Annotated in this window: 151 protein-coding genes, 2 pseudogenes, 1 CRISPR repeat array and 1 riboswitch; of the genes and pseudogenes, 72 read left to right on the top strand and 81 right to left on the bottom strand. The window is 73.2% G+C overall.

What is annotated here, in order from left to right:
• From ACIQ87_RS21480 to ACIQ87_RS21470, 3 genes are all read right to left on the bottom strand, one after another.
• A partial coding sequence (locus ACIQ87_RS21480; protein ID WP_402409019.1) for a S1 family peptidase occupies window positions 1–983 on the bottom strand: 983 nt, incomplete at its 3' end.
• A gap of 48 nt (window positions 984–1,031) precedes the next feature.
• On the bottom strand, window positions 1,032–1,559 hold the full coding sequence (locus ACIQ87_RS21475) for a hypothetical protein (protein ID WP_402409016.1): 528 nt from the start codon (window positions 1,557–1,559) through the stop codon (window positions 1,032–1,034).
• A gap of 47 nt (window positions 1,560–1,606) precedes the next feature.
• Window positions 1,607–2,098: a hypothetical protein gene (locus ACIQ87_RS21470; protein ID WP_402409013.1), complete on the bottom strand. Its 492-nt coding sequence runs from the start codon at window positions 2,096–2,098 to the stop codon at window positions 1,607–1,609.
• Window positions 2,099–2,586: 488 nt separating this feature from the next.
• On the opposite strand from ACIQ87_RS21470, the gene ACIQ87_RS21465 reads away from it, so the two are divergent.
• Window positions 2,587–6,666 carry a polymorphic toxin-type HINT domain-containing protein gene (locus tag ACIQ87_RS21465; RefSeq protein ID WP_402409010.1) on the top strand — a complete coding sequence of 1,360 codons (4,080 nt, stop codon included), beginning with the start codon at window positions 2,587–2,589 and terminating at the stop codon, window positions 6,664–6,666.
• Window positions 6,667–6,866: 200 nt separating this feature from the next.
• Entirely contained in the window at window positions 6,867–7,220 is a 354-nt protein-coding gene (locus ACIQ87_RS21460) for a hypothetical protein (protein ID WP_402409007.1), read from the top strand.
• A gap of 74 nt (window positions 7,221–7,294) precedes the next feature.
• Here the strand turns inward: ACIQ87_RS21460 and ACIQ87_RS21455 are convergent, their stop codons facing one another.
• The 3 genes from ACIQ87_RS21455 to ACIQ87_RS21445 all read right to left on the bottom strand — a co-directional run bounded on the left by ACIQ87_RS21455 (window position 7,295) and on the right by ACIQ87_RS21445 (window position 9,727).
• A complete protein-coding gene (locus ACIQ87_RS21455) occupies window positions 7,295–7,660 on the bottom strand; it encodes a hypothetical protein (RefSeq protein ID WP_402409004.1) in 366 nt (121 codons plus the stop codon).
• A gap of 310 nt (window positions 7,661–7,970) precedes the next feature.
• Window positions 7,971–9,065 carry an alcohol dehydrogenase catalytic domain-containing protein gene (locus tag ACIQ87_RS21450; protein ID WP_402409001.1) on the bottom strand — a complete coding sequence of 365 codons (1,095 nt, stop codon included), beginning with the start codon at window positions 9,063–9,065 and terminating at the stop codon, window positions 7,971–7,973.
• 164 nt (window positions 9,066–9,229) lie between these two features.
• The gene (locus ACIQ87_RS21445) at window positions 9,230–9,727 is read right to left on the bottom strand and encodes a hypothetical protein (protein ID WP_402408999.1); all 498 of its coding nucleotides are present in this window, start codon (window positions 9,725–9,727) and stop codon (window positions 9,230–9,232) included.
• A 338-nt stretch (window positions 9,728–10,065) separates the two neighbouring features.
• Between ACIQ87_RS21445 and ACIQ87_RS21440 the strand changes: the two genes are divergently transcribed.
• Window positions 10,066–10,311: a hypothetical protein gene (locus ACIQ87_RS21440; RefSeq protein WP_402408996.1), complete on the top strand. Its 246-nt coding sequence runs from the start codon at window positions 10,066–10,068 to the stop codon at window positions 10,309–10,311.
• Window positions 10,312–10,479: 168 nt separating this feature from the next.
• On the top strand, window positions 10,480–11,004 hold the full coding sequence (locus ACIQ87_RS21435; RefSeq protein WP_402408993.1) for a DUF6879 family protein: 525 nt from the start codon (window positions 10,480–10,482) through the stop codon (window positions 11,002–11,004).
• A gap of 166 nt (window positions 11,005–11,170) precedes the next feature.
• On the opposite strand, the gene ACIQ87_RS21430 is transcribed toward ACIQ87_RS21435, so the two are convergent.
• The 4 genes from ACIQ87_RS21430 to ACIQ87_RS21415 all read right to left on the bottom strand — a co-directional run bounded on the left by ACIQ87_RS21430 (window position 11,171) and on the right by ACIQ87_RS21415 (window position 20,041).
• A complete protein-coding gene (locus tag ACIQ87_RS21430; protein WP_402408990.1) occupies window positions 11,171–11,869 on the bottom strand; it encodes a hypothetical protein in 699 nt (232 codons plus the stop codon).
• A complete protein-coding gene (locus tag ACIQ87_RS21425) occupies window positions 11,866–16,107 on the bottom strand; it encodes an NEW3 domain-containing protein (RefSeq protein WP_402408987.1) in 4,242 nt (1,413 codons plus the stop codon). The genes ACIQ87_RS21430 and ACIQ87_RS21425 overlap by 4 nt, the downstream gene beginning before the upstream one ends.
• A gap of 34 nt (window positions 16,108–16,141) precedes the next feature.
• Window positions 16,142–18,586, bottom strand: a complete 2,445-nt coding sequence (locus tag ACIQ87_RS21420) for a discoidin domain-containing protein (RefSeq protein WP_402408984.1) — start codon at window positions 18,584–18,586, stop codon at window positions 16,142–16,144.
• A 333-nt stretch (window positions 18,587–18,919) separates the two neighbouring features.
• Window positions 18,920–20,041, bottom strand: a complete 1,122-nt coding sequence (locus tag ACIQ87_RS21415; protein WP_402408980.1) for a LacI family DNA-binding transcriptional regulator — start codon at window positions 20,039–20,041, stop codon at window positions 18,920–18,922.
• 200 nt (window positions 20,042–20,241) lie between these two features.
• Here ACIQ87_RS21415 and ACIQ87_RS21410 point away from each other — a divergent pair, with 200 nt between their 5' ends.
• The 7 genes from ACIQ87_RS21410 to manA all read left to right on the top strand — a co-directional run bounded on the left by ACIQ87_RS21410 (window position 20,242) and on the right by manA (window position 30,297).
• Window positions 20,242–21,531 (top strand): ABC transporter substrate-binding protein, encoded by a 1,290-nt coding sequence (locus ACIQ87_RS21410; RefSeq protein ID WP_402408977.1) that lies wholly within the window; start codon window positions 20,242–20,244, stop codon window positions 21,529–21,531.
• 185 nt (window positions 21,532–21,716) lie between these two features.
• Window positions 21,717–22,589: a carbohydrate ABC transporter permease gene (locus tag ACIQ87_RS21405; RefSeq protein WP_392879736.1), complete on the top strand. Its 873-nt coding sequence runs from the start codon at window positions 21,717–21,719 to the stop codon at window positions 22,587–22,589.
• 102 nt (window positions 22,590–22,691) lie between these two features.
• Complete coding sequence (locus tag ACIQ87_RS21400) at window positions 22,692–23,501, top strand: carbohydrate ABC transporter permease (protein ID WP_402409041.1); 810 nt, start codon at window positions 22,692–22,694, stop codon at window positions 23,499–23,501.
• Window positions 23,502–23,559: 58 nt separating this feature from the next.
• Window positions 23,560–24,816, top strand: coding sequence for a glycosyl hydrolase (locus ACIQ87_RS21395; protein WP_402408974.1), 1,257 nt, complete (start codon window positions 23,560–23,562; stop codon window positions 24,814–24,816).
• Between the two features lie 123 nt (window positions 24,817–24,939).
• A complete protein-coding gene (locus tag ACIQ87_RS21390) occupies window positions 24,940–27,981 on the top strand; it encodes an alpha-mannosidase (protein ID WP_402408971.1) in 3,042 nt (1,013 codons plus the stop codon).
• Between the two features lie 86 nt (window positions 27,982–28,067).
• The gene (locus tag ACIQ87_RS21385; protein ID WP_402408968.1) at window positions 28,068–29,018 is read left to right on the top strand and encodes an ROK family protein; all 951 of its coding nucleotides are present in this window, start codon (window positions 28,068–28,070) and stop codon (window positions 29,016–29,018) included.
• A gap of 19 nt (window positions 29,019–29,037) precedes the next feature.
• The gene (gene manA / locus ACIQ87_RS21380) at window positions 29,038–30,297 is read left to right on the top strand and encodes a mannose-6-phosphate isomerase, class I (RefSeq protein ID WP_402408965.1); all 1,260 of its coding nucleotides are present in this window, start codon (window positions 29,038–29,040) and stop codon (window positions 30,295–30,297) included.
• 47 nt (window positions 30,298–30,344) lie between these two features.
• On the opposite strand, the gene ACIQ87_RS21375 is transcribed toward manA, so the two are convergent.
• The 11 genes from ACIQ87_RS21375 to ACIQ87_RS21325 form a co-directional block, all read right to left on the bottom strand.
• Entirely contained in the window at window positions 30,345–30,740 is a 396-nt protein-coding gene (locus ACIQ87_RS21375; RefSeq protein WP_402408962.1) for a DUF2267 domain-containing protein, read from the bottom strand.
• A 245-nt stretch (window positions 30,741–30,985) separates the two neighbouring features.
• Window positions 30,986–31,654, bottom strand: a complete 669-nt coding sequence (locus ACIQ87_RS21370; protein WP_402408960.1) for an acyl-CoA thioesterase — start codon at window positions 31,652–31,654, stop codon at window positions 30,986–30,988.
• Window positions 31,651–31,848, bottom strand: coding sequence for a hypothetical protein (locus ACIQ87_RS21365; RefSeq protein WP_392879757.1), 198 nt, complete (start codon window positions 31,846–31,848; stop codon window positions 31,651–31,653). The genes ACIQ87_RS21370 and ACIQ87_RS21365 overlap by 4 nt, the downstream gene beginning before the upstream one ends.
• Window positions 31,849–32,219: 371 nt before the next feature.
• Window positions 32,220–33,182, bottom strand: coding sequence for a DUF6528 family protein (locus ACIQ87_RS21360; protein WP_402408957.1), 963 nt, complete (start codon window positions 33,180–33,182; stop codon window positions 32,220–32,222).
• A 308-nt stretch (window positions 33,183–33,490) separates the two neighbouring features.
• Window positions 33,491–34,879 (bottom strand): NAD(P)/FAD-dependent oxidoreductase, encoded by a 1,389-nt coding sequence (locus tag ACIQ87_RS21355; protein WP_402408955.1) that lies wholly within the window; start codon window positions 34,877–34,879, stop codon window positions 33,491–33,493.
• A 107-nt stretch (window positions 34,880–34,986) separates the two neighbouring features.
• A complete protein-coding gene (locus ACIQ87_RS21350; protein ID WP_402408952.1) occupies window positions 34,987–35,478 on the bottom strand; it encodes a flavoprotein in 492 nt (163 codons plus the stop codon).
• Window positions 35,479–35,583: 105 nt separating this feature from the next.
• A complete protein-coding gene (locus tag ACIQ87_RS21345; RefSeq protein ID WP_402408949.1) occupies window positions 35,584–36,951 on the bottom strand; it encodes a hypothetical protein in 1,368 nt (455 codons plus the stop codon).
• 146 nt (window positions 36,952–37,097) lie between these two features.
• Window positions 37,098–38,036 (bottom strand): FAD-dependent oxidoreductase, encoded by a 939-nt coding sequence (locus ACIQ87_RS21340; protein WP_402408946.1) that lies wholly within the window; start codon window positions 38,034–38,036, stop codon window positions 37,098–37,100.
• Window positions 38,037–38,136: 100 nt separating this feature from the next.
• Complete coding sequence (locus tag ACIQ87_RS21335) at window positions 38,137–38,442, bottom strand: trypco2 family protein (protein ID WP_402408944.1); 306 nt, start codon at window positions 38,440–38,442, stop codon at window positions 38,137–38,139.
• Window positions 38,439–42,536, bottom strand: a complete 4,098-nt coding sequence (locus ACIQ87_RS21330) for a trypsin-like peptidase domain-containing protein (protein WP_402408941.1) — start codon at window positions 42,534–42,536, stop codon at window positions 38,439–38,441. Before ACIQ87_RS21330 ends, ACIQ87_RS21335 begins: the two co-directional genes overlap by 4 nt.
• A 159-nt stretch (window positions 42,537–42,695) precedes the next feature.
• Window positions 42,696–43,517, bottom strand: a complete 822-nt coding sequence (locus ACIQ87_RS21325; RefSeq protein WP_402408938.1) for an SAM-dependent methyltransferase — start codon at window positions 43,515–43,517, stop codon at window positions 42,696–42,698.
• 136 nt (window positions 43,518–43,653) lie between these two features.
• On the opposite strand from ACIQ87_RS21325, the gene ACIQ87_RS21320 reads away from it, so the two are divergent.
• Window positions 43,654–43,806 (top strand): hypothetical protein, encoded by a 153-nt coding sequence (locus ACIQ87_RS21320; protein WP_402408935.1) that lies wholly within the window; start codon window positions 43,654–43,656, stop codon window positions 43,804–43,806.
• Window positions 43,807–43,921: 115 nt separating this feature from the next.
• Here ACIQ87_RS21320 and ACIQ87_RS21315 read toward each other — a convergent pair whose 3' ends face one another.
• Window positions 43,922–44,407 carry a cysteine/serine endopeptidase inhibitor gene (locus tag ACIQ87_RS21315; RefSeq protein WP_402408932.1) on the bottom strand — a complete coding sequence of 162 codons (486 nt, stop codon included), beginning with the start codon at window positions 44,405–44,407 and terminating at the stop codon, window positions 43,922–43,924.
• Between the two features lie 268 nt (window positions 44,408–44,675).
• Between ACIQ87_RS21315 and ACIQ87_RS21310 the strand changes: the two genes are divergently transcribed.
• The 3 genes from ACIQ87_RS21310 to ACIQ87_RS21300 all read left to right on the top strand — a co-directional run bounded on the left by ACIQ87_RS21310 (window position 44,676) and on the right by ACIQ87_RS21300 (window position 46,101).
• Window positions 44,676–44,867 (top strand): hypothetical protein, encoded by a 192-nt coding sequence (locus tag ACIQ87_RS21310; protein WP_392879775.1) that lies wholly within the window; start codon window positions 44,676–44,678, stop codon window positions 44,865–44,867.
• 143 nt (window positions 44,868–45,010) lie between these two features.
• Window positions 45,011–45,664, top strand: coding sequence for a 4'-phosphopantetheinyl transferase (locus ACIQ87_RS21305; protein WP_402408929.1), 654 nt, complete (start codon window positions 45,011–45,013; stop codon window positions 45,662–45,664).
• Window positions 45,665–45,717: 53 nt separating this feature from the next.
• Window positions 45,718–46,101: a barstar family protein gene (locus ACIQ87_RS21300; protein ID WP_402408926.1), complete on the top strand. Its 384-nt coding sequence runs from the start codon at window positions 45,718–45,720 to the stop codon at window positions 46,099–46,101.
• Window positions 46,102–46,141: 40 nt separating this feature from the next.
• Here ACIQ87_RS21300 and ACIQ87_RS21295 read toward each other — a convergent pair whose 3' ends face one another.
• A complete protein-coding gene (locus ACIQ87_RS21295) occupies window positions 46,142–47,032 on the bottom strand; it encodes a polysaccharide deacetylase family protein (protein ID WP_402408924.1) in 891 nt (296 codons plus the stop codon).
• A 204-nt stretch (window positions 47,033–47,236) separates the two neighbouring features.
• On the opposite strand from ACIQ87_RS21295, the gene ACIQ87_RS21290 reads away from it, so the two are divergent.
• Complete coding sequence (locus tag ACIQ87_RS21290; protein ID WP_402408921.1) at window positions 47,237–48,892, top strand: CehA/McbA family metallohydrolase; 1,656 nt, start codon at window positions 47,237–47,239, stop codon at window positions 48,890–48,892.
• 229 nt (window positions 48,893–49,121) lie between these two features.
• The gene (locus ACIQ87_RS21285; protein WP_402408918.1) at window positions 49,122–49,616 is read left to right on the top strand and encodes an ATP-binding protein; all 495 of its coding nucleotides are present in this window, start codon (window positions 49,122–49,124) and stop codon (window positions 49,614–49,616) included.
• A 48-nt stretch (window positions 49,617–49,664) separates the two neighbouring features.
• Here the strand turns inward: ACIQ87_RS21285 and ACIQ87_RS21280 are convergent, their stop codons facing one another.
• Complete coding sequence (locus ACIQ87_RS21280; RefSeq protein ID WP_402409038.1) at window positions 49,665–50,123, bottom strand: DinB family protein; 459 nt, start codon at window positions 50,121–50,123, stop codon at window positions 49,665–49,667.
• Window positions 50,124–50,397: 274 nt separating this feature from the next.
• On the opposite strand from ACIQ87_RS21280, the gene ACIQ87_RS21275 reads away from it, so the two are divergent.
• The 3 genes from ACIQ87_RS21275 (at window position 50,398) to ACIQ87_RS21265 (ending at window position 52,842) form a co-directional block, all read left to right on the top strand.
• Complete coding sequence (locus ACIQ87_RS21275; RefSeq protein WP_402408915.1) at window positions 50,398–50,997, top strand: carboxymuconolactone decarboxylase family protein; 600 nt, start codon at window positions 50,398–50,400, stop codon at window positions 50,995–50,997.
• Window positions 50,994–51,860 (top strand): RNA polymerase sigma-70 factor, encoded by an 867-nt coding sequence (locus ACIQ87_RS21270; protein WP_402408913.1) that lies wholly within the window; start codon window positions 50,994–50,996, stop codon window positions 51,858–51,860. The genes ACIQ87_RS21275 and ACIQ87_RS21270 overlap by 4 nt, the downstream gene beginning before the upstream one ends.
• A gap of 106 nt (window positions 51,861–51,966) precedes the next feature.
• Window positions 51,967–52,842 (top strand): class I SAM-dependent methyltransferase, encoded by an 876-nt coding sequence (locus tag ACIQ87_RS21265; RefSeq protein ID WP_402408910.1) that lies wholly within the window; start codon window positions 51,967–51,969, stop codon window positions 52,840–52,842.
• Between the two features lie 1,148 nt (window positions 52,843–53,990).
• On the opposite strand, the gene ACIQ87_RS21260 is transcribed toward ACIQ87_RS21265, so the two are convergent.
• From ACIQ87_RS21260 to ACIQ87_RS21245, 4 genes are read right to left on the bottom strand one after another with little or no spacing between them, the layout of a single operon-like run.
• Entirely contained in the window at window positions 53,991–55,184 is a 1,194-nt protein-coding gene (locus ACIQ87_RS21260; protein WP_402408907.1) for an ABC transporter permease, read from the bottom strand.
• Window positions 55,181–55,918, bottom strand: a complete 738-nt coding sequence (locus ACIQ87_RS21255; protein ID WP_402408903.1) for an ABC transporter ATP-binding protein — start codon at window positions 55,916–55,918, stop codon at window positions 55,181–55,183. Before ACIQ87_RS21255 ends, ACIQ87_RS21260 begins: the two co-directional genes overlap by 4 nt.
• A complete protein-coding gene (locus tag ACIQ87_RS21250; protein WP_402409035.1) occupies window positions 55,915–57,066 on the bottom strand; it encodes a peptidoglycan-binding protein in 1,152 nt (383 codons plus the stop codon). Before ACIQ87_RS21250 ends, ACIQ87_RS21255 begins: the two co-directional genes overlap by 4 nt.
• Window positions 57,067–57,068: 2 nt before the next feature.
• A complete protein-coding gene (locus ACIQ87_RS21245) occupies window positions 57,069–57,593 on the bottom strand; it encodes a hypothetical protein (RefSeq protein ID WP_402408900.1) in 525 nt (174 codons plus the stop codon).
• Window positions 57,594–57,764: 171 nt separating this feature from the next.
• Here ACIQ87_RS21245 and ACIQ87_RS21240 point away from each other — a divergent pair, with 171 nt between their 5' ends.
• From ACIQ87_RS21240 to ACIQ87_RS21230, 3 genes are all read left to right on the top strand, one after another.
• Window positions 57,765–58,421, top strand: a complete 657-nt coding sequence (locus tag ACIQ87_RS21240) for a response regulator transcription factor (protein ID WP_402408897.1) — start codon at window positions 57,765–57,767, stop codon at window positions 58,419–58,421.
• Window positions 58,418–59,656 carry a sensor histidine kinase gene (locus tag ACIQ87_RS21235; protein ID WP_402408894.1) on the top strand — a complete coding sequence of 413 codons (1,239 nt, stop codon included), beginning with the start codon at window positions 58,418–58,420 and terminating at the stop codon, window positions 59,654–59,656. The genes ACIQ87_RS21240 and ACIQ87_RS21235 overlap by 4 nt, the downstream gene beginning before the upstream one ends.
• A 763-nt stretch (window positions 59,657–60,419) precedes the next feature.
• On the top strand, window positions 60,420–62,759 hold the full coding sequence (locus ACIQ87_RS21230) for a collagenase (protein WP_402408891.1): 2,340 nt from the start codon (window positions 60,420–60,422) through the stop codon (window positions 62,757–62,759).
• Between the two features lie 473 nt (window positions 62,760–63,232).
• On the opposite strand, the gene ACIQ87_RS21225 is transcribed toward ACIQ87_RS21230, so the two are convergent.
• Together ACIQ87_RS21225 and ACIQ87_RS21220 are read right to left on the bottom strand one after the other, a co-directional pair.
• Window positions 63,233–63,592, bottom strand: a complete 360-nt coding sequence (locus ACIQ87_RS21225) for an SDR family oxidoreductase (RefSeq protein WP_402408888.1) — start codon at window positions 63,590–63,592, stop codon at window positions 63,233–63,235.
• A gap of 42 nt (window positions 63,593–63,634) precedes the next feature.
• Window positions 63,635–64,870, bottom strand: a complete 1,236-nt coding sequence (locus ACIQ87_RS21220; RefSeq protein WP_402408886.1) for a condensation protein — start codon at window positions 64,868–64,870, stop codon at window positions 63,635–63,637.
• A gap of 1,051 nt (window positions 64,871–65,921) precedes the next feature.
• On the opposite strand from ACIQ87_RS21220, the gene ACIQ87_RS21215 reads away from it, so the two are divergent.
• Together ACIQ87_RS21215 and ACIQ87_RS21210 are read left to right on the top strand one after the other, a co-directional pair.
• Window positions 65,922–66,263, top strand: coding sequence for an STAS domain-containing protein (locus ACIQ87_RS21215; protein ID WP_402409032.1), 342 nt, complete (start codon window positions 65,922–65,924; stop codon window positions 66,261–66,263).
• Window positions 66,264–66,378: 115 nt separating this feature from the next.
• Window positions 66,379–66,726, top strand: coding sequence for an ArsR/SmtB family transcription factor (locus ACIQ87_RS21210; RefSeq protein ID WP_402409029.1), 348 nt, complete (start codon window positions 66,379–66,381; stop codon window positions 66,724–66,726).
• Between the two features lie 28 nt (window positions 66,727–66,754).
• Here ACIQ87_RS21210 and ACIQ87_RS21205 read toward each other — a convergent pair.
• Window positions 66,755–67,136: pseudogene (locus tag ACIQ87_RS21205) on the bottom strand (hypothetical protein).
• Window positions 67,137–67,280: 144 nt separating this feature from the next.
• On the opposite strand from ACIQ87_RS21205, the gene ACIQ87_RS21200 reads away from it, so the two are divergent.
• From ACIQ87_RS21200 to ACIQ87_RS21170, 7 genes are all read left to right on the top strand, one after another.
• Entirely contained in the window at window positions 67,281–67,481 is a 201-nt protein-coding gene (locus tag ACIQ87_RS21200) for a hypothetical protein (protein WP_402408883.1), read from the top strand.
• Window positions 67,482–67,484: 3 nt separating this feature from the next.
• Window positions 67,485–67,838, top strand: a complete 354-nt coding sequence (locus ACIQ87_RS21195) for an ArsR/SmtB family transcription factor (RefSeq protein WP_402408881.1) — start codon at window positions 67,485–67,487, stop codon at window positions 67,836–67,838.
• Entirely contained in the window at window positions 67,835–69,547 is a 1,713-nt protein-coding gene (locus tag ACIQ87_RS21190; RefSeq protein ID WP_402408878.1) for a SulP family inorganic anion transporter, read from the top strand. The genes ACIQ87_RS21195 and ACIQ87_RS21190 overlap by 4 nt, the downstream gene beginning before the upstream one ends.
• Window positions 69,548–69,653: 106 nt before the next feature.
• Window positions 69,654–70,070: an ATP-binding protein gene (locus tag ACIQ87_RS21185; RefSeq protein WP_402408875.1), complete on the top strand. Its 417-nt coding sequence runs from the start codon at window positions 69,654–69,656 to the stop codon at window positions 70,068–70,070.
• A gap of 8 nt (window positions 70,071–70,078) precedes the next feature.
• Window positions 70,079–70,255, top strand: a complete 177-nt coding sequence (locus ACIQ87_RS21180) for a hypothetical protein (protein ID WP_402408873.1) — start codon at window positions 70,079–70,081, stop codon at window positions 70,253–70,255.
• Window positions 70,252–70,383, top strand: a complete 132-nt coding sequence (locus ACIQ87_RS21175; RefSeq protein WP_223241548.1) for a DUF6126 family protein — start codon at window positions 70,252–70,254, stop codon at window positions 70,381–70,383. Before ACIQ87_RS21180 ends, ACIQ87_RS21175 begins: the two co-directional genes overlap by 4 nt.
• Before the next feature lie 59 nt (window positions 70,384–70,442).
• Entirely contained in the window at window positions 70,443–70,802 is a 360-nt protein-coding gene (locus ACIQ87_RS21170; RefSeq protein WP_402408869.1) for a zinc ribbon domain-containing protein YjdM, read from the top strand.
• A gap of 236 nt (window positions 70,803–71,038) precedes the next feature.
• Here the strand turns inward: ACIQ87_RS21170 and ACIQ87_RS21165 are convergent, their stop codons facing one another.
• The 3 genes from ACIQ87_RS21165 to ACIQ87_RS21155 form a co-directional block, all read right to left on the bottom strand.
• The gene (locus ACIQ87_RS21165; RefSeq protein ID WP_402408866.1) at window positions 71,039–71,752 is read right to left on the bottom strand and encodes a VIT1/CCC1 transporter family protein; all 714 of its coding nucleotides are present in this window, start codon (window positions 71,750–71,752) and stop codon (window positions 71,039–71,041) included.
• 99 nt (window positions 71,753–71,851) lie between these two features.
• Window positions 71,852–72,058: a ferredoxin gene (locus ACIQ87_RS21160; protein WP_402408863.1), complete on the bottom strand. Its 207-nt coding sequence runs from the start codon at window positions 72,056–72,058 to the stop codon at window positions 71,852–71,854.
• Entirely contained in the window at window positions 72,055–72,450 is a 396-nt protein-coding gene (locus ACIQ87_RS21155) for an NADH-ubiquinone oxidoreductase-F iron-sulfur binding region domain-containing protein (RefSeq protein WP_402408860.1), read from the bottom strand. Before ACIQ87_RS21155 ends, ACIQ87_RS21160 begins: the two co-directional genes overlap by 4 nt.
• A gap of 108 nt (window positions 72,451–72,558) precedes the next feature.
• Here ACIQ87_RS21155 and ACIQ87_RS21150 point away from each other — a divergent pair.
• Window positions 72,559–73,086: pseudogene (locus ACIQ87_RS21150) on the top strand (transposase); the annotation flags it as partial.
• 347 nt (window positions 73,087–73,433) lie between these two features.
• Window positions 73,434–74,194: direct repeats of the CRISPR family, unit length 29 nt; unit sequence GTCGGCCCCGCGCTCGCGGGGATTGCTCC.
• Between the two features lie 287 nt (window positions 74,195–74,481).
• Here the strand turns inward: ACIQ87_RS21150 and ACIQ87_RS21145 are convergent.
• The 6 genes from ACIQ87_RS21145 to ACIQ87_RS21120 form a co-directional block, all read right to left on the bottom strand.
• Complete coding sequence (locus ACIQ87_RS21145) at window positions 74,482–76,947, bottom strand: penicillin acylase family protein (protein WP_402408858.1); 2,466 nt, start codon at window positions 76,945–76,947, stop codon at window positions 74,482–74,484.
• A gap of 165 nt (window positions 76,948–77,112) precedes the next feature.
• Window positions 77,113–77,451 carry a hypothetical protein gene (locus ACIQ87_RS21140; protein ID WP_402408855.1) on the bottom strand — a complete coding sequence of 113 codons (339 nt, stop codon included), beginning with the start codon at window positions 77,449–77,451 and terminating at the stop codon, window positions 77,113–77,115.
• A gap of 6 nt (window positions 77,452–77,457) precedes the next feature.
• Entirely contained in the window at window positions 77,458–77,724 is a 267-nt protein-coding gene (locus tag ACIQ87_RS21135; RefSeq protein ID WP_402408853.1) for a hypothetical protein, read from the bottom strand.
• A gap of 116 nt (window positions 77,725–77,840) precedes the next feature.
• Window positions 77,841–79,211, bottom strand: coding sequence for an MFS transporter (locus ACIQ87_RS21130; RefSeq protein ID WP_402408851.1), 1,371 nt, complete (start codon window positions 79,209–79,211; stop codon window positions 77,841–77,843).
• A gap of 161 nt (window positions 79,212–79,372) precedes the next feature.
• Entirely contained in the window at window positions 79,373–79,729 is a 357-nt protein-coding gene (locus tag ACIQ87_RS21125; RefSeq protein WP_402408848.1) for a hypothetical protein, read from the bottom strand.
• A 100-nt stretch (window positions 79,730–79,829) separates the two neighbouring features.
• Entirely contained in the window at window positions 79,830–80,402 is a 573-nt protein-coding gene (locus ACIQ87_RS21120) for a helix-turn-helix domain-containing protein (protein WP_402408845.1), read from the bottom strand.
• A gap of 190 nt (window positions 80,403–80,592) precedes the next feature.
• On the opposite strand from ACIQ87_RS21120, the gene ACIQ87_RS21115 reads away from it, so the two are divergent.
• Together ACIQ87_RS21115 and ACIQ87_RS21110 are read left to right on the top strand one after the other, a co-directional pair.
• A complete protein-coding gene (locus tag ACIQ87_RS21115; RefSeq protein ID WP_402408843.1) occupies window positions 80,593–81,990 on the top strand; it encodes a condensation domain-containing protein in 1,398 nt (465 codons plus the stop codon).
• A gap of 94 nt (window positions 81,991–82,084) precedes the next feature.
• A complete protein-coding gene (locus ACIQ87_RS21110) occupies window positions 82,085–82,894 on the top strand; it encodes an aminoglycoside N(3)-acetyltransferase (RefSeq protein ID WP_402408841.1) in 810 nt (269 codons plus the stop codon).
• A 57-nt stretch (window positions 82,895–82,951) separates the two neighbouring features.
• Here ACIQ87_RS21110 and ACIQ87_RS21105 read toward each other — a convergent pair whose 3' ends face one another.
• The 5 genes from ACIQ87_RS21105 to ACIQ87_RS21085 form a co-directional block, all read right to left on the bottom strand.
• The gene (locus ACIQ87_RS21105; protein ID WP_402408838.1) at window positions 82,952–84,493 is read right to left on the bottom strand and encodes a M1 family metallopeptidase; all 1,542 of its coding nucleotides are present in this window, start codon (window positions 84,491–84,493) and stop codon (window positions 82,952–82,954) included.
• Window positions 84,494–84,658: 165 nt separating this feature from the next.
• Window positions 84,659–86,185 (bottom strand): M1 family aminopeptidase, encoded by a 1,527-nt coding sequence (locus ACIQ87_RS21100; protein WP_402408835.1) that lies wholly within the window; start codon window positions 86,183–86,185, stop codon window positions 84,659–84,661.
• A gap of 209 nt (window positions 86,186–86,394) precedes the next feature.
• Complete coding sequence (locus ACIQ87_RS21095) at window positions 86,395–87,267, bottom strand: sulfurtransferase (protein ID WP_402408831.1); 873 nt, start codon at window positions 87,265–87,267, stop codon at window positions 86,395–86,397.
• A 212-nt stretch (window positions 87,268–87,479) separates the two neighbouring features.
• Window positions 87,480–87,806: a hypothetical protein gene (locus tag ACIQ87_RS21090; RefSeq protein ID WP_402408828.1), complete on the bottom strand. Its 327-nt coding sequence runs from the start codon at window positions 87,804–87,806 to the stop codon at window positions 87,480–87,482.
• A gap of 164 nt (window positions 87,807–87,970) precedes the next feature.
• Entirely contained in the window at window positions 87,971–88,606 is a 636-nt protein-coding gene (locus ACIQ87_RS21085) for a polysaccharide deacetylase family protein (RefSeq protein ID WP_402408826.1), read from the bottom strand.
• Between the two features lie 479 nt (window positions 88,607–89,085).
• Between ACIQ87_RS21085 and ACIQ87_RS21080 the strand changes: the two genes are divergently transcribed.
• Window positions 89,086–89,946, top strand: coding sequence for an SAM-dependent methyltransferase (locus ACIQ87_RS21080; RefSeq protein WP_402408823.1), 861 nt, complete (start codon window positions 89,086–89,088; stop codon window positions 89,944–89,946).
• 46 nt (window positions 89,947–89,992) lie between these two features.
• Here ACIQ87_RS21080 and ACIQ87_RS21075 read toward each other — a convergent pair whose 3' ends face one another.
• A complete protein-coding gene (locus ACIQ87_RS21075) occupies window positions 89,993–90,862 on the bottom strand; it encodes an Fpg/Nei family DNA glycosylase (protein ID WP_402408820.1) in 870 nt (289 codons plus the stop codon).
• Between the two features lie 108 nt (window positions 90,863–90,970).
• Between ACIQ87_RS21075 and ACIQ87_RS21070 the strand changes: the two genes are divergently transcribed.
• From ACIQ87_RS21070 to ACIQ87_RS21050, 5 genes are all read left to right on the top strand, one after another.
• A complete protein-coding gene (locus ACIQ87_RS21070; RefSeq protein ID WP_402408818.1) occupies window positions 90,971–91,465 on the top strand; it encodes an SRPBCC family protein in 495 nt (164 codons plus the stop codon).
• Window positions 91,466–91,563: 98 nt separating this feature from the next.
• Entirely contained in the window at window positions 91,564–92,226 is a 663-nt protein-coding gene (locus ACIQ87_RS21065; RefSeq protein WP_402408815.1) for a hypothetical protein, read from the top strand.
• A 130-nt stretch (window positions 92,227–92,356) separates the two neighbouring features.
• A complete protein-coding gene (locus ACIQ87_RS21060) occupies window positions 92,357–93,148 on the top strand; it encodes a DsbA family protein (RefSeq protein ID WP_402408812.1) in 792 nt (263 codons plus the stop codon).
• Window positions 93,145–93,765, top strand: coding sequence for a vitamin K epoxide reductase family protein (locus ACIQ87_RS21055; protein WP_402408809.1), 621 nt, complete (start codon window positions 93,145–93,147; stop codon window positions 93,763–93,765). The genes ACIQ87_RS21060 and ACIQ87_RS21055 overlap by 4 nt, the downstream gene beginning before the upstream one ends.
• Before the next feature lie 64 nt (window positions 93,766–93,829).
• On the top strand, window positions 93,830–94,414 hold the full coding sequence (locus tag ACIQ87_RS21050; RefSeq protein WP_402408806.1) for a dihydrofolate reductase family protein: 585 nt from the start codon (window positions 93,830–93,832) through the stop codon (window positions 94,412–94,414).
• Between the two features lie 28 nt (window positions 94,415–94,442).
• Here ACIQ87_RS21050 and ACIQ87_RS21045 read toward each other — a convergent pair whose 3' ends face one another.
• Window positions 94,443–95,426, bottom strand: a complete 984-nt coding sequence (locus tag ACIQ87_RS21045) for an adenosine deaminase (RefSeq protein ID WP_402408803.1) — start codon at window positions 95,424–95,426, stop codon at window positions 94,443–94,445.
• A 184-nt stretch (window positions 95,427–95,610) separates the two neighbouring features.
• Here ACIQ87_RS21045 and ACIQ87_RS21040 point away from each other — a divergent pair, with 184 nt between their 5' ends.
• A complete protein-coding gene (locus ACIQ87_RS21040; RefSeq protein ID WP_359828492.1) occupies window positions 95,611–95,892 on the top strand; it encodes a DUF6158 family protein in 282 nt (93 codons plus the stop codon).
• A 119-nt stretch (window positions 95,893–96,011) separates the two neighbouring features.
• Entirely contained in the window at window positions 96,012–97,400 is a 1,389-nt protein-coding gene (locus ACIQ87_RS21035) for an NADP-dependent succinic semialdehyde dehydrogenase (RefSeq protein ID WP_402408800.1), read from the top strand.
• Between the two features lie 32 nt (window positions 97,401–97,432).
• Here ACIQ87_RS21035 and ACIQ87_RS21030 read toward each other — a convergent pair whose 3' ends face one another.
• Window positions 97,433–97,726, bottom strand: coding sequence for a hypothetical protein (locus ACIQ87_RS21030; RefSeq protein ID WP_402408797.1), 294 nt, complete (start codon window positions 97,724–97,726; stop codon window positions 97,433–97,435).
• 56 nt (window positions 97,727–97,782) lie between these two features.
• On the bottom strand, window positions 97,783–98,784 hold the full coding sequence (locus ACIQ87_RS21025; protein ID WP_402408794.1) for a Ku protein: 1,002 nt from the start codon (window positions 98,782–98,784) through the stop codon (window positions 97,783–97,785).
• A gap of 146 nt (window positions 98,785–98,930) precedes the next feature.
• Between ACIQ87_RS21025 and ACIQ87_RS21020 the strand changes: the two genes are divergently transcribed.
• From ACIQ87_RS21020 to ACIQ87_RS21010, 3 genes are all read left to right on the top strand, one after another.
• Window positions 98,931–99,167, top strand: coding sequence for a hypothetical protein (locus ACIQ87_RS21020; RefSeq protein ID WP_402408791.1), 237 nt, complete (start codon window positions 98,931–98,933; stop codon window positions 99,165–99,167).
• Window positions 99,168–99,433: 266 nt separating this feature from the next.
• A complete protein-coding gene (locus ACIQ87_RS21015; RefSeq protein WP_402408789.1) occupies window positions 99,434–100,873 on the top strand; it encodes an amino acid permease in 1,440 nt (479 codons plus the stop codon).
• A gap of 283 nt (window positions 100,874–101,156) precedes the next feature.
• Window positions 101,157–102,338: a helix-turn-helix domain-containing protein gene (locus ACIQ87_RS21010; protein WP_402408787.1), complete on the top strand. Its 1,182-nt coding sequence runs from the start codon at window positions 101,157–101,159 to the stop codon at window positions 102,336–102,338.
• Window positions 102,339–102,449: 111 nt separating this feature from the next.
• On the opposite strand, the gene ACIQ87_RS21005 is transcribed toward ACIQ87_RS21010, so the two are convergent.
• Window positions 102,450–103,238 (bottom strand): serine protease, encoded by a 789-nt coding sequence (locus tag ACIQ87_RS21005; protein WP_402408784.1) that lies wholly within the window; start codon window positions 103,236–103,238, stop codon window positions 102,450–102,452.
• 140 nt (window positions 103,239–103,378) lie between these two features.
• On the opposite strand from ACIQ87_RS21005, the gene ACIQ87_RS21000 reads away from it, so the two are divergent.
• The 3 genes from ACIQ87_RS21000 to ACIQ87_RS20990 all read left to right on the top strand — a co-directional run bounded on the left by ACIQ87_RS21000 (window position 103,379) and on the right by ACIQ87_RS20990 (window position 106,664).
• Window positions 103,379–104,218 (top strand): EI24 domain-containing protein, encoded by an 840-nt coding sequence (locus tag ACIQ87_RS21000; RefSeq protein WP_402408781.1) that lies wholly within the window; start codon window positions 103,379–103,381, stop codon window positions 104,216–104,218.
• 540 nt (window positions 104,219–104,758) lie between these two features.
• Complete coding sequence (locus ACIQ87_RS20995) at window positions 104,759–105,451, top strand: transglycosylase SLT domain-containing protein (RefSeq protein ID WP_402408778.1); 693 nt, start codon at window positions 104,759–104,761, stop codon at window positions 105,449–105,451.
• Window positions 105,452–105,659: 208 nt separating this feature from the next.
• Window positions 105,660–106,664: a glycosyltransferase family 2 protein gene (locus ACIQ87_RS20990; RefSeq protein ID WP_402408775.1), complete on the top strand. Its 1,005-nt coding sequence runs from the start codon at window positions 105,660–105,662 to the stop codon at window positions 106,662–106,664.
• Window position 106,665: 1 nt separating this feature from the next.
• Here the strand turns inward: ACIQ87_RS20990 and ACIQ87_RS20985 are convergent, their stop codons facing one another.
• Window positions 106,666–107,295 carry an HIT family protein gene (locus tag ACIQ87_RS20985; RefSeq protein ID WP_402408772.1) on the bottom strand — a complete coding sequence of 210 codons (630 nt, stop codon included), beginning with the start codon at window positions 107,293–107,295 and terminating at the stop codon, window positions 106,666–106,668.
• A gap of 121 nt (window positions 107,296–107,416) precedes the next feature.
• On the opposite strand from ACIQ87_RS20985, the gene ACIQ87_RS20980 reads away from it, so the two are divergent.
• Window positions 107,417–110,332, top strand: coding sequence for an FAD-binding and (Fe-S)-binding domain-containing protein (locus ACIQ87_RS20980; protein ID WP_402408769.1), 2,916 nt, complete (start codon window positions 107,417–107,419; stop codon window positions 110,330–110,332).
• Here ACIQ87_RS20980 and ACIQ87_RS20975 read toward each other — a convergent pair.
• From ACIQ87_RS20975 to ACIQ87_RS20960, 4 genes are all read right to left on the bottom strand, one after another.
• Window positions 110,329–110,832 carry a hypothetical protein gene (locus ACIQ87_RS20975; protein WP_402408767.1) on the bottom strand — a complete coding sequence of 168 codons (504 nt, stop codon included), beginning with the start codon at window positions 110,830–110,832 and terminating at the stop codon, window positions 110,329–110,331. The genes ACIQ87_RS20980 and ACIQ87_RS20975 overlap by 4 nt on opposite strands.
• A gap of 42 nt (window positions 110,833–110,874) precedes the next feature.
• Window positions 110,875–111,168, bottom strand: coding sequence for a hypothetical protein (locus ACIQ87_RS20970; RefSeq protein ID WP_402408765.1), 294 nt, complete (start codon window positions 111,166–111,168; stop codon window positions 110,875–110,877).
• A gap of 49 nt (window positions 111,169–111,217) precedes the next feature.
• Window positions 111,218–111,667 carry a CBS domain-containing protein gene (locus tag ACIQ87_RS20965; protein WP_402408762.1) on the bottom strand — a complete coding sequence of 150 codons (450 nt, stop codon included), beginning with the start codon at window positions 111,665–111,667 and terminating at the stop codon, window positions 111,218–111,220.
• A gap of 102 nt (window positions 111,668–111,769) precedes the next feature.
• Window positions 111,770–112,762, bottom strand: coding sequence for a slipin family protein (locus ACIQ87_RS20960; RefSeq protein ID WP_402408759.1), 993 nt, complete (start codon window positions 112,760–112,762; stop codon window positions 111,770–111,772).
• 158 nt (window positions 112,763–112,920) lie between these two features.
• Between ACIQ87_RS20960 and ACIQ87_RS20955 the strand changes: the two genes are divergently transcribed.
• The gene (locus ACIQ87_RS20955; RefSeq protein ID WP_402408756.1) at window positions 112,921–113,709 is read left to right on the top strand and encodes a uracil-DNA glycosylase; all 789 of its coding nucleotides are present in this window, start codon (window positions 112,921–112,923) and stop codon (window positions 113,707–113,709) included.
• 130 nt (window positions 113,710–113,839) lie between these two features.
• Here ACIQ87_RS20955 and ACIQ87_RS20950 read toward each other — a convergent pair whose 3' ends face one another.
• Window positions 113,840–114,718, bottom strand: a complete 879-nt coding sequence (locus ACIQ87_RS20950) for a CHAD domain-containing protein (RefSeq protein WP_402408754.1) — start codon at window positions 114,716–114,718, stop codon at window positions 113,840–113,842.
• A 225-nt stretch (window positions 114,719–114,943) separates the two neighbouring features.
• On the opposite strand from ACIQ87_RS20950, the gene ACIQ87_RS20945 reads away from it, so the two are divergent.
• From ACIQ87_RS20945 to ACIQ87_RS20935, 3 genes are all read left to right on the top strand, one after another.
• A complete protein-coding gene (locus ACIQ87_RS20945; protein WP_402408751.1) occupies window positions 114,944–115,618 on the top strand; it encodes a hypothetical protein in 675 nt (224 codons plus the stop codon).
• A 152-nt stretch (window positions 115,619–115,770) separates the two neighbouring features.
• The gene (locus ACIQ87_RS20940; protein WP_392879898.1) at window positions 115,771–116,574 is read left to right on the top strand and encodes a DsbA family protein; all 804 of its coding nucleotides are present in this window, start codon (window positions 115,771–115,773) and stop codon (window positions 116,572–116,574) included.
• An 89-nt stretch (window positions 116,575–116,663) separates the two neighbouring features.
• Complete coding sequence (locus ACIQ87_RS20935) at window positions 116,664–117,314, top strand: vitamin K epoxide reductase family protein (RefSeq protein ID WP_402408748.1); 651 nt, start codon at window positions 116,664–116,666, stop codon at window positions 117,312–117,314.
• Between the two features lie 7 nt (window positions 117,315–117,321).
• Here ACIQ87_RS20935 and ACIQ87_RS20930 read toward each other — a convergent pair whose 3' ends face one another.
• The 4 genes from ACIQ87_RS20930 to ACIQ87_RS20915 form a co-directional block, all read right to left on the bottom strand.
• The gene (locus ACIQ87_RS20930; RefSeq protein ID WP_402408746.1) at window positions 117,322–117,822 is read right to left on the bottom strand and encodes an NUDIX domain-containing protein; all 501 of its coding nucleotides are present in this window, start codon (window positions 117,820–117,822) and stop codon (window positions 117,322–117,324) included.
• Window positions 117,823–117,966: 144 nt separating this feature from the next.
• The gene (locus ACIQ87_RS20925) at window positions 117,967–119,055 is read right to left on the bottom strand and encodes a serine hydrolase domain-containing protein (RefSeq protein WP_402408743.1); all 1,089 of its coding nucleotides are present in this window, start codon (window positions 119,053–119,055) and stop codon (window positions 117,967–117,969) included.
• A 53-nt stretch (window positions 119,056–119,108) separates the two neighbouring features.
• Window positions 119,109–119,624 (bottom strand): GNAT family N-acetyltransferase, encoded by a 516-nt coding sequence (locus tag ACIQ87_RS20920; RefSeq protein WP_402408740.1) that lies wholly within the window; start codon window positions 119,622–119,624, stop codon window positions 119,109–119,111.
• Window positions 119,625–119,648: 24 nt separating this feature from the next.
• Window positions 119,649–120,065: an ankyrin repeat domain-containing protein gene (locus ACIQ87_RS20915; protein ID WP_402408738.1), complete on the bottom strand. Its 417-nt coding sequence runs from the start codon at window positions 120,063–120,065 to the stop codon at window positions 119,649–119,651.
• 396 nt (window positions 120,066–120,461) lie between these two features.
• Here ACIQ87_RS20915 and ACIQ87_RS20910 point away from each other — a divergent pair, with 396 nt between their 5' ends.
• The 3 genes from ACIQ87_RS20910 to ACIQ87_RS20900 all read left to right on the top strand — a co-directional run bounded on the left by ACIQ87_RS20910 (window position 120,462) and on the right by ACIQ87_RS20900 (window position 123,057).
• Complete coding sequence (locus tag ACIQ87_RS20910; protein ID WP_049660046.1) at window positions 120,462–120,656, top strand: hypothetical protein; 195 nt, start codon at window positions 120,462–120,464, stop codon at window positions 120,654–120,656.
• A gap of 100 nt (window positions 120,657–120,756) precedes the next feature.
• Window positions 120,757–122,370 (top strand): hypothetical protein, encoded by a 1,614-nt coding sequence (locus ACIQ87_RS20905; protein WP_402408735.1) that lies wholly within the window; start codon window positions 120,757–120,759, stop codon window positions 122,368–122,370.
• 312 nt (window positions 122,371–122,682) lie between these two features.
• Complete coding sequence (locus tag ACIQ87_RS20900; protein WP_049655293.1) at window positions 122,683–123,057, top strand: RNA polymerase-binding protein RbpA; 375 nt, start codon at window positions 122,683–122,685, stop codon at window positions 123,055–123,057.
• Window positions 123,058–123,214: 157 nt separating this feature from the next.
• Here ACIQ87_RS20900 and fxsA read toward each other — a convergent pair whose 3' ends face one another.
• The 5 genes from fxsA to ACIQ87_RS20875 all read right to left on the bottom strand — a co-directional run bounded on the left by fxsA (window position 123,215) and on the right by ACIQ87_RS20875 (window position 128,237).
• The gene (fxsA, locus tag ACIQ87_RS20895; RefSeq protein WP_402408733.1) at window positions 123,215–123,793 is read right to left on the bottom strand and encodes an FxsA family membrane protein; all 579 of its coding nucleotides are present in this window, start codon (window positions 123,791–123,793) and stop codon (window positions 123,215–123,217) included.
• Between the two features lie 82 nt (window positions 123,794–123,875).
• Window positions 123,876–125,495, bottom strand: a complete 1,620-nt coding sequence (gene lnt / locus ACIQ87_RS20890; RefSeq protein ID WP_402408730.1) for an apolipoprotein N-acyltransferase — start codon at window positions 125,493–125,495, stop codon at window positions 123,876–123,878.
• Window positions 125,496–125,643: 148 nt separating this feature from the next.
• A complete protein-coding gene (locus ACIQ87_RS20885; protein ID WP_402408727.1) occupies window positions 125,644–126,096 on the bottom strand; it encodes an N-acetyltransferase in 453 nt (150 codons plus the stop codon).
• Between the two features lie 42 nt (window positions 126,097–126,138).
• Window positions 126,139–127,746, bottom strand: coding sequence for an amidohydrolase (locus ACIQ87_RS20880; RefSeq protein WP_402408724.1), 1,608 nt, complete (start codon window positions 127,744–127,746; stop codon window positions 126,139–126,141).
• 50 nt (window positions 127,747–127,796) lie between these two features.
• On the bottom strand, window positions 127,797–128,237 hold the full coding sequence (locus tag ACIQ87_RS20875; RefSeq protein ID WP_402408721.1) for an Lrp/AsnC family transcriptional regulator: 441 nt from the start codon (window positions 128,235–128,237) through the stop codon (window positions 127,797–127,799).
• A 229-nt stretch (window positions 128,238–128,466) separates the two neighbouring features.
• Here ACIQ87_RS20875 and ACIQ87_RS20870 point away from each other — a divergent pair, with 229 nt between their 5' ends.
• Window positions 128,467–128,985 carry a hypothetical protein gene (locus ACIQ87_RS20870; RefSeq protein ID WP_402408718.1) on the top strand — a complete coding sequence of 173 codons (519 nt, stop codon included), beginning with the start codon at window positions 128,467–128,469 and terminating at the stop codon, window positions 128,983–128,985.
• Between the two features lie 74 nt (window positions 128,986–129,059).
• Here the strand turns inward: ACIQ87_RS20870 and ACIQ87_RS20865 are convergent, their stop codons facing one another.
• Window positions 129,060–130,223, bottom strand: a complete 1,164-nt coding sequence (locus tag ACIQ87_RS20865; protein ID WP_402408715.1) for an acyl-CoA dehydrogenase family protein — start codon at window positions 130,221–130,223, stop codon at window positions 129,060–129,062.
• A gap of 211 nt (window positions 130,224–130,434) precedes the next feature.
• Between ACIQ87_RS20865 and ACIQ87_RS20860 the strand changes: the two genes are divergently transcribed.
• On the top strand, window positions 130,435–131,091 hold the full coding sequence (locus ACIQ87_RS20860; RefSeq protein WP_402408712.1) for a uridine kinase: 657 nt from the start codon (window positions 130,435–130,437) through the stop codon (window positions 131,089–131,091).
• A 387-nt stretch (window positions 131,092–131,478) separates the two neighbouring features.
• Window positions 131,479–133,620 (top strand): AAA family ATPase, encoded by a 2,142-nt coding sequence (locus ACIQ87_RS20855; protein WP_402409026.1) that lies wholly within the window; start codon window positions 131,479–131,481, stop codon window positions 133,618–133,620.
• Window positions 133,621–133,671: 51 nt separating this feature from the next.
• Here ACIQ87_RS20855 and ACIQ87_RS20850 read toward each other — a convergent pair whose 3' ends face one another.
• The 11 genes from ACIQ87_RS20850 to ACIQ87_RS20800 form a co-directional block, all read right to left on the bottom strand.
• On the bottom strand, window positions 133,672–134,658 hold the full coding sequence (locus ACIQ87_RS20850; RefSeq protein ID WP_402408709.1) for an NAD-dependent epimerase/dehydratase family protein: 987 nt from the start codon (window positions 134,656–134,658) through the stop codon (window positions 133,672–133,674).
• 106 nt (window positions 134,659–134,764) lie between these two features.
• Window positions 134,765–135,811, bottom strand: a complete 1,047-nt coding sequence (locus ACIQ87_RS20845; RefSeq protein WP_402408706.1) for a hemolysin family protein — start codon at window positions 135,809–135,811, stop codon at window positions 134,765–134,767.
• On the bottom strand, window positions 135,808–137,151 hold the full coding sequence (locus ACIQ87_RS20840) for a hemolysin family protein (RefSeq protein ID WP_402408703.1): 1,344 nt from the start codon (window positions 137,149–137,151) through the stop codon (window positions 135,808–135,810). Before ACIQ87_RS20840 ends, ACIQ87_RS20845 begins: the two co-directional genes overlap by 4 nt.
• Window positions 137,152–137,418: 267 nt before the next feature.
• On the bottom strand, window positions 137,419–137,859 hold the full coding sequence (locus ACIQ87_RS20835; RefSeq protein ID WP_402408700.1) for a PH domain-containing protein: 441 nt from the start codon (window positions 137,857–137,859) through the stop codon (window positions 137,419–137,421).
• Window positions 137,860–138,016: 157 nt separating this feature from the next.
• The gene (gene hisG, locus ACIQ87_RS20830) at window positions 138,017–138,865 is read right to left on the bottom strand and encodes an ATP phosphoribosyltransferase (protein WP_392879938.1); all 849 of its coding nucleotides are present in this window, start codon (window positions 138,863–138,865) and stop codon (window positions 138,017–138,019) included.
• Between the two features lie 57 nt (window positions 138,866–138,922).
• Window positions 138,923–139,195, bottom strand: coding sequence for a phosphoribosyl-ATP diphosphatase (locus tag ACIQ87_RS20825; RefSeq protein WP_097238956.1), 273 nt, complete (start codon window positions 139,193–139,195; stop codon window positions 138,923–138,925).
• 102 nt (window positions 139,196–139,297) lie between these two features.
• Entirely contained in the window at window positions 139,298–139,771 is a 474-nt protein-coding gene (gene ribH, locus ACIQ87_RS20820; protein ID WP_402408695.1) for a 6,7-dimethyl-8-ribityllumazine synthase, read from the bottom strand.
• A 127-nt stretch (window positions 139,772–139,898) separates the two neighbouring features.
• Window positions 139,899–141,215, bottom strand: coding sequence for a bifunctional 3,4-dihydroxy-2-butanone-4-phosphate synthase/GTP cyclohydrolase II (locus ACIQ87_RS20815; protein WP_402409024.1), 1,317 nt, complete (start codon window positions 141,213–141,215; stop codon window positions 139,899–139,901).
• A gap of 5 nt (window positions 141,216–141,220) precedes the next feature.
• On the bottom strand, window positions 141,221–141,868 hold the full coding sequence (locus tag ACIQ87_RS20810; RefSeq protein ID WP_402408692.1) for a nicotinamide riboside transporter PnuC: 648 nt from the start codon (window positions 141,866–141,868) through the stop codon (window positions 141,221–141,223).
• Window positions 141,865–142,620, bottom strand: coding sequence for a riboflavin synthase (locus ACIQ87_RS20805; protein WP_402408689.1), 756 nt, complete (start codon window positions 142,618–142,620; stop codon window positions 141,865–141,867). Before ACIQ87_RS20805 ends, ACIQ87_RS20810 begins: the two co-directional genes overlap by 4 nt.
• A 223-nt stretch (window positions 142,621–142,843) precedes the next feature.
• Window positions 142,844–142,971, bottom strand: a riboswitch (FMN riboswitch).
• 142 nt (window positions 142,972–143,113) lie between these two features.
• On the bottom strand, window positions 143,114–143,428 hold the full coding sequence (locus ACIQ87_RS20800) for an antibiotic biosynthesis monooxygenase family protein (protein WP_402408688.1): 315 nt from the start codon (window positions 143,426–143,428) through the stop codon (window positions 143,114–143,116).
• 314 nt (window positions 143,429–143,742) lie between these two features.
• On the opposite strand from ACIQ87_RS20800, the gene ACIQ87_RS20795 reads away from it, so the two are divergent.
• Window positions 143,743–144,438 (top strand): MSMEG_1061 family FMN-dependent PPOX-type flavoprotein, encoded by a 696-nt coding sequence (locus ACIQ87_RS20795; RefSeq protein ID WP_402408685.1) that lies wholly within the window; start codon window positions 143,743–143,745, stop codon window positions 144,436–144,438.
• Window positions 144,439–144,642: 204 nt separating this feature from the next.
• Here the strand turns inward: ACIQ87_RS20795 and ACIQ87_RS20790 are convergent, their stop codons facing one another.
• Window positions 144,643–144,831 carry a YegP family protein gene (locus ACIQ87_RS20790; RefSeq protein ID WP_402408682.1) on the bottom strand — a complete coding sequence of 63 codons (189 nt, stop codon included), beginning with the start codon at window positions 144,829–144,831 and terminating at the stop codon, window positions 144,643–144,645.
• 185 nt (window positions 144,832–145,016) lie between these two features.
• Between ACIQ87_RS20790 and ACIQ87_RS20785 the strand changes: the two genes are divergently transcribed.
• From ACIQ87_RS20785 to ACIQ87_RS20760, 6 genes are all read left to right on the top strand, one after another.
• Window positions 145,017–145,430 carry an HIT family protein gene (locus tag ACIQ87_RS20785; RefSeq protein ID WP_402408679.1) on the top strand — a complete coding sequence of 138 codons (414 nt, stop codon included), beginning with the start codon at window positions 145,017–145,019 and terminating at the stop codon, window positions 145,428–145,430.
• A 195-nt stretch (window positions 145,431–145,625) separates the two neighbouring features.
• Window positions 145,626–146,690: a serine hydrolase domain-containing protein gene (locus ACIQ87_RS20780; protein WP_402408676.1), complete on the top strand. Its 1,065-nt coding sequence runs from the start codon at window positions 145,626–145,628 to the stop codon at window positions 146,688–146,690.
• A gap of 620 nt (window positions 146,691–147,310) precedes the next feature.
• Window positions 147,311–147,943, top strand: coding sequence for a hypothetical protein (locus ACIQ87_RS20775; RefSeq protein ID WP_402408673.1), 633 nt, complete (start codon window positions 147,311–147,313; stop codon window positions 147,941–147,943).
• A 168-nt stretch (window positions 147,944–148,111) separates the two neighbouring features.
• Window positions 148,112–149,296: an alpha/beta hydrolase family protein gene (locus tag ACIQ87_RS20770; protein ID WP_402408671.1), complete on the top strand. Its 1,185-nt coding sequence runs from the start codon at window positions 148,112–148,114 to the stop codon at window positions 149,294–149,296.
• A 627-nt stretch (window positions 149,297–149,923) separates the two neighbouring features.
• Window positions 149,924–150,403 carry an Imm21 family immunity protein gene (locus tag ACIQ87_RS20765; protein ID WP_402409021.1) on the top strand — a complete coding sequence of 160 codons (480 nt, stop codon included), beginning with the start codon at window positions 149,924–149,926 and terminating at the stop codon, window positions 150,401–150,403.
• Between the two features lie 81 nt (window positions 150,404–150,484).
• Complete coding sequence (locus tag ACIQ87_RS20760; protein WP_402408669.1) at window positions 150,485–154,168, top strand: SpoIIE family protein phosphatase; 3,684 nt, start codon at window positions 150,485–150,487, stop codon at window positions 154,166–154,168.
• A gap of 87 nt (window positions 154,169–154,255) precedes the next feature.
• Here the strand turns inward: ACIQ87_RS20760 and ACIQ87_RS20755 are convergent, their stop codons facing one another.
• Both ACIQ87_RS20755 and ACIQ87_RS20750 read right to left on the bottom strand, forming a co-directional pair.
• Complete coding sequence (locus tag ACIQ87_RS20755) at window positions 154,256–155,344, bottom strand: S-adenosylmethionine:tRNA ribosyltransferase-isomerase (protein WP_402408666.1); 1,089 nt, start codon at window positions 155,342–155,344, stop codon at window positions 154,256–154,258.
• The gene (locus tag ACIQ87_RS20750) at window positions 155,341–156,147 is read right to left on the bottom strand and encodes an SDR family NAD(P)-dependent oxidoreductase (protein ID WP_402408663.1); all 807 of its coding nucleotides are present in this window, start codon (window positions 156,145–156,147) and stop codon (window positions 155,341–155,343) included. Before ACIQ87_RS20750 ends, ACIQ87_RS20755 begins: the two co-directional genes overlap by 4 nt.
• 497 nt (window positions 156,148–156,644) lie before the next feature.
• On the opposite strand from ACIQ87_RS20750, the gene ACIQ87_RS20745 reads away from it, so the two are divergent.
• The 4 genes from ACIQ87_RS20745 (at window position 156,645) to ACIQ87_RS20730 (ending at window position 161,719) form a co-directional block, all read left to right on the top strand.
• On the top strand, window positions 156,645–157,850 hold the full coding sequence (locus ACIQ87_RS20745) for a cytochrome P450 (RefSeq protein WP_402408660.1): 1,206 nt from the start codon (window positions 156,645–156,647) through the stop codon (window positions 157,848–157,850).
• A 348-nt stretch (window positions 157,851–158,198) separates the two neighbouring features.
• Complete coding sequence (locus ACIQ87_RS20740) at window positions 158,199–159,254, top strand: type III polyketide synthase (protein ID WP_402408657.1); 1,056 nt, start codon at window positions 158,199–158,201, stop codon at window positions 159,252–159,254.
• 104 nt (window positions 159,255–159,358) lie between these two features.
• Complete coding sequence (locus ACIQ87_RS20735) at window positions 159,359–159,718, top strand: DUF1259 domain-containing protein (protein WP_402408655.1); 360 nt, start codon at window positions 159,359–159,361, stop codon at window positions 159,716–159,718.
• A gap of 144 nt (window positions 159,719–159,862) precedes the next feature.
• Complete coding sequence (locus ACIQ87_RS20730) at window positions 159,863–161,719, top strand: multicopper oxidase family protein (RefSeq protein WP_402408652.1); 1,857 nt, start codon at window positions 159,863–159,865, stop codon at window positions 161,717–161,719.
• A gap of 191 nt (window positions 161,720–161,910) precedes the next feature.
• Here ACIQ87_RS20730 and ACIQ87_RS20725 read toward each other — a convergent pair whose 3' ends face one another.
• Window positions 161,911–162,861: an RluA family pseudouridine synthase gene (locus tag ACIQ87_RS20725; protein WP_402408650.1), complete on the bottom strand. Its 951-nt coding sequence runs from the start codon at window positions 162,859–162,861 to the stop codon at window positions 161,911–161,913.
• A gap of 114 nt (window positions 162,862–162,975) precedes the next feature.
• On the opposite strand from ACIQ87_RS20725, the gene ACIQ87_RS20720 reads away from it, so the two are divergent.
• On the top strand, window positions 162,976–164,067 hold the full coding sequence (locus ACIQ87_RS20720) for a PP2C family protein-serine/threonine phosphatase (RefSeq protein WP_402408648.1): 1,092 nt from the start codon (window positions 162,976–162,978) through the stop codon (window positions 164,065–164,067).
• The last annotated feature ends 399 nt before the right edge of the window (window positions 164,068–164,466 follow it).

The raw sequence follows: 164,466 nt of genomic DNA, 5'->3' as shown, positions 1-164,466 counted from the left end.
CCCCACGGCGTCCAGCCGCCGCCGACCTTGCCGTCACACGTGTACACGTGGCCGTCGGAACCGATGACGTAGACGTGCACGGTGTCACCGATGGCCACCGAGTCCACGGCGGTGAGGTCGCCACTCGGCAGGGGCCGCCAGCCACCGAGCCAGGTGCCGGCCCGGTAGTCGGCGACGGTCTCCCACAGCTTGCTGTCAGCGCCGATGGCCTGCACGTGCAGGCCAGACCGGACCTCCGCCGTACGGGAACGCTGGTACCTCACCCAGTCACCGAGATCGTCGACACGGGAGCTGGAGGCGCCGGTACGGGTCTCGGTGGCGGGCGTGCCCAGGCAGCCGCCCTGCCACGAGCGGGACGCGACGGCCACCAGCTCGGCCTTGCCGTTCACCTCACGGATCGCCGGGGCACCGGTGTCGCCCTTGCAGATCGCCGCACCGCCCGTACCGGTGATGCCGACAGCCGTCGCACTCACGGTGTCGAGCGAGAACACGCCGGTGTGCAGCTTCAGCGGCGCCCACTCGTCCTTGGTCCGGCCGAAACCGGGCACCCGCAGGCTCTGCCCGGCCGTCGGGGCCGTGGTCGCCAGCGCCAGCGGAGCGACCCCGTCCACCGGCGTGGACAGCCGAGCCAACACCAGGTCACGGTCCTGACGCGGCACCAACTCGACCACCTCGGCCGACTTCGCACCCACGGTGACGGACGACTTCCACTTCGGCGCACCCGCCGCCAGCACCTGCGGCTGCGCCGGGTCGTCCGAGAAGCACGACGCCGCGGTCAGCACCCAGTAGCGGTCCACCAGCGCACCCGTGCAGCCACGCAGGTAGTCACCGACGACGATCCGGGCGGTACTGGCGTACGTGTTGTCGGGAGCCGCGTCGCCCACCACGGCATGGGCCGGGGCGAAGGTGCTCAACGTGCCGACGGCCGTTGCCGCGGCCAGCAGACCCGCCCGCAGGTTGCGGGGCGAGGAGTTGCGAAGCATGTGTGTTCCCGGAGGTGAGAGGTGGCGTGTGGGTTCGGGCGGTGGCTGTCAGCCGGTGACGGTGAGCTCGGTGATGCCGGCCGGGGTGCCGCTGGTGCCTTCGCCGATGCCCTTGAAGCCGTCCTTGGGGACGTCGAGGGTCTGGGCGGTGCCGTCGAGGGTGAGGCCGACCTTCAGTGAGCGGCCGCCGCTGGTCTGGACGGCGAAGGCGTCGGGCAGTTGGAGGGTGAGGGTGCCGGTGGTGCCGGCGACGGTGAAGCAGATCCGGTTGTCCGGGTTGCCCGGGGCGCGGGTCCAGATCTGGATCTGGGTGGGCTTGGCGCAGTCGCCGAGCAGGATGTGGCCGTCGCCGCGTACCAGTTTGACCTTGGTGACGGTGTCGGCGCCGGGGTAGGTGAAGTCCTCGACGGCCGGGGGTGCGGCGGAGTTGTCGGCGGGGGGTGGGGTGGTGTCGGCGGAGGCGATCGCGGTGGCTCCGGCGAGCGCGGTCGCGGTCACGGCGGCGGCGGCGGCGAGCCACCGGCGTGTGGTGGTGCGGCCGGTCCTCCTGGTGCTGCGGAGGGGGGTGTGGGTCACCTGGGGCTCCATCGGGAAGGGTGAGCGGGGAGCGGTGCCGGTGGGGGTCAGCCGGTGATGCGCAGTTCGAGGAGCGCGGCGGGCTTGCCGGTGCCGGTGCCGCTGCCGATGCCGACGCTGGCGGCGGTGCCCTTGGCGATGTCGACGCTCTGGACGCCGTCCACGGTGGTGAGCTTGGCGTTGACCGAGTAGTCGTCGGTGCGGATGCGGAAGACGTTGGGCACCTCCAGGGTGAGGTAGCCGGTGGTGCTGGTGGCGCGGAAGCAGATCTGGTTGCCGCTGCTGTTGGGCAGGTCGAAGCTGAGGACGCTGATCTGGTTGTCCACGGCGCAGTCGGACAGCATGATGTGGCCGTCGCCGCGCAGCAGCTTGACGTTCGGGTACGGGGCCGGGCCGGGGTGGTTGAAGTCCTCGACCGCCACCGGCGCGGTCGAGTTGTCCGCGGGGGCGCCGTCGGCCGACGCGAGCGCGGTGGCGCCCAGCGTCACGGCCGCCACGACGGCACCGCCAACGAGCCAGCGGGACACGTGCTTTGCCATTCCTAATCCTTTTCGTTCAGCTGGTGTTGCCCTGAAGGGCGGATCCACGGATTGGCGCGAACCAACCCGCATGACCGGCGAACCGACCGGCGGTGACGAAGCGTCAATGTCGGTGGGAATGCCTTCGCCGGTCGCATTGCCGCCAATGTCGACGGCAGTGGAATCCGGCCCATCGAAGCAGATGAACTGACGTCTCGACAACTGTTTCCATGGTCAGATGGGGCGAGATGTCATGCTTTCGAAGGTAATAAGGAGTTCTTGGCGATGCGCTGCATTTGCAGGCCTATGCCCGTGGCCGTGGATCTCCCATGCCTTATCCGCCGGCAACAATCGGACTTCGTAGGCGTTCTGTCGCAGTGTCATTTGTCGTAGGCTCCGCTGCGGCCGTGATTCGGCCGACTCGACAGTGGAGGTTTCCCGTGCGCCTATCGATATCCCGCTCACAACGGCGAGGAAGGGGAGGGCCTCCGCTGCTGGGCAAGCTCTCCTTGAGCCTGCTGCCGCTCGCCCTGACGGCGGGTCTGGTGGGGGCCGGCATCCCGAACGCGGTCGCCGTCGAGCCGACCGACGACCAGGTCCGGCTGAGCGAGCGCGAGCGCACCGTACAGGCCTGGCTCAGCGGCGGTCCCCGCGTGCACCAGCTCGCCGAGACCGCGCTGGCAGGCTCCGACCAGGACGTCAAGCGGTTCCTGGACAACGACCTCGCCGGCGCCCAACACCTGGACGACCTGCTGGCCGCCACCCAGATCGAGAGCCTGGGCGGGCCCAAGGTCCGCGAGGCCGTGGACAAGGCCATCGGCGGCACCCCCGACCAGCTGCACACCTTCCTGCAAGGCGGCTGGCAGGCGGCGCTGGACGCGGACCGGCGACTGTGGATCACCCGGCTCACCGACCCGGCGATGGGCGCCGGACGCGGCATCCAGGCGGCCGGCGACGCCGCGCTGCGCAGCAACAGCAGTGACGACCTGCAGCGGTTCCTGACCGAGGGCCAGTTCGCCGCCAAGGACGCGGACGACCGGGTCAAGCTGGTCCAGATCCTGAGCGCGGGCGGCGCGAACACCCAGGCGGCGGCTCGTGCGGCGCTGAACGGGTCGATCGAGGACGTCCGCGACTTCCTCGCGGTCGGTCAGTACATCGCGCAGAACCGTGACCTGGAGCGCGCGAGCATCGCGCAGCTGGTCCAGCAGGCGAAGGAAGCGGGCGCGCAGGCGGCCCAGGAGACGGCTGCGGCCATCGACGCCAAGGACAAGGCGGTCTACGAGGCGCGGAAGGCCATGGAGGCCGCCGCCCTGGCCGCGTCCGAGACGCAGCAGGCCGGCAATGACGCGGCCAAGGCGACCGAGGCGGCGAACAAGGCCGCGACGGCGGCCGAGCGCGCGGGTGCCGCGGCGCAAACCGCGATGTCGGCCGCCAGGGCCGCCAACGCGGGCGCACGGGCCGCCGCCTACGCGGCGTCGAACGCCGCGGCCGCCGCGGCCGGGGCCCAGCGGGCCGCAGCCGATGCCGAAACCGCCGCGGCCGGGGCCGCCGGCGACGCGACGAAGGCACACGAAGCGCGGGTCGCCGCCGATGCCGCCACAGCTGCGGCGAAGCTGGCCGCGGAAGCGAACACGACGCTCGGTCACGCGAACGACGCCGCCAAGAGCAGCAAGGACGCGGCGGGCGCCGCGCTGAGCGCCAAGGGCAACGCGGACGCCGCGGCGGGATCCGCCGAGCAGGCGGGTGCCTACGCGGCCAGCGCCGGCGGCCAGTCGGCCAAGGCCAAGCAGGCCGCGGCGGCGACGCGCCGCCAGGCCGCCGAGGCCGGCCGTGCCGCCGCCGCCTCCCAGCAGTTCGCCACCGAAGCCTCGACGCAGGCCGCGGCCGCCGCAGAGCTGCTGAAGACCGCGGGCCAACACGCCACCGCGGCGGCCCAGGCCGCCCGGGACGCCGCCGACCACGCGGGCCAGAGCTCCAACGCCGCGCAGGAGTCGACCAACCACGCGAACGCCGCCTCCGGCTACGCCACGGAAGCCCAGAAGGCGGTCAACCAGGCCAACGACGTCCAGGACCTGGCCCGCCGCACCGAGGCCGAAGACCTCGCCAACCGCACCGCGGCCGCCGTGGAGAAGGCCCGCCAGGCCAAGGCCGACGAGACGGCGAAGCAGGAGCAGACCGGCCAGGCCGCCCAGGAGGTCCAGAAGGCGAAGGCCGAGGCCGACCGTCTCGCCCAGCTGGCCGACCAGCCCGGCACCACCCCGGAGCTGGTCGCCACCGACGGCCGCAAGCTCGCCATCCTCTCCCGGAAGATCTCCGGCTCCTGGGGAGCCGCCGCGGCCCAGGCGGCCCTGTCCGGCAATGACATCGCCGTCCTCAGCTACCTCAGGACCGAACGCCGGGCGGCCGAAGCACGGGACGCCCGCGAACACGCCGCGCAGATCTACGAGGACGACGAGAACGAGGCGGTCCGCACGGCCGCGTACACCGCGCTCCAGGGTGGTGCGGACCAGGTCAGTGCGTTCCTGGAGAGCGGGCAGTACGAGGCCGCGGCCTCCGACAACCGGCTGACGATCACCCGTCTCAGCGACAAGGCCGGCCCCGCCGTCAAGGCCGCCGCCGACGCCGCGCTGCGGACCAACACCCCGGCGGCCCTGCGGGACTTCCTCGGCAAGGGGCTGTCGGACGCGCAGGCCGCCGACGACCTTCTCACCGCCACCCGGCTCGAGGACTCCCCGACCACCGAGCCCGAGCTCAAGGCCGCAGCCAGGATCGCCCTCGAAGGCCCGGTACTCAAGCTGCGCGCCTTCGTGGCCGAGGGTCAGTTCACCGCCCAACAGAAGGACCGGCTCACCGCCGTCCACGTCGCCGACGTCAAGGGTCTGATCGCCGAAGCCACCGCCGCATCGGCGACGGCCCAGAAGAACGCGGCCACGGCCCAGGCCGCCGCCGCCCTCGCCCGCGACGCTGCCGACGAGGCCCGTGGCTACGAGGCCGCGGCCACGGCGTCGGCCACCACCGCCGCCGACCACGTCGCCAAGGCCCAGGCCGCCGCCGACGCCGCCCAGGCCGACGCAGCCAAGGCCGCGGCTGCCGCGAAGGCCGCCAAGGCCGCCAAGGCCTCCGCCAACCGCGACGCCGCTGCCGCGATGTACTCCGCCAGGCAGGCGGAACACTCCGCCGGCGAGGCACGGTTCGCGGCATCGAATGCCTACGGCGCCGCGAACTCCGCCCGGGCCTCCGCGGAGGCGGCCGGCAAGGACGCGACAGCTGCGGAGCAGTCCCGGATCGACGCCTTCGCCAGCTACCAGACCAAGTACGAAGCCGAGGAGAAGGCCCGGCTCGCCAGGCTCGCGGAAGAGCGCAAGAAGGCCGAGGAGCAGGCCAGGGAGGCCAAGCAGAAGCAGGAGACGATCGCGGCGCTGGAGGAGGAGCTCAAGAAGCAGAAGGAGGACAACGACAACATCAATGCTGTCTACCGCCTCTTCTCCGAGAGCGTCCACCTCACCCTCGACGTCATCGGCGGTGCGGGCGGTGTCATCGCCCCCGGCCTCGCCGACATCGCCGACCTCGTCAACTGCGCCTACTACGCCATCGAGGGCCGGACCCAGGACGCCTACCTCTCCTGCATCGCGGCGATTCCCCTCGTCGGCGACGGCGCCGCCGTCGCCAAGTTCGCCAAGTGGGCCAAGAAGTTCGGCCCCTGGGGCGAGAAGGCCGCCGAGTTCATCAAGAAGCTGGTCGGCCGGCTCCCCAAGTCCTGCCCCGTCAACAGCTTCCCGGCCGGCACCCGCGTCCTCATGGGCGACGGCTCCACCCGTCCGATCGAGACGGTCAAGGCGGGCGACGAGGTCCTCGCCACCGATCCCGCGACCGGACTGACGGCGCCGCGCCGCGTCAGCGCGACGATCTACACCCCGGACGACCGTGACTTCACCGACGTCTCCCTGGGCGCCGGGCAGTCCCTGACCAGCACCGACCACCACCCCTTCTGGTCCGAGAACCAGAAGCAGTGGATCGACGCCGCCGAGCTCAAGACCGGCGACGAACTGCGCGACCCGGCCGGACAGCCCCGGCGCATCGAGAGCGTCCGGCACTGGAACACCCTCCAGCCCGCCTACAACCTCACCGTCGACGACCTCCACACGTACTACGTCCTCGCCGGCGAGACGCCGGTCCTGGTGCACAACGCCGAGGTCTGTGGGGTCGCACTGGGGATCCAGAAGGAGGGCGATCTCCGCAACTTCGCGGACAGCAACCGGTACGAGCACTTCCTCGACAAGACACAGGAGGGCGCGCTGGCAGCCGTCCGGGACGTCGCCAACGAGCAGCCCGGTCGTCGGATCTACGTCGTCCTCGACGGCTTCAGGATGTCCAACGGAAAGGCCGGAACGCCGCAGGAGCTCTTCGAGGACTTCTACAAGGAAGGCCGCATCGACAGGAGCTACATCACGACCCAGCGGGAGATGAACATCCTCGGAGAGGCCGTCAGGCTGGGCAACCGGTCATGGGAATCGATCACGTTCCGCTGGCAGGGCAAGGACATCTCACTGACCCTGCCCGACTTCAACGCCCTTCGGGCCGCCGGATGACCAGGAAGCCGGCCGTCACGTTCCACCGGGGGCGTACCGACGGCGACTAGTCGGTCCAGCCGTCGAATCGGCTAACGTCGACCGAGAGGTCCCTTCTGTCGCGGCCACTGCTGCCGTCCGAAGGGGCCTTTCGGCCGTTGCGTCACGTTCGCGAGGGCCTGACGTGCCGAATCCTGTGTTTCCATCGAATGGGGAAGTTCATGCGTCTGATCGAGTGGGACCGCGAGTTCAGGATCTGGGCCTACGGGTTCAGCTACTCCAGACTCCTGCTCCGGAGCGCGCCGAGGTTCGACGCCGACGAGCGCATCGAGGTCCTCTTCAGCAATGTCCACCACATGAGCATCTCGGCGGACATGTCGAGCCTGTCGATCGACCGGATCGAGACGCCGGAGGAATCGCGCGAGTTCGGCATCGCCTTCCCTCCCGCCCCCAAGGAACTGTTCGTCCTGAACTCGGGCGCCGGTTACGTGATCGCGACCCACTGCCAGTGGAACGTGGATCACGAGTGGCTTGACGCGCCGTCGCACTTCTCGCCGTTTCGGGCGGTGAAATAGGGGCGCGGCGGCGGAGAGGGGGCCGCGGGGGATCCGCGGGCGGCGGGGGATCCGCGGCCGCCCGCGGCCGGGGGTCAGCAGCCGATGTAGCGCATGCTGACGCTGGTGAAGTGGGCGCCCGAGGGGGCGTGGAGGGTGATGGCGCGGGACTTGCCCTTGCCGCCGGCCCAGTCGCTGTCGACGTAGCCGCCGCTGGAGAGGGCGCCGCGCACGTAGGGACAGCGGCCGTCCGCCTTGGTGTCGTGGACCGTGCCCACGACCTTGGTGTTGTAGTTGCACCACTTGCCGTTCGCGTAGCCCTCGCCGGAGCTGATGCTCCAGTTCTGGGTGCAGGAGTCGGCGGGCGGCGCGGCGTGGGCGGCGGTGGCCGGGAGGAGCAGGGAGGCGAGGGTCAGAGCGGCGACGGCGGCTCCGTGGACGGCGAGACGGCGCTTGGACATGGCGGTACCTCCACACGGGTGCACGGTGGACATCCGGGCCGGGGCGGCGGGGCTGGCGCGGCGCACCACGCGGCGTACGGCGCGCGTGGCGGTCGGATGGTCCCGGGCGACGGCCCGGCCTCGGCGGTCCATCGAGCGTGACGTATTCGAACGACCGTCGTCAACAAGCGAGTTGGTCGTGGAGGGTGGCGAGCCGCCCCTGGGGCACCGGGGCGGCCCGGGTGACCCAAGGGGTACGTCCCGCACCATGGGGGTGGGCCGGACGATCGCCCGGGTGCGCGAGCTTCGGTACTGGGTTCGGTACGAACGCTCAGCGGCCGGTGGTGAGGACCATGCGGAAGCGGGCCCTCCCGCTGGTCATCTTGTCCACCGCGGCGGCGGCCTCCTCCAGCGGCACTTCCTCGATCCACGCCCGCACACCGCTGAGGGCCGCGAAGCGCAGCGTGTCCTCGGTGTCGACGGCGGTGCCCGAGGAGTGGCCGTAGACCCTGCGGTCACCGGTGATCAGTTGCAGCGGGCTGACCGAGATGCCGTCGGTCGAGACGCCCACGACGATGAGCTCGCCGCGCCGCCCGAGTCCGTCGACGGCGGCGGACACGGCGTCGGCGTTGGTGACGGTGGACAGGACCACCTTCGCGCCGCCGAGGGCCCGCAGGGCCAGGGCGACGTCACCGACGGTGCTGTCGATGTAGTGCTCGGCGCCGAGCTGGTGCGCCAGCGGCTCCTTCTCCGCGCCGCGGGCGATGGCCACGGTGCGGAAGCCCATCGCACGGGCGAACTGCACACCCAGATGGCCCAGTCCGCCCAGACCCAGCACGGCGACGGTGTCACCGGCCCGGGCGCCGGAGCGGCGCAGGGCGTTGAAGACGGTGATCCCCGCGCAGGCCAGCGGGGCGGCCTCGGCGGCGCTCAGCTCGTCGGGGATCGCGGCCAGTGCCATGGCCGGGGCGATGACGCTGTCGGCGTAGCCGCCGGGGTAGGCCGCGCCGGGGACCTGCAGCTCGGGGCAGTGGATGCCGTCGCCCGAGCGGCAGGCCTCACAGTGTCCGCAGCTGCCGCCGTACCAGCCGACGGCCACCCGGTCGCCGACCTTCCAGCCCTCCACCCCTTCCCCGAGCGCGTCGATGCGGCCGGCGATCTCGTGGCCGGGGGTGACCGGGAAGGTCGTGCCGGGCAGGGCGCCGCCGGCGATCAGGAGGTCGGAGTGGCAGACGCCGCACGCCTCGACGGTGATCCGCACCGCCCCTGGCCCCGGCTCGCGGACCGGCACCTCGGACAGTTCGGGCACCGCGCCCGGGGCGGCGACCCGCACGGCGCGCTGCGGACCGTCGGAACCCGAGGAGGAAGGGGACGAGGAGGACGAGGAGGACGAGGAAGGGGACGGGGAGTGCGAGGAGGCGGCCATGGGTGGAGACCCTTCTGTACGGGGGCGAGGCGGGGCGCCACGCGCACCCGCCGGTCCCACCAGCTTCGTACGTCCACCACCGTTTGTCCGCGCACCGCCGGTCGGGACCGTGGGCGCGTCGAGCCCGCCAATCGCTCCCCGGCGGCGCGGGCGGCCCCCACCCGTCAGTCGACGTCCGGGGCGCTGCTGACGTGGAAGAGCGCGGCGCGCAGGTCGTGTACCGCCTGCTCCATGTCCACCAGGGCGTGCAGGGACAGCACGATGTCGTCGGGGACGCCCATCAGCCGGGCCGCCCGGAGGACCTGGGCCCGCTCCTCCTCCGCGTAGACGCCGTCCGCGCCGGCCATCTTGATGCCGTGGTACACGAGGTGCGGGGCGGCCTGCCAGTTCTCCACGTCGGTACGGATGGCCGGCAGCAGGTCGTCGAGGTCGGCCGAGCGGAAGTCGAACTCCCGATAGAGCTCGATGACGTCCTCCGGTGCGCCCATCCGCCGCTGGTGGTCGATCAGCCAGTCGAGTTCCGGCTCGCTGACTTCGCCGTCGGCGCCGGCGATCACCATCAGGGCCTTGCCGTAGTTGAGGAAGGCCTCCCGGGTGGCGGCCGACAGGCCGTACAGCTCCCGGCACAGGTCGCTCATCGGCAGTAGTTCCGTTCGGTCCACGTCGCATCCTTCCGATCCGGGCCCGGTTCCGGTTCCGTCCCGCCCTGTCCCGGACGACGCCGGACTCCTGGCCTCCGATCTTCGATGGTCCTCCGGCCCACGGGCGGCCCATCCCCGGCAGGTTCACTCCGTCGGGGGATCGGACCCGCGCGGGGGCCTCCGATCGGCTTCCGGCCTTTGGATATGACCATGCCAATACATTCGGGTGGTTCACGTTCCCGGCCAGGGTCGCTCCAGATCCACAACTCGGCGCCGCCGGCTGGATCTGCTGCGGAGCGCCCGTCACCCCCGGCTACGTCCTCACCCGGCACACGAACAACGGCTGCAACGGCGCCGGCATGTGGTACCAGCAGCCCGTGCAGAACGGCATCTGGACCTGCGCGGGTTCGCCGATCTGGCCCGGATACATCAACACCAACCACCAGAACCCCGGCTGCGGCGGCCTCGGCTCCTGGTTCCTGCAGCTCGCCCGGCCCGGACTGTGGATCTGCCCGTACACCCCGATCCCGGCCAGCTACCACACCGGCACCTACAACGGCAGCTACTGCGGCGGCCTGGGAGCCTGGGTCCTCATCCGCAACTGACCCGGCCGATCGAGTCGAACCAGCGCTGCTGCCGGACGACTTCGCCCGCCGTGCCGCTCCCCCGGCACGGCGGGCGCTTTCGGGTGAAGGCCGGCCCACCGGCATCCCGAAGGGGAAAATGGGGTCCGCATCCGCCGACGATGACCCCGATCCCGAGGAAGGCCCGTGATGGCACAGAGCACCCCGGACTTCGCCGAACTGCTGCGGAGCGCCACCCGGTCCGCCGTGCACCTGGAGATGCGCGACAGCTACGCGGTCGGCGACGAGGCCGAACCCTTCGACCGCTTCAAGCGGACCGGCGAGGTGGACAACGACCCCGAAGCGTCGTTCTGGCCCACGTGGATACCCCTCGTGGAGGACGCGATCTCCCGGGGTGTGGTCATGCGCCGCGCCCGGATCGTCTCGGAACCCGTGACCGACTACATCAGGTACGAACACGCCGTCACCCCCGTCAACCTCGCGGCCGGTGAACAGGTCCGATGGCTTCCCCGGAGCCGGGCGTCGGCCATCGCCCTCCCGGGCAACGACTTCTGGCTGATCGACCAGCGGCTGGTGCTCTTCCACTGGTTCACGGGCGACGGCGACTGGGCCGGCCACGCCTTCACCGAGGACGAGGCCGCGGTGGCGCTCTGCTCCGCGGCGTTCGAGGCCGTGTGGGCGGCGGGCATCCCCCACGAGCAGTTCACCGTCTGACGTCGCACGCACAGGCAACCACCGGGCGGCGTCACTCCCCGCTCCCCGCTCCCCGCGCCCCGCATCCGATCGGGCACCTCCGAGCCCGCCACCTGACGTCGACGCGCTCCGGGAAGTCCCGGGCGCGTCGACGGCCGCCCCGCTCGCGGCGAGGCAGGTGGACTGCTCAGTGGCGGTGGTGGTTGTCGGGTTGGGCGGGGTCGCCCGGGTGTTCCAATCCTTCGACGAGCGTGAGGCGTTGGGCGCGTTCGTGGTCGATCCAGCGGACGAAGGCGGCGCGGCGGGCGGCATCGCGTAGGGCGGGGGTGGGGTCATCGTCCTCCGGGGTGGTGCAGGTGGCGAGGAGGGCGGCCTTCCAGGGGCCGGCGGTGACCCACTCGCCCTCCGACGCTGTCCGGAGGGCCTCGGCGAGGGCCAGCGGAAGGGTGTCGGGGTCGGCCTCCAACTCACCGTCGGGGAGGGCGAGGTGCCAGCGTTCGGCCGGCGGCCGGGTGGTCATGGCGCGGTAGTGGGCGATGTCGGTGGGTGAGGGATCGGTGTCGGCGGTGACCATCTCGTAGACGGCGCGGACAGCAGCGCTGCCCTCGTAAGCGGCCGCTGTGATGGACCCGAGTTCGACGGCGGCCTGGTGGTCGAGGTGGGCGGGGCCGCCGGGGACCACGGGCAGGTTGCGGTCGGCGGCCACCGCTTCGCAGAGGGCCTCGGTCAGGAGCACCTGGGCGACCCAACGGGCGAGTTGGCGGTCCTCCGAACTGCCGGGCTGCGGCAGGGCGGTGGCGCGTGGGCCGTTCCGGAGGGCGGCGAGACGTGCGTCGAGACGCGTACGCGGGACCGGGCGTCCGTCGAGCAGGCCGAGCGTGGTCATGCCTCCACCACCAGGGCGACGGTCGGGGCGTACTGGCAGCGGCCGAACCACATGACCTTGGCAAGGGCCCAGTACGAGCCGGGGTCGGTAGACTCGGGGACGGTGACATCGAACCCGACGGTCGTGGTCGAGTCGGCTGCGACGGTGAAGCCGCGGACGGGCTCGGCGATGGCGTGCCAGGTTCCCCACGGGGAGACGAGTTGCAGCTCGCCACGGATCTCGCCACGGGTGCGGTTGGTGAGGGTCACGGCGAGGGTGGTCCGGCCACCGGGGGCAACCCGCAGGGTTTCGTGCGAGACCGCGACGTCCAGGCCGGTGTCGCGGCCGGTGCCGGCCTTGGTGCCCTGGGCGATCGTCCAGTCCTCGGGGGTGTCTCCGGGGACGGGCAGGACGCCGGGCAGGTCGCCGACGGCGATGGTCACGACGTCCTCGATCTGCTGGCCGTCGTGCACGATCCGGACGGCCGCGAAGTACAACCCCGGTTCGGCCCCGGCGGGCGGGGTGAGGGTGACCGGGAAACGCAGGTGCCCTCCGGGTTCGAGCCGGTACGGGCGGCTGCCGAGGCTGGTCGTCCAGCCATCGGGGGGCAGCACCACGGCCGTCCCCTCCACGTCCGCGTCCCGCAGCTGGGAGGAGAGGGCTGCCGAGAGCGTCACCGGCTCCCCCGCCGTCCGCAGCAGTCCGGGCGAGGCGCCGACGGACACCGGTAGGTAGCCGAGCGGGGCCGGGCCCCGGTTGTGGAGCCAGTAGCGGGCGTGGACGGGTTGGGCGGCCTCAGCCACCGGGCCGAGGTCCGCTTCACCCGCCGGGGCCGATACGGTCGGGGTCGCGAGCAGGGTGGCGATCTGCGAACCGGCGAGGTCGAGGGCGGGGCCACCACCGGGCAGCGGCCGTTCCAGCAGGTCGGCGGCCCGGATGTCACCCAGCCCGAGGGCGCCGCCGAGCCGCACCGACCGTCCGAGGCCGGTCGACTCGACCAGGCGGACGGTGAGTTCGGGACCGACCGCGGCCGCCGAGCCCCGCGCGATCGGGTTGCCGGCCGGCTTGAGCGTCCCCAGCAGCACCTCGCGCTGCGGTTCGACCCGCAGCCAGGACAGGGTGGCCGGCAGCGGGCCCTCCTGCGCCGGGACGACCCGGGCGTACAGCGGGTGGTTGAACTCCTGCCCCCGGGCGGGCAGCGTCTGGTCCCGCCAGTCGCCGTCGCCACCCACCAGCGCATAGCCGAACTCATGCGTCCAGTGCTGGAGTTGAAAGGACACTCCGTCGGGCAGGGTGCGCCGGGGCGGGTCGATCCAGACTCCGGAGGGCCAGCCGGTGCAGGAGCGCATCAGTGACAGGTGCAGCGCGCCGGTGGTGTCGACCGCGAAGCCGGGCAGGCCGAAGGTCAGCAACGCCACGGTGTGGTCCGCCAGTTGGTCCGCCGAGGAGACGGCCGACGGGCAGACGGCGGTGATCCGGGCGTCGGCCAGGTCCTCCGCCAGTGCCGCCGCGTCGGCGACGACGAGTGCCGGCAGCGCCCGCAGGTCGCGCAGGTCGGCGTCCGGACGCCAGAGCTCGGCGAGCGGCCTGAGGGCCGGCACCCACACCGCACCGTGCGCCTTCAGGGCGGCGACGGACTCCTCTCCCGCCGACGCGAGCAACTCCCTTGCCACCGGGTTGACTTCCGGCGGGCCGACCACGATCCGGAAGTCCGGCAGGTTGGAGTCCACGTCCAGCCACCCGTACCGCGCCCAGTCCGCCGCCGAGGTGGTGGCGGTGACCCCGGCCCGGGCGAGCGCGACCACCAGCGGACGGGCGTCGGCCGCGTCGTCCAGGGTGGGGACGACGACCTCCGCCACGCCGAGGGCGCGCGAGCCGGCCGCCGCGCCCGTCGGGTCGATCAGGTCGACGCGGGCGGTGGCGCCGAGTCCGAACCAGGTGTTGGCCGGGTTGTCCAGCGTCCAGGGCGCCTCCGCCGAGTCCACGTCCGGCATCGCGAAGCCGCGTCCGACGACGGCGCCGGCGACCTCGCTGACGGGCAGCCCGCCGGGGACGTCCGCCGGGAATCGCAGTCGCAGCAGCCGGTCGGCGCCGGAGTAGTCGACCACCCGGGTGCGGCAGTCCACCCGGTCGAGGCCGCGCCAGAGCGTGACGGTCTGCTCGTACCGTACGGAGTCGACCGTGCCCTCGATCACGAGGCGCTCGCCGAGCGGCCCGGTCTCCCGGCGCACCGACGCCTGGGCGTCTCCGGAGCCGACCACCGGCCCGCTGGGCACCAGGTGCCAGGGGCCCTCGCCGAAGTCGGGGTGCTGCGGGTACTCCTCGTACACCCGCAGCTCGTTGCCGATCCGGCCGTGCTGGATCAACTCCCGGTGGTGCAGCCGATCACGGACCGACGTGAGGCCGCCGCCGCGTGCCGGGTCGGCGGTGACGCGGTAGCGGTCACCCTCGATCACGAAGCCGTCGGCGGGCGTCCACGGCTGCTCCGCGACGCCCTCCACCAGCCGCCAGGTGCGCCAGCCGAGTGCGGGCACGTCGGTGGCCAGGAAACGCAGCGTCCCCCGGTCGACGGCACTGGGCACCGCCTCGCCACGGTCGTCCAGCACCCGCACCGACCGTACGCCGTCGGGCAGTTCGACCGTCACGAGGTCGGTCCGGTCGAAGGAGAGCGTGTTGGTCACCACCACGGCGGAGCCGACGCCCTCCTCGCAGCCGACGCCCGCCTCGGAGTCGACGCCCCCGGCGGAGCCGACGCCCGCCGTGGAGATCCGCGCCGTGAGCGCGTCCAGTGCCGCGTCCCGTACACCGGAGGCCAGGTCGTGGGCCTCCCGCCAGCCTCCGAGCAGGTCCAGGTACACCTGGTCGGACTCGGAGCCGGTGATGGCGTCGTGGTGCGCGCCGTAGGCGAGTTGGCGCCAGACCTTGTCCAGGGCGGCGGCCGGGTAGCGGCCGAGGCCGTGCACGGTGGCGAGCGTGGCGAGCTTCTCGGCGTCCACGGCCGCGACCTCGCCGGCGCGTTGGGCCTGCTTGGTGTCGATGTACGAGACGTCCTTGCCGGTGTACACCGGGTTCATGTCGCGGGTCTGCGGGCTGGGACGCCTTCCGGTGGCGGCGAGTTCGGCGCGGACGGCGTCGAGGAAGTCGCGCGGGGTGGCGCAGACGAAGCGGGGCCAGAGGTACTTCGCGGCCCAGGAGCGGTGGATCCCGGTGACCCACTTGTTGGGCGGGGTGTAGTCCGTGCCGACGGGCAGCAGCAGGTTCTTCGTCGCCCCGACCGGCTTGAGCTTGCGGTACAGCTCGTAGACGGCCTGTTCGGCGGTGGCCAGGTCGGGCGAGGAGTCCATCCACCAGCCGGCCGAGTAGTGGTGCGGCATGTAGTGGGTGAGCACGCCCTCGCCGCCGGGGGCGATCCACTCGAACTCGCTGGGGAACTGCATCACCCGGGCGTCGTCCTTGGCCGCTCGGAAGTTCTTCTGGATCGGGCCCCACTGGTGGAACGGGCCGCGCGCCCAGGCGCTGCCGGTGAGGCCGGCCGCGGCGAGGTGGCCGGGGAACTGCGGGTCGTGGCCGAACACGTCGAGCTGCCAGGCGGTTCGCGGGTCTCCGCCGAGGATGTCGCGCTGGTAGCCGATGCCGTGGACGATGTTGCGGATGGTGGTCTCGGCGCCGGTGAGGTTGGTGTTCGGCTCGTTGTAGGTGCCGCCGACGAGTTCGACCTGGCCGCGTTCCAGCAGCTGCCGCAGTGTCTCGCGGCGTTCCGGGTGCTGGTCGAAGTACGGCTTCAGGTAGTCGACTTCGGCGAGCACGAACTTGTACACCGGGTCCCGCAGGGCGAGGTCCAGGTGGGCGTCGACGAGGGCGAAGCCGTTGCGTTCCCACAGCGGCCGGGTGGTGGCGTCGGCGGAGAGCAGTTCCCAGGGGGAGGTGTAGGCGGCCTGGGTGTTCCACCAGACCGGGTCGTAGTGGAAGTGCGAGACCAGGAACATGGTCCAGCCGGGCTCGGCGACGTCCACCACGGCGTCGACGGACGAACCCTCGACGCTGACGGTGACGGCGAGTCGGTCGCCGGGCGAGGCCCCGCCGATCTCCAGCGGGACGTCGACCGGCCCCGTGCCGGTCGCCTCGCCGCGGACGCCCGGGCCGCTGACGGCGATCCGGGTGGTCGGGCCCTCCAGCCTCACCCGCAGCACTTGGCGCGGGGCGTCCTCGGGGCCGACGAACAGGTCGGTGCTCTCGACGGCGGTGATGGTGACCGGCACGGGGTGCCTCCTCTTCGGACTCTTCGGAACGGGGCTACGCGCCCCAGGCCTCGAACTCGTAGATACGGGCCGCCGGGTCGGTCGTCTGGGTGGGCGTGGTGACCACCAACCGGACGTAGCGGGCGGTGGTGTTCACCGGGTGGCTCGTCGTGCCGGCCGTGCTGCCGGTGACGTCGGCGACGGTCGTCCAGGGGTCGCTCGTGCCCGACCTGACCTGGATGGTGAAGTCACGGGTGTTGTACGAGGCGCTCTCGCCGCCCGCCGCCGCGTGCTTGACCACGAACGTCGACAGCTTCTTCGCCGAACCGAGGTCCACCTCCAGCCACTTGGCGGAGGTCAGGGTGCACCACTTGTCACCGGTCCCGCCACCGACGCTGCCGTTGACGGCCTTGGCCGGGCCCTCGTTGGCGTTGCACTGGCCGGAGGCGGTGGCCGGGCGGTTCAGCGCCAGGTTGGTGGAGGTCGGCGGGGTGCCGTTCCAGCTCACGGTGGTGGAGGTGGCGGCCGAGCGTCCGTAGGTGGTGGAGACCGCCTCGACGTCCAGCGTGGTGGCGTTCTCGCCGCCGGTCCGGTCCAGCCGCCCGACGAAGTACGCGTCGTTGGGTGTGGCGCCCAGGAAGGTGCGGCTGCCGTCCGCGTTGCGCCGGTAGACCTCGTAGTGGTGCACGTTGCCGCCGGGCGCCGCCGTCCAGGACAGCCGCAGGGACTGGCTGGTGCCGGGCGTCACGTCGCTCGCACCGAGGACGGTGAGGCCGGACGGTGCCGCCGGTGTCGCCACCGAGCCGTCGTAGAGGGCGATCTGGCCGACCCTGAGGTCGTACGCCGGGTCGCTGCCCTTGACCCGCAGGGCGATCTGGGCGACGGTGCGGCCCGCGTACGGGGAGAGGTCGAGGGTGTGCCGCTCCCAGCCGGTACCGGAGTTGGCGCCGACGTCGATCGTGGTGAAGGTGCCCGGCGCGTCGGTGAAGGAGACGGCGGCCTTGAGCTTGGTGGGCCCGGCGGCCGGGGTCTTGACCACCAGGTCGAGCCTGGTGTCCGCGGCGACCGGCAGCCTGGTCTGGTACAGCCGCACGGTGTTGGCGGCGTCGAGCTTTCCGCTCAACCGCAGTGCGGATCCGCCCTGGTAGGCGTCGGTGAAGTCGACGGACGGGGTGAGCCTGCCGCCGCTCGACTCGACCACCCAGCGGTAGGTGGGCGGGACGTCCTGGAGCGAGAGGTTGTTCCAGCCGCCGGTGGCGACCCGGGTGCCGGCCGCGTTGTAGAAGTCGCCCTGCCCGGTGCCGAAGGTGGTGACAAAGGGCTTGGCGGTGATCGGCGAGGATTCGGCGACGTAGCCGGCCAGGCCGGGCCAGCTCGACGAGAGGTCGATCCTGGACGGGTCGGCGGCGGCGCCGACCCAGTACCGGGCGTCCTTGGCGTAGAAGTCGGCGCGGTCGGCGGCGGACTTCCAGGTCCACTCCGGGCGGTAGAGGCCCAGTGAGGTGGTGTGCGGCTGCCCGGACGGGAAGAGGGAGGACCAGTCCACCCCGGTGTTGTAGCCGTTGGCCTCGGTGTCGATGCCGGAGTAGAGCTCGTACTCGTTGCGGCCGAGCTGGCGGGCCAGCGCCCGGGAGGAGTTCAGGCCGCTCGACGACCAGCCGAAGTTCAGGAACATCGAGTCCGAGGTGCGCTTCGAACCATCCTGAAGGAAACGCGAGTTGGCCGAGGTGAGGGCGTTCTGCCAGTTGACCGACCCGGAGGTGGTCATCGCGTCGTACCACATGAACTCGGTGCCGCTCTGGGCCTTGGTGTACTGCATCAGGTTGCGCACCTCGCCCGCCAGGGCCGAATCCCCGCCGCCCGTCTCCTGGTTGATGAACCAGCCGTCGAAGCCGTAGTACTGCGCGGCCTGGACGAGCTTGTCGGCGACGGGGTACCGGCTGCCGGACTTCTGGACGAAGTCGCGCACCCACTGGAGTTGGCCGCCGTACGCGCCGGGCGGGAAGAAGACCGTGCCGTACACCTTGACGCCGTTGCGGTGGGCGGCGTCGATCACGGTCGGGTTGGGGGCGAGGATCAGGCCCTCGCCGGCCGAGCCTCCCCAGAACACCAGCTTGTCGACGTACTGCCAGTAGCCGAAGGCGTAGTAGTTCGGGTCGGCGGAGCCCTGGGAGGGGTTGTCGGAAGTGGGGCCGAAGGAGACCAGTGAGGCGATCCGGCCCTCGCCGGTACGGGCGTTGGGGTTGGCCCGCAGCGCCGGGTCACTGGTGCGCGGCTGGAGCGGGACGCGGGAGCGGTTGAAGCGGGCGTCCGGGTCGGTCGCCGGGTCCCAGTTCAGGATGCTGTTGGGGTACCAGTACGAGGCGAAGGGCTGGGTGCCCGACGTCGCGGTGGCGGCGGGCGCCGCGGCCGGTGTCGGGCCGGCCCAGGCCGCGGGGGTGGCGGTCAGCGTGGCCGCCGCGAGGGCGGTGCCGAGCAGCAGGGGGAGGCGTCGTGACATGCGGGGGCTCCGATCGAGCGGAGGAGGGTGGGCGGGCCCTCCGTCACGGACGGGGGCCCGGCTGCATGCGGGCGTGCCGGTGCTGGATCGAGTGGGGGTCGGAGTCGGGGCCGAGCAGGGACCGAGTGGGAACAGGGTCGGGACCGAGTCGGAGTCGCACCGCTGCCCGACTACCCCGACGCACGGAAGCGGCGGGAAGCGGACGCGGAGCGAGACTGGAAGCGAGACAGGCTGCGGGAGCCGGACGGTGCGCGGTGGGCACGCGGAGAAGCGCGCCCGGGTGGAGCGCGCCGGGTGGAGCGCGCCGAGCGGCGCCCGCTCGGCGCTGCGAGGCTAAACCGGTTCAGAACCGCTGTCAACGATGTGCGTGGCAACCACACCCGCGGGGGAAGTCGAGGGAGAAGCCTCGGGGGAGACCACCGGGATTCCGGCCGGCGCGACCCCCGGCGGCGAGGTGGACTCCCGTACGGTCAGCCGGGGCGTGGGCATCTGCAGGTCCCGCCCCGGACCGGCCTCGTCCAGTTCCGCCAGCAGGCTGCGCGCGACCTGCTCGCCGAGCGCGAAGGTGTCCCGGCTGAGCGCGGTCAGCGGCGGGTGGACGATCCGGGCGAGCACCGAGTCGTCGAAGGAGACGATGGACAGCTCGCCGGGCACCGCGACGCCCATCTCCCCCGCCACGCCGAGTCCGGCGACGGCCATCACGTCGCTGTCGTAGACGATCGCGGTGGGCCGCCTGGCCCGGGACAGCAGGGTCCGGGTGGCGGCCGCGCCCTCGGCGTCGCTGAAGTCGGTGGGCACCGACACCGCCTCCTCCAGTCCGAGCCGGCGCGAGGCGTCGCGCAGCGCGCGGATCCGCCGCTGGGTGTGCTGGAAGTGCGGCAGCCCGGCGAGGTGGGCGATCCGGCGGTGCCCGATGGCGGCCAGGTAGTCGACGATCGAGAGCATCGCCTCCCGGTCGTCGGCCCAGATCCGCAGCTGGTTGCCGCCCTTGCCGGGCCCTCCCAGCACCACGGCGGGCAGCCCGAGTTCGTCCAGCACCGGCAGCCGCGGGTCCTTGACCTGGAGGTCGACCACGATGAAGCCGTCCACCCGGTGCTCGGACGCCCAGCGCCGGTAGACCTCCGTCTCGGCGGCGGTGTCCTCGACCACCATCAGGTGCAGCGCGACCGAGCCGGCCGAGAGCACCGCCTGGAGCCCGGACAGCAGTTGGCTGAAGAACGGCTCGACGCCGATGGTGCGGGCCGGCCGGGCGATCACCAGGCCGACGGCGTCGGCCCTGGCTCCGCCGAGGGCCCGCGCGGCGCTGTGCGGCCGCCAGTTCATCTCCTCGGCGACCCGCAGGATCCGGGCCCTGGTCGCCTCGCTGACGCCAGGGCGGCCGTTGAGCGCGAAGGACACCGCGCCCTTGGAGACACCGGCCTGGCGGGCGATGTCGGCGATCGTCGGTCTGCCCACAGAACCCGACTCCTCTCTTGACAGCCAAGTTTAGGCGGGAGCATAGTCCCAGGCATAGCTAGACCGGTTTAGTTAGTCAGGTTGCGGAATCCCCCTCCCCGAGATCCGGCACCCCCGAGTTCCGGTACCTCCCCCCAAGATCCGGCACCACCCCCGAGCTCGGCACGATCCCCCACCCACCCCAGGACCGGGAGACCCTCATGCGAAGAATCTGGGCGGCACTGACCACGACCGCGCTCGCCACCGCCGCCCTCACCGGCTGCGGACTCGGCTCCGGCGACACCAAGGACGGCGACACGGTGGCGAGCGCGGCCGCCACCGGCGAGGTCAAGGGCAAGGTCTCGCTCCAGACCTGGGCGCTCAAGCCGAAGTTCACCGACTACATGCAGGGCGTGATCGACGGCTTCAAGAAGAAGTACCCCGGCGTCGAGGTCGAGTGGCTCGACCAGCCCGGCGAGGGCTACTCCGACAAGGTGCTCAGCCAGGCGGCCGCCGGCACCCTGCCCGACGTGGTCAACCTCCCGCCGGACTTCGCCTTCCCACTGGCGAAGAAGGACGTCCTGCTGGACGTCGCCAAAGCCGATCCGAAGCTCGCCGAGGAGTACGTCCCCGGCGGCGTGGACGCCTACCGGTTCAACGGCCACCAGGGCACCTTCGGCTACCCCTGGTACCTCAACACCGATGTGAACTACTGGAGTTCGGAACTCCTGACGAAGTACGGCCTGGACCCGCGGAAGCCCCCGGCCAACCTGGACGAACTGATCGCCCAGGCCCGGACGATGAAGGAGAAGTCCGGCGGCCAGACCTACCTGATGAGCCGCAAGCCGGGCATCGGTGACCTGTACAACATCGGCGTGAAGATCATGTCCGACGACGGCAGGAGCTTCACCTTCAACACCCCCGAGGCCGCCGCACTGCTCGACAAGTACCGCGACGCCTTCAAGGAGGGCCTGATGCCGAACGGGGTGCTCACCGACACCTACGCCGGCAACTCGAAGCTCTTCAGCTCCGGCACCGCGGCCTGGACCACCGGCGGCGGCAACTTCATCACCAGCCTCGCCACCGACAACCCGACCCTCGCCCCGAAGGTCGTCCCCTCCCCCGCGATGGCCACCCCGCCGCTGTACGTCCAGGGCCTGTCCATCCCGAAGAACACCAGGAACCCGGCCGCCGCGGTGGCCCTCGCCCGCTGGGTCACCAGCCCCGAGAACCAGGCCGCCTTCGCCCACCTGACCAGCGTCTTCCCCTCCACCAAGGCCTCCGCGAACGACCCGTTCTTCAGCAAGAGCGACGGCACCAACGCGGGCGACGCCAAGGTGATCGCCTTCACCTCGCTCGCCAAGGCCCAGCTGATCCAGCCGGTCGAGGTGGACGACGCGATGGGCACCGTCATCAAGCAGCAGTTCGCCCTGGCCATCAGCGGCGACACCGGCTCCAAGCAGGCGCTGGACACCGCCGTCGAGCAGTGCAACAAGCTGCTCAAGGGCTGATCGAAACCTCGGCGCGCCCCGACCCCACCGGGCCGCGCCCTGACCCCACCGCGACCCGACCCCACCGGGCCGCGTCCCGACCCCGAACCGGTGACGAGCGGCGGGTCTCCCCCAGGCCCGCCGCTCCCCGCCCCATCACCCCGGCGGGCACCCGCACCACCCCCAGGCCCCAGGAAGGCGACGGCATGACCCACCGGCGTTGGTTCACCCCCTGGCTGCTCGCCGGGCCCGCGATGGTCTGGCTGGCCGTCTTCAACCTCTGGCCGGCCGTCAACACGGTGATCCTCTCCTTCACCGACGCCAAGCCCATCGGCGGCGGGCAGTTCACCGGCCTGGAGAACTACGGCCGGCTGCTGGACGACGAGCAGCTCGCCGACGCCCTGCTCAACAGCATCGTGTTCATGCTGGTCTGCCTGCCCCTGCTGACCGTCCTGCCGCTGCTGCTCGCCCTGCTCGTGCAGCGCAGGATCCCCGGCATCACCTTCTTCCGCACCGCCTTCTACACCCCGGTGATCGCCTCCGCCGTCGTGGTCGCCCTGATCTGGGGCTGGGTGCTGGACGACCGCGGCCTGGTCAACGGCCTGCTGCGGCAGACCGGGCTCGCCGACTCCCCGGTCCCGTTCCTGACCGACCGCTGGCTGCTGCTGTTCAGCGCGATCGCCCTGACCGTCTGGAAGGGCCTCGGCTACTACATGGTCATCTACCTCTCCGCCCTCGCCAACGTCCCGCGCGAGCTGCACGAGGCGGCGGCCGTGGACGGCGCGGGCCCGCTGCACCGGTTCTGGCACGTCACCCTGCCCGGGGTGCGCCCGACCATGGTCCTGGTCTCCGCGCTGATCTCGGTGAGCTCGCTGCGCGTGTTCTCCGAGCTGTACGTGCTCTCCAACGGCCAGGGCGGGCCCGGCGGGCGGGACATGTCGGTGGTGATGCTGATCCAGATGTACAGCCGCGGCTTCAACGGCCACCTGGGCTACGCCTCGGCGCTCAGCCTGCTGCTGTTCGTCGTCACCCTCGGCCCGATGCTGTTCCTGATGCGGCTGAACCGGAAGGCGGCCTGACCCGTGACCACCGTCCGCACGTCGAGCGAGACCCCCGCGAAGCCCTCGGGGAAGGCCGGGCCCAGCGGGCCCGCCCGGGGCTTCAACACCCCCTCCACCGCCCTGACCGCCGCCCGCTACCTGCTCCTGGCCCTGGTCCTGCTGCTGGTCATCGGCCCCTTCCTGTGGCAGCTGTCCACCTCCCTCAAGGGCCCCACCGAGGACATCTACACCCGGACTCCGAGCTTCCTGCCCGACCAGCCCACCCTGGGCAACTACGGCAAGGTCGCCGAGGTCATCCCGGTGTGGACCTACGCGCTCAACTCGGTGATCGTCGCCGCGGTCTGCATCGCCGGCAACGTGGTCGGCTGCACCCTGGCCGGCTACGCGCTCGCCCGGCTGCGCTTCCGCGGCGCCAGGCTCGTCCTCGGCCTCTTCCTCGCCACCCTGATCCTGCCCGGCGAGGTCACCATCGTCTCCCAGTACGTGCTGGTGCGCAGCCTCGGCCTGGCCGACAGCCTGCTGGGCGTCGCCCTGCCCGGATCGATCGCGATGCTCAACGTGCTGCTGATGCGCACCGCGTTCGCCGCCGTCCCGGCCGAGCTGGACCAGGCCGCGCTGGTGGACGGCGCCAACGTCTGGCAGCGGCTGTGGCACATCGGTCTGCCGAACGTGCGCGGCATGCTCAGCGTGATCGTGATCTTCACCTTCATCGGCGCCTGGGACGACTTCCTGTGGCCGCTGATCGTGCTCAACGACCCGCAGAAGTACACCCTCACCGTCGGTCTCCAGTACCTCAACGGCACCTTCTCCGCCAACCCGCGGCTGATCGCGGCCGGCACCATGATCGCCTTCCTGCCGATCGTCGTGGTGTTCGGCGTCTGCCAGCGCTTCTTCTTCAAGGGCGTCGAGGAGGGGGCCGTCAAGGGATAGCCCCGTCCGGGGACAGTCCACCGTCCGTACGCCCCACACTCGTTGAGGAAGCCATCCGATGACCACCGCTCCCCGCTTCGGTGTCAACTACACCCCCAGCGCCGGCTGGTTCCACCACTGGCTCGACTTCGACCTCGACGCCGTGCGCGCCGACTTCGACTCCATCGCCGCCCTCGGCCTGGACCACGTCCGGGTGTTCCCGCTCTGGCCGGTCTTCCAGCCCAACCGCACGCTGATCCGCCCGCGCGCCGTCGAGCAGCTGACGGCCCTGGTGGACGCGGCCGGCGAGCGCGGGCTGGACGTCGCGGTGGACGGCCTGCAGGGCCACCTGTCCAGCTTCGACTTCCTCCCCTCCTGGACCCGGACCTGGCACCGGCGCAACCTCTTCACCGACCCCGAGGTGCTCGACGGCCAGGCCGCCTACCTGCACGCCCTGGCCGGGGCGCTGCGCGAACGGCCCAACTTCCTCGGGATGACGCTCGGCAACGAGATCAACCAGTTCTCCGGCGCCCCGCACCCCGACCCTGACCGGGCCACCCCCGCCGAGGCGGAGGCCTGGCTGCGCCGGATGCTCGACGCCTGCGAGCGGGGCGCCCCCGGCCGGCTGCACCTGCACGCCTCCTACGACGCGGCCTGGTACCTGGACGAGCACCCCTTCACCCCCTGGCACTCGGCCCGGATCGGCGCCGCCACCGCCGTGCACTCCTGGGTGTTCAACGGCACCGCCCAGCGCTACGGCGCCCACGCGACCGCCACCACGCAGCACGCCGCGTACCTGGTCGAGCTGTCCAAGGCCTGGGCGGACGACCCGGCCCGCCCGGTCTGGCTGCAGGAGGTCGGCGCGCCCGCCCCGCACATCACGGCCGAGGACGCGGCGCGCTTCACCGGTGCCACCGTGGCGGCCGCGCTGGACTGCCCGGACCTGTGGGGCGTCACCTGGTGGTGCTCGCACGACGTGGACCGCTCGCTCGCCGACTTCCCCGAACTGGAGTACAGCCTCGGCCTGTTGACCACCGACCGGACGGTCAAGCCGGCCGGCGCCCGGCTCGCCGAGGCCGCCGCCGAGGCCCGCCGGTCCTGGCAGGCCCCGAAGCCCCGCAGCACCGCCGTGGTGGTCGCCACCGGCGACGAGGTCACCTCGCCCCGCCGCTCGGTCTGCGGCCCCGGCGGCCCGGTGTACGAGGCGTTCATGCGCCTCGCCGAGGACGGCGCCCGCCCGACCGCGGTGCTCGCCGAACGCGCCGAGGACCACGCCCACCTCGCCGCGCGTGGCATCACCGAGGTGGTGCACCCCGCCGACGTACGTTCGCTCTAGCCTGTTCCCCTCCAGCCACCCGACCCCAGCCCCGCACCCGCACCCTCAGCCGCAGCCGCAGCCGCAGCCGCAGCCGCGCAACCCCTGCCACGCACCCTCAGCCACGCAACGGAGCCCGCTGACATGCACGATGACCGCACCCTGGTCGAGTCCCGCCTCAAGCGCGTCCTGGACGAGCGCATCCGTCCGGCCGTGTACCCCGAGTCCGTCCCGCTGGAGGTCGGCATCTGGACGGCGCCCGGCGAGCCCGTCCCGGTCGCCGAGGGCCTGGCCGCCCCGCGCACCCCGATCGCGGTGGGCGACGCCTGGGGCGCGCCCTGGGGCACCAGCTGGATCACCGTGACCGGCACCGTGCCCGAGGCCTGGGCCGGACGCACCGTCGAGGCGCTGATCGACCTCGGCTTCGACGCCAACATGCCCGGCTTTCAGTGCGAGGGCCTGGTCTACCGCCCCGACGGCTCCCCGGTGAAGGGCCTCAACCCGCAGAACCAGTGGGTGCGGATCGCCGCCCCGGCGGCCGGCGGCGAGCAGGTGCTGCTGCACGTCGAGGCCGCCTCCAACCCGGTCATCCTGGACTACCACCCCTTCCTGCCCACCGAGTTGGGCGACCGGGAGACGGCCGGCGACCGTCCGCAGTACAAGCTGGCCCGGATGGACCTCGCCGTCTTCGACGAGACGGTCTGGCAGCTGGTGATGGACCTGGAGGTGCTCGGCGAGCTGATGGCCGAACTGCCGGTGGAGGGCCCCCGCCGCTGGGAGATCCTGCGCGCGGTCGAGCGCTGCCTCGACGCGATCGACCTCCAGGACGTCAACTCCACCGCTGCCGCCGCCCGTTCGCGGCTCGAAGGGGTACTGGCCGCGCCCGCCGTGCCGTCCGCGCACCGGATCAGCGCGATCGGCCACGCCCACATCGACTCGGCCTGGCTCTGGCCGCTGCGCGAGACCGTCCGCAAGGTGGCCCGCACCACCGCCAACATGACCGCGCTGCTGGAGGACGAGCCGGAGTTCCGCTACACCATGTCCCAGGCGCAGCAGTTCGCCTGGATCAAGGAGCACCGCCCCGAGGTGTACGCCCGGGTCCGGAAGGCGGTGGCCGAGGGCCGGTTCGTCCCAGCCGGCGGCATGTGGGTCGAGTCCGACACCAACATGCCGAGTTCGGAGGCGATGGCCCGGCAGTTCGTGCACGGCAAGCGGTTCTTCCTGGACGAGTTCGGGGTGGAGAACCACGAGGCCTGGCTGCCGGACACCTTCGGCTTCACCGGCGGCCTGCCGCAGATCATCCGCAACGCGGGCTCCAAGTGGCTGCTGACCCAGAAGATCTCGTGGAGCCAGGTGAACCGGTTCCCGCACCACACCTTCCTCTGGGAGGGCATCGACGGCACCCGGATCTTCACCCACTTCCCGCCGGTGGACACCTACAACTGCTCGATGAAGGGCAGCGAGATCGCCCACGCGGCGAGGAACTTCAAGGACAAGGGCGTCGCCCGGCACTCGCTCGCCCCGACCGGCTGGGGCGACGGCGGCGGCGGCACCACGCGTGAGATGGTCGCCAAGGCGGCCCGGATGAAGGACCTGGAGGGCTCGGCCACCGTCCGCTGGGAGAACCCCGCCGAGTTCTTCGCCAAGGCCGAGGCCGAGTACCCGAACCCGCCGGTCTGGGTCGGCGAGCTCTACCTGGAGCTGCACCGCGCCACCCTGACCAGCCAGGCGAGGACCAAGCAGGGCAACCGGCGCAGCGAGAACCTGCTGCGCGAGGCCGAACTCTGGTGCGCCACCGCCACGTTGCGCACCGGCGCGGCGTACCCGTACGAGCAGCTGGACCGGATCTGGAAGACCGTCCTGCTGCACCAGTTCCACGACATCCTGCCGGGCTCGTCCATCGCCTGGGTGCACCGCGAGGCCGAGGCGACGTACGCGGCGCTGGCCGGGGAGCTGGAGGGCCTGATCGGCGCGGCCCAGCGGGCGCTGGCCGGGGCGGCCGCCGGCGGGCGCGAGCTGGTGTTCAACGCGGCGCCGCACACCCGCTCGACGGTGCCGGCCGGCGGGGCCGCCGCCGTCGCGGTGCCGGGCGGCGTCTGCGAGGCGGTCGAGCGCTCCGAGGGCGGCTTCACGCTGCGCAACGGCCTGCTGGAGGTCGTCGTGGACGCGGACGGCCTGATCACCTCGGTGGTCGAGCCGGCGACCGGCCGGGAGACCGTCGCCCCCGGCAGCCGGGCCAACCTGCTCCAGCTGCACCCCGACTTCCCCAACATGTGGGACGCCTGGGACGTGGACCAGTTCTACCGCAACACCGTCACCGACCTGACCGGCACCGACTCGCTGACCGCCTCCTCGTCCCCCGCCGGGGCCTCGGTGCGGATCACCCGTTCCTTCGGCTCCTCCACCGTCGTCCAGACCCTCACCCTGCCGGCCGGCGAGCAGCGGCTGGACATCGACACCGAGGTCGACTGGCACGAGACCGAGAAGTTCCTCAAGGCCGCGTTCCCGTTGGACGTCCACACCGAGCGCTACGCCGCCGAGACCCAGTTCGGCCACCTCCACCGGCCCACCCACACCAACACCAGCTGGGACGCCGCCAAGTTCGAGGCCTGCAACCACCGCTTCGTCCACCTCGAGGAGCCCGGCTGGGGCGTCGCCCTGGTCACCGCCTCCACCTACGGCCACGACGTCACCCGCACGGTGCGCGCCGAGGACGGCGGGACCACCACCACGGTCCGCTTCTCGCTGCTGCGCGCCCCGCGCTTCCCCGACCCGAAGACCGACCAGGGCCTGCACCGCTTCCGCCACGCCCTGGTGCCGGGCGCGGCGATCGGCGACGCCGTCCGCGAGGGCTACCGGATCGGCCTGCCCGAGCGGACGGTCACCGGCAGTGCGGAGCGGGTCGCGCCGCTGGTGGAGCTGGACAACGACGCCCTGGTGGTGAGCGCCGTCAAGCTCGCCGACGACCGCAGCGGGGACCTGGTCGTCCGGGTCTACGAGGCGGGCGGCGGCCGCGCCCGGGGCCGCCTGACCACCTCCTTCCCGCTGGCCGGTGCCGTGCCCTGCGACCTGCTGGAACGGCCCTGGGACGGCACCCGCGGCGAAGTCGCGTTCGAGGACGGCGCGGTTCGGCTCGCGCTGCGCCCGTTCGAACTGGTGACCCTGCGCCTGCGGGTCTCCGCCTAGCCCGTACGCTGTTCGGCGCCCTTACGCTGTTCGGCGCCTCGGCCCCGTGGCCGGGGCGCCGCCCCTCGACCGTTCTGGAGCCCGCCGTGCCCGTCACCCCGCTGTTCGCCGCCCTCGACATCGGCGGCACCAAGATCGCCGGGGCGCTGGTCGACGCCGACGGACGGCTGCGGCACCGGCTCCAGCTGCCCACCCCGGCCACCGAGCCGGGCCCGGCCGTGCTCGCCGTGGTGCACCAGGTGCTGGAACGGCTCGCCGGGACGGCCGACTGGGCCGCCGTGACGGCCGTCGGGATCGGCAGCGCCGGCCCGGTCGACCTCGCCGGCGGCACCGTCAGCCCGGTCAACATCCCCGGCTGGCGCGGCTTCCCGCTGGTCGACGCGGTCGCCGCGCACCCGGCGGTGGCGGCGCACCCGGCGGCGGCCGCCCGCACACTGCCCGTCCGGCTGGCCGGGGACGGCGTGGCGATGGCCGCCGCCGAGCACTGGCAGGGCGCGGCCCGGGGCGCCGGGAACGCGCTCTGCCTGGTGGTGTCCACCGGCGTCGGCGCCGGACTGGTGCTCGACGGCGCGGTGCGCCCCGGCCCCAGCGGCAACGCCGGCCACCTCGGCCACATCACCGTCGACCTGGACGGCGAGCCCTGCCCGTGCGGCTCCCGCGGCTGCCTGGAGGGCCTCGCCAGCGGCACCGCGATCGCCCGCCGGGCCCTCGCCGAGGGCTGGCGGCCCGCGGACGGCGACCGGACGGCCCGTGCCGTCGCCGCCTCCGCCGCCGCGGGTGACCGCATCGCGCTGGCCTCCTTCGACCGTGCCGCCCAGGCGCTGGCCGCCGGGATCGCCGCCACCGCCGCCCTGGTGGACCTCTCCCGGGTCGTCGTCGGCGGCGGGGTGGCCGCCGCCGGGGACGTGCTGTTCGCCCCGCTCGCCCGACACCTGGACCGCTACGCCGCCCTCTCGTACATCCGCGGCCTGGACGTGCGCCGCGCCGAACTCGGCACCGACGCCGGGCTGATCGGCGCCGCCGCGCTCTGCCGCTGAGCCCGCCCGGAGCCGCCCCATGCCGCCGTCCCCGCTGCCGCCCTTCGCCCTCCTGCGCAACCCCGTACGCCGCTACGCCTGGGGTTCGCCCACCGCCATCCCCGCGCTCACCGGCACCGCGCCCGACGGCACCCCGCAGGCCGAACTCTGGCTGGGCGCCCACCCGTCGGCGCCGTCGCTGCTCGTCACCGGCGACGGCGACGGCAACGGCAACGGCAACGGCAACAGCGGTGACGGCGGCGACGGCGCTGTCCCGCGGCCGCTGGACGAGCTGATCGACGCCGACCCGGACGGCCTGCTCGGACCGGACACCGTACGGCGGTTCGGCCCGGCGCTGCCCTTCCTGTTCAAGGTGCTGGCCGCCGACCGGGCCCTCTCCCTCCAGGTCCACCCCACCCGCGCCCAGGCCGAGGCCGGGTACGCCGCGGAGCAGGCCAGGGGCATCCCGCCGGACGCACCCGAGCGGGTGTTCAAGGACCGCGGGCACAAGCCCGAACTCATCTGCGCCCTCGGCGACTTCGAGGCGCTGTGCGGCTTCCGGCCGGCCGCCGCCACCGCCCGGCTGCTGGACGCCCTCGGCGTGCTCCCGTCCTGGGCCGCCGCCCTGCGCACCCGGCCCGCCGAGGCCGTGCTGCCCGAGCTGCTGCGCGCCGGGCTGACCGCCGACGCCGCCGAACTGGCCGCCGTCACCGGGGCCTTGCGGCGCGCCGCCGAGGCCGGTGGACCGTACGGCGCGACCTGCGTCGCGTACGCCCGCCTCGCCGAGGAGTATCCCGGTGACCGCGGGCTGCTCGCCGCGCTGCCGCTCAACCACGTCCGGCTCGGCGCCGGGCAGGCCCTGTACCTGGACGCCGGGATGCCGCACGCCTATCTGCGGGGCGTGGGCGTGGAGTTGATGGCCGAGTCGGACAACGTGCTGCGCTGCGGGCTCACCCCCAAGCACGTCGACGTGGACGGCCTGCTGGCGATCACGTCCTTCCGCACCGGGGAGCCCGAGGTGCTCGCGCCGCACCCGACGGGGCGCGACGGAGAGGAGGCTTTCGCCTCACCCGCCGAGGAGTTCGGGCTCTCCCGGCTGCGCCCCGGCGCCGCCGCCGTCCGCGTCGACCTCGCCACCCCGCAGATCCTGCTCTGCGTCTCCGGGCGGGCCCGCCTGCGGGCACCCGGCCGCGCCGAACTCCCGCTCCCGGCGGGCGCGTCGGCCTACCTCCGCCCGGGCGCCGGGCCGGTCGAGCTGACCGGCCCTGGCGCGGAGCTGTTCCGGGCCACCACGGGTTAGCACCCACCACGGGGTAGCGGCCGGTGCCGGCCGGGCCCGCCCATGGCTCAGGCCGGTGCCGGGTGGCCGAACAGCAGATCGTAGCCGTCCGGGAGTTGCTCGATCACCCGGTCCAGCAGTTCCCCGGGGACCAGGTCGGCGACGGTGCTGAGCACGGCCCCGATGTCCCACTGCGCCGTCGCCGGGGTCGCGCCGTCGATCCACCCCACCACGGCCTGCACGAAGCGTTCGGCGGTCAGCGGCTCGGCCGCCGGCGCGGCGTCGCGCAGCAGCGGGGCGTAGCTGCCGGGCAGCGCGTCGGCGAGTTCCACCCGCTCGGACCCCACCAGGTGCTCGCCGAGCAGGGCCAGCACGACCCGGGTGGCGTGATCCGCCTCGGCCTCGCCCCGGTACTCGCCGCGCTCCACCACGCGGGCGAGGAAGTCCTCCCAGGAGATGGTCATCGCGTCCTCCTTCCGGTCGGCGGCGCCGGCCGGCCCGACGGCGGCCCGCTCGCCCTGGACCAGGAGGGAGGTCGCAGCCCGTGACCACCGTGGAACGTACCGGTGCCCGTGCTGCTCAGCGTAACTCGCCCCGGCGCCCGCGGAAGCGGCCGGCCGTCAAGGAACCGTACGGGCGCCCCCGAGACCGGGGGGCCGGCCGGGCGGGATCGCCGCCGCCGACCACGTCACCGGGCCCGGGCGGCGGTTCACCGCACCGAGGCGTGGCACCGCCTGCGCGGTCGGCGCGACGGCACCGCGGCGGCGGCCGCACCGGCCGGAACCCGCTGTGCCGGCGGCGTCGCGGCCACCGCGGCCGTGCTCACCGCCGACGTGCCCACGGTCGTGCCCACCGCCGTGGCTGCGGCCGTCACGGCCGTGGCCACCACCGTGGTGGTGCTCACCGCCGTGGCCGCGGTCACCGTGGTGGCCGCCAGGGCCGCCTGGGCGCGGGCCGCGTCCGCCATGAACGCCGAGAGAAAGCTCCGCTCGGCCGGGCTCAGCGCCCGCGAGCGGCCGGACTCGCGGTCCCGGGCGACCACCACCGTCCGCGCCCGCATAAAGGTGATCCGGTCCCGGCAGACATTCACCTCGACCTGCGCGGAACTCCGTCCGAGCCGTTCCACGGTGAGCCGCACCGACAACGGCTCGGGCCCGTGGTGCAACTGCTCCAGGTAGTCGATCTCGTGCCTGGCGATAATGAATCCGGACGGGAACAGCGATTCCCGTACGGCGGTTTCATGGTGGCTGAACAGGTCGTAAATCCCCTCCTGGATGTAGCCGACCAGGCGGGCGTTGTTGATGTGCCCGTTCTGGTCGACGTCGCTCCACCGGGTGGGGCAGGACAGCACGTGCACGCCCGGTTGCACCGCGCTCACTGCCGGGTCAGCCCGGCACCGGCGGGGAGCAGCGCGCGCTGCAACCTGGCGTAGTAGCCGGAGTGTTCGGCCGCCATCCGGGCCGCGGTCCACCCCTCCTCGGCCGCCTCGGCCGCCGCCTGGACGACCAGACTGTCCAGCACCCCGTCGACAGCGCGGCAGAGGTCGTGAACGGCCGCGAGCCGCTCGGTCACGTCCGCTCCGCTCCCCGCGTTCCGGGACGGGAAGGCTGCCAGTGATTCCATCGCGAGCTGAAGGTCGTCAACTCCGTCCGGCCGGTTTTCCGCAGGGAAATTCCGCATGATTTTCTCCATGACTCATTCGGCCGTTACGGCCCGGTAGCTAGCGTTCGATTACACCGGATCGGTGTCGACCCCCCGACCCCACGACGCTATCCCAGCCGACCGGGGTCGACTGATGGTTTGCGGACCGCGACGGGAAACTGACCACCATCGGAGTAGTTTGTCGGTGTACACAATATGCCCCATCAGTCGAATGCCGTCCGCAATTCGGGTGGAATTTCCGACGCGCGCCCCAGGATGGACTCCCCGGACTCCGAAGTCTGCTACCAGCCACTCCACCACCTCGCCTTGTACAGGCGCGCACCGCGCAGCGACCGCGCGCCCTCCGGCCGGTGCAGGGTGATCACCGAGGTGCACCAGTCGCACGGGGCCTCGTGCTCGGGCGCCACGGTGAGCAGCCGGCCGGTGCCGGGCTCGTCGCCGACGCTCTTGAGGTCCCGCTCGGCGGCCGGATCGGCCAGGTGCACGGCGGTGAAGCGGTCGGTGACCGGGTCGTAGCGCCACAGGCCGTCCGAGGTGGTCACCCAGAACCGCCCGGGAGCCGCCAGGACGGCGGCCAGATCGTGCCCACCGCTCCCGGGCAGGGGACTGCTCCGCACGGTGTCGAGCGTCGGCGCGGCCGGGGTGCCGCCGACCCGCAGCGCGGTCAGCGCCGTGTCGCCGAGCACCCAGAGCAGGCCGGTCCGGCCGTCCCAGTGCACCCCGTGCGCACCCGGCAGCGGGAACTGCGCGTACGCCGCGGCCCGCGGACCCTGCGAGGCCGCGTACAGCCGCACCCAGCCGCCCGAACTCGCGGCCACGGCCACGTTGCCGTCCGGCAGCAGCTCGATGCTGTGCGGGTTGACGGCCACCCCCAGGTCCGCCGCCCAGTGGACCCGGCCGGTGGTGGTCTCCACGACGGCGGCGAGCCCCCCGGAGGCGGTCGTCAGCAGGTAGCGCCGCCCGTGCCGGACGCGGGACTTCGCCTCGTCCGGGTTGGTCCAACTGCGCGCGGGCGACAGATCCGCCAACTCCGGTGCCCGGTCGGCACTCCAGCCCCAGACCACCGGCAGCCGGTCCGGCCCGCGGTAGGCCATCAGCTCCTCGGCGCTCTGCAACACCAGCACGCTGCGCGAGGCCTGGTCCACCACCGCCACCTGCCGACCCGGCGACCCGGCCCACGCGCCGGCCGTCGGCGCGCAGAGCAGCAGGGCGACCGCGAGGGCCGGCGGTGTTCTCCTCAGCACGCCTTCACCGTCGTTGCTGCGGGGCGAATCCGCTCGGCGGCACGGCCGAACGGCCGATCGACGCGCGGTGGTGGATCGTGCGGAGCCGTCGGCGGATCCGCCTCGTTCACTGTCATCCGCACATCGTGGCGGGACGGCCCCACCGGCGGTCGGCGCAACGCGGTGCGGGCAGGTCGGGACGTCAACCCGGCGTTCCGGCGCCGCCCGTTCGGCGTCCGAAGGCACAGCATGTCCGAAGGCTCGGCGCATCCGAGGGCTCAGCGCGTCCGAAGGCTCAACGCTTCCACGGACCCACCGCGCCCGAAGGCTCAGCGCCCGGCGACGACGTCCGCGACCCGGGCGATCGGCGAGGTGGTGGCCCGGCCGGCCGCCTCCTGCCGGTCGGCGGCGTGATACGCGGCGTACATCGCGTGCACGCCGAGCCAGCGCAGCGGCTCCGGCTCCCAGCGCCGCACGGTGTGGCCGACCCAGGGCAGCCGGGTCAGCTCGGTGTCCCGGCCGAGCACCAGGTCCCGCAGGGTGCGGCCGGCCAGGTTGGTGGTGGTCACCCCGCTGCCGACGTACCCGCCCGCCCAGCCGAGCCCGCTCACCCGGTCCAGCTCGACGGTGGCGCACCAGTCCCGGGGGACGCCGAGCACGCCCGCCCAGGCGTGGTCGATCCGCGCGTGCGCGGCGGCCGGGAAGAACCGGTCGAGGATCCGGCGGAGCTGGCGCACCGTCTCCACCTGGGTGCCGCCGTCCGAGTCCGTGCGCGAGCCGAACCGGTACGGCACCCCCCGCCCGCCGAGCGCGATCCGGTCGTCGGCGGTGCGCTGGGCGTACATGTAGGCGTGGGCGAAGTCGCCCAGCACCTCGCGGCCCTGCCAGCCGGTCTCCGCCCAGAACTCGGCGGGCAGCGGCTCGGTGGCGACCATCGCGGAGTTCATCGGCAGCCAGGTGCGCTTCTCGCCGCGCAGCCCGGCCGTGAACCCCTCGGTGGCGCGCAGCACTTGGTCTGCGGTGACGGTGCCGTACGGCGTGACGGCGCGGGGCTTGCGGTGGCCGTCGCCGGGCAGGATCGCGGTGACGGTCGTCCCCTCGTACACGTCGACGCCCAACTCGCGTACGGTGCAGGCGAGTCCGCGGGCGAGCTTCGCGGGCTGGATGCGGGCGCCGTACCGGGTCCAGCAGCCGCCGATGGTGCCGGCGACGTCGATCCGGTCTCGCGCCTCCTTCTCACCGAGCAGCTCGACCCGGCCCTCGCCGTAGGCCCGCTCGCCTTCGACGTGCTCGCGCAGGCGCTCCAACTGGGGCTTGCTGCGGGCCACTTCGAGGACGCCACCGCGGACGATGTCCGCCTCGATCCCCTCGGCCGCGGCGACGTCGACGACCTCCCCGACCGCCGCGTCCATCATCCGCTGCATCGCCGCCGCGCGCTGCTGCCCGTACCGCTTGGCGAACGCGCCGCGCCCCGCGAAGCCGTTGTACAGCCAGCCGCCGTTGCGCCCGGAGGCGCCGTAGCCGCAGAAGCGCTGTTCGAGGACGGCGATCCGCAGGGAGGGGTCGGCCTTCTTCAGGTAGTAGGCCGTCCAGAGGCCGGTGTACCCGCCGCCGACGACGCACACGTCGACGTCTCGGCTCCCCGGCAGGGCGGGACCCACCTCGGGCACCCCGTCCGCCGCGTACCAGAACGACACCTCGCCGTTGACCGCCGCCACCGGAAACCTCCCACACCCTCGCCGACCTGCCCGGACGCTACCTCCGGCGGGCCGACGCGGGCCACCCCCCACAGTGCAAGGATCGCCGGCCCCGAACAGCCACCCTGTCAGTCCCGCAGCAGCTCCAGCGCCCGGGTCCAGCTGTACGAGCCGGGCACGAAGTCCGCGATCCGCACCCCCATCCGCCGCAGCTTCGCCAGGCTCTCCTCGTACGCCGGGTGCGCCGCCTGGGCCGCGCTGAGGCAGGGCTGCACGGCGACGGGGATGCCCCAGCCGTACGACTCGCAGAGGATGCCGAGGGCGAGGGTGTCGGAGATGCCCAGGGCCCACTTGTTGATCGAGTTGAAGGTGGCCGGGGAGACGACGATCGCGTCCGGGTCCGGCAGCGGCCGGGGCTCCCCGGGCTTCCGCCAGGCCGAGCGGATCGGATACCCGGTCTGGGCGGTGATGGCCTCGGCGTCGACGAGCGCCATGGCGTTCGGAGTCGCCACCACCCCCACGTCCCATCCCTGCCGCCGAGCCGCGGCGATCAGCTCCCCGACCCCGCCCGCGACCCCCGCCGCACAGACCACTACGTAGAGCACCGGCTTCTCGGCCATCCCGGCCATCCCCTCTGGTCACCGCCGCCCCACCGCCGGGTCGGCACGCACCACCTTCCCAGACCGCTCCCCCGCCGCACCCCTGCGCCCCCGCCCGGGCGGGCGTCAGGTGCGGATCCGGACCGGCGGGGCGATGGAGGGCGGGGAGCAGCGGGAGGTGGTGGCGCAGACGGTGAGCGGTCGCGGGTGGGGGCCGTCGAGGACCTGGACGGACCAGAGCACGGGGTAGGTGCCGCCGCAGATACCGCAGTTGGGGCGGGGCGGAGCCGTGGGCATCGGGGGCACGACGGGCGGCGGCGGGGTCGGCGGGGTGAGCGGGGGCGGGGGCGCGGGGTCCCAGGCGGGGAGGTCCTGGGCGAGGGCCCGGAAGTCGTGGCCGCACTCGGAGCAGGTCTCCAGGACGGCCTCGGTGCGCATGTCGCCGCAGCTCGGACAGAAGGTCACCGGCTGTTCGTCGGCGACGGTGCTCTCGCAGCGCACGCAGACGAAGTCGGGGTCGATCCTGGACCGTTGGAAGATCGCCCCGAAGATCAGGAAGGGGTTGGGGTCGCCGTCCTTCTCGTACGTGGTCTGCAGCACCGAGGCGATGGTCTTGAGGCGGTTCTTCCGCTGTCGCAGCCGTGTGAGGTCGAGGTTGACGACCTTGGTCTGCCGGCAGTCCCGGCAGGTGCAGAGCGTGCGGACGGGCAGGCGCGAGCGGATGCCGAACTGGCGGTGCAGGAACTCGAAGGCCGGGCGGTCCGCCTCGGCGACCGCCACCTCCACCGAGCCGAATCCGCCCGAGCTGAGTCGGCCCTCCACCACGGCCGCCAACCGCGCGACGTCAGCGGCCAGTTGATCCGGTACGCCCTCCGGCCGGCCGCCGATCATCACCGGGATCGCCAGCAGGGTGCGGGTGGTGGCCATGTCCATCGTGAGGTAGCCGGCCGGGGAGCGGAACACGACGCGCTCGATGCCCTCCCAGAGCGCCGGGCCGGTGGAGCGGCGCCCGCCGGAGAGCCGCTCGTTGACGCGGGCGGCGACCCCGCCGACGAGGCGCTGGCCCGTCTCGTGGTGCCGGGCCAGCGTGTCGGCCCGGGGCGCGCGGGCCCACCAGCGCGGCTGGGGGAAGCCGGCCGCCGGGTCGAGGCCGGTGAGTGCCCGGTCGAGGGCGAGCAGCGTCTGCTGGAAGGCGGCCACGTACGGGTCCTGCACGCCCAGTGCGATCACCGAGACGGCCCGGTCGGTCAGGTGCAGGGACACCGAGGTGTGCACGCCGTCGGCGGGCGCGAGGTGGAGGCGGGCGGCGAGCGGCACCTGGTCGGGCAGGAGCATCGCCGACCGGACGGCGGAGCCGCGCCGGGCCTCGACCACGGTGGCCATCTCCGAGGTGATCTGGAAGCCGAGCGAGCGCAGCACGTCCACGGCGGTGACCCGGACGCGTCCGGTGTCGGCCTGGACGCGGCGCTCGGCGTCGAGCGTGATCGATGCCAACGTTCCTCCGGAGCAACGGAATCGGGAAGCGGGAGCGGGACGTCCTCAGCGCGCAACCGTAGCGAATCCGCCCCGCCGCCGTGGTCGTGATGCGGGCACTGTCCGGTCCGGGCAGGGGGGACGGTCCCGGGCGGGCCGCTCCCCCGTCACCCCACGAGCGCGGCCGCCGCGTCGGCGCAGCCCCAGCTGAGGGTGACGCCGGCGCCGCCGTGGCCGTAGTTGTGGACGATCCGGCCGCCCGGTTCCGCTTCGAGGCGGGGGCCGCCGTGGCGGGCGGGGCGCAGGCCGACGGCGTGGCCGATGACGCGGGCGTGGCGGAGTTCGGGGATACGGGCCGTGCAGCGGGCGAGGATGGCCTCGGCGGTGGCCGGGTCGGGGGTGGTGTTCCAGTCGTCCGGTTCGAAGGTGCCGCCGAGGACGACGTCGGCGCTGCGGGGGTGGATGTAGGTGTAGCCGGCCGGGTCGTCCTGGATGCGGGTCGAGGTGGGCAGTCCGGGGTTGCGGACGAGGACGATCTGGCCGCGCACCGGGTGCACGGCCCGGTCGTCACAGAGCCGCCGGGCGCCGATTCCGGTGGCGTTGACGACGACGGGCGCCCGGGCGAGGGCCTGGTCGAGGGCGTCGAGGCGGCGCTGGACGACCTCGCCGCCGTTGTCGATGAACCGGCCGAGCAGCCAGGGCAGGTAGAGCGGCATCTCGATGGCGGGGGCGGTGAACGACCAGCCGTCCGCGCAGTCCGGTCCGCGTTCGGCGGCCGTCAGCCGGCGCAGGTCGGGGACGGCCTCGCCCCACCAGGGCAGGCCCTCCGGCTGCCGCTCGTGCTCCAGCATCCGGGTGCTGCGCATCGAGACACCGGGGACGCCCTCCTCGGCCTGGCGGGCGAACTCGGCGAAGGCGGTCGCGGACCAGTCCGCCACCCGGCGGTCGGTGCCGGTGGCGACCGGGAACCAGACGGCCGCGGCGACGGCCGAGGTCGTCGACAGCAGGCCGTCGGCCGTCACCACGACGACCCGAAGTCCCTTCTCCTGAAGCCGGATCGCTGTGGTGAGCCCGATGACTCCGCTTCCGACCACGACGACGTCCATCGTGAACTCCTCCCAGATACGACAAGACCGCCGTGTCCCATCAAGCCGCCGCCACCCTCGCCTCACTCCTCGTGTGGGCCTGAGCCTTTGACGACACTGCCTAGCGCTCGCCGAGGACCGCGTCGCCGGAGACGAGGACCTCGCCCCGGTAGTCATCTGACACCAGGACGGGCTTGAGGGGGATCTTGATCTTCTGAGTCTGACTGTGCGTCAACTTGCCATCGGCTCCCGCCTCGGCGACCCAGAACTTCACCTTGCCGTTCGCCCCCGCAGCCTTCTCGACGGCGATCGTGAGTTCGAGGTCGACCGTCCCGAGCTCGAACCGCACGGCCTGCCCCTCGCCGGTCGCGATCGCGGTGTTCAACTCCCGGCGCAGCTCACCGATCAGCTCGGCCAACTCGATCATCTGGTCCCCTCCCAGGGTGTGGTGGTGGTCGTTGTCGATGGGTCGGTCGCTTCCCAGCCCAGGTGCTCGAACAGCACGTCGCGGGCGGCCAGTACGGCCTTCGGCGCCAGTTCGGCGAGTGCGGGGAGGGCGTGGTACCAGCCGTCGTCCAGTAGCGCGTCGGCCAGCAGTCGGCGGGCGAGCGCCAGCCGTTCCGGCGTCACTTCATGGTGCGGCGATACGAGTTCGAGACAACTGCGGGCCGTCGCGAGCCAGGCGGTCTCGTTCGGAACCAGCGGTGTGCGCAGCAGTGGGCCGCGGACGCCGCCGAGGAGCATGGCCACGGCGCTGCGCGCGGGGGCCGGATTCGTGGGCTCGCCGATCCGGTCGAGAGTCTGCGCTATGCCGGCCTGATTGCCGGCCACGAACTGGAGCATGCACATGGTCCCGGCCACATCGGCCATGAAGTACAGCCGGCGGTGGACTTCCACGAAGCCCGTGAACAGCTGCGTCGCCAGTTCGCGGTTGTCGTTCCACAGCAGCATCGCCGCCACGCCGTGTGGCGCGTAGACCGCTTCCTCATCCCGCTGCTCATCGAGGACCTCGGCTCGCACCCGGTCCAGCAGGCCCCCATATGCCTCCGGGAAGACGGGGGCAAGCGCGGCGATGACATCGAGAACGGCTGCGATCCGCCCCCGGAACCGGGTGCCGTCCAGGTGCCGTCGCAGGACGCCGGGCAGGTCCTCACGGCCCAGGGCCTTCCGTCCGAGCGCGGCGACGACCCACAGCTCCCTTCCGATATGGCGGTAGGTGTGCAGGGCCAGCTCCGGCAGTCCCAGGTGTGCCAGTGCCTCAGGGACGATGGGGAAGTCGTCTTCGGGGTGGCGGCCAGCCGGCTCGGTGGGCAGTTGGCGCACCAGGCGCTCAGCCAGGGCCAGGTGCTCGTCCTCGCCGGTGTGCCAGGCCCGGACAGCGGTTGCGGCCATGGCCCAGCAGCGCTCGCGTTCCGCCTCGATGGACCGGGCGAGGCGCGCGGCATCCGCGAACCGGCCGCAGGCGGCGACGGCATCGGCCAGCGCAGCCAGCATTCGGTCGTAATCATGGTGCTCGCGGTCCGGGGCCGCTGTCTGCGCGGCCGTCAGCGCCGCCTCGGCGAGCCGTGACGCGCGGGCCGGATCGGTCGCGACGGCTTTCGCCGCGAGTGCGGTCAACACGTCAGGCCGACCCGCGAAGCGCGTGGTGCCGATCCACTGCTCGACCTCGTCGAGGGGCCGGCTGTCAGCCACCGCCGCCACGAAACGGGCGACCTGCCACGAGGACGGGAGTTCACCCGCCCGCTGGTACGCGAGATCCGGCTGCCCCGCCCGGGCCCAGGCCTCGGCGGTTTCCGGCGAGCCCGGGCCTCCGAGCCGGTCGGCCTCCTCGCCCAGGCCGTTCACTGCCAACGCGGCCAGTGTTCGGTCCCGGTCCTTCCAGTCGGGCCCGGACCGGTCGGATGGTGGAAGGGCGCGGTAGGCCGCGCGCGCCAGCCGCACAGCAGTCTGCGGCAGCAACTCCCGTACCGCCACCGATGCGTCGCCAAGCTCGGCCGGCGACGCCTCGGGGCGGGCGAGCTCATCCGCCACCTCGTGCTCGATGCGTTCCAGGGTCAGTGCCGACCGACGTGGTGCCGTGTCCGTCTGGGCGGCGGCCACCGCGGCCAGCACCTGGATCCGGACGCCGAATGACGTCTGCTGGTCGGAGGCCCGCTCGGCCCGGCTCAGGGCCTGCTCGGCGAGCGCGGGGTCGTATCGGGTGACCGTCGCTGACACGGTGGCCAGCGCCTGGGCCGCGTGTCGGTCCATCGGATCGTCCGCTGACCGGTCGAACTGCACGAAGACGTCCTTCGCCGTCTCGGCCAATGCGACTGCCTCGGTGCCGAATCCGGCTTCGGCGAGCGCGATCGCCGCGCGGGCGATCACCGGCCCGGTGTACTTGCCGAAGACCATCTCGCCATGGGAGGCCTGGATGATCCGGACCGCCTCCCGAACAAGGGCAGCAGCCCGCTGCACGTCCGTACCGGCGGCCAGGACCTCGGCGACCTCCACCAGGGCGGCGGCGCGCTCATACTGGTAGACCACACTTCGGGCCAGGCCTTCCGCCTGCTGCGGCTGGCCCAGCCGGGCGAACACCGCGGGCAGCCCGGTGGGCAGCGACCGGTTGCGGCGTTCGAGCAGGTCGGCGGAGACCGCCATGGCCGCGAGTGCGGCCGGCTCCGGCTCCGGCCGCTGGACGGCGGCCTCCCGTACGGCCGCCAGGTCCGCGAGGATCAGCCCGTCGCTGCGCCCCCACGCCCGCAGTCGCTCCTGGCGGCGCGGGTCGGCGGCGAGGGCCACCGCGCCCCGGAGGTCGCCCTCGGCGCTGAGCATCCGTCCGTAGGAGCGCAGCAGGTACCAGGGTGTGCTCTTCGGCCACCCGTCCGCGCGGCAGCCGTCGGCCCAGTCGTCGATCCGCCCCCGGTACGGCGCGAGTTCCGGGCCCAGTCTCTCGACCGCGGTGCTGAACAGCGTGTCGTGTGAGAACAGGTATCCGCGGACCTCCTGGTCGCCCGCCTGCTCGCCCCGCTCATGCAGGATGCGCCCGAGCGAGCCCTGGAGCCGTTCCCTCACCACGTATTGCTTTTGTCCGGCGAGCCGCGCCAGGTCCGCGAGCGTCAGCAGGCCGCGGGCGGCGGCGAGGAACCCGACGATGTCGTGGTCCACTTTCGGGGCGTCCGCGGCGAGCGCCCGGCCGAGCTCGAACCGGGCGTTGTGCTCGATCCCGCGCGCGGCGTCCGTGGCACTCAGCTCGGTGACGGTGCAGTCGCGCAGCGGGTGGCTGCCCGGGAGGTCCGGGGGCAGGCCGGGCCCTGGTCGGCTGGTGACCAGCACCCGGATGTTGTCCGGCGGACGCTCGGGGAGCAGGGCCGCGATGCTGCCCTGGGCGGACTCGTCCTGGTCGAGCCCGTCCACGACGAGCAGCAGCGTGCCGCCGTCCCTGGCGACGGCCGCCGCCGCCTCCAGGAGGAACTGCCGGCGCTCCTGGTCGCGGGTGCCCGGTCTGGCGTCCTGCGCGGGCGTGGCGCCGGCGATCTCGGCAAGCTGGCGGACCAGCTGCTCGGTGAACTCCTCGGCGTTGTTGTAGCCGCTCTGGCGTGAGGCGATGAAAAAGCAGACCGGCACCACTCCGGCCGGCGGGTGCAGGGCGAACCAGGCGGCGAGCGCGGTCTTCCCGGCCCAGGGCGGGCCCTGGATCCAGCGGTACGGCTCCGGGCCGGCGCAGAAGGCGGCCAGCTCGGCGAGGTCGGCCTCGCGGTCGGTCAGCTGGTCAGGGGCGAGATCGCGGAGCAGCGCGTGCAGGCCGGTCGCGGCCCGGCTCAGCGACGGCCCGGCGACGTCGGGGAGTCGGTCCGGTTCGAGCGGGGTGCCCAACAGCTCGGCGAGCAGGGCCGGTTTTCCGGTGTCCGCGCGCAGCTTCTCCGCCCAGCGGTCGACCCGGCTGACCGCCAGGCTGCCCGCGCCCTCGTCCGGGTGGTGCGCCCGGACGACTCCCACGACGTGCCCGCCACTGAACACCGCCGCACCCGAGATGCCCGTCCACCGCTTGGCGTCGAGGGAAACCCCGGTGTCACGCTCCCGCAGTTCCAAGGTCCCCTCGCGCCGGTTGGAGAGCGGGGCGAGGGTCGCCAGCAGGTGCTTGGTGTCGCGGAAGGCGCGGCCGTCCGGGCCGGTGCGGAGCTTCTGCCGGGGGAACCCGACCGCACTGCAGTCGAGCGGCCGGTCGTGCTCGCCGACCCGGCCGTAGCTGACCGGCGCAACCCCGTCGCCACCCGCGAACCGCAGTACCGCGACATCGATGCCCTGGTGGGAGAACGCGACCTCCGCCTCGAACTCGCGCTCGCCCGGCCGGTCCGCGTCGAACCGGACCCGGACCCGGACCGCCGGCGCCCCCGTCCCTGCCCCCGCCGGCGCACCCTCGATCACGTGCGCCGCGGTCAGTACCGTCCCCGGCCGGACCAGGTACCCCGAGCCGCGTCTGTCCAGCCCTGGGCCATCGACGATGACCTCGGCCACCCGATCGACCCGGATCTCTGTCATATGCCGTGACCTCGCGCGTTCTGGCATCGGCGACTGCACTCCGAAACCCACTGAAGTACATATGGGCATACGATACTTGAGATATTGGCGCGGTCTACTGGGGTCCTGGGCGGGGCGCGTCGGGACAGCCTGGAGAACGCCCGGGCTCCCGGAGCCGGGTCACGGCTTGCGGGCCACCCCGGACCAGTAGTAGGCGGCGGTGGGGTCGGCAGGCGGTTCGCCCTCGGGTCGCCAGCCCATCACGGGGACCAGGCCGGGCTCCAGGAGTTCCCAGTCACCGAAGAACCGCGCCACCTCCTCGCGCATGCGCGGCACCAGGGTCATCTGACCCTTGCCCGCGGCCTCGACCACGGCAGCCATCGCGGCCGGGTCGAAGTCCCAGCCGGGATGGGTGATCGCCACGTAGCTGCCCGGGGCCAGGGCGTCCATCAGCACCCGGGCGGCGCCCCAGGGATCGTCCTCGTCGGCGACCAGCATGAGAACGGCCACCAGCGTCAGACCCACCGGGCGGTCCAGGTCGATGGTGCGGGCCAGAACGGGATCCGCGAGGATCTTCTCCGGCTCCAGCAGGTCGGCGTGGATGTAGGCGGTACGCCCCGAACCGGTGCTGTCCATCAACGCGCGGGCGTGGGCGAGGACGATCGGGTCGTTGTCGACGTAGACCACCCGGCTGTCCGTGGCCACGGCCTGGGCGACCTCGTGCGTGTTCCCCTCCGTCGGTATACCGGTGCCGATGTCGAGGAACTGACGGATGCCCGCCTCACCCGCCATGAAGCGCACGGCCCGGCCGAGGAACCGGCGATTCTCCCGCGCCATGGTCTTGATGCTCGGGATCGCCCCCTCGAACGCCTCACCCAGAGCCCGATCCGGCGGAAAGTTCGTCTTGCCGCCGAGCCAGAAGTCGTACATCCGAGCCGAGTGCGGGATGCCGACCCGCAGGTCCACCGACTCCACCGTCGACTCGTCAAGCCCGCGCCTCATCCAGCTGGCGTCGTCCGACACAGCGCCCCCACCTCTGTTCAACATGGCCAGTTCCAATGGATCGTCAACAACTGATACTAGGCGCTGTCGTCAAAGTGGTCTCGGGTAGTGGATCACGATCTGGTGATACGCCGTCATGAGCGTCCGGATCCCGGGTGTCTGTCTGCGCCGGCTCACCGCCCCGGTGCCGACCGTCACCCTGGGGCTCGCCCACAATCCGCGCACCGCGCCCCCGGCCGGCCAGCTGCTGCTCGCGATGGCCCCGCCGCCCGGCGGCGGCCGGCCGTGATCCCGAACGGCCGGTACGCGCCCGCGCCCTGCCGACCGACCGCCGGCCCTCCCGACGGCAACCGTGCCCGCCCCCGTCATGCCGCGAGGGCGGGCACGGCCGTTCAGGGGCCGGCTCAGCCGATGGTGGAGCCGGTGATCGGGGCGGACAGTTCGACCGTCTTGCCGTTCAGCGCGGTCTTGACGAACTGCCAGCTCAGACCGGTGATGACGCCCTTGTCCAGCGGGGCCAGCTTGGCGAAGGCCGGCTGGCTGAGGTCGATGTGGGTGGAGTCGCAGGAGGGACACTGGTCCTTCACCGGGACGGTGATGGTCTTGCCCTGGTAGGTGACCTTGACCGAAATGCCCTTGCAGACCGGGTCGTTGTTCGGGTTGGCGGTGGTCCACCAGGTGTGCGAGACGGCGACCAGCATCTGGGTCGCGGCGTTGATCTGGGTGCCGCAGGCGCCGTAGCCGGCGTCGTTGTAGTAGGTGGCCTTGCCGGACATGGGCTGGTTGATCGGTATCGCGGCGCTGGCGGAGCCGGCCGAGAGGGCGATGAGGGCGGCTGCGGCGAGCGGGGCGCCCGCGAGGATCCTGAGGTTCTTGCCGATGGCGCGCATGGGTTCGTTCCCTCCGGTTGCAGTGCAAGTCATGGGCATGACAGGCGATAAGTCCGGCGAACCGCACAGCAGTTCGCCGCTCGAATGCCCGCCCCCGTGGAGGAAACGTATGCGTTCGAGCGCATTGTGGTCCAGGCCTCCTTGGTGTTGGCATGAACACAAGGCAGGCATCTTTACCAATGCGCCCGAAGGGACGAAGATGCGTGACCGCCCCGGCACGGAGGGTGTTGACAGGCCGTCACCCGTCCCCCTCCGGAGGCCCCCTCAGATGCGCACCTCGCTCGTCGCCCTGCTCCTCGGCACCGTCCTGCTCCCCACCACCGCACCCGTCACCGCCGGTGCGGCACCCCGCGAGGTGAACCAGGGCTACAGCATTCCGGTCGCCGGCGTCACCGACCTCGGCGCGCTGCCCGTCCTCGGCAGCCTCGGGCTGGACTTCGCCCGCCTGCTCACCAAGTAGCAAGCCCTGCGCGGGGCGGCGGCCGCCTTCGAGCAGCCGGGCGCCGCGGCCGTGGTCCCCGATCAGCCCACCAAGATCCCCCCGCCCGGGTTACCCTCGTCCCGCGCGGCGACCATCCGCGCAGCCGACCGAGGGGGGAACGGATGATCGGGGACCTGCTGCCGGATGTCGTGGTGACCGAGGTGGCCTACCTCGACCCGCCGGAAGCCCGGCTGGAGCCCGAGGAGGAGCTGGCCATCGCCCGCGCCGTCGGCAAGCGGCGCCGCGAGTTCACCACCGTCCGACACTGCGCCCGGGCCGCCCTCGCCCGACTCGGCGTCCCGTACCAGCCGCTCGTCCCCGGCCTGCGCGGCGCGCCGAGCTGGCCGGACGGCGTGGTCGGCAGCCTCACCCACTGCGACGGCTTCCGCGCCGCGGCCGTGGCCCGGGCCGGCACCCTCACCTCCGTCGGCATCGACGCCGAGCCCGCGCTGCCGCTGCCGGAGGGCGTCCAGGAGGCCATCGCGCTGCCGGTCGAGCAGCAGCGGCTCGCCAAGCTCGCCGCCGAGCACCCCGGCGTCCCGTGGGACCGCATCCTGTTCAGCGCCAAGGAGTCGGTGTACAAGGCCTGGTTCCCGCTGACCCTGCTCTTCCTGGACTTCAGCGAGGCCGAACTGGACCTCTCCCCCGACGGCACCTTCACCGCCCGGCTGCTCGTGCCCGGCCCGGTGGTCGACGGCCGCCGGATCGACGGCTTCGACGGCCGCTGGGCGGTCCGGAACGGGCTGCTCGCCACCGCGATCGCGGTCTCCCCCTGACCGGCCCCCGACCTGCCCCCGTCCCGTCGTCGGCGCCGCATATCCTCGTCCCCGTGACGGTGACCTATGTGATCGACGGCGACGGGATCAAGACCCTGGAGGACTTCTGGGAGGTGGCCGGGCGGACCCTCGGGGCGGACGGCTACTTCGGCCGCAACCTCGACGCCTTCGCCGACTGTCTGCGCGGCGGCTACGGCACGCCGGACGACGGTGACTGGGTCGTCGAGTGGCGCCACCACGAGGTCTCCCGCCGCAACCTCGGCTACCCGGAGACGGTCCGCCAGCTGGAACGGCGGCTGGGCCGCGCCCACCCGGCCAACCGCGCGCACATCACCGCCGAGCTGACGGCCGCCCGGGCGGGCCGGGGGCCGACGGTCTTCGACTGGCTGGTCCGGATCATCGAGGAGGAGCACCCGGGCGGCCTGCGCCTGGCATAGGCTCCGGGCGCGCGGGCGGGCCCCGCCACGGGCCTCCCGGCTACAGCACGTCCGAGAGCCGTACGAAACCCCGCCCCGCCGCCAGCAGCCCCGGCACCGCGCCGGCCACCCCGGGAGCCGTGCCACCGCCCGGGTGGTTCATGTGACCGATCACGATCGCGCCGGGCGGGGCCGAGGAGACCTGGCGCCGCACCTCGGCGGCGCTGTACGTCGCCCCGTCGTCCCCGTTCACGGTGAAACCGGCCACGCCCTGGCCCAGGTCGGCGACCACCCGGGTGGCGACGTCGTCGTAGTGCGCGGTGCCGGAGCGGAAGAACCGCGGCGGGTGCCCGAGCAGCCCGGTGAGCTTCCGCGCGTTGCCCGCCACCTCGTCGTACACCTCGCCGACGCCGCCCGTCCCGGCGATGCCGTAGGCGGAGCGGCCGGTGACCGAGAGCGGGCGGTGGGCGGTGCCGTGGTTGCCGATCTCGAACAGCGGGTCGGCGGCGAGCCGCTCGAACTCGTCCGGGTTGGCGTCGATCCAGCGGGCGTTCAGGAAGAGGGTGGCCGGCACGCCGTGCGCCCGCAGGAAGTCGATCAGGTCGGCGTCGTAGCCGTTGCCACCGGGGCCGCCGCAGGCGTCGAAGGTGAGCGCCATGGCGCTCTCGCCGTCCGGCAGCGCGGTGACCACCCCGGAGACGTCCAGCCCCCACTCGCTCGGCGCCAGCGCGCCGTACCGCTCCACCGTCTCGGCCCGGGTCGGCTCGTGCGGGGGCCGTCCCGCGGGCTCCGGCGTCGGATCGGGAGTCGACTCCGGCGCGGACGTCGGCCCGGCGGCGGCCGGGGCGGAGGCAGACGACGAGGCCGAACCGGTGCCCGCCGCCCTGGCCCCGCAGCCCGCCAGCGCCCCTCCGGCCACCACCATGAGCAGCGTCCGCCGACTCACCGACACGGTCGTCTCCCGTTCAGGCTATTTCTCATATAAACCGATGACATGACTATGAACCGACCATTCATCACTCCCCGCAACTCGCCCCCGGCCCCGCCCGGTCCCTCTTCACCGGCCCGCCCCACCACCGTGGGCCCCGACTCACCCCCGGTTCACCCGCCGGGGTAGTCACGCGAGCGACCCGCCCGCCCCGATCCGGAGGCCTCGATGCCGACCGAACCCAGCAGCCCGCGCCCCGACCAGCCGACCCACCAGCCGACCGCCGGATCAGCCGAGCGGCCCGCCGCGCAGTCGGCCCGGCCCGCCCGCCGCGACCTGCTCCGCACCGGCCTCGCCACCGGCACCGCCACCGCCCTGGGCCTGGCCGCCACCACCGGCCGGGCGAACGCCACCCCCGCCGACGCCCCCGGCACCCCCGGGGCCACGCCCGCCGACCGCACCCTCACCCTCACCGGCCGCCTGCCCACCGGCGCCCCCGACTTCGTCTACCTCCCCGTCGAGGTGCCCGAGGGCGTCCGCGAGATAGCCGTCTCCTACGGCTACGACAAGCCGCCGGTCCCGGCCGGCACCCCCGGCAACTCCTGCGACATCGGCATCTTCGACGAACGCGGCACCGACCTCGGCGGCCCCGGCTTCCGCGGCTGGTCCGGCGGCTTCCGCACCGGATTCAGCCTCTCCCGCGGCGCCGCGACCCCCGGCTACCTCCCCGGCCCGATCAACCCCGGCACCTGGCACGTCGTCCTCGGCCCCTACCAGGTCGCCCCGCAGGGCCTGGACTACCACGTCGAGGTCACCCTCCGGTTCGGCCCGCCCGGGCCGCGGTCCACCCCGCAGTACCCCGCCGAGCGCGCCCGCGGCCGCGGCCGGGCCTGGTACCGGGGCGACTGCCACCTGCACACCGTCCACTCCGACGGGCGGCGCAAGCCCGAGGAGGTGGCCGCCGGAGCCCGCGCGGCCGGCCTGGACTTCATCGTCTCGACCGACCACAACACCAGTTCCTCGCACGCCGCCTGGGGCCCGCTGGCAGGCCCCGACCTGCTGATCCTGCCGGGCGAGGAGATCACCACCCGCAACGGCCACTGGCTGGCCCTCGGCCTGAAACCCGGCCAGTTCGTCGACTGGCGCTACCGCTCGCGCGACGAGGAGTACCCGCGCTTCGTCCGCCAGGTCCACCGGTCCGGCGGCCTGGTGGTGCCCGCGCACCCGTACTGCCCGTACGTCGCCTGCCAGTGGAAGTTCGGCTACGAGGAGGCCGACGCCGTCGAGGTGTGGAACGGCCCCTGGACGTACGACGACGAGTCGGCGGTGGACACCTGGGACGGCCGGCTCGCCGTCGCCCTGCGCGAAGGCCGCTCCTGGCTGCCCGCCCTGGGCAACAGCGACGCGCACAGCGAACCGCAGGTCATCGGCTCCCCCCACACCGTGGTGCTCGCCGAGGACCTCACCCGGGACGCGATCCTCGACGGGCTGCGCGCCGGGCGCAGCTGGCTGGCCGAGTCCTCCGCCGTCACGCTGGACCTCACCGTCACCGGGCACGGCCGCCAGGCGGGCATCGGCGAGGAGCTGACCGTCCCCGCCGACGCCCCGCTGGACGTCCGGCTCACCGTCACCGGCGTGCCCGGCGGGACGGTCCGCCTGCTCACCGACGAGGGGCAGATGCACCAGGAGTCGCTGCCCGCCGACGGCGCCGGCACGGTGATCTGGCGCACCACCGCCTCGCTCGCCTGCTACGTCCGGGCCGAGGTGCGCCACCCGAAGGCCGACGGCACCCCGGGCCGGGGCAACTCGATGGGCCCGGACCTGCCCTGGGGGCCGATGGCGGCGCTCACCAACCCGATCGTGCTGCGCACCGGCGACCGGTGACGCCCCGCGTCGAGTCCCCGACCAACCCGTGTCCGCCCCGCCGACCCGCCCAGGAACCGGGTGGGGGACGACTCGGGCCACCCGTTTGGACTAGGTTGATCCCCGAAACGCATCAGTCGTAGGGACGAGGCGGTCGGTTGTCCGGATATGGGCCGACCAGCCCCTTCGCACTCCGACCGCCCCGCCCCGGCTACCCGACCGTCCCCGGCCCGCGAAGGGATCAGCAGCTGTGAACCGTACGACCGTAGGTGGGCCGGAGCTCGGGGGCGGCCGGGGCGCCGGGGGCGTCCTCGTCCTCGTCGACCCGGCCGGGGCCGGGAACAGCCCGGTCGCGGAGCTGCTCGCCCGGGAGCTGAACCCGAGCGTCCACCTGCGGACGGACGACTTCCTGCGGGTCATCCGCAGCGGCCAGCTCCCGCCCCACCTGCCCGAGGCCCGGCGCCAGAACGCCACCGCCCTGGCCGCGGCCGCCCAGGCCGCCTTCGCCTACGCCACCCGCGGCTACCAGGTCGTGGTGGAGGCCCCCGCGGCGCCCGCCGCCCTCGACACCTTCCGGCGCGAGAGCCGCACCACCGGCGCCGCCCTCCACTACGTCGTCCTCCAGGCCGGCCCGGCCCCCGGGGACGCCACTCACACCCTCGACACCACCGACCTCACCCCCGAGGCGACCGCCGACTCCGTCCTCGCCGCCCTCACCCACCGCACCCACCTCCTCGGCTGGTAGGGCCCCTCCCCCCTCAAGCCCCCTCCTCCCCTCAGGCCCCCACCACGCTCAGGCCCCCACCACCCCGTCGATCGCCTCCCGCAGGAAGTCCGCGTGCCCGTTGTGCCGGGCGTACTCGTGGATCAGGTGGAGCATCACCAGCCGCAGCGACACCTCGGCGTCCCACCGGACCTGGTACCCGGTGACGTCGAGGGACTCGGCGGCGCGCTCGATCCGGCGGGAGTGCTCCACCTCCGCCTGCCAGGCGGTGAAGGCCTCGGCCCGGGTGGTGCCGGCCGCGTCGTACGCGGCCTGGTAGTCACCGTCCTCGGACCAGACCAGTGGCACGTCCTCGCCGTCGATCACCCGGCGGAACCAGGTGCGCTCGACCTCCGCCATGTGCCGGACCAGCCCGAGCAGGCTGAGCGTCGAGGGCGGGCTGGAACGCAGGCGCAGCTGCTCGTCGGTCAGGCCCTCGCACTTCAGGGCGAGTGTCGCCCGGTGGAAGTCGAGGAATCCGCGCAGCATCTCGCGCTCACCGCCGGTCAGCGGCGGGGCGGGGCGGCCGTCGGGGGCGTTCACGGTGTCGTTCTCCTCGCGGTGGTCGGAAAAGTCCCCGCGGACTGTAGCGAACCGCCCTCCCCCTCCGGAGGTCATTTTTCCTCCGGCTGCCCCAGCCGCGTCCCTCCGACTTTCCCAGCCGCTTTCCTCCGGCTTTCCAGCCGCCTGTCACATCCGCGCGCCCTCCGGTGTCTTCATGTCCGGCAACCCAGACAGCCCACCGAACCGGGAGGACGACACCATGGCACTGCGACTGCCGAAGGCCCAGCTGCCCGCCGAACTGAGCGAGAACATGATCAAGGGTTTCGGGACCACCCTCGAACCCGTCGAGGCGATCTGGCACAACCCCGCCGTCGCCACCGCCAACCTGGACTTCTCCCGCCGGATCGCCGAGTGGGACGCGCTCGACGCGGGGCTCAAGTCCTTCGCGCACATGGCGGTGGCCGCGCAGGTCGGCTGCGGCTGGTGCCTGGACGTCGGCTACTTCCACGCGCAGAACCAGGGCCTGGACCTGGCCAAGGCCAGCCAGGTGCCGAACTGGCGGGCGGCGGAGGTGTTCACGCCGCTGGAGCGCGAGGTGCTGGAGTACGCCGAGGCCATGACGGTGACCCCGCCGGCCGTCACCGACGAGCTGTACGACAGCCTGCTGGACCAGCTCGGCGCGGCGGCCATGGTCGAACTCACCGCCTACGTCGCCTTCGTCAACATGGCCACCAGGAACAACACCGCCAACGGCGTCCGTTCCCAGGGCTTCTCCGACTCCTGCGAGATCCCGCTGGCCCGGCCCGCCGCCGCCACCGGCAACGCCGCCGGCGCCCCGGCCGGAGCGTCGCCGGCATGACCGAGGACCCCTTCGTCACCCACCGCGGCCTGCTCTTCACCGTCGCCTACGAGCTGCTCGGCTCCGCCGCCGACGCCGAGGACGTACTGCAGGAGTCCTGGCTGCGGTGGGCCGAGGTCGACCGCCGGCAGGTGCACGACCCGCGCTCGTACCTCATCCGGATCGTCACCCGCCAGGGCCTCAACCGGCTGCGGACACTGTCCCGCCGGCGCGAGCAGTACGTCGGCGAGTGGCTGCCGGAGCCACTGCTCACCAGCCCGGACGTCGCCGAGGACGTCGAACTCGCGGAGAGCGTCTCGTTCGCGATGCTGACCGTACTGGAGACGCTCGGGCCGACCGAACGCGCGGTGTTCGTGCTCCGCGAGGTCTTCGAGCTGCCGTACGAGGAGATCGCCGAGGCCCTCGGCAAGACCTCGGCCGCCGTACGGCAGGTCGCCCGGCGGGCCCGCGGACACGTGGCGGCCCGCCGGCCCCGGGTGCGGGTGAGCCGCACCGAGCAGCAGCGGGTCGTGGAGCGGTTCCTGGAGACCCTGCGCACCGGGCGGCTTCAGGACCTGATGGAGGTGCTGGCCCCGGACGTCGTCCTGATCGCCGACGGCGGCGGGATCGCGGCGGCCGCCCCGGCGCCGGTCCACGGTGCCGAGGCGGTGGCGGCACTGCTCGCGCGCATCGGGCGGTTGCCGGTCACGCCGGACACCGCCACGGTGTGGCTCAACGGCGCGCCGGGCGGCCGGATCGACGTCGGCGGCGAGCCCTCCGTGGTCAGCCTCACGGTGGAGGACGGCCTGATCACCCGGGTCTACGTCGTGCGCAACCCACAGAAGTTGACCCGGCTCGACGCCCCGGCCGACCTCACCCGCTGACCACCCCCGTCGCGCGGTGGTGCCCCGAGCCCCTCGGGACACCACCGCGCCCCCACCGTCCCCCGGAACCCCCGCCATCACGTACCGTGTTCGGACCACCACAGGTTTGGGTACGTACCTCGGCGCGCCCGACGGCCGGGCACCCACCGAGCAGGAGACCCAGCGGCCCATGGACCACAACCGCATCCCCCCGACCGTGCGCCGGACCTACGGCACCGACGACCTCAGCACCGCCCCGTCGTTCGCCGGAGGATTCATCAACTTCGGCTACTGGCAGGGCATCGACCTCGCCAACCCGACCCCCGAGGACCGGGTGCGCAGCCAGGAACAGCTCTACCGGCGGGTGCTGCGGGAGTTCCCCGAACCGCGCGAGCGGCTGCGGCTGGCGGAAGTGGGCTGCGGCCGCGGCCTCGGAAGCGCTCTCGCCCTACGGGAGTACCGCTTCGCGGCGGTGACCGGGGTGGACATCCACCCCGACCAGATCGAGCGCGCCCGCGCCGTCAACGCGAGAGCCCTGGCCACGTACCCCGATCGGCTGGCATACACCCTCGGCGCGGCGGACGAACTCCCGTTCTCCGACGGCTACCTGGACGGCGTCTTCTCCGTCGAAGCCGCCCAGCACTTCCGCGAACTCAACGGCTTCGCCCGCGAATCCGCCCGCGTCCTGCGGTCGGGCGGCCGCCTCGTGGTGACCACCTTCTTCACCGCCCCCGGCCCCGACGCCGCCGAACGCCTCAAGATCATGCTCGCCAGCTTCGCCGACGGCCTCGACGTCCCCCACCCCCTCGACGGTTTCACCACCGACCTCACCCGCCACGGCTTCACCGACATCACCACCGAATCCATCGGCACCCACGTCTGGCCAGGCCTCGACCGCTACCTCACCGACACCGTCCCCACCGCCCACTGGTCCCGCCACTTCCTCACCGCCTGGCGCGACGGCCTCCTCGACTACCACGTCGTCACCGCGACCCGCATCTGACCCCGAGCCCGACCCCTCGACACCCGGGCCCCTCACAACGCCTACAGGCGGGCCCGGAACATGCCTCAGCCGCGACTTCAGGACCCCTCGACCCCCAGTCGCCCGGGGATCCGTATCAGTGCACGTCAGACGGTAGACAGCCCGCGCTATTCGTTCACCGAAAGGCACCTCAGCGGCGGCGATGAACGACGCGTGGTCCCCGACAAGTCCCTAGATCTCCCGCTGCGACCTCATCGCAGTGATTGATCCGAGCCCACCGCCACGGCTCTCTCAGCTTGCCGAACAGGTGCTCGCACGACGGAACAGCCCCGGCTGCACGGGGAGGACAACTCGCGGCGCATCGGCGACTGCAGAAGCGCCGGAACAGCTCCGGCTGCGCGGGAAGGGCGATACCTGGTTCGGCCTGCCCGATCAGAAGCACGGAGCAACCCCGGCTGCGCGAGGAGGACCGGCCCGGCAACGTCGTGTGACGCGACCCGCAGGGAGCAGCCCCGGCTGCGCAGGGAGGACTGCATCGAAGCCGCCGGCATTCTGACCCAGCGGCACGGACGTTCCGAGGAAGGTGGCCACCGGATTACCACCTTCGCCCACCCAGCCGACGGGCCCAGGACTTCGAGGTATCGGCAGGCGTGCGAGGTCAGGGCACTTCCAGCCCAGGGGATGGAAGTGCCCTCCGGTGAACGCTCAAGATCCGAAAGAGAGGGCCCAGAGCCTGTGCGGTCGAACGACCCAAGGCCATCAATGCGACTGGGGGCCTTGGCAGACCACACGAGCGGGCGGGGCGGCCCCTGACGGGAAGCCGCCCCGCCCAGTGGCGTCCGCAGCCCGTAGGCGACGAACTCGCGCGTTCGACGATGGCAGCTATGATCGGCCGGACCCTAGCCGGGTACGTAGAGAGGGACTTGACCCCCGCGTTCGGGCGACGCCGGCTGCTGGAACTGCGGCCGCAGCGGATCGAGGACTGGGTGACCCCGCGGCGGAAGGCCGGCCGGGGCCGGGTCACGCTGCACCAGGTCGTCACTACCGCACCACATGTACTTCGGGTTGTGCGAACCAAACAGCCCTTGGCCGACCGGCGGGCCGCCGGTTCCAGGCTGGCTCTCCGAGTTCAGCCTGGTGCGTCCGCCGTGGGTGCCGCTTCGTGTCGGTCAGGCCGAGCGGAGGGCGTCGGTCGGGGAGGCCTTGGCGGCGCGCAGGGCCGGGTAGATCCCGGCGACGGCGGCGACCAGGACGGCGACCAGCGGTGCGGCGGCGGCCGTGGTGAGCGGGATGGCCGCCGGCCAGCCCTGGGCGAGGGCGTAGCCGTGGACGGTGAGGGCGCCGACGGCCAGTCCGCCGACTCCTCCTACGAAGCCCATCAGGACGGCTTCGAGGAGGAACTGGGCGGCGATCTGGCCTCCTCGGGCGCCCAGGGCGCGGCGCAGTCCGATCTCGCCGCGGCGTTCCATCACGCTCACCACCATGGTGTTGGCGATGCCGACGCCGCCGACGAGCAGGGCGACGCCGGCAAGTGCCAGAACCAGTCCGGTGAGGGCGTTCTTGGCCTCGGCCCGCGCGGTGTACAGGTCCGACGGGCGGCTGACGGCAACGGTGCTCGGGGCGGCCGGGTTGGCGGTGGCGGCAACGACGGCCTGGACGTCGGGGACGCGTTCGGGGTGGGAGCGGAGGTAGACGGTGGCGGCGGTGCCGTCCGCGCCCAGGTGGGCGGTGGCCTGCGGCCAGCCGACCAAGGCGGCGGTGCCGAGTTCGGGGGCGAGTTCGTCGGGAGCCAGGATTCCGGTGACGACGAACCACTGTCCGCCCAGCCAGACCCGTTCGCCCGGGGCGGTGACGCCGAGGCGCCGTGCGGCCTGGTCGCCGAGCACGGTGACGGGAAGGTTCTCGCTCGCCGCGTCCAGCCACCGTCCGGTGCGCACGGTGGCGTGCAGGACGTCCAACAGGTTGGGGCGGGCGGCCAGCACGGTGAGGCTGCCGGTCTGCTGGGGCGGTACGAGGTCGTTGCGGTAGACCTGGGCCTTGGTGGCCCCCGTGGCGGTCACCTGCTGGACGGGGGCGATGTCGGCGAGCATCTTCTCAGCCGTGGGGGGCAGTGGGGCCGGCTTCTGGTCGGCTCCTTTCCCGGGGGCGACGGTGATCAGGTTGGAGCCGAGCCGGTCCAGGCGCTCCAGCAGGTGGGCCTGGTTGGAGGCGGAGATCCCGGTCACCGCGATGACGGCCGCGATCCCCAGGGAGATCCCGAGCGCGGACAGGGCGGAGCGCATCCTGCGGGTGCGCGGGCCGATCATGCCCAGGCGCAGCAGGTCCGTCGGGCGCAGCCGGGTGCGGCGCGGAGCGGGCGTCATCGGGGGGCTCCTGCGGGGTGGGGAGTGCGTTCGTCGAAGTCGATGCGGCCGTCATGGATGCCGATCCGCCGGGGGAAGGAGGCGGCCAGGTCGCGGTCGTGGGTGATGACGACGACCGTGGTGCCCTTGGCGTTGAGGGTGCGCAGGAGGTCGACGACGGTGGCGCCGGAGGCGCTGTCGAGGGCGCCGGTGGGTTCGTCGGCGAGCAGCAGTGCGGGGTTGCCGACGAGGGCGCGGGCGATGGCGACGCGTTGTTTCTCGCCGCCGGAGAGCTGGTCGGGGTGGTGGTGGAGGCGGTGGCCGAGCCCCACTTCCTGGAGGGCCTCGACCGCTGCGGTGCGTCGGAGGGTGGCGGGGGCGCCGCTGTAGAGGAGTCCGGTGGCGACGTTCTCGACGGTGGTGAGGCCGGGCAGCAGGAAGAACTGCTGGAACACGAAGCCGATCCGGTGGGCGCGCAGGGCGGCCAGTTGGGGGTCCGTGAGGTCGGCGAGATCGTGCCCTTCGAAGCAGAGCCGTCCGGCGGTGGGGCGGTCGAGGGAGCCGAGGAGGGCGAGCAGGGTGGACTTGCCGGAGCCGGAGGGGCCGACGACGGCGAGGAGTTCGCCGGGGTCGATGGTGAGGTCGATGCCGTGCAGGATGCGCAGGGGCGGTGATCCGGGGTACTCCTTGGTGACGCCGGTGAGGTGGAGCACGGGGGTAGTGCCCTCGGACCGGGAGCGTTGGAGGCGCGTCATACCGGGACCACCACCCGGTCGCCGGCCCGGATGTCGCCGGTGATCTGGGCCTTGGCGTCGGCGACCAGTCCCAGGCGGACCTGGACGAGGCGGGTGGTGGCGCCGTCGATGACCTTGACGCCGTAGCCGCCGCCGTCGAGGGCGATCAGGGCGGTGACGGGGACGATCAGCGCGTCCTCGGCGGTGTCGCCGACGACGGTGACGGTCACGGTGGAGGGCCCGGCCTGTTGGGCCTGTTGCTGGCTGTCCAGGGCGATGGTGACGGTCGTCTTCTCCGTGCCCCCGCCACCGCCACCGCCTTCGCCGCCCGGCCCGTTGCCGCCTCCCCCGCCCGCGCTCCCCCTGATCAGGGAGCGGATGCGCCCGTCGACGGTGCTGCCGTCGGAGAGCTTCACCGTCACCCGGCCGTCGGGTTTGAAGCGGGAGGTCTGGTTGTCGGCGGGCTGGACGGTGGCGACCAGGTCGGTACTGGTCACGGTCATGACGGCGGTGCTGCCGACGGCGGATCCGAGCTTGGCGTCGACCTGCTGCACCCGCGCGGTCTGCTGGGGCAGCATGACGACGCTGCCGAGCGCGACCGTCCCGGTCTGTGGCACGCCGAGGGCCTTCTGCCAGCGTTTGACGGCGGTGGCGGTGTCGACGGTGAACTTCCGGTCGGCCTTGAGGCCGAGTCCGTTCGCGTAGCCGAGGTCGACGAGGTTGCGTTCGAGCTGTTCGACGTCGGGGCCGTCGCCGGTGTCCGGGCCGAGGTCGCGCCACATCGGCCGGTCCCCCCGCAGCAGGACGACGGGCTTTCCGTCGACCTCGTAGAGCGTGGCGCCGGGTTTGACGACGGTGCCGACGGCGGGCAGGGCGGTGAGGGTTCCGCGGCCGGCGGCGACGACGGGGGTGGGGGCGTCGTAGGCGAGGGCGCCGCCGACCTGGATGCCGCTGGACAGCGATCCCTTGCGCACCTCGACGGTCTCGTGGCCGACCGGGCTGTGCGCGGGGGCGGAGGCCCGGTGCTCCCAGGGACGCGTGGCGGCGAGCACGCCCGAGGCGCCGAGCACGGCGACCAGGGCGAGCGGGACGACGATCCGGCGGCGGGTCCTGCGCGGACCACCGGTCACGGTGTGCTCGGCGGCGGTGGTTTCGATGCGGTCGCCCATGGTCACTGGCCGATGGTGTAGCCGGGCATGGGCAGCTGACCGCAGGCCGGCTGGATGGCATCCCACTTGGCGGTGTCGAAGGAGGCCCGCGGGATGCTGAGGATGCCGGTCTTCGGATCCGGGTCCGGGAGGTCGGGGTAGCCGTTCTTGCGCGCGCAGGCGACGAAGGCCCGGGCCTCCTCGACGGACTTCTCCATGTTCTTCGGCTTCACCTGGTGGATCCCGGGGACCTTGGTGTCGCAGGTCCTGGCCGCTGTGTCGTAGTCGGACGTCGAGCTGCCGTCGGTTCCCGCAGCCGGGATCACGATGTTGCCGTCCTTGTCCAGCTCGACGCCGTTCTGCCCTTCCTGGTGCATGCAGTTCACCCAGGCCTGCCGGATCGCGCCGTCGTCCTGGGGCTTGCCCTTCCCCGCGCCGGCGCCTCCCTCGACCCTGGGCGCCGGGTCCGAGGAGGAGCAGCCGCTCATCGCCAGTGCCGCCGTGACGGCGACTGTCGCCAGTACGGTCCGTACGGTCCTGCTGCGCATGTCGTGCTCCTTGCCGGAGTTCGGTGACGGTCTCCAGCAGTTCTACGGACCGGCGCGTTAGCCACTGGTGAGCGTGTGCCTAACCCCCGGCTAACCCCCGTGACGTCATCCTTGACCAGGGAAAAACGCACCCGGGACAGCGCGGGGCGAGGCCGAACGGAGTGGAACGCGATGCGTGTGCTGATCGTCGAGGACGAGGTGGACCTCGCGGCGATGCTCGTCGAGGGCCTGCGGGCCGAGGGCATGGCCTGCGACGTCGCGCACGACGGCGCCCGGGCGCTCGAAATGACGGCGGCCGGCGACTACGACGTCCTGCTGCTGGACCGGGACCTTCCCCTCCTGAGCGGGGACGCCGTCTGCCGGGCGCTGAACACCGCCGGCTACCCGGCGAGGATCCTGATGCTCACCGCGGCCGGAACGCTCGCCGATCTGGTCGACGGGCTCGGCCAGGGCGCCGACGACTACCTGGCCAAGCCGTTCTCCTACCTGGAACTGATCGCCCGCCTGCGGGCACTGGGCCGCCGCTCCGGGCACGGAAGTGCCGCCACCGTGCTGAGCGGGCACGGGGTCAGCCTGGACACCGTGCGCAGGATCGCCGAACGCGACGGCCGGCCGCTGAAGCTCACGCCCAGGGAACTCGGCGTGCTGGAGATGCTGCTGGCCGCGGACGGCGCCCCGGTCACCACCGAACAGCTCCGTGACGGCCTGTGGGACGCCGCGACGGACCCGGCCACCACCGCCGTCCGGGTCACCGTGCACTCCCTGCGCCGCAAGCTCGGCGAACCATCGCTGATCACCAACGACCCCGGCTACGGATACCGGCTGTGAGCCCGGCGCAGATCCGACGCCGCCCGCGGCCGGCCCGGCTGACCCTGCGCGGCCGACTGACCCTGATGACCACGGCGGTCTTCGCGGTCCTCGGATCCGGGCTGCTCGTACTGAACTGGCTGAGCTCCCGTCAACTCCTGGAGGCCAACCGCGACCTCGTCGTCCCCGCGACCGTCATCACCGAACCGGCCGTTCCGCCGTCGGCGCCCACCTCCGCACCGACGAGCCCGTTCGAAACCCCCGCCGCGATCACCAGCCCCGCCCAACGCTTCGAGGACTTCCAGCACACCGTCCTCGGCGACCTGCTCACCCGCTCGCTGCTACTGCTCGCCGCCTTCACCGTCCTCGCCGCACTGCTCGCCTGGTGGGCCGCCCGACGCTCACTGCACCGCCTCGACCAGGTCACCGCGACGGCCCGGCGCATCAACAGCGGCAGCACCCTGGGCGAACGGCTCGCACTCACCGGACCGCACGACGAGGTCCGCGAACTCGCCGACACCTTCGACGCCATGCTCGACCGCCTCGACCACAGCTTCACCGCACAACGCCGCTTCACCGCCCACGCCTCGCACGAACTGCGCACCCCGCTCACCCTCCAACGCACCGCCCTGGAGATCCCACTGGCCCAAGGCCGCATCCCGGACGACCTGTTGCCCGCCATCCACCGCGCACTGGACGCCAACGCCCGCAGCGAACGCCTCATCGCGGCCCTGCTGACCCTGGCCCGCGGCGAGAGCGAGGACCTGACACCGCACCCCGTCGACCTGGCCGACGCGACCGCGAGTGCCGTCGCCGACCTCGCCGACGAGGCCCGCGAGGCCGGGGTCCACGTCACGGCCGACGCGGGCTCCGCACCCGCCTGGGGAGACCCCGCCCTCCTGCGCCAGGTCGCGCTGAACCTGCTGGCCAACGCGGTACGGCACAACCACCACGGCGGCACGGCCAGCATCACCACCGGCACCAGCGCCGGGCGGTCCTTCGTCGAGGTCGTCAACACCGGCCCGGTCCTGGACCCGCGGGAGGTCCCCGCGCTCTTCGAACCCTTCCAACGCGGCCGCCAACGCAGTGGCAACGGCTCCGGAATCGGGCTCGCCGTCGTCCGGGCGATCACCCGCACCCACCACGGCACGGCCACCGCCACCCCACGCCCCGGCGGCGGACTCACCGTCCGCGTCGAACTCCCCCACCGCGGCCGGACCGATCCGCCGCCGGACACCAGCACCCCGGCCCGGTGACCGACCTGCCCTCCAGGTCCGCCCCCAAGACATGCGGAAGCTCCGTTTCATTCCTCGCCGCACGAGCCTGACGCGTCATCAACAGTTCGATGCCCGAAATCGCATTGATCCCACACGAACCTCAGCGGCTGCCCGTTGCGCCCTCACGGTACGGTCCGCGGCGGACAACCCCGGAAGGCGTCCACCGGCCAACGACGAGCCTGCGCTCGGGCGGGCCGGGCTCGCTCGTGATCCTGACTGCCTCGTCGCCTTGAGAGGTCGCCCTCTGCCGGCCACCGTCCGGCCGGGCGACGGCGGGTCAGCCACCGAGCCCCGGCCCGCGAGCAGGCAAAACACCTAGTGCAATTTCACATTGCCATGTTACATTCCATGCCCTGTGGCAGCCGGCCTCCTCCCACCTGGCGGCCACGGCCCCGTCCGGCCATCGGCTCCGCCCCGCCTCCCCCCACAGGAGAACCGGTGTCAACTCCTCGCGCCACGCGCCGAGTCACGCCTGCCCCGACGACGGGCGACGGCCGCGAGCGCCCGCCGAACCCCTAGCCGGCACCCCAACTCCCGTACGAAGGCGCCGTTCCAGCACTTCTGCCGCGCCTCTGTACGGCCCCACGCTTCCGCGCCATCGGCGCGGTCACCGTCCCCGGCCGCCAGTTCCCCCTCGCCTCGGCGCCGGTGCCGGCAGCGTGTGCCGCCTCTCTCCTCCCCCGGCACACGTCAGCGCACAGCACCACCAACCCATCCCCCACATCCCCCCGAGGAGATCTCGGTGCCTTCATCAGCCACCGTGCGCAACACCCTGCTCTCGGCCGCGCTGGCCGCCACCCTCGCCATCCCGCTGCTGCACAGTGCGCAGGCCTCCGCCGAGCGCGCGTCCGTAGCCTCGGCCGAGGCCCGCACCGCAACCGCCCTGCCAGTGGCCGGCGACCACCTCGCTCACCAGGGCGCCCCGGGCGGCGCCGCCGAGGCCGGCCCGCAGGGCTGGCCGGGCGCAGCGGCGCGCCAGCCGACCACCGGCCTGCAGCCCGGCGATCCGACCGACGCCACCGACCCGCTCCCGGCGGCCGACGCCACGAAGAGCGCCGCCTGTACCCCGGAGGCGTTCACCTCGCTCAGCCCCGCCGCGCTCGTCGACTTCCTCACCGACCGCGGCCACACCTACCAGGACTGCCTGCGCCCGCTGCTGGTCAACTGGAACCCGCAGACCGCGAAGGTGATGACGCCCGAGCACGTACGGGCCGTCGCCGCCAAGGTGAGCTCTCTCGCACCGTCCTTCGACAGCGCCAACAACCTCAACCAGCAGGAACTCTGGTACTACCTACACGTCGCCGTCTTCTTCGACTTCAACCACGCCGAGATCGACCTCGGCGACGACACCACCGCCACCGCCCTCGACCGCGCGATCCGCGACTACACCGCCAACCCCCGGGTGTTCGAACCCACCACCACCAACGGCGACACCATGGGCGAACTGCTCCAGGCCGGCAGCGCCCCCAAGCTCCGCCTGGCCCGCCTGCCGCTGGTGAAACAGATCATGAGGATGTTCGCACCCGGCTCGCCCGTCATCGGTGACCGCGGCTGGAACTGGGCCGTCCAGGGCGCCCTCCAGATCAACTTCCAGGGCATCGGGAACGTCGGCGACGATCCGCAGGGCCTCTTCCGCGCCGCCGTCGCCGCCGACGCCGACTACCGCGAGGCGTTCCGCGCCTACGCCGGCTACACCCACCTCAAGGGCACGAACAGCGAGTGGGCCGCCGGCGACGCCATGCTGGAGTACGGACGCTTCGCCCAGATCGACGCCCTCAAGCCCGAGTTGAAGCAGCGGATCGGCTCACAGCTGGAACTCGCCGCGGCAACCTTCGGCCGGATGAGCCGCCCGTGGGCCAACCTGGTCGGCCCGGTCAACGACCTCGGGCTCTGCGGCCAGTACGCGGTCTGCCGCACCGACCTGGAACGCCAGATATTCCCCCATACCTACAGCTACGACAACGGCACCCTGATCGTGCGCACCGCGCTCGACAAGGCCACCGCCGACCAGCTCTACTACGCCACCAAGCAGGTCAAGGCCCAGTTCTTCCGGACCCTGGGCACCGACCAGCCGCTGGCCGACGACAACCACCCGGCACTGACCGTCCAGCTGTACGACACCAAGACCAACTACCAAGCCCTCCAGTACGTGCTGTTCGGCATCGGGGACGTCCAGAACGGCGGGATGTTCATCGAGGAGAACTCCACCTTCTACACCTACCAACGCACCACCCAGGAGTCGTACTTCAGCCTGGAGGAGCTGTTCCGGCACGAGTACACCCACTACCTCAACGCCCGCTGGGCGATCCCCGGGGAGGGCTACACCACCCGCTGGCCCAGCGACGCCACCTTCGCCATGAACGAGGGCACCGCCGAATACTTCGCCGGCGCCACCCGCGACAGCGGTGTCAAGGCACGCAAGTACATGGTCCGCCAGATCGGCTGGGACGACCAGGCCGGCACCCCCCGCCTGACCATCAACGAGATCCTCCACGCCACCTGGAACGGACTGGGCTTCCGCGCCTACCCCTACTCCGCGACCTTCTTCAACCTGCTCGGCGAGAAGCACCCCGAACAGCTCGCCGAGATGTACCGCCTGCTGCGCGCCGACGACCGCGCCGGCTACGACGCCTGGCGCGACCGCCTCGGCCGGGACGCCAACCTCCAGCAGGAGTACACCGCCTACCTGGACGCCGAGATCCCGCTCGCGGACAGCCTCTTCGTCCCCGCCACCGCCTACACGCCCAACGGGCAGCTGAACTACGCCTGGGCCTCCGAGGTCCGCAACGCCTTCGCCGCCGCCACGCAGAACACCCCCGACTGCAAGGACAACGGCGACTGGGACAACAAGATGCGCTTCACCTGCACCGGACGCATCACCACCAACCTCACCAACTCCGTCGACGCCGGCCAGATCCGCAAGGACATGGCCGCCACCGTCGACCACTTCCTCCTCGACCGGGGCGGCGCCGCCAACAACAACATGGCCGACATGAACTGCTGGTTCGGCAAGGTCGACGTCTGGCCCTCGGGCCAGGCCGGAACCGCGGACTACTCGTGCGAGGGCCCGCTGCGCCGCTGACGCCGCATGATGACGACGGCCAAGCCCGTCCGCCGGTGCACGACGCGCTCGGTGACCCTGCCGACAGGGTCACCGAGCGCGTGGGGCCGACGCCGGAGGCGGAGCGAGGGTTCGGCGGCCTCGCTTCGTGGCACCATCGGTCGGGAGCGACGGAGCGGGGCGGCCGGACAGGGGCGCCGGATGTACGACCAGCACCACCCCGCCGGCCCGAAGGCACCCACAACCCGGCCGACGACGGCCCGGCACTGTGGGACAGGACGTCTCACGACCCAGTGCTGACCGCGCGCCGCACCGACCTGCGGCAGCGATTCACCGGCACGACCGTCCCGCAGGACCAGCCCGCCCCCACACCGGCGACCCACCGGTGCGGGGGCGCCCCGGCACCCGCAGGCGGACCGGACGGGACTCGCCGCCCCGGGCAAGCCGGCACGGCCGACCGTCGGGGTCCGCACGCGGCCGCCGGCTGCGGCGGGTCAGCCCTCCTGGCCGGTTGCGGCGAGGACGATCTCCCGGACGGTGACGTTCTGCGGCTGCCCGTAGGCGAAGGCGATCGCCTCGGCCACGACCTGCGGGTCCAACGCGCCACCGGCCGACTTCTTCCAGGCCTCGTAGTCGGCCTTGATCCGCTCGTCACTGGTGTGCGAGAGCAACTCGGTCTCCACCGCCCCCGGGGCGATGGTCACCACCCGCACACCCGTCGCGGCGACCTCCTCGCGCAGGTTCTCCGACAGCGCGTGCACGGCGAACTTCGTGGCGACGTAGGCGGCATGGTCGGGAAAGGTCTTGCGGCCCGCGATGGAGCTGACGGGCCCCTCGACTGGCAGCCCGACCATGATCACCACGCGACCACCGGCTATTGGCGTCGCCGGTGGCCGTCATCCGGCCGCCTCGTGCAGGGTGGCGCGTGCCGTACGGGCCGCTTCGTCGATCTGGAGGTCGGTGTACCAGGCCCTGCTGTAGACCAGGTCGACGGTCAGGCGGCCGCGGTAGCGGCTGACGACCGCGAAGAGCATCGGTATGTGGCCCAGCGGGGCCAGCCGTACGTCGCCGATCCGCAGTCCTGCGGGCAGGACCGGTTCGGCGATGGTTCCCACGTTGGTGATCACCAGGCTGGGCGGGTGCTGGTCGAGCATGTAGGGGAAGGCCGCCAGCTCCATCGCCGCGGCCCCGCTCTCCAGGTCCGCGCGCAGTCGGGCGTCCAGGTCGCGTCCGACGTCGACCGGGTGGGCGTGGTCGTCGACCAGGAGGCGGATGGAGGTGGTGGTGGCCGCCGACTGCAGGACCTCGGTCGGGATCGGTGGGGAGAGTCTGCGGCGCATGTCCACGGCCGTGGTGCACAGCAGCCGGATCGGCCCGCGGGCGGGGAACAGGGTGCGCAGACTGGTCAGCAGGATTCCGCTGACCAGCGCGTTGACCGTGAGGGAGGCTTCGTGGGCGCGCTGTACGAGCCGTTCGCAGCGATCGGCGTCGACGTCGATGCCGATGACGCGGAAGCTCGGATCGGTGCCGGGGCCGCCGTTGAGGGAGGCGTGGGCGGGCAGGAGCGCCGGCGGGGACTCGGTATCCACCCGGGCCCGCTCGGCGACGAAGTCGCGAAGTTCCCGCGCGGGGAAGCGGGCCGCGAGCAGATCGTCGAGGGCCGGGCCCAGGACCGGCTGGACGGGGTCCACGGCCACGTGTCGACCGGCGGCCAGGTCGGCGTAGAAGGACCACAGGCGCCGGTGGAGCGCCTGGTAACTCATCGCGTCGGCGAACGCCCGCGGCAACGTCATCACCAACCTGCTGCGGCCCTGGCGGTTCGGCTCGCGCAGCAACGTGACCCGCAGCAGCGGGCCCTGCTCCCAGGTGAGGGGCGCGTTGATCTCCTCGTGCAGATCAACGCCGCGCCCCAGGACCGGTCCGGGGCCGGTCGGGTGGGTACGGACCAGCCGCCGACCCTGCTCGTCCGGCGCGGTGATCGCGCCGGCCAGTAGGGGATAGCAGGCCACCAACCGGGCCAGCGCCCGCGACAGGACCTCCTCGTCCAGTTCTCCGATGACCTCGCTGTGCAGGACCAGGCGAACCCCGGCCGCGGCGATGGCCGCCTCGTGCGGCGCCAGAAGACGCTCCACCACACTCCCCCTCTCTGCCCGACTGACAAGAGCACCATCACTTCTGACGACAAGCGCAGACTCGAAATCGGCCTCTCTTCACCCGGACGAGCGAACGCGGCGACCTACGGACCCGCCCCTTCGGCGCCCGCGACCGGCAGCCGACCCTCCGCCCGACGTTTGGATGACGTGACAGGACCCGTGCCCGGGCTCCGCGGCAACACGCCGGGGTGGAGCGTTCGGCGAACTCCTCGGCCCCACTGCCGCGGGGCTCCTTCACCGGCATGTTCGCGAACTCCCGGCCACCACCGGCATCCTGTCCCGGCGCCGGGCCGTCGAACGCGTCCTGGGCCGGTCGCTCCGGGCCCGGCGCAACCTCCGCGACCACGAACGGCTGCCTGCCCGTTCCGAGTCCGCTTGCTCTGGACGGCGTTCACCCTGATGACCCGGCGGCTCGCCCGTCAGCACACCGATTTGCCCGCCGCTTCGCGGCGACTTCGGGAAAGCCCGTCACCTGACCTGGGATGTCGCCATGGCCGCGGTCCACACCATCGAAACAAGGCTCCACCTCGCCGAGTCCCGTACCCACTGCGGCGCCGACGCCCTCGCCGGTCCCTTGCCGAACCCGCTGTTCAGCCACGCGGCCTGACACAACCGCACGGCTACAGCCACCCCGGTCCATCGGGCCCGCCCAGAACGCGGCAAGGACCAGCTAAACGGCCGGAACCGCCGGTCCATCACTGACGCTCGCTCAGCCCCGGAGCCACCACACCTGACGCCGCGGGCAGCACGCTTCCGGTGGGCTGTCGCATGATGACATTAGCAGTTGCTAACATTGTCAATTGCATGCATGGTCAGGAGAAGGAATGCGTATCTCACCGCAGTGCCGCACGGCGGCGCCGTCCGCTCCGTACCCGGTACGGGCAGTGGTGGTGTGTCGCCTTGTGCCGGGTGGGCGCGGCCCGTGCGGGCGCTGCGGGCGCTCTTCTCTCCTGGCCGCCCCTGCTGGTCGCGAGGGGCGCATGCCCGCTCGCCGCCGCCCCCGGAGTTGTGCCTGGGGGCGGCGGTGAGCATGCAGTGGGAGTTCGCGACGCAGCGCGACGTGGGCGTGATGACACTGACCGGCTTCCTCGGCCAGGACGCGACGCACCGTTTCCAGGGGGCGTTCGACTGGGCCGTCGCCCGTTGCTCCGGTCCGTTGGTGGTCGACATGGCGGCACTGAGGGGCTGGAACTGCTCGGGCGAGGACGCGATCCTCGACGCCACCGGCCGCCTGCCGGCCGACCGCGGCCCGCTGGCGGTGTGCGGCCTCAGGGAACGCGGCGCCCATGTCCTGACGACGGCCGCCGCCCTGTCCGTGATCCGGCTGTTCCCGGACCTCGAAGCGGCCGTCGCTGCCCTCACGGCGTCCTGACCGGCCCGAGCAGCCGAGTCGATCATCTGGTTGCTAAAGTCAACCCTTGAAAGATGCTGTGCCTGATGGAGACGGTGACGACGTGAACGCCGGAACGCCCACCCCGCCTCCCGTGATGGGCGCGCCGCTCTACCAGTTGAAGGCGGAGTTCTTCAAGACGCTGGGGCATCCCGCGCGGATCCGCGTCCTGGAACTGCTGAGCGAGCGTGAGTACGCCGTTGCCGAGATGCTGCCCGAGGTCGGCATCGAGGCCTCGAACCTGTCCCAGCAGCTCGCCGTCCTGCGCCGTTCCAACCTGGTCGCCACCCGCCGGGAAGGCGCCACCGTCCACTACCGCCTCACCAATCCCCAGGTGGCGGAGCTCCTGCGGGTCGCGCGCACCATCCTCAGCGGCGTCATCAGCGGCCAGGCCGAACTCCTCGACGGCCTGCGCGCCGGGCCCGAGCGGCCCACCAGGACCTGAACCGCCCGCGCGTGCCGAGCGCCTGGCCTCAGACGATCAGTTCCGGGTCGATGCGCCGCACGTGGTGGCGGGCCCTGGCGACGTTCGCGCGGGCGCGGTCGAGGACCAAACAGAGGACCGAATAAAGGAACAGGTCCTTCCCGCCGGGCGACGTGAGCGGGGCGCACCAGGTGGTACTGGTGGGTGAGGGTGGTCAGACCGTCCTCCAGCACCTCCCGGTGGTGCAGCCCCAGGGCTTCCGTCGCCCGCTGATGTGCGCGGACGACGTCGGTGGCGCCGGCCGCGGCGAGCCGCAGGTCCGGGCCCGCGGAATCCCCGACCATACCGAGCGCCATCCCGCTCGTGGAGTCGACCAGGTCCGCACCGAGCGCAGGAAGCAAGCGCCGCCTCGTCAGCCCGATGACCGCCACCGATCACAAGAGATCATCACTGCCGGAATTCATCACATGCGAAACAAGTGATTTGAAAAATTCTTCATGTTCATACATGCTGGCATCCTGTTGGATCGGTACAAGGTGCCTCCGGCGTCGTGCCGGCGGCCGGGGAGGGTGGTCGTGACCGCGGTGTTCGACGAGGAGCTGCGCGAGCAGCTGACCCAGGCCCGCCAAGCCCTGCGCCAAGCCCGAGAGCACGGGGACGACGACGGCGCCCAGGCGTATGCCGGGCGCGTCGCGGGTCTGCTGCGGATCGCGGCCGACTACGGCATCGACGTCCCGCGCACCGCCGGGGAAGAAGAAGAGCAAGGAGAGGGCTGAATCATGGCCGTCCCGCTGTACCAGGCGAAGTCGGAGTTCTTCCGCACCCTGGGCCACCCGGTGCGCATCCGGGTGCTGGAACTGTTGCAGGACGGCCCGCTGCCGGTGCGCGATCTGCTCGCCGCTCTGGACATCGAGGCGTCCAGCCTCTCGCAGCAGCTCGCGGTGTTGCGCCGCACCAACCTGGTCACCGCCACCCGGGACGGCAACACCGTCGTCTATGCGCTCAGCACGCCGGACGTCGCCGGGCTGCTGCGGGCGGCCCGCCGCATCCTCGGCGAGATGATCACCGGCCAGCGCCAGCTCCTCGGCGAACTGACCGCGGCCACCACCGCGGTCAAGGAGGTCCGGGCATGAGTGTCGCCCACGCCGTCCTCGACCGGGTGCGTGCCGTCCTGCCCACCCGGCAGATCCTCACCACCATGGGCCGCTCGCCGCGCAAGGACCTGCTCGCCGGTCTGACGGTGGCGATCGTCGCGCTGCCGCTGGCCCTCGGTTTCGGCATCTCCTCCGGCGCGGGCGCCGAGGCGGGCCTCGCAACCGCCGTCGTCGCCGGTGCGCTCGCCGCCGTGTTCGGTGGTTCCAACCTCCAGGTGTCCGGGCCGACCGGCGCCATGACCGTCGTCCTGGTCCCGATCGTCGCCCGCTACGGCACCGGCGGTGTGCTCACCGTCGGGCTGCTGGCTGGCGTCATCCTGGTCGCGCTGGCGCTGGTACGGGCGGGGCGCTGGATGGCGTACGTCCCCGTACCGGTCGTGGAGGGCTTCACGGTCGGCATCGCCGGCGTCATCGCGCTGCAGCAGGTGCCCGGCGCGCTTGGGGTGAAGAAGCCCGAGGGCGACAACCCGGCCGTCGTCGCGGCCAGGGCCGTGCACGACTTCGCCGCCGCACCGCACTGGGCGGCGCTCGCGCTCGCCCTGGGCGTCGCGGCCGTGATGCTGGTCGGCGTGCGGCTGAAGCCGTCCCTGCCGTTCTCCCTCATCGCCGTGGTCGCCGCCACCCTGCTCGCCAAGCTGACCGCCCTGCCGGTGGCCACCATCGGCCACCTGCCCGCCGGACTGCCCATGCCCTCGTTGGGCTTCCTGGACCTCTCCGCCGTACCCGCCCTGCTGCCCTCGGCCCTGGCCGTCGCCGCCCTGGCCGCCCTCGAATCGCTGATGTCGGCGACCGCCGCCGACGCGATGAGCGTGTCCGAGCGCCACGACAGCAACCGCGAACTCTTCGGCCAGGGCCTGGCCAACCTGGCCGCCCCGCTGTTCGGCGGCGTCGCCGCCACCGGCGCGATCGCCCGCACCGCCGTCAACGTCCGTTCCGGCGCCACCTCCCGGCTCGCCGCCCTCGTCCACGCCGCCGTCCTGGCGGTGATCGTCTTCGCCGCCGCTCCCCTGGTCGCCGGGATCCCGCTCGCCGCCCTGGCCGGGGTGCTGATCGCCACCGCGGTCCGCATGGTCGAGGTCGGCTCGCTGCGCGCGCTCGCCCGCACCGGACGGGGCGAGGCCGCGGTCCTGGCCCTCACCGCCGCTGCCACCCTCGCCTTCGACCTGGTCACCGCCGTCGTGGTCGGCCTTCTCGTCTCCGGCGTCCTGGCGCTCGCCGCCATCGCCAAGGCGGCCCGCGTCGAGCAGGTCCCGCTGCACGCCGACCTTCCCCCGGCCGACCACCACGCCGAAGAACAGACGCTGCTCGCCGAGCACATCGTCGCCTACCGCATCGACGGCCCGCTGCTGTTCGCCGCCGCCCACCGCTTCCTGCTGGAACTCACCGAATCCGCCGAGGTCAAGGTCGCGATCCTGCGGATGTCCCGGGTCAGCGCGATCGACGCCAGCGGCGCCACCGTCCTCGGCGACGCCATCACCAAACTGCAGCGCCGCGGCACCCTGGTGCTCGTCTCCGGCATCCGCGAGGAACACCACCGACCCCTCGACGCCCTCGGCATTCTCGACCGGCTCCGCGCGGACGGCCACGTGTTCGCCACCACCCCGGACGCCATCGCCTACGCCCGCGACCACCTGCACGGTCAGACCGAGTCCGCTGATCTCCCCCTCGCCGCAGGAGCAGCCCGTTGATCCGAGCCGAGGCGCCATGGTGATCCGCCGCTGGCACGACCGGGGCCGTCGTGCTGACCGCGTCCCGCCCTTGGCCGCCCCATCCGGCCGGAATCGGAAGTACCGGATGAGCCTGGCCAGTACCTGGCTCGCCGCCAAAGTGAGCCGCCGCATCACGGTGACCGTCCTCACCGGCTGGGGCGTACGGCCGAGGACCACCGTCCACGACGCCGCAGTCCTCGCCGTCACCGAACTGGTCGCCAACACCGTCCGCCACGCGGCACACCGCTCCCCGTTCTTCGAACTGCTGCTCGCCGTCACCGACACCGACCTCGAAGTCGCCGTCCAGGACAGCCACCCCGGCCTGCTCGACCTCCCGCCCGAGGGCGCTACGGGCGGCCTCGCCGCCGTCGCCGACCTCGCCCGCCACCTGGGTGGCGGAGTGACCGTCCGGCCCGACCCCGGCGGTGGCAAGACCGTCCTCGTGCACCTTCCGCTCACCCCGCTCACCCCGCCCACCACGCCCACCACGACCCCGGGATAACACCGCCCTTGCGCTTCACCATTACCTCCTACGACGACCACGGCGCCCCCACCACTCCGCAGACCGTCGACCTACCCACCCTCAAGACCCTCCTCGCCGAAGCCGCGACCACCGGCCGACGCCTCCACATCCGCCCCCAGCCCCGAGAAGACAGCCACTCCGCACCCGCCCAGGAGCCCCGATGAGCGACAGCACCAGCGACGAGAAGAGCCGCCGCAAGGCCATGCTCATCCGCGCCTCGGTCTACATCCTCGGCACCCACCTGTTCGCCGGCTTCGTCATCCTGCTCTTCGCCCTCGGCAACCGTCACTGACCCCTTCCGTGCCCGCTGGCCCCGGAAAACGCCCCGCCACGACTGGACGTCCTGAACGCATGAGCGACAACCTCCCCCCGTGCCCGCAGTGCTCCAGCGAATACACCTATGAGATGAACGCCCTCATGGTCTGCCCCGAGTGCGCCCACGAGTGGGTGCCCGCCGAGGGCGACTCCGCCGCGTCGCCCGACGCCGGCGAGCGGGTCATCAAGGACGCGGTCGGCAACGTGCTGAACGACGGCGACACCGTGACCGTCATCAAGGCTCTCAAGGTCAAGGGCAGCGTCTCCGGCATCAAGGCCGGCACCAAGGTCCGCAACATCCGCCTGGTCGACGGCGTCGACGGCCATGACATCGACTGCCGCATCGAGGGCTTCGGCGCCATGCAGCTCAAGTCCAGCGTGGTCAAGAAGGCCTGACCCCGGCCTTGGCCGACCTTTGACGGGAACCGGAAGCAATCGCCGGCTCGCCACCACGGTGAGCCGGCCGCGGCACGGCACCCGTCCACGTCCCTGCCCTCGGCCGCCGCTCAGCTCGCGCCCCTGTCCTCCGGGCTCGCGACGCCGTCCTTCGGGGCCGCGTCCCCACTCGCGAGCCGGCCTCAGCAGGTCGGTCGGCTCGTCGGGAGTGCCGGGCGATCGGACCGGTCGGCGGATCAGACGCCGGAGACGTGGGCGATCTGGCCGACGGCCGCGGTGATCGCCATCGCGAGCCCGCCACCGACCACCACCCGCACCGCGGGCCGGAGAACCGTCGTACCGGCGGCGCGCGCGGCGAGTACGCCGGCGAGGGCGAGGCCGCAGAGGGTGACCGCGACGATGAGCCACAACCGTGCTGTGGGGGATCCGGCGAACAAGCCGAGGAAGGGCACGAGTCCGCCGAGCAGGAAGCTGGCGGCGGAGGCGATCGCGGCCTGGAGGGGGTTGGCGGCGGTGTGCTCGCTGTGGCCGAGTTCGTCGCGCAGGTGGGCCTGGAGCGGGTCGGCCTCGTGCAGGGCTTCGGCGACCTGGCGGGCGAGGTCACGGGGGACGCCCCGGTGCTCGTAGATGGCGGTGAGTTCGGCGAGTTCGGCCTCGGGGGCTTCTGCGAGTTCGCGGGCTTCCTTGGCGCGGTCCGCCGTTTCGACGTCGACCTGGGAGCTGACGGAGACGTACTCGCCGGCGGCCATGGCCATCGCGCCCGCGGAGAGGCCGGCGAGGCCGCCGGTGACGACGGTGGAGGTGCTCGCGCCGCTGGCGGCCAGGCCCACCATCAGGCTGGCGACGGAGACGAGGCCGTCGTTCGCTCCGAGGACGGCGGCGCGCAGCCAGCCGGCGCGGCCGGCGGCGTGGCTTTCCCGGTGGGGGTTGAGCCTGTCGAAGAAGGTCATCGGGTCGGGTGCTCCTGTCCGGTCTTCAAGATCAGTTTCGTGGGGAGTCGGCCGGCTGTCGTTTCGGGGCGGCCGTTTGGGGCACGACGTGGGTCACCGTCAGCCGGCGCGCAGGGCGAGTCGTGGGCAGGCCCGGATGGCACGGCGGGCGTGGGCGTGCGGGTCGGGCGGGACGGTGGCGTCGCGCTGGACGGGGTAGCCCCATTCGTCGAGGGTGATGAGTTCTGGGAGAAGTTCGGCGCACTGGCCGTGGCCGGTGCAGGCGATCCGGTCGATGCGCAGGGTCTCGTGGCCGTCGGCGGTCATGTCCAGTGCTCTGTTCGGGTGGCCGGTGGGACGGGCAGGGTGGTGGGGCGTCGGCAGTGGCCGTGGCGCAGGTGGTGGTCGACATCGGCGTCGAAGGTGGTGAGGGCGCTGGCGGCGAGGCGGGCGGCGCCGTCGGGGTGGCGGCAGGCGCCGCGTCCCGGCAGCAGGCGGATCCGGTGGTGGAGGCGGTCTAGGAGGTCGAGGAGGTCGGGGATGGCGTGGCCGTCGGCGAGGGCGGTGAAGTCGTCGGCGACGGCGGGCAGGCCGAAGAGGCAGGGGCCCGCACTGCCGGGCGCCGTTGGCGGCGAGGTAGGCGAGGATGCGGGCGGTCTCGGCGAGGGGGCAGGCGTCCTGCGACAGGGCAGCGATGACGCCTGCCCCGGGCGCGGCATTCGGGGCGAGCCCCTGCCGGCTGAACGGAAGGTCGAGCGAGTGGGAGAGGCTCAGCCAGGTGCCAGCGAAGCCGCCCAGCAGGATGGCTTGGAGCGGCTGGTCCGGGCCGTCGGCTTGCTGGAGGCGCAGTGCCCGTCACCCACCTCCTACGCGAGATCAAGGAACCGGGATACACCGGCAGCGGGAACCTCCTGGTCCGCTACCTCACCCAGGGCCGCGCCGAGGGCAACAGACCCGTCACTACCCCGCAGTGCTTCGCCCGACTCCTCCTCAGCCGACCCGAGAACCTGCGCGACATGGACACCGAGCTGCTGGGGGAACTCGCACAGTCCTGCCCCGAGATGACCGAACTCAGCGGGCTGATCAGAGAATTCGCCAAACTGCTGACGCCGGCCGAGAGCAATGGCGCCGAGCTCACGGCCTGGATCACTGCGGTGCGGTGCATCGACCTGCCTCACCTGCACTCTTTCACGAACGGCCTGGAACTCGACCGCGCCGACGCCGACGCCGAACTCACCACCCCGTACCACAACGGCCGCACCGAGGGCGTCAACGCACGAACCAAGCGGATCATGAGACAGATGCACGGCCGGGCCGGGTTCCCCCTGCTCCGACACCGCATGCTCCTCCAGTGATCACCACAGAGCGCTACCCCAGTGATCACCACAGAGCGCTACCACCGAATACGGGACAGAGCTGTCAGGCGGACGGACAGACGCCGCCCCATGACCCGCCCGGCCGCCCAACACACAACACGCCCAACCTACCTTTGACCTGGGACGGGTCCCACAGCTGGCGACCCCAAGCCATCGTCCCGATCTCCATCTGCGAGTAGGCTTCGGGAGCCTAGAACGCAGTACCAACAAGTGGCTTGGCAGTAAGAAGAAATGACGACACCACATGATCGCTGCTACGGATCGCCTACCGAATCGAACTGAATCAATCGGCGCCCTCTGACGAGGATCGCCGCAGGTCAGAAAGTGTCGGCCCCGCGCTCGCGGGGATTGCTCTCGCGCGAGGCTGTCCCGGGCCCCGGACCCCACGTCGGCCCCGCGCTCGCGGGGATTGCTCCGCGGTGACGATGCCGGTGAGGCTGGCGGGCAGGTCGGCCCCGCGCTCGCGGGGATTGCTCCTCATCGACAAGTGCTCTCGCTTCTCACCTACGGTCGGCCCCGCGCTCGCGGGGATTGCTCCGCCTCGGCGGCCTCACCCAGGACGTCGCGGAGGTCGGCCCCGCGCTCGCGGGGATTGCTCCTGGGGTGGCCTGGTGACCACGGTCGTGGCCGCGTCGGCCCCGCGCTCGCGGGGATTGCTCCCCGTTCCTCCGCCAGTGCGCCGCGTTCTCCCCGTCGGCCCCGCGCTCGCGGGGATTGCTCCGCCCAGGGCGCCTACCTGGTGGCCCTGGAAGCGTCGGCCCCGCGCTCGCGGGGATTGCTCCCGCGGGTTGCGCTTGAAGATCTCCTCCGTGAGGTCGGCCCCGCGCTCGCGGGGATTGCTCCTGGACCGGGTTTCGGCTGCGGTCGGCGGGTGGGTCGGCCCCGCGCTCGCGGGGATTGCTCCCGGCCGCTCCTGGCGGACGATCCGATCTCGGAGTCGGCCCCGCGCTCGCGGGGATTGCTCCCGGGTGTTCGGGCAGTGGGCGGCGGACAACGCGTCGGCCCCGCGCTCGCGGGGGTTGCTCCAGCTCCTGTTTGATGCGGATCTCATGCCCGACGCCGGCCCCGCGTTCGCGGGGGTTGCAGCCGTAATCCGGCGGGCGGTGGAGGAGTTCTCATGGGCGGAGAAGGGGGCTGGAGCAGTGGTTTCGGCCCCTCTCGCGGTGGGGAGCCGTCTCGTCACGCCTCCGGGCCGGCGCGGACGTAGTCGTCCTGGGCCGGCTCTGCTCGCAGCTGCTGTCCGGCGATCTCGGCGTACTGCGCGGAGGGGCGTCCCGATTGTTGCCGAGGGTGCCCGGCCAGGTCCGCGCGCGAGGGCGGCCGCCGTTGCGGGAACGGCGGCCGCCCGGGGTGTGGTCGGTGGCGGTGGCGGGGTCAGCGCCGGAGGGTGGTGATGGTGAGGCCCGGGGCGGTGCGGATCTCGGCCTCGGTGAAGCGCTCGGTCATCCACTGCTTGCGGGCGTAGGCGCGGGTCTGGTCGGTGAAGTGGGGTGAGGCCGGGTTGGCGGATTCGCCGTAGGCGAGCAGGGTGCGGGTGCGCGGGCCGTGGTCGGTGAGTTCGGTCGCCATCACGAAGCTGGTGCCGTGCGGGACGGTGCGGAGGTTGGTCGGGTAGGTGCCGCCGCCGGTGCCGGAGTCCGGCCCGGCCGTCATGAGCACGTTGAAGCAGCCCAGTTGGTGGGAGCAGCCGTGCAGCGGGGTGCCCGCCCAGCGTTGGACGCTGCCGATCGGGGCGTCCACGGGGAGGCCTCGGGTGGCCAGGTCCTTGACCGCGTCGGCCAGGGCGCGTTGGGCGTCGGGGTTGGCGGCGTCGATGCCACGCGGGGTGGTCAGCGGCTGGGCGGGGTCGGCGGGGACGGTCTGCCAGGCCGTCGTTCCGGTGCGTGCGAGCGCGTCCCGGTAGGCCTGCCAGAGCACGGTGCCGTGGCTGTCGGCGTCGGCCCGGGTGTCCCAGGCCGCGAGTGCGTCGCAGGCCGGGCGGACGTCGACCTGGGTACCGTCGGAGCCGGCGATCACCGGGTGGGCGCGGCAGAGGGCCACGGCGTCGTCGCGGTCGAGTTCGGCGCTCTGCACCCGGTTGCCGAACATCGTCGCCTGGAGTGAGCCGAGGGTGAAGCCGGGGGCGCCGAGGCCGTCGGTGCCGGACCGGCGGTCGGCGATCATGCGCAGGCTCAGCTGCGAGCGCAGCATCCGTTCGGAGGCGCCCTTGTAGACGGTGGGCAGGCCGGTGATCGGCGCGTCCGCGTTGGTCAGGTACGGGCCGTTGTTGGCGTTGGCGACGTAGTCGGTGCGGGTCAGGCTCGGGTGGTTGGCGGGGCCGAAGACGCCGGGCACGAGCGCGTCCGGGTCGCTGCCCGGGTCGCAGGCGGTGGTCGAGCCGTCGAGTACCGGCCCGAGGGGGGTGACCGCGGCGAGGCAGCGGCCGAGTTGCTCGTCGGGGAGGTGGGGGACGGCGGAGGCGTCGGTGAACCAGGTGGTGCCGGTGGAGTCGACGGCCGTGGTGTACACCCAGGGGAGACCCTGGTAGGTGCGCTGGGCCTGGCGCAGTTGGTCGAGGTTCTGGGCGCGGCCGATCGCCAGCCACTGGTTCAGCGAGCGGAGGTTCTCGGCGTTGGCGTCGCCGAAGGTGTAGGCGTACTGCCCGGTCCAGCCGTTGGCGAGGACGTAGCCGAGGCGGGAGCGGTAGACGGTCCGGTCGACGGTGGAGGGCGTTCCGTCGGCGGCCCGGACGGCGACCTGGACCTTCTCCTCCACCATCCGTTCGACCTTGCCGTCCACCAGGTAGGCGGTCGGGTCGCCGGGTACCAGGGTGAGCCGATGGAGGGCGAAGTGGTCCGCGTAGCTGGTGGTGTGGCTCCAGGCGAGGCCGCGGGTGTGGCCGATCTGGAGGAAGGGGATGCCGTACAGTCCCGCGCCGGCGACGTCCAGGACGCCGGGGATGGTCAGCTGGGCCTGGTAGAAACGCTCCGGTCCGGCCCAGTGGAGGTGGGGGTTGGCGAGCAGCAGACCGTTGCCGTTGCGGCTGGCGTCACGCCCGATCGCCCAGGCGTTGCTGCCGAGTTCGGGGTTGTCGGCGGATCGGCCGGGAGCGCCGATCAGGGGTACGGCCGCCGCCTCCTCGGACGTCCCGGGAGCGAGCGCGGCCCCAGCGGCGGGCGCGGCCCCGGCGGCGGGCGCGGCTCCGGAAGCGAGCGCGTCCCCCGCGCCCGGGACGGCCGTGGCGATCTGCTGCTTGGCGGCGGCGCTGCCCGACATGGTGTTGACCTCGTAGAGGATGTTCCACACGTCGTCCGCGGTGATCGGCCCGACCCAGTCCTTCCCCCGGCAGGACGGGTCCGGCAGGTGGTCGGGGCCGGTGTCGCGCAGGTAGCGGTTGTATCCGGCGACGTAGCCGTCGACCAGTTGCCGCGCCTCGTCGGTCGGGCCGAGCGGGGCGGGGGTGGCCAGCAGGCGCTTCACCGTTCCGGTGCGCAGCACGCCCTGCTGGTAGGTGTCGCTCACCAGGTTGCCGACCCGGTCGACGGACTGGCCGTCGGGGCCGAAGTGGCGCGAGCGTTCGCCGCGCGCGGTGACCACCTGGTCGGCGAGCTGGCACAGGTTGTCCTGGGCGAAGGCGTACCCGTAGCCGTAGCCGAGGCCGCCGAAGTCGTGGGCCAGGACGTGCGGGACGCCGTACTCGGTCCGGCTGATCCTGGCGGTCCAGCCGCCCCGGTCGACCTCCGAGTCCGCCGCCTGTGCCGCGCCGGGTACCAGTGCCGTCAGCAGCGCGGACGTCACCCCGAGCGCGAGCGCTCCCGAGGCGAAACGCCTTACTCGTGAGCCGAACTGACGTCCACTCACTCTTTTCTCATTCATCATGGCCCCAAGCTGCCGTCGCGGGTGCCGCCGGTCATCGCCCCTCGGGACGACCCGGTCTCGACCCCCTGGACTATCCGTGTACGTCTCGGGTCAGGGGTGTTCCCCGCCCGCACCACCTCTCCCGTCGGACGATGCGGTTGTGGATCATCAGGGTTCGATGCCACGGACGCTCAGGGCAGCGAGTCGGTCGGACCGGCGGGCACCTGCCACTCCCGGCGCCGCCCCTCGTCGCCCAGCTGGGACACGTGGTGGCGCATGGTGGCGCATGGTGGCGTGCAGCAGGCGGATCTTCCGGGCCGAGCGGAGTCCGTGGCCGGTCGGCCCCAGGCCGTCCTCGTCGAGCACGTCGACGACGAACTGCGAGGTCTCCGCCAGCCGCCGGTACACCCCGGAGGTGAGGCGCTGGGAGCGGGCCAGCACCTCGGCTCCATTGCCGCAGGTGCAGCAGAGCGGGAGCGAGCCGCGGAGCAGGATCGAGGCGATCAACGGCTGCTAGCGGCCGAGCAGTTCGTGGCCGCGCACCATCTGCTTCCGGTCCGCCCAGGCGGGCAGGGCCGCGGTTTCCGTGAAGTGCCGCTGGAGCTTGGGCGGCAGCCCCTCGGGGACGGCATCGCTGTTCCGGCCGAAGCCGAGCAGTGACTGCCGCACCTGTTCCGCCGCGCCGGCTCGTAGGTCTCGGCGATGGCGGCGCCCCCGGATCGGGTCGCCGGTGCCGCGCATCCGGTCGAGCAGCTCATCCGTCCAGCCGTTGGCGGCCATGTGGTCCTCCGTCGAGTCGACACGTGGTCCGCACACGTATCACCGTGCTCCGGGCCGACCCGGGCAGCCTCACCGGTACGAGGGCGCGCCGCCCGCCGAACGGCCCGAGGGCCGGTTCAACCCACCGAGGCCTTGGGCGACCGCACCGGCTCGGCCTCCGCCCCGCCGGCCGCCGCGCCGCCGGCACCCGCTCCGCCATCCCCCGCGCCCTCGGCCACCCCGGCCACCCCGGCCAGCGTCGTCAACCGCCGCAGGCTGTACCGGCGTTGGAGAGCGCCGAGGCCGACGGTCGCCGCGCCGAGCCCGAGCCAGCCGACCGGCCCGGCGGCCATCACCACACCGGTGAGCAGCAGCGGACCGACCGACTTCTGCACCGACTGGGACATCCCGGCGACCCCCAGGTACGAGGCCCGGGCGCCCGGCGGGGCCAGCACGACCGCCAGTTCCCAGGAGCTGACCGAGCGCAGCAGTTCCGCCAGGGTGACCAGGATCGCCGCGGCCAGCAGCGCGACCGAGGCCAGGACCGGGCCGGCGCCGGTGGCGAGCACGATCAGCAGGCAGCCGCCCAGCACCGTCACCCCGTACCAGCGCACCGCCGCGGCCGCCCCGAGCGGCCCCTCCGCCCAGGCCGAGACCCGCAGTTGCAGCAGCACCACGAGCACCGTGTTGAGCGCCAGGAAGACCGGGACGACGACGTGCGGCGCGCCGGTGTGGTGGACCAGCCAGAGCGGCAGCCCGACGTTGAGGATCGAGTCGTCCAGGCTCAGCGGCATGTCCAGCAGGACGAACCGCAGGTAGCCGCGGTCGCGCCAGGGGCTCGGCGGGGCGGCCGGTGCCCCGCCGGGCCCGTCCCCGGGCTCGTCCCCTGCCTTCGCCGCGACCAGGCCGCGCCCGGACGGCTCCCGGGTGCGCCAGACCAGCAGGGCGGCCAGTACGTAGGAGAGCCCGTTGGCCAGGATCAGCACCCGGTAGGCGGACGTGGTCCCCACCGCCAGCCCGATCGCCGCGACGCCGGCCCCGAGTGCGTACCCCGCGTTGGCCACGCTGCGGAACAGCGCCTGGTAGGTGGCCCGCCGCTCGCCCGCGACCCGGGTCGCGAACAGCATCTCGAGCGTCTTGGCGGCCCGCTCGGCCAGGCAGATCAGGGCCACCACGGGCAATAGCGCGGCGAAGTCGTCGACCACCAGCAGCAGCGCCATCGCGCCCAGCCGCAGCAGGTGGCAGCCGATCAGCAGCAGGCGCACCGGCACCCGCTCGGCCGCCCGCCCGGCCAGCGGGGACCCGGCGATCCCCGCCACCGCGCCCACCCCGAGCAGCAGTCCCAGCTGCCGCGCGTCCATCCCGCACACGTAGGTGAAGTAGAGCACCGAGGCCGCCGCCCACACCCCCGTGCCGGTCCGGTCGACGCACTGCGCCAGCAGCATGATCCGCGCGTCCCGCCCGCCCGGCGGCCGCCGCAGCTGCGCTATCAGTCCGTTCCCCCGCATGGCGGTCCCCCGTCGCACTCGACATCATTCCCGGCATCAATCTCGACATCAAGATACTTCACATCAAGAGACTTGTGGAACCCCGGGAACGCCAGTGGCGCCCGACCCCTCACAGGGCCGAGCGCCACCGGTGCGGCGACGGGCGGGGAGGCCCGCCCCGATCACCTCGACGGCACGGCGGACTCGATCAGCGCCACCGTCGCCTGCGGATCCGCCACCTGGACCACCAACCGGGCGTACTTCTCGTCGGCGAGCTCGATCACCACGATCCGGCTCGCGTCGTGCACGTCCCAGAACACCCGCTCGCCGTCACGGTGGAAGGTGCCGGCCGTGATGACGTCCGGGAGGTACGTCCCGGGAGCCTTGATCCCCTTGGGCTCCTTGGCGATCCCCGGATCCGCCGTCGCGCCGCGCACATTGGCCAGCGGGATCACCAGCCGACTCTTCAACGCCCAGAGCTTGTCCAGGCCCTCGATCTCCACGACCAGGCTGTCGCCGTCGATTCCGACCTGCGCCATCTGCCGACTCCTTCTCCTCGGTGAAACCTCTCCGGTGGTACGTCAACGGACGCCCTACCACCCGGACACCCGACATCCGGGCACCCGACGGGCCCGCCGCTCAGCGGCGGTCCAGCCCCCGCAGCAGCGCCGCACCCGCCGCCGGGGCGTCGACGGCGGGCCGGACGGCCTGGTCGAGCGCCCGCAGACCGAGCAGCGCGGCGGCGACGCCCGTCGCCGCCCGCCCCTGGCCGCCGCCGGCCCCCAGCGCCCGGCCGAGCGCCCCGTCCAGCAGCGCGAACGACTCGGCCACGATGCGGGCCACCTCCCGGTCCTGCGGCGCCCGTTCGACCAGCGCGAGCAGCAGCAGGTCCAGCCCCGGCCCGAGGTCCTCGTCCCGCAGCGGGCCGCTCAGCAGCTCGTACGGGTCCCCGGTCTCGGCCCCGGCCTCGGCCCCGACCCCGGTCTCGGCGATCCGGGCGGCCAGCGCGGCGATCCGGTGCTCCGACGACCAGCCCAGCGCGGCCAGGTAGAGCCCGCGCTTGCTGCCGAAGGTGCGGTAGAGGCTGTGGCGGTGCACACCGAGGCCGCTGACCAGGTCGTCGACCGAGATGGCGTCATAGGCCCGGGCGGCGAACAGGTCGGCGGCCCGGCGGACCACCTCGGCCTCGTCGAAACTCCTCGGACGTCCCATGCCCCGGACGGTACGCCGATCGGGAACAACCAGTCAAGAACACTCGTTCCCAAAACCGGCGACCGGCGGTGAGGCACACCATCCGGCCCTCGACGCGAGGCGGCCGGTGCGCCACACTCTCCCCAGCAGCACCCGCGCTCCCAACGCACCGGTACGACGCAACGACCACCGCACCACGGAGAGCCGACCGTTGACCACTCGCCAACTGCTTCAGATCGCCTTCTCGTCCGGACGGACCGGGTCCGGACCTGCCACCTGGGGCCAACGGGCCATCTGGGACGCCGTACGACAGCTGCCGCCGGCCGACGCGCCGCGCTACAACATCGCCACCGAGGCGCCGCTGGACCCGGGGCTGCCCCTGCCCGTTCTGCTCACCGCGCTGGAGCAGCTGCTGCACCTGCACGACTCACTGCACACCCGACTGCTCCCCGACGAGACCGGCTGCCTCCGCCAAGTCGTGGACGGTGAAGGCCTCTTGGACGTCCACCTGCAATCCGCCGAGGAGCACGAGGACCACGAGGACCACGAGGAGCCGGCCGAGCTCGGCGCCCGGCTGCACGAGGAACTGGCCGCGCAGTCCTTCGACACCGCCACCCAGTGGCCGCTCCGGATCGGCGCGGTGACGGCGGGCGGGCTGGTCCGGCACGTCAGTCTGGTGCTCTCGCACACCGCGGTGGACGGCTCCGGGATGGGCCGGCTCGTCGCCGACCTGTCCGCGCTCTGCCGCGGCAGCTCCCCCGAGGAGCTGGCCGAACTGCGCCCACCCGCCCGGCAACCGCTGGAGGAGGCCGAGTTCCAGACCTCCGAGCGGGGCCTGCGACGCGACGTGGGAGCCCGCACGCAGTTCGTGCGCAAGCTCCGGCTGGGCCCGGCCCGGCTCTTCCCGCCGGCCGCCGCGCGACCCGGCCGGTTCCCGAACGCGGTGCTCCGCTCCCCCGCCCTGCCCCGGGCCGTCGAACGGGTGGCGGCCAGGCACCGGGTCAGCACGGGCTCGGTGCTGCTCGCCGCGACGGCCACGATGACCGCCCGGCTCGCCGGCTCCACCGAGGCCGTGCTGAACGTCGTGGTCGACAACCGCTTCCTGCCCGAACTGGCCAACGCCGTGAGCGTGGTCGCGGGCGACGGACTGTTCCACCTCCCGGACGCCACCGCCGAGTTCGGCGAGGTCGTGCGCCGCACCCACGCCGCGGCGATCGGCACCTACCGCCACGCGTACTACGACAAGCCGGCGTTGGCGGCCGAGATCGACCGGCTGACCGCCGAGGGCGTCCGACTCGCCGACCGCTCCTGCGTGTTCAACGACACCAGGGAGCTGCTGCCCGCCACCGCCGACCCCGGCGGGGACCGGACCACCCTCAGCTGGCCGGTGGAGTTCGAACCCCGCCCCGGCCTGACCTACGCCCTGGACGCCCGGCAGACCGCGAACGCGCTGAGCCTGGCCATGACGGCGGACCCGTCGGTGCTCCCGCGCTCCGCGATGGAGCGGTTCCTCTACGGCGTCGAGGAGTTGATCCTCACCGAGGCCGCATCCGAGACCGCATCCGAGACCGCGCCCGCGGCCGCCCCCGGGCCCGCCGCCCACGCCTGACCCGAGACCGTCCTGACCGGTTGTCAGTGCCACGCGCTATGGTCGGCCTCGAACGATCCCAGCACCAACAGCACCACCGTCACCAGGGGGCACCATGACCACACCGGGCACCGGCCCGCTCACCACCGCCGACCTCGTGGAGGGCTGGCACCGGGTGGGCGTCCGTACGGGCATGGCGCTGATCGTGCACTCCTCGCTCTCCAGCCTCGGCCGGGTCGAGGGCGGCGCGGCGGCCGTGGTGGCCAGCCTGCGCGAGGCGGTCGGGCCCGGCGGCACCGTCGCCGCGCCCACCTTCACCTCGGACACCGTCCGTGACCCGGCCCCCGGGCACAGCGGCCCGCCCGGCCCCGGGGTCGCCGAACTCCGCGCCGCCGTCCCGCTCTTCCACCCCGGGCTGCCCGCCACCACGGGCGCGGTGGCGGAGGCGCTGCGCGCCCTGCCGGAGAGCCTCCGCAGCAGCCACCCCCAGGTCTCGGTCGCCGCCGTCGGCGCGCACGCCAAGGAGGTCACCGCCCGGCGCTCGCTCGGCTTCGCCGTCGGTCGGGAGTCGCCGTTCGGCGCGCTGCACGACCTCGGCGGGTACGTGCTGCTGGTCGGCGTCGGCCACAACCGCAACACCTTCCTGCACTACGCCGAGACCTTCGCCCCCAACCGCCGGCTCAAGCTCCGCCGCTTCCCGATGGCGATCCAGGGCGAGCGGGTCTGGATCGAGGCGCCGGACGTCGCGGACGACAACGGCACCCACTTCCCGGTCGTGGGCCGGGAGTTCGAAGAGCGGGCGGGAATCCGGGAGGTGCTGGTCGGCGACGCGCCCTGCCGGTTGATCCCGGTCCGCGACCTCATACCCTTCGCCGTCCGCCGCCTGACCGAACTGCTGGCGGCGGGCGGCACCGGAGCGGCCTAGGCCGAGCCGGCGGTCCCCGCCGTACGCGCGGAACCGCCGACTCGTTCCCACATGCCGTCAGTGACGGTCTTCGTGCACCGAGCTGGCGTCCTGGATCTTCTTCCAGGACTTCGGTTCCGCCGGCAGCTGCGCCTGCGCCTTGCCCGCGCCCGCCTCCGCGCCCGGCGCCGGCGAGGCAACGGCCGCGGCGCCAGGCGCCACCGGCCCTACGGCCGGCTTGCTCGGGGTGAACAGCCAGGTGTTCAGCAGATCGCCGAGCTTCTGGCCCGACACCTTCTCCGCGTACGCCTGGAACTCCGGGATCGTGGCGTTGCCGTAACGGCGCTCGGTGGGCCAACCCTTCAGGATCCGGAAGAACTTCTCGTCCCCGACGGCGTTGCGCAGCGCCTGGATCGCCACCGCACCGCGGTAGTACACCGCGCCGGAGAACTGGTTCTCCTCACCCGGGTCGCCCGGCTTGACGGTCCAGAACGGGTCGTCGGCGGGGCGCGAGGCGTAGATGTAGTCGGCCAGTTCCTGTGCGGTGCCCTCGTTCTCGTGCTCCGACCAGAGGAACTGCGAGTACTCGGCGAAGCCCTCGTTCAACCAGATGTCGCTCCAGCGGGAGAGCGAGACGCTGTCGCCGTACCACTGGTGGGCCAACTCGTGCACGACCACCGAGGTGTTGGAGCCCTTCGCGAACAGCCCCGGGCCGTAGGAGACCCGGGTCTGGGTCTCCAGGGCGCCGCTGGACCGGATGTTGGCGACGTAGCCGCCGGCCGAGCTGAACGGGTACTCGCCGAAGTAGCCGCTCAGCCAGTCCACCAGCTCGCCGGTGCGCTCCACGCTCGCCCGGGCCGCGGCGGCGTTGTCGCCCAGGTCCTTGCTGTAGGCGTTGTAGACCGGCAGCCCGCTCGGCGTGGTGTCCTGGGTGATGTCGAACTTGCCGATCGCGAGTGTCGCCAGGTACGTCGCCTGCGGCTTGTTCTCCCGCCAGCTGTACCGGGTCCACCCCGCCTGGGAGGTGGTGCCGGCCAGCACGCCGTTGCTGATCACCTGGGTGCCGTTCGGCACCTGCACCGAGACGTCGAAGGTCGCCTTGTCGCTCGGGTGGTCGTTGCTCGGGAACCACCACCCGGCCGACACCGGCTCGCCGGACGCGACCGCGCCGTCGGGCGTGCGGCGCCAGGCGGTGTAGCCGCCGTACTTCTTCACGGTGGACGGCACGTCCTTGTAGCGCACCACCACGGTGGCCTGGCTGCCCTTGGCGATCGGCCGGGCGGGGGTGACCTCCAACTCCTGATCACCGGTGGCGGCGAAGGTCGCCGGCCGGCCGTTGACCCGGACCTCGGAGACGTTCAGCGTGAAGTCGAGGTTGAACCGGGAGAGGTCCTGGGTCGCCGTGGCGAGGATGGTCGTGGTGCCCTCCAACTCGTCCGTGGCGGGCTGGTACTTCAACCGGATGTCGTAGTGCGAGACGTCGTACCCGCCGTTGCCGAGGGTCGGGTAGTACGGGTCCCCGACGCCGTCCGCGCCGGGTTGGAAGTCGGCAGCCGAGGCGGGCACGGCAAGGAACAGGCTCAGCGCACTGGCAGCGGAGACGATCAACCTCTTGCGCACGGGGTCCTCCAGAAATCACCGGAATGATTGGGTTGAACCGATCCTTGTCCCGGAGGTCCCGCTCCCACTCCCCGATCGTGAGACCTTCATGAAAAGAAACACGCCGAAATGACGGCTTCGCGGCAATGCCGCGAAGCCGTCACGCCACTCGAAGCCGATACATCGTCAGTTGTGCGCTTCGTGGACCGAATTGGTCTCCTGGATCTTCTTCCAGGACTTCGGTTCCGCCGGCAGCTGCGCCTGTGCCTTGCCCGCGCCCGGCGCCGGCGAGGCTACGGCCACGGCGCCAGGCGGCACCGGACCGACGGCCGGCTTGCCGGCGGTGAACAGCCAGGTGTTCAGCACGTCGCCGAGCTTCTGGCCCGACACCTTCTCCGCGTACGCCTGGAACTCCGGGATCGTGGCGTTGCCGTAACGGCGCTCGGTGGGCCAACCCTTCAGGATCCGGAAGAACTTCTCGTCCCCGACCGCGTTCCGCAGCGCCTGGACGGCGACAGCGCCACGCTCGTACACGGCGCTCGCGAACTGCTCGTCCGGGCCCGGGTCGCCCGGCTTGATGCTCCAGAACGGGTCGTCGGCCGGGTGCGAGGCGTAGACGTAGTCGGCCAACTCCTGTGCGGTGCCCTCGTTCTCGTGCTCCGACCAGAGGAACTGGGCGTAGCGGGCGAAGCCCTCGTTCAACCAGATGTCGCTCCAGCGCGAGAGCGAGACGCTGTCGCCGTACCACTGGTGGGCCAACTCGTGCACGACCAGCGAGGTGTTGGAGCCCTTCGCGAACTGCCGGGGGCTGTAGAAGATCCGGGTCTGGGTCTCCAGGGCGTAGCCGGTCGGGACGTTGGGGACGTAGCCGCCGACCGAGCTGAACGGGTACTCGCCGAAGTAGCCGCTCAGCCAGTCCACCAGCTCGCCGGTGCGCTCCACGCTGGCCCGGGCGGCATCCGCGTTCTCGCCCAGGTCCTTGCTGTACGCGTTGTAGACCGGCAGCCCGCTCGGCGTGGTGTCCCGGGTGACGTCGAACTTGCCGATCGCCAGCGTGGCCAGGTACGTCGCCTGCGGCTTGTTCTCCCGCCAGCTGTAGCGGGTCCAGCCGGCCTGGGAGGTGGTGCCGGTCAGCACGCCGTTGCTGATCGCCTGGGTGCCGTCCGGCACCAGCACGGAGACGTCGTAGGTGGCCTTGTCGCTCGGGTGGTCGTTGCTGGGGAACCACCACCAGGCCGCCTCGGGCTCGTTGGCCGCGATCCCGCCGTCCGGGGTGCGGTGCCAGCTGGTGAAGCCGTACCTCTTCACGGTGGACGGCACGCCCTTGTACCGCACCACCACGGTGGCCTGGCTGCCCTTGGCGAGCGGCCGGGCGGGAGTGATCTCCAGTTCCTGCTCCCCGCTGGTGGTGAAGCTCGCGGGCCGGCCGTTGACCCGGACCTCGGAGACGTTCAGCGCGAAGTCGAGGTTGAACCGGGAGAGGTTCTGGGTCGCCGTGGCGAGGATGGTCGTGGTGCCCTCCAGCTCGTCCGTGGCGGGCTGGTACTTCAGCCGGATGTCGTAGTGCGAGACGCGGTACCCGCCGTTGCCGTAGGTGGGGTAGTACGAGTCGCCGACCCCGGCCGCGCCGGGTTGGAAGTCGGCAGCCGAGGCGGGGACGGCCAGGAACAGGCTCAGGGCACTGGCAGCGGAGACGATCAGCCTCTTGCGCACGGGGTCCTCCAGGGATCACCGGAACGATTGGGTCGGATCGATCCTTGTCCCGTCGGCCCCTCGCCCACTCCCTACTTGTGAGATGTTCATGAAAAGAAGCGCGCCGAAATGACCCCTTCGCAGCACCGCGGCGAAGCCGTCACCCCGCCTCACCCCCGCCCGCCCCTCACACCCGCCGCCACTGCCTGCCCCTCACACCTGCCGCCCCCTCACGCCCCGAGCACCACCGGCGCCCGCACCAGCGAGCCGTACTCCGTCCACGAGCCGTCGTAGTTCTTGACGTGCGGGTAGCCGAGCAGCTCCGTGAGCGCGAACCAGGTGTGCGCGGACCGCTCGCCGATCCGGCAGTACGCGATCACCTCGCGCTCCGACTCCACGCCCTTCCCCCCGTACAGCGCCCGTAGCTCCTCCGCCGAGCGGAACGACCCGTCGTCGTTGGCCGCCTGCGACCACGGGATGTTGACCGCGCCCGGAATGTGCCCGGGCACCTGCGCCTGCTCCTGCGGCAGGTGCGGCGGCGCGATCAGCTCGCCCCGGAACTCGGCGGGCGAGCGGACGTCCACCAGCACCGCGTCCGCGCCGGGCTTGGCGAACACCTCGGCCTTCGCCAGGACCTCGTCCCGCAGTGCCCGCAGCTCAGGCCGCTCGGGCCCGTCGAGCCGGTAGCCGCTGTGCTGGTAGTCCATCACCTCGTGGGTGAGCTCCCGCCCCTCCAGCTCCCACTTCTTGCGCCCGCCGTCCAGCAGCCGCACCGGCCCGTAGCCGCGCAGCCGCAGCAGCCAGTAGGCGTAGGCGGCGAACCAGTTGTTGTTGCCGCCGTAGAGCACCACGGTGGTGTCGTCCTCGACCCCGGCCGCCCGCAGCAGGTGCTGGACGCCGTCGCGGTCGATGTAGTCCCGGCCGACCCGGCTGTGCAGATCGGTGGTCCAGTTCCAGCCGACCGCCCCGGGGATGTGGTCCCGGTCGTAGGCCTCGGTGTCCTCGTCCACCTCGACGACCCGGATCGTCCCGTCGTCCAGGTGGTGGGCCAGCCATTCGGTGTTGACCAACGCCTCGGGGTGCGCGTAGCCGTTGCCGGTCATCCCAGGCCCTCCTTCGCTCTGCCCAGGCTGCGGCGCCCGACCACGGGCTCAGCGGGCCGCGCGACGACGGCAGGACGTACGGGCACGGCGAGGCGCCGGCGACCGGGCCGGACAGTTCGAACCTACGCCGTCCGTCCGGTCCGGGCCACCCCGCGCCCCCGCACCCCCACCCCCTCGCTCCTCCCCTTCGCCCTTCCCCCGTCCCCCTTCGCTCAGGAGAAGACGACGGAGCGCAGCTTCAGTCGGTCGCCGAGCTTCTTGCCGGGGTTCATGGCGTAGAAGACGTCACCCGCGCATTCGGCGGCCAGGAAGACCGTGGCCGTGGACCTGGTGAGGTTCTCCGGCGCGAAGCCCGGGTCGTCCTCGGTCATCCAGGGCAGGTCGATGCACTCGCCGCTCTTCGGGTCGGCCAGGCCGGTGACGACTCCGGGGCCGACCTTGTAGAGGAAGTCGCCCGTCGCGGCATTGGCGGCGAACGGAACGGCGAGGACGAGGGCGATGGCGCTGGCGGCGGCGAGCACGGCGTTGCGGAGACGCATGGGTGAGGGCCTTTCAGGTGGTACTCGGCGGTACCCGGTTAGTGATGCGAGATCACCCTAGAGGCCCAAAATCCGCAGAAACGCTTCTTCTAATCCACCTATTCGAGTGATTCAGAGGTTGAAACCGCTACCCGCCTTCATTCGAAAGCCACCGGAAATCCCACTCAGTTCGGCGGGGCCGTGAACTGGTACCCGGAGTCGACGAGCACCGGCAGGTACGCCTTCAGCGCCGCCACCGTCTGTGACCGGTCCCCGCCGCCGTCGTGGTTGAGCACGATCGACCCGGGCCGGACGTTCTTGAGCACCCGGTCGATGATCGCCGAGGTCCCGGGCCGCGCCCAGTCCCGTGGGTCCACCGACCAGGCCATGTTCCGCATCCCGAGTTCGGCGGCCACCTTGACCGAGGTCGGGGACCAGTCCCCGCCCGGAGCGCGGAACCAGGTGGGCTGCCGGCCGGCGGTCCGTTGCAGCAGGTCCGAGGTGCGCTCCAGCTCGTCCCGCACCTTGCCCTCCGGGAGGTGCCGCAGGTCCGGGTGGGTCCAGGTGTGGTTGGCGATGTGGTGGCCGCGGTCCGCGATCTCCCGCACCAGGGCGGGATGCTCGACGGCGTTCTCGCCGATCAGGAAGAAGGTCGCCCTGACCCCGTACTGCTCGAACAGCGCCAGCACGGCCGGGGTGTGGCGGGGGTCCGGGCCGTCGTCGATGGTGAGCGCCACCACCCGCCGTTCCGGGTCCAGGTCGTACACCGGCTTGCTCTCCGCATCGGTGAGCACCCGGCGCAGCGGCACCGCACTGGGCACGGTGGCCGACGGGGACCCGGACGGCGGCACCGGCGAGGTCACCGTGAACGGCCCGCTACCCGGGGCCACGGCCGACGGCGCGGCGGACGGCTCGCCCGCCGCCCCCTCGGGCCCCGCCGGAGCGGACGCGGCGGCGTCGGTCGCCCCCGCCGTGGCGCCGCCCTCCCCCTCACCCCAGGTGCTCCGACATCCGGCAGCCGTCCCCAGGAGGGACATTCCGGCCGCGACCAGCAGCAATCTACGCGAAGTAATGTGACGATCTGACAGCATTGTGAATGCTTCCCCCGGCCGTCACCGCCGCTCCCCGGAGGCAACTCAGACGGACCCGATCACCACTCCGACGGCCGAAGGGCACCGGCCGTACACCCCGTTTCCCGGGTTCTTCCACGGATCTTCCCCGACCGGACGCCCCGCCTCCTCCCAGGCCCGCTACGCTGTGCCTTCCCCAGTGTGATGATCTGCCATCAGAGGACGTGGCCATGACGTCAAGTCAGGACTTCCCCCACCAGGGCCAGCAGGACGACCACGCGACCGAGCTCAGCCAGTGGGAACGTTTCGGTGTCGACACCACCGCCCCGCACTCTGCGCGCGTCTACGACTACTGGCTGGGAGGAAAGACCAACTTCCCGCCGGACCGCGCCATGGGGCAGGCCATCGAGCAGGCCGTACCGAGCGTCAAGGCGATGGCCAAGGCCAACCGGGCGTTTCAGGGCCGGGCCGTGCGCTACCTCGCCCAGGAGCACGGCATCCGCCAGTTCCTCGACCTCGGCACCGGCATCCCGACCTCGCCGAACACCCACGAGATCGCCGAGGCGGTCAGCCCGGGGACCCGGGTGGTCTACGTCGACAACGACCCGATCGTGCTCGCCCACGCCCGCGCGCTGATGGTCTCCAGCCCGGCCAGCCGCACCACCTACATCCACGCCGACCTGCGCAAGCCCGAGGAGCTGTTCGCCGACCCGGCGCTCACCTCCACCCTCGACCTCACCCAGCCGGTCGGCCTGCTGATGATCGCCGTGCTGATGCTGATCGCCGACGAGGACGACCCGTGGGGCCGGGTCGCCGCGCTGCGCGACGCCCTGCCGGTCGGCAGCTGCATCGCACTGACCACCCCCACCCCGGACTTCGACCCGGAGGCCGTCGGCAAGGTCGCCGAGGCCGCCCGGGCCGGCGGCATGACCCTGGTGCCGCGCGGCTACGACGACGTGGTCCGCTTCTTCGACGGCTGGGAGCTGGTCGAGCCGGGCGTCGCCCCGGTGCTGGCCTGGCGCCCGGACGGCGAGGCCCCGGCGGACCCGAAGGCCGCGTACTACTGGGGCGGCGTCGCGATCAAGCGCTGACGCCACCCGCACGCCTCCGTCCGACGGGCCCCGTCGGACGGAGGCGTCACTTCAGCAGCCGCGACAGCCGCCGGTCCGCCAACGGCTTGCCCCCGGTCTGACAGGTCGGGCAGTACTGCAGCGAGGAGTCCGCGAACGACACCTCACGGATGGTGTCCCCGCACACCGGGCAGGGCAGGCCGGTCCTGCCGTGCACCCGCAGCCCGAGCTTCTTCTCCGCCTTCAGCTCCCCCGCCGCCAGCCCCCGCGAACGCTCCACCGCCTCGCGCAACGTCCCCCCGAGCGCCTCGTACAGCCGGGCCACCTCGTCCTCCGTCAGGCTCCCGGCGAGCTTGTACGGCGACATCCGCGCCGCGCGCAACACCTCGTCCGAGTAGGCGTTGCCCACCCCGGCCAGCACCCGCTGGTCCCGCAGCACCCCCTTGAGCCGCCGCCGCTCGCCGCGCAACAACCCGGCGAAGTCCGCCAGGCCGAACCCCGGATCCAGCGGATCCGGCCCGAGCCCGGCCACCCCCGGCACCTCCGCGGGATCGCGCACCACGTACACCGCCAGCCCCTTCTTCGTCCCGGCCTCGGTGAGCTCGAACCCGTCCCCGGCCTCTCCCGCCAGCCGCACCCGCAACGCCAACGGATTGCGCGGCCCCGGCCGCGGCGGCTCGGCGGGCAGCCGGTCCTTCCACCGCAACCACCCGGCCCGGGCCAGGTGCACCACCAGGTGCAGCCCCTCCACCTCGATGTCCAGGAACTTGCCCCGCCTGCTCACCCCGCCGACCGTCCGCCCCTCCAACGCCGTCACCGGCGGGTCGTACGTCTTCAACGCACTGATCGCCACCGGCTGCACCCGAGCGATCACCCGCCCGGTCAACCGCTCGGACAAGAAGGCACTCAGCGCCTCGACCTCAGGCAGCTCCGGCATGCGCCCAGTCTCCCCCGCCCCGCTCCCACCCGCGCGCCACAAAGCCACAGCACCCCCCGTTGCCCACCCCACCCCCGAGGCGCACGCTGGAACAGAGGGAGGCCCCCCATGAGCACCCTTGAGGAACAGATCGACATCGCCGTCCCCGTCCTCGCCGCCTGGGAGCAGCTGCACCGGGTGCACGAGTACCCCCGGTTCGTCGACGGCGTCCGCAGCGCCCACCCGCACGGCCGGAACCTCGCACACCTCGGGGTGGAGATCGACGGCTCCGAGCGCTCGGTCGACGCCGAGATCACCGACCGCGGCCGGGGCCGGGTGATGTCCTGGCGGACCACGGACGCGCTCCGGCTGCGCGGCACCTTCGCGTTGCTGCCGCTCGACGCCGGGCACACCCGGGTGCAGATCAGGGTGGAGTACGACCCGGAGGCGGTGCACCGGGAGTTCGGCGGGCCCCGCGGCTTCGCCCAGGCCGGGGCGATCGAGCGCGCGGTGCGCGAGGACCTGGACCACTTCCGGGAGCTGGTCGAGGCGCGGGTGAGCGCCACCGAGGCCCACCCGGAACCGTCGGACGCCCCCGCCCCGGCCCCCGACCACCACCTGTAAGCGCCGCATAAGCCCAGCTCAGCACGGGTGGTGAGGCTCTTCACAGCTCGCCACCCGGCAGACCGTTCCAGTTTCAACCTGTGGCAGACTCGGGTCCCATGGACATCGGCCCGGTCACCAGGACGCTCCGCGCGGCGGTCTTCGCCGCGCTGGTCGTGCTGCTCGCCGGGCTCGGCCAGGTGCTGGTGACCGGCCGCGCGCTGCCGGTCGGCCCGATGCTGCCGGCCTTCGCCGGTGTCTTCGCGGTGGCCTTCGCGCTGGCCGGCCGTGAGCGCGGCTACCCGGCGATCGCGGCGGTGTTCCTGCCGCTGCAGCTGGGCACCGGCGCGCTGTTCGACCTCGCGCAGAGCACCTGTCCCTCGCTGCCGCCCGGTGCCGGGCACGGCCTGCGGCCGCTGCTGTGCGGCGGCGGCTCGCTCGGCGGTTTCCTGCTCGGCCACGGCGCCTCCGCGCAGACCGGCGTGCTGCTGCTCCTGCTGGTGCTGCACACGGTGATCGCGCTGGCCGGCGCCTACTGGCTGCGCCGCGCGGACGCCGCGCTGTGCTGCCTGGCCGGTGCCGTCCGGATGCTGGGCGAGTTCCTGCACCGCCACCTGCCCGCCGCCGCCCGCTGGCTGCGGCTGCTGTTCGCCCCGCTGCCGGCCCGTCCGCCGGCGCGGGTGCCGTTCCCCCGGGCCAGCCGCACGCTGGTCCCCGCCGAGGACGTCGTCGTCCGTCCGGCCGTCCGGCGCGGTCCGCCGGTGCTCGCCCTGGCCGCCTGAGCGACGGCGCTCCGCCCGCTCGGCCGGCTGTTCTCTCCCCTCCACGCGGTCCCCGACCGGCCGTGTACCTCCACGCGGTCCCCGACCGGCCGCGTGCCCCCGTACGCCCGAGAGCACAGGACGACACCCCATGAGCAACGCCCGCAAGGCCGACAAGAAGACCTCCGCCACCGACCGCATGCGCGCCGCCCGGGCCCAGGCCGAGCGCTCCGACCGGATCCGCCGCCGGGTGGTCGTCGGCGGCGCCTCCGCCGCCGTGCTCGCCCTGGCGGCGGGCGTGGCCTTCGCCGTCGGCGGCTCCTCCGGCTCCGGTTCGAACGCCGCGAACGGCCCGCTGGTCGTGCCGGCCAACGCGAGCGGCGCCGGCGGCACCGTGATCACCTACGGCAAGGCCGACGCCCCGCACACCCTGGAGGTCTACGAGGACTTCCGCTGCCCGTTCTGCGAGCAGCTGGAGACGACCACCGGCAAGGCGATCCAGCAGCTCGCCGACGAGGGCACCTACAAGGTCGAGTACCACCTGGCGACGTTCCTGGACAACAACCTCGGCGGCAAGGGCTCGCGCACCGCGCTGGCCGCCGCCGGCGCCGCGCTGAACGAGGGCGTGGACAAGTTCAAGGCCTTCCACGACGTGCTGTACGCCAACCAGCCGGACGAGCGCAGCGACGCCTTCGGCGACGTCAACCACATCCTGGACCTGGCCGGCCAGGTGCCCGGTCTGAAGACCGACGCCTTCGTGAAGGCGGTCACCGACCGGACCTACGCCCCGTGGGCGGCGAAGGTCAACGAGGAGTTCAACAAGAGCGACGTGACCGGCACCCCGACCGTCAAGCTGGACGGCAGGAAGCTGGACGTCCTCAACAACGGCAAGGCCGTCTCCCCCGAGCAGTTCACCGCGATGGTCAAGCAGGTGACCGGATGACGACCGGCTCCCCCGCCGTACGGCCCGTCCACGGCGCGAGCCGCCCGTTCGCCTGGCTGCTGCTGATCGGCGGCGCGGTCGGCCTGTTCGCCTCGACGGTCCTCACGCTGGACAAGATCCGGCTGCTGGAGGACCCGTCGTACGTCCCCAACTGCAACATCAACCCGATCGTCAGCTGCGGTTCGATCATGCGCAGCGAGCAGGCGGAGGCCTTCGGCTTCCCCAACTCGCTGATCGGGCTGGTCGCCTTCGGGGTGGTCGTCGCGGTCGGCGCCGGGCTGCTCTCGGGCGCGGCGTTCCGGCGCTGGTTCTGGCTGGGCCTGCAGGCCGGGACGGTGTTCGGGATCGGCTTCGTGACCTGGCTGATGTACCAGGCGCTGTACCGGATCGGCGCGCTCTGCCCGTACTGCATGGTGGTGTGGGCCGCGGTGATCCCGCTGTTCTGGTACACCACGCTGCACAACCTGCGTTCGGGTGTGATCCCGGTGGGCCCGCGGCTGCGGGTGGCCGTCCGGGAGGCGGCCCGCTACCACTGGGTCGTCCCGGCGCTCTGGTACGCGGTGATCGCGCTGCTGGTCCTCAACCGGTTCTGGTACTACTGGAGCACCCTGATCTGATCCCCGCCCGCCGCCCTGCCCGCTCCGGCGGGAGGGCGGCGGACCGTCCTCCCCGTGGGGTGCCATGCGTCGCAGGATCGTTCTCTTCGTTTCCGTGTCGGTCGACGGCTACTTCGAGGGCCCGGACCACGACCTCGGGTGGAACCTCGTCGACGACGAGGTGCACACCCACTTCAACCGGGTGCTCGCCCGGATGGGTGGTTTCGTCTCCGGCCGGGTGACGCACGAGCTGATGGCCTCCGTCTGGCCCACCGCCGACCAGGACCCGGACGCCGACGCCGTGACGGCCGAGTTCGCGGGCATCTGGCGCGCGATGCCGAAGACCGTCTTCTCCCGGACCCTCGACCGCGCCGACTGGAACACCACCGTCGTCCGCGAGGTCACCCCGGAGTCGGTCGCCGCCCTCACCGCCGGTCCCGGCGGCGACCTCGCCCTCAGCGGCGCGAACCTGGCCGAGTCCTTCCTCGCCCAGGACCTCGTCGACGAGTTCCGCTTCTACGTCCACCCCGTCGTCCTCGGCCGCGGCACCCTCTTCTTCCGCCCCGCCGACCACCCCGTCCCGCTCTCCCTCAAGGACACCCACCGCTTCACCAACGGCGTCACCCTGCTCCACTACGAGCGCGGCGGCCCGTCACCCCTGGACGGGTGACGGGCCGCCGCGACGGACGTCCGAAAGGTCAGAACGTGTACGCCTCGACCTCGGCGAGGAGTTCGGCGCGGCGCTCCTCGCCGATGAAGGAGGCGCGGAAGGAGTTGGCGGCCAGCCGGCGCTGGGTCTCCCGGTCGAGGCCGAGGGCCTCGCGGACGGCGCGGAAGTTGTCCTCGACGTAGCCGCCGAAGTAGGCCGGGTCGTCGGAGTTGACGGTGACCAGCAGGCCGGCCTCCAGCATCTCGCCCAGCGGGTGGTCGGCGAGGGTGTCGACGCAGCGCAGCCGGACGTTGGAGAGCGGGCAGACGGTCAGCGGGATCTGCTCGCGCACCAGGCGGGCGACCAGCTCGCCGTCCTCCAGGCAGCGCAGCCCGTGGTCGATCCGCTCGACGCCGAGGACGTCCAGCGCCTCGGTGATGTACGCGGCCGGGCCCTCCTCACCCGCGTGGGCGACCCGGCGCAGCCCGGCCTCGGCGGCCCGGCGGTACACCTCGCGGAACTTCACCGGCGGGTGGCCGACCTCGGCGGAGTCCAGGCCGATGCCGGCGATCCGGTCGAAGTAGGGGCGGGCGGCCTCGAAGGTCTCCAGCGCGGACTCGGCGGACTCGTCCCGCAGGAAGCACATGATCAGCTGGGTGCTGACGCCGTGCCGCTCCTCGCTGCGCTCCAGCGCCCGGGTCAGGCCGTCCACCACCACGCCCAGCGGCACCCCGCGGGCGGTGTGCGCCTGCGGGTCGAAGAAGATCTCCGCGTGGCGGACGCCCTGCTCGGCGGCGCGGGCGAGGTAGGCGTCGGCGAGGTCGGCGAAGTCGTCCTCGGTGCGCAGCACGGCCATCAGCGCGTAGTAGAGGTCCAGGAAGGACTGGAGGTCGTTGAAGGAGTACGCCTCGCGCAGCGCCTCGGTGTCGGCGTACGGCAGCTCGACACCGTTGCGGGCGGCGAGCTCGAAGGCGAGCTCGGGCTCCAGGGTGCCTTCGATGTGCAGGTGGAGTTCGGCCTTGGGAAGCGGCATGTGCGATCTGTCCAGCGGTAGCGGGTGGACCCGGAGGTGACGGAAGGATCATCCTATGAGCTTCTCGACATGGTGGGCTCGGCGGGCAACCCACCCGGACCTGCCCGACCGGACCCGACCGGGTGCATCGGCGACGCTCCGCGGGCACGCTGTAGGAGGGGACTTCCGCCGAGGAGGCACCGAGATGCGGCACGCCGAAGACCCGCACATCCGGCCCGCGGGCATCTCCCCGCACGCCCTGGGCAACGACACGCTCCTGCACGAGCTGGAACAGCTGCACCGCACCCGCCACGAGACCTTCCTGTACGGCTCGGAGGAGGCGCTGAAGCGGCACACGCTGCGCACCGGCGAGCTGGAGGCCGAGTACCTGCACCGCTTCCCCGGCCGGCAGGTCACCGCGGCCCGGACCAGGGCCGGGGCGAGGGCCCGGGAGGCGGCCGCCCGGGTGGAGTCGCTGCCGGAGTGACCGGAGCAGGACGCGCGCCCGACGGGACACGCCGGGCGCGCGGTGGTGTGCCCGGAGCCGGGCCGTCGGAGAGGGTGTGAGGGCAGACGCACCGGACCCGAACCTCCTGGGAGCCCCGCATGCCCATCGCCAGCGTCAATCCCGCGACCGGCGAGACCGTCCAGACCTTCGAGCCGCTCGACGCGGCCGGCATCGAACGGCGGCTGGCCCGCGCCGAGACCGCCTTCCACAGCTACCGCGGCACCTCCTTCGCGACCCGCGCCGAACTGCTGCGCCGCGCCGCCGACCTGCTGGACCAGGAGCAGGAGGCGGTCGCCCGCACCATGACCGAGGAGATGGGCAAGCCGCTCGCCGGGGCCCGCGCCGAGACCGCCAAGTGCGCCAAGGCGATGCGCTGGTACGCGGACAACGCCGAGGCGCTGCTCGCCGACGAGCACCCGGCCCCGGCCGACGTCGCCGACTCCGGCGCCGCCCGCGCCTACGTCCGCTACCGCCCGCTCGGCCCCGTGCTGGCCGTGATGCCGTGGAACTTCCCTCTGTGGCAGGTCATCCGGTTCGCCGCACCGGCGCTGATGGCGGGCAACGTCGGCCTGCTCAAGCACGCCTCCAACGTGCCGCGCACCGCGCTGGCGATCGAGGAGCTGTTCCAGCGGGCCGGCTTCCCCGAGGGCTGCTTCCAGACGCTGCTGATCGGCTCGGGCGCGGTCGAGGGCGTGATCCGGGACCCGAGGGTCGCCGCCGTCACCCTCACCGGCAGCGAGCCGGCCGGGCGGGCGGTCGCGGCCACCGCGGCGGACGTCGTGAAGAAGGCCGTGCTGGAGCTGGGCGGCAGCGACCCGTTCGTCGTCCTGCCGAGCGCCGACGTGGACGAGGCGGTGCGCACCGCCGTCCGGGCCCGGGTGCAGAACAACGGCCAGTCCTGCATCGCCGCCAAGCGCTTCGTCGTGCACACCGACGTGTACGACCGCTTCACCTCGGCCTTCACCGAGGCGATGCGCGCGCTGAAGGTCGGCGACCCGATGGACGAGGGCACCGACGTCGGCCCGCTGGCCAGCCGCCAGGGCCGGGACGACCTGGAGGAGCTGGTCGAGGACGCCCGCACCCGAGGGGCCCTGGTGGAGTGCGGCGGCGGGCGGCCGACCGGCTGGGACTCCGGCTGGTTCTTCGAGCCGACGGTGCTCACCGGCATCACCCCGGCGATGCGGATCCACCACGAGGAGACCTTCGGCCCGGTCGCCACCGTCTACCGGGTGGCCGACCTGGACGAGGCGGTGGCCGTCGCCAACGACACCCCGTTCGGGCTCAGCGCCAACGTCTGGACCACCGACGAGGCCGAGCGGGAGCGCTTCGTGCGGGACATCCAGGCCGGCGGGGTGTTCTTCAACGGGATGACGGCCTCCCACCCGGCGCTGCCGTTCGGCGGGGTCAAGCGCTCCGGGTTCGGGCGGGAGCTGTCCGGGCACGGGATCCGGGAGTTCTGCAACGTCACCACGGTGTGGATCGGCTGAGCCCTCCCGGCCCCGCGCCCGCCCCGGGCCGGTCAGGACGCCATCCGGTGGCGGCCCGGCCCGGGGGTCATCCAGCGGGCGATCACGCCGCCCAGCGCGATGAGCGTCAGGCCCCAGACGATCGCCATCGGTATCAGCACCGGCAGCAGGCTCACCTGGACGGCCACCATGCAGAGGCCGATCGAGAGCGCGACCATGAACGTCACCACGGTGGGGCTGAGGCCGAGCAGCCAGTGCCAGGCGCGGTGCCCGAAGCCCCGGTTCCGCTGGGCTTCGGGCGCGGCCTGTTCCTCGGCCTCGAGTTCCTGGTAGGTCAGCAGGTCCATCGGGATCGCCTCCAATGCCGGACGGCTGGACGGGAGGAACGCCTGGCCCGGGAGGGTCAGGAAGCCTTGCGGGGAGCCGAGGACTTCCGGGCGGTGGTCTTCTTCGCGGCCGGGCCCTTCGCCGAGCCCTTCGCCGAACCCCCTGTGGAGCCCCCCGCCGAGGTCTTCGCGGCCGCCTTCGGGGCCGCCTTCGCGCCGGTCTTCTTCGCCGGGGCTCGCCTGCGCGGCGCGGGCGCCTCCCCCTCGGCGTCCTCGGCGCCGCCCGGCCCGCCGTCGCCCCGCCCGCCCTTGGCCTGCTTGAGGCTGCTGCGCAACGCCTCCATCAGGTCGATCACGTTGTCCGGCGCCTCGCCCGGCTCCTCCTCGTGCGGGACCTCCACGCCCTCCAGCCGCGCGGTGATCACCTGCTGCAGCGCCTGCTGGTAGTCGTCGTGCAGCTGGGAGAGGTCGAAGTCCTCGGAGAGGGTGTCCATCAGCGACCGCGCCATCTTGAGCTCCTGCGGCCGGACGGTGACGTCCCCCTCGGGCGCGATGCCGGCCGCCGGGCGGACCTCGTCGGGCCAGATGCAGGTCTGGAGCACCAGGGTGTTGTCGTGCACCCGCAGCACCGCGGGCGACTCCCGGGTGCGCAGCGCGATCTTGGTGACGGCGATCTGCCCGGACTCGGTGAGCGCGTCGCGCAGTAGCGCGTACGGCTTGGCGGCGGCCTTGTCGGCGACGCCGACGTAGTAGGCCTTGGAGAACATCAGCGGGTCGATCTCGTTCTCGTCCACGAAGGCCAGCACGTCGATGATCTTCTTGCTGGGCAGCGGCAGGTCGGCGAGGTCCTCGTCGGAGAGCGTGACGGTCCGCCCGTCGGGGGACTCGTACCCCTTGGCGATCTCCGCGTACGGGATCTCCTTCTCCTCCCGCTCGCAGTACCGCTTCATCCGCACCCGGCCGCCGTCCTTCTCGTGGACCTGGTGCAGCGGGACGTCGTGCTCCTGGGTGGCGGAGTACAGGTGGACGGGGATGCTGACCAGCCCGAAGCTGATCGTCCCCTTCCAGGTGGTCTGCATGGGGTCGCTCCTGACCGGCGCCGGGAGCCGGCCGGCACCGCGAACGCTCGGGATGCTCCTGCGGTCTGCCCCGAGAGTCCCACTCTGCCTGGATTTGCGAGGATCGTCCACACCGCGCCGACAATGGGCCGAGGAGGTCGATGCGGATGACCGCCCGTAGCCGGGAGGACCGGCAGGACCGGACCGGGCCGCCCCCGCCGGAGCGGTACGGCTACCTGGTGACGTACGCGGTGCGGGGCGAGCCCGGCGCCCGGCGCGCGGAGGTGACCGTCCTGCCCGGATACTCACAGGAGGAGGACATCCCCCGGATCCTGGCCGCCCGGCTGACCGGGCGACCGGCGGACGAGACCTCGATCACCATCCTCGACGTGCGGCCGATCTGACCGCCCACCCACGGGCGATTTGAGCCCCAACAGAGCCTGGAAGCCTCCCAAAAGACTGACAGCGCGTCAGATTTGAGGTTTCCATGCCACCTTTCCACCCACCCCGACCAGGTCTTTTGCGTCCGTTGAGCGAACAGTTACCAAAATATTGTTCCGATCACCGGTGCGTAGAAGTTAGGTTGCGACGCAATGCGCGGGAAAGTCCCCCACCCTCCGGCACGACGAGTCGAGGGTCGCACCGCGCTGGAAAGGCACAGGGTCCCTAGATGAGTGCGGACACCACCCGGCCCACCACGGCCACCAAGCTCCCCCAGCAGTCCGGTCCGATCGGACACGGTGGCGACGGCCACCTGAAGGCCGGACTCAAGAACCGCCACCTGTCGATGATCGCCATCGGCGGCGTGATCGGCGCCGGCCTGTTCGTCGGCTCCGGCGCGGGCATCGCGACCACCGGCCCGGGCATCCTGCTCTCCTACGCCCTGGCCGGCGCGCTGGTCGTGCTGGTGATGCGGATGCTCGGCGAGATGGCCGCGGCCGACCCGCAGAGCGGCTCCTTCTCCGCGTACGCGGACCGCGCGCTGGGCCGCTGGGCCGGCTTCTCCATCGGCTGGCTGTACTGGTTCTTCTGGGTCGTGGTGCTCGCGGTCGAGGCGACCGCCGGCGCGAAGATCCTCAACAACTGGGTGCCCGGCGTGCCGCAGTGGGGGTGGGCGCTGATAGTGATGGCGGTGCTGACCGCCACCAACCTCTTCTCCGTGGCCTCCTACGGCGAGTTCGAGTTCTGGTTCGCCGGGATCAAGGTGGTCGCGATCGCCGCCTTCCTGGTGATCGGCACCCTCGCCGCCTTCGGCCTGCTGCCCGGCACCCACGCGGTCGGCGCCAGCAACCTCACCGGCCACGGCGGCTTCCTGCCGCACGGGGTGGGCGCGGTGTTCACCGGGATGCTCACCGTGGTCTTCGCCTTCATGGGCAGCGAGATCGTCACCCTGGCCGCCGGCGAGTCGGAGGACCCGGAGAAGGCGGTCAGCAAGGCCACCAACAGCGTCATCTGGCGCATCGGGATCTTCTACCTGGGCTCGATCCTGCTCGTGGTCACCCTGCTGCCGTGGGACTCCGCCGACGTCAAGGCGAGCCCGTACGTGGCGGTGCTGGACCACATCGGCATCCCGGGCGCCGGCCAGGTGATGGACGTCATCGTGCTGACGGCGGTGCTGTCCTGCCTCAACTCCGGGATGTACACGGCCTCCCGGATGGCCTTCTCGCTGGGCCAGCGCGGGGACGCGCCCAAGGCCTTCGCCACGGTGACCTCGCGCGGCGTGCCGCGGGTGGCGATCCTCTCCTCGGTGGTCTTCGGCTTCGTCGCGGTCTTCTTCAACTACACCTCGCCGGACACCGTGTTCGCCTTCCTGCTCAACTCCTCCGGCGCCATCGCGCTCTTCGTCTGGCTGGTGATCTGCGCCACCCAGCTGCGGATGCGGAAGATCATCGAGCGTGAGATGCCCGAGCGGCACACCGTCCGGATGTGGCTGTACCCGTACCTGACCTGGACGGCCATGGGCATGATCGGGTTCGTCATGGCGTACATGTTCACCGACGCCGACGGCCGCAAGCAGATGTACCTGTCGCTGGTCGCCGCAGCCATCGTGCTGGCGGCCTCGGCCGTGGTGGGCCGACGGCGGCGGGCCGCGGTGGCGGCGGGCTCCTGACCCGCCCGCCCCGCGCGGGAACGCCGGGCCCGGGAGCCGATGCGGAGGCTCCCGGGCCCGGCGCCGTTTCTCCGGCGCCGCCCCGCCGTCCCGCCGGTCGGCCCGTCCGCCGGCCCCGCCGGTCGGTCCGTCCGCCGCCCCGCCGGTCGGTCCGTCCGCCGCCCCGCCGGGCGTCCCGGTGGCCGTCCCGGTCGCCCTTCCCAGTTTGACCAAGGCACGTCAAGGGGGATATCTGGGCCAGCGCTCCCCCACGAGCACTTCCCGACCCTCACCGGGAGACCCCGTGCCGATCCCGCCCGCCCCCACGCCGCTCTCCCCGCCACCGCCCCGCGCGGAACCCGAGTCCGCACGCCTGCGCTTCGGCCGACGGCTGCGCCACTGGCGCGAAGCCCGCGGCCTCAGCCAGGCCGAGCTCGGCCGGCTGCTCGGCTACCACGACTCGCTGATCAGCCGGGTGGAGAACGCCCGCCGCTGGCCGCCGCCGGGGATGCCCGACCGGGCCGACGAACTCCTCCTCGCCGACGGCGAGCTGGCGCAGCTGTGGCAGGCCCTCCAGCGGGAACGCCAACGCCTGGGCGAACTCGCCGCCGCCGCCCGGACACCGCCCGCCGCCGGCGCCGCCCCACCGGACGCCGCCACCGTCGAGGTGCTCGCCCAACTGCTCGCCGTCTACCGCGCCGCCGTCGGCCGGATCGGCGGCGAGGAGCTGGCCGCCGTCCTGGAACACCACGCCCGCACCCTGGCCGGCCGGCCACGCACCGGCCCACGCGAGAGCCCGGCCGCCGAGCGCTCGCTCGCCGCCCAGTACGCCGAACTCGCCGGCTGGGCCCACTTCGAGGGAGACCGCCACGCCCACGCGCTCGGCTGGTACACCACCGGGCTGGAATGGGCCCGCGCGAGCGACGACCGGGCCACCACGGCCGCCCTGCTCGCCCGCCAGAGCACCCTGTACTGGTGGCACGGGGACGCGGCCACCGCGCTCGCCCTGGCGGAGGCCGCCCGGAGCACCGCCCCTCCGCTGCCGGAGCTGTGGGCCTGGGCCGCCGTCGTCCAGGCCCACGCCCACGCGCTGGCCGGGCAGGCACCGCAGGTCCGCCGGAGCCTGGCGGACGCCCGGCGGCTGACCGGCGCCGCACTGCGCACCGGCGCGCCGACGCCCTGGACGGAGCGCGCCGAGCTGGTCCTGGCCGTCGCCCATGGCACCTGTCACCGGGACCTCGCCCTCCACACCGGCCGCACCGCCCACGCCCGCGCCGCGGCGGACCGGCTGGAGGCGGCCCTGCGACTGCTCGACCGGGCCGCCCGCCCGCGCGACCACGCCCTGATCACCGCCCGCCTCGCCGGCGCCCGCGCCCTCGCCGGTCACCTCGACGCCGCGGCCGCCCTGCTCTCCCGGCTGCCTCCGAACACCACCGGCCGCATCGCCCGCGAGCAGCGGCGGGCCGGGGAGTGGCTGCGCCGGTGAACGCCCGGGCCCCACGGCCCCGGCCCGGACGCGCGGCGGCGGGGCCGGCCACCACCCGCGGGAGTGGTGGCCGGCCCCGCCGGACCGGCCCGGCGGCCCCTGCGGGTCGGCTCAGAGGCCGGCCGCCGCCGAGGCGATGGCCGCCGCGTACGTGCTCACCTGGGAGTAGACGCCCGGGTAGCCAGCGCGGGCGCAGCCGTTGCCCCAGCTGACGATGCCGACCTGGATCCAGCGGCCCGCCGCGTCCTGGCGGACCATCGGGCCGCCCGAGTCGCCCTGGCAGGTGTCGACGCCGCCCTGGGAGACGTAGCCCGCGCAGAGCGAGCCGGCCTTGTTCAGGCCCGGGTAGGCGCCGGCGCAGGTTGTGTCGTCGACGAACGGCACGGTGGCCTTGAGCAGGTACCGCTGCTGGGCGCCGCCCTCGCTCGCGGCGCCCCAGCCCATGATGGTGAAGGTGCCGTTGTCGTAGGCGGTGGAGGTGGCGATCGGCAGGGTGCCGACCAGGCTGCCGCTGATCGGCGAGGCCAGCTTGATCAGCGCCCAGTCGTTGCCGTTCTCGGCGCCGGTGAAGGACGGCGACTGGTAGACGTACGAGGAACGGACCTTGATCGCGGTGCCGCTGCGCAGGTCGACCGCTCCCGCGGTGACGGTGATGCTGCTGTCGGCACCGGTGCCGTCGACGCAGTGGGCGGCGGTGAGCACGATCTGCGAGGTGTAGAGCGCGCCGCCGCAGCCCATCGAGAGCCGCACCATGAACGGGAACTCGCCCTGCGCCGCCCGCGTGCCGCCGACCACGCTCGGCGACGGCGCGGGCGAGGCGGCGGCGGGCAGCACGAGCACGCCGACCCCGAGCACCAGGCCGGCCAACAGGCTCATCAGCCTGCCGAGTTGACGCTTCATCGGACTCCTCCTTGCAGGTGGGGAAGACCGAGAGTGGCCCGGCGGGCGGCGCGGCAGGAGGGGGGCGCCCTTGCCGGTCGAAACTGGCAGGAACACGGCAATGCGAGGTTCCGGGCCGGGAGGCCCTAGGGTGATCAGCCATGCGTGATCTTGCGGCGGGGATGAAGTACCTGGTCGAGGGCCAGAGATGGGTGGGCCGGCACGGCCGCTGGTGGGGCTTCGGCATGCTGCCGGCCCTGCTCACACTGGTCGGCTACGTCGTCGCGCTCGCCTTCCTCGGCGCCTGGGCCAAGGACCTCGCGGGCTGGGCCACCCCGTTCGCCGACCACTGGGGCTCACCCTGGCGGGAGGCGCTGCGCGACGCGCTCGCGGCGATCGTCTTCGGCGGCGGACTGCTGCTCTCCCTGCTCACCTTCACCGCGGTCACCCTGGTGGTCGGGCAGCCCTTCTACGAGGCGCTGTGCGCCAAGGTCGACGAGACCGAGGGCGACGCGCCCGCCGCACCGGACACCCCGCTCTGGCGCGAGCTGCTGACCGCGGTGCGCGACAGCCTGTACGTGCTGGTGCGCGTGGCCGCGTTCGGCGTGGTGCTGTTCGCCTGCGGGTTCATCCCGGTGGTCGGGCAGACGGTCGTCCCGGCGCTCGGTTTCCTGGTGTCCGGCTTCTTCATGACCGTCGAGCTGACGGCCGTCGCCCTGCAGCGGCGCCGGGTGCCGCAGCCCGAGCGCATCCGGCTGCTGCGCGCCCGGCTCGGGCTGGCGCTGGGTTTCGGCACACCGCTGATGCTGGCCTTCCTGGTGCCGCTGGTCACGGTGCTCGCCATGCCGGGGGCCGTCGCCGGCGCCACCCTGCTGGCCCGCGACCTCGTCCCGACCGCACCGCAGGAGGAGCAGGAGGGGCCGGCCCCCGACGTCTCCGCCCCCGATGTCTCCACCCCCACCGGGCGGCCCGTCCCGGGCAATCCGTACGCGACCCCCTGAGACCGTGACGCTCCGCTCACGCTGCGCCGACATCGGGCGGGCAGACGTGTGAGCCCGCCCACAGGGGGATCACCATCCACGATCCCCGATAGTGGATGGGTGCCCCGGGGCGCCCTTCCCGACGCCGTCGGGATGCCCCGGGTGGACCGCCCACGACCGCGCCCCGCCTGAAGAACACAGGCCACCGTCGGTGTCGCGGCTGCGATCCTTCGCCGGCTCCGGGGCTCTCCCATCGGATGGTCAATTCGGGCAAATGAGCACGAAACCACCGCCGATCCTCGCCGCGTCGACTCCGCATCCACGATCCGGCGTAGTAGTGAACGCCTTTGCCACCCGTCCTCGGCCCTGCCAAGAATGGCCCGTCGCCAGGCAGCGCAGCCTCACCTCCGGCCGCGCCGCCCGCCCGCCCCGCCGCTTTCCGCCGGGGCGCCACGGCCGTCCAGGGCGGCCGCAGCGGGCCCCGCTCACCCGGAGCCCGCGCGATGCCCCGCCCCCGGTGCCCACCGGCACGGCCCCCGACGGAGAAGGATCGTCCGCCCGATGCAGCTCAGCCAGCTCAGCCATGCCCGCCGCAACTCCCTGATCACCGGTGTCGCCACCCTCGTGGTCGCGAGCGCCGCCACCGCCGCCCTCGCCATCCCGCAGGCCGGGAACACCACCGGGGCCGCCCCGGTGGCCGCCGTGTCGGCGGACGGCCGGCCGGTCACCGAGCCGGGCCAGGCCGACGCCGCTGCCGCCGCTGCCGCTGCCGCTGCCGCCGACGCGCAGGCCGCCCAGGAGGCCCAGGCCAAGGCCGAGGCGGACGCCGCCGCCCAGGCGCAGGCCGAGGCGCAGGCTCAGGCTCAGGCGCAGGCGCAGGCCGACGCGAAGGCCCAGGCCGACGCCGAGGCCGCCGCCTCCCGCTCCCAGGAGCGCCAGAACCTCAACAGCGCCCCGGCCGCCTACTCCGGCACCCCGCAGCAGATCGCCGCGCAGATCGTCCCGGCCGGCCAGCTCCAGTGCTTCAGCAACATCGTGTACCGCGAGAGCAGCTGGAACCCGCTCGCGGTCAACGCCTCCTCCGGCGCGTACGGCCTGGTCCAGGCCCTGCCCGGCTCCAAGATGGCCTCCGCGGGCGCCGACTGGCGCACCAACCCGGCCACCCAGATCAAGTGGGGCCTGGACTACATGAACACCCGCTACGGCAGCCCCTGCGCCGCCTGGTCGTTCTGGCAGGCCCACCACTGGTACTAAGCCGGACCGGTTCGGCCCACCGGGGCCCGCGACGCACCTCGCGTCGCGGGCCCCGGCGCACATCGCCGCAGGTCGGGACGGGCGTGGACACGTCCGGCAGGCGGCGTGAAGATATGGCGCACGCTCGTACGATTTGCCACCGATTGCTCGGAATTACGGACCGTCAGGGCTTTGCCACGGTCCGCAGGCCCACTTACGCTCCGGCGTCATGCCCTCCCCCCTGATCAGCGTCGTGGTCCCCGCCTACGACCAGCACGGACAGCTCGCCGACTGCCTGGACTCGCTGCTCGCCCAGTCCCTGGCCGACATCGAGGTGATCGTGGTTGCCGACCGCTCCCCCGAGACCGCGGGTGGGCTCGCCGATGCTTACGCCGCCCGGCACCCGCGGGTGTCGGTGCTGCACCTGAACGCGGCGGTCGGGGTCGGGGCGAGCCGGAACGCGGGGGCGGCGCGGGCGGCCGGCGAGTACCTGCTGTTCCTGGACGCCGACCACCTGCTGCCCCGGGACGCCCTGCGGACGCTCGCCGACCGGCTCCGGCAGACCGGGCCGGTGGACGTGCTGCTGTTCGGCCACTCCCGCCGCCACCAGGACCGGGACTGGCCGGGCGGGGCCGAGGCGCTGCTCGCCGAGGCCGGCCCCGAGCCGTTCGCGCCCTTCGACCGGCCCGAGCTGTTCGGCGCGCCGCCGCTGATCTGGGACCGGCTGGTCCGCCGCGGCCACTGGGCCGAGCTGGGCCTGGCCTTCCCGCCCGGCCGCTACGAGGAGGTCCCGGTGGCGCACGCGGCGCTGCTCGGCGCCCGGAGCGCCGCCGTGCTGGCCCGCGAGTGCGTCCAGCTGCGCCGCCGGGAGACCGTCCACCCGGCGGGCGGGCCCGGCAGCAGCGTCTTCGACCTGTTCGAGCAGTACGAGCGCAGCTTCGCCCTGCTGGAGGACCAGCCGCACCTGTACGCGGTGCGCGACGCGTTGTTCGTCCGGATGATCCGGCACTACCTGTTCGTCTTCGACCTGGCCGGCTGCGTCCCCCGCGCCGAGCGGCCCCAGTTCTTCCACCGCGCCGCCGAGCACCACCGGCGCTTCCAGCCGCCCGGCCACCGCCGGCCCGGCGGCCGCGAGGGGATCAAGTTCTCGCTGCTGGCGGGCGGCGCCTACCCGGCGTTCGAGGTCGCCAAGCTCTCCCACATCGCGCGCGGCACGCTCACCGGGCGCAAGTAGCTCAGCGGGCGTGCGCGGTGCCGCCCCCGGCGGCCATCGCCACCGCGATCCGGCGGGCCCGCTCGGCCCGCACCCCGGCGGGCTGCGGCGGCAGCACGTCCATCCACAGGGGCAGGGTCGAGCCGCGCAGCTGGGCCACTCCCTCGGGGCGGGCGAGCAGCCACAGGTGCAGGTGCGCGGAACCGTCGCCCCAGCGGTTCACGTGGACCCGGCCGACGCCGCCGAGCGACCGTACCGCCCGCTCCACCCTCTGCAGCATCGGGCCCAGCTGCGCGGACAGTTCGGCCGGCAGGTCCAGCAGGTCGTGGTGGGCGCGCGGCCAGAGGAGCAGGGTGGCGGGCAGGCCGTCCGGCTCGTCGGTGGTGCCGAGCCGCCAGTGCTCGTCCGTCCACAGGAAGTCGGCGTCCGGGCGGGCGCAGTCCGGGCAGCTCTCCGGGCCGTCCTCGCCGTTGCGGGGCGGCTCGGGCAGCTCGGGCGCGCGGAGCTGCCGGACGGTCAGCTCGCCCTCGTACGGGAAGATCTCCCAGGACGGCGCACCGTCCGCGGGGAAGGGCAGCGGCTCGCCGATCGGGAGGTGGGCGAGGTAGGCCTCGGGGCCGGCCGGGTCAACGGGCGTGGGTTCGTCGATCATGACCGCCGAGGGTGCCACATGACACCCCGTCGGCGGTACCCCCGTCGTGCCCGGTACCGGTCCGGCCGGGTGCCTGCGATCATCGGCGGAGCCGTCGCCGCACCCGCCCGGGAGGTCCCTGGTGAGCCGTCCGTCCGCCGTACCCGGGGCCGCGCTGGCCCGTGAGCTGGCCGCCGTGCTGCGCGGCGAGGTCCGTTTCGGCGCCGCCGAGCGCACCGTCTACAGCCAGGACGCCTCCAACTACCGGCAGTTGCCACTGGGCGTGGTCAAACCCGCCGACCTCGACGACGTGCGCACGGCGCTGGCGCTGTGCCGCGAGCACCGGGTGCCGGTGGTGGCGCGCGGGGCCGGGACCAGCATCGGCGGGCAGGCGATCGGCCCGGGCGCGGTGGTGCTGGACTTCCGCCGTCACCTCGGCTCGGTGCTGGAGCTCGACCCGCGGGCCCGCACCGCGCGTGTCCAGCCCGGCACCGTGCTGGACGACCTCCAGCGCGCCGCCAGACCGTACGGGCTGCGCTTCGGCCCCGACCCGTCGACGCACAGCCGCTGCACCATCGGCGGCATGATCGGCAACGACTCCTGCGGCTCGCACTCGCTCGCCTGGGGGCGCACCGCCGACAACGTCGAGCGGCTGGAGCTGCTGCTCGCGGACGGCACCGAGCTGACCGTCGGCGGGCGGCTCACCCCCCGGGAGCGCGCCGCGCTCGCCGCGCGACCCGGAAGGGTCGGTCAACTCCACACCGAGCTACAGGAGTTCACCGACCGCAACCTCGCCGTCATCCGGCAGGGCATGCCGCAGCTGCCCCGCCGGACTTCCGGCTACCCGCTGGACGCGCTGCTGCCCGAGCACGGCCACGACCTGGCCCGGGCGCTCACCGGCACCGAGGGCACCTGCGCGCTGCTGCTCGGCGCCACCGTCCGGCTGGTCGAGGACCCGCCCGCGCGAGCCCTGGTGGTGGCCGGCTACCCCGACGAGGGCGCCGCCGCCGACGCCGTCCCGGCGCTGCTGCCCCACGGCCCGCTGACCGCCGAGGGCATGGCGGCCGACCTGATCGCCGCGCTGCTCGCCGCCGGGCCCCGCCCGCCCGCGCTGGACCGGCTCCCGGCCGGCGAGTGCTGGCTGTTCCTGGAGACCGGCGGCGACACCCCGCTGGCCGCCTACCAGGCCGCCCGCCGACTCGCCGACGCGGTGCGCCGCGAACGCTCGGCCACCGTCGCACTGATCACCGACCCGGTCGAGCAGCGCCAGCTGTGGGCCGTCCGGGAGGCCGGCGCGGGGATCGTCACCCGGCTGCCCGGAGGCGGCCAGGCCTGGCCCGGCTGGGAGGACTCCGCCGTCCCGCCCGAGCGGCTCGGCGACTACCTCAGGGACCTGCGCGCCCTGCTGCGCCGGCACAGTCTGCACGGTGTCCCGTACGGGCACTTCGGCGACGGCTGCGTGCACCTGCGGATCGACTTCCCGCTGGACGAGCCCCAAGGAGTGCTGGTCTTCCGGGAGTTCCTGGAGCAGGCGGCCGATCTGGCGGTCTCGTACGGTGGTTCGCTCTCCGGCGAGCACGGCGACGGGCAGGCCAGGGCGGAGCTGCTGCCGCGCATGTACCCGCCCGAAATCATCGGCCTGTTCGGCGAGTTCAAGCGGATCTGGGACCCGGAGAACCTGCTCAACCCGGGCGCCCTGGTCGATCCCCGCCCACTCGACGCGGACCTGCGCTTCGTCACCGCCCCGCGCCGCACGCTGCCGCTGGCGCTCCCGTACGAGCAGGACGGCGGCAGCCTGGTCAAGGCGGTGCACCGCTGCGTGGGCGTGGCCAAGTGCGTGGCCCCGGGCAGCGGGGTGATGTGCCCGAGCTACCTGGCCACCGGCGAGGAGCGGCACTCCACCCGGGGGCGGGCCCGGCTGCTCGCCGAGATGCTGCGCGGGATGGGGGCACCTCCCGGCCGCCAGGCCGGGGGAGCCCTCCCGGACGGCTGGCGCTCGCCGGAGGTCCGCGAAGCGCTGGACCTCTGCCTGAGCTGCAAGGGCTGCGCGAGCGACTGCCCGGTGCACGTCGACATGGCGACCTACAAGTCCGAGTTCCTGCACCAGCACTACCGGCACCGGCCGCGCCCGCTCGCGCACTACTCGATGGGCTGGCTGCCGCTCTGGCTGCGGGCCGTCGCGCTCGCGCCCGGGGCCGCCAACACGCTCGCCCGCTCCCGGGCCGGCGGGCTGCTCAAGCGGCTCGGCGGGATCGACCGGCGCCGGGTGCTGCCGGTCTTCCCGCCGGAGACCTTCACCGCGTGGTACCGGCGGCACCGCGCCGAGCACACGGTCCCGGCGGGCGCCCGGCCGGTGCTGCTGTGGCCGGACACCTTCTCCGAGCACCTCCAGCCGAACGTGCCGCGCTCGGCCGTCGAGGTCCTGGAGCATCTCGGCTTCGACGTCCGACTGCCCTCGGGCCCGGTCTGCTGCGGGCTCACCTGGTACTCCACCGGACAACTCGGCACCGCCCGACGGGTGCTGCGGCGCAGCCTGCGGACGCTGGACGGAGCCGGGCTCCCGGCCGACACCCCCGTGGTCGGCCTGGACCCGAGCTGCACCGCGACACTGCGCGAGGACCTGCCCCGGCTGCTCGGCGCGGAGGGCCGCCCGCTCGCCGACCGCACCCGTACCTTCGCCGAGTTCCTCGACGAGCACGCCCCCGACGCCCCGCTCCCCCGGATCCGGCTGGACGCCCTCACCCAGACCCACTGCCACCAGCACGCGGTGCTCGGCAGTGCCGCCGACCGCCGGGTGGAGGCCCGGCTCGGACTGAACAACCGGGTGCTGGACGCCGGTTGTTGTGGACTGGCGGGCAACTTCGGCTTCGAGCAAGGGCACTTCGAGGTGTCCGAGGCGATCGCGGAGCGGGTGCTGCTGCCCGAGGTCCGCGCCGCCGGGCCGGAGACGGTCGTCCTGGCGGACGGCTTCAGCTGCCGCACCCAGATCGCCCAACTCGCCGACGGGCGGCAGGCCCTGCATCTGGCGGAGCTGATCGCCCGGGAGCTGCGCCGCTAACCCGCGTGCGCGGCGAGGAAGGCCCCGGCGTGCGCCGCGGCCTCCTCCCGGGTCCGGTGGCCGGTGTCCGCCTCGCCGGCCGCGCCGTCGGCGCCGCTGGCGGTCCAGCGCCAGCCGTCGGAACCCTCCACCAACTCGGCTTCACCACCGAAGAGTTCCAGCGGCCCCGGCCGCTTCGCCGGACGGCTGACGGCCTCCGGCCACTTCTTCCGGGCACCCTGCCGGGTGATGCCCCAGACGGCGCCGAGCTGCTCGTAGCCGGCACCGTAGGAGCCCGCGGTGGCGGCCGCACCCGCGGTGAGCCGCTTGACCTCGGCGTCCACCAGCTTCCAGGCGGAAAGCACGGAGAGGGCCACCTCGACCGGCTCGGCGCCCCACATCCGCTCCGCGGGCAGGCCGGTCGCGCGGGCACGCACGGCGGCGGCGAGGGGGTCGAGGGCATCGAGAAGGGCCTTGGCCAGCTCGGCCCGTTCCTCATGGGTGATCTCCGCGATCGTCATGGCGACAACTTTAGTTACCAGATCCGAGTTTGACAACAAAAGTTACCGGCGAAGCCGATCCCCGAGTGACGGCTTCGAGTCCCGCCGCTCCGGCGCGAACGGGATCCCCGAGGAGAGCCCCCGCCGACCGACCGTCAGAGCCTCCCCCAGGAAGCCCACGCCGATCGACAGCTGGACCGGCCGGGCGTCCGCAGCCAGGCCGAAGTGCGCGGCGAGCGCGGCGAAGCCGGCCATCAGGGCCAGCGACAGCGCCGCGACGAGGAAGGTCCACCCGGTGTAGCGCTGGCGACCGTGGCCCCGCCCCGGCGGGGGCGGGGCCACGGCCCACGTGCGCACGACGGCGTCAGCCCCGGGCGGTCAGCCCTGGGCAGTCACCTCCGGGCGGTCACCCCTGGGACGCCCCCGCGGGCGCCTCCTCCGCGCAGACCGCCGCCACGAACTCGGCGACCCGCGCCTGCGGCAGACCGCGCGCGATGTCCGCCTCGCTGATCATGCCGACCAGCTTGTGCTCCGGGTGGTTGATCACCGGCAGCCGGCGCACCTGGTACTGCTCCATCACCCTCAGCACCTGGTCGCAGTCCTCGTCCGCCTCCACCGTCATCGGCCGCCCCTGCGCCAGTTCGCCCGCCGTCACCGACGCCGGGTCCCGGCCCTCGGCGACGCAGCGCAGCACGATGTCCCGGTCGGTCAAGATCCCCACCAGCTTGTCGCCCGGCCCGCAGATGGGCAGGGCGCCCACATGGCGTTCCCGCATGATCCGGGCGGCTGCCGCGAGCGTCTCGTGCTCGCGGATGCACTCCGCGCCCGGGTGCATGATGTCACTGGCTATGGTCATGGTCCGCCTCCTGACCTGGCTTCCCTTCCCTCGTCCATCGTGGTCCGGGTGGATGGCCGACGCCACCGGGGCCGTCCCGCCCGTCCAGCCCGGGCGGCGTACTCAGCCCTCTCCGCCCGGCCCGCCGGCCTCGTCCGGCTCGACCCGACCGTCCGGCGGCTCCGTACGGTTCAGCGGCGAGCGGTCCAGCACCTCCTCCAGCGGCGGGAGTTCGTGCCGGGTCTGGTCCGGTTCGAGCTCCTCCTCCGGGACCTCGCCGCTCTCCACCGCCTCCTCCGCGGCCTTCGCCCCGGCCGCGGCCGCGGCGGCCGTGAGCAGGTTCCGCTGCTGGACCTCCGTCGCGCTGTCCAGGAAGCGCAGCAGCTCCACCGGGAAGGGCAGCACCAGCGTCGAGTTCTTCTCCGCGGCCACCTCCACCACGGTCTGCAACAGCCGCAGTTGGAGCGCGGTCGGGGTCGCGCTCATCACCGCCGCGGCCTCCGACAGCCGCTCCGAGGCCTGGTACTCGCCGTCCGCGGTGATGATCCGGGCCCGCCGCTCCCGCTCGGCCTCCGCCTGCCGGGCGATCGAGCGCTTCATCGACTCCGGCAGCGCGACGTCCTTGATCTCCACCCGGTCGATCTCGATGCCCCAGCCCAGCGCCGGGCTGTCGATCATCAACTCCAGCCCCTGGTTGATCGGTTCCCGGTTGGCCAGCAGGTCGTCCAGCTCGCTCTTGCCGATGATCGAGCGCAGTGAGGTCTGCGCGACCTGGGAGATCGCGAAGTTGTAGTCCTGCACGTTCACGGTGGCCTTCACCGGGTCCACCACCCGGAAGTAGACCACCGCGTCCACCCGCACGGTCACGTTGTCCCGGGTGATGCCCTCCTGCGCCGGGATCGGCATCGTCACGATCTGCACGTTCACCCTGCGCAACCGGTCCGCGATCGGCATCAGCGCGACCAGCCCGGGCTCGCGCACCTCGTCGCGCACCTTCCCGAAGCGGAACACCACGCCCTTCTGGAACTGCTGGACGACCCTGATGCTCAGGCTCGCCCAGATCGCCCCCAGCCCGGCGAGCCCCGCGAGGGCGCCCAGCACCGAATCGACGATCATCGCGGCCTCCTTGCGGCCTGCGCGCACACCGGGCGCGTCCGGCCGCCGCCGACCCGGACCGGCCGGGGACCGCCGGAGCAACTGATTCCACGCTACGCCTGCCCGGCCGGAGCCGGAACGAACGTCCCCCGGCCTCCGGGGACCCTAGGATCCTGTCCATGCCGACCGTGGCCGCGCCCTCCTCCCCCGCCGACGACCCCGACGACCCCCGGCACCCCGCCGAGGCGGCCGCCCGGGCCGGCACGCTCGCCGCACTGGACCGCGTCGTCACCGGCTGCCGGGCCTGCCCACGCCTGGTCGAGTGGCGCGAGGAGACCGCCCGCACCAAGCGCCGCGCCTACCAGGACTGGGACTACTGGGCCCGCCCCGTCCCCGGCTTCGGCCCGCCGGACGCCCCGCTCGTCCTGGTCGGCCTCGCCCCCGCCGCCCACGGCGCCAACCGCACCGGCCGGATCTTCACCGGCGACCCCTCCGGCGACCTGCTCTACGCCGCCCTGTACGAGCTCGGGTTCGCCAACCGCCCCGAGTCCGTCCGCCACGGCGACGGACTGGAGCTGTCCGGCGTCCGGATCACCGACCCGGTCCGCTGCGCCCCACCGGACAACAAGCCCAGCACCGCCGAACGCGACACCTGCCGGCCCTGGATCAGCCGGGAGCTGGAGCTGATGCGCCCCACCGTGCGCACCGTCGTCGCCCTCGGCGGCTTCGCCTGGCAGGCGATGCTGCCGGTGATCGCGGACGCCGGCTGGCAGGTCCCGCGGCCCCGCCCCGCCTTCGGCCACGCCGCCCTGGCCACCTTCCCGGCCCGCGACGGCGGCCCGGAGCTGCGGATGTACGGCTGCTACCACGTGAGCCCCCGCAACACGAACACCGGTCGGCTGACCACCACGATGCTCCGCGACCTGCTGCGCGAGGCGGCCCGCTCGGCCGGGCTCGACCCCCGGTAGCCCCGACCGCCGCCGAGCCCGCGGGTACGCCCCCGCGCCGACCGGCCACGACACCGCGAGGCCCGCCTGTGCCGCGGGGCACGCCTGTGCTGCGGGGCCCGCCTGTGCCGCGGGGCACGCCGCCCGGGCGCTAGCCGAACCGGGCCAGCTTGCGCTTGCCCGCCCGCCGCCAGACGTCCGGCAGCCGTCGCCGGGCGGCCTCCTGGGTGGCCAGCTGGCGGCCGTACAGGACCCCGTAGCCGAACGGCTCGCCGCCGGCCTCCGCGTGGTCGGCGAGCGTGCCGGCGGCGACCACCGCGTCCTGGTGCTCGCCCAGGACGTCCTGGACGGCCTTCATCCGCCGCGCGTAGCGCTCGGCCCGGGCGCCGATCGCCGCGGCGGCGGTCTCGCCGGCGTAGCGGGCGCGCTTGGCCGCCTTGCGGGCCTCGTGGAGGGCGACGGCCCGGTCCGCGGGGGCGGCGGCGAGGGCGGTGCGGACGCGCTTCGCGGTGCGGTGCTGCTCGCGGGCGGCGATCCGGGAGAGCTCCGGGACGGCGCCGCGGGCGGCGCGCGGTCGCAGCGGCGGGTCGGCGAGCAGGGTGGCGAGGGCCTCGCCGAGGGCCCGGCGGCGGGGGCTGTCGAGGGCGGCGACCACCTCGGGCCACACCTCGCGGTACTCGGCCCGGCCCCACCGCTCCAGCGCGGCGGCGACCCGCTGCGGCTCGCAGTCGGCGGGCAGCTCGCGGGCCTCGGCGGCCAGGCGTTCGGCCAGCACCTCGCGGTCCCGCGCCGCGCCGAGGGCGGCGGTGAGCCAGCGCAGGTCGGCGACCAGCTCGTCGGTGGCACCCGGGGTGAACAGCCGTCGGAAGGTCCGCAGGGCGCTGCGCAGCCGGCGGCAGGCGACCCGCATCCGGTGCACGGCGTCCGGCTCGTCCGCCCGGACGGCGTCGTCCAGGCCGGCCAGCTCCGCCGTCTGCGCCTTGATGCGGGCCAGCAGCACCTCCCCCACCGTGGGATCGGGTCTCGCCATGCGCGCTCGCCCCCTCGTCGGGTCAGCGGGAACGTCTTCCAGGCTAATCCGCGGACGGCCGCTGTCGACCGGGCGGCAACCCGGCGGGTGGCCCGGGGCCGACCTCGTGGGCAGCCTCACGGCCGACCTCACGGCCGACCTCGCAGGCTACTGAGCGCGCGTCAGCCGCACCAGGGACCTACGGGCCCTCGTGCCGGGCACGGACCCCATGACATACTCCGGAGCGTGACGACCTCCTCCCCCACGACCAGGGCCCTGCGGGCCGCGGTGTTCACCGCGCTCGCCGTGCCCATGGCCGCGCTGGGCCAGGTCGTCATCACGGGCCGCCCGCTGCCGCTGACGCTGGTGGCCTCGGCCGGTGCCGTCGTCTTCCTGGTCGCCGCCGTGCTGGCCGGCGGGGAGCGGCGGATGCTGCACATCTCCGGCGTGATGGTGCCGGTCGAGCTGCTGCTCAACACCACGTTCAACCTGGGCCAGGCCGGCTGTTCGCCGGTGCTGACCGGTCAGGTGCCCGCACGCGGGGTGAACCTGCTGGTCTGTGGCGGCGGTTCGGTGGACGGCTCACTGCTGGCGGGCCCGCTGGGCCACGCCGGGCAGCTGGCCCCCGCCGCGACCCAGCTGCTGCTCCTGCTGGTGCACGTGGTGATCGCCCTGGCCGCCTCGGCCTGGCTGCGGATGGGCGACGCCGCCCTGTCGGGCCTGGCCCGGGCGCTGTGCGCACTGCGCCAGTCGCTGGCCGCCCCGCTGCGTGCCCTGGTCGTCCTGCTGGTCCCGGCGCCGGTGCGTCCGGTGCTGCGGGTGCCGCTGCCGGAGTCGGACCGTGCCCGGCCGCGTCGCGAGGACGTGGTGCTGAGCCCGGCGCCCCGGCGCGGCCCGCCCGCCTTCGCGCCTGCCTGCTGATCACCTCTTCCCGCTGATCGCCCCCGTACCCGGCCGGACGGCCCCGGTACGCCCGCAGGCAGTGCGCACGACTCCCGCGTTCACCGACCCCGCCGCACCCGGTGCGGCTCCCCGCGCGCACCCGCGCGCCGCGTACAGGAGTTGACTTCCCCATGTCGCAGGACAAGAACAAGAAGCGCGTCAGTGCCCGTGAGCGGATCCAGGAGGCGCAGCGCCGCGAGAAGCAGGCCGCCAAGCGCCGTCAGCGGATCGTGGTGACGGTCTCCGCCGTCGTCGTCCTGGCCCTCGCGGGCGGTGTGGCCGTCGCGATCGGCTCGGCCTCGGACAAGAACGACAAGTCCTCCGCGGCCGCCTCGGCTCCGCTGGTCGTGCCCGCCAACGCCTCCGGCCCGAACGGCACGGTGATCACCTACGGCAAGGCGGACGCCCCGCACACCATGGAGATCTACGAGGACTTCCGCTGCCCGGTCTGCAAGCACTTCGAGGCGGCGAACGGCGAGACCGTCAAGAAGCTCACCGAGGACGGCCAGATCAAGGTGAACTTCCACCTGGCGGCCTTCCTGGACAAGAACCTCGGCGGCAAGGGCTCGCGCACCGCGCTGGCCGCCGTCGGCGCCGCTCTGAACGAGGGCGTGGACCAGTTCAAGGCGTTCCACGACGTGCTGTACGCCAACCAGCCGGACGAGCGTGAGGACGGCTTCGGCGACGTCAACCACATCCTGGACCTGGCCGGCCAGGTGCCGGGCCTGAAGACGGACGCCTTCGTGAAGGCGGTCACCGACCGGACCTACGCCCCGTGGGCGGCCAAGGTCTCCGACGCGTTCAACGACAGCGGGGTGACCGGCACGCCGACCGTCAAGGTCGACGGCAAGCAGATCAACCTGTTCGCCGGCAACGCCTCGGTCTCGCCCGAGCAGTTCACCGCGCAGGTGAAGCAGGCCGCCGGCCTCCAGTAGGCCGCGGCCCCGCACGTACGGCACCACCCGGCCCGGCCGAACTCCCGGCCGGGCCGGCTCCTCCCAGCCAGTCACCGGAGTGTGCTGCCATGTCCGCCGCTACCACCGTGCACCCGCCCCGCTCCACCCCCGACGACACCGGCCGGGCCCCGGTCGCCGCCGGCCGGGCCTACGCCTTCCTGCTGTTCCTCGGCGGGCTGGTCGGGCTGGCCGCCTCGGCCGTCCTGACCTTCGACAAGCTCCGTCTCCTGGAGAACCCCTCCTACGTCCCCAACTGCAACATCAACCCGATCATCAGTTGCGGTTCGGTGATGCGCACCGAGCAGGCGGAGGTCTTCGGCTTCCCGAACCCGCTGCTCGGGCTGGCCGCCTTCGGCGCGCTGGCGGCGATCGGCGCGGGGCTGCTCGCCGGTGCCGCGTACCGGCGCTGGTTCTGGCTGGGGCTGAACGCGGGCACCGCGGTGGGCGTGGTGTTCGCGCACTGGCTGATCTACCAGGCGCTGTACGACATCGGCGCGCTCTGCCCGTACTGCATGGTGGTGTGGGCGACGGTGGTCGTGCTGTTCTGGTACACCACGCTGCACAACCTGCGCTCGGGCGTGATTCCGGTGGGCCCGGGGCTGCGGGCGGCCGTCCGGGAGGCGGCCCGATACCACTGGGCGCTGCCGGTGCTGTGGGCGGCGGTGATCGCGCTGCTGATCCTCAACCGGTTCTGGTACTACTGGAGCACCCTCCTCTGACCGGCCCTCACCCGACGTACCCGTGCGAGTGCAGCAGCGCGGCGGCGCCGGTCCGCCGGGCCTCCAGGGCCCCGGTGAGCCGGCGCGCCGCACCGGGCTGCAGCAGGACGGCCGCCTGGGCCGGGGTGAAGTACCCGTGGTCGGCGATCTCGTCGGCCTGGGCCCGGATCACCGTGCCGGCCGCGACCGTTCCGCCGTCGAACATGAACTGCACGGCGGGGTGGGCGTGTTCGCCCTGGTCGGGGATCGCGTCGCGCCACTCCACGACGAGCAGCCGCAGCGGACCGGCCAACAGCCCCGTCTCCTCGTACAGTTCGCGGGCCGCGCACTCGGCGGGCCCCTCCCCCGGGTCCATCCCGCCACCGGGGAACTGCCACTGGTCTCGGTAACTGGCCTTCAGCAGCAGGACCTTGCCCGCCTCGTCGGTGAGCAGCACGCTGCACCCGACGTAGGCGCGCACCAGCCCGGCGAGCCACTCCTGCTCCGAGAGTGCCCAGGTGTCCGTCATCGCGCCTCCTCCGCCGACCGCCGCCCTCGGGGACAATCTGCCGCAATCCCCTTCCACGAAACGGCGGTTCGCCCCGGATCCACCCGAATGAGTGCCGCCGGCTTGCCTCTGCCGCCCGTCTCTGCCGCCCGTCTCTGCCGCGCGTCAGCCGAAGACGGCCCGCCGGAAGGCGTTGCGCAGTTCGGTGAGCCGCTCGATGTCCCGGTCGTAGTGCACCTTGTTGGTGAGCAGCAGGGCCCAGCGGCCGAGCCGCCGGGAGACCCAGAAGCCGGTGCCGGTGAAGCCGTAGTGGACGAAGGTGCCCTCGGCCGGGTCGGTGCCGGGGGCGTACAGCCAGGACAGGCCGCGGGCGGGGAGCAGGCCGCCGGTCTGCTCGCGCAGCGACTCGTCGATCCACGCCCCGCCCCAGCGGAGCCCGGGCGGCGGGGCGAGCACCGCGGTGAGGAAGCGGGCGAGGTCGCGGGCGGTGGAGAAGGCCCCGGCGTTGCCGGAGACCCCGCCGAGCAGCCGGGCGGAGGGGTCGTGGACGACGCCGCACAGGGGGGCGCCGACCGCCTCCTCGTACTCGGTGGGCGCGGTCCGGGCGGTGAGCGTCGCGTCGAGCGGGCCGTAGCGGGTGTCGGCCATGCCGAGCGGCACCCAGGCCAGGCGCGCGGCGAGCTCGTCCAGCGGCGCGCCGCCGAGGTCCTCCACCAGGTGGGTGAGCAGGACGGCGGCCCGGTCGGTGTACTCGACGACCGTGCCCGGCGTGCGGTGCAGCGGCGCGGCGAGGACCCCGGCCCGGATCGCCGCGTACTCCCGCCCGTAGAGCTGCTCGAAGCGGGTGTACGGAAGCATTCCCGCGGTGTGGGCGAGGAGCTGACGGGCCGTCACGGCCCCGGTGGGGCGCCCGGCGGCCGGTGGCCACCAGTGGCCGAGCGGTTCGTCCAGCGGGAGCCGGCCGGACTGCCACAGCACCCCGGCGCAGGGCCAGAGCGCGACGACCTTGGTGAGGCTGGCGAGGTCGTACAGCGTGTCCGGCCCGGGCCGCAGCCGCGCGTACGGGCCCTGCCCGAGCACCCCGTGAGCACCCCCGCCGAGCGTGCCGCCGGCGTCGCCGACGGCCCAGACGGCGCCCGCCCCGACGGTGCGGGCGCCGTCCCCGACCAGCCGGTCCAGCTCCCCGCCGGGCGCGGCCAGGCCGGGGAGCCGGTCCGCTCCGGGCGCCTCGGGTCCAGGTGCTCGCTGACTCATCCGTCCCCCTTCTCGGCCCGGGCCGACGGAAGCCTTCCCCGTGCGGCGGGGACTCAGACCGCCGGAGTCAGCTCCTTGCCGAGGCAGATGCTCTGCGGGTGGTCCTTGTAGATGCCGAACTTCCGGATCGCGGCGTAGCCCTCGGACTGGTAGAGCGCGACGGCCTCGGGCTGCTCGGTGCCGGTCTCCAGGATGAAGCGGACCCGCCCGGCCTCGATCGCGGTCCGCTCCAGGCGACGCAGCACCGCGCGGGCCAGGCCGCGGCCGCGGGCCTCGGGGATCACGAACATCCGCTTCACCTCGGCGTCACCGTCGCGCAGGTCGTCCGGGCCGGCCTGCTTGGCCCGCCAGCCGCCGCAGGCGACCGGGCGGCCGTCCAGGTAGGCGGTCATGAACAGCCCGGCCGGCGCCTCGAAGTCCTCGGGGCGCATGACGGTCTGGTCCGGGTCGCCGTAGCGGCGCACGTACTCCTGCTGCACCTCCGCCGACAGGGCCTGGGCGTCGGGGTGGGCGTAGCCGGTGATGCGGAACTCGACGGTGCCGATGTCCCGGGTGGTGCTGGTGCTCATGGTCGAAGAGCCTACGGTCCCCACTCAGCCGACCTCGAATCGGGCGACCAGGTCGTCCTTGCCGAACATCCGCGCGGTGTCCACGGCGCTCGGGGCGCCGGCCCGCGGGTCGGCGCCGCTGGCCAGCAGGACGTCGAGCACGTCCGTGGCGCCCTTGAAGACGGCGCCGGCCAGCGGGGTCTGGCCGTGGTCGTTGGCGCGGTTCGGGTCGGCGCCGTGCCGGAGCAGCTCCGCCACGGTGGCGGCGTGGCCGTGGTAGGCGGCGAGCATGAGCAGGGTGTCGCCGCGGCCGTTGGTCAGATCGGCCGGGGCGCCGGCGTCCAGGTAGGCGGACAGGGTGTCGGTCTCCCCGGCCCGGGCGGCGTCGAAGAGCTTCCCGGCGAGCGCGATCACCTCGGCGTCGGGGGCGTCGGCGGGCTGCTGGCTGGCGGCGTCGGTCATGACGGGCGGCCTTTCCGGTCGGGTCGTCGGGCGGTTCGGGGCTGCGCCCAGGGCACGGTAACGGCCGGCGCCGGAGCGGACCAGCGGGCATCCGGAATCCGGATGAAGGCCCGCGACCGCCACGACACGCGGCCGCGCGCGTTGCGCAGCCATTCGAGCGAACTTCCCGGACCCCCCGGAAACTTCCCACCCGCCGCCCGGGAATGCCTCGGCACACCGAATCCCCGCGACGCCCGGCCCCCACCCCGGCCGGTTCGCATACCGCCACCCGGTCGTCGGAACGGTATTGAACGGCAGAACCACCCATTTGCACCGTTCCATCATCTATTACTTTTTGTCACGATTGGTGCACTTTCCGTGACACCCCCGCTTGTCCCCCTTCCTGAGGAGCGGAACGTGATCCTCTCGATTTCCGGCATCGTCCTGTTCGGCACCATCGCCTTTCTCTTCTTCCGCAGAGACGGACTAAAGGTCTCCCACGCCATCGTCTGCGCCCTCTTCGGCTTCTACATCGCCGGCTCCTCGATCGCGCCGAGCATCACCGCGGGCGGCGCCAGCCTCGCCAGCCTGCTCAGCGGCATCAGGTTCTAGCCCTTTCCCCTCCCGGCCCGGGCGCGGATCCCACCGCCCCGGGCCCCGTCGTTCCCCACCCTCGCCACCCCTCCCGTCCCACCGCCCGGGGAGTCAAGGAATGCCGCTCCACCGCAACTTCAGCAAGGGCCGCGCGATGGCCCGGACCGCCGGGGACCACGCCTCCGACATGTTCGCCCCGCTCTCCGTCATCGGCCGCGGCCTGCGCCACCACGTCGACTGGGCCAAGGCCCGCTGGCAGGACACCCCGAAGGAGCGCCGCGGCCCGACGCTGTTCCTGACCGCCGCCCTGCTGATCGGCGTCTACCTGCTGCCGCACGGCCTGCTGTTCGCCCTGATCGCCCTGATGGCCAGCGCCGCCTGGGCCGGCCGGGGCCCCAGGGCGGCGCCCGCGCCGCCCGCACCGGACGTCGCCGACGTCAAGCTCGCGGCCCTCTACGCGGCGCTCACCCCGTACCTGTGCGGCCCCGAGGACGCCAACCCGCTGTACCACTTCGCGGGCAGCCACAAGAACGCCTTCAGCGCGTGGGAGTTCGACGGCGAGGGCCGGCTCGCCCGGCTGGACATGAGCTACCCGGCCTACTTCACCGACACCGAGCCGACCGCCCGGGCCCGGATCGAGCAGGTGGTCCAGGGGAAGGCCGGCCGGGCCCGCGAGTACCGCTTCGACTGGGACGAGGAGTCCAACCGGCTGCGGATCGCCGCGCTCGCCCCGCTGCCCGCCGACATCGCCGCCCAGCGCTTCGTGGCCGCGCCCGGCGAGATCGTGCTGGGCTTCACGGACGAGGACGGCACCGCCCGGACCATCCCGGTCACCCGGGGCGGCGCGACCGTCCAGCAGCCGCCGGTGGTCTGGCGCACCGGCCCGCGCTCCTCCGAGCCGCACCTGCTGGTGCTCGGGGTCGCCGGCTACGGCACCTCCAGCCTGCTGCGCTCGGTCGCGCTCCAGGCCCTGCCGTACGCCGACCTGGTGGTGGTCGACGGCGCGGGCACCGGCGAGCACGCCTGCCTGGTGAACCGGCCCGGTGTGTACACCGTGGAGACCAGCCTGCACGGCGCGCTGGCCGCCCTGGACTGGGCCGTCGGCGAGACCGAGCGCCGGCTGGCCGCGCTCAACGCCGCCCGGCACTCGGGCAGCGCCCCGCCCGAGGACGTCACCCGGCCGCTGTGGCTGCTGCTGGACCACCCGACCGAGCTGAGCGAGCTCGCCCGGGCCGAGGGCCACCCCGACCCGCAGGAGCTCCTGGAGCTCCCGCTGCGGCACGGCCGGGCCGCCCGGGTCACCGTGGTGGTCGCCGACGACCTCGACGCCAGGGACCGGATCACCGCCACCGTCCGCGCCACCACCCGGGCCCGGGTGGTGCTCGGCCCGGCCGGCCCCGACGAGGCGCACGACGCGCTGGGCGCGCCACTGGACATCGCACCCGCCGCCCACGCCCCGATCGGCCGCGGCTACGCCCGGATCGGCAACGGCGCCCCCGTCCGGCTCCAGGTGCCCGCCACCGTCGACCCGCTGGACGACGAAGCCCCGGCCCCGCTGCGGGACGCGGTGATCGCCCTGCTGCCGCACCGGGACACCCATACCGGGGCCGCCGCCGTGCCGCCCCGCCCGGAGCACCCGCCGACGGTCCCCGCGGCCGACCCGACCGCCGCGGCCCACCCGGTCGAGCTGGCCAAGGGCGAGCCGATGATCCGCTCACGGCCGATCTCCTGACCGCCGGGCCGGCCCGCCCCCGGAGCCGGCTCTCCGGCCTCCACCCGGGGGGCGGCCCTCGCCTTCGAATCCCGTCCCGGTAGGCTCGTCACGGAAAGTCCGCACGATCACCAGATGTGAAATAGGTGACACCTGGGGTGATATCACCGGCCAGATGTGACAAATCGGGCGCGGGTGGGTACAAACAGGGGCGGCACTACAAGACGACGCATGTCCCGGGACGGGAATCTTCGTCGGAAGCCGAGCGTTGACCGAACGACGAAGAACAGCGACCACTAGTCCTGTGGGCCATAAGCCCGGGAGGCACGATTCATGAGCGAGCGAGCTCTCCGCGGCACGCGACTCGGGGCCACTAGCTACGAGACCGACCGTGGTATCGATCTGGCTCCCCGCCAGACCGTCGAGTACGCATGTCAGAACGGACACCGTTTCGAGGTTCCTTTCTCGGTCGAGGCGGAGATCCCCGCGACCTGGGAATGTCGCTTCTGTGGCCAGGAGGCGGCACTTCTCGACGGCGACGAGCCGGAGGAGAAGAAGATCAAGCCGACGCGCACCCATTGGGACATGCTGATGGAGCGCCGGACGCGCGAGGAGCTGGAGGAGGTGCTGGCCGAACGGCTGGCCGTGCTCCGCTCCGGTGGGATGAACCTCGCGGTGCACCCGCGGGACACCCGTAAGAGCGCCTGACACCTCGCTCCCGCCCCGAGCGGGAGGACGCGAAAAGGGACCCTGGTCACCAGGGTCCCTTTCGCGTTGTCCGGCACGGGCCGGGAGCCGTCGCCGGGCGAGGGACGGGCCGCCCGGGGCGGCGTGCGCCCCGGGCGGCCCGGCGGGGACGGTCGGATCAGCCCGAGATCGGCGGGCGGTAGGTGGTGTCCGGGCCCTGCGGGCCGCGCGGGCCGGAGTCCTGGTCCACGACCTCGCCCTGGATCACCTTCCCGTCCGGGCGGTGGATGCGCAGCTGCTCCTGGAGCCGCATCGCGTCCGCGAACGGGTCGGTGCCGGCCGGCGAGGCGCTGCGCAGCGCCTTGTCCGCGACCCGGCGCCCGACCGCCCGCCACAGCGCCCGGGTGGGCGGGAAGAGCAGGGTCAGCGCCGCCAGGTCCGACAGGAAACCGGGGACGATCAGCAGCACGCCGGCCAGCACCGTCATGCTGGTGCCGGTCTGTGGCTGCTCGGACTGCGGGTTCTTGCTCTGCTCGACCGCCGCCGAGAACGCCTTCAGCCCGGCCCGCTTGATCAGCGAGCCGCCGACCAGGGCGCCGCCGATGAGCAGCAGCAGGACGGTGAAGCCGCCCAGCCACGAGCCGACCTGGACCAGCAGCCAGATCTCCAGCACCAGCCAGGCGGTGATCAGCAGCGGCAGCACCCGGCGGAGCCTGCTACGCGGGGCCGGACGGGTGGGGGTAGCTTGCTGGGTCACGATACGAATCCACTCCAGGCGGTGCTCTGCGCGCCGCACGGGAGGTCCGGGCCGGCTACGGCACCACCTGGTCCAACGATTCCTACTCGGCCGGTGTTCCGGCGCCCGGCTTCCTGCGGCGGCCGACGAGCACGGCCGCGCCGCAGGCCAGCAGGCCTCCGAGGGCCAGCGTCCACTCCGGGGCGGCACCGACCCGGTCGGCGACCGTGGTGCCGTCGCGCAGCGGGACGGTGGCCGACAGCTCGGCCGCCGTCAGCTCCTCGGTGCGCTGCTGGACGCTGCCGTCCGGAGCGATCACCGCGCTGATGCCGCTGGTCGCGGCGATCAGCACCGCCCGGCCGTGCTCGACGGCCCGCAGCCGGCTCATCGCCAGCTGCTGCTCGGGCTGGCCGGTCTTGGCGTACGTCGCGTTGTTGGTCTGGACGACCAGCACCCGGGCGCCGCTGTCCACGGTGTCGCGGACGATCTCGTCGTAGGCGACCTCGAAGCAGATCACGTCGCCGATCCGGGCCGGGCCGAGCTGCATCACGCCGTTGTGGTCGCCGGGGTAGAAGTCCCGGGCGACCCGCTGGAGGCGGGTGATGACCGTCATCAGCTGGGCGCGGAAGGGGACGTACTCGCCGAACGGGACGGGGTGCTGCTTGGTGTAGGAGGCGCCGGGGCCGGTGGCCGGGTCCCAGACGATGCCCTCGTTCTGGACGTGCTGCGCGTCCGGTCCGTCCACCAGGGTGCCCACCAGGGTGGGCACCCCGATCGCCTTGACCGCCTCGTCGATCCGCAGGCGGGCCAGCGGGTCGCTGAACGGGTCGAGGTCGGAGGAGTTCTCCGGCCAGATCACGATGTCGGGGCGCTCGACCTTGCCGGCCCTGATGTCGGCGGCGAGCCGCTCGGTGGCCGAGGCGTGGTTGTTGAGGACCATCATCGGGCGGCCCAGGAAGTCCATGCCCGGGTTGGGCACGTTGCCCTGGACGATGGCGACCTTGACGGTGTCGGCGGCGGCCGTGGGCACCGGGACGAGGTAGCCGGCCAGCAGCGCGGCCACCGCGCCGAGCGCCGCCAGCGCGGCGGCCTTCGGGGCCTTCGCCGGCCCGCGCAGGCGCAGTGCGGCCCAGGCCAGCAGGGCGCCGGACAGGGCGACCGCGAAGGTCACCAGCGGGGCGCCGCCGAGCGCGGCCAGCGGGGTGTACGGGGTGGCGGTGTTGGCGAAGGCGAGCCGGCCCCAGGGGAAGCCGCCGAGCGGCAGCCGGTCGCGGGCCCACTCCTGGGTGATCCACAGGCAGGCCGCCCAGAGCGGCCAGCCGGGCAGCCGGGAGGTGACGGCCAGCGCGCCGCCGAGCAGGGCCAGGAACAGCGCCTCCACGACGGACAGGCCGATCGTGGCGTCCCAGCCGACCACCCGCAGCCAGCTGAGCAGCATCAGGAAGAACGGCAGGCCGAAGGCGAAGCCGGTCCACAGCCCCTGGCGGAAGGTGCGGCCCCGGGTGAGCAGCGAGAGCGCGGCGACGCCGAGCAGCGACAGCGGCCACAGGTCGTACGGCGGGAAGGCGAGGGCCAGCAGCAGGCCGGCCAGCGCGGCGAGGCCGGTGCGGGGCAGCCCGGCACGGACCTTGGCGAGCGCGCGGGCTCCGCGGCTCGGTCGGGGCGCCGGCTCCTGCGGCTCGGGGACGGCCTCGGACCGTTCCTGGGTGACGGGAGTGGCCACCGGCGCACCATCTTCCTGGGGCTTGCTGTTCGGACGCTGTGCGAAGAAGGTACCCCGGAACGTCGGTGGCCCGTGAGGTGAGGGTGGTAGGGCTGTGCCACCGGTCGGCTCGGGCCCGGGAGTGACCGGCGGTGCGGCCCCCCGGGGGTCAGCGCGGGGCGTAGCGGAACTCCCGCAGGGGCCACCGGGTGGTGAGCCAGTCGGAGACGGCGCGGTACAGCGGCGCGTCCAGGTGGGCGCGGTCGGCCCGGACCCAGGAGCTGACGGAGACCGCGGACGTGTCCTCGCGGTCCGGGTGGATGTAGACGCAGCCGATCACCTCGTCGCGGTCGGGTTCCAGGACGGTGTAGGTGAAGCCGGTGCGGGCCTCGAAGTCGGCGGCGTGCCGGCGCAGGTCGGCGAGGTTCCGCTCCAGCGGCATCCCGGCGGGGGGCGGCCAGTGGCGGCCGGCCCAGCCGGGGGTGGCGCGGATGTGCTCGATGCTGCCGCTCCAGGCGGCGTGGTCGGAGGCGTTGTGCCGCTCGCCCAGGGGCTCCAGGCGGAACTCCGGGGCGAGCAGCTCGCGCGGGACGGTGAAGTCGGCGGGCACCAGTTCGGTCATGGTGGTCAACCTAGGACGCGGCGGCCCGCCGCTCCACGGGGTTTACCGCTGGTGCACCGTGCGGCCGCGGACCACGGTGCGCAGGCAGGTCGGCAGCGGGTGGCCCGGGGTGAGGTCGGGCAGGCCGGGGGTGCCGGAGCGCGGGTCGGTGGACCAGCCGGCGACCCGGGAGTCCGGGGCCTGGACGACCAGCTCGCCGGCCTCCCAGATCGCGAAGCTGGCGACCGCGCCGGGGACGAGGACGCCGTCCTGGTCCCGGCCGATGGCGCGCCAGCCGCCCCGGGTGTGGGCGGTGAAGGCGGCCCGCACCGAGATCCGGTGGTCCAGGGTCTGGTGGAAGGCGGCGGCCCGCACGGTGCCCCAGGGGTCGAGCGGGGTGACCGGGGCGTCCGAGCCGAAGGCCAGCGGGACGCCGGCCCGCAGCAGCCCGGCGAAGGGGTTGAGGGCGGCCGCCCGCTCGGCGCCCAGGCGCTGGACGTACATGCCCTCGGGGCCGCCCCAGGCGGCGTCGAAGGCGGGCTGGACGGAGGCGGTCAGGCCGAGTTCGGCGAAGGCGGCGACGGCCTCGTCGTCCAGGGCCTCGGCGTGCTCGACGCGGTGGCGCAGGGCCTTGACCCGGCCGGCGCCGACCTTGGCGCCGGCCGCCCGGACGCCCTCGATCACCGCGGCGACGGCCGCGTCGCCGATGGCGTGGAAGCCGGCCTGGAGCCCGGCCTCGGTGCAGGCGGCGACGTGGTCGGCGACCTGCTCGGCGGTCAGGTAGGCGGTGCCGGTGTGCTCCGCGTCGGCGTACGGGTGGTGCAGGCAGGCGGTGTGCGAGCCGAGCGCGCCATCCACGAAGAGATCCCCGCCGGCGCCCACCGCGCCGAGCCTGCGGGCGGTCTCGACGCCGCCCAACTCGCCCCAGTACCCGAAGACTTCGGGCCCCTCGTGCTCGGCGGCCAGGGCCATCAGGGCGGCCAGGTCGGTCTCCGAGGAGATCTCCGGGCCGGCGCACTCGTGCAGGGCGCCGATGCCGAGTTCGGCGGCGCGGGCCAGGGTGGCGCGCTGGGCGCGGCGGCGCTGCTCGGGGGTGAGGTGGGCCAGCGCGGTCTGCCGGACGGCGTGGTGGGCGTCCTTGGTGAGCGGGCCCTCGGGGTCGAAGCCGGGCGCCGCGGCGAGGCCCTCGGTGAGGGTGCGCAGCGCGGTGGTGGCGAGCGCGGAGTGCACGTCGGTGCGGGAGAGGTAGAGCGCGGCGCCGCGGGCGGCGGCGTCGAGTTCGGCCAGCGTGGGCGGGCGGCCCTCGGGCCAGCCGGTCTCGTCCCAGCCGTGGCCGATCAGCACCCCGCCGGCCTCGGGCCGGGCGTCCACGAAGGCGGTGACGGCCTCCAGGGCGGCGGCCAGCGAGGGGCTGCCGGTGAGGTCCAGACCGGTGAGCGCCAGGCCGGTGGCGGTGGCGTGCACGTGGGCGTCCACGAAGGCGGGGGTGACCAGGGCGCCGTCCAGCTCGACGATCTCGTCGGCGGTCGCGGCGTACGCCTCGGCGGCGCCGTCACTGCCGACCCAGGCGACGTGCTCGCCCTCCACGAGCATCGCGGTGGCGAAGGGGTCGGCGGGGCTGTAGACGGCGCCGCCGCGCAGCAGGACGGTCCGGAGATTGCGTTCGGTCATGCGGCCAAGTCTGCACGTCACCGGTTCCCTCACGGAGACCGGCCCGCGGTTCAGAGCTTCGGGGGGCGCGCCTCGTACGGGGTGGACAGCACGACGGTGGTGCGGGTGGAGACGCCGGCGGCGCTGCGGATGCGGGAGAGGAGGTCCTCGAGGTCGCCGGGGGCGCCGACGCGGACCTTCAGTATGTAGTTCTCGTCGCCGGCGACGCTGTGGCAGGCCTCGATCTCGGGCAGGCCGGCCAGCCGCTCGGGGGTGTCGTCCGGGGCGCTCGGGTCGAAGGGCTTGACCGAGATGAACGCGGTCAGTGCCAGGTCGACGGCGTCGGGGTCGATGATCGCGGTGTAGCCGCGGATCACCCCGCGCTGTTCGAGGCGGCGCACCCGCTGGTGCACCGCCGAGGTGGACAGGCCGGTGGCCTTGCCCAGGTCCGTGTAGCTCATCCGGCCGTCTTCGAGGAGCAGCTGGACGATGCGTTGGTCGAGATCCTCCACAGTGCGCAAACCTACCCGGTCGGGAGCACGGGGGGCGCACGCGGTGGCACGGGACAGGACCGCAGGTGCCGGGCGGGCACATGCCGGGCGAATGTGGCATCCGGTGTGGCCAAGGACACACCCGGTGCATCACGGTGCACAGGAGCGCAGGGTTATGAGTCCGGATCACAGGGAAGTGCTGGTTGTGGCCCTGGACGACCACGCCGGGCCCGATCCTAGGGGGATCCTCATGCCTGCTACTGACCAGCGCGTGCTGGGCGCCGACGAGACCGACGATATGACCGACCGCGAGGACCTCGTGGTCGACCACATGCCGGGCACCGACCCGGGCGAGGCGGAGAACTGGGACATCTTCCGGGTCGACTGCCCCGAGTGCCGCCGCCCGATCGCCCTGGTCGCGGACGAGGAGCGGCTGCCGCAGCACGCGCTGCTGCCGACCGCCTGGAACCCCTTCTCCCCCGCGATCTGCCCGGGTTCCGGCACGCCGACGGACGACCTGGCCGAGGTCGAGGCCCCGGAGGACGCCGAGCCGGCCCGGTTCGACACGCTGTTCAAGCTCCCGAGCGGGCTGGACTGGCGGACCCAGCCGTTCTCGCACGCGGTCGCGCACCGGCCGGTGCGGCTCGCCGCGGTCGCCCCCGCTCCGGCGGCGCCCGCCGTCCCGACCGTCGCGGCGCTGCGGGCCGCGATCCCGGAGCAGCGCCGCCGCCGTCCGGCGCTGGCCGGCCGCACCGCCAAGGCGAGCTGACACGCCCCCGGGAACGCCTCCGGCCGTCACTCCGCACCCTGGAGTGACGGCCGGAGGCCGTGTGGGGAAAGGCCTCAGGCCTTCGTGAGGTGGCGGCCGATCACCAGCCGCTGGATCTGGTTGGTGCCCTCGACGATCTGCAGCACCTTGGCCTCGCGCATGTACCGCTCGGCCGGGAAGTCCTGGGTGTAGCCGTAGCCGCCGAGCACCTGGACGGCGTCGGTGGTCACCCGCATCGCCGCGTCGGTGCAGAACAGCTTGGCCATCGCCGCCTCCTTGGAGAACGGCCGGCCGGCGTCCTTCAGCCGGGCCGCGGCCAGGTAGAGCGAGCGGCCGGCCTCGATCTGGGTGGCCATGTCGGCGAGCATGAAGGACAGGCCCTGGAACTCGGCGATGGGGCGCCCGAACTGGCGCCGGGTGCGGGCGTAGTCGACGGCGAGGTCGAGCGCGGCCTGGGCGACGCCTGTCGCGCAGGCGGCGATGCCGAGGCGGCCGGAGTCCAGCGCGGCGAGCGCGATCTGGAAGCCCTGCCCCTCCTCGCCTATCAGCCGCTCGCGGGGCACCCGGGCGCCGTCGAAGTGCAGCTGCGCGGTCGGCGAGGAGCGCATGCCCATCTTGTGCTCCGGCGGGGCCGCGGAGAGGCCCTGCTGGTCGCCGGGGACCAGCAGGCAGCTGATGCCCTTGGGGCCGTCGCCGCCGGTGCGCACCAGGGCGCTGTAGAAGTCGGCCCGGCCGCCGTGGGTGATCCAGGCCTTGGTGCCGTTCACCACGTACGCGTCGCCGTCGAGGTCGGCGCGGGTGCGCAGCGCGGCCGCGTCGGAGCCGGACTGCGGCTCGGAGAGGCAGTAGGCGCCGAGCTGCTCGCCGGAGAGCATGGCGGGCAGCCAGGTGTCGCGCTGCTCGTCGGTGCCGAAGGTGGCCAGCGCGTGGCAGGAGAGGGTGTGCACGCTGACGCCGAGCCCGACGGCCAGCCAGCCGGCCGCGAGCTCCTCCAGCACCTGCAGGTACACCTCGTAGGGCTGTTCGCCGCCGCCGTGCTTCTCGTCGTACGGGAGGGAGAGCAGTCCGGCCTCGCCGAGGGTGCGGAAGACCTCTCGCGGGAAGCGGTCGGCGGCCTCGTCCTCCGCCGCACGGGGCTGGAGCTCGCGCTGGACCAGGTCGCGGGTGAGGCTCAGCAGCTCGCGGGCCTCCTCACTGGGCAGCTGGCGCTCCACGGCTTTCACAGGGGAGGGGGTCATGGCGGTGGTCGCCTCCTCGATCGGGCGCCGGACCGAGGTGTCGGCTGACCCGGCGTGGGTGTGGCTGGTCGGACCGACCGGCACCGGGTTGCGGTGAACGGCCGTTCACAGTCGTGGCGAAGGCGAGTATGCCCGAAACCCGCGTCGGCGTCACGACCTGCACAGATGATCTGTCCGCAGTGGCGGGCTACGGCACCGTAGGGTTGACGTTGTGGCTGCATCCGAACCTTTCCCGCCCCGCCCCCGGCCCGCTCCGGACGACCGGCTGACCGCACTCGCGGCGGAGCTGCGCGCGCTGCCGCCCTCCTGCGGGCCGGTGCGGCTGGTCGCGGTGGACGGGCACGCGGGCTCCGGCAAGACCACCTTCGCCGGGCGGCTGGCGGCGGCGCTCGGCGGGGCCCCGGTGGTCCACCTCGACGACCTGGCCACCCACGACGAGCTCTTCGGCTGGACCGGACGGCTGCGCGAGCAGGTGTTGGAGCCGCTGGCGGCAGGGCGGGACGCCGAGTACCGGGTGTACGACTGGACGCTGCGCCGCTTCGCGGCCACGGCACGGGTGCCGGCCGCCCCGGTGGTGCTGGTGGAGGGGGTCGGCGCCGGGCGGCGGGCGGTGCGGCCCCGGCTGGCCCGGGTGATCTGGATGGAGTTGGACGCCGCCTCGGCCCGGCGGCGCGGCGAGGAGCGGGACGGTCCGGATCTGGCCGAGTTCTGGGCGGGCTGGGCCCGGGCCGAATCGGCGCATTTCGCCGCCGATCCGAGCCGTCCGTACGCCGCGACGCGGGTCGACGGGGTGACCGGCAGGATCGCCCCGCACACCGTGGGTGAACCTTCAACCATCGTCTTGACCTGCGACGTCACCAGGATCTAGGTTCTCCCCAGCCGCCGGAACCACAGCTTCCGGCCGCCTCGGACCCGGCGCCCCCGGCTTGTTCCCCCGTGAGCCGGGGACGCCGTCCGGTCCGTTTCCGAAAGTCGCTCCCCCACCGCCCGTTTCCTCGTCCGAGCGCTCAAGAGCCGCTCGCGCGTTCACATTTGACCCTGTACGGCACCCTTCCGGATCAGCCCCGCGCCGGTACGATTCCTGGCAGGCGCATATGCGCGAAAGGGGTCGACGACCACCGGCCAGGCTGGGCGCAGGCGACTCGCCGGCCGAGCCCCGGCCGCACCGCGGGGGGCGTGAGTGACGACGGTGGACAGTTCCGACAGCACGGCGGGCGGGCCCGACCGGCTCGCCGACCGCGCCTGGCTGCGCGCCATGGACGCGTACACGGCCGGTGCGTACACCCGGGCCGAGGAGGAGTTCCGGGCCGCCGTCCGGCTGGACCCGGGCATGGCCGACGCCTGGCTCGGACTGCACGCGCTGCGCAGCGACACCTCGGCCGCCCTGCTGGCCATGTACCGCCACCAGAACCGGTTCGGCGAGCAGCGGCGGCTGCACCGACGGCCGCTCAGCTCCTGGTACTGGCTGGGCTGGTGGGTGCAACCGGTGCTGGAGGACGCCCGCGACCTCGCGCTGGCACACGCCTCGCACTGGCTGGACGGCCGTCACCTGGCCGAGCTGGACGGGGCGTTGGAGCAGTGCCCGGCACCCGGCGAGGACCCGTCCGCCCGCTTCCTGTACGCCTGCCGGTCCTACCTGCTCAAGGACTGGGAGCAGTTGATCCGGGACACCGACCGGCTGCTGGACGACCCGCTGCTCGGCATCGAGGCCGGGCTGTTCGCCGGCATGGCGCGGGTGCGCCTCGACATGTGCGCCCAGGCGCAGGCCCCGCTGGCCGCCTCGCTGGCCCGCTGCCGCTCCGAGCAGCCGCAGCGCAAGGAGCTGCGGTACTGGCTGGCCCGGGCGTACGAGGGGGCCGGGCGCAGCGCCGCGGCGCTGCCGCTCTACCGGGCGGTGCACCGGGCGGATCCGGCGTTCATGGACGCCGCGGCCCGGCTGGCGGCCATCGAGGCCGAGGACGGGCTGGCGGACGGACTCACCGACGTGCTCGCGGACGGGCTGCCGACGGGCGGGCGCCCGGGGGCCGGCGACGCCGCGGGACCGGGCGGGCCGGGTGTCGACGCCGGGTTTCCGGACGAAGCCGGGTTCGCCGGACTGCCCGGGTACGGCGAGGAGTTCGGGGACTCGGTGGGCGGGCCGAGCGGCGTGACCGTCTCCGGCGACGGGGTGTCGAGCGGCGCCGTGCCGACCGGCGGGCTCCCCAACCGCGGGCCCTCGGTGGACGCCACCCTGGCGGAGGCCGGACCGGTGAACGCCGGACTGATGGACGCCGGACCGGTCGACGCCGGACTGATGGACGCCGGACCGGTCGACGGCCCCCCGGCGGACGGGGCCCTGAACGGTGGCGCCCTGAACGGTGGTGCCCTGGCTGGCGGCGCCCTGCTGGACGGCTCACCGGCCGACGGCGCGCCGCAGGCCGCCGGGGAGCGCTCCGGCTCGGGCGCCCCGCCCGGCGGCGCCGCCGTACCACCCTCGCTGCCCGCCCTCGGCCGGGTGCAGCCCCGCGCCGCCGCCGTGCCCGAGCCCCGGGCCGGCGGCGACGAGCGGGAGCTGGACGCGGCCCTGACGGAACTCTCGCTGATGGTCGGCATGGAGCCGGTCAAGCGCCAAGTGCGGGCACTCTCCGCCCAGTTGAGAATGTCCCGACTGCGGGCCGAACAGGGCCTGCCGGTCCAGCCGCCGAAGCGCCACTTCGTCTTCTCCGGCCCCTCGGGCACCGGGAAGACGACCGTGGCCCGCATCCTCGGCCGGGTCTTCCACGCCCTCGGGCTGCTCTCCGGCGACCACCTGGTGGAGGCCCAACGCGCCGACCTGGTGGGCGAGTTCCTTGGCCAGACCGCCGTGAAGGCGAACGAGCTGATCGACTCCGCGCTGGACGGCGTGCTGTTCATCGACGAGGCGTACAGCCTCTCCAACTCCGGCTACACCAAGGGCGACGCGTACGGCGACGAGGCGCTCCAGGTGCTGCTCAAGCGCGCCGAGGACAACCGGGATCGACTGGTGGTGATCCTGGCCGGCTATCCCGAGGGGATGAACCGGCTGCTCGCCACCAACCCCGGCCTCAACTCCCGCTTCACCACCAGGGTCGACTTCCCCAGCTACCGCCCCGGCGAGCTGACCGCGATCGGCGCGGCGCTGGCCGGCCGGGACGGCGACGGCTGGGACGAGGACGCCGCCGAGGAGCTGGCCAGCATCTGCACCCACGTGGTCCGCGAAGGCTGGATCGACGAGCTGGGCAACGGCCGCTTCATCCGCACCCTGTACGAGAAGTCCTGCGCGTACCGGGACCTGCGGCTGTCGCTGCTGCGGGAGCCGCCGGGCCGGGAGGACCTGGCCACCCTGCGGCTGCCGGACCTGGTCCAGGCGTACGGGGAGCTGATCGACGGCCGGGGCTGACCGACGGCCGGAGCTGACCGGCAGCCGCAGCCGAGCGGGCGGGCGGACCGTTCAGCCCTGGAGGAGCGCGGCCTCCCGGGCCCGGTCCAGCCCGACCGTGGCCCGGTCGGCCCGCTGCGGCGCGCTGCCGCCGATCGACCGCAGCCAGGCCCAGGTGTCCTCGACGGTCTCGGTGACCGGGCGGCAGCGCAGCCCGGCACCCAGCGCGCGCTCGACCGAGCCGGTGTGCAGGAAGTCGTACAGCTCGCCGGGCGCCAGCCAGATCGGCAGCTCGGTCCACGGCTCGACGCCCGCCGCGAGGATCCGCTCCGGGTCCGTCCAGCGCAGTTCGGCGTCCGAGCCGGTGGCCCGTACGCAGGCCTCCAGCAGCTCGCCCATGGTGGCGTGGCCGGACGGGCCGACCAGGTTGTACGGGCCGCCGAGCCGGGCGACCACGGCGTCCAGGGTCCAGGCCGCGAGGTCGCGCACGTCGATGTACTGGAGGGGGAGCTCGCGCGGGCCCGGGGCGAGCACCGGGCCGCCCTCGGCGATCCGGTTGAGCCACCAGGGCAGCCGGCCGATGTCCTCGTACGGGCCGATGATCAGCCCGGCGCGGGCCAGCAGCGCCCGCCCGCCGAACTCCGCCTCCAACGCCAGTTCCGCGCCGCGCTTGGTCTCGGCGTAGGGCACCTCACCGGGGAGGTCCGGGGAGGAGTCGACCACCGGCGCCGCCTCGCCGGCTCCCGGCGCCAGCGGATAGTCGTACACCGACCGGCTGGAGACGTACGCGTAGTGGCCGACCCTGCCGTTGAGGAGGCGGGCGCTGTCGCGCACCGCCGCGGGCGCCCAGGACCAGGTGTCCACCACCGCGTCCCACTCCCCCGTGCCCAGCGCCGCGAGGCCGTCCTCGGCGGTGCGGTCGCCCGTCAGCTGCCGGACGCCCCCGGGCGCGGGCCGCGTGCCGCGGTTGAGGGCCGTCACCTCCCAGCCCCTGGCCAGCGCCTCCTCGGCGACGGCCCGGCCGACGAACTTGGTTCCACCCAGCAGGAGAAGTCTCATGCCCACCACCCTGGTGCCGGGGTGGTGGGCATGGAACGGCTGCCTGCTGTCAGCAGAATCGCCGGGAGCGAACACTCGTCGGTGCGGGCCCGCGCAGGGGCGTTCGTCAGGCCGTGACGCGGTGGTCCGGGTCGTGCATCTCGCCGACCAGCTCCTCCAGCACGTCCTCCAGCATGACCACGCCGAGCGTGCGCCCGTCCTGGTCCAGCACGGCGGCCTGGTGACAGGCGGCCCGGCGCATCGCCCCGAGGGCGTCGTCCAGCGGGAGGCTGCCGCGCAGCACCGTGATCGGCCGCCACAGGCGGGCCGGGACGGGCGCCGACGGGTCCTCCACGTCGAGGATGTCCTTGAGGTGGACGTAGCCGAGGTAGCCGTGGCCGGCCGGGTCCCCGTCGGTGACCGGGAAGCGCGAGAAGCCGGTGCGCAGCGCCAGCTCCTCGACCTCGGCGGCGGTCGCCTTGGTGTCCACGGTGACCAGTTGCTCGGGCTTGAGCAGCACCTCGGTGACCGGGCGGCGGCCCAGCTCCAGGGCGTCCTCCAGGCGTTCCTGGCGGCTCTCGTCGAGCAGGCCGGCGTCCCGGGAGTCCGCCAGCAGGTACATCAGCTGCTCGGTCGTGAAGACCGACTCGACCTCGTCCTTGGCATCCACCCGGAACAGCTTCAGGATGCCGTTGGCGAAGGCGTTCAGCACCCGGATCACCGGGGCGAGCCAGCGGGCCAGCCGGTCCAGCGGCGGGCCGAGCCAGAGCGCGGCCCGCTCGGGGCCGGCCATGGCCATGTTCTTCGGCACCATCTCGCCCATCACCATGTGCAGGAAGACCACGACGGCGAGCGAGATCCCGTACGAGAGCGGGTGCATCAGGCCGGACGGGACGCCGATCGCGTGGAACGGGCCCTCCAGCAGGGAGGCGATGGTCGGCTCGGCGAGGGCACCGAGGCCCAGCGAGCAGACGGTGATGCCGAGCTGGGCGGCGGCCAGCATCGCGGAGACGTTGGACAGCGCGTGCAGCACCGTGCGGGCGCGCTTGTGCCCGGCCTCGGCGAGCGGCTCGATCTGGCTTCGGCGCACCGACACCACGGCGAACTCGGCGCCGACGAAGAAGGCGTTGCCGAGCAGGAGCAGCAGCGCGACGGCCAGTTGCAGGGCGGTCACCGGCTCTCCTCCCGGTCCTCGTCGAACAGCGCGGGCGCGGTGGTGCGCTCCACCCGGACCGCGGTGGTGCGGTGGCGGTCGACACCGGTCACGGTGAAGCGCCAGCCGGGCAGCTCGGCCCGCTCGCCCACCTCGGGGAGCTTGCCGAGCAGGTCGGAGACCAGGCCGGCCAGGGTCTCGTACGGTCCGTCCGGGGCGTTCAGGCCGATCCGTTCCAGCTGGTCGATCCGGGCGCGGCCGTCGGCCTCCCAGACCGGCAGGCCGTCGACGGGCGGCAGCGGCAGCAGCTCGGGGTGGTCCTCGGGGTCGTGCTCGTCCTGCACCTCGCCGACGATCTCCTCCACGATGTCCTCGACGGTGACGACGCCGGCGGTGCCGCCGTACTCGTCGACCACGATGGCCATCGGCTGGAGCCGGCGCAGCCGGTCGAGCAGCCGCTCGGCGGGCAGCGTCTCGGGCACCAGCAGCGGCGGCGAGGCCAGCTCGCCGACCGGGACCAGGCCACGCCGGTCGGCCGGGACGGACAGGGCGTCCTTGAGCGTGACGATGCCGGTGACCTCGTCCAGGCTGTCGGTGTAGACCGGGAAGCGGGACAGGCCGGTGGCCCGGGTCAGGTTGATGACGTCGGAGGCGGTGGCGTTGCGCTGGAGCGCGGCCACGTCCACGCGCGGGGTCATCACGGACTCGGCGGTCAGCTCGCTCAGCGCCAGGGTGCGGACGAACAGGGTCGCCGACTCCTCGTCTATCGCCCCGGCCTTGGCCGAGTGGCGGGCCAGCGAGACCAGCTCGTCCGGGGTACGGGCGTGCCCCAGCTCCTCCTGCGGCTCGACGCCGAAGGCCCGGACGGTCCGGTCGGCGGTGCCGTTCAGGAAGCTGATCAGCGGGCGGCAGGCGAAGGAGAACGCCATGTGCGGGGCGGCGACCGCGCGGGCCACCTGCAGCGGACGGGAGATCGCCCAGTTCTTCGGCACCAGCTCGCCGATCACCATCTGGACGACGGTGGCCAGCACCATGCCGACGACCACGGAGACCCCGCGGACGGCCGAGTCGGGCACGCCGATGCCGGACATCACGGGTGCGAGCAGGGTGGACAGGGCCGGCTCGGCGAGCATGCCGACCACCAGCGAGGTGACGGTGATGCCGAGCTGGGCGCCGGAGAGTTCGAAGGAGAGGTGCCGCAGGGCCCTGGCGACGCGGAGGGACTTGGCGTCGCCCGTCTCGGCGGAGCGCTCCACCTCGCCGCGCTCGACGGTCACGAAGGCGAACTCGGCGGCCACGAACAGGCCGTTGGCGAGGATCAGGAGAACGGCTGCGAGCAACAGCAGCCAGGCGGTGATCACAGTGCCGCCTGCCTTCCGGAGGTCGGAAGCGAGGCGGCGCAGATACTACCGGACGGATCGTCCATCGAGGGGGAGTGTCACTCCTCAGGTCGGGTTCGGGCACTCGATTCGGGGCAGGGCGGACTTTGCCCCGCTTTTACCAGCGTAGACCATACCCGGATGGGCGAAAGAAGGCCGTTCGGCCCACCGGGGCCACGGAACCGCAGGTGGGAGGCGGCCCCGCGCTCGGGCCCCGGCTCGTTCACGGGCTCGGAGCCGGGTGTGGGCTCAGCCCCGGGCGTGCTGTTCGACCAGGTCGCGCAGCGCGCGGGCGTCCGCGATCGCCTGGGCCTTGCCGACTCCGGGCTGGATGCCCACCGCGGCGAGCGAGGTGCCGTCGGAGAGGTCGAGGGTGGCCCACGGGTCGCCCTGGCGGAGGTTGACCCGGACGATCTCGGCCCAGGCGAGCCGGCGGCGGCGGACGAAGTTGACCACGGTCACGCCGTCCGCGTCGGCGCTCACCCGCGGGCGGGCCAGCATCAGGCCGACGGCGGCGAACAGGACCCCGCTGGCCGTCATCATGATCCGGTCGTTCAGCTGCCAGTTCTCCGGGAGCAGCACGGCCATCGCGGAGAACAGCACCACCAGCAGCACGCAGACCGGCAGCAGCACGGCGCGGGTGCGGCGCGGAGCCCAGGTGACGGGGAACTGGACGGACGGCGTGGACACGTGGGGTCTCCGGGGGTGGTTCTGGTTACGGCAGCACGAGGGGCGGGGACGCGGTCGGCGTCCCCACCCCATTGAACCGTTCTTTACCCGCGGACCGGCGGGCAGGTCACCCGGGCGCGCCGGTCACCGGGCGCGGGGCGCCCGGCGCGCGGGCAGGTCAGAGGCGGCAGGCGTGGATGTTGGTGACCAGGATGGCCCGGGCGCCGATGCCCCACAGGTCGTCCATGATCTGCTGGGCCTCCTTGCGGAGCACCATCGACCGCACCGCGACCCAGCCCTCGGTGTGCAGCGGCGAGACGGTGGGCGACTCCAGGCCCGGGGTCAGCGCGACGGCGGCGCCCACCTTCTCGGCGCGGATGTCGTAGTCCATCAGCACGTAGCGGCGGGCCACCAGTACGCCCTGCAGACGGCGCAGGAACTGCTCCACGCGCGCGTCCTCGCCCGCGCCCTTGGGCCGGATCACCACCGCGTCGGAGACCAGGATCGGGTCGCCGAACACCTCCAGGCCGGCGTTGCGCAGGCTGGTGCCGGTCTCCACCACGTCGGCGATCACGTCGGCGACGCCCAGCTGCACCGCGGTCTCGACCGCGCCGTCCAGCTTGGTGACCGTCGCCTTCACGCCGTGGTCGGCCAGGTGCTGCTCGACCAGGCCGGTGTACGAGGTGGCGATCCGCAGGCCCTCCAGGCCCTTGACGTCCTCGACGTCCACACCCTCGGGACGGGCGAAGCGGAAGGTCGACCCGGCGAAGCCGAGGGCGAGCACCTCCTCGGCGTTGGAGTGCGAGTCCAGCAGCAGGTCGCGGCCGGTGATGCCGACGTCGAGGCGGCCGGAGCCGACGTAGACGGCGATGTCGCGCGGGCGCAGGAAGAAGAACTCCACCTCGTTGTTCGGGTCGACGAGGACGAGCTCCTTGGGGTCCTTCCGCTGGCGGTAGCCGGCCTCATGGAGCATCTCCGCCGCGGGACCCGAGAGAGAACCCTTGTTGGGGACGGCGATGCGCAGCATGGGAGGTTGCTTCCTTACCTGTTGGGAGGATGGGTGTGCTCGGGTGAGCGGGGGTGTCTAGAGGTACTTGTAGACGTCGTCGAGCGTCAGGCCGCGGGCGATCATCATCACCTGCAAGTGGTAGAGGAGCTGCGAGATCTCCTCCGCCGTCTGCTCGTCGGACTGGAACTCGGCGGCCATCCACACTTCGGCGGCCTCCTCGACGACCTTCTTGCCGATCGCATGGACGCCCTGCTGGACGAGCTGCGCGGTACGGGAGGACGAGGGGTCGCCGGTGGCGGCCTTCTGCTGGAGCTCGGCGAAGAGCTCCTCGAATGTCTTCGAAGCCATGATGGGGCCACCTTACGGCGTGCGGGCGGACGGACGGTAAACGGTCCCGGAGCGTGGACAGTCCAGTGGACGTTCCGCGCTCCGGGACCGGGTCGGCCTGGGTCAGAGCGCGGCGCGCAGCGCCACGGCGGTGGCGACGGCGGCGGTGACGGCCTCGTGGCCCTTGTCCTCGGCCGAGCCCGGCAGGCCCGCGCGGTCGATCGCCTGCTCCTCGTTGTCGCAGGTCAGCACACCGAAGCCGACCGGGACGCCGGTGTCCACGCTGACCTGGGTGAGGCCGGAGGTGGCGGCCTGGCAGACGTAGTCGAAGTGCGGGGTGCCACCGCGGATCACCACGCCGAGGGCCACCACGGCGTCGTAGCCGCGCTCGGCGAGGCGCTTGGCGGCGACCGGGAGCTCGAAGGTGCCGGGCACCCGCAGCACGGTCGGCTCGGCGACCCCCAGCTCCTTGAGCGCGCGGTGGGCGCCGTCCAGCAGGCCGTTCATCACGGTGTCGTGCCACTGGGCGGCGACGACGGCGACCTTGAGGTCGGCGGCGCCGTCGATGGTCAGCTGGGGGGCTCCGTGGCCGCTCATGTCTCGTACTTCCTGTCTGTCGTCTGTCGCGGCCTGTCGCTGACTGTCTTCGGTCAGGCTTGGTTCAGGCGCGGTCGGGGTCGGTTCAAGCGCGGTCGGGGTCGGTTCAGGCGCGGTCGGGGTCGGTTCAGGAACCGAGGCCGGGCAGGTCGTGGCCCATCCGGTCGCGCTTGGTCCGCAGGTAGCGCAGGTTGTGCTCGCCGGGCTCGATCTCGACCGCTTCGCGCCCCTTGACCTTGAGCCCGTGGTCGGTGAGCGCGGTCAGCTTCTGCGGGTTGTTGGTGAGCAGGGTGAGCGAGCGGACGCCGAGGTCCACCAGCATCTGGGCCGCGATGCTGTAGTCGCGGGCGTCGGCGGGCAGGCCGAGATCCAGGTTGGCGTCGACGGTGTCCCGGCCCTGCTCCTGGAGCTCGTACGCGCGCAGCTTGTGTGCCAGGCCGATCCCCCGGCCCTCGTGGCCGCGCAGGTACAGCACCACACCGCGCCCGGCCTCGGCGACCTTCCGCAGCGAGGCCTCCAGCTGCGGGCCGCAGTCGCAGCGCAGCGAGCCGAAGACGTCACCGGTCAGGCACTCGGAGTGGACCCGCACCAGGACGTCCTCGTCCTGCGGCAGGCGCCCCTCCGCGTCCAGGCCGCCGGCCACCAGCGCGAGGTGCTCGACGCCGTCGATGGTGCCCTTGTAGCCGACGGCGGTGAACTCCCCGTGCGCGGTGGGCAGGGCGGTGACGGCGGCCCGGTCGACGTGCAGCTCGGTGCGGCGGCGGTAGGCGATCAGGTCCTCGATGGAGATGATCGCGAGGCCGTGCTCGCGGGCGAAGGCGACCAGCTCGGGCAGCCGGGCCATGGTGCCGTCGTCGTTGACCACCTCGGCGATCGCGCCGGCCGGCGGCAGCCCGGCGAGCCGGGCCAGGTCGACGGCGGCCTCGGTGTGGCCGGGGCGGACCAGCACGCCGCCCTCGACGGCGCGCAGCGGGAAGACGTGCCCGGGGCGGGTGAGGTCGCCGGGCTCGGTGCCGGGCGAGGAGAGCAGCCGTACGGTGCGGGCGCGGTCGGCGGCGGAGATGCCGGTGTCGACCCCCTCCCGGGCGTCCACCGAGACGGTGTACGCGGTGCCCTTGCGGTCCTCGTTGACCTGGGTCATCGGCGGGAGCCTGAGGCGGTCCAGCTCCTCGCCGGTCATCGGGGCGCAGATCACGCCGGAGCTGTAGCGGACGGTGAAGGCCATCAGCTCGGCGGTCGCGGCGGAGGCGGCGAAGACGAGGTCGCCCTCGTTCTCCCGGTCCTCGTCGTCGACCACGACCACGGCGCGGCCGAGGGCGATGTCGGCGATCGCCCGCTCGACCGGGTCGAGGACGAGTTCGGGCTCGGCTTGGGGCTGGGACTGGGACTGGGACTGGGGTTCGGGCCGGGTGGCGCCGCTGCTGCTGGACGGGTTCTCGGTCATCTCGGTCATGCCGTGGCTCCCTGGGGGACGGAGGCGGACTTGGCTCGCGACTCACGGGTGCTCAGCCACCAGGACCGCAGGCCGAGCAGCACCAGGACGAAGTAGACGGAGTAGGTGAGGCCGGAGAAGGTGTAGCCGCTGTTGAAGGCGAACGGCACGCCGACCGCGTCGACCGCGATCCAGGCGAACCAGAACTCCACCCAGCCGCGGGCCTGGGCGATCATCGCGGCCAGCGTGCCGACGAAGATGTAGGCGTCCGACCAGGGGCTCCAGGACAGGCTGGGGAAGGACGTGAAGAGCAGGGCGAGCGCGACCGTGCCGACCGCCGTGCCCGTCATCAGCACGAGCCGCTCGGGCCAGCGCGCGAACCGTACGGCGATCGTGCCGCCCTCGCGGCGGCCCCGCTGCCACTGCGCCCAGCCCCAGGAGGCCGTGGCGATCACGATCAGCTGCTTGCCGATCAGGCCGGGGACGTGGCCGCCGAGGTAGGCGGCGATCAGCACCGCGCCGGACAGCAGCTGGACCGGCCAGCTCCAGACCGAGCGGCGCCAGCCGAGCGCGAGCCCGCCGAGGCCGAGGATGTTGCCGATCATGTCGGCCCACTTGACGTGTTCGCCGAGGACGGTGAACGCCTCGCCGCTGAGCCAGCTCACTGGGACTCCCCCGGGGTTCCGCCGACCGGGAGGTCGGACGGGTTGGACTGGTTGGACTGGTTGGACGCGCTGGACGGGTTGGACGCGCTGGGCAGGTCCGACAGGTGGGGCAGACCGGGCAGGGTGCGGGACTCCAGGAGGCGCTCGACGTACTTCGCGAGCACGTCCACCTCCAGGTTCACGCCCTCCCCGACGCCCTTGGCGCCGAGCGTGGTCAGCGCGAGGGTGGTCGGGATGAGGCTGACGGTGAAGCTGTCCTTCGCGGCCTCCACCACGGTGAGGCTGACGCCGTCGACGGTGATCGAGCCCTTCTCCACCAGGTAACGGGAGATGCTCTCGGGCAGCGAGAACCGCAGCACCTCCCAGCGCAGGTCGCCCGCCGCGTCGCGCTCGCCGGGCTCGCGGCTCAACAGCCGCCCGGTGGCGTCGACATGGCCCTGGACGAGGTGGCCGCCCAGCCGGGCGCCGAGCGCCATGGCACGCTCCAGGTTGACCCTGGAGCCGGGCGCCAGCTCGCCGAGGCTGGAGCGGTGCAGCGTCTCGGCCATCACGTCGGCGCTGAACTCGCCGGTGCCGGCGGCCAGTTCGTCCGCGCTGTCGACGACGGTCAGGCACACGCCATTGACCGCGATGGAGTCGCCGTGCCGGGCGCCCGTACAGACCACCGGGCCGCGCAGACGGATCCGCGAGGAGTCGCCGATCTCCTGGATCGACACGACCTCGCCGAGCTCTTCGATGATGCCGGTGAACACCCGGGTCTCCTCGCGCTTGGGGCGCGGACTCCGGGGCGGCATGGGAGATGACACGGACGGGCACCGGTACACGGGCCCGGGGCACGACCCGTCGCCGGGGATGCCGAGGCCACCGGGAGATCGCTCGCCCGGCACGGGAGACACCGCTCCCGTCGTTCACCTGACCGGGGCCCGGGAGGCAGTCTCCTGCCACTGGACCCACGGGTACTGCTCTTCGTCCGCCCGCGCACGCCTCCCATCCGGACTTTAACCGTCGGTCCAGGAATTTCACCTGGTCAACCGGCCGCTGGCTGCGGACGGGTCGCGGACTGTAACCGCCGGTTCGGATTTTCACCGACCCCGGAGTGCGCTGAACGTCACTGCTTGATGCCGTCATTGTGCCACGGACGGCGCAACGGCAGGGAGACCCTCGTGCTGTGGCCTGTTTCACGGGCCCGCGGGGAATGCGCGGCAAGCAGCGAGGTGCGGCGGGCGCCCCGGGGTGGGCGGGCGCTCATGGGGAGGCGGGCTCGGTGATCGAGGTGAAGTGGGTGACCTCCGGCGGGTGGGCGAGGTAGCTCAACTCGCCCTCCGACCAGACCGGCCGGATCCGCCACATCGGCCCCGCGTACCCGCGCAGGGCCTCCTCGTCGCGCCAGCGGCTCAGCACCAGCACCCTCTGCCCGTCCTCGGACACCGAGCGCAGCAGCTCGCCGCCGAAGCAGCCGTCGATCCGCCCGAGCTGCGGGATCACCTGGGCGGCCAGGTGCGCGCAGAACTCCTCGATGCGCCCGGCCAGGACCTGCCCGGTCCAGATTCTGACGATCACGACCACCACCTCCGGCTGCGGCTGGCGTCCCTCCCCCGGTCCCGCTGGCCCTCGGCCCGGTGGTCTCCCTGACCGGCTCGTCGCCGACCTGCTGGTCGCCGACCTGTCGGTCGGTGATCTGCTGGTCGGTGATCTGCCGCCCGCTGACGCGGTGGGCTCCGACCCAGCGGTCCCTGGCCCCCATTATGGGCGGAAAACCGCTGGTGGGGAGGGGTGGGGAGAGGATTTCGCGAAGGGCGGCGGCGGGGCGCCGAAGGGTGACCGGGGCAGCGGCGGGACGGGGACCGTCGGGCGGCCTCGACTACATTTCCGATATGACGACCACACCGGAATCTGCCGTTTCGTCAACCACCGTGCCGAACCTGCCGGGCAGGCTGTTCGACGCCCTCCACGCGGGCGCGCTCAGCGACCCCGCCCAGCTGCGCGAGATCTACGAGCAGCCGGGCGACCAGGCGCGCCGCAAGCAGGTCGACCACCTGCACGACGTCGCCCGGCGCCTGATCGCCTGCTCCCCGCTGGTGTTCGTGGCCAGCTCGGACGCCGCCGGGCGCTGCGACGTCTCCCCGCGCGGCGGGCCGGCCGGGCTGGTCTCGGTGCTCGACGAGTACACCCTGGCCATTCCGGACGCCACCGGCAACAAGCGGTTGGACACCCTGCACAACATCCTGGAGACCGGCCGGGTCGGGCTGCTCTTCGTCGTCCCCGGCCGGGACTCCACGCTGCGGGTCAACGGGCGGGCCTGCGTCTCGACCGACCCTGAGCTGCTGCGGCAGCTGACGGCCGTCGGCAAGCCGCCGCGCAGCGCGATCGTGGTCGCCGTCGAGGAGGTGTACGGGCACTGTCCGAAGGCCTTCCTGCGGTCCTCGGCGTGGAAGCCGGAGAACTGGCTCGCCACGGACGCGCAGCCGAGTTCGGCGGAGGTCACGCTCTCGCACCTGCGGGACGAGTCGCTGACGCTGGAGATCATCGAACAGCACGAGCGGGAGGCGCTGCTGTACCGGTACGAGTGAGGCAGCGGGGGGGTGCGGGGGTGGCGGGGCTGCGGGGGCTTCGCTCCTCGCGGGTGCCCGGCGGCCGGTCCGGACGGGCCGGGTGCCGGGCGGCGGGCCTGTCCAGCACCGGGCGGCGCGCTCGGGCCGTGTCGTTCGACCCGGCGGCGTCGGGCCCAGGCCGCGTCGGACCCAGGCCGCGTCGGGCTCAGGCCCCCTTGGGGCTCAGGCCGCCTTGGGAACGTCCACCACGGTCGCGCCGTCGGCGGCCCGCTGGACCGCCTGGACGCCCTTGCGGGCGGCGTCCTTGCCGGCGTGGCCCTGGCCGGTGGCGACGATCTCGCCGTTGACCACCTTGAGCCGGAACGGGTACTTGCCACCGGCGTCCTGGTAGATCTCGAACTTGCCCGACATCCGGGCCACCTCCTCACGGGGCCTCCTCGCGGACCGGACGCTCGATGCGCCCGCCGTCGGGCCCCGGCGCCACCGTGCGCCCGGCACCGGGGCGGCCGCACCCGGGCGACAGCGGGACGGGTGAAGCGGGATCCACGGGGGTTTGCGGGGGTGCCGGGACGGCCGCCGGTGGTTTGAATGGACGGATGGACTGCGTCTTCTGTGCGGTCGTGGCGGGCGAGGAACCCGCACACCGGGTGCTGGACGACGAGGCGGCGGTCGCCTTCCTGGACCGCCGGCCGCTCTTCCCCGGGCACGTCCTGGTCGTCCCGCGCACCCACCACCCGACGCTGGCCGACCTGCCGGCCGCCGAGGTCGGGCCGTTCTTCCTGCGGGTGCAGCGGGTGGCGGCGGCCGTCGAGCGCGGCCTGGGGGCCGCGGGCACCTTCGTGGCGGCGAACAACCGGATCAGCCAGTCGGTGCCGCACCTGCACGTCCACGTGGTGCCGCGCAATCCGAAGGACGGACTGCGCGGGTTCTTCTGGCCGCGGCGGCGGTACCCGGACGAGGCGGGGGCGGCGGAGGTCGCGGCCCGGCTGCGGTCGGCGCTGGAGGACTGAGCGAGGCGCGAGGGGTACCGAAGGGGGCCGGCAGGGCGCCGACAGGGGGACGGAGGGGCTACCGGAGGGGGACGGGACGAGGCGCCGAGGGTGTACGGGCTCCGCCGGGGTGTACGTCCACGGGAGCATCGGCGGGGGTGGATATCGTTTTCCGGGCGGACGATCCGGCCGGTCGGGGCACCTAGGCTCGCGACCATGAACGAACTCGCCTGCCTCGTGCAGCAGACGGCCGACCGGCTCGCGGGCCGACACGTCGGGGCGGTGGTCGCCGGGCTGGCCGGCGGCGAGGTGGAGATCCGTGGCGCCGGGCGGACCGGGCCGGGCGGCGGGGTTCCCGGGCCGCACACGCTGTTCGACATAGGTTCCGTCACCAAGGTGTTCACCTCTCTGGTGCTCGCGCGGCTGGCCCTCGACGGTGCGGTCCGGCTGGACGAGCCGCTCGCCGAGGTGCTCACCGGGGCCTCGGACGGGCGGGCCGTCGTCCCGGCCAAGGGTCCGCAGGCGATCACCCTGCGGCACCTCGCCACCCACACCTCGGGGCTCCCCCGGCTGCCCCGGGGCATGGTGAGGCAGTCGCTGCTGTCCCCCAACAAGGCCGATCCGTACGCCGATTGCACCGTCGAGCGGGTGCTCGACGGGCTCGCCAGGACGCGGCTGCGGGCCGCGCCCGGCCGGGGCTTCCGCTACTCCAACCTCGGCGCGGGCCTGCTCGGCCTGGCCCTCGCGCAGCGCTCCGGCATCGGGTACGAGGAGTTGGTGGCGCGCGAGGTCTGCGCACCGCTGGGCCTGGTGGACACCTGTGTGCGGCCGGACGGGGAGCGGTCCGCGCGGCTGGCGCACGGGCACACCCCGGGCGGCCGGCCGGTGCCGCACTGGAGCTTCGCGGCCGTGCCCGGCATGGGTGGGCTCCGGTCGACCGCCGCCGACCTGGTGGTGTTCCTGCGCGCCCAACTGGCCGCCGAGCGCTCGCCGGACGCGCCGCTGTCACCGGCGATCGCGCTCACCCGGGAGACCCGCCACCGGGTCAACCCGTTCGCCTGGACGCACCTGGGGTGGCTCGGGCACCGGCTGAACACCCAGCAGGGCGGGCACCTCCAGGTCTGGCACAACGGGGGCACGGGCGGGTTCCGTTCGTTCGTGGCCTTCGACCCGGAGAAGCAGGTGGGCGTGGTGGTGCTGGTCAACACCCGCCGGTCGGCCGATCCGGCGGGCACGGCGCTGCTGCGCCGGTTGCAGAACGGGTTCGCGACGGCGGGGTGAGGGCGCGGGGCTCCGCCCTTCCGCCGGATGTGCCGATCGGCACTGCCGCCGGGCCCGTCGAGGAGTCGATCCTGAGCATCCGATGGTTGCGGCTCCCCCGAGGGGCCCGTGGAACGGAAGGAGCTCGGTGTGGCGGCTGTGCTTCCGGCGGTCGTGCTGTCGACGGCCGTGCTTCCGGCGGCCGTGCTGCGGCCCGGGCGGGCGTCGGCTTCCGGGCAGGGGTTGGCGCCCTGGCAGGCGTTGGCGCCCGGCCCGGGAGGCGCCGGTCCCGTTCGGCGCCACCCCAGTGACGGGAGCGCTCGGCCGGGGCGCGATGATGGCGGGGGCGATTCGGGCCAAAACGTGCTGATTGGCACTGTCGCCAGGGGCGACGAGCGGTCGATGCTGGGGATCCGTCAGTCGCGGTTCCGACAGGGGAATCGACCGAGCGAAAGGGGGCCGACATGGCGGTGACGTGGTCGCCGACACGGGTGCGGTCGGCCGGTGCCACCAATGCGGCCGAGATGGCCGGTTCGGCCGGCCCAGTCGGTTCCGACGGTCGGCTCGGCCCGGTGGTGCGGGTGTACCGGCGCTTCCGGCCGCTGTCCCGGTCGGCACGGGTGTGGTTGCACTCCTGCGGGGTGGCCCTCTCCCTGGCGGTCTGTCTGACACTCGGCGACTGGTGGCCCGCACCCCTGCTGGCCGCCGTCGCGGTGGTGGCGGTGACAGCGTACGAGCGGCTGCGGCCGTCACGCGGGCTGCGGTCCGTGCGGGTCCACGAGGGCGGGCTGGTGCTGGTCTCGGCCGGTGGCGGCGAGGAGTCGTTGCCCTGGTCCGCGGTGGAGGCCACGGAGTACTCCCCCGGAGGGCCTCGCGGGGTGCACGAGTACGGGCGAATATGGCCGGCGGGCGCGGACGAGCCGCTGGTGCTGGCGCACCTGCGCGGGCTGGGCGGGCTTTTCCGGGAGCTGGAGGAGCGCCTCTCCCCCGGGTTCCGGGCCGCACTGCACGAGACGCTGCGCACCGAGGGGAGCGTCCGCTTCGGACGGGGGCGGCTGACGGTGACGGCCCACGGGCTGGTGTACCGGCCACCGCACCCGCTCGCCGCGACGGAGGCCCACCGGTGGCCGGAGGTGCGCGCGGCCCGGGCGTCCGGCCTGGGCGAGTTGGAGATCCGGACGCACTCGGCCGGCCTGCCGCTCACCTTCCCGATGCCCAACGCCCGTGCGGCCGCGGACTTCCTGGAGGACCTCCGGAAGGCTTCCGCCGGCTGACCTACCGTCGGACGACCGTCCGCGGATGGCCGCCCGCAGATGGCCGCCCGCCCGAGCCCGCCGCTCCTCAAGGCCACCCCTAAGGGGCGCCATGGCCCCATCCCGGAAGGGATCAGTACACCGCTGAGTGGAGGTCAGCTCCCTTTCCCGCCGCCTACCGTCACTGACATGAGCCGACTTCGTACGACCGCCGCCGCGGCGGCCCTGCTGCTCGCGCTGCCACTGTCCGTCGCCGCTGCCACGCCCGCCCTGGCCGCGCCGCCCACCGCCACCGCTCCGACCGCACCGAGCAGCCAGGTCACCAGCCGGATCGAACTCCCCCGCCCGACGGGGCCGTTCGCGGTCGGGCAGGAGGTCCTGCACCTGGTGGACCGGAACCGTCCGGACCCGTGGGTGCCCTCCGCCGGTCCGCGCCAGCTGATGGTCTCGATGTACTACCCCGCGCACGCCGGGACGGGCACCCCCGCCCCGTACATGACGCCCGCCGCCGCCCGGGCGCTGCTCGACGGGAAGCTGCCGGGCAACACCATCCCGACCGAGGCGGTGTCCGGCACCCGGACGTGGTCCGAGACCGGGGCGCGCCCACAGGGCGGCCACTACCCGCTGGCGGTCCTGTCGCCCGGCTTCACCATGCCCCGGGCCTCGCTCAGCAGCCTCGCCGAGGACCTGACCAGCCGCGGCTACGTCGTCGCACTGGTCGACCACACCTACGAGAACACCGGAACCACCTTCCCCGACGGACGGACGCTCCCCTGCGACCTGTGCGGGAAGCTGAGGACCCAGGAGGCCTGGGCTGCCCTGGACGCGAGCCGGGCCAAGGACGTCTCCTTCGTCATCGACCAGCTGACCGACCGCCCGCACCCGGCCTGGCGCTACGCCCGCCTGATCGACCGCGACCGGATCGCCATGGCCGGGCACTCCGCCGGCGGCGCCGCCACCGTCCCGGCCCTGCTCACCGACGACCGCATCCGGGCCGGGGTGGACCTGGACGGCAGCATGGACTACCTGGTGCCGGAGTCCGGCATCAGCGGCAAGCCGTACCTGATGGTCGGCCACCCGCTCCCCGACGGCGTCGAGGACGACAGCTGGATCAAGAGCTGGCCCCGGCTGGACGGCTGGAAGCGCTGGCTGACCATCGACGGCACCGACCACGCCAGCTTCACCGACTTCCCGATCTTCTTCGACGGGCTCGGTATCCCCAAGGACCCGGACACCACCATCGCCGGTCAGCGCGCCGTCGCGTTGACCCGGCAGTACGTCGGGGCGTTCCTCGACCTCCAGCTGAAGGGCGTCCCGCAGCCACTGCTCGACGGCCCGAGTGCCGCCAACCCGGAGGTGCGCTTCACCCGGTGACGGGCACCCCCCGGGCGGGGCCGTCGGCCTGGGCGCCGGCGGCCCTGCCGACGCCGGGGCCTCGGTGCCGGCCGCTCCGTGGCCTGCGGCGCCCACCCGCTCCCCTGCTTCGGCCCTCGGCGTGGCGCCGGGAACCACCGTTACCGGACCACCCCACCCCGACGTGCCGGCCGCCGCCCTCCCCCACCCCTGTCACCCACGCCGTCGAAGCCCGCTCTGGTGCGGCAGCACACGGAAAGTCGGCCCACCCGACGTCCCGCGCGCGGGCCGCTCCGCCCACTCCGCCCGCACCGCCCCTGGGGACGGGCGCGGCCGAACCTGCGGCCCCCGCCCACCCGGCCGCCCCGCACGACCATCCACGTGCCGCGCCCCACGGACAGCCGGCCGATGCCGCGTACCGGACCGACCAGGCCGGACCACCACCCGCCATTCCCACCGGCGCAGCCGTCCGTCCGGCTGGGTTCCCACGGCCCTGCGGTGATGCGCGGGAAGCCGGGCCGACTTCCCGCGAGCGGCCCGCTCCGCCCGCACACCACGGTCACCCGCCGGGCCTCGTAGGTGCTGCCACAGGGCGGCCCGGCCCGGCCCGTGGTGGCGGTGACGTGCGAGGATGCCCGCGTGATCACGATGGAGCAGGGCTGGCTGGACGGGACCGACTCGGGGTTCTTCGTGCTGTGTCCCGAGGGTGCGGTCGAGGGATGGGTGGGCTGCGAGGAGGCGCTGGTGGAGGCGGCCGGGGAGTACGCGGTCGGCCATCCGGTGCCCGGGCACGGGGACGTGCTGGTGCTGGGCGGGGAGCCGTTGCCGGTCGGGTGGCTGGCGGAGGAGCGGGTGTTCGTGCGGCCGCTGTTCGCCGAATGCTCGGACGCCGTCCGGCCGCTGGTGCGCGAGGCGCTGCGCTCCGGGATCTGGGAGGACGGGCCGGTCCTCGAGCTGGCCGCCGGGCGGTACCTGCTCGTGGACGGGTTCCAGGACGGTGCGGACGCCCTGGAGAGCGGGGAGTACCTGACCGTCGAGGTGCCGCCCGGGCGCTACCTGGTCCAGTCGTTGCGGGCCGAACCCGAGCGGTGGCAGGAGTTCCTTCTGGAGCGGCTGCTGCCACGGTGAGCGGTCGCCCGGGGCCGCGTGCGAAGATGGCAGGGCTGGTGGGAACGATCTCCGGACGGTTTCTGGGACGGTTCTCTGGCCATGGTGGACGACTACGCGCAGCGCGCGGGGCAACCGCGGCAGGACGCCCTGCTGATGGTGCCGATCGCCACGGCGCTGATCGACGCCGACGGGCGGATCCTGCACTGGAGCGGTGACGCGGAGGCGCTGCTCGGACACCCCGCGCAGGAGGCGGTGGGTGCCCGGGCGGCGACGCTGCTGGCTGCCGAGGAGCAGCGGTCGGAGGTGCGCCGGCTGTTCCAGGAGATCCTGGCGGGCCGGTCGTGGTCCGGGGTGTTCCCGGTGCGGCACCGGGACGGGCATCTGGTGAACCTGGAGTTCCGCACCCATCCGATCCGCGGCCCGGGCGGCGCCCGGATGGTGCTGGCGGTCGCCTCCGAGGTGACCACACTGCACCGGCTCCAGGCCGACCTGGCCCTGCTGGACGGGTTCTTCAACCAGTCCCCGGTCGGCATGGCGATGTTCGACACCGATCTGCGGTTCGTCCGGCTGAACGACGCGCTGGCGGAGGCGAACGGCCTGGGCATGACGGACCCGCTGGGCCGGCGGCTCACCGAGGTCTTGCCGGGGATCAACGGCCCCGAGTCCGAGGTGGTGATGCGCCGGGTGCTGGAGAGCGGCGAGCCGGTGGTCGACGACCTCGCGCACGGCCGTACCCCGGGTGATCCGAACCACGACCACGCCTGGTCGGCCTCCTACTTCCGGTTGAAGGACCGTGGCGGCCGGGTGCTCGGGGTGTGCGCCACGGTCATCGACATCACCGAGCGGTTCCACGCCGACGCCAGGGCGGCCCGTGCCCAGGAGCGGCTGTCGCTGCTGGTCGACGCGACCGCCTCGATCGGCACCACGCTGGACCTGCGGCAGACCGCCCGGGAGCTGGTCGACGCGATGGTGCCGAGGGTCGCCGACATCAGCGCGGTGTTCGGGCTGGAGGAGCTGGCGGCCGGGAGGAGCGTCGAGCCGGCCGCGCCGGGCGCCCCGCTGCTGGTGCGCCGCCTGGCGATCTCCTCCGCCGACGCGGCCTATCCGGCCGAGGCGCTGCCGGTGGACGCCGTGTACGAACTGCCGCCGGATTCCCCGTACGCCCGGGCGCTGACCGGCGGGCGCACGGTGGTGGTGCCGTCCTGGGAGCTGCCGATGCTGGGCGAGCGCATCGAGGAGAGCCACCGCCAGGCCTACCTCGGCGACCGCCCGCGCTCGGTGCGGATCACCCCGCTGGTGGCGCGCGGCACGACGCTCGGCATGGTGGTGTACTCGCGGCGGGGCGCGCGGGAGTCCTTCGCCGCGGCCGACATCACGCTCGGCGACGAGTTGTCCTCGCGCGCGGCCGTCGCGCTCGACAACGCCCGGCTGTACCTGCGCCAGCACCAGACCGTGCTGGCCCGGCAGCAGGCGCTGCGCGAGGCCAAGGCCGCCCAGGAGCGCCTGGCGCTGGTCAACGAGGCTTCCGCCCGGATCGGCACCACGCTCGATCTCGCCCAGACCGCCGAGGAGTTGGCCGAGGTGGCGACGCCGAGGCTGGCCGACACGGTGGTGGTGGAGGTGTTGGAGGACCTGGTCCGCGGCGAGCGCGAGGCGACCGCCCCGGCGGACGGTTCGGCGCTGCTGCGGCGGATGGCCTTCCATTCGGTGCGCGGCTCGACGCTGGCGCCGATCGACCGCACCGGCGATCTGCACCGCTTCCTGCCCGGTTCGCCGTACGCGTGGAGCCTGGCGCACCGCAAGCCGGTGCTGGTGCCGCGGATGGACGAGGAGGGGATGGCCTGGTTCGCCGAGGACCCGGTGCGCACGGCGGCCGTGCGGGAGCAGAACGTGCTGTCGTTCATGGTGGTCCCGCTGATCGCGCGCGGCACCGCGGTCGGCGTGGCGGGCTTCTACCGCACCCTGGTCGAGCGCCCGTACGAGGAGGACGACCTGGCGCTGGCCGGGGAGTTGGCGGTGCGGGCGGCCGTGTCGATCGACAACGCGCTGCTGTTCACCCGCGAGCGTGACGCGGCCGCCGCCCGGCAGCGGGCGCTGGACGAGGCCTGGGCCGCCCAGCAGCGGTTGTCGCTGCTGAACGAGGCCAGCAACCGGATCGGCACGACGCTCGATCTGCACCGCACTGCCCGGGAGTTGGTGGAGGTGGTGCTCTCGCGCTTCGCCGACTTCGCGACCGTGGACCTGCGCGAGGCGGTGCTCAGCGGCGAGGAGCCCGGGGCGGTTCCGGCCGCCGGCCCGGTGCTGATGCGGGCGGTGGCGGTGGGTGGCACCGGCCAGGACGGCAGTCTGCAGGGGGCGGCCGACCTGGTGGGCGAGACCTCGGAGTCGGCCGACCTGTACGCGCAGAGCCTGCGCACCCGGCGTTCGATCCTGGTCGCCGAGGTGACCGAGGAGGAGCTGCGCCGGATCGTCGCCTCGCCGGACCGGGTGCAGCCGAGCCTGGACGCCGGGGTGCACTCGTACCTGATGGTGCCGCTGGTGGCGCGCGGGCACGTGCTGGGCGGCGCGGAGTTCGTCCGCACCCGCAACCCGGTGCCGTTCGGGCCGGCGGACCGCTCGCTGGCCGAGGAGCTGGCCGCCCGCACCGCGCTGGCGATCGACAACGGCCGGCTCTACCGCCGCGAGCGGGACACCGCGCTCACCCTCCAGCGCAGTCTGCTGCCGCAGGAGGTGCACCGCACGCTCGGGCTGGACCTCGCCTACCGCTACCTGCCGAGCAGCGTGGTCAGCGAGGTCGGCGGCGACTGGTTCGACGTGGTGCCGCTGTCCTCCGGGCGGGTCGCGCTGATCGTCGGCGACGTGATGGGGCACGGCATCCGGGCCGCCGCGACCATGGGCCAACTCCGTACGGTCGCACGGACGTTGATCACCCTCGACCTGGAACCGGCCCGGGTGCTGTACCGGCTGGACGAGGCGACCGCGACGGTCGGCGAGGGCCAGTTCGCCACCTGTGTCTGCGTGGTGTACGACCCGGTGGACCGCCGCTGCACCGCGGCGAGCGCCGGACACCTGCCGCCCGTGGTCGCCGACACCAAGGGACGGGCGCGCCTGGTCGAACTGCCGTCCGGCACGCCCCTGGGGGTGGGCGGAGTCGCCTTCGAGAGCGCCGAGTTCACCCTCCCCGAGGAGGGCATCCTGACCCTCTACACGGACGGGCTGGTCGAACGCCGCGGCCAGGACCTGGACGAGGGGCTGGAGTTGCTCTGCCGGACCGTCGCCGACCGGCGCGGCTCGCTGGAGCAGACCTGCGACGCCGTCCTGTCCCGGCTCACCGAGACCACCGGCGAGGACGACATCGCCGTCATCATGGCGCAGGTCCGCCCGCACGGCGCGGACCGGATCGCCACCCTGCCGCTCACCGGCGACCACGCGATGGTCGCCCACTCGCGCCGCTTCACCCGCGAGACGCTGGGCGCGTGGGGGCTCGAAGCACTCACCGACTGGGCCGAGTTGCTCACCAGCGAGCTGATCACCAACGCCCTGGTGCACGCCGGATCACCCACCCAGCTACGGCTGTACTGCAACCGGGTGCTCACCGTCGAGGTCGCCGACCAGGAGCCCGAGGTGCCGCGGATCCGCCGCGCCCACAGCGAGGACGAGGGCGGGCGGGGCATCCACCTGGTCAACGAGCTCGCGCACCGCTGGGGCAGCCGCCGGATCCAGGACGGCAAGGTGGTGTGGTTCGAGCTGGAGCTGCCCCCGGGGGTCACACCGCCTTTGTGAACAGCCGCCCGCGTGAACGGCCGCCCGCGTGAACAGCCGCCCGCGTGAACGGCCTCCCGCGTTCTCGCCCGTGGTGAGCGGCCCGGATCAGTCCGGCAGCAGCAGGTTGACGTCCCCGAACTCGTGCCACAGGTAGCGCTGTCGGACCGCCTCGCGGTAGCAGGAGGCCAGCAGCGGGCGGCCCGCGACGGCGGCGAGCATCAGCAGGTGGGAGGCCCGGGGCTCGTGCCAGCCGGTGAGCAGGCCGTCCACGGAGCGCACGCCGCGCTCCGGTGTGATGACCAACTCCGTCCAGCCGCGGGCCTCCCGGACGGTGCCGTCCGGGGCGGCGGCCGACTCCAGGGCGCGGACCACGGTGGTGCCGACGGCGATCACCCGCCCGCCCCCGGCCCGGACGTGGCCGACCAGGCGGGCGGTGGCGGCCGGGACGTGGAAGCGTTCGGCGTACGGCGCCTCGTGGACCTCGGGCGAGGACACCCCGGTGTGCAGGGTGACCGGCGCGAGGAGCACGCCCCGGCCGGCCAGCCGGGCCACCACCTCGGAGCTGAACGGGCGGGCGGCACTGGGCATTTCACTGCTGCCGGGGACGGTGGCGAAGACCGTCCGGTAGGCCTCGATCGGCCAGTCGCGGTCCACGTGGCCGTACCGGATCGCCCGGCCGTGCCGTTCCAGGTACGGCAACAGCCCTTCCGGCAGTTCGAGTTCGGCGTACCAGAGGCGGGCGGTGAACGACCGGGTCAGCACCGCCGCACCGGCCGCGGGCAGCGAGACCCGCAGGCCCGGGCGGGCCGGCGACTCCTCCGGCGGGTAGTGGGCCGCCGCCTCCCCCGGCACCACCCGGCGCAACTCGACCAGGTGGGCTCCTGATTCGTCCGGCTGGGCGGAGCAGAGGTGCAGCGCGACCGGGGTGCCGTCGGGCAGCCGGCCGGGCAGCGCGGCCGGGACGGTGGCCGAGTTGTTGACCACCAGCAGGTCCCCCGGTCGCAGCACCTCGGGCAGGTCGGTGAAGCGGCGGTGCTCGACTCCGCCCGAGGCGCGCCGGCCGACCAGCATCCGGACGCCGTCCCTGGCCGTGCCGCGCGCCTCGGCCGGTGCGCGGGCGGAGAGTTCGGGCGGGACGACGAGGTCGGAGCCGAGGGGGAGGTCGGCGGGGTCGAGGTCGGTGGGTGCCGTCATCGCCCGCCCCGGTCCTCGGCGGGGACGGCCAGGTCTGCGGCGGGGCCGGCGAGGTCCGCGGACGGAGCGGCCAGGTCCGCGGCGCGGTAGCGCCCGGAGGGCCTGCGGTCGCGCAGCAGGCCGAGCAGGACCGGCGCCACCTGCTCGGGCAGCGGCTCGCCGGAGATGTCCTCGCCGGGGCTGGCCTCCTGGAGCATCCGGGTGCGCATGTTCCCCGGGTCCACCGCCCAGACCCGCAACTCCGTCTCCTCCCGGGCGAGTACCCCGCTGGCGAGGTCCAGGGCGGCCTTGCTGGCGCCGTAGCCGCCCCAGCCGCGGTAGGGCACCACGGCGGCGTCGGAGCTGACGTTGAGAACGGCGCCGGCGTGGGCGCGCAGCTGGGGCAGGACGAGCTGGGTGAGGGCGATCGGGGCGAGCACGTTGACCTCGAAGGTCTCCAACAGGTCCGGCAGCGGGAAGTCGGCCAGCCGGGGCAGCGGCTCCCTGCCGGGGCCGGGGGCGCCGTTGAGCGTTCCGGCGTTGTTGACCAGCAGGCTCGCGCCGCCGAGGTCCTCGGTGGCCTCGGCCAGGTGGGCGCGGTGGTCGTCGTCGACGACGGAGCCGGACAGGGCGACGACCTTGGTGACGACGGCCAGTTCGGCCGCGGCGGCGGCGAGTTCGGCCGCGTCCCGGGCGGTGATCACCAGCTGCCAGCCGTCGGCGGCGAGGGCGCGCGCGAGGGCCAGGCCCAGGCCGCGGGAGGCTCCGGTGACCAGGGCGACGGGGGCGGCGTGCGGTGCGGCGGTGCGCTGTGCTGCGTTCATGCCCCCACGATCGCGCCGCGGGCCCGGGCGGCGGATCGGCCACCGGGCCGGGGACCCCGTCGTCCGTTGGGCCTAGTACTGCGACGGTGTCCCACGTGACGGGGTTCGGTTCCAGGACTGTGGCCTCGGCGTTTGCCGTGGGTGGTGCGGGCCTGGTGTCGGCGTCGGCGGCGCCGCCGAGACCGGTGCGGGACGTGGTCGATGCCGCGGCGGGCCGGTGCCCGGCGACCAGGGCGACATCGTGCGTGGAGGGCAGGGCCGCCCGGGCCGGGTCGGCCGGACGGGGACGCCGTACCCGGCGGCCGTGATCGCCGGATCGTCCGCTGTCGTATCGCCGTCCGCGGGGTACCGGCGCTCCTGCCACTGATCAGCCCGGATGAATTACCGGCGGTCCCGCGCGTCCACCGGTGTGTACGGCCGACCGAGCGGGTACCGGTGCTCCGCCCGTTCCACCCACCTTCCCATCCGGCCCGCACGGCCCAGACCTGGAGGTCCGCATGTCCACCGACTCCAGCCCACGGAACTGCCCGTTCGACTTCGCCGAGGCCCTCGAATTCGACCCGACGCTCCGGCAGCTCATGAACGAGGCACCGGTCAGCCGCATCCGCCTCCCCTACGGCGAGGGGGCGGCTTGGCTCGTCACGGGGTACGACGACGTGCGTACGGTGACCACCGACCGGCGTTTCAGCCGGCACGCCGTCGTCGGCCGGGACTTTCCGCGGATGACTCCCGAGCCGATCGTCCAGGCCGAGGCGATCAACGTCATGGACCCGCCTGCCAGCGCCCGCCTGCGCAGCCTGGTGTCCAAGGGCTTCACATCCGACCACATCGAGCGGATGAGGGAGCGTACCCGGCACGTGGTCGACGAGCTGCTGGACCGCATGCGGGACCAGGGCTCCCCGGCCGACCTCATGGAGCACCTGGCCCACCCGCTCCCGCTGATCACGATCTGCGAGGTCCTGGAGATCCCCGAGGCCGACAGCGCACAACTGCGCGCCAACGCCCGGACGATGATGAACGTGGGCCTGGCCAACAAGCCGGACGCGGTGCGGGCCAAAGCCGACCTGCGGGCGTACTTCGCCGAGCTGACGGCCGAACGGCGCAGGAACCCCGGCGACGACCTGATCAGCGCCCTGGCCACGGCCCGCGACGGCGACGAGGTCCTCGACGAGAAGGAACTCACCGTGATGGCCATGGTCCTGCTGATCACCGGCCAGGACACCACGACGTACGAGCTCGGCAACCTCTCGTACACCATCCTCACCCGGCCCGACGTGCGCGCCGTCCTGCGCGAGCGGCCCGAGATGCTCACCCAGGTGATCCACGAGATGCTGCGCTTCATCCCCTTCCGCAAGGGCGTCGGCATCCCCCGGGTGGCCCTTGAGGACGTGGAGCTGAGCGGGGTGACGATCCCGGCGGGGGACATCGTGCACGTCTCCTACCTGACCGCCAACCGGGACGGCCGCAGGTTCGACCGGCCTGACGAGCTGGTCCTGGAGCGGACCAGCCCCTCCCACATGACCTTCGGCTGGGGCGCGCACCACTGCCTCGGCCAACCGCTGGCCATCACCGAACTCGAAGTCGCCCTCGGGACCCTGCTGGAGCGCTTCCCCAGGATCGCGCTGGCGAAGCCGGCCGCGGAGCTGGCGTGGAACACCACGTCGATCTGGCGCTATCCGCTGGCGCTGCCCGTCACCTGGTGACGGTGCCCCCACACTCCGGCGCCGGCCTGCCGCCACCCCGCTTCCGGCATCGGCGCGCACGTCGGCCCGCGCACCTCGGAGGTGCGCGGGCCGACGTGCGCGGCGAACCCACCTTCCGTACATTGGGGTGATGTGGCTCGAACCAGCTCGCGGCCGACACGACCGCCCGCACGGCGAGCATCCGATCCTCGCCCTGCCGGCTCGTCCGCCGTGCTGTTGGGCCCCGCCCGGTGAATCCGCCCGCCGCGCCGTCTCGACGCGTCCGGCTCGCAGCGGCTGCCGTCGAGTGATGAACTCCCCGCCCGGCCGGGGTCTCACCGGGAACTCCGCCCGTCAGGAGGCAGTCCCATGGCCGTTCTGTGTAAACCGGCGATTGCTGTGCCAGAGCACATCATCACCAACGAGGAAACCCTCGAACTGGCACGCCGACTCCACCACGACCATCCCCAGCTCGATCTGGCGTTGCGCCTCATCAAGAACACCAGAGTGCAGAAGCGGCATCTGATCCAACCCATCGACGTGGTGCTGAAGCACCCGGGGCTGGACGAGCGGAGCGCCGTCTTCGAGGCCGAGTCCAGGGCCCGCGTCCCGACGGTCGTGGTCAGGGCCCTCGAACATGCCCAAGTGGAGCCGTCACAGATCGACCTGATCATCTATGTGTCGTGCACCGGTTTCATGATGCCGTCGCTCACGGCGTGGCTGATCAACAAGCTGGGCTTCCGGCCGGAGACCCGGCAGCTGCCGATCGCACAACTGGGCTGTGCGGCCGGCGGTGCGGCGGTGAACCGGGCCCATGACTTCTGTTCGGCCTACCCGGGCGCCAACGTGCTGATCGTGGCCTGCGAGTTCTGCTCGCTGTGCTACCAGCCCACCGACCTGGGCGTGGGATCGCTGCTGTCCAACGGCCTGTTCGGCGACGGGGTCGCCGCCGCCGTGGTCCGGGGCGAGGGCGGGACCGGGATCCGGTTGGAGCGTAACGGCTCCTACCTCATCCCGCACACCGAGGAGTGGATCTCCTACGCGGTCCGCTCCACCGGGTTCCACTTCCAGCTGGACAGACGGGTGCCGGGGACGATGGAGCCCCTCAGCCCGGCCCTGCGTGCGGTGGCGGAGCAGCACCAGTGGGACGTGGGCACGCTGGACTTCTACATCGTTCACGCCGGCGGCCCACGGATCCTGGACGACCTGAGCCACTTCCTGGACGTGCCGTCCGAGGCGTTCCGCTTCAGCCGGGCCACCCTCACCGAGTACGGCAACATCGCCAGTGCGGTCGTGCTCGACGCCTTGGCCCGGATGTTCGACGAGAGGTCGGCTCTCGACGGCCACCACGGGCTGTTGGCCGGGTTCGGCCCGGGTATCACCGCCGAGATGTCCCTGGGCACCTGGGCATCGTCCGATTCCTGACGCACGACGGAGAGCGCTCCACCTTCCGGGGCCGGGCCGGCCTGGGAGGTGACACCGCCGCGCAGTCGGCTCCAGCCCGTGCTCCCGGCGGTGGTCAGCCAGCCGTGCCGGTGCCCACCCCGGTGCCCACCACCGAGGCGGACTGGGTCGACGTCGTGCGGGCTCTCGGCGGGCCGGGCAGGCTCATCCGCGGGACCTACCACCACACGCCCTTCCCCCGGCACGACCTGCACGTGGTCAGCCGCGGCGTCGTCGTCAGCACCAGGCTCGCCGCCGAGGTCGAGCAGGCGCACGCGGCGCTGCGGAGGGGCGGTATCGACCTGGTCGAACTCCACAGCCACGGTCTGACGGACGAACCGCGCCTCTTCTTCACCCCCATCTGGGCCGAGGGCGATGCCGTGGCCCTGGCCAGAGCGGTCCGCCCCGCGGTCGCCGCCACCAACGCCGTGCCGGCCACCGCCTGACCGACCGGCACCGGCGGCAAGCCTCGGCCATGCCCGACGAGCGCGGCCAGCTGCCGGGAGCGCACCCGGGCCCCCGGCCCCCCGCGCCACGTGGCCGCCGGCCGTCCCGAGGGGGCGCCCTGGTTCCCGGCAGGTTCGGTCGCGATGCGGAGCGCACGAAGCTCACTGATACTGAGCCCGACGGGCGGTGACGGAGCGCAGCGCTGTTGCCACGATCCGCGCCCGGCCGTACGCCGTCGTGGGCGCAGCAGCCGCTGGGCGGGGCGGACGGACGCCACCACCGGCGACCAACCGCTTGGCGGCGTACCGACCGCCGAGTCCTGGACGGAGAAACCGAGGATGCTGAACCGACGAGACCTCCTCAGGGCCGCCGCCGTAGGCGGCCCTTTGGTCGCCCTCTTCCCAGGGGGCCCCACACCGAGCCCGGCCCATGCCGCGCCGGCCGCGCTGCCGGCCGGTCCGGCCAGATCCGGGCCCAGGAGGCGGGCCGCCCGGATCGTCCCCTTCGAGCACGCCATGCGGGTGCCCCCGGTGCTGAGTCCGGTGTCGCGGACGGACTCCTCGGACCTGTACCAGCTGCGGATGGCCGAGACGGAGGTGGAGATCGTCAAGGGGCTGCTGACCACCGTCCGGACCTACGGCGGCTGCTTCCCCGGTCCGACCATCCGGGCGGTCAAGGGCCGGGAGGTGGTGGTCCGGCAGACCAACGACCTGAGCGTGCACACCTCCGTCCACCTGCACGGCGGCAATGTGCCGTCACGGTACGACGGCCTGCCGATGGACCTCGTCGAGCCCGGCGAGACCCGCGAGTACCGCTACCCCAACGAACAGGTGGCCGCCTCGCTCTGGTACCACGACCACGCGCACCAGCTGGAGGCCGAGAACGTCTACCGCGGTCTGGCCGGCGCCTACCTGCTCAGCGACCCGCACGAGAGCGGCCTGCCGCTGCCGAGCGGCGAGTTCGACATCCCGCTGCTGATCCGGGACGCCCGGATCGAGACGGACGGCAGGCTGGTCTACACCGACCCGTACGAGTGCCCGCACATGCTGGTCAACGGCAAGGAGCGGCCCTACTTCGAGGTGGCGGCGCGCAAGTACCGCCTGCGGGTCTTCAACGTCTCACCCAACCGCCACGTATCGCTGCGCCTCGCCGACGGCGAGCCGTTCACCCAGATTGCCTCCGACGGCGGGCTGCTCGCCGGGCCGGTGCAGGTGGAGGAACTGACCCTGGCCGGCGCCGAACGCGCCGAGATCGTGGTGGACTTCGCCCGCTACCCGGTCGGCGGATCGGTGGTACTGGAGAACACGGCCGCACTGGAGACCGAGCGGTCCGAGGTGCTGCGCTTCGACATCACCCGGGAGGCCGAGGACCGTAGCCGGATCCCGGACGTCCTGGCCACCCTGCCGCCGGTCCCGGAGGCGACGGTGCACCGGGAGTTCTGGCTGACGACCTTCCCGGACGCCAGGATCAACGGGCGCAAGTACGACCCGGACCGGACCGACGTGCGGACCACCCTCGGCTCCAGCGAGATCTGGACGATCCACAATCACCTCACCCGTCGGCCGGCCGGGGTCTTCCACGCCCCCCACTCCTTCCACACCCATCTGGTGCGGTTCCGGGTGCTGGACCGCGACGGGGAGCCGGTCGGCCCGGCCGAGGCCGGGCTGAAGGACACTGTCGCGATCGATCCGGGCGAGACCGTCCGGATCGCCATGACCTGGGGCGACTACCCGGGCCAGTACGTCTATCACTGCCACCACTTGGTGCACTCCTCGCACGGCCAGATGGGCCGGATCGACGTACTGGCCTCAGCGCCGGAAGACTCCGACCAAGAGTCGGACGAGACCGACTCGTCCTCGTCCTCGGATGCCTCCGGGTTCGGAGCCGGCCGGTCCGGATCGTCGGCGTCCGGAACGGGTCGGCGGCGACGGCGACGGCGGCAGCGGCACCGGCGGCACGGTCGACACCGCCACGGGCACCGCGTCGGTGTCCGGGCCTGACCTTGTCGGCATCCCGGCGTTCGACTTCCTGTGATCACGGTCGTGAGCCGGTCTCGCGGGCACCCGGGGCCCCGCGAGACTCCCGAGGAGTGCGGAGCGGTGGGCAGTGCCGCGTTCACGGCCCCGCGATCGCGCCACGGGGCCGGGCGGCGGATCGGCCACCGGGCCCAGGGGCCCGTCGTTCACCGAACCTAGGACGCGCCGAGAGCCCAGCTCTCCGGGTCGGTCCAGGCGGACAGGGTGCGGCGGCTCTCGAAGCGGCACTCGCGGCCGGTCAGCGGGTCGGTGAACTCGACAGCGGAGGCGAGGAGCTGGAGCGGGCGGCGGAAGTCGTCCGGAGCCGGTTCGGGCAGCACCACCGGGTACACCGGGTCGCCGAGGATCGGCACGCCGAGCCCGCACATGTGCAGGCGCAGCTGGTGGGTGCGTCCGGTGAGCGGGCGGAGCCGGTAGCGGGCGAGGCCGTCGCGGTGGTCGAGCAGATCGATCCGGCTCTCGCTGTTCGGCGGGGCGTCGACCTCGCGGGCCGCGATCACGCCCCGTTCCTTGACGATGTGGCTGCGGACGGTGCGCGGCAGGTTCAGCGCCGGATCGTAGGGGGCGACGGCCCGGTACTCCTTGCGGACCAGCCGGTCATGGAAGAGGGTCTGGTAGGCGCCGCGGTCCTCCGGCCTGACCACGAACATGGCCAGGCCGGCGGTGAGCCGGTCGAGCCGGTGGGCGGGGCTTAGCGCGGGCAGGTCGAGGGCGTGCCGCAGCCGGGAGAGGGCCGTCTCCACGACGTGCCTGCCGCGCGGCGTGGTGGCCAGGAAGTGCGGCTTGTCCACGACGACCAGGTGATCGTCCCGGTGCAGCACCTCCAAGTCGAACGGGACGCGGACCTCGTCCGGCAGGTCCCGGTAGAACCACAGGTGCGCGCCGGGCCGGAACGGCGCGTCGGGCGCGACCGGCCCGTCCTCGCCGACGATCTCCCGCCCGTGCAACGCCGCGTCGATCCGCTCGGCCGCCACGGCCGGCAGCCGCTCGACCAGGTGGGCGCGAACGGTCGGCCAGGGACCCTCGGCCGGCAGCCGCAGGTGCACCGGGTCCACGCCGTTGCGCTGTGGGAGGGGGGAGGCCGGGCGGCGGCTCTTTCGTCTCATCTCGCGGCCCAGCCTAGTCGGGTGCGCCCGGCCGTCCTCGTCCGAGGTGCCGCCCGCGGGGGCGCAGAGCAGAGTGGACGGTAGGCCCGCTCAGCCGCTCGCTCTGGAGGACGCGTGACCGCCGACGGCTCGGCCGGTATGCCGCCGCTGCACGTTCCGCGACGCACCCGGCTGCTGCTGTACTTCTCCTTCGCGCTGCTGGTCGGCGCCGTCGTGGCCGATCTGGTGACCGGCCCCGGCACGACGCTCTCCCCCGTGCTCGCGGTGGCGCCGGTGTTGGCCGGAGCGGCCACCCGCACGGCCCGGGTGCCGCTGATCGCCGGGGTGATCGCCGTCCTCGCGGTCGGGCTGCTGGAGTCCACCAACACCGATCTGCCGACCGAGGTGCACGTCACCGCGCTGATCACGGTGCTCGCCTCGACCCTGGCCAGTACCGCCGGCGTCGTCCTGGTGGCGGCCCGCGAGCGGGAGCTGTTCCAGGTCCGGACGGTGGCCGAGGCGGCGCAGCGGGCCCTGCTGCGCCCGCCGCCGGAGCGGATCGGGCCGCTGCGCCTGGCCGTGCGGTACGTGGCGGCGGCCGCCGAGGCCAGGATCGGAGGGGACCTGTACGCCGTGGTGGAGACCCGCTTCGGGGTGCGCATCCTGCTGGGGGACGTCCAGGGGCACGGCCTCCCGGCGGTGGAGACGGCGGCGGACGTCCTCGGGGTGTTCCGGGAGGCCGCGCGGACCGAACCCGACCCCGGCCGGCTCGCCGAGCGGCTGGACGCGGCGCTGGCCGCCCGGCCGTCGGACGAGGGCCGGTTCGCCACGGCGCTGCTGCTCGACGTGGCGCCGGACCGGGGGCCGGTGCGGCTGGTGAACTGCGGCCACCCGCCCCCGCTGCTGCGCCGGGCGGGCCGGGTGAGCGAGCTGGAACCGCCGTTCCCGGCACCTCCGCTGGGGCTACTCGGGCTCACCGGCGACGCGTACCCGGACCGGCGGTTCGACCCGGAGCCGGGCGACCTGCTGCTCCTGCACACCGACGGGGTCTCGGAGGCCCGGGACGCCGGGGGCCGGTTCTACCCGATCGCGGAACGGCTGCCCGGCCTGCACGGCGGCACCCCGGCGGACCTGCTGGACGCCGTGCTGGCGGACGTCCGCGGCTGGGTCGGGGACGCCGGGCTGGCCGACGACGCGGCGATGCTGGCGATCCGCTGGGAACCGTGACGGTGCCGTCCGCTGGAAGCCGTGACGGCGACGCGAGGCCGATTGCTGCCGTGGGCGGTCAGGAACGCGATCGCGGCGCTGTAGCCGGCGCTGGTGGTGGGGAACTCGGCGTCGGCGACATGGCCGCCGCGGTCGGTGATCACCGCGAGGTGGATCGTGTCGGCGTGGGAGTCCACCCCGCCGAACACCGTGTGGCCCGTGACGCTCTGGCCGCCCGGTCCTGTCATGCTGGTACTGCCTTCCTAGCCGGAGGTGGCCTCCGGTCGGGTGGGGCAGACAGGACACTGAGGGGGCCTCTGGCCAGGCTCCTGACTTGTTGAATCGACTCCAGGCGCTCGGTCTGCAGCCGTAGCGTCCAGGGTGTCGGTCGGCACGGGCCCGCAGTGCTCCTTGCCGCCG

Origin of the sequence: Kitasatospora sp. NPDC096204 (assembly GCF_044763205.1) — a bacterium.
Taxonomy (GTDB): domain Bacteria; phylum Actinomycetota; class Actinomycetes; order Streptomycetales; family Streptomycetaceae; genus Kitasatospora.
This window is presented reverse-complemented; position numbering and strand designations above follow the sequence as displayed.

Bases quoted from the DNA above. Each gene is read 5' to 3' on its own strand.
- ACIQ87_RS20940 (WP_392879898.1), top strand. From the start codon at position 115,771: ATGTCGCAGGACAAGAACAAGAAGCGCGTCAGTGCCCGTGAGCGGATC.
- ACIQ87_RS21390 (WP_402408971.1), top strand. From the start codon at position 24,940: ATGCACGATGACCGCACCCTGGTCGAGTCCCGCCTCAAGCGCGTCCTG.
- ACIQ87_RS20955 (WP_402408756.1), top strand. From the start codon at position 112,921: ATGCCGACCGTGGCCGCGCCCTCCTCCCCCGCCGACGACCCCGACGAC.
- ACIQ87_RS21195 (WP_402408881.1), top strand. From the start codon at position 67,485: ATGGCCGTCCCGCTGTACCAGGCGAAGTCGGAGTTCTTCCGCACCCTG.
- ACIQ87_RS20905 (WP_402408735.1), top strand. From the start codon at position 120,757: ATGCCGCTCCACCGCAACTTCAGCAAGGGCCGCGCGATGGCCCGGACC.
- ACIQ87_RS20990 (WP_402408775.1), top strand. From the start codon at position 105,660: ATGCCCTCCCCCCTGATCAGCGTCGTGGTCCCCGCCTACGACCAGCAC.
- ACIQ87_RS20985 (WP_402408772.1), bottom strand. From the start codon at position 107,295: ATGATCGACGAACCCACGCCCGTTGACCCGGCCGGCCCCGAGGCCTAC.
- ACIQ87_RS21060 (WP_402408812.1), top strand. From the start codon at position 92,357: ATGAGCAACGCCCGCAAGGCCGACAAGAAGACCTCCGCCACCGACCGC.
- ACIQ87_RS21135 (WP_402408853.1), bottom strand. From the start codon at position 77,724: ATGGCCGCCAACGGCTGGACGGATGAGCTGCTCGACCGGATGCGCGGC.
- ACIQ87_RS21225 (WP_402408888.1), bottom strand. From the start codon at position 63,592: ATGGTCGGGCTGCCAGTCGAGGGGCCCGTCAGCTCCATCGCGGGCCGC.
- ACIQ87_RS20795 (WP_402408685.1), top strand. From the start codon at position 143,743: ATGACGACCACACCGGAATCTGCCGTTTCGTCAACCACCGTGCCGAAC.
- ribH (WP_402408695.1), bottom strand. From the start codon at position 139,771: ATGAGCGGCCACGGAGCCCCCCAGCTGACCATCGACGGCGCCGCCGAC.
- ACIQ87_RS21120 (WP_402408845.1), bottom strand. From the start codon at position 80,402: ATGGGACGTCCGAGGAGTTTCGACGAGGCCGAGGTGGTCCGCCGGGCC.
- ACIQ87_RS21240 (WP_402408897.1), top strand. From the start codon at position 57,765: ATGCGTGTGCTGATCGTCGAGGACGAGGTGGACCTCGCGGCGATGCTC.
- ACIQ87_RS21020 (WP_402408791.1), top strand. From the start codon at position 98,931: ATGACCGCCCGTAGCCGGGAGGACCGGCAGGACCGGACCGGGCCGCCC.
- ACIQ87_RS20935 (WP_402408748.1), top strand. From the start codon at position 116,664: ATGTCCGCCGCTACCACCGTGCACCCGCCCCGCTCCACCCCCGACGAC.
- ACIQ87_RS21030 (WP_402408797.1), bottom strand. From the start codon at position 97,726: ATGGACCTGCTGACCTACCAGGAACTCGAGGCCGAGGAACAGGCCGCG.
- ACIQ87_RS20960 (WP_402408759.1), bottom strand. From the start codon at position 112,762: ATGATCGTCGATTCGGTGCTGGGCGCCCTCGCGGGGCTCGCCGGGCTG.
- ACIQ87_RS21215 (WP_402409032.1), top strand. From the start codon at position 65,922: ATGCAGTGGGAGTTCGCGACGCAGCGCGACGTGGGCGTGATGACACTG.
- ACIQ87_RS21330 (WP_402408941.1), bottom strand. From the start codon at position 42,536: ATGACAGAGATCCGGGTCGATCGGGTGGCCGAGGTCATCGTCGATGGC.
- ACIQ87_RS20885 (WP_402408727.1), bottom strand. From the start codon at position 126,096: ATGACCGAACTGGTGCCCGCCGACTTCACCGTCCCGCGCGAGCTGCTC.
- ACIQ87_RS21090 (WP_402408828.1), bottom strand. From the start codon at position 87,806: ATGCGTCTCCGCAACGCCGTGCTCGCCGCCGCCAGCGCCATCGCCCTC.
- ACIQ87_RS20745 (WP_402408660.1), top strand. From the start codon at position 156,645: ATGTCCACCGACTCCAGCCCACGGAACTGCCCGTTCGACTTCGCCGAG.
- ACIQ87_RS21405 (WP_392879736.1), top strand. From the start codon at position 21,717: ATGACCCACCGGCGTTGGTTCACCCCCTGGCTGCTCGCCGGGCCCGCG.
- ACIQ87_RS20765 (WP_402409021.1), top strand. From the start codon at position 149,924: ATGGAGCAGGGCTGGCTGGACGGGACCGACTCGGGGTTCTTCGTGCTG.
- ACIQ87_RS20750 (WP_402408663.1), bottom strand. From the start codon at position 156,147: ATGAACGCAGCACAGCGCACCGCCGCACCGCACGCCGCCCCCGTCGCC.
- ACIQ87_RS21460 (WP_402409007.1), top strand. From the start codon at position 6,867: ATGCGTCTGATCGAGTGGGACCGCGAGTTCAGGATCTGGGCCTACGGG.
- ACIQ87_RS21315 (WP_402408932.1), bottom strand. From the start codon at position 44,407: ATGCGCGCCATCGGCAAGAACCTCAGGATCCTCGCGGGCGCCCCGCTC.
- ACIQ87_RS21075 (WP_402408820.1), bottom strand. From the start codon at position 90,862: ATGCCGGAGCTGCCTGAGGTCGAGGCGCTGAGTGCCTTCTTGTCCGAG.
- ACIQ87_RS21175 (WP_223241548.1), top strand. From the start codon at position 70,252: ATGAGCGACAGCACCAGCGACGAGAAGAGCCGCCGCAAGGCCATGCTC.
- ACIQ87_RS21050 (WP_402408806.1), top strand. From the start codon at position 93,830: ATGCGTCGCAGGATCGTTCTCTTCGTTTCCGTGTCGGTCGACGGCTAC.
- ACIQ87_RS21160 (WP_402408863.1), bottom strand. From the start codon at position 72,058: ATGACCGCCGACGGCCACGAGACCCTGCGCATCGACCGGATCGCCTGC.
- ACIQ87_RS21190 (WP_402408878.1), top strand. From the start codon at position 67,835: ATGAGTGTCGCCCACGCCGTCCTCGACCGGGTGCGTGCCGTCCTGCCC.
- ACIQ87_RS21440 (WP_402408996.1), top strand. From the start codon at position 10,066: ATGTGGTACCAGCAGCCCGTGCAGAACGGCATCTGGACCTGCGCGGGT.
- ACIQ87_RS21025 (WP_402408794.1), bottom strand. From the start codon at position 98,784: ATGCAGACCACCTGGAAGGGGACGATCAGCTTCGGGCTGGTCAGCATC.
- ACIQ87_RS20900 (WP_049655293.1), top strand. From the start codon at position 122,683: ATGAGCGAGCGAGCTCTCCGCGGCACGCGACTCGGGGCCACTAGCTAC.
- ACIQ87_RS21045 (WP_402408803.1), bottom strand. From the start codon at position 95,426: ATGCCGCTTCCCAAGGCCGAACTCCACCTGCACATCGAAGGCACCCTG.
- ACIQ87_RS21280 (WP_402409038.1), bottom strand. From the start codon at position 50,123: ATGCTGCGCGGATTCCTCGACTTCCACCGGGCGACACTCGCCCTGAAG.
- ACIQ87_RS21450 (WP_402409001.1), bottom strand. From the start codon at position 9,065: ATGGCCGCCTCCTCGCACTCCCCGTCCCCTTCCTCGTCCTCCTCGTCC.
- ACIQ87_RS21185 (WP_402408875.1), top strand. From the start codon at position 69,654: ATGAGCCTGGCCAGTACCTGGCTCGCCGCCAAAGTGAGCCGCCGCATC.
- ACIQ87_RS20815 (WP_402409024.1), bottom strand. From the start codon at position 141,215: ATGACCGAGAACCCGTCCAGCAGCAGCGGCGCCACCCGGCCCGAACCC.
- ACIQ87_RS20950 (WP_402408754.1), bottom strand. From the start codon at position 114,718: ATGGCGAGACCCGATCCCACGGTGGGGGAGGTGCTGCTGGCCCGCATC.
- ACIQ87_RS21335 (WP_402408944.1), bottom strand. From the start codon at position 38,442: ATGATCGAGTTGGCCGAGCTGATCGGTGAGCTGCGCCGGGAGTTGAAC.
- ACIQ87_RS21080 (WP_402408823.1), top strand. From the start codon at position 89,086: ATGACGTCAAGTCAGGACTTCCCCCACCAGGGCCAGCAGGACGACCAC.
- ACIQ87_RS21260 (WP_402408907.1), bottom strand. From the start codon at position 55,184: ATGACGCCCGCTCCGCGCCGCACCCGGCTGCGCCCGACGGACCTGCTG.
- ACIQ87_RS21350 (WP_402408952.1), bottom strand. From the start codon at position 35,478: ATGGCCGAGAAGCCGGTGCTCTACGTAGTGGTCTGTGCGGCGGGGGTC.
- ACIQ87_RS21170 (WP_402408869.1), top strand. From the start codon at position 70,443: ATGAGCGACAACCTCCCCCCGTGCCCGCAGTGCTCCAGCGAATACACC.
- ACIQ87_RS20855 (WP_402409026.1), top strand. From the start codon at position 131,479: ATGGACGCGTACACGGCCGGTGCGTACACCCGGGCCGAGGAGGAGTTC.
- ACIQ87_RS21070 (WP_402408818.1), top strand. From the start codon at position 90,971: ATGAGCACCCTTGAGGAACAGATCGACATCGCCGTCCCCGTCCTCGCC.
- ACIQ87_RS21250 (WP_402409035.1), bottom strand. From the start codon at position 57,066: ATGGGCGACCGCATCGAAACCACCGCCGCCGAGCACACCGTGACCGGT.
- ACIQ87_RS21305 (WP_402408929.1), top strand. From the start codon at position 45,011: ATGATCGGGGACCTGCTGCCGGATGTCGTGGTGACCGAGGTGGCCTAC.
- ACIQ87_RS20925 (WP_402408743.1), bottom strand. From the start codon at position 119,055: ATGAGTCAGCGAGCACCTGGACCCGAGGCGCCCGGAGCGGACCGGCTC.
- ACIQ87_RS21125 (WP_402408848.1), bottom strand. From the start codon at position 79,729: ATGGCGCAGGTCGGAATCGACGGCGACAGCCTGGTCGTGGAGATCGAG.
- ACIQ87_RS21410 (WP_402408977.1), top strand. From the start codon at position 20,242: ATGCGAAGAATCTGGGCGGCACTGACCACGACCGCGCTCGCCACCGCC.
- ACIQ87_RS21435 (WP_402408993.1), top strand. From the start codon at position 10,480: ATGGCACAGAGCACCCCGGACTTCGCCGAACTGCTGCGGAGCGCCACC.
- ACIQ87_RS21375 (WP_402408962.1), bottom strand. From the start codon at position 30,740: ATGACCATCTCCTGGGAGGACTTCCTCGCCCGCGTGGTGGAGCGCGGC.
- ACIQ87_RS21055 (WP_402408809.1), top strand. From the start codon at position 93,145: ATGACGACCGGCTCCCCCGCCGTACGGCCCGTCCACGGCGCGAGCCGC.
- ACIQ87_RS21165 (WP_402408866.1), bottom strand. From the start codon at position 71,752: ATGACCTTCTTCGACAGGCTCAACCCCCACCGGGAAAGCCACGCCGCC.
- ACIQ87_RS21420 (WP_402408984.1), bottom strand. From the start codon at position 18,586: ATGTCACGACGCCTCCCCCTGCTGCTCGGCACCGCCCTCGCGGCGGCC.
- ACIQ87_RS21340 (WP_402408946.1), bottom strand. From the start codon at position 38,036: ATGGACGTCGTCGTGGTCGGAAGCGGAGTCATCGGGCTCACCACAGCG.
- ACIQ87_RS21310 (WP_392879775.1), top strand. From the start codon at position 44,676: ATGCGCACCTCGCTCGTCGCCCTGCTCCTCGGCACCGTCCTGCTCCCC.
- ACIQ87_RS21320 (WP_402408935.1), top strand. From the start codon at position 43,654: ATGAGCGTCCGGATCCCGGGTGTCTGTCTGCGCCGGCTCACCGCCCCG.
- ACIQ87_RS20920 (WP_402408740.1), bottom strand. From the start codon at position 119,624: ATGAGCACCAGCACCACCCGGGACATCGGCACCGTCGAGTTCCGCATC.
- ACIQ87_RS20780 (WP_402408676.1), top strand. From the start codon at position 145,626: ATGAACGAACTCGCCTGCCTCGTGCAGCAGACGGCCGACCGGCTCGCG.
- ACIQ87_RS20975 (WP_402408767.1), bottom strand. From the start codon at position 110,832: ATGACGATCGCGGAGATCACCCATGAGGAACGGGCCGAGCTGGCCAAG.
- ACIQ87_RS20755 (WP_402408666.1), bottom strand. From the start codon at position 155,344: ATGACGGCACCCACCGACCTCGACCCCGCCGACCTCCCCCTCGGCTCC.
- ACIQ87_RS20880 (WP_402408724.1), bottom strand. From the start codon at position 127,746: ATGACCGAACGCAATCTCCGGACCGTCCTGCTGCGCGGCGGCGCCGTC.
- ACIQ87_RS20770 (WP_402408671.1), top strand. From the start codon at position 148,112: ATGAGCCGACTTCGTACGACCGCCGCCGCGGCGGCCCTGCTGCTCGCG.
- ACIQ87_RS20865 (WP_402408715.1), bottom strand. From the start codon at position 130,223: ATGACCCCCTCCCCTGTGAAAGCCGTGGAGCGCCAGCTGCCCAGTGAG.
- ACIQ87_RS21470 (WP_402409013.1), bottom strand. From the start codon at position 2,098: ATGGCAAAGCACGTGTCCCGCTGGCTCGTTGGCGGTGCCGTCGTGGCG.
- ACIQ87_RS21005 (WP_402408784.1), bottom strand. From the start codon at position 103,238: ATGAAGCGTCAACTCGGCAGGCTGATGAGCCTGTTGGCCGGCCTGGTG.
- ACIQ87_RS20740 (WP_402408657.1), top strand. From the start codon at position 158,199: ATGGCCGTTCTGTGTAAACCGGCGATTGCTGTGCCAGAGCACATCATC.
- ACIQ87_RS21275 (WP_402408915.1), top strand. From the start codon at position 50,398: ATGGCACTGCGACTGCCGAAGGCCCAGCTGCCCGCCGAACTGAGCGAG.
- ACIQ87_RS20825 (WP_097238956.1), bottom strand. From the start codon at position 139,195: ATGGCTTCGAAGACATTCGAGGAGCTCTTCGCCGAGCTCCAGCAGAAG.
- ACIQ87_RS20730 (WP_402408652.1), top strand. From the start codon at position 159,863: ATGCGGAGCGCACGAAGCTCACTGATACTGAGCCCGACGGGCGGTGAC.
- ACIQ87_RS21430 (WP_402408990.1), bottom strand. From the start codon at position 11,869: ATGACCACGCTCGGCCTGCTCGACGGACGCCCGGTCCCGCGTACGCGT.
- ACIQ87_RS21065 (WP_402408815.1), top strand. From the start codon at position 91,564: ATGGACATCGGCCCGGTCACCAGGACGCTCCGCGCGGCGGTCTTCGCC.
- ACIQ87_RS21015 (WP_402408789.1), top strand. From the start codon at position 99,434: ATGAGTGCGGACACCACCCGGCCCACCACGGCCACCAAGCTCCCCCAG.
- ACIQ87_RS21395 (WP_402408974.1), top strand. From the start codon at position 23,560: ATGACCACCGCTCCCCGCTTCGGTGTCAACTACACCCCCAGCGCCGGC.
- ACIQ87_RS20995 (WP_402408778.1), top strand. From the start codon at position 104,759: ATGCAGCTCAGCCAGCTCAGCCATGCCCGCCGCAACTCCCTGATCACC.
- ACIQ87_RS20725 (WP_402408650.1), bottom strand. From the start codon at position 162,861: ATGAGACGAAAGAGCCGCCGCCCGGCCTCCCCCCTCCCACAGCGCAAC.
- ACIQ87_RS20785 (WP_402408679.1), top strand. From the start codon at position 145,017: ATGGACTGCGTCTTCTGTGCGGTCGTGGCGGGCGAGGAACCCGCACAC.
- ACIQ87_RS21110 (WP_402408841.1), top strand. From the start codon at position 82,085: ATGACCACACCGGGCACCGGCCCGCTCACCACCGCCGACCTCGTGGAG.
- ACIQ87_RS21210 (WP_402409029.1), top strand. From the start codon at position 66,379: ATGGGCGCGCCGCTCTACCAGTTGAAGGCGGAGTTCTTCAAGACGCTG.
- ACIQ87_RS20930 (WP_402408746.1), bottom strand. From the start codon at position 117,822: ATGACGGACACCTGGGCACTCTCGGAGCAGGAGTGGCTCGCCGGGCTG.
- ACIQ87_RS21155 (WP_402408860.1), bottom strand. From the start codon at position 72,450: ATGCCGCGCCCGGGGCAGGCGTCATCGCTGCCCTGTCGCAGGACGCCT.
- ACIQ87_RS20790 (WP_402408682.1), bottom strand. From the start codon at position 144,831: ATGTCGGGCAAGTTCGAGATCTACCAGGACGCCGGTGGCAAGTACCCG.
- ACIQ87_RS21000 (WP_402408781.1), top strand. From the start codon at position 103,379: ATGCGTGATCTTGCGGCGGGGATGAAGTACCTGGTCGAGGGCCAGAGA.
- ACIQ87_RS21095 (WP_402408831.1), bottom strand. From the start codon at position 87,267: ATGACCGGCAACGGCTACGCGCACCCCGAGGCGTTGGTCAACACCGAA.
- ACIQ87_RS21040 (WP_359828492.1), top strand. From the start codon at position 95,611: ATGCGGCACGCCGAAGACCCGCACATCCGGCCCGCGGGCATCTCCCCG.
- ACIQ87_RS21255 (WP_402408903.1), bottom strand. From the start codon at position 55,918: ATGACGCGCCTCCAACGCTCCCGGTCCGAGGGCACTACCCCCGTGCTC.
- ACIQ87_RS21270 (WP_402408913.1), top strand. From the start codon at position 50,994: ATGACCGAGGACCCCTTCGTCACCCACCGCGGCCTGCTCTTCACCGTC.
- ACIQ87_RS21290 (WP_402408921.1), top strand. From the start codon at position 47,237: ATGCCGACCGAACCCAGCAGCCCGCGCCCCGACCAGCCGACCCACCAG.
- ACIQ87_RS21455 (WP_402409004.1), bottom strand. From the start codon at position 7,660: ATGTCCAAGCGCCGTCTCGCCGTCCACGGAGCCGCCGTCGCCGCTCTG.
- ACIQ87_RS20850 (WP_402408709.1), bottom strand. From the start codon at position 134,658: ATGAGACTTCTCCTGCTGGGTGGAACCAAGTTCGTCGGCCGGGCCGTC.
- ACIQ87_RS21325 (WP_402408938.1), bottom strand. From the start codon at position 43,517: ATGAGGCGCGGGCTTGACGAGTCGACGGTGGAGTCGGTGGACCTGCGG.
- hisG (WP_392879938.1), bottom strand. From the start codon at position 138,865: ATGCTGCGCATCGCCGTCCCCAACAAGGGTTCTCTCTCGGGTCCCGCG.
- ACIQ87_RS21130 (WP_402408851.1), bottom strand. From the start codon at position 79,211: ATGCGGGGGAACGGACTGATAGCGCAGCTGCGGCGGCCGCCGGGCGGG.
- ACIQ87_RS21035 (WP_402408800.1), top strand. From the start codon at position 96,012: ATGCCCATCGCCAGCGTCAATCCCGCGACCGGCGAGACCGTCCAGACC.
- ACIQ87_RS21245 (WP_402408900.1), bottom strand. From the start codon at position 57,593: ATGCGCAGCAGGACCGTACGGACCGTACTGGCGACAGTCGCCGTCACG.
- manA (WP_402408965.1), top strand. From the start codon at position 29,038: ATGCCGCCGTCCCCGCTGCCGCCCTTCGCCCTCCTGCGCAACCCCGTA.
- ACIQ87_RS20915 (WP_402408738.1), bottom strand. From the start codon at position 120,065: ATGACCGACGCCGCCAGCCAGCAGCCCGCCGACGCCCCCGACGCCGAG.
- ACIQ87_RS20965 (WP_402408762.1), bottom strand. From the start codon at position 111,667: ATGACCATAGCCAGTGACATCATGCACCCGGGCGCGGAGTGCATCCGC.
- ACIQ87_RS20760 (WP_402408669.1), top strand. From the start codon at position 150,485: ATGGTGGACGACTACGCGCAGCGCGCGGGGCAACCGCGGCAGGACGCC.
- ACIQ87_RS20870 (WP_402408718.1), top strand. From the start codon at position 128,467: ATGCCTGCTACTGACCAGCGCGTGCTGGGCGCCGACGAGACCGACGAT.